We start from the raw sequence: 227,100 nt of genomic DNA on the forward strand, positions 1-227,100 counted from the left end.
CTCGGGAAATATCTCATAGCGAATTGTGAAAATGGTAGGGACTTCGTCAGCTGTTTTAGGCTATTTATGTGGTGGCTGGCTCGAATGGATACATAAAAAGGTGATATTTTAATCAAACAGGTGGGTGGAATACGTTTCAGCTAGGGGGATGTTCGCTATAATAAGAGTAAGGAGGAAATGAAATGTATTTAAAGTCATGTAAGGTGTTACAGGATACGATTCCCAATAAACAGGCGTATCCTTTTAATATTCCAAGCTTGCAGGATTTACATGAGCTGGAGTTCCCGACGAATGTGACGTTCTTTGTTGGGGAAAATGGTTCGGGGAAATCAACATTACTGGAGGCGATTGCTGATCGCTGCGATTTCAATACGGCTGGTGGCGGTCGTCAAAATTTATATGAAGTACATAAGGCGGAATCTTCATTGGGGGAATATATCCGTTTGTCGTGGCTGCCGAAAATTTCGAATGGGTTTTTCCTTCGATCAGAAACATTTTATCAATTTGCCAGTCATATTGATTTGATAGAAGATCCAAGGAGATATAACGCTTTTGGTGGGAAATCACTACATCATCAATCTCATGGTGAATCCTTTCTTGCGTTATTTATGAATCGTTTTAAGGGTAAAGCCATTTATTTATTGGATGAGCCTGAGGCGGCATTGTCACCAACGAGGCAGCTGAGCTTGCTGAAAATAATGAAGGACCTTGAGCATGAGGCACAATTTATTATTGCTACACACTCACCCATTTTGCTTGGCTATCCGAATGCAACGATTTATAGTTTTGATCAAGGAGAAATTGAATCCATTCGCTATGAGGATACCATTCATTACATCGTGACCAAACGTTTTTTGGATGCACCACAGTCGATATTAAGAGAGTTATTTGATGAGGAGAGGGAATCATGAATCAACGAAAAGGCTTAATCATGCGAGAAATTCGATTGGATGAAATGGCACAGTCCATTGATTTACTGAATTATGTCTTTCAAATGTCAATGTCCATTCACAAGGATCGTCGCTTTGTGAATGCGAAGAGTAGGCAATTTAATGAAGGGCATGCTATCGGGTGGTTTGATGGTTCACAGCTTGTATCGCAAATTTTAAGTTTGCCTTTTGAGGTGAATGTGCATGGCAAGATTTATGAAATGGGTGGCATCACAGCAGTTGGGACATACCCTGAATATTCAGGACATGGCTTAATGGAGAGCTTGATCATTGAAAGTCTGCAAAGTATGCGAAATGAAGGACAGTATATATCCTATTTATTTCCATATTCTATTCCTTATTACCGCAAAAAGGGATGGGAAATTATGAGTGATATTGTGGAGTTTCAAGTGAAGGATACACAGCTTCCTCATTATGCTGGGCTAAATGGGAAAATTCGCAGAGTTGATCCGAAGCATGAGGATGTGGTGGATATCTACGCACGCTATGCGCAGAAGACGCATGGGGTAATGGTGCGCAATAGTATTGCCTGGAACGAGAAATTTCAGGAGGATTTCTGGGAGGAGAAATTTATAGATAGTGATGTGAACCTTCAGGCAGCGGTCTACTATGATGAAGAAGATGTGGCACAGGGCTACATGTTCTATCGTATTATGGAGGAAAATTATTACATTGATGAAATCGTCTATTTGCAGGAAGAGGCTCGTAAAGGTTTATGGAATTTCGTCTCGGCTCACAGCTCAATGGTCTACAATGTCTACGGGAAAACAACTGGTAATGAAGCGGTAGCCTTTCTATTAGAGGATAGTGAGATCATTCAAAAGGTATCGCCATATTTCATGGCAAGAATCGTCGATGTCAAAGAATTTTTACTGCGCTATCCATTTGTCGGTCAGAATTTCGAGCTTCAGCTAGCTGTCAGTGATCGCACTGTGGCGTGGAATAATGGCACCTACATCATCAAAATGAAAGATGGAAACCTTTCTGTGCAGAAGGTAAGTGAGACGTTGGACATGAATGCTGTGCATTTAACAGTGCAAACACTGGCTACTATGCTGTTAGGCTACAAACGTCCAACCTATTTAGAAAGAATTGAACGATTACAGGGACGTACAGAGGAAATTGCATTGCTCGAGGCGGTTTTACCAGTAGGTATCCCAACATTTATTGATTATTTTTAAGTGGTATGGTAAGAGCCATAACGTTGACGGTTATGGCTGCCACGCCTCTTTTAACAGCTCGATGCCCAGCTTGATTTCTTCCAACGCTAATTTACTAAAGCCTAATTGAAGCATTGGTTCCTCATTTTTTTGATGGATAAAAAAGGGGCTTGTCGGATAAACCTTCACACCGTAAGTCGCCGCTCGTTGGATCAGCTGCTGCTCGGAAAGCGGAGACTTTATCTTCACTAATACATATAGTCCTGATTGCTCGCCTAACACGGCTATTTGCTGACCGAAATGTCGTTGTAGCTCCTGTACAAGGTGCTGCATTTTTTGTTTATAGGTCAAACGCATTCGTTTAATATGGCGTGACCATTCTCCCTGCGCCATAAATTGGGCCATTGTGCGTTGATGGAGGGACGAAGCATTTTGTTCAAAATGAGCAAAACGCTCTTTATAGGGCTGAACAAGTGCATTTGGTAGCACCAAATAGCTTAAACGCACACCTGGTAAAAACGATTTGGAGAAGGTGCCGAGATAGATTACCCTTGATGAGTCGATGGAAGCAAGGGCAGGAAATGGCTGTTGTGTATAGCGAAACTCTCCATCATAATCATCCTCTAGAATATAACCATCGACTTGTTGAGCCCATTGTATTAAGAACTGTCGCTGCTGAATAGACATGGACACACCGTATGGGAAATGATGTGACGGGGTGACATACATTAAGCGTGATTGACAGTTTTGGAGTATGTCAAGTTGAGCTCCTGTTTCCATTACAGGTAGTGGCTCTAATTCGAAGTGATGTAACTGGAAGGCCTCACGTGCACCATTATAGCCAGGGTCTTCCAAAAGAATGCTTGGGAAAGAATCCTTTAGTAAAAAGCCAAGATACAAGAGCATTTGCTGTGTGCTACTACCAATGATGATATTGTCGCTCGTTGTATAAACCCCTCTTGCTTGCAGTAAATACGGCACAAGCTGCTCCTTTAGCACTGATTCTCCAAACAGTTCTCCGTATTCGTAACAGGTTGATTCCTGTAATACTTGATTGGCAATTTGGCGCCATGTTTTCATGGGAAAATGTTGCTGATCGACCGCCCCTGCACGAAAATCTACGAGGTATGATGCAGTCTGTCTTTTTGGCTGTAACATAAGAGGCGGTTCCTGCTCCTGTAGAAAAACCTGCTCTAGCGCATTGACGAAATAGCCTTTTCGTCCCTCCCCACGTATGTATCCTTCTGCCACAAGCTGTTCATAAGCGGTTAATGTAGTATTACGACTGACCTGTAAAGTTTCTGCAAGTTTTCGTATAGAGGGCAAGGAATCATCTGTTTGAAGTGTACCTTGCATAATAAGTGCTTTAATTTGCTGGTACACTTGCTTATATTTTGCCTCTTTTTCTGTTAATAGAAAGATTAAATCGTCCATAAGGCACCACCTTGACATGTTAAAATATTTGGAACTGTTTCTTTTGAAATGTCAGATTATTTACTACCATCATACTAGAAGGACAATCAAAAGGAAATGGAGATTAAAATATGAAAATTTGTATGGTGACACAGCAAACGATGGGAGACGTAGTCCCATTATTTAATGCCTATCGTGAATTTTATGGACAATCATCTGATTTACAGCAAGCTGAGCAGTTTATACAGGAGCGAGTGATGGGAGGAGAGTCTATTATTTTTCTGGCATATTTGGAGGAGAAGCCAGTTGGATTTGCACAATTGTTTCCAGTCTTTTCATCTGTAGCTATGAAACGAGCGTTTCTCTTAAATGATTTATTTGTGGCGGAACAAGCCAGAAAACAAGGTATAGCACAGTCGTTGATGGATCAATGCTATGCCTATTGTCAGCAGGAAGGTGCTCGTTACATGATGCTTGAAACCGCCAGAGATAATGTCCAAGCACAGAAGCTCTATGAAAAAATGGGCATGACGGTTGATGAAACTGTTTATTATTACAGTATTTATTGGTGATTTTTTTCGATGTGATGGGAGTTGGTGGAGAGCCCGCTCAATACCACTATAAATCTAAGTTTCATCCCCACCATTGATTGTGACTATGGTGGGGGCTTTGTGGTTATGCGTGGCTCATCCATCCTGCGAAGAGACCTGATGAGAAAAAGCGGGTAATATTTTGAAAGCCTGCTTCACATAATAGCTGTTGGATTTCTTGATCGGAGAGGAAGGAAATATTCATGATGCCCTTGCCCATGCTATCTACCTTTTCTTTTGTATAGCCGGCATCTAAAAAGTAGCTTTGCCATATTTTGATGCGATCTTGTAGCTCGTCACTTTCTCGTTCTCCGTAGGCACAAGCGAGGACAAAGGGCATTCCAGGTTTTAATTGCTTGTGAATATTTTGCAGTAAATGGAGTTTCTCCTGTCGATCTTCAATAAAATGAAGAACGAGGATACAGCTTGCCGCATCGAATTTCGGTGTTGATTGTGGTAAGCGCTCAATTGTTCCTTGTAGTAGCTGAACGCGACTTTCAATATCCAGTTGCACGGCTTTATGTTGCGCGATTTGGAGCATTTCCTCAGATGGGTCAACCCCAGTGAACATCCATTTAGGGTTTGTTGGTCCCCATGCAGAAAGCTCGTTGCCCCCACCTGCTCCTACAACAAGCAGGGATGCTTCTGGTTCCCCTAAGTGCATGCGGAAATAGGCTTGTGTCACGGCAAATAATGTGTCATAGGCAGGCACTGAAATCCGCGTGCTTTGCTCATATGTTCGTGCCTTTTCTAATAAATGTGTAGATAATGTACGCATTGTGATAGCCTCCAGTGTTTTATTACCTCTATTACAGACCCTTAATATCTGTAATAGAGTATAAATGAAAATAACAGAAAAGACAAAGGAGAAGCCCTTTGACATCGTTTTTTATTGTAAAACATTTAATAATTAATAATAAAAATAAATAATTTAATGTTTATCATTAAATAACTATTGAAAAAAATGGCACTTTCTTCTATGCTTGTAGTAAACAGGAGGGGAAATAAGATGATGAATAGTTTAATCAGTGCCATTTTGCAAGTGATGTTATTTTCAATGATTCCGTTTATTTGGTGGCTTTGTACAGCGAGAAAAAAACAGCCCTTTTTAACGTGGATAGGATTGCAAAAGCCTATTATTGTGCACAAGGGAAGGTATGCTATGTACATTGTACTTTCTATTTTCACGATGTTAATACCAAGCTTTGCGCTAGTCTTTTTCTATATTGATCACTCCTTGCTAGCGGCGAATCAATTCGCGGGACTTGGAGCTGCTGCCGTCATTCCAGCACTTTTCTACGCTATTATTCAAACAGGTTTATCAGAGGAGCTATTATTTCGCGGCTTTTTATTAAAGAGATTGATGAAGATTTTTGATTTTCAAGTAGCAAATCTCTTGCAAAGTATTATTTTTGGCTGTGTTCATGGGGCCATGCTATGGTCGGTGCTTCCGCTTCATGTAATCTTATTAGTTGTGCTTACTACAGCGCTTGCTGGCTATGTGATGGGCTGGGTGAACGAACGAATTGCTGGAGGTTCCATTGTCACTAGCTGGAGTATCCATAGTATCGTTAATTTCATAGCGGCGTGCTTGTATATGTTTAAATTTTGACTTATTTGCATTTCTTTGCTGTCACTTGCATAATAGGGCAGAGAAGATTTTTTCGTGAAGGGACGTGCAAGCATGACAGAGTGGCCTAAGGGAGTAGCAAAACCAGCAATTCGCGCATTACATGCAGCGGGCTATACAGAATTGAAGCAGCTAGAAAGAGTTGAGCTTTCTACATTAGCTCATCTTCATGGAATGGGTCCAAAAGCTTTAGCAGCGATTGAGGCGGCACTAAAGGAAAGTAGGGAACTTCGTGAATAAGCTGACATTGTTTTTACTGGCGATGGTTGTCTATTATATCCTCGTTGTAGTCGTTATAAGCAAGCTGTTTATTATTCCTATTATGAAAGTGATGGCTCTTATCTTTTTTATAGGGGCAGGCTATATCTTTTCTCGTAAAATGCGTAGGAAATTACAGTAGGAGGTAATATGAAAATTGTTAAATTAACATTCTTTTATTTAGCTATTATTTTATTGGCATTGACGCTGTCCTTAGCGGGTGTTCGTCTATCCATCTCTCTTGGGATATTTGCATTAATTGCGGTAGGGATGATTTATCGCCATATACATATTTTATATCGCACAAACAATATGGAGCAGGTGGATAAATGGGTTAAAAATCACCGAAAAGAGCCTATATTTGCTGCTCTCTATGCATCAGCTTACGGGACAAAAGAGGAACAGATTCAGGCAATCGATGTCATCATCCATCATTATAAGCAGCCAGCCATTAAGTACAATTACCTCTTTATTAAGGCCATTATGGAGGAGAATCTTGGTGCTGCTAAAGTAGCCGCAAGACAAATTGATAAGGAGCCTTTAACTAGCTATGCACTATGCTATATTGCTGCGCTAGAAGGTCGAGCGGCCGATATGAGAAGTGATAAACTAACACAGCCGTGGATGCAACCTGCAATTGAAGCGGTCTATGCCTGTACAATAAAGGATCAGGCTAATTTCCGCCAATTCGCGGATGCCAGCATCCAACAAGCACGTGGCATACAGAAATACGGTTTAATACATAATTTTAAGCAAATGGAAGATGAATTGGTAAAGGCATAATGGAAGGGCTACTTGATAACAGTATCAGGTAGCCTGATTTTGTGTCAAAAATCATAAATTAATTCAATGAGGTGAAAATGTTTGTCTAAAATGGATCAAATGATGCAGATTTTATGGATGTTGAATTCAGGTAGGAAAATTACCGCGAAAGAAATCGCTGAAAAATTAGAGATTAATATCAGATCCGTTTACCGCTATATTAACTCACTTTCTGCCAGCGGTGTGCCGATTATAGCTGAAACAGGTCATCATGGAGGATATACCCTGTTAAATAATTTTATTAAAAGTCCTCTTATTTTTGATGTTGATGAGAAAGCGGCATTACTTCATGCTTCTATTTTTGCAAAAGAAGCTGGCTATTTTTTAGATGAGGCATTAAACAGTGCAACAGCAAAGCTTACAATGTATTCAAATCAAGAGCAAGAAAGAATGATTCAACAGCATTTACAAGGTTTTGAGATAATCGGTCCTGTAGAATCCTCATTGGAGCCTCTATTAAAAAAATTAGAAGAGAGTATAGTAAAGGAAACATCTATAGAAATGGAATACCGTACTAATAGCGAAGTGCAATCTAAGTCGAGGGTGGTCAATCCATATGGTTTGGTTTATTGGAATCAAAACTGGTATGTCGTTGCATTTTGTCATGTAAGAAATGAAATCCGTACTTTTAAAGTAGGCCGAATTAGCAGTCTGCATCAAACAGTCCTTCCCTTCCAACGACCACAATCTTTCTCTGCCAGTGATTTTTTTATGAAAAGCCTATTTCCCCAAGCCGAAGATAATCAGAACCTTGTGCCCTTCATCATTTGTGGAAAGACAAGTGCTGTGGATGCGATCAGTCAGCATTGGTTTTTAAAGTATCACCTCAAAGAACGCACCAATAAGAACGCAATATTTTTAGTAGATGAGGAAGCATTACATACATATGTACCCTATTTACTTTTTCCCTATGGAAAATCAATCCAAGTAGTAGAACCTATAAGTCTAAAGCAAACGATAATTGACGTTCTCTATGAGCTTATACATTTTTATGAAAATGAAAACTTTACTGACGGAGAATGTCAGTAAAGCTTTTTTATACTAAGCATAGTTTCATTCATAAAAAGGAGTGTTTATTATGCAGACAAGAAAAGTATATCTTTATGTATTTGATACGATGGCAGATTGGGAGATAGGATATTTAATGGCCGAATTAAATACAGGTAGGTATTTTAAAAAGGGGTTAGAGCCTTTAGAGGTGATGACAGTAGGGATTGATAGAAGTCCTGTTACGACGATGGGTGGCATCACCATACTTCCGACGATGACCGTTGCTGAATGTCACTTGAACAGCATGGATGTCTTGATTCTTCCAGGAGGCAATACATGGCTAGAATCTATTCATGACCCTGTATTGAATAAAGTCTCAAAAGCGTTGAACGAAGAAGTTTTCGTAGCTGCAATTTGTGGTGCAACGTTCGGTCTCGCAAAGCTTGATTTGCTTGATACAAGACACCATACGAGCAACGATCTCGAATACTTGAAGATGCTTTGTCCACATTATATTGGGGATGAACATTTTAAACAGAAGCCAGCCGTAACTGAAAGGAATTTAGTAACGGCATCTGGCATTGCACCGTTGGATTTTGCCTACCATGTTTTGAGGCTGCTCGATGTTTTTACACCAGAAACATTACATGCTTGGTATAAGCTTTATGAGACGCAGGAGAAAAAATATTTTTATGAATTAATGACATCCATTGAATAATAATTAGTCTAAGAAGAGCATGTTCATTGTTAAAACATGCTCTCTAATTTTTTGCATTAGATTTTTTATCCAACAAAATGCCTCGCACAATACCCATCATGAAGATGCCAAATAACAGCAGTAAAAATAAGTAAGCATGCCATTGCTGTAAAATACGTTCGCGTCCTAAAGCCACCGTAAGATCATTGAAAAGGGAGTAGGTAAAATACAATAGAATACTATTTTTGATGAGACAAAACGTTAGGATGCCATTTTGTCGCTGTCTATGGGATAGTGGTGCTTTATTTTTACGCATCACTGGATAAGCGGCCTTTATCTCCAAATAGTGTAAAAGTAGAAAGAGCATAAGAGCGACAAAGGGTAAATAAAAAATAGCGATTTTTGGTCCGAATTGGGCATGGTCACTCGTAAAGCTTTGCAAGACAGGAATCGTGGCTGGGAGCTTGCCATATTGAATAAGTGTCGCTGTAATACCAGCTAAAAAAATAGTCGCCACAATAACAGTTAGCTGGTGACAAAAGCGTGGTGTAGGTGTTTTTTGTTGTATATGCATCCTTGCTCCTCATTTCCATCATCATTGATAATAACAATCTGTTATACTGTATCATAGAATGATTGCTTTTTGTGCTAGAGAAAGAAGGATATTATGGAATACTTGTTGTTTTTACTAATTGGCATCATTGGGAATGTCATTGGTACGTTAGTTGGGGGTGGTGGCTTAATTACCTTGCCAACGATGATGCTAATGGGGGTACCCGTCCATTCGGCAATTGGCGCAAATAAAGTGTCCAATATGGTGAGTGCTTTTTCGAGCTTTTATACGATTTATCAACGTAAGGAATTAGCCTGGAACGAAATGCGTTCGGTGTTACTTGTCTCTTTAATCGGAGGCACATTGGGTGGACTTTTCGCTTCCTTCATGAGTAGTCAATCATTGACGTTCATTGCTATTATTTTACTTGGCTTTGCGCTTGTCATGTCCTTTATGGGGGGAGCTGATTTTGGCGACAAGGAACGCTTTACGATGAATCGAAAAAACGGTCCTATCCTTCTTGGAGTTGGCTTTTATGACGGTATGTTTGGTCCTGGCAGTAGTACATTGGCGCTTTATACATATGCACATGAGAAGATTTCCTATATTAAAGCCGTGGGGCTATCACGGGTAGGGGTATTTGCAATGTGCTCAGGCGCAGCGATTACCTATATTGCTACAGGGAAAATTGAATGGCCCTTAACGCTTATTTTAATGATTGGCTCGACGATTGGTGCACAAATTGGGCTTGTGCTAGCCAGAAAAGTGAAGGCACATCAGGTAAAGCTTTTACTGCGTATTGTAACGATTGTGCTGATTATACAGCTTGTTTATGATTTCATCCATCAGCTTTAGGAGGTGATTGTCCTGTTTGAAATTTCACCCTATCCAACCTTTTCGTGGTCGCTATCGCGTCATAAAACATTGACAAGCTGCGCCCGCAAATATGGCTATGAATATTACTTTTCACATAACGGGTGGCTCAGTTACAATGTGGAACCATATCATCAACAGGTGTATCGCTTAAAAAAGCTGCAATCGATGCCTATTTTATTTGGGCAAATTGTCCATCGATACATTGAGCAGGCCATTAATGATTATTTACAAACAGGAAAAGCTCCGACTGTAGAGGAGCTAATTCAATTAGGTCGCGGGCAGCTGAATGCAGCCTTTATTGACTCCACTCGTCGTCTTGACTTTTGGAGGCAAAAGCCGAATAAGTATTATATGATGCAGGAAATCTATTATCATGGCACACTTTCTCCTGAGCTTGTGCAAGACTACAAAGAACGTTTACGACTTGTCTTTAATCATTTTTTGATGAGTGAAACATTTCAGCAGATCACCTCACAAAAAGGCTCGCTCCGTATCGGAGAACCAGAGCAATTCCGCTCGATGAAAGTGGAAGATGTCCAGATATTCGTTGTTATGGACTTTCATTATTATGATGAACTGAGGGATAAATGGATTATTGTTGACTGGAAGACTGGTGGAGAGTCTGATGATGACCGTCAGCAATTAGCCCTCTACGCTTACTATGTTCAGCAAAAATACCGAGTGTCTCTAGCACAAATCGAGGTCTATAATGAATATTTATTAACAGGCAAGCGCAAGAAATATAGTTTTACAGACATCGATATGGAAAATATTTTGTATACGTTTCAGCGCAGTGTTTTAGAAATGAAAAAGTATCAGGCAGATATTTTTTCCAACGAGCCCGTAGACATCGAGGACTTTGAACAAACACAAGAAAACTGGCATTGTCGTGGCTGTAATTTTAGGGAGCTATGTGAATCAAGATGAAAAATGAAGCGAGTGCTAAAATAGCCTCTCGCTTCTTTTTAAGAGATTTTCGTATAATGAGCTTTTGTGCTTTTTTTAATAAAGTAAAGAAAAATTAATTGTATAAGCACAACTATTAGAAACATGATGCCCAAAATAACGAATGAAACCATTTTCACTTCAGGTGTTTGCACAATCCCTGCACCATCCACATCCCTTGCCCCAATAAATACGGCGATGCCAGAAAAAATCAATAACCACACAATATTTACAGCCCACCAAAATATTTTCATACCTAAAATGAACACCTTCTTTCTTCTTGTAATTTCCTCTTATTGCTTAATCATATCAATTTACCTTAAATTTGGAAATGCACTATAGACGGTGCTACATCTCAGCCTGCAGACGGATTGACTCTTTTTAAAATAGTTGTTTTTATAGGCTTCATTTCTTTTTAAGGATATATATGGTAAATTGGTGTATGCATATTTGTATATCACCTAGTCAAATTTTAGAAAGGAGGCAGCATATGATAAACAATAAAAAGACGTTCATAGGGTCAATCGTTATGTTGGGTATTTGTATGTGTCTGTTTTTTCCGTATCCCTACAATGAAGCGATGATGGCACATACTACCTTCATGTCAATTCCTATCGAAACACAAGATGGATACGTGTTACTTGGCATCTTTTGCTCGATTTTATTTATAATTGCTATGATATTACTACTTAGGAGCATCAACAAATATCATTTTCGAACATTTGTCATTGTAGTATTACTTTATTCATTATTACCCCATTTGCTCATTGTGGCATATCAAGAAACCTTTGCTAGTGGCATTATGGCCATTTCATACAAAGGGGATGGAGCATGTCGTTTTGATATGGTAGGAAAAGATTTAATGAATGGGGAATGTACCATTGTCTTACATAATCGAAGCAATGAAGCTGTGTCCTTTGATTTACAATTTATCGATACGAATTTTTTTAAAGGCGATAAACGGATGAATTCACTTATGAATATAACAGGGCCATATCATGTGACCATCGAGGCCAATCGTGAAAAAGCTATTCATCTAAAGGAATTACTCGATTTAACAAATGTTCCTAATCATATAGAGGGAGGTGTTTCCTCCAATGTGCATGTGCAATTAATAGACGGTGACAAGGAAAGAACTTTATAAATAGTCGATGCGGGGAAAATATTTTGCGTCTTATACATAGTTTCAACGTTGCATTTGCTTTTGTGGTAAACTTGTATTAGATTATAGTAAGCTATGAATTGAACTTGAGAGAGGAGGCAAAAAGTCATGGAAACGATTTTCAGAAGAACGGCGATTGAGGTAAAGACATTTTTACAATTAGATGATTTAGGCTCAAAGGGATCAGTCTGTAGTTTTTTAAGAAAACAGCATAGTGAAAGTAGTAACCGGAAGCTTTTTGCCTTTGTTAGTCATGTGTGAAAAATGACTTTTTAACCATACAAAGTAATTGGTAGACGCCGGTTTTATGGCGTCTTTTTTGTTGTGATAAAACGGAGAGAGGGTGAGCTAATTGCTAAAAAAACTAAGACAATTAAGGAATGTTGCAGTGTTCCAAGCGCTTCTAATTTAGAAAAATAATTAGAAGCGAGGAATTTACTATGAAAAAACAACTAATTTTTACTTCATCATTTCTTTTTCTATTTCTAAGTAATTTTTTTATTTTTATAGGATTTGAAATGCTATTGCCTATTTTACCAGCCTATTTATTAAGCATAAACGCCAATCCGATGCAAGTAGGCTTGGTGACGACGGTATTTACACTAGGTGCCATTACGATAAGACCTTTTATAGGGTACTATTTAATGGATCATAAGCGGAAAAAACTAGCGATTGTGGCAAGTACAGCATTACTACTAATTACAATGCTGTATCCATTGCTTAATACGATTTGGATTTTCCTATTACTCCGACTTTTCCATGGAACAGCGTGGGGTGTATCCACGACAGCCAATAGTACAATGGCTGTAGATAGTATCCCTAAAGCTCGATTAGGAGAGGGAATGGGCTATTTCTCGGTATCCACAACCGTGGGAGCAATTGTTGCACCCAGTCTCGGGATTCTTATTTACAGTACCTTTTCTTTTCACACGCTGATTTGGTCGTCAGCCTTACTAAGCCTTTTTGCGATCATAATGCTTTCATTTGTGCATTCCACGGCACCTATTCAAAATGACAAGCAGCCATTTCGATTTATAGAAGCGATATTTGAAAAAGAAGTAAGGTTTCAGGCATTATTGACTGTTGTGACGACGCTTGGTTTCGGCGCCATTATTACATTCTTAGTTCTTTTTGGTGAACAAAAGGGATTACAACAGATTTTTCTATTCTTTCTTATTAACGCAATTGTTTCCACGTTAATACGTCCTTTTACAGGGAAATGGTTTGATAAGCATGGACCATGGTCGATCATTATTATGTCAGCGATTTTCGGTTTTCTATCATTAATCGTGTTATCCTATACTACAAATAATTTCACTTTGATTTTCGCAGCGATTTTATTTGGTGCAGGCTATGGCACCGTTATGCCGTGCTTACAAACTTGGGCTGTTCAAAAAGTAAGTGAAGCCAAAAGTGGTGCAGCCAATGCCACTTTTCTTTCCAGTTTTGATGTTGGGGTCGGTATGAGCGCATTTATCTTAGGGATTTTAGCTGAGTGGATGAGTATAGAAATGATTTTCCGACTTGTTAGCCTAAGCTTTCTCCTTGTCGCCCTGTTAGTTTATCGGGATTATATTGTTAATAAAAAAACGAGCCATTAATACAGTAGGTAGGACCAGTCTCCATTAATTGCCCCTTTAAATAGACAATGTAAATTTTAGTCAATTACATGTCTTCTTTAAAGGGGGTTTTTATATGAACAACACCACTTGGATAGGATTGTAAGCCGCTTGCGTGTTAACAAATAGTTGGAAAATTCAATCCGAATTGTTAGATTTAAGGTATGATAGGGGAAGGCAAGCTTTGGAGGACTTTAAATGGTAAATGTACAATTATTAAAGAAGGTTAGAACCTTATTGGAGATGTATGAAGAAGGAGAACTTGGTGGGGAAGTAATGCCTGAAGATGTTTTAAAGGGTGTTGTAGAAGATGCAGATTTACTTCATGTGTTAACGCTAGCAATGGCTTTGAATTATCAACGAAATTCTTATACGTTGTGGGAATCTGTTGTAAAGGCTTATCAGGATGAAAAAACAGCATGGATTTTTCATCCTAAAATAGCCGCAAATTGTGATATTCATGATTTACGCGAAGCATTATTACTTCATCGTGTTGGTTTACAACCTAATCGACACCCTGAGATATGGCAGCGAGTAGCGAAAGGTATTGTAAATTCCTCAGCAAACGGAGATGTACAGGGGCTGATCGAATCTGCTCACTTTGATATTGCTATTTTAAAAGAGCTGATGCAACATACTCGCAAAGCGGAATTCCCCTATTTATCTGGACCTAAAATTTTCAATTACTGGCTATATGTTTTGGAAAATTATGCATCTATTAGGTGGCGTTCTCGTGAGCTTATAACAATAGCTCCAGATACACATATAATGAAAGCAACTGTTAAATTGGGATTATGTATGGATGAGGTGTTAGATGGGGGAGCGAATGATCGGAGAGTTGTAGCGAATGCATGGGAGCAAGCACTCAAAGGAACAGGGATCGCCCCAATCGATATTCATACGCCATTATGGCTGTGGTCTCGAGCTGGGTTCCCCTCGCTTGAAGAGAAAAAGCAAAGTGTATAGCCGTGTAGGATTAAATAAAAAACTTAAAGAGCATGTTTTGATTATATGTCAAAACATGCTCTTATTTATTGTGACCGTATTTAGGAAAGACTACAAACTACTTCTCCCAAAGCTCAATCAGTCGACCTTCTGGATCTTTAATCCAAATAAACTTCCCAAATTCGCTACTCTCTAGAGGTTTTGCAAGGGGAATATCGAGATGTTCAAGATGCATTAACATATCGTTTAAATCATGTACTTGGAAATTCAACATTACTTGTTGTTCTGTGGGAAAATAACTGTCCTGTTCATTGAAAAAAGAAAAGATCGTTTCATTGCCTTCATGGGGTTTAATGATTGTCCCATTCCAATCGTTTATTTCAATCATCAAGACTTCATTGTACCATTTCTTCACAACCTCTAGATTTTTAGTTCGCCAAAATATTCCGCCAAAACCTTTTATCATCGTCTCAAACTCCTATCTGTAGAAAGTTTCCTGATCTTTTCCATTAATATAGCATGACAAGGTGGCCATAAGAAAGAGACCATGCCATTTTGGATGGTCTCTACCTGTTATTCGGTAATCGTTTCTGCAAATGTTTTACGGCCAGGGCTTACTTTATTAATATGAATATCGATTTTGCTAATGGAATCTTTGCTTAAAGGAATTTTGCCATCCTTCTCTAATCTCTTCCAAGCCTTTACATTACTACGATAGAGATATTCGGATAGGCGAAAGATATCCGCATCCATTTTTAGTCCTTCTTCAAAGGTAGTTAGGATTTCTTCCTTGACGGCTTTTTCTACTTTTTTTCTTACCTGATTGGGTGTCAGCTTCCCTTTAAAACCATTTAAAATCGTATCGAATTTTAAATTTATTTCAAATGTTACGTCATTACCTTTGACAATTGGCTTGACTTTTACATCAAGCTTTTTAATATCGACAGTTAAGTAATCACTTTTTTCATTATTTTCTAATTCGACGGTAATTTCTCCTTGCTTTGTTTCATCATTCATCCACTCGATTCCACGTGCCGATTTGCCTTTAATATAGCCTTTAAAACTATCCTTTGAAAGAATACCGACACCAGCAAAAACGGTTGCAGTTTTGGAGCCATCCATTGTTTCCCAGTTTTCGTTGACGGTTACGTAAGGAATTTTCATTTCGTGGTTGGGCTCATTTAAGCCAATGACTAGTTGTCTTAAATTGACAGGCTCTACAAATGACTCCTGTTTCGCTGTATTTTTGGGATTACTTAATTTGGCAGCAGTTGGTGATTTCTCTAACAATGGAGAAACTAATAAAACATCTTCAATAGGATCTTGGGTACAGTAAACCCAAATATGATATCTGGTCTCGCGAAAGCGTAAAAAAGTATCAATAACCGCAATAGCATGTTCATCTTTCATAGCACTCTCTGAGAAGAGAAGAAAGGTCATATGTCCCCAAAATACTTCTTGGTCCATTGAACGATACAATTTGTAAATGGCTTCTTCTATTGTCTTTCCCTTCGCTTGGCCAATTTCGGTAGGGGCAGCATTTGGATTAGCTGATTCCGTTTTCGCTACGTTAGCAAAGTTGATAATTTGTAGGTATGCTGTATATTCATTATCCTTATAGTCAACCCCGACACCTTGTACGTAATACATGCGTTGTGGCTCTGTTACATCCCAACAGCCTGATAGCAGTAGTGTAGTCGTAAGCATTAAAATAACAATTGCAATCTGTTTTTGGCTCATATGTCTCCCTACTTTTTGAAGTTCGTGTATATTAGTTTGTACAAGAACGCAAGGTATTATAAGTAGAGACCATTTGTATGTAGGAAAGTGCTGCTCTTGTCAAAAATGACATGAAGACAGCACTTGAGGTTTTAGTGGAAATATTTTTGGACGCGTTGAACGACCTCGTTTGCCGAAAGTCCATTCGCATCGATCACAGGGCCTTCAATGACTGGATCACTAATTCCCATGACATCGCGATCTTGACCTGTAATAATACAAGCATCACATTTTTTCGCATCCTCTTCATTGCGAAGCTGGATGACTTCATAGCCCTGTGCTTTTAAAGCATCCTCGATATTTGATAATGATTGTTCCACACCAATAATTCTAGACATTTCTTGTCCACCTCCTACAAATAATGTGCCATTTCAGGTTGCGCATTATTCATCCTATTTTTAGCTGGGAGAGATAATTTCTAGAGATCCGTGCGTAATAGGGGTTGTGTACTACATCTAAAAGAACCGCCAAAGCTTCGAGAGATTGTAAAATCAACATATTCTACGGTGATACCTCTCTTCGCTAATTGCTCACCAATCCATGTAAATTCTTTGTCTGTAATGTAGACTTCTTCATTAATAGGTAACCCGTTAGTAGCAAGTTTGGCGGCATCCTCTAGGGAAACGTGAATTTTATCCCAATCTTTTAGCTGTTCGGGAATACCATCAAGGAGTGCTTCCTCGCAGACAATCATTAGCCCCTCTCTAACGAGGCTAAGCGCACAGTCGAGATGAAGAATGGTTGGATGAAGCGGCACTTCGACCACCGTATAATCAAAGTTACGTGCTAAATTACGCAGCCATTGTACACCATTTTTATTGGAGGCTAGTCCTGAATTCCCGACGAAAATCGTTTTATCTAACACTAACACATCACCGCCCTCTAAAAACGGGCCAGCTTCAGAATCTAAACCATCTGCCGTATCAGGCTTTGGAATGGAGACATAGAAACATTGATTTTCGTTTGCTTCCTGTACTAAAAGATTGCGCACTGGCAAAATTTCGTTGCGTCTATGTGGGAATCGAAGGGAGCCCTCGATTAAGAGATGGCCGATGGTGAAAAAGGGATCGCGAACGAAGAAATTGCTATAGCCATCTTCTTTTCCTACCTCTTTTTCATAGTCTGTTAAACGTCTTGGTACCTGTACTTCTACACCGTATTTTTCTAATACTTTTTTTAAATTTGCACGTTCCAATTCCCATTGCTGCTGTCTTTCTGGAAAGACGTCCTTAAAATTTTTTCCTAGTGTATTTACGCTTTCATAAAGCGCTAATGTTTCTTCTGTTAAAAAATCATCATCTGTCGGAGCCTCTTTAGCTGGAAAAGCAAATTCCGATTGAGCCATGACGACTCGTTTTAAAGGAGCAAACTCACTTTTTACAAAAATATTCGTCATCGTACTTCCTCCTGTTGTATGATTTAGAAAAAATAATGAAATTTTTTCCTTCGATGTTCCTTATCGTAAGGTATATAGTTACTATATAGTCAAGAATAGGGTGTAAGATGGTGAAAAGATGGGCATTGCTGAGGTGCTGACGATTGTCTTTATCGTATTAAAGCTAACAGAAGTCATAACATGGTCGTGGTGGTTCGTCTTATTACCAATGATTCTTTCATTTAGTCTGTATGCCATTATTGGCCTGGTGAAGCTTGGAATGGTATTGATTGCTGTGGTAGCAGTGAAGAGGCGGGATGATGAAATCAATAGATAAATAATATAGCCACCTGATTAGTTTAAGAAGCTTTGAACAAATAAAAATAAATCAGTATTGTCCACGACAATGTATTGCTTCATATTTTTAGGATGCACGTTAATACCAATGATATTTCTAGCATAATCCAATTTGATTGTAAAAGACTCATTTGTACTGGGTGAAGTGAAAATCAAATAAGCATCCGTATTAAATGCGGGTATATTCGGTATAAATTTCTTTTTCATCACTAGATTATCTAGTATTAAGATCAGTTGCTCTGTTTCCTTTGCATCCATATAATACGATTTTTCTCTCGTATCTGAAATCAGAACGGTGTGAATACTAGCTGTATTTAATTCAGGTACAGCATCATGAAAGGAAATGTGCGGTTTACGATAAAACACAAGTAGCAAAATGATTACTAGTAATCCGAACGACCAGATTAATCTTTTGTTTTGCATAGTCATCGCCTCCTAGTTCTTAAACCAATTATAGGATCATTTTGAATAGTAGGGAATGAAAAAGGTGAGGTTAGTCCAATTAGGTCCAGCCTCACCATTTTATTATTTGCTTAATTCATAAGTTTTCACTGCTGGAGGAACAAAGCTTTCGCATTTATCTAATAGTGCTGCTGCGTCCTCATCAACAATAAGTGCCTCACGGTATTGTGCTTTTAAAAATTGTTCATTTTGCATATGGTCAAAGAATGATATTAATAAATCAAAATAGCGTTCCATATTGAAAATAGCACAAGGTTTTTGAAGCAGACCGATTTGATTCCACGTAAATACTTCGAAAAATTCCTCTAATGTTCCAGGTCCACCAGGTAGGGCGATAAAGCCATCTGCTAATTCCATCATTTTACTTTTACGCTCATGCATCGTCTTTACAACAATCAGCTCCGTCAGCTGTTGATGCGCAATTTCACGTTCTTCTAATAATGTCGGAATCACCCCAATGACCTTGCCGCCTTCTTCTAGCACTGTATTCGCTACTGTTGCCATGATGCCTACAGAAGCACCACCATAAATAAGCGTAATTTGTCTTTTGGCTAATTCTTTACCTAGTAAAATCGCGCCTTGACGATAAGCGTCAGATGCGCCTAGACTGGATCCACAAAATACGGCAATACTTTTCATAGCTGATTTCCTCCATATCTGATCAAATTCTTTTATAGTATAATTTATTTTGAAGAGGAAGGAAATGGAGGAAACGAAATTGGAACTAAATGAATTTCAACGCTGGGTAAAGGATTATTATGAAGCACGTGGCTGGTCAGAGCTTAATATTTTTACACGTATTGGCTTCTTGGCAGAAGAAACAGGTGAGGTAGCAAGGGCGATTCGAGCAATCGAGATTGGTAGAGATCGACCAGATGAAAAAACACAATCCTTTGAAGAAAATAAACAGGAGCTTATTGAAGAGCTAGGGGATGTCCTAGGAAATCTTATAGTGATTGCCAATCAGTACGATATTCCATTAGAAGAGATCTTTGCTGCGCATCAAGACAAGCTGATAAAACGTTACGAATAGGAGGAGCAAGATGGAATATCAAGTAGAGGTTTTACGGGAACAGCATGAGGATTTTACGAATTTTTTAAGCGAAAAAATTCGTGCCTTTAATAATGAGCAATCTCTTCATCATCGTGAAAGTAGACAGCAAGGTGCGGTTCTTCCTTTACAGTTGATCGTCACAGATCAACAACAGCAATGGATAGGTGGCATAACGGCTGAGATATATTGGGGATGGGTGGAAATACATAAATTTTGGTTTAGTGAAGAATATCGTGGAAAGGGTATGGGCAAAAAGCTCTTAGCACAAGCAGAATGGGTAGCGAAGGATATGGGGGCAACAAAGGCCCTACTAACAACCTACGAGTTTCAGGCGCGTACCTTTTACGAGGCACATGGCTATCAAGTAGTGGGCGAAATTAAAGATTATCCACCAGGCAGTAGCTACTATACGATGGTGAAAGTGCTTGCTTAAGAATTGGCTGTCTATTCTATAGACAGCCTGTTTTAATTGACATCACCCAAATAGATTGTTGTTTGTTGTCCTCGTATAAACTGCTGTAGCGGTTGGATAAGTGCTTTTGGGTAAAGTCGATAAGTATGAAGCTTTTCAATTGGTATCCATTGTGTCCCAATTTGAAGAGTATCTGGATTTGTTGGTTGACAAGCTTGCTTATTTACCTGACAGAGGAAATAATATTCTACCTGATGTACGTCTGCGTCAAAGGCGGCATGCTCATGATTTTGTCCGATGTATTCTCGGATAAATAATAGCTCTCCAATCTGAACAGAGGAGCCAATTTCCTCAAGGCATTCCCTTTGCAACGTTTTGTGAAAGGTCTCTCCATGCTCCTGTCCACCACCAGGGCAAAGATAAAAGTAGCCCTCGACATCTTGATTTTTTGTTAGTAATAGTTTCCCGTCCATGATGATGATGGCTTTGATAGAATTTCTAATCATCGACTTCTCCTTAATTGTTATTTTTCGTGATCATGACTAAAACGCTTCATGAATGTCTACCTTAGTAAAAAGGGGAGATGAAGCGTGTATTCAATGTCCAATTTTAAATTACTTGTAGAAAAACAGTCTGAAATTGATACCATTTATCAGAAGTGTAATGATTTAATTCAATCAACTGTTACACCGAAGCTAGATGAAGAGGTCGAGCAGTTTTTAAAGCTGGTTGAACAGCATTTGACACAGCAAGGCTTTACCATTACGAATACATCAACAGGGTTAATCGCCAATTATCAAGAGGCTGTCATTAATGTAGATAAGCATTCAAAGCATTTGGAAGAATGCTTTTTTATCAATTTAAATAGTTATGCTGAGGATCAAGTCTCTATTGTACTAGATATTTCACCGACAATGCTACCGAAAATTTCAAACCAGCTCGATGGCTACACAGATATTATTGAGCAAATGACAGATAAGCTAAAGCAAGCAAAAAGTTTGGAGAAAGCCTGTACAAATCCCAAATTTCTTTATAAAACACAAAGCAATAAAGTATTCCATACCCCTCAGGAAGTATTGGATTATTATTTTCAAGGATAGGAGAAGCAGCTAGAAAAAACTAGTAGGTGTATAAAAAGTGGAAACTTGATGTTGAGGACTGACCTCAGCAGTATAGACAAATAAAAAAATACACCTTCGATTGAATATGGGGTTAAAAACTAAATTTCAATTAGGAGGTGATTTTTCTAAGAGTAAAAGGTTTTAAATGAATTAATTTGATCCCTTTTGCCAAATATATATATAAAGGATGATGATTCAATTACAAATCACCATCCTTTTTAGCGTATTAAAAAACTAAAACATACTTAATCTGTAAATAAATCATTCCTTAATCCGTTTCAAAGGGCTTTTCTTTATACTTGGAAACATCATAACGCCCAATTACTTAATAATTACTAGACGTTTCATCGTCAGCCTTGAATTTATTGAAATCAGCTACATCCAGAGCATCTGTCATCATCTTCAATAAATATTGTGGTTCCGGAGCTTCTTCTACTGCTGAAAGAACTAGTGCATTTCGTAAATATCCTGCATACTGTGAGAGCAATTGAGCATTGAAGTCTAGCCTATTTGCTTCAGCAAAAAGCTTCATGAAAATCGATACCGTTCGTGTATTTCCTTCTCGGAAAGGATGAACACGCCAAAGTTTTGTCATAAATGAAGAAAAGTCCTCAACAAGGCGAGGATTAGAATACTTCCATTGCTTAGATTTAGACCAACTGAAAATAGTTTTTAAATCAGATACAATGTGATCTTTATCACTATAAGCAACAGATAATCCATTTAAAACATGTTCACTTTTATAAATATTGACTGTGCGGAATTCTCCTGCCCATGAATATAGCTCATGAAAAAGGAAGTGATGAATCGTTTGGAGACTTTTATATTTGTGGAAGTCAATATCCTGCGTGATAGAAGAAATATCTATAATCCCAGCGATTAACAGTTGTGCTTCAACGTCAATCAATAGTTGTTCATCTCGAATATTTAATTTGTTGATTAAGACATTTGTATTAGGATAAATATATGGGTCCATAAACTACTGTGAAGCCCTTGTATATTTTTCAACAATCGCTTGTTTCAATTCGCTGGATGATACTTGACCATTTTCATATTGGTTTAAGAGGTTCTGTGTAAATGCGCTCGGTTTTCCACCGTCAATGGCAGCCATACCAACTGCGAATTGCACTTGCTTTTTACGTTCTAAGGATGAATTTTCTTTCATAAATAACACCCCTCACTTTAATGGTATATCTATTATATCAGTTTTATGCATCAGGAGATAGTTAGATCACTGCACGATGCCTACTGAGTGAGAAAATTCAATAGGTGCCAGTGGGAAAAATTTAGAGCTAAGCTCCCTATAATCAAAGTGGGTGAAATTTTACGAAGAGTAAAATTTCACCCACTTTTTCTATTCGGAGAAGAGGTTTTGTTCTAGTCTTTCATCTATCTAAAAGCGATAGGATTAGAAGCCCGCTTTCTTCCATTATCGAATAAACTTTCTCCCAAAAAGCCACATCATTAAGGATAGACCTAAGAAATAAAGTGGCATTGTCAGTAAAGAACCGTTATGCAGTAAGCTCATACCAGAAGTGATGGCACTGACAAGTAAATAATAGCCGAGACTAAAGATAGCGCCTGCTGTGCCAATGACATCCTGAAAATCTACTAACGCTAAACTTAAGCAATTAGGAAGTGCAATGCCTGAGCCTAGCAGTGTGATAAAAATAGTAATCAGTATACCAATGGCCATCATGCTCGCGTGCAATGGCAGGGTACAAACGATAGTCAAAAGCAAAGTGCCACCGAGCATTACCAAGCAGCCAACATGGATGATTTTTTGTGGGGGATGGCCGATGACGAGTCGCTTTGAAATCATAGCCCCTATTATGGAAGCAAGGGCAACAATGATACCAAGAAAGCCGTACAGGCCAGGGGACAGCTGGAAATACTCGATGAAAATAAAGGGTGCTTCGGCATAGTAGCTAAATAGGACACCATTGATGCCTCCAATTAGCAAACCATAGACAAGCACAATGGGTGAAGCAAAAATGCGTTTGACGACAGGCCAAATCGCCGTTCTTTGTCTTGTTGCAGGGTCAGTTGTTTCTGGAAGTCTGCAATAAGCATAGATAAACAACAAGATACTCATGATGACAAGGACAAAAAACACGGCCCGAAAGCCTAGTGCTTGGTCCACCCAACCACCGATTAATGGCCCTACCGCAGGGGTAAAGGCAATGACGGCTGAAATTTGAGCAAACATGGCATGGCGTTGACTACCTGACATACTTTCACGCAATATGGTCTGCGTAATAATGGAGCCAGTGGCAGCGCCGAACGCTTGGAGCAATCGACTTGCCAATAGAAAAGGGATTGACTCTGCATAAAAACAAAGTAGGCTACCTATGCCATAAAAAATTAAACCGCCTAGCATGGCAGGTCGACGGCCAATAAAATCAGAAATCCATCCCCAGCAAAAAACACCAAGTGCAAAGCCAATAAAATAGATGCTTAAGGTTAATTGGACAGAGCTAAAGTCTACACCAAGTGCAGCTGCAATATCCGGTAGAGATGGGGTATATATCGTTTCGCTAATTTGTGGAAAAGCCACAAGAACAATCATTAATAATAAAGATGGTACTGCCTGTTTTTTCAACATATTGCCCTCCTACAAGCAAAATTCTACTTTGTTCGTTACAAGTAGATTGCGTAGCTAGGGAAACGGCGGGACCATTATAAGAATACGTTCATAGGATGTCATGTTGAAATCACCTTTATATGCTTGAAGTAGGAGTGCATAGTCTAGCAACTATTATAGGCTATTTTACAATAATTATATAGTAATAATTGCTAAAGCTAAGAGATATTGCTTGTATATGGTAGGGGGATTTTGTAAAATAGAACGGATGTTCTTTTAAATTTGAATGACAGAGGGTGTATCTAATTGAATTTTGAGCTAACTTTATTTACTTCTACTGATATTCAGGGATTAATCGAGCTATCAGCTTCCGTTGGATGGGATTACGATGCCCATGAAATTGAAACGATTATGGCAGCAGGTAGAATAGTTGGACATAAAAATATGGAAGGGAAAATTGTTTCCAGTGCAGCTATTATTCCCTATGACACAAATGTAGCCTCCATTGGCATGGTGATTGTACATGAGCAATGCAGAGGTTTTGGCTTAGGTAGAATTGTTACGCAAGCCTGTATCGATAGTGTTTCAGCGGAAACAGCGATTATGCTCGTAGCTACGAAAGAGGGAGAACCTTTATATCAAAAAATGGGCTTCACGACTGTTGAGCATGTACATAAATATTTGGCAGACAAATTTGTTGAGACGACCAGCGAAGCCGATTTTTTAGGCACCATCAAAGAATTTCAAGAACAGGATTTTGAACAGCTTGTTAAACTTGACGCAGCAGCCTTTGGGGATAGTAGAAGAATCTTTTTGCGTAAAAGAATTCAGCAATCACAGCGCTGTGTTGTTGTAAAAAATCAAGACAACCAAATGATTGGCTATGGCTTAACGATCGCTGGGCCAATTTATCTTCTTTTAGGGCCAATCGTTGCGCCAAGTATGGAAATAGCACATCACATTATTAATGAATTGGCTAAGGGCCATCAGGGGAAATTACGTATCGACTGTCCAGCTATCCAAAAGGAACTTAGTCCAATTTTACAACAAAGTGGTTTTATGTTGGCTGCAACGCCACCTGTCATGATCCGTAATGCCAAAAAAATGCCTACACGAAATCAAACATTATTTGCTCTAGCAGCACAAGCTTTTGGGTAATCAAACGTGCAAGCCTACTTTTAGGTTTGCACGTTTATGTTATCAAAAAAGGATTTTGAAGAAAGAGTAGCGAATGATATGGATGGTAGAGGAGGGGAACAGCATGTTTCCAGAATTAGAAACAGCAAGACTTAGGTTAAGAGAACTCACAGAGGAGGATGTTCCTGCGATTTTTCGTTGCTTTTCCAATGAGGCTTTAACACGCTATTATGGACAGGAGCCTTTTGCTGTCACACAGCAGGCTGAGCAGTTAATTAAGCAATTTGCTAAAAATTTTGAGGAAAAGCGTGGAATTCGATGGGGCATTGAACGAAAAGATACGAATGAAGTGATTGGTACAGTTGGCTTTCATCTATGGTCGGCGGCACATCGACGAGCAGAGATTGGCTATGAAATTCATCCTGATTATTGGCGGCAGGGTTATACAAAAGAAGCCGTACAGAAAGTAATTACTTATGGTTTTGGGAATATGAACTTAAACCGAATTGGAGCCGTTGTTTTTTTAGAGAATGAGGCATCCTCCCAGCTTTTAATTCAACTTGGATTCCAACAGGAAGGTATATTGAGGGACTATATGTATCAAAAGGGACAGGGACATGATACATTTATCTATTCTTTGTTAAAAAAAAATGAATAATTTAGCTTTAGCGTTTTTATAGAATAATAATTTACTTAGAAATGGATAATAAATAATAATTTAGATGGAGTTTTGAGGGTACTTTTTTCGGTTATATTTCTTATATGAACAACAATTTTTATAAGTTTGTGTAAAATGTAACAGATGAGGGGCTGGGTGTTATGGAGCAATATAGCACAGCTTATTTTCAAAAGCTAGATTTACTGTCAAGCCTATACGCGGGACAGGCTGCTTTAAAGGATTCCATTCCAGCAGAGAAGGTCAAGCGAATGGAGCGCTATCAACAAATTGAAGCGGCGATTACAAAACTAAATAACGAAATTAGAATAATTGAACGGACCATATTAAAGTCCTCCCATTCTATTCGAAATAGTTAATGGTAGCTCAACCCATGCATATCCTTGCATGGGTTTTTCGTTTGATAAGGTAAACTTATGTATTTTTATAATAATTATAGATTTTTCTTATGGGTGATCTACTAGTACACTAAAATAAAGAGGGAGGATGAAGAGAATGGGTATTGATTTCCACAATCAGCAACATCGTACGTCTTATACAACAAGACAGGCAGACAGCTCATGGAAGGAAGCGTTAGCGACACATATTCCTTTTCATCGTATGGGAAAGGCAGTGGATATCGGCTGTGGCGGAGGGATTTATGCCAAGGCTCTTGTCGATTTGGGGGTGGCATCTGTAACAGGTGTAGACTTTTCACTAGCCATGCTGGACGGAGCGAAAGAAAATTGTCGGGCTTATCCGCAAATCACATTTGTCCAAGGGAGTGCTTTCAATACAGGGCTTTCAGGGGATACTTTTGATATCGTGCTGGAGCGAGCTTTAATTCATCACATACAAGATGTCAAAGCATGCTTTCAAGAGGCATTTCGGCTTTTACAGCAAGGCGGTTATTTTATCGTGCAGGATCGCACCCCAGAGGATTGCTTACTTCCAGGGGATGCTCATCATATAAGGGGCTATTTCTTTGAAAGTTTTCCTTCGCTTATTCAAAAGGAAGTAGAGCGCAGACACACTAGTCAGTTGGTGACAGAAAGCTTACAAGAAGTAGGCTTTCAAGAAATTAGTGAACTCAAACTATGGGAGACGAGACAGGTCTATGCTAATAAGGAGCAATTATTGGCCGATTTACAAGGCAGAGTGGGGCGTAGTCTATTACATGAGTTAAATGACACCCAATTATCGTCCCTTCTTGAGCATATAAGGAATGCAATTACCACTGAAGCTTCCATCATTGAAAAGGATCGATGGACGATTTGGATCGCCAAGAAAAAATAAGGATCATCTTATGGAGAGGCTCAACCCTCTCCATTTTTATTCGATTCAGCATCCCCAGAGCTATCCTTCAATTTACAGGATCTATCCGCCACTTTTAACTTTCTATCCGTCACTTTAGGATTGCTATCCACTACTTTGCACATTTTATCCGCTTTCCTAGAGAAAACTCTTATAGCATAACTATAAGGGATTATTTAGTAATTGCCAGCAAAAATTGATCGCGGTCTGCTTCTTCCTGCATTTTACTGTCGACAAGCATTGCACCTGATTGGACACTTGTGATGTCGTTGTCTACAAGAAACTGTACATTCACCTTGGCTACTTCATTGTTAACCGTGCAATCACCCTCAAACTCTACAACATCCTGTCCCTTTTGTGTTTCAAAATAAACCCAATATGGATTTTCACAGGCAGAGGCAAAGGCACTCTCCAAAGTTTTTGTACTATTTTCATAGGAATAGTTTTTTACGTATGTAATGTATTCATTATCTGTAATATCCTTTTGTGGACCATAGAAGTACCAAAATACCGCTAAGATACCGATTGGCACAATCCACAATATATTTCTTTTACTTAATTTCCCCATATGTTATATCCCCCTTTATGTGAATATTTTAACATCTTCTTTTGTATTTTTGCTAGCTTACGATAATATTTTCTATAGAAGGCCGCGATTCTGTTCATTACGTGAGCTTTGAATTCAGGTGGCAGTTATGATAACGTTAGTTGATAGATTTCTATCGATGTCGCCATATTGCTTGGTGAAGGAGGTTTTTACATGCATAAAAGTAGACGTGGTTTGCTGCTAGTTCTTGTGCTGATGTTAATGGGTCTGGCCTTTTTTATCGGCATGAAAATGAGGCCAGTCACACAGCCGACTAGAAATCCTGAGACAACGCCCGTTCAAGAGGATGCGTCCGAACAGGAAGGTGGTTCAGAGAATGTAGAGGCCCTCATACAGACTATTGCTCAATTAGCGCGAGAGGGAAAAGTACCTGAAGTGCCATTTGCAGCAGGAGATACACAACAACAAGCGGTTCGTGAGCAATGGGGAGAACCACAGCAGGTCACGGAATCCGCCAATGGACAATATGAAGATTACGAGGATGTGACGATTGGCTATCGAGGTTCACAGGCCTTCGATATCCGTTCATCGAAAGAGAATATCAAAAGCATTCGTTTAGCAGCAATTAAAAATAAGTTGGGTGAACCTGATGAAGTTCGTTACTACCAGGATCCATCAACCAATCAAATTATTCTTGTCTACCAAGTAAATGCCAGCTATCAATTAAAGTGGATTTTACCGAAACCGACTGACAGTGATGCCAATCCTGCGGTTCATCATATTTCGGTTTATACAGAACTGAAGCCACAAGCACCAGATACAGTGGTACAAATGACATTGGACGAGAAAATCGGTCAAATGATGTTTGCGGGTGTGTCAGGTACGGCGCTTCAGCAGGAGACAACAAGCCTCATTCAAAAGGCAAAAGTAGGTGGCTTGATTCTTTATGGCAATAATCTTGAAACACCCCAGCAAACGGTCACGTTGATGAATGACTTAATGGCTGCCAATTCGAATAATCGGCTACCACTTTTCCTTGGCACCGACCAAGAGGGTGGCAAAGTAGTCAGATTACCAGGCGCTTTAAAAAATTTCCCAACGAACAAAAAAATTGGGGACATTAACCAATCCAAGTTTTCATTTGAAATAGGCCAATTATTAGGGGAGCAATTAAAGGCATTTGGCTTCAATTTGGACTTTGCACCCGTATTAGATGTCAATAGCAATCCGAATAATCCGATTATCGGGGATCGTTCATTTTCCAATGATCCAGCTATCGTCAGCAAATTGGGCATTCAAACAATGAAGGGTCTGGAGTCGGAGCAGGTTATTCCTGTCGTTAAGCATTTCCCTGGGCATGGTGATACATCTGTGGACTCCCATTTAGAATTGCCAAAGGTGACAAAAAGCTTGAACGATTTGAATCAGCTAGAGCTTGTCCCATTTAAAGAGGCCATTAACAATGGTGCAGATGTCGTCATGGTCGCACATATTTTATTGCCAAAGATCGATCCACAGTACCCTTCCTCCATGTCGAAGGAAATTATCACGGGTATGCTAAGAAAGCAACTGGGCTTTGATGGTGTTGTTATGACTGATGATTTGACGATGAAAGCTATCACGAATCATTATGCGATCGGGCAAGCAGCTGTCGATTCGATCAAGGCTGGTAGTGATATTATTTTAATCGCTCATGAATATGCCAATATTACAGCAGCGATAGAAGCGGTAAAGATAGCCGTCAGCAATGGGGAAATAACAGAGGAACGCATCAATGAAAGTGTCCAAAGAATCGTAAAGCTAAAAGAAAAATATCAGCTTGTCAATCAGCCCGTGACTGCGGTCGATGTTAACAAGCTTAATACAGACATCGAAAAAGTATTGAATACGTATATGAAATAAAGGCGAAAAGGGACATACAGCAACCGATGTATGTTCCTTTTTGTGAATGATGGATAGGGTGAGAACGTGGATAAGGAATTCAAATTAGCTAGTCAATTATTACTGTTGCTAGATTCTGAACAAAGGTGGTTTACTTTAGCGGAGGTGGAAAAAAGCTTACATATTTCGGATAAGACCATACGTAAGCTCGTAGAAGAAATCAATCGGCAATTACCAGTAGCAATGACGATTGACGTATCTAGAGGAAAGGGAATTTTTCTACAACGCGATGGGCGAAGTACAACCGTTAGTGAAGTGCTTACTAGCATGTTCAGGCAAACCATCTTCTATCGCTTCATGCACTTATTGTTTATCAATGGGCAACATTTTTCGATGGAGGAGCTAGCAGAGGCGATGTATATGAGCACCTCCTCGTTGAAGAAGCTGATTATGCAACTAAATAATCATGATTTGAAGCCATATAAGCTACGCATCACATACTCGACGCCAGCCATAAAGGGAAACGAATTGAATATTCGCTACTTTTACTGGAAGTTATATGGTGATGCCTATGAGTATACAGGATGGCCATTTACCAATAGTGATGCTGATTTTATCAATCAATGCATCACGCATATAGAGCATGAGCAAAGCATTGTTTATTTTATTAATTCCAAAAGGAAATTATCCTTTTTAGTGGCGATTGTATTGGAAAGAGCGAGAAAGGGAAACTATGTCAAAATTACGGAGGATGATTATGCTTGGGAAAGTGGAATGTTCTATTTGCCAGTAAAAGACTTTACACAGGCACTGGAAGAAAAATTCTCGATTGAATTACCAAGGAGTGAATTGTTTTTTATGCAATCTCTATTTAGTCTAAGCCAATATCATTATTATGAAGGCTCAGACATGACGCCAATGAAGGAAATCGAATTATATAAGAATAAAGAAATCGATCAAATGGCGCAGCAGCTGTTCTCCCTATTGGCCAAGGCTTACCCAAATCTGGATATGAATGAGCGGTTTAGCTTGGAGGTATATGAGTTCTTGGACAAGCTTTTAATCGATAATGCCATCCCTGAATGGCTGATGATTTCAAAAAGTAATTTAACAAACTATGTTCAAATTGAATGTCAGCAAATTTACCAAGATATGCAGACCTGTATGCAGACGTGGCAAAAAGCGTACCCTGCTGTCCTATATAATGACTTTCATTTAACCAAGCTTACCTTACTTGTTCGTTCAGGGCTACGTTATAAAAGTAAACGAGCCTTCTTGGTCATTGGAGAGGAATTTTCAATCCGCCATTATATCGCCAATTTAATCAAGAATGAAATTGGGGACCAGCTGATTATTAATACCTCTATTATGAAGGGGTTAACGGATGAAATGGTACAGCAGCATCACATTGATTTTGTCATAAGTAATTTCCCTGTTGCCTTAACGACAGTGCCAGTTGTTATTATATCCACGATTCCTTCCAAAAGGGATTTAGATAATATTCGTCAGGAACTGCTTCGATAATTTGGTCAATTATTTCCTGTACACTACGTAACAATCTGGTCTAGTTTGTCATCATCATTAAATCTTATACTCATAGTAGTTTCTGAACAGATTTCTTGTAAAAGAGTTCGTGTTGGAAATGGCTATGGGTATTTTTTATTGGTAAATGAAAACGGTTACCTAATTGGATTTAAGATAAATGACATGTTTTTGGAGGTATGAAAATGAGTAGACATTTAGGAGCAAAAAAGGGAGAAATAGCTGAGCGTGTCTTGCTACCTGGAGACCCATTACGTGCAAGATTTGTAGCAGAACATTTTTTAGAGAATGCTTATTGCTATAACGAGGTAAGAGGAATGTATGGTTACACAGGAACATTCAAAGGCGTGCCGATTTCCGTGCAGGGGACGGGCATGGGGAATCCATCGATGAGTATATACGGTACTGAACTGGTTAACGATTATGGCGTGAAGAAATTGATTCGTATCGGCACATGTGGTGCGATGCAAAAGGATATTCAAATCCGAGATATCATATTAGCCCAAGCAGTCTCTTCAGACAGTAATTTGACGGAGAAAATTTTCTACGGCAATAATTATGCCCCAATAGCGGATTTTTCCTTATTAATGAAAGCGTTTCAACAAGCACAAGGAAAAAAGGGGAATGTCTTTGTTGGCAACATTTATAATTCAGATGAATTTTATCGTGAAACATTAGACAGGCTTCATAAGTTTATGGAATTCGGTGTTTTAGGAGTAGAAATGGAAAGCACCGCTCTCTATACGTTAGCCGCAAAATATGGGGTAAAGGCATTGTCTATTTTGACGGTCGGTAGTCAATTATTAACAAACGAAAGCTTAACGCATGAGGAAAGTGAAAAATCCTTTTTTGATATGGTGGACATTGCACTTCATACAATCATCGATGAGTAGGGGATTATGCTGGATGGGAAGAAAAGGCATTTGAAAACATTGTTCGTAACGGAGGGGACAACATGCATTATATCATTTCGATAGTAGGTCTACTACTCGTGCTATTTTTAGCATGGCTTGCAAGTAATAATAAGAAAAAGATTAAATACCGCCCAATCATTGTGATGATTGTTATCCAGCTTGTTTTAGGGTTTCTATTACTGAAAACAGGTATTGGGGAATTTTTAATTAAAGGATTTGCTGATAGCTTTGCAAAACTACTTGAATATGCCAACGAAGGCACAAATTTTGTATTCGGTGGGATGGCGAATGAAGGCGCACATACATTTTTCCTCTATGTTTTAATGCCAATCGTATTTATGTCAGCCATCATCGGCATATTGCAACATTATAAAATTCTACCGTTTATTATTAAATATATAGGTTTCGTATTAAGTAAAATCAATGGGATGGGTAAACTAGAATCCTATAATGCGGTTGCTGCGGCAATTGTAGGGCAAAATGAAGTATTCATTTCAGTAAAAAATCAAATTGGCTTTTTACCAAAGCATCGACTCTATACCTTATGTGCTTCTGCGATGTCAACGGTATCGATGTCCATTGTGGGCTCCTATATGACGATGCTAGAGCCAAAGTATGTAGTGGCAGCTCTCATATTAAACTTGTTTGGTGGTTTTATCGTGGCCTCGATCATTAATCCGTATGAAGTGCAAGCGGAGGAAGATATAATCGAAGTGCAAGAAGGTGAAAAGCAAACATTTTTTGAGATGCTAGGCGAATACATTATGGACGGTTTTAAGGTGGCCATCATCGTCGGGGTTATGTTAGTAGGCTTTGTTGGGTTAATTGCCCTCATTAATGGTGTGTTTAATGGCATTTTCGGCATCACATTCCAAGGCTTCCTAGGCTATGTCTTTGCCCCAATTGCCTTCGTCATGGGTGTACCGTGGCATGAAGCTGTGAATGCTGGTAGTATCATGGCGACAAAGCTTGTGGCAAATGAATTCGTTGCCATGCTGGACTTCGTTAAAATCCAAGACAGCTTTAGTGAGCGTACAGCAGCCATTGTCTCTGTTTTCCTCATATCCTTTGCTAACTTTGGCTCGATTGGTACTATCGTAGGTGCTGTAAAAGGGTTAAATGAAAAGCAAGGCAATGTGGTGGCACGCTTTGGATTAAAATTGCTCTATGGTGCTTCACTAGTAAGTGTTTTATCGGCAATCATTATTGGGATTGTGTTTTAAGTTGAAGAATACAAGAGAAAGAGCATATTTTAGGCGTATCAATTCCTAAAATATGCTTTTTTTGAGCTTTTGATGATCACTCAAAGAAACATTGTAACTTTCTTCCACAATTATCGTTGGATATATTAAGAGGAATAATTGTACCAATAGTAAAAATTCATAAGGGGAAGGATTAGAATGAAAACTTTCTATCATTGTTTAATCATGTGGATTCCTTTTATAGTGCTGTTTGCCTTAGCAGGATTTGGCTTAGAGGTTTTAGAAGGAAGAAAAATCAGAACATCAGAATATATGACGGGATTTCGAGATTTAGGAGCTGGTTATATGTTCTTAATGGGCTCTTTTGCTTTTATTCTTTATCCGATTTCATTTTTACCACTAACATTGCTTGTGAGTCGTTTTATGAAAAATTGGCTGTATAAAGTGGCTTCCTTTACTTTATGTGGTGGGGCAATAGGGGCTTTTTCCTGCATAATCATCTATGATTCGCGATTTATAGAAGAATATAATGTAAGCATTGTCAATTCTATGCTCTTTTTTGGAATTGCGGGTTTTCTCTATGCTTTAGTAGAAAATGCGGTGAAGAAAAATATAAAATTTGTTTAACTAATGAATATGTCTTTTTTCATCTAGCGGAATATGGAAAAATTATTTCTACTCATTTCAGTCTAATTACCGATAGCATATTAACGGATTTTCCTTTATGGTTAATAAGTCGTAAAAGACACTATCAGGAATATCCTGCAAATATTGAAATGATAGGTGGAAAACAATGAATTATCAAGTTTTATTATATTACCATTACACGAAGATTGAAGACCCAGCGGCGTTTTCAGCAATGCACTTAGAAATGTGTAAAGAAATCGGTCTAAAAGGTCGTATTTTAGTAGCCAATGAGGGCATTAACGGTACTGTTTCTGGTACGATTGAGCAAACAGAACAATACATGGCAAACATGCAAGCAGACCCATTATTTGAAGGCATTGTTTTCAAAATTGATGAGGCAGAAGGACATGCATTCAAAAAAATGCACGTACGCCCACGACCTGAGTTAGTCAACTTAGGCTTAGAAGAAGACGTCAACCCACATGAGTTAACAGGTCGCTACCTGTCACCAGAACAATTCCTTGCTGAAATGCAAGATGAAAATACAGTAGTATTAGATGTACGTAACACGTATGAATATGATGTCGGCCATTTTCGTGGTGCGATTCGACCAGAGGTAAAGAACTTCCGTGATACACCAGAATGGGTCCGTGCAAACCGTGAGCTATTCGAAGGGAAAAATGTTTTAACCTATTGCACGGGCGGGATTCGTTGTGAGAAGTTTTCGGGTTGGATGAAACGTGAGGGCTTTGGCAATGTTGGTCAATTACATGGTGGTGTTGCCACATACGGAAAAGATCCTGTTGCGAAAGGTCAACTATGGGACGGTCAAATGTACGTATTTGATGAGCGTTTAACAGTGCCAATCAATCAAGTAGAGCATGTGATTGTCGGCCGTGATCACTATGATGGGGAACCTTGTGAGCGTTACATTAACTGTGCAAACCCTGAATGTAACAAGCAAATCATCGCATCTGAAGAAAATGAAGCTAAGCATTTAGGTGGCTGTACAATCGAATGTACAAAGCATGCACGCAACCGCTACATTGTGCGTCACAATTTAACAGAAGAGCAAGTAGCTCAAGCAATTGAGGCGTTACTTTAAACATACAAAGCGATATTAAATATCTTTCATAACCTACTTTATAGAGGTTCTTAAAACACTCAATGTAAGTGTTCAAACTATCCATTTCAACATTGGACTAGTCTGCTCGCTTACATAGGGTGTTTTTTTCTTTTGTAAGGAAAAAATAAATGACTCAATCATGGGAGGAAGAGGGTAATAAATCTGAAGCTGTTTAAAGTAAATGATCAGAGGGTATTCAACAAAATGTAACAGGATTTAAATAGTGCAAGCACGCAAAGTGTTTGTTACTAATTAATCAAGATAGGAGATGATAGTTGATGGGAAATCCACATCTAACCGATCCACGCAAGAAATTTCATACCGAAAAATTTCCAAATCAAGAACAAAACACGCCAGCGCTACAGAGTGAAATGATCCCCAAGCCTGACTGTGGAGAAGAATCATATAAAGGTTACAATCGTCTGAAAGGGCGCAATGCCTTGATTACTGGAGGCGATTCTGGAATTGGTCGTGCTGCCGCCATTGCCTATGCACGTGAAGGCGCCAATGTAGCCATCCAGTTCTTCCCTGGTGAAGAGGAGGATGCCAACGTCGTTAAAGAGTTAATTGAAAAAGCAGGCAGAAAAGCATTACTGCTACCATATGACTTACGAGAAGATGGCACAGCGACAGAGATTGTTACAAAAACAGTGGAGGCCTTTGGCGGATTGGACATTCTTGTATTAAATGCTGCGCAACAGATCGCACAGCCATCCCTAAGTGATTTAACAATTAAACAAGTGCAAGACACTTTCAAAGTAAACATCATCAGCATGTTCGAGACCGTAAAAGCTGCTGAGGAACACTTGGAACCAGGAAGTGCAATTATCACCACCACATCGGTTCAATCTTTCGATCCATCCTCATCTTTAATGGATTATGCCGCGACAAAAGGTGCAATAAGCAACTTTATGGTATCCCTATCCTCGTACTTTGCTTCTAAAGGTGTCCGTGTCAATGGTGTTGCACCTGGCCCGATTTGGACGCCGCTTCAGCTAGATAACGGGAAATTAGAAGGAGAGATTCCTGAGTTTGGCCAAAATACGCCCCTCGGCCGTGCAGGACAGCCAGTAGAGCTTGCACCCGTTTATGTTCTTTTGGCCTCGGATGAAGGAAGTTATATCACGGGTCAGATTTATGGAGTGACAGGTGGTAAGCCGATAGACTTGTAAACTTACTAAAACCACTCTCGACATTAGTGATGTTCCACTGATTATGGTAGAAAAACAGCTTAAGATGGATAATGAAAACGAATTAAATGATATGCCCCCTATAGTTAGTAGTTTGTCTCTAACTTGAGGGGGCATCTGCTTTTCAATCACCAATTGGAATCATCGTTTATAAGTAGGAGCGCTTAGCTGGCCATGATCCTTGTAGTTTACGAAGTTGGACAATTTGTCCTGTATGGTAAGCGTCGTGCAAAAGGATATTTAAATATTGTTGCCAAACTGGAAGAGCGGGACTAGGTTGATCTAATGCCTCTTCTTGCAGGGAGGCTAATGAAGATTGTAAGGCATCATGTACGTGAAGGGTTCGATTCACTGTTTCTTGCCAAGCATCTTCATCATGAGCACCGCCTTGGACAAACGTTTCATCATTATTTTGTGGAGCAACAAATGTCTCATCTTTATGTAAGCGAGAAAGTAAGCGCTCTTTAAAGATTAATAAATGGTTTACATTTTCCCAAATCGTATTAGCAGCATTTCCTTCTGGTTGCCAACTAGCTTGCGCAGCAGTGAGATTCTTTAATGCTTCTGATAACGGTGGGTACCATTCCTCTTCGTAAAAAACCTGATTGACTCCATTTTGCAAGAGCTCTTTTTTACTCATTTGAATAACCTCCTTTTTGTAACGCTCAAAACATTCCTTACTATTAATTTATCAAATTTTCCGAAAATAGTACATAGTAATAGAATTTTGTTGTTCTTTACTCGACATTGCCATATCATCTAACTAAAAATCAAATTGTAAAGTTTGCTTGACATACGAAGTGATGTAAAGTAAACTTTACTTAACATTAAATGTATAGTTTGCTTTACATTTATAAAGGAGGCATTATGAAAAACAGAATTCGAGAATTACGAAAATTGAACAAGATTACGCAGGAAGAATTGTCGAAACAAGTTGGCGTTTCACGGCAATCGATCATTGCTATTGAATCAGGCAAATTCAATCCATCCTTAGAGCTTGCCTACAACATATCCAAAGCGTTCAATAGCACAATTGAAGAAGTGTTTATATTTGAAGAGGGGAGAATGAATAATGGAGATTAATATCTGGGGTATGATTGGATTGTATGGGGGAGTGATTGGTGGACTTCTTGGATGGTGGTTCGGGCGACAGAAAGCTAGAAAAAATAGAGGTTTAGACGAGCTGTACTATCATATTTGGCAAAAGGCGAGATCCTATTCATGGTATGTGACATTAGGAGCGCTGTATGTTTTCTTTACGTTACTCAATTTTGGCATTGAATTAAGCACTGCTATGGTTTTAGGTATCCTTTTATTAACACACGTAGCGAGTTGGGGAATCATTGGGATTATTTTGACCATCAATATGTCCAGCGCAGCCCCGTTACAGCCCTCGCGTGTGAAGGTGGGCCTATTCGTCTTCATTACGTCCATTATTGTATTCACGATCATCTCGATCCTGACGACAAACTGGCTATTTTTATTATTTAGTATTCCACCTAATTTAATTGCACTTTTTACTGCACTTATTCCGAAGCGAAAAGATTCCGAGGTAACCTACTAAACTTCATACTAATATCGTACCGTTTTTTCCCCTATAGATATGGTGGTCTATGGGGGTGTTTTTTATAATGACAATAAAAACAGCTAAATGAAAAAATGGTAGTGGAAGAACACTATTTGACTAACATTGTTAAAATAAGTAAAATGATAGTTGTTACAAAATTTGGGAGGTGTTTACTTGCATACAAACTATGTTCTATATAATATTGTTCCTTTCGGATTTTTAGTGTTGTTGGTCTATATTTTTATAGATGTATTTCTTGATTACTTTAGAAAAGAAATCAAGAGTAATCAAAGACGTGTTACTTTATACAGCTTTCTTTTCTATTTACTATGTTTACTTCAAATTAAAGTAGGGGGAATAACACTTTTACCTCTAAATCCAGAAGACAAGAGTAGACGTTTTATTACAGCTAATGATTGGTTTGGAATTTTTGATAGTATCCACTTCAATATGTATTTGTGGAGCTATTCATCTATAGTTTATAATTTTTTATTATTACTCCCCTTAGGGATATTTTTATTCGTTCTTTTCCATTTTAATTATAAAGCCATTTTAATAGTGATATTGTGTTGTTTAGGTATAGAGCTTTTACGTCTCCTATTAGGGTCGTTTAATTTAGTTCCTAGGAACATTGGTTCTGTAGATGCTATTTACTTGTTATGTAATATACTTGGTGGAATAGTTGGTATAGTAATAGTGAAAATATTTATACATATACAAGTGAAGCGAAAAGATAAAGTTTATAAGGGTAGTTTTAATTGAATAATGTCTTCGGCAATCGGGCGCGTTTATTTATGTAGTTATTTGAAACCTTTCCCACAATTTACCGTTAAGTATTGTTAAACAGCAATACAAATAGAAAGAGGGATTCGTTATGATGGGTTGGCTTAATATTGGCAGTCTCTTACTAGGACTAATCGCTTGGATACTTCCAGTTATTTATCTAATGGGAAATAATAAGCATGAACATGCTAATTGGGGCATCCTTTCCGTTCTCAGCATCAGTGCCTGCGCTATTTCAATTAGCTTCCAGATGTTCTATCAATATCATTTAGTAAAAATTGAGGATTGGACGGCACTCCTGGACACCACACGTGCAGTCGTGATCGCCACAGCAGTTCTTCTCATTTTTACATTGCTATTAAATGGCCTTACTTTTATTGTATATCAAAAGAACAAAAAGTAAGAAATTCGTTGCCTGTTCGTATGATTGAAATATATTTTTGGTTTTCAGAGAGTGTAATTTTGGGTCTTTTACAATCGGGCGTTTTTATTTAGCGAAAATCTACTCTTTCTCGTGAGATGGCTAAAAGAACCGACTACGCTATATTATAATATCATAGGAAATATTTGTATAGAACAAAGGCTATGAAAAGAAGTAGTATCAATTATTTTTACGAACAGAAAGTTACCGGTTGATGAGAGGTGCATGTAAAACGAGTGAGAATTCATCTTGGAGCTGTGTACCGAAAAGATCATTCTAAGTAGGCTACACCCGTAAGCATCCGTAATCATGTGCGAGAGTATCGTCAAATGACCGTACTTCCTAAGGTAAGTAATGTGAATTGCATATAAATTAAAGGTGGTAACACGAGTTGAATCGTCCTTTTGATTAATCCAAAAGGCGTTTTTTTATTCCTTTTTTGAGCAAGTATTTGAAAATCTAAACGTATGAGGAGTAAGCATTAGAAAAGATAATCATCAAGATTCACAACTAAAGCGTGGAATTAAGTGCGCGTCACATGCAATTAATTGCACTTGGCGGATCCATTGGGGTTCTGAAGTAGCGGATAAAACATGAAAAGTAGCGGATAGAAGGTGAAAACTGATGGATAGAGCAGGCGAAGTGAGGGATAGATTCTGAAGTAGCGGATACAACGTGAAAAGTGGCGGATACAACATGAAAACTGATGGATAGAGCAGCCAAAGTGAGGGATAGGCTCTGAAGTAGCGGTTAAAACGTAAAAAGTAGCGGATACAACGTGAAAAGTGATGGATAGAGCAGCCAAAGTGAGGGATAGATTCTGAAGTAGCTGTTAAAACATGAAAAGTAGCGGATAGAACGTGAAAACTGATGGATAGAGCAGTCAAAGTGAGAGATAGGTTCTGAAGTAGCGGTTAAAACGTGAAAAGTGAGGGATAGAGCAGACAAAGTGAGGGATAGGCTCTGAAGTAGCGGTTAAAACATGAAAAGTAGCGGATACAACGTGAAAAGTGAGGGATAGAGCAGGCAAAGTGAGGGATAGGTTCTGAAGTAGCGGTTAAACCGTGAAAAGTAGCGGATAGAACGTGAAAAGTGAGGGATAGAGCAGACAAAGTGAGGGATAGGTTCTGAAGTAGCGGTTAAACCGTGAAAAGTAGCGGATACAATGTGAAAAGTGAGGGATAGAGCAGGGAAAGTGAGGGATAGGCTCTGAAGTAGCGGTTAAAACATGAAAAGTAGCGGATACAACGTGAAAAGTGATGGATAGAGCAGACAAAGTGAGGGATAGGCTCTGAAGTAGCGGTTAAAACATGAAAAGTAGCGGATACAACGTGAAAAGTGATGGATAGAGCAGACAAAGTGAGGGATAGGCTCTGAAGTAGCGATTAAACCATGAAAAGTAGCGGATAGAACGTGAAAAGTGATGGATAGAGCAGTCAAAGTGAGGGATAGGCTCTAAATTAGCGGTTAGAACGTGAAAAAGTGAGGGATAGGGCCATCTATTTTGCTCCTTTTCATCTAAGGGTCATATTGTTGAGTAAAGCAATACATCTTACATTTGCGTGTTTATCATTTAAGTAAAGTTTCCAAACAAAGCTTCTGGCACTTTAAGTTTCAGCATTTTAATACATGATATACTTAAACGCACTTGAATTAACACAAGGTATATTGTTATCTTTGTAGAATCTAATTATTATAATAAATTGCGGTGAAATTCAATTATATAAAGGGAGTGTAAAGGTGGATCTACTACTTTGGGTAACTATTGGTTTCATAATCATTGGATTTGTTGTGCTCTCTTCTATGAAAAAAGATATGGAAAGTAAGGTCGCTTTTATAAAGTTGAATATGGAGGAAGAGGGAAATTCATCACAAGCTAAAGCTGTAGTTTGGTGGATATGGAGTACCACTGCTTGGGGGATAGCGAGTATGTTTCTTGTTGTTTGGTGTGTCCATCATTACTTTGGGTAACTTTTTGGCATCAAATGTGCTAAAAACAGGTACTGCGTATATCTAAATGAAATATAGTAGCAAAATAGATTAAAAGCAAAGGGTGGGTAGTTTGAAGATTATCGAGACGGAACGATTATACCTGAGAGCGTTAAAAATGGACGATCATCATGAATTATCAAAAGTGCTTTCCGACCCAGAGTCTATGCAATATTACCCGCATCCTTTTAATCAAGAAGAGGTTAAAAATTGGATCAGCTGGAATGAGAAAAATTATAAGCAATATAATCACGGACTATGGGCAGTTGTTTTAAAAGAAGGGGATCGATTTATCGGTGATTGTGGGATAACCATGCAGAACATTGACGGTGTATGGTTACCTGAAATCGGTTTTCACATTATTAAAGCGTATTGGAATAAGGGGTATGCCACAGAAGCGGCGTCTGCTTGTAAGGAATATGCATTTAATGTTTTGGGCTATTCCGAAATATTTTCATATACGACCTTAAAAAATATTCCTTCCCAAAAAGTTGCAGAAAAAATTGGAATGAAAAATTATAAGTTTTTTGAGAAGAATGGTGAACAACAAATCGTTCAAGTTGCCTACAAAAGTTTATGAATAGTGAGTAACTCATTTTTTATTCCAAAAAAGGGCGCGTTTATTTAGGAACGTGTCTTTTTCTTTTAAAGAATTGAATTGCATTCATTTTTCAAAGGGGGATTGAATGAAGAAGTATATAAAAGGTTTAGTACCTTGCATTTATTTGATGTTGTCGTTCTTTGTACTATCTGGCTGCAATGCTCAAAAAGGTGGTAATACTTATTATTTATTATTGATGGGTGAAAGTGAAAGCTGGAATCTAACTGGGCATGAAATTGTTATAACACCAGAAGACTTTAAAGCAGGATTTGGGACCTTAAAAATGAAAAACGTCAATACGTATATGACAGATTTCTTCCACTTTGAAACGCATGTGGTTATCGAGAGTGATGATTCAGTCGTTCATACTGATTCAGTTACTGGTGAGACGAATATAGCAGAATATACAACTGGTGCTATTGCAGGGCCATACATCAATAAAAACGGTGACTTTATTACACTTGAAGATGTAAATGAGATTTATGTGGTCGTTGAATGGTGGGATACTAGCAAGAACGAAAGTATAAAAGAAAGAATAGATTTATTTAACAAATCGAACAAAGAACAGTCCTTCTTGAACGAACTATAGTTATAGTTGAATAACGATCTTCTCGGACGCTTTTCTGAAATAATAGGAAAGCGTCTTTCTTTATGAAAAGAGCCCTTATTAGTAAGCCCATCTACTACATAGGCATTGTTGCATCATCTAGAAGTGCATTGCATTCTACTGCAATCTTGATAAAAAGGCTACTCTAAAATATTTCCAGGAGTTTGAACAATTTTTTAGAAAACGAGCGTCTAAGTAGTAGGATTGAAACGAGGTGAGTTGTTGTTGGAACAAATCGTAGAACAATATGGTGAATATTTATATCATCTTAGCTATTTATATATGAAGGATTTTCAGCTTGCAGAAGAGATTACACAGGACGTACTCATGAAGTATTTATTACATAAAGACGATTTTAGAAAAGATGCTTCATTGAAAACGTATTTAACCCGTATCGCTATTAATTGCTGTCACGATGAACTACGAAAACAAAAGAGAAAATCATTTATTTCAAAGCTTTTACCACTAGGTAGAACTGAACCCTCCGTAGAGCAAACATATATAGCAACAGAAGATTTTGCAACTTTAAAGCAAATTGTCTTTGCATTACCACTTCATTATAGGGAAGTCATTGTACTGTTTTATTATGAAGAATTTGATGTTTCTGAAATTGCTAGTTTATTAAACGTCTCACAAAACACCGTTCGTACAAGGATTCGTCGAGCGAGAGAATTGTTGAAAACAAATCCGGAACTGGAGGCAATATTTTATGAAGGAATTTAAAGACAAGCTAAAAGAAGAATTGCGACAAGATGCCCCATTTACAAACGACATCAAGCAACGTATATTGCAAAAGAAACCCATAAAAAGAAAGTTCAACTGGCAGGTTGTCACCGTATCTATTGCAGCTTGTTTCATTATTGGGTTAATGCTATTCGTTGAGTTTTCTCAAAAGAATAACCTACAAACCGCAAGTCAGCAAAATGAGCTACTACCGATTGTCGATGATGTTTCTTCGTTAGACATCATTCAACCGAAATATGCCCATCTACTTGGAAAACAATGGATGCTGCATTTTTTACCAATGATTATCGATAAGGAAGCCCCCATTACGTATGGCGATTATATTGCCTTTTATGGAACGGATGGGCTTGTCGTTTCAACTGTAGTAGGATTAGGTAATGATCATGTAGCAATGAAGCAAGGGCAAATTTTAGTAGAGGATACCCCATTAAAAGTTCATGGATTAAATGAGCAAATAAAAAAAGAGGATATTAATAACCCATTTAAGAATCCTTACTTTTTTCATAATTTTGGAACAAGATCAGCACCATTCAATGACAAATCGATTTCTGCGAAAGAAAAAGAAATTGTTGTTTATGACAGTGACGAAGGCCATACGATTATGAAAATTAGTGAGGGGCAATTAGTTGGTAAGGTCGTAGGCTTCCAAAATTTTGAGCTAACATTTGAATTGACTGAACAGGAGCAGCAAGTTTTTGATGCCTTTAAAGCGGATTATAATATTGAAAAGTTAAAAAATATGACACCCCAAGCGATTACTAAAATGTTTTTATTGAGTGATATTGAAAAAGATTATGAAACATATGAAGCATTGTTTACAACAAATAAGAACGAAGAAACAGAAAGTGTTCGAAGATATTATGAGAAAACGAAAATCGTACGTCAGGAGTTGTTTACAAAGGAAATAAATCGCCTTATTATTGCAAACCTCTTTGCTGGGTTAGAACATGCGGAGTTTGAGCAACAAACAGATACAACAGGGGTTGTAAAATTTATTTCACTTGAAGGACCAACAGAGCTAGATATGGAGAAAAATGCCCAAGGAATTTGGCAGCCAGCCTTTAGCAGGGGAATTTATTAGCTTTTTAGAAAGGACATCAATTCTAGTTGATAATTTTCATCAGTATCTTTATCTAACAATCTGACGCGTTTATTTCGAAACGCGTCTTCTTTTAATGGGTCATGTAAAATTGAATAAAGAGCAGAAAGTTTAATAATATAGGTGGATTTTTATGGTAAAATATTTAGTGGAATGTATTTTTGGGGAGAATAGTGAGAAAAGGAGTGTTCAAAGTTGAAAAAAGTGTTCTCAGGAATTTTTCTTGGGTTGATTCTACTCACTTCGTCACCGGCACATGCAGCCGATTTTCAAATAAAAGTTGACGGTGTTACAATTGCATCTGATGTAAATCCAGAAGTTAAAAGTAATCGGACAATGGTTCCTTTACGTGTAATTAGTGAAAATTTAGGGGTAAATGTTATATGGTCGGATGCTCAAATCACCCTTACTAAAAACGATATACAGGTAACACTAAAACTTAATCGTAATCAAGTGGTGAAAAACGGTAAAATAGAACTGCTTGATGTAGAGCCATACATGAAGAATAATCGTACTTTTGTTCCGATGCGTTTTCTTGCCGAAACATTTGGCAGCAATATCACTTACAAAAACGGTACAGTAACGGTTGAGACACAGCCTCTCTTTATTGATGGTATAAAAGTAAAAGCATTGCAATACGAATATCATATGACATTAGGCGGAGTCGTACAGCAAATCAATGGGAATGGTTATAACGAAGCTATTTATAATACTTTTATAAAAAATAATGGAAGTAAAATCGAAGCACCTACATATAATCCTTGGGATTCTCATCCCATTCCGGTAGGGAGCTATGATAAAAATGCGCAATTTGATTTTTTAGACCAAAACTCGAATAGTATCAAACGGTTCGATATTTATTTTTCCACGGGGGACTCGGGCGGGGTTTTGGTGCATGATACTACTGCAAATCATTGGTATGTTTACAGTGATACCGCAAGACTGGGAATACTTCAATTAATTGATACAGCCTCGTTGAACGGCTTTGTGACGGTTATGAGTAATACAGTTCCATAAGGTGGATAATAGTGTTTTCTTATTGAGTTAACGGAGTGCTTTACTTCAATAAGGCGTAGAGCCCTTTTCTACTTAAACTAAATTGCAACTTTGTTTGAATCATTACGCTAGGTTATATTTTCATTTATATTATTAGAAATGAGGTTAATTTATTTGGATGAATTGAAGAAAGTTGTTCTTAGTTTACTTGAAATCATTGTAATTCTATCGATTGGTTTACTTATCACAACTTATATTTTAAGACCTATATACGAGAATTTTGGAATTCAATTTACAGGAAACGTATGGGTAAACTGGTTTGGCCTATCTTATATTTTATTCGTCGTATACTCGTTGATTGTCGGTATGTTTATTTTTCGGAAAAGTAATCTCTTTAAACAGCGACGTACATCAGTACTCTTTTGGCTCATTTTTATTGGTTCGAACTATGTAGTTTTTATCCCTTTTATAAAAGGTGAAAATCCATTCTAAGACTTCTATACGGGTCACTAATTCACCAATTCCAATTTTTATCGACACAAAGTAGGATAAAAATCAAAAACTGCATCCATTTAGATGCAGTTTTATTTTTTTCTAATCAGTGTTTCACCAAGTGGGATTCCAACTACAACAACCAAAACCGTTAATATTAACAGCGCTCTAAAAATAAAATATGCAGCTTCATCAAACATCGTATCCCTCCTTCATTTTTACAATACCTACCTCATATTCCGAAAGAATTATTGTTGTGTTTTTATAGTTTACGTCATTACAAGGTACGTATGCAGTTTTTTTAAAATTTGTGGTCTTCAGGCATTTCTTTAAAAAGAAATGCGTCATGCTTCCTCTAATCCATTAGAAAATCATTGTATTGATGCTATACAAAATCTTCAATCGTTCATTACTAAAGAATGAGCTAAAGATTAATAATCCTTTACCCGAGATAATAAATAGTAAACATGTGTCTGTTGAGAAGGGAAATATCGGTCCTTATTGAGCTTAGCTAAATATATCTTACATAGATTTCGATAGTCAACGATACATAAGTCAATTTAATGGAGGTTATGATAATGAGGATAGCGAAGAAAATAGCCAAGATAGTAGGAATCCTTCTAGCTATACTGACTTTGTTTATGGGGATTGGATACGCTATTCTTGTGATTAATCCGTTCGGGAATCAACCAGGCAAGCCAGTTGCGGATATTGAAAACAAGGTGGAGATTTGGGGAGAAGAAGTGGCAGGTAATCATTCGGGAAGTAAGCTAGACGATATGAATATAAAGGGCAATCCTAACAGACTTTTGGCGACATTCAGATTTTCCACTGGCATTGTGGGGGAAGACTATAAAGACAATGAAGCGGCCATTGATACCTTTACCTATATCCATGAAATTGAAGGGGGCTATGAAAAATCAACCTATGAAGATGCGCCCTATCTGATTCCTTATACGGTAGCGAACAGTAACAGTGCCGTCATTATTATGCCAGGTGGTGGTTATGGCTTTAAGGAAATGGATGGTGGAACAGCGGAAGGGAAGGAAGTAGCTGCATCATTAAATAAAGCAGGTATTAATGCATTCGTTCTCCACTATCGTTCCAATCCCTATGAGTGGCCTATTCCACAGCTAGATGTTCAGCGAGCTGTCCGTTATTTACGTTATCATGCCAATGATTATGGTCTCCATCCAGATCGAATTGGTTTGATAGGTTTTAGTGCTGGAGGTTATCAGACGGGTAGCTTTATTAACCTTATTCAGGGTGAAAATCTGTTTCCTGCTAGTTATCAGCCTGATACCATTGATGCAGTTGATGATCGAGTAGCATCCGCTGCTATGATTTACCCTGCATTGACGTATCGCTATAATGTGCCCATGCTCTTTGCTTCTTTTAATGATGAAGATGTTAGAAATCCAGAAAAGCGTGAAGAGCTCTTACAGCAGACAGATTTATCTACGCATTTCAGAACAGCTCATATACCTCAGTTTATTGCTTATGGGACAAAGGATTTAGCAATCGGGGTAAAAGGTCCACAGGAATATATTCAATCCGCACGAAACGCAGACGCGGATGTGACTGTGATTGTAGCAGAGGGCCAGAATCATGGCTTTAAGCAGGCATACTATATGCGAGCGTATCTTGAATGGGTAAAGAAAATTTTTGATTCTTTATAATTTGCTTTAAAAGAGGTCAAAGATTTTAGTAAGTGCTATTTTATATGGTTTAAAGTAAAATAGTAGTAAGGTATTTCACCATCAACTCAACTAATCTGATTAGTTGAGTTTTATGTTTTTATAGAAAAAGCTACTAAAATATTGTAAAGAAGATGTGATGATTAATGGGGAAAATTGCGATATTAGCAGAGAAACCATCTCAAGCAAGAGCATATGCAGACGCCTTTAAAGTGAAGCACAAAGAGAAAACCTTTATTGAACTGGAACCCTGTGCTACTTTTCCTCATGGGGCAGTTATTACCTGGGCGGTTGGTCATCTTGTTGAATTAAAGGAGCCGAAAGAATATCAAAAGGAATGGGAGAAATGGTCGCTTGCTTCATTACCGATCATTCCGCAAAAATTTGAAGATAAAGTGGTCTCTAAAATGTATCCACAATTCAATGCAGTCAAAAAAATCTTTAGTGATCCCCAAGTAACGATGATTTATAACTGCTGTGATAGTGAACGTGAGGGTTCAAATATCTTCTACTCCCTTTTGAAAATGACAAAAGTAAATAAGCCAGTTAAACGATTATGGATTAATTCATTAGAAGTGGAGGAAATCCGAAAAGGGTTTAATCATATGCAAGATAATGACCGGGACTTGCTTATGTACCAAGAAGCCAAAACGCGTCAAATTAGCGATTGGTTAGTAGGTATGAACTGTAGTCGCCTCTATACGCTACTGTTGCAGAAAAAAGGCTTCAAGGGCAGCATCTCCATCGGACGAGTGCAATCGCCAACCGTCTATTTAATTTATAAAAGACAGCAGGAAATTGAACAGTTTAAGCCTGAAAAATTTTATGAAATCGAAGGGGTGTTTAAAGCTCAACATGGTGTGTATAAAGGGAAGGCGAAGCTAAAGACAAAAGAGCGTGCAGAGGCAGTGCAATTATTGCAACAGCATGGGATTGAACCGCATGATACAGGCCTCATTACAAGTGTCATGAACAAAACGAAGCGGATTGCACCACCTAAACTACATGCGCTTTCAACATTACAAGCGGCTGCCAATAAACGTTGGAAATACAGTCCATCGCATGTGTTGAAACTTACGCAATCACTTTATGAGAAAAAGCTCGTTTCTTATCCACGTACCGATTCACAGCTCATTACACATAATGAGTTTGCCTATTTAAATGAATCATTAGGAAACTATCAGCAGCTTGTGGGAAAAGCATTTCAGCCAATCAATCGAGGGAAGAACAAGCGCTATGTCGACAGTGCCAATGTTGGGGAGCACTATGCAATTATTCCAACGAAAAAAATACCGACGGCAAAAGCGTTGCAATCCATGAATGCGGATGAACGAAATATTTATTTTGAAATCCTCAATACGACACTCGCTATGTTTCACCAAGATTATGAATACGATGAAAAAACGATTCTAACGAATGTCAAAAGTGTAGAATTTAAAACAGTAGGGAAAACAGAGCTTGTCAAAGGCTGGAGGGAATTATTTTCAAATGAGACGGAGGTACAGGTGCGTGAGGAGTCGTTACCTGTTGTCTTCCAGGATGAGGTAGTACAAAGTAAGATTACTATTGTAGAAGGCACGACAACACCTCCGAAGCCCTATACAGAAGGCCAACTCATTACGATGATGAAAACATGTGGTAAATCGGTTGAGGATGAAGAGGAAATCGAGGTGCTGAAATCGATTGAAGGGATTGGGACGGAAGCAACTCGGAGTGGCATTATCGAGACGATTAAGAAGCATGGATTTATTGACGTACGAAAAAATATCGTGAGCATTACACCGAAAGGCCGGCTTTTATGTCAGGCAATTGAAGGGACATTACTGTCAAGTCCATCCATGACGGCTAAATGGGAAATATACTTACATAAAATTGGTCAGGGAGAAGGCTCTGCTAAGCATTTTATTGAAAGTATAGGCAAGTTTATTCATCAATTAATAGCAGAGGTGCCTAAACAGTTAGAGGCACTGACCATTGAAGCGGAGCAGTTTAAACCAGCCGTGGTAAAAGATATTGCCATGTGTCCAGCATGTAAGGAAGGGAAAATAGGCTTGCGTAAAAGCTTTTACGGTTGTTCGAATTATAAAAATGGTTGTAAGCAAACGTTCCCACAAAGGCTATTAGGAAAAAAACTAACGGAAAAAAACATCCATGATTTATGTAAGAGTGGGAAAACAGCTATGATGAAAGGCTTTAAATCAAAGAATGGCAAACAATTTAATGCAGCCCTTCGTTTGGTAGAAGGAAAAATTGAATTTGAATTTAAAGAAAAGTAAATGATAGTTTCAAAGGACTTCCAACATGAAAATAGGATAGTTTGTTTGTATAGGACATGCTATCCTATTTTTAAGCAAATCAGTCACCTAAAAGGAGCGATGTAATGACGACGATAAAAGCAATTGGAAGCTTATGTGTGACGGATAGTGATGGATACATAATTAATCATGCTGATTGGAATAAAATCAACCCTATTTTTCTTCCTGTCATCAACGATGTGATTCATACGTATCGCACCCTTCTCCAAGATGACTTACATAGCATATATACAAGGGGATCGATTCCAAAGGGTATAGGGATTGAAGGAGTAGCTGATTTAGACACAATAGCGGTTACGAAGCAAAATCCTAAAAAACAGCAGGTAAAGCGGATAAAGGAAGTAGAACAAGCATTAACTCAAAACCATCATTGTGTAGATGGGATTGAGCTAAGTGTATACGGCAAAGAAGATATTTTAAATACGATATCTTTTTCAATCATTAGTTTCATCCTCCAAACCCATAGTATATGTGTCTTTGGAGAGGATTTAATACCTCGATTACCAAGATATAAAGCGAACGAGGCTTTAGCGAATGACCACCTTATCCAATTGCAGGGGCAAATAAAAAATGCCTGTGATGACCTTCAAGATAATTCGGATAGAGAGGATATTAAAGATTGTTGTAAGTGGATTATGAAAATTATAGTAAGAGCAGGGCTTGCACTTGTCATAACGAAGGAAAACACCTATACAAGAGATTTATACCCCGCTTATAAACGGTTCTCGGAATATTTCCGTGATAGGGAAAGCGACATGAGAAGGGCACTTGAATATGCAATCACACCCATAATTGATACGAACGTTTTGTTATTGTTTTTAAATGAATTTGGAACGTGGATGGTCAGTGAAGCGGAGAAATGGTTACAATTCTATAACCCTACTAGAGAATTAAACATGAAAATCGTATAACTTTCGAGACAAATAGAGAAAGGTAATCACATATGCGTTGTGATTACCTTTTGTTGTTAATTAAAATTTGGTGCTCTGCTTTTATCTTTCAAAAGGGTTGTCAATATAAGGGCCTTTAATGGTAATACGCATTAACTGGGTCGCCATAAATTTTGGGGTATAAGGCATATCATTTTCTAACCACCAGACAATTACTTCAAGAAAGGCAGCCGCATAAAAACGGACGGCCATTTCGCGGGGCACGGTCAGTTTTTGGTCGTCAGGTTCCATCACTTGAATGCCGCTTGAGACAAAATTGATAATAATGTCTTTAAGGCCATCGGAGAAATAAGGGATATTTTTTTCCGTGAGATAGACCTTGTATAGCTTACTATTCAGCGCTATTTGTTCAAATAAATGCATAAATGTCTCGTGAGGCTGGTCATAATTTGGTAATAAATCAAAATCCTTCTTCTCTTCAGAGGGTGGATGGATACTACTTACAAGCTCATGCAAGGCTTCTTCAGAGCTTTGATAGAGAAGGTCTAATTTATCACGGTAATGTAAATAAAAAGTGGCACGATTTAATGTAGCCCGTTGTGTAATATCCTGTACCGTAATCTTTTCATAGCCTTGTTCATCAATTAAGGCCACTAATGCATCTCTTAATAATTGGCGCGTTCTGATGACGCGAGGGTCCATTTTTTTCGACATTTTGAAGCTCCTTGTATTAAATTTTCTATTTAAACAACAGTCCGATTGTAAGTGTTGTGAAAGCGTCATTACGGGCTTCGGTGTTGTTTGCCCTTTTTCAATTGCGCGTTATAATTATATTAACGACACGGTGTCGATAATACAACTAGTTGTTAACGTGTTCACGAATTGTTCATTTATATAGAAGAAAGGGAGTTTTATGATGGGTCGTTTAAATGGGAAAGTAGCAATTATTACAGGAGCAGCAATGGGAATGGGCGCTTCTGAGGCAAAACTATTTGCACAAGAAGGAGCAAAAGTCATTGCAACAGATGTACAAATCGAGCCATTGAATAATTTAGTAAAAGAAATTAAAGAAAATGGTGGAGACATTATTGGCCTTCAACATAATGTTACTTCTGAGGATGAGTGGAAAGCGGTGATTGCAGAGGCTGTAAAGGCATATGACAAAGTGGATATCCTCGTCAACAATGCAGGCGTTTCATCACCTAAAACAATTGCCAACATGGAAATGGCTGAATGGAATAAAATAATGGATATTAACCTGAATGGCTGTATCATTGGCATGAAATATGTGATTCCTGAAATGCAAAAAGCTGGCGGTGGGTCCATTATCAATATTTCTTCGATCGGTGGGATCGTGGGAATGGCTGGTACAAGCCCATATACAGCAGCAAAAGGCGCGCTTCGTGTGCTTTCTAAATCGGCTGCGATTGAATATGGTAAAGATAAAATTCGTGTGAATTCTGTTCACCCAGGCATTATCGTGACACCAATGACAGCACCTACGATGGAAGAGGGCGGTGCATTGCCATACTATCAAGCTTACACACAATTACCATACTTCGGTGAGCCTGAAGATGTAGCTTTTGGCGTAGTGTTCCTAGCATCAGACGAATCCCGCTTCATGACAGGAGCAGAGCTCGTAATCGATGGCGGCTGGACAGCCATTTAATCAAATAGTAACAACAAAACTAGGCTTCACTTGACGTGAGCCTAGTTTTTATTATGGATGAGGGTGAATACCCGCGAATCGAGTGAAGATACACGTGGTAGAGAAGTGAATACCCGCGAATCGAGTGAAGATACACGCGATAGAGAAGTGAATACCCGCGAATCGAGTGAAGATACACGTGATAGAGAAGTGAATACCCGCGAATCGAAGGGAAATACCCGCAATTGACCAATAAATCCTCGATAACGAGCGATAAACCACATAAATAAAAGAAAAATCCTTGCTGAAGGAATTAGCGGTACATACAAAATAGCACAGACATAGTGGATATTTGTGCATATCATAAATGGAGTAAGCGTTTTCTTCATTTATATAGAAGAAAGTCAAAACCGAAAATTTCACGATTATGTGAACGTCACGAAAAAAAATTCACAAAAACCTTAACTATTTCATGTGAAATCCGTATAATAAATCAAACAGTACGAAAATTGTCCATATTTCTCGAAAAATTGCGTGAATTTTTTAAATTGTATTGACGTAGGAAACGATAATTTGTACACTGTGTACAGTCAATTGTTTTGTGGAGGAATACAATTAATTTGAAAAAGTTAGGATTTGATAGATATGATCGTGTGTAAATTTGGTGGAACATCTGTAGCAAGTGCAGAACAAATACAAAAAGTAGCAAACATTGTAAAATCTAATCCGGCGCGTAAGATTGTTGCCGTTTCAGCACCAGGGAAACGTTCTGGTGACGATATAAAAGTAACTGACCTATTAATACAATTAGCAAATGCAGCGTTACTACAAGAGAATACAGAGGAAAAATTGCAAACTGTTGTGGATCGTTTTAGAGCGATTGCTGATGGTTTGGGGCTAGATAATGCCATTTGTGACGTAATCGCAGAAGATTTACGTGAACGTGTACAAGGTGACAAAACAAATGTGGAATTATTCATCGATAGTATTAAAGCAGCAGGTGAAGATAATAACGCCAAGCTTATTGCAGCTTACTTTAATGCCATTGGTATGCCCGCACGCTATGTCAGTCCTAAAGAAGGTTTAGTGGTCAATGATTTACCAGAAAGAACCTTTGCATTACCTGAAGCGTATGCTAATTTAGCCCCTTTAAAAGACACAAAAGAAATTATTGTGTTCCCAGGGTTCTTCGGTTACACTAAAGCGGGCGTATTGCGAACATTTGACCGCGGTGGCTCTGATATTACAGGCTCTATTTTAGCAGCAGCCGTTGAAGCGGAGCTGTATGAAAACTTTACGGATGTGGATTGTGTGTTCTCCGCGAATCCGAAGGTTGTCAATGATCCAGTGGAAATTAAAGAAATTACGTATCGCGAAATGCGCGAATTATCATATGCAGGCTTTTCAGTGTTCCATGATGAAGCGTTAATGCCTGTCTACAAGATTGGGGTGCCCGTTAACATAAAAAATACTAATAATCCATCAGCCCCAGGTACACGTATTGTACCAAGCCGTCCTGCAACAGGTCGTCCAGTTACAGGTATTTCGGCAGACAGTGGCTTTTCAACTTTATATGTCTCTAAATATTTGATGAATCGTGAGGTAGGCTTTGGACGTAAGCTACTCCAAATTTTAGAAGATGAAAATATTTCTTATGAACACACACCATCTGGTTTAGACGATATTTCTGTCATCATGCGTTCGAATCAACTAACACCAGAAAATGAAGCACGCATTCTTAGTCGTGTGAAAGAAGAGCTACATGCAGAGTATGTAGAAATGCGTCACGGTTTTTCCATGATCGTGATTGTGGGCGAAGGGATGCGTCATAACACAGGATTAGCTGCCCGTGCTGCCACAGCGATTTCAAAAACTGGCGCAAATATTGAAATGATCAATCAAGGTTCTTCTGAAGTGAGCCTCGTGTTTGGTGTCCTTCAGGAATATGAAAACCGCATTTTACAAGCGTTATATGAAGAGTTTTTTGCCCATGCAAAAGCATAATGACACAATCGTCACTAATCCAAGTGTTTCTTGCTTGGATTAGTGTTTTCTTTTTGCCGAGAATACGGTAAAATCGAGGGCGTACATAGTTGGGAGGGTTATTCGTGAAGAATTTAACAATCGGTATGCTTTTTTCAATCATCGGGATACTTTTTGTCTGTTTAACGATTATGGATATTTTACCGTCATCGACAAAAACAATGAAAATTGTTTACATAGGCATTGGGTGGGTCTTTATTATCGTCGGCTCTGTCATCCGCTTTAAGAATCTCAAACAAAAGCAGCAATAACACTTTGAAAATGGAATTGTGACAATAGCCAAAGTTATGATACAATTTCAAAGAAAATAAATAATTTGAGTATTATGAAGTTGTTATTCTGTACAAATGTTCAGAAGGTTCAAATTTTAATAAAGAATCGACCGTACAAATTCTTCTTTGTAAGAATTTGTTTTTTTATGTTCCGCAACAACTTTATCGCGAGGAGGCGATTGATTGCCTATACTTACTAAGGATTGCATTCATATTTTTGACGATTATGTTGCCCTTCAAACAGCTTCAGCCATGAAGGTTGTATCCTCAGCCATGCATAACCCAGGCTTTGGTCATTATACGCATCTGATGAATCGAACGGTGCCTATTACCTATGATGAACGACAGCCACATCAGGAATTGCTGCAGTTTTTGCAGGCACAGCATTTCCCGCATGACAATACAGTGGCTATGATGACGGCTGTCCAAGCCAAGTTTGCGACTATTCGTGACTTTACATATGAGGGAATCCACCTTGTCATTATGATTACCGCAGGGCTTGGCAATGCGGTGGATATTACCCGTGCTTTTCAACGAGAGGAGCAGTACCATGCAGGCACCATTAATACTTGGGTACTGATCAATGGCAAGCTGTCTGATGAGGCACTTTTTCAGGCAATGATTTCAACTACGGAAGCCAAGGTCAAGGCTTTAGTAGATGAAGGTGTTACGGATCCTACGACAGGCACGCTAGCTACAGGTACATCTACTGATAGCTTGCTTATTGCCTCGACAGAAGAAGGGGACTTCCATCAATATGCAGGTCCCATCACCATGCTTGGCAAGATCATTGGCTATGGTGTTTATGAAACGATGTGTGAGGCGGTTAGAAAATACAAAAAAGATAAAGAGGAGAGGTCTAAATGATTGCTATCGTGATTGCCTGCATCATAGGGCTTATTTTTGATTTAGTAGTAGGGGACCCTCCGAAGCTTCCTCATCCTGTACGCTGGATTGGACACTTGATTCAATCGCAAACAGCTTTATGGAATAAGGGCAAATGGCGCAAGCTACGTGGGACAGTGATGGCACTTGCTGTTGTTGGCACGACCATGTTTGTGGTGACGCTAATTCTATTACTAAGCTATCAGGTGAGTATCATTTTTGGCATCCTTGTAGAGGGTCTGCTGATTGGTATCGGACTGGCACAGCGGAGCTTGAAGGAGGCGGCGATGGCTGTCTATGAGCCGCTTGTCAAAGGGGATTTTTCCGAAGCACGTGTTAAGCTGTCTTGGATTGTCGGACGTGATACCGATAAACTAGGTGAGGATGAAATTGTGCGTGGTGTGGTAGAAACGGTTTCTGAGAATACAAGTGATGGTGTGACAGCTCCACTCTTTTATGCCTTTCTATTTGGGGCAATTGGTTTATGGGGCTATAAGGCTGTCAATACCTTAGATTCGATGGTGGGCTATAAAAATGAAAAATATAAAGACTTTGGTATGTTTTCAGCCAAGCTTGATGATGTCCTGAATTTTATTCCAAGTCGCCTTACAGGCTTACTGATCGTGCTTGGTACGAAAAATGAAACAGATCGTTCGCTTGGCAAGCGCTTAAAGCGTTGGGTACAGGACGCTAAGAAGCATCCTAGTCCAAATAGTGGCTATTTAGAGGCAGCGACTGCAGTGCAGCTTGGTGTACAGCTAGGAGGAAAAAATACGTATCAGGGCGTTGTTTCTCATCGAGCAATTATGGGGGAAAAATTAGTGCCATTAACGAAAGAGCATATTGCAACGTCCATTATTCATATGCGTATTGCCACAGTGCTGTTTGCGCTTGTTATGTTAGCAGTGGAGGTGTTAATTTATGCGGTTACCTAATCACGGAGCAAATCCGCAAAATGTTTATCAGCAATTAGGCTTAACGATGCCTGAGGTGGTGTATGATTTCAGCGAAAATGTCAATGCGGCAGGACCACCAGCCTTTGTGGAGGCACGTTGGCGTACTTTTTATCCACTAATTCAGCGCTATCCAGATCCAGATGGGGAGCCTTTTTTAACGAAGGTCGCTGCTTTTCATCAAGTAGCAAAGAATACGATTTTACTAGGCAATGGGGCTTCAGAGCTTTTTAGTGTACTAGCAAGACGCTATGCCAATAAGCGTGTCATCATTGTGCATCCAACTTTTTCAGAGTATGAGCGAACATTGCGTGCTGCAGGTGCTACAATTGTTCCTATTGTCGTGACAGATTTTATCAATTACACATTGCCATTAGAGCAGCTACAGCAGGAAATGTTGACGGCAGATGCTGTTTATCTTTGTACACCTAATAATCCAACTGGCGTATTGCCAAATAAGGAAGATTTACTCGCCTTAATCGCACACGGAGCAATCGTTAACTGTGAGCTTGTTATCGATGAGGCATTTATGGATTGGGTAGATGAGGCGCATTCGCTGATTCAGTTTAGTGCCCAAAACCCACATGTTATTGTCGTTCGTTCGATGACTAAAATGTATGCGATTCCAGGTTTACGACTTGGGTATTTGGTTGCGCATGCTACAATTGTGAGCGCCTTAAAAGAAATGCTACCGCATTGGAATTTAAATGCCTTTGCGCTTGTAATTGGGGCAAGCTGTTTAGACGAACAGCACTATTGTCAGCAGGCAATTACCTATGCCGCTGCGCAAAGGGAATGGCTGCATCGTTACTTACAGGACAATGGCTGCCAAGTAACGAATAGTGTAACGAATTATGTGTGCTTCTCCTTACCGAAAACACAGCAAGCAGACGCCTTTTTCACCTATTGTCTTGCACAGGGTGTTGTGCTGCGTCACACAAAAAACTTTCAAGGTTTGCAGGGTGAGTGGTTCCGTATTGGCATAAAAGACATTGCAGCCATGACATCTTTACATAATTGTCTACAAACGTGGTTTAACCTAAATAAGGGGAGAGAAAAGTGACAACTTTTTATCTAGTAAGACATGGGGAAACACAATGGAATCAGGAGCATCGACTACAGGGGTGGCTGGATTCTCCATTAACGGAAAACGGTAGAGCAGCGGCTGAAAAACTTCACAAGCAACTGCAACAGATTCCTTTTACCGCTGCTTATTGTAGTTCAAGTGGTCGTGCAAGAGAGACGATGGCTATTTTGATGGCCAATCGCAAGCTGCCTATTGCCTATGAAGATGATTTACGGGAGATCTTTTTAGGGAAATGGCAGGGGCAGACAATCGACGATATACTGGCGACACATAAGCTTGATTATGAGCTATATACGAACTACCCTGCGCAGTTTGTGGCGAGTCATACAGAAAGCTTTGGAGCTGTAACAGAAAGAGCGATGTTTACATTAAAAAAAATAGCAGCCCAACATCACAATGAAACGATCCTCATTGTCTCCCACGCTGTAACGATTAAATGCATTATCAATGCTATTTTACAGCGCAGTATTAGTGAGCTATGGGCGGCCCCATACATTCATGGGACAAGTGTGACAGTGATTGAACGGCAAGGTCAACAATGGCTTGTGAAGGATATTGGTAATTTACATCATTTACAATAGGAGGTGTCCTACATGGCGCTTATTTTTATTACAGGTGGTGTACGTAGTGGTAAATCCCATTTTGCCGAGCAAGCAGCGCTTCAGCATTATGAGGCACAGGCATGTACAGCGAAACGCTTGCTCTATTTGGCTTCGGGTATTGCCTTAGATCATGAAATGGAAAAAAGAATCTTACGGCATCAGGCAGATCGCCAGGCACAGCCTGTACAATGGCTGACGGTGGAGGCTCCCTATGCAATTTCTGAAGTATTTGAGACACTTCAGGATGGAGATGTGGTGCTGTGGGATTGCGTGACAACTTGGCTGACCAATGCTTTTTACGAAGGCTATGACAAGGGGACACCCTGTTTACAACAGCCTGGTTGTTTAGCTAAGAAGCTACAGGCCGTCAAGCAGGCGATCCAATCACTACTGAAGAAGGATTTGACTTTTTTTGTGGTATCCAATGAACTGTTTGATGAACCTCCTTATGCTAGTGATGAAGTAGAATTATACCGACGAACGCTCGGACAGTTCCATCAATGGTTGGTTTCTATGGCACAGGAGGCCTATGAAATGAACTATGGCATTGTAAAGAGATGGAAATAATCAAGAAGGAAGGCAAGAGGATGAAAAATTTTTGGCATAGCCTCCTACTGGCATTTCAATTTTTTACGGTATTGCCAGTACATAAAGAGCTTCCGCTAACAAGGTCCACCATCACAGGCATGTTTGCTTGTTTACCGTGGATAGGTGCTTTAATGGGAACAACGGTGGCAGCCGTGCTTTATAGTCTTATGCAGTGGACAGCCAGCAGTGAAGTGATGCTAGCTTTCACTGTGATAGGGCTATTTGCTTTATGGACAGGTGGTTTGCACTTAGACGGCTTTATTGATATGGGCGATGCCTATTTTTCCTATCGAGATCGAGAAAAACGATTGGAGATTTTAGATGACCCCCGTGTGGGAGCGTTCGGAGTATTGGCTGTGGTGTTTTTATTAATGGGGAAATTTGTTATTCTACATGAGCTTTTTGTGCAGCAGAAGTTCGACTTGTGGATGGTACTATTCGTTCCATTTCTAACAAGGGTGGGCATGAGCTTTTATTTTATGTCACTCCATTGCTCAAAGGAAAAAGGTCTTGCTTATTTTTTTAAGTCTCATATGAATGCTAATCGATTAAAAGTGATCATGCTGTTATCGCTCGTATTGGCGATGACGGTTGTTTTTATCAGCACGCAGTTCTTACTTCTTCCTGTTGTCCTAGTCGTCGTTTTAGCCATTGCACTTTTTATTTTTCGACAATTTACGTTGCGTAATTTTGGTGGAGTATCTGGCGATTTACTGGGTGCCTCCATTGAAGGGATGGAGGTTGTGCTATGGGTGACATTGTTACTGTGTGCTTAATACGGCATGCGCCTACAAAAGAGAATCTTGAAAAGCGTTACCTTGGGTGGACGGACGCACCATTAGCAGATACAGCCAAGCTTGCTGTTGTGGATGCATTGGTTAAAAAGGTATATGGCAGTGATCTACAGCGCTGTCGACAAACGGCTGCTCATTATTTTCCCAATGCTAGCTACCAGGCAGAGGCCTCCCTTCGAGAGACGAACTTTGGTGCATTCGAAGGAAAAACCTATGAGGAGTTAAAAATGGATGCGCACTATCGGGCATGGATAGATGATCCAATTCGTACACCTCCTCCACAGGGTGAGGCATTCGATGTTTTTATGAAACGTGTTGTAGATGGATTTCATTATTTACCAAAAAATGAGGATAGCTATTATTTAGTGGTTCATGGTGGGGTCATTCGTGCCTTACTTGTTGCGTTTGCGCCAACAGAACAGCCCTTTTGGTCCTATCAGGTGCCACATGATAAACAATTTGTTTTAACATTTACAAGAAAGGCTTGGGAGGAGGGAGCACGATGCATGTCTTTATCGGAGGTGCCTATAACGGCAAAACCGACTATGTGATGCGCTTGTATAAACAGCAACAGGTGGTCATGATTGCGGACGAACTTCCTGAGGTAGCGCCAGCCTGTGATGTCCTTGTCCTGAAGAACTTAGAAAACTGGCTTGTGACACAAGATTTGGAGGAAGATGAACAAATCGTACAAACGGTGCTAGCAACATTACAAGAGCTTGAGCAGCATTGTACACTTGCACTTATTGTAACGGATATGGGGCGTGGTGTTGTACCAATGGATAAGCAAGCCCGACAGCTACGCGATACCTGTGGCCGTTTATACCAAGCTTTGTTCAAGGAAGCGGAGCAGGTTGTACGGATTTGGTATGGAATAGCTGAGCAATTGAAGTAAAGAAGACATTCAACAGAAAAGAGGGAATGATATGGAACGACAAAAATTAAGGAAATGGATTTTGACGGCAATGGTAGCGGCCATCTGTGCAGTAGGAGCAATGATTAAGGTACCAACGTTTATTTCAACGGCTGCACTGGATTCGGCTCCTGCCTTTTTAGCGGTTGTCTTTCTATCCCCCATCTTAGCGGGGGCTGCTGGATTGATCGGTCATTTTATAACGGCATTAACGTCTGGCTTCCCATTAGGGCCATTACATATCATAATCGCGGTGGAAATGTTAATTGTTGTATGGGTCTTCGGGGTGATGCATAAAAAAGGCATGCACTTTTGGAAATGGCCGGTTGCCTTAGTATTAAACGGTATTATAGCGCCACTACCATTTTACTTTATTATTAGTCCAGCATTCTTCTGGGGTGCTTTAGGCAGTATTCTGATGGCAACGGTGATCAATTTAATCATTGTCGCGGTAGTTATGCCCATTCTGTCAAAGGTTTTTGTGCGTAAGGAAGGTCGTGTACAGTGAGAAATGCGATGAAAGTAGGCACGTTCATTGCAACAATGGATAATGCCGCTGCCATTGGACAAAAACCGCAAGATGTTGTGTCAGCACCCGATCAACTGACAGCCTATATGACAGCACGTGTGACCTTTTTAGAACAGCTTGCGGCACAGGCACTACCTGTCCAAGTTCTACTTGCGAATTTTTCTGGAGATGCTGCATGGTCTCGCTATGAAAAAGGTATTCAGCAAGTGTTTACAGAGGCAGGTCTTACATGCCCAGCCATTTCAGGGAGTACGGAATCCAATATGCCCACATTACAGTCAGGCTTAGCCATTACCATGCTTGGTGAAATCCAGCAGCAGCGTCGGGCATTTGACCACGATCAGCTTAGCTGGTACACCTATGGCCTGCCGCTTGTGGGCGAAGAGGTGTTGGCACAGCCTGAAGATGTGGCGCAGTTGCGGCCAATTTTTCAGGCGTGGCAGGCAGAAATTATTCAGCAAGTATGGCCAGTCGGATCAAAAGGGCTACAAGGAGAATTTGCCCGTTTGTTTGGAGAGCGAAGTATTGAAAGCTCCCTCGATTGTGCAAAATCAGCAGGGCCCTGTACGGTCATTTTGCTAGGCATTGATCCAGTTCATGAGCAGCAGGCACAGAAAATTTTCCTGCGAAATTTTGAGAAGCTGAGAATTTCTGTTAACTGATAGAGCCTGTTTTGAGCAAATGATCGCATCTTGGGACAGGGCTAGATAATCCAGAGCGAGTGTTATTTTCCTTCGATATGATTCTTGCTCTGGGTAGTTTCTTACTTATTAACAGGATGACGCTTAATCTAAATTAGCTGGCTGTTGCTTGTAAAGGAAAAGGCCCGCTCTGTAGTGTGAGGAAGTCGCTCCAAAGAAGGGCAAACCTGCTCCAAAGTGGAAGAAAGCCGCTCCAAAGAAGGGCAAAGCCGCTCCAAAGTGGAAGGAATTCGCTCTTAAGGAGGGCAAAGCCGCTCCAAAGTGGAAGGAATTCGCTCTTAAGGAGGGCAACCTCGCTCCAAAGAAGGGCAAACCCGCTCCAAAGTGGAAGGAATTCGCTCTTAAGGAGGGCAACCTCGCTCCAAAGAAGGGCAAACCCGCTCCAAAGTGGAAGAAAGCGGCTCCCAAGAAGGGCAAACCCGCTCCAAAGTGGAAGGAATTCGCTCTTAAGGAGGGCAACCTCGCTCCAAAGCGAATGAAAGCCGCTCATAAGAAGTGGAACTTCGCTCTAAAAAGTCACCATCCTCCAAAATCTGCTTAGAAATTAGATTTTTACTCCTTATGAAGACACTACACCACAATCAAACCACTCCAATAATATTACGAGACCCGAAAAATTAGTTGCCAAATGGGAATGATTTTCAGTTATAATGAGGAACGAATGGGATTTAAATAGAACGGAGACGAATGTATGCAGGCAGTTAGACAATTAGGGCAGTATTTGGGGCCTTATAAATTTTTCACCTTGATTGCACCGCTATTGATGGTGCTGGAGGTGACGATGGATTTAATTCAGCCGACCATCATGCAGCATATGATTGATACGGGGATTGCCAATGGGGATAATCGTTACGTATTGAATATGTTTGTGTGGATGCTTGGCAGTGCAGTGCTCGGACTTATTGGTGGGGTTGGTTGCTCGTATTATAGCTCGAAGGCGGCGATTCATTTTGCCTCGGATATTCGACAGGCTCTTTACGAGAAGATGATGACTTACTCAGCCAAGGAGCGAGATGCTTTTACAACGGGGAAGCTGATTACGATTTTAACGAGTGATGTGGAAAGTATTCAGCGTGCCTTTATGATGACGCTGCGTATTTTTGTGCGTGGGCCCTTGCTCTTTATCGGCGCAGTCATTATTGTGTTTGTCACAGCACGTGAGCTTTTTTCCATATTGCTCATTATCGTACCATTGTTGGTTATAGCGATGTATTTTTTTACGAAGTATTCGGGTGTATTGTATCGTCGTGTTCAGGAGGCCATTGATGCCGTCAATACGAAGCTACAGGAAAATTTGGCGGGTATTCGTGTAGTTAAAGCCTTTCGCCGTGAAACACAGCAGGTAGCACAGTTTGGAGAATTAAATGAGGCGCTGACGAAACGTTTTATTACAGCTGAGCAAATTGTCGGCGTGCTTGTACCCTTTACGATGTTTGTTGTCAATCTAGGGATTGTAGCTGCGCTTTGGCTTGGAGCCATTAAGGTAGACGCGGGTACGCTGCAAGTGGGCGTTATTCTTGCATTCATCAATTATTTAACGATTATTTTAAATGGACTGATGTCCTCTAGTATGGTGCTGATGCAGATAGCGCGAGCCTTGCCTTCAGGAGAACGCATTGTGGACGTGTTAAACAAAGAGATTGCTGTTAAGGAAGCGGAACATGTGCTGACCGATCCAATAAAAGGGGCCATTGACTTTGATCAGGTGAGCTATCGTTACTATGAAACAGCTGAGGATGTCCTCAAAAAGATTTCATTTTCGGTGAAACCAGGGCAAACGGTCGGCATTATTGGGAAAACAGGTAGTGGTAAATCGACGCTGGTGAAGCTATTACCTCGCTTATTTGATCCCTCTGGTGGCGAAATCCGCATAGACGGAAAACCGCTAACATCCTACTCACTCGCAACCCTACGTGAGCATATCGGATTTACCTCACAGAAAGCATTATTGTTCTCTGGACCGATTGAAAAAAATATTCGTCTCGGTAAGGATGATGCTACAGCTGAGGACATACAGCAGGCATTAGAGGCGGCCTGCGCCAGTGAATTTGTAGAGCGACTTGATAAGGGCTTAGCACATGAATTATCACAGGGTGCTACGAATCTTTCGGGTGGGCAGAAGCAGCGCCTTGCATTAAGTCGTGCGTTTATTCGAAAGCCTGCTATTTTGGTGTTGGATGATACAACGTCAGCGTTAGATAGTGCTTCAGAACAACAAGTGCAGCGAGCTATTGCCACCTATTATCAAGACACAACGACCTTCATCGTAGCGTCGAAAATTGCCTCCATTCAGCAGGCAGATGTTATTTTGGTACTAGAGGATGGCGACATTGTTGGGCAAGGAACCCATCAGCAGCTTCTACAATCAAATGCGCATTATCAAGCAATTTATGCGTCACAGCAAAAGGCTGGTGAACAAGGATGAGTCAAGGTCAACCAAAGCAAATGAATTTTGGACGTGGACCGCGTATGGGGGGACCAGCTGAAAAGGCGAAAAATCAAAGGGAGACATTGTCACGTGTGTGGCATTATGTCAAGCAACAAAAAATAGGGCTGTTTTTCTCTATCTTTTTTGTCATTGCCTCGACCTTTTTAAGCCTTGCAGGGCCCTATATGATTGGGCATATTATTGATGATTACATTATGAAAAAGGATATCGACGGAACGATTCGTTTAGGCATCCTGTTGGCCGTTATTTTTTCAGTAGCCTCTATTCTGACATGGCTGCAAACCTATGTCATGATTCATGTCGCAATGAAAACCATTCGGACATTGCGTCTGGAACTATTTCACAAGCTTCAGACGCTGACATTACGCTTCTTTGATCAGCGTGCACTTGGGGATTTAATGAGTCGTGTGACCAACGATATTGATAATTTAAATACCGCACTTGCGCAAAGTGTTACGCAAATCGTGTCGTCCATTTTAACTGTAATTGGTGTCAGTATCGCTATGTTTACATTAAGCTGGCAATTAGCAATCGTGACATTGATTATTATTCCGCTGATCGTTTACACAACCAAGCAAATCATTAAACGCAGCAGTAGAAATTATGCAGCACGACAACGAGATCTTGGGAAGCTGAACGGCTACATTGAGGAAATGATTACAGGTGCGGAGGTACTAACGCTTTTTGGCAAGGAGCAGCAAACGATTGATACGTTCCATCAGCAAAACGAAAGTCTACGAAACTCTGCCCAACGAGCAGAAATTACCTCCGGCTTACTAGGTCCGATTAATAACTTTATGAATAATTTAGGCCTTGCTGTCGTCATCGGAACAGGTGCCTTTTTAGCAGTGAAGAGCATTGTTACAGTGGGGATTATTGCTGCCTTTGTGACCTATACACGGCAATTTTTCCGTCCGCTTAATCAGCTATCTAATCTATTAAACACCTTCCAGTCTGCTATTGCTGGGGCAGAGCGTGTTTTTGAGATACTAGATGAACCCTCAGAGGTAGCCGATCAACCTAATGCTATCAAGACGGCATCGCTCAAGGGGGATGTTGTTTTCAAGCAAGTATCATTTAGCTATGAGCCAAATAAGCCTGTGTTAAAAAACATTGACTTCCATGCCAAGGCAGGAGAGACCATTGCGCTTGTTGGCCCAACAGGCTCAGGCAAAACAACGATTATCAATTTACTAACGCGTTTTTATGACGTCAATCAAGGTGAGATTTTGATTGATGGGCATAATATTGAACACTATCAGATGGCAACGCTTCGTCAAAGAGTCGGTGTGGTTTTACAGGACACCTATTTGTTCTCGGGAACGATTCGTGAAAATATTCGCTTTGGAAAGCTAGATGCGACAGATGAAGAGGTTGTGGAAGCGGCAAAAATTGCGAATGCCCATCATTTTATCAAATATTTACCTGCCCAATACGAAACACCCGTGCAGGCAGGAGGAGCCAATTTAAGTCAGGGGCAGCGACAGCTTATTGCGATCGCCCGTGCAATTTTAGAGAATGCAGATATTTTAATTTTGGATGAAGCGACATCAAGCGTGGATACCCAAACAGAGGTCGATATTCAAAAAGGCTTACAGCATTTAATGCAGGGACGCACAAGCTTTGTCATTGCCCATCGTCTGAAAACAATCGAAAATGCCGATCAAATCCTCGTGATTCAGCAGGGAGAAATTGTCGAGCAGGGTAATCATCGAGAGCTGATGCAGCAGCAGGGGATCTATCGTCATCTTCAACAAAAGCTATTGTTAGAGCAGGTAGAATAGGGAATAATAAAGGTACATCTTCCAGAAGGCGAGGGATTGACATGTATGAATTAAAGACCAAGGAAACGGATGTAAGTGTCATTGAATTTATTGAAAGTGTAGACCATCCAAAAAAGCGAGAAGACGCTTATCGATTACTGGACATTTTTACAGAGGTCACAGGCTATGAAGCCAAAATGTGGGGACCGAGCATTATAGGCTTTGGTAAATATCATTACAAATATGAAACAGGCCATGAAGGAGATGCCCCACTAGCTGCCTATTCCCCTCGCAAAGCGAAAATTAGCTTATATTTTGCTCCAGGGGATGACCGAGAGCAACTATTACAACAGTTTGGTAAACATACAACAGGAAAAGCCTGCGTTTATATTAATAAGCTAGCTGATGTGAATGAGAACATTTTAAAAGCCCTTATCCAACAAACCATCGATTTTTTACAAAAAACCTATCCAGATGCTTAATCAAGAGAGCTGCCTATTAGTAGGTAGCTTTTTTTGTATGAAATATATTTATTTTCTCCAAAAGTTTAGTAGAAATTTATTTTTACCGTGTATCCTTGCAAGTATCAACGAAAAGAGGAGATACGTATGAAAAAGAAAGCAAAGAAAATGATTGTCTGTATGGGGGCATTGATCGTGTTTGGAATGGTGATCGTTTGTATTTATCACTATAGCTTAATACAGAAGGAGTCAGCTATTTTACAACCTAACGGGACATTAAACAATGTAGATGGTCAAAATCTCCATGTTTATCAGGAGGGGGCTGGCGAGGATACATATGTTTTTATGGCTGGCTCAGGTATCGCAGCACCCGTATATGAGCTAAAAGGGCTGTATCGTCAGTTTTCACAGCATCATCAAATTGCAGTAGTGGATCGAGCTGGCTATGGCTATAGCGACGTAGCCCATGAGGATAGAGGAATCGATACGATTTTAGCACAAACTCGAGAGGCACTTCTGCAAAGTGGGCATAAACCACCCTATGTCCTTGTGCCACATTCCATTTCAGGGCTAGAGGCCATTTACTGGGCGCAAAAATACCCAGAGGAAGTAAAGGGCATCATCGCTCTGGACATCGGCTTACCTAGCCAATATGTAAAGCATCCAATGGGCACAGTCGATCGGTGGATGGTGAGAGGCATGCACCTCGCTACTAAACTCGGCTTACATCGACTTTTGCCAACTCAGGTCTATAATCCGCAAGTACTTCAAATGTCGTTTTTAACAGAACAGGAAAAGGAAATCTATCAGGCGTTGTCCTTTAAGCAATTTTTTAATGAAGATATGCAAAATGAGCTGTTGCAGGTCTACGAAAATAGTTTACAATCAGAACAGCTCAAAAAGCCGCAAGACACGCCTATCTTACTGATTGATGCGATTGCAGCGGACAATAAACATTCGAAATATACGAAGCAAAACCGGCAGGATTATGCCGACTTTGCAAAGCAATTCACTAATGCACAGGTGAAAGAGGTTAGTGGGACACATAGTATTTATCTCTATCAGCCAGATGAAATCTATCAACTGGCAATGGAATTTATGAAAACAACGGGCGATGAGAAAGGTCGATAAGTATGAAAGGATTTAGAATCTTAATTATAGAAGACGATCATATGATTGGTGATCTACTGCAAAAAATAGTACAGCGTGAGGGCTATGAGGCAATCTGGAAAACAGATGGCAAGGATATGATGGCGCTGATTCAGCAGGTAGATTTAGTCATTATGGATATTATGCTGCCAGGAGAGGATGGCTATCAATTAAGTAAAAACATTAAACGTTTAGGCTTAAATATTCCAATCATTTTTCTATCAGCACGTAATGATATTGAAAGTAAGCTAGAGGGGTTGATGGTCGGAGAGGATTACCTGACAAAGCCATTTGATCCGCGAGAGCTATTGCTAAGAATGCAAAAAATGCTCGCACAACAGTATGGTACATTTACGCAAATTCAGCATTTATTGATCGATGGAGAGCGCCGTCAAGTATTTCATCATAGTATCCATGATGAAATCGCCCTAACAGCGATTGAGCGAAAAATTTTCTTTTATTTATTTGACCATCGAGACCGAGTATTAACAAAGGAACATTTTTTTGATTATCTTTGGCCGCTTGATGAACGCAATCATAATATTTTGAATGTCCATATTAAAAAAATTCGAACAAAGCTACAAGACCCGACAGGCAATATTGTGCAAAATATTTATGGAGAAGGGTATCGTTTAAATACCTATAATAGAAAATGACCTTAAAAACAAAATACCGTACCTTGTTATTTGTAGCCATTGGGAGTGTGCCAATTGTACTATTAGGCATTAGTGTGGCCATGTCAATTTTGTATGACAAGGCCTTTAAAATGAAAAATAACGGCATTCCGTTTCATGAGTCCTATGCCTATCCTGTGATGCTGATTGCGTTTGTGCTAGCTTTAGGAATGCTCGCATGGCTTTTTTCTACATCGATTCATTCTTTACTATCCAAAATTACACTACTTAATAAAACAATTCGAGAACTAGCGAGTAATGAGCGAATACCTGACACCTTAACAATAAAAAGTGAGGATGAAATCGGGCAGCTTAGCCAATCCGTCAATCTCTTAATTGAGCGTACAACTTACCGAGAATTAGAGCTTGCCCAGCAGCAGGAGCTTCAAAAAGAGCTGCTACAAAAGTTGCGACATGACATTCATACGCCGTTAACGGCTATCCGTTTGCAGCTGTTTTATCTAGAGGATCAGCTACAGGGGCAGCCCAAATTGGTGGAATCCTTACATGCACAAATTCAATATATCACGAATTTAACAAATGCATTTCAGTTACAGTCCTTTGATACGAGTGAACAGACCTATGTTATGCAGGAGGAGGTTCAACTTGTCCCAATGCTACAAATGATGATAAAGAAGTGGCAGTATCTATATCGCATGCAGAATATTACGCTACATTTTCAGCATGATGATTTACAAGCAACTTGGCTTAGCAATGAATTGTGGCTACAGCGTTTATTCGATAATGTCTTTCAAAACACATTAAAGCATGCCCAAGCAACCAAGCTAGAGGTGACGATCAAGGACGGGCAAGTTGTTATGTGTGATGATGGTATTGGCTTTACGCCTGAAGATGAGCATGGGGGACTTGGGCTTAAAATCATTCAGGATATTGCTAAAACACTGAATATCGAAGCTTTTTTACAATCAAATAAGAATGGCACGACCTTCTACTTTACACACCAATAAAAAACAACGGCAGCCTTTGCCGTTGTTTTTTTCTTTTACACTGATTTTCGTTGCTGTAGTAAGAACAGGGCTAGTCCTAGTAAAATGACCACAATACCGATCCCCTGTTGAACGGAAATCATCTCATCTAAAATAAAATAAGCTAATATACAGGTGCCGATTGTTTCGCCTAAAATACTCATGGAAATCACCGTTGTACTTAACCATTTCAATAGCCAATTAAAGATGGTTTGCCCGAAAATCGTTGCAATGACGGCCAGCCCTACAAGAGACCACCAGGTGGAGGCTGAATAATCGAAAAACGATTCTTTCATAAAGAGGGCATAAACGGCTAAAAAGATCGAGCTACTGCCATAGCCGATAATAGAATAGGGAATGAGCGATAAATCCTTGCGCACGGATTGCCCAATAAAAAAGTAGGCTGTAATAATACCTGCTGCAATAAAGGCAAGAATATCGCCATAAAGGGCTTGTCCACTAATCTGGAAATCTTGCCAGCCAATAATGAAGCAGCCGATGATCGCTACGAAGCAGCCCACAATCGCTCCTTTTGAAAATCGCTCTTTAAATAAAAAATAGCTGCCTACTAAAGAGAATAGTGGCTGTAGTGTCACAATGACGGTTGAACTAGCCACGGATGTGTAGTTTAATGATTCAAACCATAACACATAATGACAGGACAAAAATAAGCCTGATAAAATGCCAAGTCCCCATTGTTTTTTCGAAAGACTTGCAAGCTCCTGCCGCAAGCTCTTCTGTGCCAATAAAAAGGGAAGAAGCACTAGCATCGCAAAAAATAGTCGATAAAAGGCTGTAATCGCTGGTGGTGCATCAGCTAGCTTAACAAAGATTGCTGAGGTAGATAATGCAAATACTGCAAAAAATAACGAGATGTAATAAAACATGATGTACTCCTAAGCATTTACAAGATTAATAATGACAAACCTATTATAGTGTAGTCCGCATGAATAATATAGGGTTTTTAGAATATTAGCACAAAATAGGTTGATCCGAGTTAATTCATCTCAAGCAAGGATTCAATGACCTGCTTTAATTGCAGGATGAAGGGCTGCTTACTGTCATCTTTTTTATAGATATAAACTGTTTCGATAACATTGTGAAGCTCGTCTAAGTCATAAAAGTGCAGGTCAGGACAAGGATAAAGTGCTAGTAATTTGGTATTTAATACAGCTAGCGTTTGCTCGATTTCAAGAAAATCTAAAATACTACTAACCGATTTAATCTCCTTCATCGTAAAAGGTACCTGCTTTTCAGTGAGCCATTGTGCTAATGCATGGGTATACATGCAGCCCTTACTTAACACAAGCAATGTGACAGGTGTTCGTTGTTCAAAGTCGATGATATGAGCAAAACTTGAGATAACTTCAAATGTCTCTGTGGCTAGTACATCATAGTGTAGATCGCTATAATGCTTGATTGGATTACTTGTCAATGCACAATCTATTTCCGCCAGATGGACTTTAGAATTTAAGGCTGTACTTGATTCGACAGTGAAATCAACATCAATCGGACTTTGACTAGTTTGCAGTGCGTTCATGATGGATGGACCATAAATTTTAATGGTTGTATGAGATGTACCAATCAAAATGCTCGTTTGTGTAGGGCCGATGGTATGTAAAAAGTCTTCATATTGCTCGGCAACTTTCTTTAAAAACTGTAAATAATGTTGACCTACCTCTGTCAGCTTTAAGCCTTGGGGTGTTCGTTTAAAGACATCCTGCCCAATTTCACGCTCCATTTTTTTCACCTTTGCTGTTAGGGCAGATTGTGTATAATTGGTGACTTCAGCTGACTTACTCAAGTTTTGCCTCTCTAAAAGCTCCATTTTTAAGGCAATTTCTTCAATGTTCATGTTGTTCCTCACATACCTATAGAATTTTTTAATAGCCGCTATCATTTTCCTCCATTTTACGTACGCGAGCTGTCCACGTACACTCTAGATAATGAAAAGGTATACTGCAAAAGCAGTAACCTGATGGAGGGTTATGATGCAGACATATTATCGATGGGTTATCTTGCTTGTGGCTACACTTTCGCAGACAGCCGCAACCTTTGTGACCTACGGAATGGGGCCAGTTGCCTCTTTTTATCAAATGGAGTGGCACTTAACATCCTTCCAAACAGGGCTCATTGTTTCAGCCGTCAATATAGGACCAATTTTCTCCATGCTGCTATTCGGCTATCTCATGGATAAAAAGGGAGAAAAGCAGATTATTGGATGGGGCTCGCTACTACTGGGCCTGTCAGCCTTATTGCTAATACCCGTGAATCATTATACGACATTGCTCCTCGTATTAATAGTTGTGGGGATCTGGTATGGCAGTGCGCAAACAGGTGGCAGTACAGCTATTGTGAAATGGTTTCCTGACAAGCATCGAGGACTTGCGATTGGGATTCGCCAAACAGGTATTCCGATTGGTGGTGCCTTGGCTTCCACTGTGTTGACCTATTTGTATCAACATCATCATCTTTCCTCTGTTCATTTAGCGCAGGGCTTGATGGCGATTGGAGGGGGACTATTATTTTTATTGCTGTACAAAGAACCAAAACAGCATGACACCTCTACGGCACCTCTCATTCCCTTTAAAGAGAAGATGCGAGCTATTCGGCACAATCGAGCGCTCTATCCCTTATTTTTTGTGGGCATGGTCATGATGTCCCTACAAATGATTATCATTGCTCATTTTATGAGCTATTTACATCATAAAGGTGGGTATTCATTAACTGAGGCAGGGCGCTATTTAAGTCTGATTTTACTTGGTGGGATGCTTGGGAGAATTGTACTTGCTTGGATGAGTGATCATTATTTCGCTCAAAAACGAGAGCCATTATTAGTGCTCGTTATGGTCGCTACATTTCTGATGGTTTGCTGTTTACCCTTTGTCATACATACCGAGGGCCTCATGATTGTATTTTGCAGTGTGTTTGGGTTTTTAGCGCTTGGCTGGTATTCCATTTATATCACTTGTGTCACGGAACAATCCGATTCGCAAGCAGTAGGACTGACTGTAAGTGCAGCGTTAACGATTAATCAGTTCTTTATTGTCTTGGCACCAACAGTTTATGGTTTATTGGTTGCTGTTTTTTCCAGCTATCAGCTCGCTTTGGATGTCATTGCTGTGATGGTTATACTGGGGGCATTTCACTTATACAGAGCATCCCAAAGTAGTCTAATTCCTGAAAGTTCGGTAAAATAATGGAAAAGAAAAAATGGAGGTTGCTGCGAATGACCAGTTCAATTTGGATTGAGGCAAAGATTGATAAAGTATGGCAGGCGATTACAGAGGAGCAATCCCTCTCCCGATGGTACGCACCAGGCTCCACGTGGGATATCCCTATACTAGCAACTGGAGAAAAGATGACATTTACCTTAATGCCAAATACGCATAATCAGCTTTCTGAAAAACTGCCGATGCAGCTAACAATTCAGCAAGTGAAGAAAAATGAGGAATTTTCCTTCTATCTAGAGGTTCCTGAAACATTAATCGCTATTACGCTAGCCGAACAGGGTAATGGCACGACGGTGAGCTTTAATTCACCAGGCTATGATGCCTCTCTTGCGAATTTAAAGGCATTGCTGGAGGGGCATGACATTCCTTATCAGTAAGCCTCTCTACGTCTTAGGTCTTAGATGAATTTCGAGCGTAGGGTCGTATTTTAATTTCCTTCCTCCTATATAATGAAATTATTGGTAGATTATACGGCGGGAGGAAATAATAGTGAAAAAATTAGTTGGTTTAGGTGTCGTAATGGGCACGTCAGCATTGGTATTATCAGGGTGCTTTTCCTTTATTCCAAATAAAATGCGAGAGGAAGCCATTTTGGTAGAAAAGGATAAAGTGAAAGCATTAGAGGTAGACATTGATTTAGGTGTTGGCGAAATGAATGTATCGAGTGGAGCAAAGGAATGGGTTGAGGGCAACGCAGAATATAATATAAAAAAGCTAGCTCCTCAGGTAGACTATGATGTACATGGCGATACAGGAGAAGTGGAAATTAAGCATAAGGGCTCAACGAAGCTTGGGCTCTCAAATATTAAAAACACGTGGGCGATTCAACTGAACGACAGCATCCCCATGGATCTGACTGTGGAAACAGGTGCCTCTCTTGCCAATCTTGATTTACAGGGTCTTCAGCTGGAAAAGCTCGATATTGAAGCGGGTGTCGGTGATCTAACGGTTAATCTAGGTGGCGACTGGGAAAAGAGCTTTACAACGACTATTGAAACAGGTGTCGGTCAAACAACCGTTATTTTACCTTCAAAGGTTGGCGTGAAATTAACGACAGAAAAAGGCATTGGCTCGTCTAATGTGGAGGGCCTTATATCAAAAGGGAATGGTGTCTATGTCAACGAAGCTTACGACAAGGCGGATGTCGTGCTAGAGGTCAATTCGGAATTGGGCATCGGGGAAATTACCTTTAAGTTAGATCGATAGAAAATGGAATAGGTTACTTTCAGGGAGGAAATACCAGCACCACAATAATCATAATAGACGCGTCAAATACATCCTTTGTATTTGGCGCTTATTTTATGGTAGCTTTAAGAAAGCAATTGTTTTAAAGGAGCGAATGGATTGAAAATCTATACATACAAGCAACCAGCAGCCATTGAATCAACAGAGACCATTACTATTATAAATGAAGCAGGGGAGGTATCGTCCACCGTTCAACGCGTGTATTCTAATGCACTAAAAAAAGCATTCGATAAAACGATGGACTATCGTTATTTCGTTCGTTTTGATGTCCACGATCGCAATGGTCAGCCGCTTTTTACGTGTAAAAAAGTCTCCCGTCGCGGGCGCGTGCATTTTCGTGGCAAGGATTTGGTAACAGGCAAAGACTATATGATTGCCTACGATGGCTGGCAAATTATGATTCCTGATTTAGTTATTACCGATGGTGAACAGCAAATCAAGCTTAACAAAGAAATGGAGGATTGGTCTGTTTTTACTGTGAATGAACAGCCTATCGCACGCTGGCAAGCGACTTTCTGCGAGACGCATTTTGACATTACACTGCAAATTGAAGACAGCAGTCCCATTCAGCAGGAAGCCTTTTTTATTGCCATCGGACAGGCAGTGCTGTTTGTTGGGGCTTAAAAGAAAGGCAGATGGAAGAAAGGGCTTGATGAAGTGCTAAATATATTACCAGCAAAAGAGATTTATTTACAGGGAAATGAGCATGCCCTATTGCTTTTACATTCCTTTACAAGTCATACAAGAGATATGAAGAAAGTAGCCACTGCACTACATAACCAAGGCTATACTTGCTATGCGCCGCTATATCGTGGACATGGCACTCATCCAGAACAGTTATTACACTATCAGGTAGACGATTGGTGGCAGGATGTAGTGAATGCCCATCAATTTTTATTGGATGAAGGCTATCAAAAGATTTCGGTCATCGGTCTATCCATCGGGGGAATTTTCGCGTTGAAGTTTGCTCAATTAGAAAGGCTCGAGCAAATCATTGTCTTATCGGTGCCGTTTGATAAGGAGCCAGAGCAATTAAAACAAAGAATCATTGACTATGCCCATAATTATAAAACAATCGAGGGCAAGCCAACGCTTCAAATCGCTCAGGAAATGGAGTCATTTCAGAACATGCCATTAGATGCGATGAACGCATTCCAAACATTTATCCAAGCAACGATGGAGCAGCTTGATAAAATTACCATTCCTATCGCTATCTACTATGGTGAAAAGGACGATGCCTTATACGCGCAAAGTGCTGAAATGATCTATCAGCACGTTCATTCATCTAGAAAGCAGAAGAAAGGCTTTGAAAATTCTAAGCATCTCATGACATTAGGACGAGATCATGAGGCTATCATAAAGGAAATGATAGAATTTCTTCAAATTTAGGGAGAATTTCATTTATAAAAGGAGTGGGGGTGCTCTGCTCCAAAGAGGGGTAAAAGCGCTCATTCAAGAGACAGCCCCGCTTCTAAAAAACAGCCACCTCTATCCATAGAGGGGCTGTTTTACTTATATTTCCACGATCTCATTCGCTAATTTTTGTCTGCTCATCCAGTAGCCTTGGAGGGTAAAGACAATGAGTGTTGACCCTAGGAAGGCGAGACTTGTGAGGCCCAATGTTAGAAAGTCATAGGACATCGGCGAGCCATCATCAATGAAGCCTAGCATCCTCGTTAAGACGAACCCCAGAAATGTACCGACCGTGAGACCATAAAGGACAAACGATAGGACTTGTGTCAGTATGAGTTTCATCAGCCCATTTGGTGACAGACCAATTAATCGTTGGATGGCATAGTCGCTGCGTTTTGTATAAATCGTATGCAGTAAAGTTTGAAGGACACCAAGCCCCGTGGCAGCTATTAAAATAACAAAGACGCCAACAAATAGGCTCCACCGTTGGAAGAACATTTCATTGGATTGTGCTAATATGGTCGCTTTATCTGTCAACTTCAGGGCTGGCCAGCGCTCTTCCAAGAATGACAGCTCCGTCAATGCCTGCTCTGGGTGGGATGTTTCGACCATAATGTCTTCGATGAACGGGTGATCCTGTGCTGTGAGGAATGATGACCAATCAACGATTATATCGGCTCGGTGAATAGGTGAATCGGTAATTCCTATAATTTGTAATTCACCAGAAGGCCTATCCTGCTGTGCAGCAAAATCATAGGAACCTATCGTTATACGATCACCCACTGACAAATGATAACGTTCGGCAAAGCCCTTTGTCACGATAAGGCCATCCTGCAAATTTCCACCTTCAATTTGAGGCAACTTCTTTAATTGCATAAATTTCTCAATATCAATGGTTGTATAGTTCTCTGCTAGCCATTCATCGCCGAGTTGTAGGGCAATATACGCATTATTACTTTGTGCATACGCGTACTGTACGCTTGGCAATGCCTCTATTTCATCTATAATTGCAGGCGTGATAGTTGGATCATTTAATTCATTATCAATTTTTATGGCTGTTTCGTATTGTGATTCCGTGTAGGCAAGGTCATTGTGCTGTAAGGTTTTCATTAATGAGCTTCCAAAGGTTAAAATGACCATTAATCCTATCATGCTAAGCACCACGGGCATATTTTTGCGTACCTGTGGCATGAGCTGCTGGCATGCTAAATAAGCTTCCTTGCCAAGTCCCCTTCGAATCGGCTTTAAGGCCAAATGAAGGATGGCTGTAAACAGATAGGGGATTAGTAACAGTAAAATCCCACATACAATTAGTGTTCCGAGTAAAATAAATAAGGCACCTTGATCGCTTCCTGTCCCAGCTAAATAGGCTTGTAAAAAGAAGAAGACAGCTGACACACCTACAATACTGACAATAATTGTTTTCCATTTTGTCCAACGTAGCTGTAAATTTTCATTTTCTGAAGCGATTTGTAATGGCAATAGTCTAGAGCTTTTCGCTACTTGCCATTTTGTCATCACTTGAAGAATGATGAAGCTGGAAAGGGCAATTAAAAGAATAAACACAATAGGAAGCTCTGTTTTAGCTTCGGGTAAATGCAAAAAGCTAATTAATTGTGGTAGCCAGCTTTTTATGACGACAAGGCTCAGCGTTGTTCCAAGCATAACGCCAAAGCTAATGATCAGTGATAGTTGGAGCTTGACTATACGTCCAACCTGTTTAACTGATGCCCCGAGAGCCCGTAAGATCATGAGCTGCTCTTTAATTTTATAAAATAATAGCTGGAATGTGGACAGCAATAGGACACTCGAAATGAGTAAAATAAAAACAGATAGTACAATCATAAAAACCATTAAGCTCTGTAAATTTCTTTTAATTGCATCGTACTCACTCATAACATCAACACGTAATGTTGCATCCAGTTGTTTGATTTCTGCACCTACTGCCTTGGCACGACCCTCATCCGTTTTAATGAGCGCAAATATGCCTGCCGTTTGTGGCTGACTATTGTTCATCCATGCCTTAACTACGTCATTTGCTAAGAGAATGATATTAGGACTGTCAGTGCCTTTTATCGTCGGTAAAATTTCTTGCACGATAAAATCCTTTGATTGAATATGAATGGAGTCCCCAACGCGTTTGTTGAAAAGACGGGCAACATTTTCCGAAAGAATGGCATCGTTCGGTCCAAGATTGGCCTCAAAATGGTAGCGACTTTTCACAAGGTCATCATTTTCGACGCCAACGGTATAAAATGTGGTGTACTTTTCATGTTCAACGAATGTATGAGCTAGCGATAAGCGGGACACTTGTGTGACACCGGCTAGGGTAGAAAGCTCCTCTATTTGATGTGTTGTCAACAGTTTTTGCTGATCGGGATTATAACCAACCATTAAATCTATTTCCCCATACAACGCTTGGATGTCTGCCTTCATCTGGCTATTCGCATTCCAAATGTAGACGGTCATCGTCATTACCAGGCAAATCGAGATCGTAATAACACTAATACTCGTTAGGACATTTGCCCAAGCGGCACGAAATAGCTTGAGGGCAATATTGCGCATCGTAAACATTAGCGATCCCCCCTCGTAATTTGCTTGAATTTCATTAGAATACAATCCAAATCCTTTTCATTTTGCTGGTTTTGATAGGAATCCACAATCGCCCCATCATGGAAGAACAATACCCGATTGGCATAGGTAGCCACATAGGGGTCATGTGTGACAAGTAATATCGTTTGCTGGTTCTTTTTTTGCAGAGCAACAAGCAGCTCTAAAATTTCATCTGTTGTATGAACATCCAAAGCCCCCGTTGGCTCATCTGCCAGTAAAATAGGAGGATTGGCAATAATCGCTCGCGCAATGGCGACACGTTGCTTCTGTCCACCAGAAAGCTCATGTGGTCGATGCTTTGCCCAAGCAGCGATGTTTAAGGTTTCCATCATATGCTGCACACGCACCTTAATCTCCTTGCTAGGAATATCATTTAATATAAGGGGAAGCGCGATATTATCCTCGACGGTTAAATCCTTTAGCAGATGAAAGGATTGGAAGATAAAGCCGATATTTTCTTTTCGGAATTGCGATGCTTTTGGCTCTTGATAAATAGCCTCAGCTTCCTTGCCAAATAAAAATAATGCTCCATCTGTTGGCTCATCAATGGCACTGATCATATTCAGAAGAGTACTTTTACCAGAGCCGCTTGTCCCCATAATTGCCACCATTTCCCCTTGATAAATGGTGCAATGGATATTTTTCAAGGCATTCACAGTATGATGCTTTTGCTGATAAATTTTGGACATCCCTTCCACACGTAGCACCTCTGTTAAACGTCCTTCAGGGATGGGTATTGCATTAATGACTTCTTTCAGCGGATTGAACCCACTCATCGAGATATGCCCCCTTTAATTGTTGTCGTAATGCATGCAAGCCACGGCGAATATGTGTTTTCACGGTACCTTCAGGGCATTGTAAAATCGCCGCAATATCCTTGACCGAGTAGTCTTGATAAAATCGTAGCAATAGCACCGTTTTGTACTTTTCCTCGAGCTGGCAAAGAGCCTGCCATAAATCTAGCTCTTCTTCGATGTATGTAGGAGATGCGCTTGTTAAATCCTCGAAAGTTTGTGGTTCAACAGGCATAACTGTTTTTTTCTTCGCAATATAGGTTTTACAGCAATTTATCATAATGCGGGTAAGCCAAGTGGCAAAATAGTGAGTCTCCTTTAATTGCGGTAAACCCTCATAGGCTCGAATAATGGTTTGCTGAAAAACTTCTACGGCGTCGTTTTCATTTTGTACGTAGACATAGGCCATGCGATAAAGCTTATGCTGCTCCTGCTCAATGAGCTGATAAAACGCCTGCTCATCACCTTGTTGGGCTAAGGCTACAAGAGTTTGTTGGGTGCTCGTAATGAAAATCGCCTCCTTTTCGACCATTAGACTCAGCAAGTCATCATTTCGATTCAAGTTTTTTTATTTTTATTTAGAAACGTCATAAGCATACCCATTTAATAGAAGGCTATCAATTTACTGTTATAATGATACAACAACACAGCAGCCCTTTGATTTCCCCATAAGCCAAGTGCAAGAGAAGCTACGGTCGCCTTCTCCTACAGCGATTGTCAAAAAAATTCAGGATGATTCCGATTCAGTAACTTTCTCCCTAGAGTAAGGCTATGAGAAAGTCACAACGCAAATGGCCGTAACCAATACGATATCGAATTGCGGATGCTATTGAGGCCATTGCGACAGGCATTGAAGGTATGTCAGTGGAGCTAGCGGAGGTTGTTCACAATACTGTCACGATTAATAAAGCAGTCGATGAAATTGCTGCTGTTTCTGAACAATCAGCGGCAGGTATTCAGGAAACATCGGCTACCATTGAGCAAACTGCAAGTTCCATGGCGGAAATTAAACATAGTGCCGAGCATTTAGCAGAAATGGCTGAACAACTAAACGCCCTGATTCGTCAATTTAAGCTATAGAAAGTACCTGTGGATTTCAAACTTCCCTCACATTTCATCTGTATACTAAGGCATTGGAAGGTGGAATCATTTTGAGAAAATATTTACTTTTATTATTGATGAGTACTTTATTCATGGCACCCGTTGCCTACGCCCATACGATGGATAAAAGTACACTATTCACGGATGTCCCTGAAACAGCCGCCAATATTCAGGACATTATGGTACTACACAGTATTGGGCTTCTTGGGTACAATGGCAAAGATATGGCCTTAAACCCAACAGACAATCTCTCACGCAAGGACTTTGCAGGCTGGGTAGGTGGCTTTTTCGGCCTTGACGGAGCAACAGTGGATGAGCTAGCACAAGCAGCTCAAAAAGAGGATTACGTGTCTTCTCTAGAGGGAGATATTACGTACAAGGAAATAAATACAGCACTTTTTCATCATAAACTTGAGCTAGCCAATCCTGACGCAACCATGACGAAAGAAGAGTACATTGCATTCTTAACAGAGCACCTTACATTTGATATGGGCGGACATACGCTTATTCAAATGGGCGGCTTTGCAGAAGGACCAACAGGTACAATTGAAGATGTAGTCACAGGTGACCAAACAGGAATCATCATCGACGGTAAAACATACATGCTGTCAGGACACCCTCGCATCTTTGCCGATTCAACAGATGCCAAAAGTTGGGTAGGGCAACAACTAGAACGCTCTATTTTCACAACAGCAGCAGATCACCATCATGGTCATGACGGTGGGCAAGAGGAAACTCACGGCGATCATGCAGAAGGTCACGACACAAGCCACGAGCATGAAGCATCTGCCTCGAATGAAGCAACACTACAATATGTGCAAATTAGCACTGCACAAGTGGTGAAAGAGGATGCCAAAGAAATGGAGTCTTCGAACGCTACACCAAGAGAAGAGCAACAAGCAGCCGCAACAGATGACACAACATCCAACTCAAACACAGTATGGATGATCGCCATCCTAGCAGCCCTAGCCGCTATTTTTGTTATTGTATTTGTGAAACGCAAGAAATAATGTAAATGAAAAGAACCAGCAATGACCGAGGGAATTCGGTTGTTGTTGGTTTTTTTAGAGAATAATAGATTGCAAGGGTTTAAATGCCACTTGCTAATAAAAATGCCTTCAGTTGGACAATAACTTCCTAACCTATTTACTTATTATAAATCCACTTAGTTAATGAAAAACGAAGATCAAATTCTAGCTAATCAAGTGTTACGAGATTTAAATTCCACTTAGTTAATGAAAAACTTCAAACTGACAATAAGTTGGAGCAACAACAACTAGATTTAAATTCCACTTAGTTAATGAAAAACCCGTAATTTCATTTTGCTGCTTATCTCGCCAATCGTCATTTAAATTCCACTTAGTTAATGAAAAACACAGGGCGCATCAAACTACGAATCTAGTACAAATACATTTAAATTCCACTTAGTTAATGAAAAACGTAGTTCGATTTGCGTTGAATTACGCCTATAAGCAGATTTAAATTCCACTTACGTTAATGAAAAACGTACGACAAATTAAAAGAGTATGCAGAGCATCAAGTATTTAAATTCCACTTAGTTAATGAAAAACCGCTGTTAGCGAATTAAATGAAATGGTCCAGCGAGATTTAAATTCCACTTAGTTAATGAAAAACGAATTGATTAACAGTAAAGATGTTTTTAAAATCATCATTTAAATTCCACTTAGTTAATGAAAAACTTGGTTCCGCAATTTTTAATGTGATAGCATATTTGATTTAAATTCCACTTAGTTAATGAAAAACCTTGCTTTAACGATGGTCCAATTGTGCGTGTATTAAAATTTAAATTCCACTTAGTTAATGAAAAACGAAAGTGTTAGGGTCGGCTAATTTCAGCATGTGATAATTTAAATTCCACTTAGTTAATGAAAAACTCCCCTTAAGCATAATCAAAAAAACCTTATTTTTCAACGCTTTATCAGGTTGTACTTTGAGACTAATATCATTTTTTTGCAGTTAATCGGTATTCCAATAACATGCCTTTGCAATCAAAGGCCCTTAAAGCTAGATATGATAAGTTTTAAAAAGACCAATGTTGTAAATGATTCACTGCACTTGTACAAAAAAGTCTTCAAACATAATCATTACTTGAAAAAATATTTATTTGGATTCTACTTATTTAAAAAGAACCTTCTATTCTAATCAAGAATAGTAAAGAGATTAATAAGCACCAAAATCTAAAGTAAACATAATGCCTACATAATTGTCAAAAAATGTTGATTAGTGACGAAAAAAAGATTAGTATATAAGTAAGTTTAATTTTGGGTAATAAACCTATTTTTAACTATATCTAGGTTAAGCTAGGAAATAAAAAGGAGGTGAAGACAAATGAGGTTGCAGATCATTATGGAAGCGGAGAAAATACCTAAGCATTATCATTTTTTAGCTGGGAGTGTAGTTAAAGCCGGACTATCTTCTGTCAATCCAGAATTAAAGGAAAGTTTGTATAGCTTTGAGGAACATCAAGCTAACAAGGCGATGCGTCCTTTTACAGGAGCGATTTATTTAAATGGTTATACGCTAGAAGGAGATGAATTTATCATCCATCAAGACATTCGTATGACCATTTCTTCTTCTGATATAAATTTTATGATAACTCTGTATAATGGCTTACTTGAGCATAAGCAAATGCAATATAAGTCATACACCCTACACATTAAGCATGTTAAATTTTTATCTGAAAAATTACCTACAAAATCTCAAGCTCTATTTAAAACAAACAGCACCATCGTTATCAAAGATAAAAACAATCAATATTTAAATATTGATGATCCTGATTATGGGAAGGAATTGAATTATGCAGCAAATGAATGCCTAAAATCTGTTGCTGGGCGGACATTGCATCAGCCACTAGTTTTTACACCTGTAATGATGCATAAAAAAGTTGTGCAGTTAAAGCATGACAAGTTTAAAAATTTAAATGAAAAAGGAATTCTTTATTTGAATGGTTTTGAAGGAAGCTTTGTACTAGGAGGACATCCAGAAGATTTAGCTTTATTAACACAGACGGGCATTGGTTTTAGAAGATCACAAATGCTAGGCTGCATTGAAATGGTGAATGAATAGGAGGTGAAGTGAATGATTGAACTACAGTTAGATGAAACAATTTACAATGCCAGTATTTTGGGACTTTGCCGTGTATTTGACTATGCAAAGCTAGAGTATAGTAAGAGCGATTTTCAGACTATTAGTTTTCCAGAAAGCAATTTAGCGAACTTTGAAGAACATTATTTTGCCTATTTATCTGCTCAATATGGACATGAAACAAATTACTATAAAATGACTAATCCTACTATTGTAGAGTTTTTATTAAGAGCGAAAACTGACATTGGAGATGAAAAAAACTTAGAACGGCTCAATGCCCATATTGAAAAAGTGAAATACTGGCTGTCATCGAATAGTTATAAGAATGTCTATCCATTTCTGTCTGCGATTCCATTTGATTTTTTAGAGGCTGCAAAAAGTTTAAAAAAGGTAACACAGAGGAAAAAAGAAACCTTGGAACAAATACAGCCGCAAATTGGAGACGCTGTGGACGCATTACTACAAATTGTCGAGCATTTAAAGCATAAGGATGCAAAGCGATTTATCATCCCACGTGTCCTTACATATCAAGTTATTCAAGGTTTTTGGTCCAATGTCTCCTTCCTAAATAGCAATGCGAGTAAAAAGGATCTCTATGAAGAATATTTTAATTACTTCATCAAACCTGCTCAAGATTTTCTAACGTCAAAGAAAGATGAAAAAAAGTACGGAAAAAATAAATTAACATGTGCGTGCTGTGACAATAAAATGAAGTCTATCTCAGAGGCATTTGATCTTACTTGGGTACAAAATTTAGGGGTTGATGGGGCAAGAAAATCCTCGCATTATTGGAACCATCAGCGCAATTTATTTATTTGTCCAATCTGTAATATTGTGTATAGTTGTCTGCCATTAGGCTTCACATTGAAAAATGGGATAGGTCTCTTTATCAATAGCAATCAATCCATTGTCGAGTTACTAGCTTACAATAAAATCCAGTTGCGCAACGATAGAGGAGAAGAATATACACGCGATAAGCTGGAGGAAATGGCATATTCAAAAATTATCAATGAAATGTATCAACATGCAGAAAACAAGAAGAATGTAGAAATTGATAATATCCAGATTGTTAAATATGACAAAAATAATGAATCCATACCTTATACATTCAATATGTTATCCCGTGACAAAGCACAGCAGCTTTATGATAGCCGGAATGACTTCCATTACTTGACGGGGAAATTTGTTAAGGAAAATGGAGACTATATAAGCCTCTATCAAGAAGTTATTCGACGTTTTTATAATGGACAACGCTTTAGTGATTTACTCTATCGTTTAATACGTTTAGTAATCGATGATAAATATGCGGATACTTTTTCTATCTATAAAATTCTGAAAATTTCAAATTATGTATTAAATGGAGGTTCACATATGACAGATAAAGAGTTAAGAAGTATTCGGATTAGCGGCTACGAATTAAGAAAAGTATATCGAGGTCAAGAAACAAAATTAAATGCTATTTCACACCGTTTGTTAAATGCTTTAAAAGTAAAAAATCCTAATAAATTTATGGAAACAATTGTACAGGCGTATAGCTACAAACGCCATGAAAAATTAGGTATCCCCCTATTTTTCACAACAACACTCAGTGATATTGAAAAATTCCAAACAATTGGCTACGCATTTTTAATAGGATTAAATGGAAAAGATTTCGAAAAAGAGGATATGGCAAAGGAGGAGCAAGTAAATGAATAAAAAAGGATTAACAATCAGTATGATAGTTGAAGCAGAAAGTGCCAACTATGGTGAGGGTGTTGGCAACGTTGCTTCTTTGAAAAAAATTTCCCGCGGAGATCATGAAGTGTACACGTATATTTCACGTCAAGCATTGCGTTATAACATTGTCGAACAAATGGATATCAATCACACTCCATTAGGTATGGATGGCTCCGTTATTCAATTTCACCCAGATGCAACAATCGCAGATTATCCTGAAATTGATTTGTTCGGCTATATGAAAACGGTAAAACCAACGAGAACTCGTGCTGCCGTGGTACGCTTATCCAATGCTGTCGCATTGGAAAGTTATAATACAGATTTAGAATTTTTAACGAATAAAGGGTTGTTTGACCGCCATAAAAGTGCAACAGCTAATGAGGAATTAAGAGGTGGAAATATTGCACAAAGTGAAATTCATAAATCCTTTTATGCTTACACACTGACGGTGGATTTAGATAAGATTGGAATTGATACAAACGATCAAATCGAAATTCCATTAGAGGAACGTGCTAAGCGTGTTATTTCTTTATTACGTACATTAAAATTTTTATATCGTGATATAAAAGGGCGTCGAGAGAATTTAGCTCCAATTTTTGCTATCGGTGGTGTCTATGATTTAAAAAATCCATTTTTCGAAAATCGATTAAAGCTTCAAAATAATAAGCTTGCCGTTGCAACGGTTGAGGGGATTTTAGCATTGGATTCACATATTCAACAACATACACATGTTGGCTTAGTCAAAGGATTATTAGCAAACGACGAGGAAATTGAGCAAAGTTTACAAGCAAAACCAATGGCAGACTTCTTCGCGCAGCTAGAGCAGGCTGTATCAGACTATTATAAATAAGCAGGTGAACATATGAAGGGGATTCGGATTGAGGCTTATCAGAACCTAGTGAACTACAAAAAGCCTACGAGTTTTCAATTAAAGGAATCATATCCACTGCCCCCATACTCAACTGTTATTGGCATGGTGCATGCGGCATGTGGCTTTACAAGTTATGTGCCAATGCAGGTGAGTATTCAGGGGAAATATCATGCAAAGGTCAATGATTTATGGACGCGCTACGAGTTTGCTGGTAGTTCGTATGAGCAAGGTCGCCATCAGTTGAAAGTGGAGTTATCAGATGGGAAAGCACATGGGATTACACGGGGTGTTTCCACAACAGAGCTATTAGTAGATGTCGAACTAGTATTGCATATTGTACCAGAGGACAAGCAATACATTCCAATCATTATCGACGCACTAAAATCACCTGCTGAATATTTATCACTAGGTAGACGCGAGGATTTATTGCAGATTAATGTAGTGACGGAAGTGGAGTTAGAAATTCAAGAAATGGAAGAAGACAAGAGAGTTGATTTTGATATTTTTATTCCGCAATCGATGACCAAGAATGATATTTATGGAAAAATCGGTACATCGTATCGTTTAAATAAAACATATAAATTATTAGAAATTGCTAAAGGAAAGCACATTCGTCAGTGGGAAAAGGTGATTGTTTCTCATGTACCGGCTTCTTCAACTAACTATCTTGCTGCATATGAAAACGTGCTTTTCGATCAGGATGGATATACCGTATTTTTAGTATAAGAGTGGGGGAATGTTCTCCATTCTTTTTTTATAAGGAGGTTTGTAGATGTTTGAAAAGCTATTAGCAAAATCAGCAACAAAAACATCCGCCGCACAAACGATTATTGAGCATACAAACCATTTAATTAAAAAATGGGAAATATTTCGTAAAATTTATCCAAATGCACTGTCAAAGAAAGATTGGAACATTTTATTACAAGCGGTGACGTACCATGATTTAGGAAAGGCAAATACCAAATTTCAGAATAAAGTACGCACAATAGAAGAGCGTATAGAGGATTTATTTCCTGAAATAGATGAAATTCCTCACAATTACTTAAGCTGTGCATTTATGCCGATTAAAAATCTAATCACTCACTATGGTAAAGAGGATGCTACGTTATTAATTTTAGCTGTTTATTATCACCACGAACGGGCAGAGCAAAATATGTACGAGAGTGGTGATGAGATTAAAAAGGATTTACAAAAATATGTGTCACTATTAAATAATGATTTTAATATTCGTGAAGAACCTAAATTTGATTATCGAAAATTTACCGATCGAAAAATTCTTAAAAACCATGAGCATCTGTATCGTTTCGTTCGCATAAAGGGCTTATTAAACAAGTTGGATTATGCGGCAAGTGGAGGTTATGAAGTTGAAATTCCTCCTGAAGATTTACCGCAAAAAATGAAAAAGTATTTCGATAATAAAAATCGCACTAGGAATGAGTTGCAAGACTATTTATATACTCTCCAACAAGAGAATCATATAGTCATTGCGTCAACGGGTATTGGGAAAACAGAAGCAGCACTTTGGTGGCTTGGTAATGACAAGGGCATTTTCACGCTGCCATTAAAAGTGTCCATCAATGCGATTTATGACAGATTGATTAATGAAATTGGCTGCAGCAAAAAGAATACAGGATTGCTTCATAGTGGTATGCATGCTGAATATGTCAAACGTGCAGATGAGCAAGACCTTGATTTAATAACGATTACACATGCGAAAAATCTATCTATGCCGCTTACAGTGACGACAATCGATCAAATTATTGATTTTGTCGGGTTATATCCAGGCTTTGAAATGAAACTTGCCACATTAGCCTATAGCAAAATTATCATTGATGAAATTCAAATGTACAGCGCAAGATTAGCAGCCTTTATCGTATTAGGGTTGAAGTATGTTACGGATATAGGCGGTAAGTTTTTAATTATGACTGCCACATTGCCACCACTTTTTATAGAAGCGTTGAAACGATTGGAAGTGCCATTTGAAAAACGAGAAGACCCATTTTTAAAATTCAATGCCAATAATCAGCCAATTAAGCGTCATTTTATGCAAATCGTTGAAAAGGATTTGACGATAGAAGAAATTTTAAAGCATCCAATGGAACAAAAGGTATTAATCATTGTGAATACGGTGACAAAAGCACAGCAATTATATAAAGAATTTGAAGAAACAGGGGTAAAGGCTTCTCTTTTACACAGTCGTTTTATCAGCAAGCACCGTCAAGAAAAGGAAGATGCAATTTTAGCATTAGGAAACAAAGATTGCCTAAACACGGGAATATGGATTACTACACAGTTAGTAGAGGCAAGCGTTGATATTGATTTTGATATTTTATTTACTGAGCTTTCAGAGGCATCAGGTTTATTTCAACGTATGGGACGTATTTATCGAACGCGAGATTATGTTGAAAATATACCTAACATTTATGTTTTTACAGGCGGTCCATTACCATCAGGTATTGCAAACAATAAAAAATCTGTTGTTGATTTTACAATTTTTTCTAAATCAAAGGAAGTGTTACTGCAATATAACAATCAGCTAATAGATGAGAAAATTAAAATGAAGATTGTAGAGCAAGTGTATAGTAGAGAAGCTTTAGGAGCAGAGTGCGAATATATTCAAACATTCGATGAAACATTGGCTTGGTATGAGGATTTATTACCTTATCAAGAGGAGAATAAACCGACCATAAGAGATATTCAAAATCAATTAGTGATCCCATATGGCGTTTATAGGGAAAATGAATTAGAAATAGAGAATATGAAAAATGAATTAACTAAAAAGTTAGAATTGAAGGCGAAGATTAATTTTTTAATCGAGTTACAAAAATTCACAGTGCCAATCGCCACTTGGGCATACGATAATGCAAGAAAACGAAAAAATGGAGAGATTATTTCAACAATTAGAGTTGATCGCTATACAGAATACCCAGTTGTGACCTATCAATATACAGAGGAACTCGGCTTAATTTTTGCAAATGATGTAGATAGCTTCTTTCATTAATTATGGAAAATGCCATACAAGGGGTGAAAGCATATGCAATGGGACGATTTAAAGGCAACCGGTTTGCAAGTCCAATATTTGAAAGTATGCGAGCGCAAGCTATGGTTACATTCACATCAACTTGGCTTTGAGGATGAGGACGATAAAGTACAACAAGGGAAAGTATTGCACGATACGTCCTATCAACGCCAAAAGTCAAAAGAAGTATTGATAGAAAATTTAATTCGGATTGATATGATGGACAAGCATTATGTAGGAGAAGTGAAATCTAGTAGTAAAATGGAACAGGCTGATAAGGCGCAGCTTCTATATTATTTATTCGTACTTGAGCAAATGGGGATATATCGAAAAGGCAAAATACATTATCCAAAAGAAAAACGTGTTGATGAAATTGAATTAACGGAAGAGGATAGAGAGGCCATTCCTAAATGGTTAGCCCAAATCCAACAAATTATTCAGCTAGACAAGCCTCCTAAGAAGAAAAAATTAAGATATTGTACAAAATGTGCTTATTATTCATTTTGCTGGGTAGGTGAAGAGGATTGAAAAATGTATATTTATTTAATAACGGAAGGATCCAAAGAAAAGATTCTACTATTTATTTAGTATTCGAAGATGGTACGAAAAAAACATTACCAATAGAAAATACAGAAAATCTACATGTATTTGCGGAAATGGACTTTAACACCTCTTTTTTTAATTTGATGAATCAAAAAGATGTAAATATACATTTTTATAATTACTACGGCTACTATTCAGGTAGTTACACACCTAGACGAAAAAAAGTGGCGGGCTTCGTTGATGTCCAGCAAGCAGCCCATGTAATGGACTTGAATAAAAGGCTGTATATTGCACAACAATTTGTCTATAGTGCTATTCATCATATGTTACGCAATATTCGTCGCTACAAAGATGAGGTAGAGCCATTCATCAATGAAATAACGCAACTAAAGAAACAAGTTGCCGATGCTACGGATATACAAACCTTAATGGGCATAGAGGGGAAAATTCGCTTTGCTTACTATCAATGCTTTAATGCGATTATTAAAAATCCTGATTTTCAATTTACAAAGAGAGAAAAACGTCCGCCTACCAATCCAATTAATGCACTTATTTCATTTGGCAATAGTTTAATGTATACAGCTGTATTATCTGAAATGTACAAAACGCAATTAAACCCAACAATTAGTTATTTACATGAATCAGGTTCTCGAAGATTTTCCCTATCACTGGATATTGCAGAAATCTTCAAACCGTTGTTAATGGATAATTTAATTTTTATGTTAATAAACAAAAAGATGATTCGTGCTGAACATTTCGAATATATCGAAGAACATATTTGCTTATTAAATGAAACAGGACGTAAAATTTTTATTGCTGAATTCGAAAAACGAATGAGCACGACCATTAAACATCGAAAATTAAACAGACAAACCTCTTACCGATTTTTAATTCGTCTAGAATGTTATAAATTAATTAAACATCTGATTGGTGATGAAGATTATAAAGCATTGAAAGCGTGGTGGTAGCGTGTATGTACTGATTGCGTATGATGTGGATGTGAAACGGGTGGGAAAAGTCCATAAAGTATTGAAAAAATATTTAACGTGGACACAAAATTCTTTATTTGAAGGAGAAATTACGGAAGGACTTTTAAAACAATGCCTAGCTGAATTAGCAACAAAGGCTAATCCGAATATTGATTCAATTTATGTTTACCGAATTGCCAATCCCAAAAATATGAAAAAAACTGTGTATGGGGTCGAGAAAGATTTTGAGAGCATGTTTTTATAGTCATCTATTCTATTAGTAAAGACTAGAAAAGTGAGTATCGATTGTATTCAAACTCTCTTTTAGTAGAATTGCAGTGAATCATTTTACAACATTATATTCCTTCCAGGCATATCATACCTAGCTTTGAGGGCACTTTGATTGCAAAGGCAAATTTCTGGACTACCGATTGACTGCAAATAATCATATTTGTCGCAAATTACAAGCCGTTAAAGCGTTGAAAAATAAGGGTTTTTTGATTATGCTTAAGGTGGGTTTTACATTAACTATGTGGAATATAAATTAATTACTGTCACTTCGATAAGCACGCCATCCGAGTGTTTTACATTAACTATGTGGAATATAAATTAGTCGAAGAAACTGCATATATCACGGGACAGTATACCGTTTTACATTAACTATGTGGAATATAAATTCAACTTGTACGGATATTTCTGGAGGCAACGTTTTGATGTTTTACATTAACTATGTGGAATATAAATACCTTTTCGACAGCTCCAAATGTGCCGTCTGGTAGGCGTTTTACATTAACTATGTGGAATATAAATGATGATGAAACACCTAGCAAAGATAAAAATAAACAGCGTTTTACATTAACTATGTGGAATATAAATTGAGAGGAGGTGAATATTGATATGATGAACGTTATGTTTTACATTAACTATGTGGAATATAAATTTCATTACCGTCAGGAACCAATACCTCAACAGGTTTGTTTTACATTAACTATGTGGAATATAAATGATACGGGTGGATATAAATATACTTTTACGCCATCGTTTTACATTAACTATGTGGAATATAAATAATCCAGAAACACCAGAATTAATCGTACAGTTGAGGTTTTACATTAACTATGTGGAATATAAATCTTGAACTACGTGATGCACTTAAAGAAGCTGGGGCTAGTTTTACATTAACTATGTGGAATATAAATGTAGGATCTAAATGAATGAAGATCTGATTTTGGACGAGGTTTTACATTAACTATGTGGAATATAAATGCGAAATTTAAAGCTAATATGCAAATTGTAAGTAAGTTTTACATTAACTATGTGGAATATAAATTTGGATTTCACGATAGATTTAAAGTTTTTAGATCCGTTTTACATTAACTATGTGGAATATAAATTCGAGGAAGCTGACAAACGGTGGATATTCCGTGATGGTTTTACATTAACTATGTGGAATATAAATAATTATATTGCGTCACTTTTACGTCAGAAACTTCCTGTTTTACATTAACTATGTGGAATATAAATATGTATGAATCGCGTGCAGTAGACGGAATGTCCGTTGGTTTTACATTAACTATGTGGAATATAAATGAAGATGAAGATGGCGGGAAAGAAGATGGCGGTGGAGTTTTACATTAACTATGTGGAATATAAATGGAGTCATGATCGTTGTGGCAATTTGGGTTGTTGGTGTTTTACATTAACTATGTGGAATATAAATGAAGAAGAAATTGATTGGACAGAATGGGGAAAACCGTTTTACATTAACTATGTGGAATATAAATATAGTGTAGTTATCGAAACGCAACTTTTTAGCAAAGTTTTACATTAACTATGTGGAATATAAATGACATTCTTGCTTGTATCAATGGAAAGTTTGTTGGCGTTTTACATTAACTATGTGGAATATAAATTGGATAACCTACACCGTTAGGTGAGCCGGAGTCAGAGTTTTACATTAACTATGTGGAATATAAATCTAAATACGTATGGATGTTGTCTAAATGAACGATATCGTTTTACATTAACTATGTGGAATATAAATTGGGATTTTGTTGCTATGGTCAAACTCTTATATGCTGAGTTTTACATTAACTATGTGGAATATAAATCAACATTGATTGCTTTGCTAATCTTTTTCGACCATGTTTTACATTAACTATGTGGAATATAAATATCTATAAAAGACAATTTAGTAATCCATTGCAAATTGTTTTACATTAACTATGTGGAATATAAATAGTAACACGCTCATTGGTTAAAGCAGGCCCGCTGATCCGTTTTACATTAACTATGTGGAATATAAATTTATAAAATTCCTCCTTCTTTTGCATCTGTTTGTAATAAGTTTTACATTAACTATGTGGAATATAAATTTTAATATCTCGATATTGGTTGGTAGTTGTGAATTCGTTTTACATTAACTATGTGGAATATAAATTTGAACTATCAGATGGAAATAAAGTTCGATTAATTGGTTTTACATTAACTATGTGGAATATAAATTCAATAGCATTGATTCCAATCTCTTTCATGCTGCTGTTTTACATTAACTATGTGGAATATAAATTTTCTTTTTCGATTTTTTCTAGTGCTGATTTTTCAGTTTTACATTAACTATGTGGAATATAAATTGCTCTAAGGGCTTTTAATTTTAAGTTTTATGTACGTTTTACATTAACTATGTGGAATATAAATCTAAAAATCCCAAGTTTTTGCATCGTAGCAACTGCTGTTTTACATTAACTATGTGGAATATAAATATTGTAGGTGCCGTAACTGTTTCAATAGTAGGTTCGTTTTACATTAACTATGTGGTATAAATATGAGATTTATGAACGGTCTGAAGAAGTAGCTGAAAGTTTTACATTAACTATGTGGAATATAAATTTCATGGGTGAGCCGAAAAACAATGTTGAGTATGAAGTTTTACATTAACTATGTGGAATATAAATATCAAATTGAAAAAACTCGACACTGGTGATTACACAGTTTTACATTAACTATGTGGAATATAAATCATTAAAAAGATCATTTATTGAGGAACATGGGCAATGTTTTACATTAACTATGTGGAATATAAATAAAGGAGGACAAGCCAATGTCTAATCAAACAAAAAGTTTTACATTAACTATGTGGAATATAAATAGCGTTTGCAGAGGCAGGACAACAAATGATAGGCGGGTTTTACATTAACTATGTGGAATATAAATTTGACTGCTAGGGTAATGGTACTTGCTTTTGAGAGTGGTTTTACATTAACTATGTGGAAAATATAAATACGAATGGATGAAGAAAACGATGCAACAGCTCTGTGTTTTACATTAACTATGTGGAATATAAATAAAAAGAACAGCAACAGCTTGAAGCTGAACAGTTGGTTTTACATTAACTATGTGGAATATAAATTCTTGTATGATTTTTAATATCTTTAGCCAATCGCGTTTTACATTAACTATGTGGAATATAAATCAAGAAGATGAAAGTGGTTCTAATCAATTTGTGACTGTTTTACATTAACTATGTGGAATATAAATAGACATCAACTTTTAATGGTGATTCTAGGACATCTTTGTTCTACATTAACTATGTGGAATATAAATGGAGACGGTGAAGATGGAGAAGATGGTGAGGGAGAAGGTTTTACATTAACTATGTGGAATATAAATTAGAATTTTTGATGATTTTGATTATTGTTTATACAAGTTTTACATTAACTATGTGGAATATAAATTTTCATTTACTTGTAAAGTACCTGTCGACGTATTAGTTTTACATTAACTATGTGGAATATAAATGTAGTGCTTGGAGTCATTTCTGCCTTAGCGCCCGGTTTTACATTAACTATGTGGAATATAAATAGGAGTTGTTATCTGAGATTACACAGCAACGTAAGCGTTTTACATTAACTATGTGGAATATAAACGTATACATGCCATAATCGTCTTGTATAGGTGTTAAGTTTTACATTAACTATGTGGAATATAAACTCGTTCATCAGAACAATCGTTTCGTTACGTCCATTGTTTTACATTAACTATGTGGAATATAAACGAATAAAGCCATACAATGCTTCTGTACTCCACCCTTGTTTTACATTAACTATGTGGAATATAAACCGCTTTCATGTGTTAATTCCAGACGAACATCTTCATGTTTTACATTAACTATGTGGAATATAAACATGGATACATCTAAAATGTCTATGACAACTACACAGTTTTACATTAACTATGTGGAATATAAACGGATTACGATTAGCACCTTTAAGCTTTTCTTCTAGTTTTACATTAACTAAGTGGAATATAAATTATGGTGAAACGCCTTTTACATCGATGCAGTTACTTGTTTTACATTAACTAAGTGGAATATAAATTAAATAGTGTTCTTCATCGGACATTGCCACCTGAGCGTTTTACATTAACTAAGTGGTCGAAGTTTTACATTAACTAAGTGGAATATAAATCTCATAAACAAACTACTTGTTGCTCACTTTCATCCTGTTTTACATTAACTAAGGGGAATATAAATTAATTTGCTTGTCAGTATCATCCTTCATGCCTTTTAGTTTTACATTAACTAAGTGGAATATAAAGAAGAAGGTAAATTAATATACTCTTTAATCAATCCAGTTTTACACCTAACTAAGTGGAATATAAATTCTTCCCATATCTACAGGCACAGCATTCCCGATCTGGTTTTACATTAACTAAGTGGAATATAAATTTTTGGGGTCCTGCTGTAGATGCTGGCAAGGATTATTGTTTTATATTAACTAAGTGGAATATAAATAGACTCTAAAACCCCGATACCAACCAAAAAAACGAACAGCGTACCCTTAACCGCTGTTCATTTTTATTGCCTAAAACCATGCCACTTTCATGAAACCGTCAAACATTCCAAATAAACGTCTGCATATTCCAGCATTTTTACACAAAATTGAATAAGCACAAGCATGTTCGGTATATAAATAGGGTACGAACATTTTTTTGTTAGGAGTGTGTAAATGGCTGTACTTGTGGTGAAGAGGAGTATTATGCATCGTTATCAAAGTATCGGGCAGGCGATTGAAGAGGCGGCGCCTGGGGATATGATTGAAATTCGGGATGGGATTTATGAGGAAAGCTTGGATATTGCCAAGCGGCTGACGTTGTATGGGGTTGGCAATGTGACCATCAAGGGTGGCGTTTTTATTCGTTATCAAACACATGTGGCGATGCGTAATTTACGGTTCCGGCAAGGTCAGGGGCTGTATGTGAAAGGTGATTTACAGCTAGAGAATTGTGTCATTGAGGAGCAATTGATTCGAACGCAGATGATGGTGAGCTATGGTAGTTTGCTGATGAAAAATTGTGCAGTGCTTGCGACACCGTTGAATCATTTTGGTTTGCGAGTGGCGAATGGGTCCAGTGTTATTCTAGTCGATACAACATTTGAGCATCATGTGAAGGCGCAGATTATTGCTCAAAACTGTGAGCTGAGCTTGACGAATTGTATGCTGCTGGAAGGGAAGAAGCATGGTGTTTTTGCGATTCGTCATGTCAAGCTGACAATGGAGGACTGTGAAATTCATGGGCATGACAAGGCACAAGTAATAGCTGCGTCAAGTGAGATTGCGATGACCAATTGTTTAGTTCATCAAGGGCAAGGGGTAGGTATTCAATTGTTTGACAGCACGACTTTCAGAATGGATGGCTGTGAAATAAAAGAGCATCTCGATACAAATATGGTGGTTCATCGCAGTGAGCTAATGGTAGCCGATTCTATTTTTTCAGATGGTCAAAGTCATGGGTTGTATCTTGGCGAAAAAACGATAGCCAAGTTCTATGATTGCCAAGTTTCTCGACATGTCAAGGCGCAGGTGTTGATAGAAAATAGCAAGGTGGAGCTTCATACATGTCATGTTCGAAATGGTATGGCCGTAGGGCTTACTATTGTAGATGAAGCAGATGTTTCGGTGAACCAATGTAAAATTCAAAACCACCAGCAATTTCATATTATTGTCGATGCTAGTGGCTTAAAGCTACATCAATCAATTATTCAATTTGGGCAATCAGGTGGTGTTTATGGTAACGACCATGCCAAAATCATGATGCATCAGACAACGATTCGAGAGCTGCAAAGCCATCATGTCTATATCAACAATGCCCGATTATTTACACAGTATTGCACGTTTGAACAAATGGAAGGAAACGGAATTACTTGCATTGATGCGATTTTTGAAGTAGCTAATAGCTATTTTAAAGATGGGCAAGAAAGCTCTTATGCCATGATCTGGTCAGATCAATCAATGGGCCGTATTGAAAATTGTAGGGTGGATGAGGCAGCTAGACCGTTTTTAGCACTGTCCAATAAATCCTTATTGGAAATGCGCCATACGGATATAGCTGCAGTAAAGGCTCCAGCGGTAATACAGGAAAACAGCCAATTATTTGTGCAAGGGCATGTGCAGTCAGCGACATGGCAGAAGGATACAGCATCAAAGGTTTCTCAAATAGAGGACATGCAAATAGAAATAGTGAAACATGATATTAAAAAAATAATATAAAAGCCGATTATACAAATAAGACAAGTAGTTTCAATTTTGAAATTACTTTTTTTATGGATTCGTATATTGAGGTTTAATGCATGTGGAAAATGGGAAAAGGGAAATGTTTGGGCTATAAATTCATTTTAATTTGTATAAAAAAACTCTATAATTCGACAAAATGCAAGAATATTTTTATAATGGTATAGATGTCTTGTTGCAATTACTGAAATATTTTGAAATATTCCACAGGAAAACTTATACAATCTTTGTATAAGTTATAACAATCATAATAAAGTTTTTTCTTAATGTAAAAAAAATATTAAATAAATGTGGATAATAGATTGATTATTTTCCATGTTTTAACCTATAATTAGTAAAAATGGTTCATTAAACACGATAAATATTCGATAATTATGAAATGGGAATAATGATTTTACAATAATAAATAGAGAGAGTATTGGGGTGATATGAGTATGTTTGGGCTGACAAAAGAAGAAATTATGTTAATGCTAGAGGAGATGGAATTAGCAGAGAAGCAAAAGAATTTGATTGCTGATATCATTCATCTAAACAATATGCGAATCGAACAACAACTCGCATTAATGATCCATTTAATCATAGATGAGCGCGAACGAAATATTTCCAACAATACATATCTAAACTAAAAAATGTTGAAAAATCACAGGTGCTATTGTTTGCAACACCTGTGATTTTTTTGTTAGCCATTTTTATAATTTTTTTGTGAAGCAAATGATGCGATTGGCTTCTGTAAAACCGAGCTGAAGATGAACCCTTAGACTCTCTTCATTGTCCCATTCACAGTCACTAGCAAACTCTAGACAGCCCCTAAGCTTTGCCCATTGTTCACATTGCTCCACAAGTTGTCTTGCACAGCCCTGCTGGCGATATTCCTCCCTCACGAAAAGGCCTTCTAAATAGCCGACTGGACTCGAGTCGGTGCCTTCTACATAATCCGTTCGCAACTGACATTGGGCAAATCCAACTGCTCTGTCATCGTCATAGGCAAGGAAAATAGCTGCGTTTTCTTCCTTTAGCAGCTGTGTCATCTCTTCTGTAAATTCCTCTAGTGTATGATTGGGCCAGAGCAGTAAGGCTAATGAGGCTGCAGCATGAGCATCCTTCTGTGTTGCTTGTTGAATCATAAAATCTTCCTCCTTTGTAAAAAATGAAACAAATCGTTTTGAAGCACGTACAAACTAGTAAGCGTTTTAATTTTAAAGATCTATTTTCTATTTTAACATTCGTACTTAAAGGGGGGAATCCAATCATGTCACTCTTACAAACGTTAATTGAACAAGCGAAAAAGCCAAATGGATGGATTGGCTCAACGATGCTACGGATCATGAATTTCGCCCATCGTGGTATGAATGCATGGTTCATCAGGCAAGGAGCTATCAATGATGGTGATCGTGTGTTAGACATCGGTTGTGGTGGTGGGAAAACGCTCCAAATTTTATCCAAATTGAATCCAAATGGTATAATCTATGGGATAGATTTTTCCGCACAGGCAGTGAAGGAATCGATCAAATTGAATGAAGCAAGTGTTACCAGTGGTAGTGTCATTGTGAAAGAGGCAAGCGTTTCAAATATTCCATACGATGATCAGTTTTTTGATGCAATTACAGCCTTTCAAACGCATTATTTTTGGCCATCCTTGGAGCAGGATGTAGCGGAGGTTTGGCGAGTTCTGAAAAACGGAGGGAAATTTATTATCATAGCAGAGCTCTACAAAATGAACTATCATATGAAAGCCTATCAAACACCTGAGGCGACGAAGCAATTATTAGAACAAATTGGATTTCAAACCGTGTATGTCACGGAAAAATCAAGTAAAGGTTGGCTTTGCATTACAGCTATTAAGTAAGAGATACATAAAATGGAGGGTTTAGAAATGAAAAGATGTGATTGGGTCAAGCTAGATGAGCCTTTGTATGTGGAATACCATGACAAGGAGTGGGGTGTACCGGTCTATGATGACCAGCATTTATTCGAGATGCTTTGCTTGGAGGGGGCACAGGCTGGCTTGAGCTGGTGGACGATTCTCCAAAAGCGTGAAGGCTATCGTGAGGCATTTGATCAATTCGATGTGGAAAAAATTATCCATTATACAGCGGACAAGCTAGAGGAATTAAAGCAAGACACACGGATTGTACGCAATAAATTAAAAATAGCTAGCGTGGTGACAAATGCTAAAGCATATCTCCAAATACAGGAAAAGCATGGCTCATTCTCACATTATCTTTGGAGCTTTGTAGATCATAAACCACTTATTAATGAGTGGGCTTCCATTAAAGAGGTGCCTGTGACGACGGAAATTAGTGATCGTATGAGCAAGCAATTGAAGAAGGATGGCTTTAAATTTATTGGTAGTACCATTTGCTATTCCTTTATGCAGGCAGTGGGGATAGTAAACGATCATATAACGGATTGCTGCTGTCGCCAGAAGGAGCTAGCAGATGGCAATTGAACAAATACGGGCTCAACTAACTAAGCAGGCCACAATTTTTCAAACAGGTGGTATTCGACCCACACATGATTTATTGGAAAGCTGGATTGGCTATGTCGGCTGGTCCTTACCAGAGGAGCAGCCACCGTCTGGCTATCAGCCGCTCGCTACGTTCTTTCTACAAGCCCTATCCTATGTACCGACGGCATTACAGCCTTTTCAATTAATCACAGTCTTTGTCGATGAACGTCTATTGGATCACCTCATGGAGGATGATCTTAGTTCTTATTTTGAGATTAGAACGTACACCACTTTGGAAGGCTTAGTAGAGCGTGAATGGCAGCATGAGCAAATGCGCGCGTTTCCACTCATACCCCAGTATATCTCGAATGACTATCCAACATGGGATGGGGGCGGTATTCCAGCTCAATTGGAGGAAGAGATTTTGATGTTGGAGCATGAAGAGCAAATCGAATATTTTGAGGATATCGTTGAAGACCTTTTTCCGCTCCATAAAATCGGTGGCTATCCAAGCTTTTGTCAAAGTGGCGTTGATTTTGGGGACGATGCACCATTTGTCTTCCAAATTGCCTCGGATGCAAAAGCGCGTTTGAACATTGTAGATCATGGCAATTTTTATTTTTTCTACAATCTAACAACACAGACGTGGCACGTTTATTGTGATTTCTACTAAAGGTAGGAGGGCTTGTCTCTATCATCAATTGTTTGAATAATTAAGCGGTAAATCAAATATAAGCCGAGATATGCTCCTGTAATCAGAAATACAGGGTTTAAGAAAACGGCATGAATCATTGTCATAAAGACCGCATCCTCAAGAATAATGTTCGTTATAGATGTAGCGGCAATCGTGCTAAACAGGATCGCAGCAATGACGCCTAGTATGTTGAAAAGAAGGCGAAAGCTAGCCCATTTGTGCTGAAGATACACCATAAGGCTGGGGATGCCGATCGTGGCAGCCAGCATGAAAACTGTCATAACATCACATCCTTTCTTTCAGATTGCCCTTGTCCGTACATGAATAAACATAGAAAACGATAGGAGGGAAACCTATTGCGATGGCAAGAAGGAGCGTTAAAAAGAACAAGGAAGGTGAAAAAAGTGGAGCATAAAACGGTAGTCAAAAATGGCATTGGTTTTGGATCGGTTTTAGCGATTACGATTTCATGGAGTGTGCATCACTCCATCATTTGGGCAATCATCCATGGCTGTTTTAGCTGGCTGTATGTTATTTACTACGCCATCATGCGCTAAGCTTGTAGGTCAGCCTATCAACTAATATGTTGTTTGAATAAAAATAACATTGGGTACATAAAAACAAAGCGTTCATAATTTTTAATGAGCAAGCATAAATAACAAAGTGCTCTTTTTTCAAAGTACGAATTGTATGAACGTAGAAGAAAGGTTGATAGAATGACACATCAAGTAACGGCTTTAAGTAATGTAAATGGTAATGCTACAGGAGTGGAAAGTATATTACAAAATGTAGCATTTATTTTATCGACGTTTACGATTCCTTGTCCGCTTCGAGAATATGTGACAAGGTCTGATATTCGTAAACCCTTCCAACGTATGAAGAAAATAAACACAAAACGCCTCATTGAATGTATCCAACGTTTTGAGCCACGAGCTGTCGTAGTGGATGTTGATTATCTTGGCGATGTGAATATAGGGAAATTAGAGCCCATTGTCAAAGTCATTGTCAATGAATAGTGGAAAAAATATAAATTCTGCCAGGGATATTCACAAACCTGGCAGAAGATCAAATGTGCTTATAATGGTAGGTTTTATGGTATATGAATTGGTGTCAAATAGGATAGTGGAACATTTACGCCCTTCTAATGGCAATAATTTGCTGGCAATCAATGATAAGTGGTGTTGCTGCTGCATCTACCTCTAAGAATGTAGCACAGCAAGTTTTAGGATCTAAGCTGATGAAGAAAATTCCTGCAAAGCTACCGCCACCTGCTAAAATAACATCTACCAAAGTGCCAGGAGATAAGCATCTTAATAGATGACAAATACAGCCTTTACACTTGTGATCCTTGGAATAATCCATCTCGTAGTGGCACTCTTCCTCCTCTTTTTTGCAAGAGCAAGAATCCTCCTTATGTTCCCATTTACAATGGTCATCCTTTTCATGACACTTACATCGCTGGTGCTTCTGTTCCCATTTGCAATGCTCATGCTTGTGTTTGCATTTGCATCCTTCTTGTTTGTGTTCACATTTTTTTTCTAAATGACAATAGCATTTTACATATTGTTCACAGCACTTTTCTTTTTTATGATTCCAATTCATATATTGACTATATCTACTATCCTGCATCTTTTAATCTCCCTTTTTGTTAGTTTTTTAGTAATGGTAGCGCTAACCTTTACATTTCTAATCTATGAAGCCACAAACAAAACTTCTTGGTAATTTGCCCTTTGTACAAAAAGAAAATTATATTTTAATAATTAAAGAGAGAAATAGCCATACATAGCTGTGAGAATAATAACAATTTCAGGGCAAAAGATTGCTAGACTTCCGCCTGTAAATTTCATGGAGAAATGGAGCGAGTGTATGAAAAGTGTCCTGCAAATCTTCTTTTTATTCATGTGCTTACTGGTTGTGATGTCATTGTGGATGGCACAAAGGGAGCCTTTAGCTATAGCTCCGAGCACCGAAAGAGCAACTCCCTATGCTGAAGAGCTTGGCGAAAAATTACAAGCTACGAATTTTACAAAACAAGTGTTACAGGCGATACGGTCGGCAGGCTACTCGCCTGATAGTACAGTTGGTTATCTAATAGACTCTCCAGCGCATCAAGTCATCACTATTCAATTACACGATGGGGAAGAAATTGATGTAAGTACAGAAAGTGAAATTCAATCGATTATCGATGAGCTAGCTGAAAAGAATAATATGCATCTATTTATGGTTGATGTTCAATTACTAGAGCGTGAATAGTAGAGGGGAGGCACTGTGATCTGTGCCTTTTTACATATAAAGGGAATTGTAATATAATGATAAAAGAGGTGAGAGAAATGAAAATTTTAATATTAGGCGCGAGTGGACGTGTCGGCAGCCATTTGGTAGAACTAGCAATAAAGGATCAGCATGAGGTCACCCTATTAGTCCGAAATCCCGATAAATTACCGCACCATCACCAACAGCTGTGTGTAATGAAAGGCGATGTGTTAAACAAGCAAGATGTCGAGCAAGCAATGCATCATGTGGATGTGGTGGTGAGTGCATTAAATACAGATGGAGGCACTACATTATCGGCTAGCTTACCATTGATTCTTGAAGCGATGACAAAGCATCAGGTGACAAGAATCATTACGATTGGAACAGCAGGGATCTTACAAAGTCGTGTAACACCAACTCTTCTTCGCTACCAATCGACTGAATCGAAACGAAAATCAACCTTTGCTGCACAGGAGCACCAACGTGTATTCGAACAATTACAGCAATCTGCTATGGATTGGACGATTATTTGTCCTACCTATTTACCAGACGGGGCTTGGACAGGAAACTACCGCGTTGAACGCAACTTCTTGCCAGAGGGAGGCAGCCAAATTTCCGTAGCGGATACAGCAGATTTTGCCTACCAACAAATCTTCAGTGAGGAATTTTTGAGAACACGCGTCGGACTTGCCTACTAGAAAAGGGGAGATACGGTGAAATATATTCATGCCATCATCGGGATGGTGATCATTGTCATAGGATGTGCCTTTCTCAGTACAATCATAGAGGAGGCGCCTGTAAGAAATGTGATGCTGAAAGTCTATGGGGCTATCATTGTTTCCATCGGGCTTTTCTACCTCAAAAAAATTGCGAAATTTGGTAAGCAATAATCACTTTTACACAAGGATAGTCTAAATGGACTTATCGTTTTAACCTTTTTTTACCCTAAATCGTCCAAATGATAGCTATTTTAGTGAAAAAATATACTGTTATTTTCCTTTTTATAGAAGGTTTGCTATACTTTATGTCGAATATATCTATTGAAGAGGTGATTGTATGGACAAGGAGATATCAAATAACTATCAATATCCTAAACACCTAACAAGCCTTGATGGAATCGAAACGACAGAATTATATGTCATCAAGATAACAAAGGAACAAGTGGATAGGTTGATTGAGGATATCGATCAAACATTAAAGACGTCGACATGACGTCTTTTTTCATGCCAAAAAAGGCCACCTTCCAAGGGAAAGTGACCTCAAAACCAGGAGAGCTGTGGAAAGGCTAGCTAACAACACTACTATTTATATGTAAAAGTAGTGTTGTTAGCTAGCCATTTGCCTGAAAGATAGATGAAATTTACTCGATCTTCTAGCATGACATTTACCGCAGGTCACCATCCATATATGTACTACCTCAGTTCTTCTGACATGAAAAGGAGTAATTCAAAGCCAAATAATCGCGTATGATAGTGGGCTGTCCGCCATTTTCGAGACACAGCTTACTGGCAATTTTAATTTCCTTCTGATTATAGTGAGATTGTGCCCCAATCAAAAATATGCCTGACAGTATCAATAATGTCCCGATGCCTAACACATATTTTATAACCCTTTTCACTTGTCTTACCTCCATTTCGATGCATCTACCCTATTGTCTAACATATGTTGGAGCATGAAAGCATTATGTTTAATTGACAACTTGTATACGTTTGTATACAATGTATTTAAATTAATGTATACAAACGTATACAAAAGGAGTGTTTTAGAAATGAGAGGATCTGGATTTAGAGAGCATATGAGAGAGGGACATCACCGTGGAGGACGCCACAGAGGCATGGAAGGCGCGCCACAGCGAGGAGCAAAAACGTTCCGACGCGGCAAAGCGATTTCATTTTTAGAGATGCTGCATGTGAAGCGAGCTACCATTAAACAGCAATTAGAACAGCCAGAGTTTCAATCCATTCAGCAAATTTTAGTAGGTGAATTAAAAGCCATCGATATGGTTATCCAAGAATTTAGTCAGTTGTTTGATATTCAAGAAGATGAAACCAACGACAGTCTACAAGAGGAAGATAACGCACATGAAACAAATAAATAACTATATGGATGAGGTATTTTATCAGTATGATGCCACATTAGAGGATGTCCTGTCCTCTATTGCCGAAAATGGTATGCCTGCTATTTCTGTCTCTCGATCATCAGGAAAGCTGTTGACGATGCTTGCATCGATGACTGGGGCTAAGGCTATTTTAGAAATTGGCGCTCTTGGCGGCTATAGTGGTATTTGTCTGGCGAGAGGAATGGAAAAGAAGGGCACATTGACGTCCCTGGAGTTAGAGGAAAAATATGCACAACTGGCCGCCAACAATCTTGCGAAGGCAGGTTTTGGCGAGCATGTTACGTATATGACAGGTCCTGCATTGGAAAGCCTTGAAAAGCTTGTAGCAGAAGGACAGCGATTTGATTTCTTCTTCATTGATGCAGATAAGGATAACTATGAAAATTATTTAGCCTATTGTATTCAGCTAGCAAGCCCTGGTGCATTCATTGTGACAGATAATGTCTTAGCGGGAGGCAGTGTAGCGACCCTAAGGCAGCACCCAAGCGTTATACAGCCATCATGAAAAAATTCAATGTCACCGTGGCTAATCATCCACAGCTGGAATCGGTTCTTTTACCCATTGGGGATGGCATGACGGTTTCAAAAGTTAAAAAGTAATGCATATCAGAAATTAACGATTAATGGTAAAATATTGTTAGCAAACGTTAAGGGAGAGATGCTTTTGAAGCAAGCACTAGTGGTCATTGATGCACAGCAAGAATTAATCGAGGGGAATCAGGATGAACAAGCCGTCTATCGCAAGGATGAATTGCTTCAAACAATCAATGCCGTGATTCAAAAAGCTACTGAGGCAGAGGCACATATTATCTTTGTGCGTGATCGGGATGTAGCTGGTGGAGAAGGGAAAGGCTTTCAGGTACATCAAGCGATCCAAGTACCTACTACCACTGTTTATTTTGATAAACTGGCTACGAACGCTTTTTATAAGACAGGCTTACTCGATTATTTACAGGCCAATGAGGTAGAGCATTTGGTGATGATGGGCTGCAAAACCGAGCATTGCGTGGATACAGCAGTTAGAGCAGCAACTATTCAGGGCTTTGATGTCACATTGGTGGGAGATGGCCATTCAACAAATGGTTCCCAATACTTATCACCAGAAGATACAGTTGCACACCATAACGACATCCTGCATGGCCATTATAATGTGGATCATTTCTCACTTGTGCGAAACGCCGATGAAGCGTTATTTGAACCAACACATCATAGTTATCGCTAATTATAAAATGAGGGTGGGACAAAACCCACCTTTGAGCTGAAAAAGCCGTTGAAATTTTACGATGAGTAAAATTTCAACGGCTTTCAATAATTATTGAATAAAAATAAGGACCACTTCTGATAAAATAAAGTTACCACACAAAATTTTACAGGAAAGAAGGATCCTTATGTTCAAAAATTATAACATGAATCAATTAGTTTTGCCTCTAGATTTAGAAGTTCCATTACAAGAAAATGATATTGCTTTTGCCATCCATCATTTAGTCGAAAGTATTCCTGAGAGAACCTTCGACTCCTTTCAACGCCAAACAGGTTGCCCATCTTATCACCCACGCATGATGCTTAAAATTATTTTATGTGGCTACACGCAATCGGTTTTCTCTGGCCGTAAAATAGAAGACCTAACCAAAGACAGTATACGGATGATGTGGCTGGCCCAAGGGTATGAACCAAGCTACCGTACGATCAATCGTTTCCGTGTTCATCCCGATATGAAAGAGCTCATTCGCCAGTGTTTTGTGCAGTTCCGTGTCCAGCTTGTCCAAGAAAAAATCATCGATCAAGAGGCCATTTTTATTGATGGTACGAAGATTGAAGCGAATGCCAATAAATTCACGTTCGTTTGGAAGAAAGCAGTGGAAAAACATCATCACAATCTCGTTGAAAAATCGAATCAATTGTATAATGAGCTACTTGAAAAACAAATTATACCAGCATTGCAACGTGAAGATGAGGAGCAGCTTTCTATGGAAGAACTCACGCAAATCGCTGAAAAGTTAGAGGAAGTGGTCGAGGACTATACACAAAAAATCGATAGTACGGATGATGTCGGGATGCGGAAACAGCTGCGTAGTGAACGAAAAACGCCAAAGCAACTGTTAAAACAAGTACATGACTGGCTGATTCGTAAGCAGAGGTACGAAAAAGATTTTGAGATTTTTGACACACGCAACAGCTATTCAAAAACGGACAAAGATGCGACGTTTATGCGAATGAAAGACGATTACATGCAGAATGGACAACTAAAACCAGGCTATAACGTACAAATCGCAACAGAAGGTCAGTATGCGCTTGCCTACAGCATTTTTCCGAACCCAACGGATACACGTACGTTCATTCCATTTCTAAATGAAATCGAGCAGCATTATTTCGAGTTACCGCAATACATTGTCGCAGATGCAGGTTATGGTAGTGAACAAAACTATGAGGAGATCCTTTCGAACAGAAAACGAGAAGCACTGATTCCCTATACCATGTATGAGAAGGAGCAAAAGAAAAAGTACAAACAAAACCAATTTAACACCGATAACTGGCCATATGATAAAGAAACAGACACCTATACATGCCCGAATCAGAAACGTCTCGAATGGAAAAATCAAACTGTACGGAATGATCGGACAGGCTTCCAACATACGTTCAACATCTACGAATGCGAGGACTGTTCAGGATGTCCATTCCGTTCATCATGTACAAAAGCAAAAGAAGGCACCAATCGAAAAATGATGGTGAATGAAAAATGGGAACAACAAAAAGAATATATAAGAACAAAGCTTTCAGAAGAAAAAACGCGTACCATTTATCGTCAACGCAAAATTGACGTGGAGCCAGTTTTTGGATTCTTGAAGGCTAATTTGCGTTTCACTCGATTTTCTGTACGAGGAAAATCGAAGGTAGAAAACGAAATGGGGCTCGCATTACTGGCCGTGAATTTACGAAAATACACGGCCAACAAACAAGAACATATAAAATTAAATAGTAAAAAATGGAGAAAGGAGAATTTGAGCGAACTCAAATTCTCCTTTCTCCTTATTCGAAGCTAGTTCTGTCCCAGCCTCATTTTTACATATAGAAATGATTGAGCATCCAACCTATAACCGTACTTACGATACCAACTCCTATCAAGACTAGCCCATGGGTTGGTGCTTGATAATCCTTTTTAAGTACGATGCCCATACAGATCGCCATCAGCCCACAAAATGCTTGGAATAGGAGAAGGGCAGCTACCACATTGACCCAACCGATGCTTAAAAGTAATCGCTTACTATTGACCATTTATTTTATTGTCCTCCTTCATCTTTTCTTTGAAAATAAAGTATCATACCTAACACGCCTAGTAGTAGGGTTGAAAAAATAATAGACATTATCGCTTGATAGACAATGGCAGTTATAGACAAAAATAGTAAAATAATCAGTATGATGAGTCGCAGTAGGAATTTTGTTTTTTTACTAATAGCGAAAAAGTCCTGTAGAATAATGAGTAAAAAGCTCACCCCAAATAGGAGAGCATATTCAAGAATGATGAGAGGATGCACATTCTGTACACCCTCACCTTGTAAGTATTTTAAAATAATTATAGGAAGGAGTATGTATTTTAAATACTTGTACCACTGGAAAAGACGATCCATGTTGCTGCCTCCAGCTCAATAGACTATTTTTACAAATATTGTAACGGAAATTATGATGCAACACAATGATCTTTTATTTTCATAGGGCCACTGTGCGAGCAGTGACCCTAAGTATCAAGTCAGGAGGTGTAAGGCTAAAATTAGCTTTACACTATTATATGTATGTGAAAGTAGCTTCAAAAACTAGTTATCTGCCTGTTCGATAGATTATTTTTTGGAAGGCGACTAAATGGGGCACCAATTGTCGGATGGAGGGCTACTATTCCTGCTAAAGTAAAGATAAGGAAGGTGATAGAAGTGGATTCTTTAACAAGGTTGAATGAGGCGATTGCATATATCGAGGCCAATCTAACGGAGGAAATTGATGTGCAAGAGGCTGCGAGATTAGCTTATTGCTCGGAATATCATTTTAAACGTATGTTTTCCTTTCTAGCAGGCATCCCGCTGTCCGAATATATTCGTCGTAGACGTCTGACGCTCGCTGCACTGGAACTATCAGATTCATCTATGAGAATTCTCGATATCGCGATTCGTTATGGCTATCGCTCTGCAGATGCATTTACAAGAGCCTTTCAGCAAATGCATGGCATCACACCATCAGAGGCGAGGCAAAATGGTCAGCACCTAAAAGCTTTTCCACGAATGACCTTCCAACTTACCATACAAGGAGGTTGTGAAATGAATTACCGACTCGAACAAAAAGAAGCGTTTCACATCGTTGGTCTTATGAAAAGAGTACCCATCGTTTTTCAAGGAGAAAATCAAGCGATAACTGAAATGGCACGTTCATTAACAATGGAGGATATTGGGCACCTAAAAAAGCTATCGAATGTAGAACCAACAGGAATCATCCAAGCCTCCACTCACTTTTCCGAGGGCAGAATGGAGGAAAAGGGCGAGCTTGATCATTATATCGGCGTAGCCACAACCGAAACGTCTCCCCATTTTTCACAGCTGGATGTACCCGCTTGTACATGGGCTGTCTTTGAAGCGGTTGGACCATTCCCCCAAACACTGCAGGAAACATGGGCGCGCATTTATGCGGAGTGGTTCCCATCATCTGGCTATGAACAGGTTGCTGGTCCAGAAATTGTACGCCATTCAAGCACGGATTTTTCCTCACCAACCTTTACAAGTGAAATCTGGATACCTCTTCAGAAAAAGAAGCCTCTTGCGTAATGCGAGAGGCTTTACTGTATTTTCGTTCCATTGGGTAGCTGCTGATCGGGCGTTAACAGAATCACATCGCCCTCCACAGGTACACCACCAATGACTAGTACCTCTGACTTAAAACCCGCAACGCGACGTGGTGGGAAATTAACAATCGCCACTACTTGCTTCCCAATAATGACTTCGGGTGTATAACGCTTCGTAATTTGTGCGGAAGACTGTTTAATGCCCAGCTCTTCACCAAAATCAATTTTCATTTTAATCGCAGGAACCCGAGCCTTTGGTAGTTCCTCCGCCTCTAGTACCGTGCCGATTCGTATATCAAGTGCTATAAAATCTTCTATTGTCGCCATCACTGTACTCCTTAAGCTTTTATGACAATGTTAGCATTTAATAGAAAAAAATACAAAAAAAGAAGAGCACATTGCGTGCCCTTCTCTTGTTAACGACGATGCTCTACCAGGTCAATCGCGCCTAACACAATGTGCGCTAAGCCAAAGCCAAAAATCGTATTGGCCACCATTTTGTTAGAACCATGTTTTTGCTTCATTGCATAGCCTGCCGCCGTAACAGCTGACCCGAGTATAGTGGGGATTAAACCTTCACGAATTCCATTCATAAATTGATCCCTCCGTCGTATGATTCGGCGTGAGTTTCACACCATACTTACTATGAACGTTTGGCGAGGATACTATACTAGGCATCAACCGTATCAATCATAAAAGCGGTGATCTCTGTTTGATCTGCATTTGTATAGGCCTTGCAAAAAAGAACCACAGCACTTTCTTCATCATCAAACCATAAATAGCGAATTTCTGTTATAAAGCAACTTTGGTCTTCCATTTCATACACATCAATATCTACGGAAGCTTCATCCAGTGGCCATGTTAAGATACCTTGCAAGGCGAAAACCTCCTGTAGAAAAATAGCAGTATCCTCTGTTAATATCTTCTCTTGTTGAAGTTTCTCATATCTATTATGTACCAAATCATCTAAGGTCATTTTCGTTAATGCTCTTATCTTGTCTTTCATTTGCATAGCCTCCCTCCACCTAGTTATTTTACTGGAAAAGGAAAAATTTTGTATAGGTAAATAGAGGTTTATTGAAACGAAAAAGAGTGGTTAGCCGTATAATAAACTAAGGGGGGCTGAAAATGAAGTATATAGGCATTGGCACCATGTTGTCCATTCTAGGTGTTATAGGCTCCATTCTCATATGGGGCAAAGAGGAAGCCCATTTGCTTTCAGGGCTACTCGGTGGAATTTTCCTCGTTTCTGCCATGTTAATGTCAGGAGCCATGGCAAGCGGCGATAGAATGCGCGCCAATTTAGCAACAGAAACAAATGAAGACAGAAACGAACGCAATCTCCTCATGAATAACGCGTTACTATTAGCAATACCAAACATTATTGTAGCAATCTTTGCGTATTATTTATGAAGGTAATGGCAGCCATTAATCAGCATAAGCGATGTATCCGTCAGGTATATCATTCTATCCATCGATTTGAATTAGCAATCCATTCTAAGCGTGTGTATCCATCAAAAGAAGCGATGTATCCGTCAGATTATATATTTTATCCGTCAAAATTAGCATTCTATTCACTGATTTGAAAGAGCAATCCAATCTAAGCATTTCTATCCATCAAAATAAGCGATGTATCCGCCAGATTAGACATTGTATCCGTCAGATTAGACATTGTATCCGTCAAAATAAGCATTCTATCCACCGATTTGAAAGAGCAATCCAATTTAAGCATTTCTATCCATCAAAAGAAGCGATGTATCCGCCAGATAAGACATTGTATCCGTCAAAAATAGCATTCTATCCATCGATTTGAAAGAGCAATCCAATCTAAGCGTTTGTACCCATCATCCACCACGTTTTACAGGCTATCCACCAAGCGTTACATATAAAAATCATAAAAAGTGTCACATCTACCCTAGGTGTGGCTTTTTTTGTTGCATTTAATAGAAGGGAGTACATTTGCAATAGAGAGGTGGTACTATGCAATTAACAGATGGTACACAGATATTTGACACGGATATCATTGATGAGGCTGCTAAAAAGAGGGAGCGTGATGAGCAGGAGCGGGAGATGCTCAACGCCTTTGCCCGCTATGCTTACCTACGATATAAGCAAATACGAGACAAAGTAAATCCACGGAAATGCAAATATATGTATATTCATCAGGTACGCCAGCAATTAGCATTGCCTGCTAGACTACAACGTGTTTGCAAGCTGTTAACGATGACAGAAGAAGAAGTTCTCTACATTGTAGAATTTGTGCGGAAGTACTTGAAATACGTTAAATAAGCCTCATCTTCATAGATGGGGTTTTTTTACATAATTTCTAGGGAGAATTGTTTCTCAACACCCGCTCCATATAGTATGATGAACGTGTATAAAGGAGTGAGCATAGTTGAGATTGATTAAATTTTTAGTGGTAATTGTTATATTCGTTGGTGTAGTAGGGTATGGTGTGCTACATTTCGGCACAAAATTTGCCTCTGAAAAAATTGTAGATACCTTGTCGACAGAATTGGAAAATAGCGGACAAAAGGAACAAATCAAAAATACCATTGAAAATGACCCACAATTAAAAGCCTATATGGAAGAGGCGAAAACGGTCGATAGCAGTACATTACCGTTTACGACAAAAGAAGAGGCAACAAAAGTCTTAATTCAAAAAGTCGGCATTACAGATTTGAACGACATTCGTGTGAAATTGCAGGATGGCTCGATGACGCAGGAAGAAGCTCTGCAAATGGTGGAGGGCAAATTATCTGATGAAGAGATTGCCGCTTTAAAAGTCATCGTCTATAAAGAGCTTTATAAATAAAACAGCAGAAGTTATTGTTTGCTTCTGCTTGCATTACCCATTACAGATCATGATTATATTTCTATCTAAATATTGTAGGAATTCGCTAAAAAATTCTTTTCACCTGCTGAAAAGGGCATGCTTCATGGCATGTTCTTTTTTTTCTTTTTATGTCCCTTTTTTAAAAATTTTCTTTATATAGTTAGAAAGGACATTAGATGGAAAGAGGGATCATCATGATTTATCGAGTAGCCAAAAAGGAGAATTTTGTTGTTTTGGATAAAGCATTTTTAAATGATGAGCAATTAAGCTGGAAAGCAAAGGGGCTGCTTGCCTATATGCTGTCTTTACCAGATGATTGGTCATTTAGTCTTGCAGATTTAGCAATACGTAGTAAATGTGGACGGGAAGCGACAGCCAAAATTTTGGACGAACTCATAGAGGCGGGCTATCTTCAAAAAGTACAGGAACGAGGAAAAGACGGCAAATTCGGTAGGGTAGAATTTTTCGTCTATGAAGCATCAAAACGTGCTGCTATACCGTCAACGGGAAATTCGTCAACGGTCGTACCATCGACGGAAAAGCCCACACTACTAAATAATAATTTACTAAATAATCAATTACTAAAAGATAATGATGATAAGGAGTCTACTAGCACTGCCTACCACTTTTATGCACAACAAGGCTTTGGCACACTAACAGCCTACATTGCTAGTAAAATTCGTCATTGGCTCACTATTTTCTCAGAGGACATGGTCATCTATGCGATGAAGCTAGCGGTGGAGCATAATGTTTTACACTGGCGGTATGTAGAGAGCATCTTACAAAATTGGTGCGATCAGAACATAAAGAGTTTTGCAGATATTGCTATCGAGCAGCAGCGTTTTCAAGCCCGCAAGCAGCAAGCGTCACCACCTTCTAAAGCCAGACGACTGGAAATCATTCCGAAGTGGTTGCAGCAACGTGGTGAGGAGGAACCAAAATCTCAGCCAACAATTGATTTTGCAGCAGAGCGGCAAAAAATATTAGCCCTCTTACGGAGTGAATAAATTCTTCGCATACCATGAAGGTTTAATCGATGAAAAGTCATCATGATCCTGTAAAATCATGTGAATTCTTTCCAACGCATCATCAAAGGAGCGTGGATCATAGTGACGAGTCCAAACAATGGTTGAAAAGACAGTCATGGCTGCATAGAGAGCATATAACCGCCAAAACAGATCGTCTGGTGCAGATGAAAAATAGCCATCAATCTGCCCAATACAAAAGGGGATACTTTGTCGTCTACTAAACAAGGCAAGATTATAAAAGTCATGATAAGGATCACCCACATCATAGCCATTAAAATCAATCACCCCATTGTAAGTATGTCCCTTACAAATAATGTGACCGAGATGGAAATCATCATGAAGCAGGGTGATGGGGCGTTGCTTTAACAGTGGTAAGTTTGCATGAATAAAGCGCAATAGTTTAGCCTCTTGTGGCAGTTGATAGGCATCTTGTTGGTATGCCTTCAAATAGGTAGAAAACTTTTTGAGCTGCGTTGTCTCCCAATGAATTTTTTGTGGAGGGCTCACTTGATGTATTTTTCTCAATTCCTTTCCCGCCGCAAGACCGAGGTGGTATTGCTCAGAGTCAGAAAGTTCCTGAATGATTTCATCGGCAGGCGAGCCTTCTAAAAAGCTAACGACCATTGCGGAGACGTTGGCTTCCTGAAACAAGGTATAGTCAACTGCTTTATGTGTTCTTACACCCTGGTTTGCTAACCCTTGGAGCAAGGAAAACTCTACTGCACGTTTGTCATGATGTGCTAGAGCTGACAGGCGCACCAAATAGCGCGTTTCACCAACTGTTACGACATACTTGCTATCAGGTGAATAGCCTTTGTTCATTTTCACTAGCTGTGTAAAGCCATGTAAGCTTGGTAATTCACGAATAATCTCTAGTGCCTGCACACTTTCTTTCCTCGCTTTCAATATTTTAGAAGATCTAAAATACTATAGGTAACAATACTTTGTCAATGCTTGGAATCGAGAAAAGAGGTTATAAAATCATAATGAAAAAATAGTAAAAGAGCACAACTAACTAGAAAACACTTTTGTGTGAGCATTTACTAATAGTAAGTGGATGTCTTTGTGACATTCACACTTCATAGCTTCGAGGAAAGAGAGGTGAAACGATCGCAGTAGCCTTAAGCACGAACAGAAGCTGATAAGCCTCGAAAGGAACCTCAAATCATCTGTTGTTTACCCTAAAAAAACCTAAAGAAGAAAAGAATAACATAGCGTCAGTCGCTAAAAAATAATAGGAAAGGACGGTGCAACATGAGTTATGTTATTGAAAAACAGATCATGTCAGGGCTACCAAATCAGGAACTCACGGCAGTAAAATACGTTGTAGCGCATGAATCAGGTAATGGCAGCAATACAGGTCCAAATGCATTGGAAAACGAAATTGCCTACATGAATCGAAATAAAGCCAATGCCTTTGTCTCTCACTGGGTAGGCGGTGGTGGAAGAATCGTACAAGTAGCCCCAGTCAATCGCGTGCAATATGGCTGTGGACCAAAGGGAAATCCGTATAGCTATGCCCAGGTGGAATTGGCAAGGACGGCTGATAAGGAACAATTTAAAAAGGACTATGCGGCTTATATTTGGCTGTTACGTAAGCTTGCTATAGAGGCAGGGATTCCCGCTGTTTTAGATGGTAGCGGCAACGGCATTAAGTCACATCGATGGATTGCGGAAAATCTAGGAGGCACTTCGCACAAAGATCCTTTTGACTATTTAAAAAGTATGGGGATTACAGAAGCACAGTTCCAGCAAGATATTAAAAATGGGCTTGAGGAGGGATTAACAGTGTCACAATATAATGAGCTAAAACAAGAAATAGAGACGTTGAAAAGCTTACTAGCTGAAAAAGCTAGTTTACAAACAAGCAGAGAAGTGGGAGCAGCCCATAAAGAGGCTTGGGAATGGGCTATTAGCGAAGGCATTATCCGAGGCGATGGAAGTAAGAACATGAATCCAGCAGGCGCCTTAACAAGAGAGCAAATGGCGACTATGCTGAAACGCTATTACGACAAATTTATAGCCAACTAATTGTGCAGGATAAAGCTCCTATGTCATCATGAGCTTTATCCTTTTTCGTTGAATAAAGGTTTTTTCAAACTTTTGTCGAATGTAGTAGAAGAGAGGAGGGGTTTTTGATGTTAACCAAAATAAGAAAAGTAAAGTTTGAACAGGAAAGAAAAAATCCATTATACCAGGTGGTGATGGAATGTCCAGATGGTAAGCAACTCTATGTAAAATTTGATTATACGTATAAAACAAAAAATTTCTGGCCATTAGAAGTAAATTATAATAAAAAGAACTATGGCGCTAAACTAGCATGGTATACAAATGAAGTCGAGAATATGACCGTGGCATTATTTCTAGAAACGATTGCTGGTAAAATCAACAAGAAGTATGATTTTAACTTTAAGTAACAATAAAAAAAGCAGCACCTTGTAGGAGCATACTGCTTAAGGCTTGTCCATTATTTAGTTGAGATATAAACAACAAGTGCTGCCTCATCAAATGTTACATTTGCGCCAAGTGCTTGACTGACAAAGCGTAAAGGCACCATTGTTGTACCTTGATATATTTCAGCAGGATGGCTGAGTGTGATCGTTGATGTAGAACCGTTTGTATCAACATAAGCCGTTTTATTCCCCACACCAATCACAATTTTTTTACTGTCCTTTGTTGCCGTTACTTTTTTCGTTGCATTATCATAGCTAACCGTTGCCCCTAGAGATTCAAAAATCGCCTTCATCGGCACTAAGGTTGTGCCATTTTTCATATAAGCGCCAGGCGTATAATTTTGCTTCACGTCATTTAAATAGACAGCAACCTTTGTTAATACAGGTGCTACAGTTGCTTTAGGTGTTGGCGCAGAATAACTTTGACCGCCTGAAGAAGACCCTGCATTATTGCCACCATTGCCATTATGATAATGATAGCCTGAACAAAGCCCTTTAGCCTTTGATTTGTCAGAACAATTGTGACCACCATTGCTATCTAAACGCCCTGGATGTGCGCTCGCAATAGAGGCTGTGGTGAAAAATAATGTAAGCATTGCTATCAATAAAACCAATTTCTTCATATAAATCCTCCTATTCTTAAAATATGTAATTATTATACTGTTAAAAAGAGAATTATGACATGTTTTTATAGGAAATTAGTTTTAGCGGATATTTTTGATACAAAAAAAGGCGCTAACCGTCCAGATTGGTTAGTGCCATTTTGTTATACCGTTAATTGATTTTCGCTTTGGAGATCAATGGCCTTTTGGAGCAGTCGATGCAGAACGGCTGCAAAGGTTGCAATCGTACTGGTTACAAAGATGCTGATGAGTGTCAGCGCAATAATTCCTGTAATATCTTCCTTGCCAGTAAACATCATCATAATTGTTGCAATGCCTAGCACAAGGCCGAGCAAAATAGTGAGAGCACAATTTTTGATCGTTCTCAAAGCCCGTACAGATGATTTGGAGAACGCTTTATGCTGGTCGATGTTCGTTAAGAGGCGATAAGCTTGATACAATGCAGCATAATAGGGAATGCATAGAACATACACATAGATTAAAAAAAGATAGGACAAATAGGACGATTCTGGATGTGCGGCAGCATCCCGGCTGGCCATCTCAGGTAGCCAAAACAGACCTAAAGCTAAAACTGGTATACCAAGCAGAATAATGACGCTCTTTAGGAAAATGGTTGACCCCTTTTTATGTTTCATTTAAAAACACCTCACTGGTAGTAGTATATTGATTTTAAAATAAAATTTATCGTTTTTCAATAAAAATATATTATAATTCATTGTTTTTTCGAGTAAAAAAAAGACGTCAATCCTTATAGGATCGATGCCTTTAAGTGCGATGATTAACATCTCACATATTTACGCTTAAAGCCAATTCTGCCTCGTGCTACTTCCTTTTGAATCATTTCATACGCATTGAGCTGCGTGCTTTTTTTGTTGTCTCGTTTCATTTCCACAGGACCTATCGCCTGTGCGGTTGCCACTGCTTGTTCGTGGAGCGGCACATAGGAAATAGCTACCGTGTATAAAAAATTATTCATGGCCGATTTTGTGCGTTCGGGTGCATCGTGAATGGTATTTTTCACGATTTCCAGCATTTGAGCTAGCTTGCTCTCGGAAAACTCGCTATCCTTGCGATTCCCTAATAGCCAGCAATAGCAGCTCCAGCCCGCAGACATTTTCAATTCCTCACCACTGGCAATCCACGCATCCGCCACTTCCTGAGCAATCGGTGCCTCTGCTAAAGTAACCGCTACTACATAATCCGACAGCATATAAAAATAAGCTGCCTCGATCCATCGATTAAAATCTTCCACAGTCATGGCTTTTGGATCTGCTATGATGCCAGCAAAGTACATCGCATCATAGTTGCCCGTAGCATAAAGCTCTTCTGCTAGAGCCTGATCGATTTTAATTTTCTTCGCAATAGGCTTCATGGCACCTGTTGCCACACCAAATAACGGCTCATGGGCACCATTTGACATATACATTTTTTTCGTCCGTTCCTTGCCAAGAGCCTCTAGCTCCTGCATCACCAATTCAGCATTCATAATAGCACTTCCTTTATTTCTGTTTTCTAGATTATTTTTATTATCCTATAAAGAATGTCTTTTTGTAATGGAATAAAAGCATATCATATTAGAATATAAAATATCATATCTGAATATATTTTTGTCAGTCATTTTATATTGAAGGAAGTACCTATTTCCAATTAGCTAGAGCCTATTCCATATAAACATAAATTGAGCTGCATCCGATTCGAGGGCAATTTGATGATAGTCTGTTGAATCATCATCTGTAATCAAGCGACCTTTTTGCACGTTTAAAATGGCATGTTTAACAGAGTCTGGATGTTCAATCGCATAGTGGGAGTCTTTTAGAAGAGTGAGGGCAGATCGACATTTATGTTTATCGATGCGCTCATTTTTTCCTTTAAAATACAGCTTGATTAGATAGGGTACATCGTCAATGATTAAACCAAGCTCAGGATTGGACCGAACAATTAAATCGTCACAGTACCAATTCGCCTTACCTGGATCAAACCACTGAACGTTTTTATTTTTTAAGAATTTTATATAGGCTTTAACAGCTTCCTGGTAATTTTTCTGGCGTGCAGGAAGGGCATTATCCACGATATCGAGTAAATAGGTATCATTCAAACGATGCTCATGGTATTTTTTTAACCCATCACGCAAGGCTTTCCAATAATCTTTTATTGGATGATAATCTCCCTGATATTTTATATCCTTCACAAACTTTGTTTTAGCTGCACTTCCCTTCATTGTGAAGTCTGTAAATTGTGTTAAACCAATAGATGGCTTTGTGAGAGTCGTCATTTTTCCATCACCCTTCTTTCATCCTCGATGACATACTATAGATTAGTATTATATTGGAAAGGGTACATGTATATGATTGATGGGCTTGTTAGCAATCTGCTCCTCACAGTGTTCTATTACAATAAGAAAATCAATTTTTTAAAAAAATATGTTTAGATGTGTTTTGACTGGGAATATAAATAGCGAGCTAGTAAAAAGCTCAAAAAAATATTTAGGAGGAATAGAAATGGCTAACAAGCAAAACAATCGCAACAGAAACAACAATGAAAACATGACTGTCGAAGAAGCGGGACGTAAAGGCGGAGAAGCTACCTCCAGAAATCATGACCGTGATTTTTATGAAGAAATTGGACGTAAAGGCGGCGAGGCTACGTCTAAAAATCATGGACATGAATTTTATCAAGAAATCGGGCGAAAAGGTGGAGAAGCTACGGCTGAAAACCACGGCGAAGAATTTTATGAAGAAATTGGCCGCAAAGGCGGAGAAGCTACCGCTGAAAAGCACGATGACGATTTTTATGAAGAAATAGGACGTAAAGGTGGAGAAGCACGCAGTAAACAGCGTAGTAACAACTCCAACGGCAACCAAAATCGTCGAAATAACAATAATAACTAATCACTTTTAAATAGGTCGAAACCCTTCACACACAGGGCGTTTGTAGTTTTAAACTACAAGCGCCTTTTTTGTTGTTAAGCTCCTCTCCATCCACAGGATAAATTTGTTGAATTTCTCCTAATTGTAGTATATATTTAATCCGCTTCTATTTGTTTTTAGAGGAAATGAGGATCGAGAGAATGACGCAAATTAAAGAAAAAGAACTATTTCAGGTAATTCAATCCGTCGTGCAGGCTGTGAACATGACGGTCAAGATAAAACAAGATGATTCAGGTATTAATATGAGTTATAACTTTATTGGGGACTATGTAGGATTTGATGCGAAACGATTAGTAGAGGCAAGAAATGAACTAATGCTTCCAACTTCACTTGAAATTTATGTAAAAACAATGACCCTGCATGAGCTAGGTCATGCAGTAGATCGAGAAGCATTACAGGCATCACTTCCACGTACAATTGAAATCTTTACGATGAAAAAGCAACATACCTTAAAAGAAATATATCATCAGGAACAACTTTTAGCCATGCTGATTGAAGAACATGAAATGAATATTCAATTTGAGCAAACGGCTTGGGAAAATGCATGGATGCTTAACCGTACACATCCCCTAGTTCCTGAAGAGGACTTTGACTATATCAAACAGCATAGCCTAGCGACCTATCAGAAATTATATGAGCAAGATTTACAAGCATATCACCATCTTTTGAACCAGCAGATGGTGCAATTAGTTTAGCTAGAAATAATCATTTCATACCGTCGCAGGAATAGATCAAACCAAATAGGGCAATGTAATACTACTTGGAGGTGATCATTTTGACAAAGGGCAAGCAATATAAACGTCAGTCAGAGTTGGCGGAATTAGCGACAGATTTAAGTCCAGATGATTTAGATGTGCGCGAAGAAAATGCTTTAACACAAGAGCAAAAGAAAAACTCGAACGAAGGAAATCGTTCAAAAAAATCTGCCACACGCAAATCGCAATCATAATGTGAACACCACAATCATTTTCGATTGTGGTGTTATTTTATCTATTGCCATTTTACATAGAACTGTACTACCGAGCGTTGATTTAATGTTACAATTTATAGAATGACTGAAAGGAGCTGGAATAAATGATTATATTTATCGTGTTTGTTGGGGTTGTCGTTGTCATAGGCATCATCAGTAATGCAAATAAAATTCACAGCAAATCAAACGAGCATAACCACCATATCCATTCCACAAACGATTTTTCAACAAATGATGCACATCTTTCCTCCCAAGACAGCCAACAGTGTGCTGATACTAGTGCTACTTCGAGTGACTCATCCTGTGGCTCCGGCGGGGAATGAAGGTCAACCTTCTAATTATGGAGAACTTGCTAGGAAATTTGGTTGAGGTGATCCATCAAAGAGAAAAGCCGTTCTAAAGAGAGTCGAAAGTGATCCGAAAAGGGAAGAACCCGCTCTAACATTCATCAAAGTAATCGAACTACGACAAATTTTTTATAACCTGAATAAAACGGAGGAGATCATCTTTGCACACCGATCTCTTCCGAAGTACATATGTAAAATTTTATCCCCTCATCACTAGCAACTATTGTTACTAGAGAAGCTGTGAACTGTTCTTTAAGCTATAGCGAAATTGCGGCAACAGGCGTAAGATAGAGGAATAGATAGAGAGAATTTGGAGGTAGCAGTAGATATGATACGATTCGAAAATGATTATGCAGAAGGTGCCCATCCACAAATTTTGCAGCGGTTAGTAGCAACAAATGAAGAACAATCTCCAGGGTATGGTATGGATGAGCATTCCGAAAAAGCAAGAGCCTATATAAAAAAAGCGATTGCAGCGGAGCAGGCAGACATTCACTTTTTAGTTGGTGGTACACAAACAAATACAACCGTGATAGCGTCTATTTTGCGTCCTCATCAGGGCGTCATTGCAGCGAGTACAGGACATATTGCGGTGCATGAAACAGGAGCTATTGAGGCAACGGGTCATAAGGTACTGACATTGCCTAGCGATGATGGCAAACTAACTGCGGCACAGGTGAAAGCCTGCTATGATGCACACTGGCAGGATAGCACACATGAGCATATGGTGCAGCCAGGCTTAGTGTACATATCTCATCCTACAGAAAATGGCACGACCTATAGTAAGGCAGAATTAACCGCCTTACGTGAAGTTTGCCGAGAATGTAGTTTACCGCTGTTTATCGATGGTGCTCGTTTAGGCTATGGTCTTGTGGCACAGGACAGTGATTTATCACTTGCTGACATCGCTAAGCTTTGTGATGTATTTTATATTGGTGGCACTAAAATGGGGGCATTGTTTGGGGAAGCAGTCGTGATCGTGAATCCTGCGTACCAAAGGGATTTCCGCTACATGATCAAGCAAAGAGGAGGGCTGCTTGCCAAAGGCCGATTATTAGGCATTCAGTTCGAAACGCTATTTGAAGATACGCTCTATATGGATATTTCCCATCATGCGGTAGATATGGCAATGCTGATACGACAGGCATTTCTCGATAAAGGCTTTGCAATGCGCTATGATTCGAAAACGAATCAGCAATTTCCGATTTTACCAAACCATCTACTTCGGTCGCTGGAAGAAAAATATTCCTTCTCCATTTGGGAAGCATACGATGATACTCATACGGTTGTGCGCTTTTGCACAAGCTGGGCTACGACCAAAGAAAATGTGGATCGCTTAATAGAAGATATCCACCAATTAGTATAGCTAATCAAGCTGCGCCCTGCATGAAAGGGTGCAGTTTTTTCCTATTATTCCCTAATTATTGCTATACTATAGATAAAAGGAAAGGTGGAATTCAATGACTAAATACGTAGCACTTTTAAGAGGGATTAATGTAGGTGGGCACAATAAATTAAAAATGGCTGAATTGAGAGATGCGCTGCAACCACTAGGTCTCCAAAACATTCGGACCTATATACAAAGTGGCAATATCCTGTTTGAATCGAGTGAATCAGAAGCACTTTTGCAACAGCAAATTCAAGAGACCATCCAAACTACTTTCACTATCACGAGTACAGTAATCATCCGTACAGCTGAAGAATTCCGCTCTATTGTGAACAATTGTCCTTTCTCAGAACAAGACTTAGTAGATGCACGGGCTACAGCTACAGGGGAAAGTCTCCATGTTGCACTACTTTCAACCGTTCCAACTGAAGAGAACGGTGCTAAGTTATTACAATATGTAAGTGAAAAAGAGCGCTGCATTATCAAGGGGAGAGATGTCTATCTTTTATTTTACGATAGCATTCGCAATGCCAAGCTTAGTCAACAACTGCCTAAGCTAGAGGTGCCTGCTACAGTTCGCAATTGGAAAACGATGATGAAGCTTGCGACAATGATTGATGAATAGGGAAAATCATCTTTTCTAAAAGGGGGGCGTTCTTAGATGCGACGGGATCAAGTAGGTTATTTTATTTATCCTTTACTGTACTTCATTGTTAGAACGATGAATCAATGGAGGAAGCATGAGCCGATTGCATGGGGAGAAAATGTGACAATGATGGTCATCACAATGGTCATCATCTATTTCTTTGTTTGGATGTGGAATTGGTCCAAAAAGCCATATCAATGGGGAAAGAAGAATAAGAAAGAAACATAAAGCAAGAGAGCAAATTTCATTATTGAAATGGTGCTCTCTTGTTTTTTACTTAAACTTTTCAGGTTTTGTGGCTTTAATAGAGGCAATTTCTCCACATTGCGTACAGACAGTGAAAATAAGGAGTGAGCCTGAGGAAAAGCTGGTATTCACGGGTCTTAAAGCAGCATAGCCATCTAATTTTCCTTCAGAAAAAGATTGACCGCCACAGGCTTTACAACGATATGTATTTGTTTCCATATTCTCACCTCGTAATGTAAGTTTAAGGAAATGATAGCATAGAAAAAACTACAGCGATATGCATCACTGTAGCTCAGAATTGGTTGATACCCTTTGAGGTTTTCTAAAGTATTATAGCATAACAAGTTATTCATTGTATAGATGAAGGAACATAACTAGATGGTGCGAATCCATTTGACTTTATCGAATTGGCTATTTGAACGAAAAGATTGGATGTTTCCTGATTGGTGATTGAATCATTTATGCCATCTTCATGATCTTTGTAAAATCAACAAGTTCACAGTGGAGCTATAAAATGCTAAAGGTTATTAGTTTAAAATTAAATAGTTTAATGTTAAACTATTTTACGTTAGGAGAGCTAATTTGCTCTTTTTCGTGTGATTTGAAGGAGGAATTGAAAATGGATCGAGTAAAAAATAAAGTGGCATTAGTAACAGGTGGGGCTTCTGGTATTGGTTTATCGGCAGCTAGCTTGTTAGCAAAAGAGGGCGCAAAAGTAGTCATTGCTGATTTTAATGTAGAGGGTGCGAAAGAAGCAGCAGCAACTTTAGTCAATGATGGGTATGAGGCGGCAGCGGTTTTCCTTGATGCAGGGGATGCTTCCTCCATTGAAGCGGCCGTGAACTTCACTGTAGAACAATACGGCTCATTAACGGTGCTCTTTAATAATGTTGGTCTAACTAACCTGAAGAAAGATTTAGATGTATTAAATATTGATTTAGATGAATGGGACCGTTTAGTCAATGTGAATTTAAAATCGATTCTACTGGGTAGTCGTTTTGCCATTCCACATATGCAAAAAGCGGGCGGGGGCTCAATTATTAATACGGCTTCTATGGCTGCATTCGCCAGTGACCAAATTCGTACAGCCTATGGGGCAACAAAAGCAGGTGTGGTGAATATGACAAGAAACATTGCCACACAATTTGGGAAGGATCATATTCGTTGTAATGCGGTTGCACCAGGTCTTATTTTAACACCAGCCGCGAAAAACAATATGCCAGAAGAAATGCTGGCCATTTATGCGAAATTTAATGCGCTACCCTATCATGGGGAAGCGGATGATATTGGCCATGCAGTTGTATTTTTAGCCTCTGACGAATCAAAATTTATGACGGGCCAAACACTGCAAATTGAAGGCGGACATTATCTCGCTAACCCAACCATCGCTGATACTAATAACTGGCTAGCATCTTATAGTCAATAAATAAGGTTCTAAGTCAAATGTTGGGGTGGTGTAATCTTTTAACACATTAACCCAGATGAACTCCGATTTCTTTATACTTTAAATTTAATAAGATTTTTGCTCGAAAGTGATCGAAACGCTGAAAGCCATATGCATTCCGTTTCATCACTTTTGTTTTATTATTAATGCCTTCCAAGAAGCCATTGGAATAACCAAAACTAAAGCTATTTAAGATTTCTACTTGCCAGTTCTTCAATGTTTGAATGGCTTTTAAGAAAGCTGGTAATTTTGTCTCTTCTACCTTACGGTAAAAAGCTAGTAATCGCTTCTTCACTTCTACAACATCATTTTTTGTCTTTGCCCAATCAAACCATTCACAATAGGCTTCCTTTAATTCATGAGCTACTTTTAATGTTTCAGACATTTCTGTATAACGCTGTAAGTACCACTGTTGTTTCGGTGATAATTTAGATGCACGTTTATACAATACATGACGCATACGTTTACACTTTGTACGATTGTATTTGTCCCATTCTTTTTGTACTTGTCGGCGCACTTCATCCATTGCCCAATAGATATAACGGCTAAAATGAAACCGGTCTGCCACAATAACAGGTCGACCTAGCGCTTGACGAACAGCTGCTTTAAAACTTGGATTCATATCCATGACCACTATCTCAACATCTGCTCCATACTGACTTAGGTAATTTTTTATGGTTTCTTTTTTACGATTCGGTAAAATATCAATCGGTTCGCGCGTCTCCGCATTCGCAATGATTAACTGATACGTACCTGCATCTGTATCGCCTTTATACTCATCAATCGCAATTGCTTTTGGTAAACGTACACCCTCTACTAATTGTTTTTTCGCTACCTTTTTAAAACGGCGAATAACCGTCGTGGTTGATGTACCTAGCACTTCTGCAGCTTCTTTAAATGTTTTAGCTTTAATAGCACGTATACTCACTACTTGATTCCATTCCTTTGAGTAACGTTGATATTTATCTACGAAGGGGGATTTTTCAGAGAAACGCTTTCCACAATCACAAACATAACGACGACGTTTATAGAAAAGAATAGTTAAACGTTCAAACCATTTTAAATGATTGATCTTTTGTATACGGTAATCGTGAACCTTCGATGTTTTTTTTTCACAAACTGGACATGGATGCGTGCACTTAGGCAATTGCACATACAATGCGATTCGATCGCCTACTTCTTCTACTTTCGTAATCTCTACATCTTTTAATCCTGGGATATTCATGTTAAAATTCATTTGCACAGTTCACCTTTCTATTACTTGTTTCTCGACAATTCAAGTATATATAAATCAGTGAATCTGTGCTTTTTTTATGCGTGTAATTGTGTAAATACCCCAAAAAATATTATAGAACCATAAATAAAAGAGGTTGTCTTAAAATAGACAACCTCTTTATTATTTGGCACAAGCTTAGCTACATTTGAGGAGCTTCCAACCCAAACTGAGCCCATTCCTCTTTCGCTGGACCATAAATACCTGGAACACTTAAACCAGCCTGACGCATCAGAACCGTCATTTGACCGCGATGATGACTTTGATGCTGTAGCAAAAATAATAACAGGGAACCATTCGGCATTTGTTGACCAATAAATTCAATCGTTTCAGTCATTGTCTTGTCAGTCCATTGCGATTGTATCGCTTCCACAAAGGCTTCACTCGCTTGGTGATAGCCATCTGCAATGAACTGAGCAGAAGTAGGAACTGGAAAATCCTTTGCTGGGGCTTCAAACGCTAAATTCGAATTCGAGGTAATAATTCGAATTGCAGTAACCGTGTGCCAAGCAACCCGTCCTAAAGTCCAGTTTTCGGGAGTGATTGCCTGATGTAGCGATTCATCTGTAAGGTGATTAAGTAATTTTTGCGTAGCAGCGGCTTCAAATGCCCAAGACTGTAAAAAATGATCGATTGTTTGAAACATGAAATCCCTCCAAAAATAGCCTATGATGTCTTATTTTCCTATGCTCCTAAAAGAAAAGCAAGATAAAGCACTGCATAAAGGGGAAGGGCAATAGAGAGCAGGATGTACATGCTCCATTCACCAATCGATAATCTTCGTTGCCACCTCGTTAATTTTAGCTGTCGACAATAGACCATACTAGCAAGTAAAAAAATTAATAAAGTAAAATCCTTTAAGTTCACTAAAAAGATGTTCAGAATATCAGCTCCTTTAGGCATTTGCAATATATGTGCAAACATGACGTTCAATGACCATAAGCTGAGCCAACATAAAAAGTGCGTCTCTATCTAACATAGAAACGCACTTCGTTTTATTCGTCTCGAATGACAATAAAAACCCCGCTAAAAATTAATAGGGAGCCTATCCAAAAGGAAAGCCCAATCGTCTCTCCCAATAAGAGCCAGCCTAAAAATGTGCCAACAATCGGTTGAAAGAAGAAAAACAAGCCGCCACTAGACGCATTCATTAATTGAAGTCCTTTATTCCACAATAAAAAACCACCAGCTGTTGAGATAATGCCTAAGTAAAGCAAGCCCCCCGAAATAGTCGGCTGTAAAACACTCACCATATCTAAATTCTTTAGCCTTGGAAGGACAAAAGGGGTCAATAACATCACGGCAATCATAGATGTATAGGTTGTGACAACAATTTGTGAGTAATGGCTTGGTACCTTTTTGACGAATACCGACATCAATGCCCACGTTAAGGCAGCAAGTAGTAAATAGAGTCCGCCTAATTGCTGTGTCACGTCGATTTTTCCGTTGCCTACAATGATCCCCACGCCAATCGTGGCAAGAGCGATAGACAAGCACTTTTTCAGCGTAATGCTTTCTTTTAAAATCAAACGGGCGAAGACAACCATAAAAGCAGGGGTTGTCGCCGTAATAATTGCCCCCATCTGCGCGGTGGATAGCATTGTGCCCATTTCCTGTGTCACAATGGAAATCGTGTTCCCAATAAGGCCAACAAGAAAAAGGATCAGCCAATCTTTTTTTGCTATTTTCCAGGATTGCCTCATCATGATCCCAATGATCCCGAGTGCAATCACCGCAATCAAATAGCGCATCCAAACAAGCTCTAATGGTGGCACAACCTCCACCACTACTTTAACGACTACATACATGGCACCCCAAATACTCGCAGCAAGCGATAAAAAGATGGCGCCGATTACTAGATTTCTCATGTTTTTTCCTCCGTTTTCATAGATACCTATGCCCTTAACGGAGAAAAAGCGCTTCTACCGTTAAGGAAGAAGAAGTGCTGGTACGTCCTGTTCAAATAATGGAGCAAACATCATCATAATCCCACCATTCTCAAGTCATTTTTTATAAGTATAATAGAATACACATCGTTTTCATAGGGAGTTTTCATGAAAGCAAGAATAGGGGGAGGCAAATGGTAGTACTTCACAATAATAAAGGAGATTTATCAATCTGTTGGGTGGATGAAACATGATGAACAGATGATCAAACAAGTTTTCAATGCAAGCACACATCAAGTATTCGCCGTGGTAGATGGAAAAATAGTGGATTTGTCAGATGGCGTATTTAATGCCGCCATTTATGATGTGGTTGTGCATCAAGCCTATCAAGGCACAGGGATTGCTCGTTTACTTCTGGAGGATATGATCGCACAGTTAAGGGAGGTATCCTGCATTCAGCTAATCGCCACAACAGGGAATGAACCGTTTTATGCAAAAATGGGCTTTAGAAAATTGAAAACGGGTATGGCCATCTATAAAAATCAGCAACTAGCTCAAGAATATTTGGAATAAAGGGAATGGTCGGAAACCCACCAATGGTTTCCGACCCTACAATTTTACTCCATTATTTTTAGACTGGATGAAATAGCTGTTAGTGGATACCCGCTTATAGTGCCCTACATTCCACTCATTCAAGTTGATTAAATCCTTAAGGAATTTGGGGACAGGGCAATTCCAATCTACATTTGCTATTGTTAGTGGGAAATTATCCTCAGCGGGATTAGGTGTATGGATATTAACTGAATCCAAACCAGCATCCTCCTCTACAAACTCCATCCATATTTGATAAGGTTTTCCGAATGTCGAGAGCCTTTCTGATAAGCGGTTATATAGGGCTATATGTGCTTTGATGTGCTCTCTTCTTATCTTTAAACCATCATTGCCGTACCCGTAAAAATCAAGGTGAGTGTGCCACAAATTAAACCAACCTTCTTCGTCAAAGTCTACAATAGATAGCTCTGTGGTTGTTTGTCGCCATAAGTTACGGAAATAACGCCTTTTCCCACGAAATTTTTTCAAATTACTGTTCCTCCATTTAAAAAGCTGTTTCTTTCATTGCGTTGCCTTTTATTAAAATAAAGGCTTTGGCAATCCACTAAGATGCGCGATAACAGAGATTTGCCCAACATGGTAAGCTTCATGTGAGTAAACATGATGAAACAACCAGTTAAGTGTAGGGACGGAAGGTGGCGTCCAACCATCGGAAAACTTCGGCACCTCGACTATTTCATTGAGCTGCGATTCGTCTAATGTATGTAGAATGTCATCCGTATAATTTCTAATTTGAATATAGCTATCTAGTATTTCCTTAGGCGAACAATCATCGTGAAGGTTTAATATACAAGGATTTTTAAGTCCAATTTCATTCACCCAATAGTCTTCGCTACTTGATAAATGAGAAATAATCCATGCTACATTATTTGGATAAAACTCAGATGTCTTAAACCAAAACGTCTCATCAAGTGTGCTTAGGTAAGGTATTAACGTTTTCCTAAGATCATTACGATATGGAAATAGCACATCTATACATCCTTTCATTTATTAATAGGTTTATTGTATAGGAACAAGCACGGGATAGGAAATGAATCCTTTTTTCTCAGATTAAAAGAGGTCTGGAATATTAAAAAAATCACCTAGAGGAAGGTGATTAAATCGGATTGACTTTAAGTTCTCTTAGAATTAAAAGAACGCCCATTCCATACACAATAGAAATGGCTAAAGGTACAAGTGTGAAGGCTTGATCGACAAAGAAGCCACCTAAAATCAGAGCAGAAAAGCAGACGCCTAGAGTCACAAATAAATAAGCCTTACTTTTATAAATCCATATGTATGGCAGAAAATGAGAACCTGCAAGTAAACCAATTGTAAAGGGAAGATATTCAGGTATATTCATATACACAATGATAAATACAGGTATGTAAAAAGCTTGAGGAGCGGCAACGATTCCTCCTAACGTCCCTAAAGGATTGCCAGTAGCGTTTAAATTAATCCCAAGAATTTTACTAATACCTAAACCGATAGGGAAAATGGCACCTAAGCCAAATATCCAACTTAAACGAACTGCTTCGATTGGCAAAACTAAGGGCATTAGAGTAAAAAGTAAAAAGACAACCGCACCAGAAAGTAAAATGGGAAATCCCTTTTTTACTTCAACGATCATTTCCTTTTGTAAATCTTCCAGTGTTTTATCCATCAACGCACCATCCTTCATGAAGTAAATAGAATATAACCTATAATATACCAGTATATTTCTATTTTTACCACAGATGATTTTAAATGGAATTTTTAGAAAAGTTTGCGATCCATTGCCTAAAAAATTCTTGAAGACCAAGATTATTATTAAAATTGTTGATTAGTGAAAGAAAGTCATTCCTTTTATCTTTCTTACGTTATAAGTACCTAAGGAGAATTTTGGGATTGGAAAATGACATAGTCGTCACCTTCTATAGAATGGTTATTACCTCTAACAAAAACGCAATTTACTCAAACATCATGCATGTTTAAAGGTTACTCGCTTTTTTTTTGTCTCAATGTTAGCATTGTAGAATATTGGAGGTATCATATGGGACGAGATAAAAAATTTTCTGAACAAGACCTTTGGCATCATACGCATCAGCTTTTGCTATCTGTTGGATATCAAGGGTTTACAATGAGCTTGCTTGCACAAAGTATTGGCGTATCAAGGGCCGCAATTTATAAACAATATCCAAATAAAGAAGAACTTATTATTCAATTTATGGTTTGGCAAATGGAAAAAAGCATCGAGAACCTTTCAAATGTTAATTTTTCGCAATCATTTGAACAACAGCTTGAGGACTTACTTGTTCGTATGTTTGATATGCGCGACCTACATCAAATTTTAGGATTCGCCTCACAAATTAATGACGTATCGCTAGTTGTGAAGCAAAAAAAGGAAGTATTAAATAACATGCATGGTGGACTTTACATACCACTTCAACAAGTAATTAAGCAGGGTAAGGAAGAGGGGATAATTGCAGAAGATCGTAACAACTTTATTTTGCTTAGCTTCATTTTTCAATTGATTGACATGCCAAACCATCTCAATATGCCTATAGAAAGCTTTTTAAAGGAGATCAAACTGCTTATTTTACATGGTATTTCAAAATAAGTAACAAGTATGTCACTTATTTTAGTTACACATGTGTAACTTTTGTGTATAATGAAAAAGAATTCATATTTAGCAGGATTTAATCTTTGTTCATATGAAATCTATTTCTAATATGGAGGCTACATCATGTTTTTAGCACTAAAAGAATTAAAATATGCGAAGTTCCGCTATGTAATGATGACCACAATTATCATTTTAATCGCATGGCTCGTGTTCATTTTATCGGGACTTGGCAACGGTTTAGCGACTTTGAGTGCCGCTACACTGAAAAATATCGACGCAGAATACGTTGTCTATGAAGAAACAGCAGGGGCTACATTCGCAAAATCGATCCTGTCAGAAAATCTGCAAGATGATTTAGAAAAACAAAAAAATGTAGATAAAGTCGCTGCGTTTGGCGCTTCTACAATAGCAGTCGGCAAAACAAAGTCAAAAGATGCCGATTCGAAGGAAGATGTCGCATTATTAGGCGTTGAGCCAGACGCATTTTTTATGCCAGAGGTAATCGAGGGTGAAAAATTATCATACGACAACAAAAAAGGTGTTGTTATTAACGATACGTTAAAAGAAGCAGGCTACAAGATTGGTGATATTTTACTAGTAGCAAACTCGGACATGAAATTAGAAGTGGTAGGTTATGTAAAAGGAGAAACCTATAATCACTTACCTGCTATTTTCACAGTACTGGAAAACTGGCGTGATTATCAATATGCAGCTCCTGGCTCTGATAATGATACGGACAAGGCTGTACAAGCTTTCTTCCTAAAGGCTCCTAACTTAGAAGATCCATCTACTATCGATAAAGCCGTAAAAGATGTTGAAACGGTTACAAAGAAAACAGCAATCAACGGTATGCCTGGTTATAAAGAAGAAAACGGCACTATTATGATGATGCTTGCTTTTTGTATCGTTATCTCTGCATTCATTATTGCTGTATTCTTCTACGTCATTACAATGCAAAAGACACAACAATTTGGTGTCATGAAAGCAATTGGCGCTAGCAATGGTTTCATCGGTAAAGCAATTGTTGCACAAGTAGCGATTCTATCAGTATTAGGTATCGTTATTGGTATCGTCTTCACATACTTAACGGCTAAAATTTTACCAGAGGGTATGCCATTTGACTTAGAACCGACCTTAATCATTACCTATGCGATTGTTTTATTAATTATTGCATTATTAAGTTCAATTGTTTCTGTACGTCAAATCGTTAAAATCGATCCATTAACAGCATTAGGGAGAGTGGAATAAATGGCGCTATTATCATTACAAAATGTTTCTAAAAGCTATAAAGAAGGCGCTAGCACTGTCCAAGCATTAAAGCAAGCAACACTTGAAGTAGAAGCTGGGGAGCTAGTAGCCATTATCGGTCCATCAGGTTCGGGTAAAAGTACACTACTTTCAATTGCAGGCGCTCTATTACAGATGTCAGAGGGTACTGTAGAAATTAACGGCAGGAATATTGTTCATCTTTCAGCAAAACAATTAGCAAGTTTCCGTTTAAAAGAGCTTGGTTTCATTTTACAAACATCTAACTTAGTACCTTACTTAAATGTACTTGATCAATTACTACTGGTGAAAAAAATGGGTGGTAAGGTGACAAAAGATGATAAAGAGTTTGCAAAGCAACTACTTACAGAGCTTGGCTTAAGTGATAAATTTAAAAAAATGCCGAATGAATTATCAGGTGGTGAGCGTCAACGTGTTGCGATTGCACGCGCATTCATGAATAACTCAAAAGTGATTTTAGCCGATGAACCAACTGCTAGCCTTGACTCTAAACGGGCACTTGAAGTCGTAAAGCTTCTTGCCAAAGAAGCAAAAGAACGTAATAAAGCTACCATAATGGTAACCCATGATGAACGAATGCTACAGTTCTGTGACCATGTATATCGTATGGAAGATGGCGTGCTCACGCAACAATCTTAATCAATACAAAATAGAGGCTGGTATAAAACTCTAGCTTTCATCAAAAAGGATTCGTGCTTTTGTGTCAGTAAAAGTGCGAGTCCTTTTCGTTATAGAAAGGAATATTAAATGATTTTTATTGTTTAAACGATCAACCTAAGCTAGGAAAAACATTTGATGATTATGCACGTTTATCATGCCTCTTCAAAAACTGCTACGCAGGTCTTTGGGATGGAACCCTACAATAATAGACGAAGGATGCTCTGTATGCTTTAAAGCCTGATTTTGATGCCATAACGGAGTATGCTAGGCTGCATAATAAAGGCGGATTTCATGCGTTTACGCCTGATACAAAGGAAGGAATAGTAGAGAGCCGAAACTTTTGCCCAGTCTATGGCATTGATGTGGAAGCTGCCACAGGTTTATCCAATGGGGCTTTTACCTGTTATTTTTTAAATATAAATGTTTTTAATCAAGAGTACATATTTAGAAAAGCTACCTTTATATTGAATATGCCATTTTCAATATAAAGGTAGGATAAAAAAATTAATATTTGACTTTAGTGATAATAGGGGTTTCAACTCTACTATTCAATTTTTGGAATAGCAGGATGGCAAGGAATAAAGCCATGCTTACAGTACCAAAACCAACCCAATTCAAATTTAGGACAGAGGTATGACCGATGACAAACCCGCCTAATGCAGACCCTTGTGCAAAACCGAATTGGATAAAGGAGGTATTTATGCTTAGGGCAATATCTGGATTACGAGGTACCAGCGTGACAAGAAGGAGCTGCTGGGCAGGAGAAATACTCCAAGTTGCTACCATAAAAATCATTAAAACCAAGATCAATACAAAGAGATTGATACCAGCTAGTGCGAATAGGAGGAGCGTTACTGCTTGTAACAGCAATCCAAAACAAATGGTGAATCGAGAACCCTTTGCATCAGCCAATTGCCCGCCCACTCTTGAGCCAAGAAAGCTACAGATGCCAGCTAAAAATAGAATACCACTAATTTCGGTCATAGAAAGAGTGGATGTGGCTTGTAAGAAAGGCGTAATATAAGTAAATAGGGTAGCGTAACCACCGACATAAAATAAAGTAATAGCCAGGGCAGTTAGAATTTTTGAATCTTTTAAAATCGAAAGCTGCGATCTGAGTGTAACAGCTTCTTCCTCCTTGATAACTGGAATTTTTTTATAGATGATAAGCAGTGGAAGAATGGTCAATAAACCGATTAACATAAATAAAACTCTCCATCCAAATATTTCGCTAAAAAATGTGCCAATTGGAACACCCAGCACGAGCGAACTGCTTAAGCCCATCAAAATTATGCCGATAGCACGGCCTCTTCGTTCTTTTTCAACTAGTCGAGTAGCTACTGCCATGGCTACCACTGTAGTAATTCCTCCGCTAACCCCTTGAATAATTCGTATCCCTAGTGCGTATTCAAAAGAAGAGCTGATAAACATTAATCCGTTGCTAATAATGAACACACTAACGGTAGCCATAAGCAACTTTTTGCGATCCATATTGATCGTGAGTGCAATGAGAATTGGAGCGAAAATGGCTGCTGCTAGGGCAAATAAAGTCACTAATAACCCAGCTTCTGAAATCGTTACTCCAAAGTCTACGGCAATCATTTCAATAACGCCTGTAATAATGTACTCAACGGTTCCGATTAGAAAAACAATGAGTGATAAAACATAGATAATCAGCTTATTTTTCAACTCAATTCACGCTTCCTTCAGCAATTTATAATAGGTATTTGTATCTCCATTAATTGGACGTTTTGGGTTGTAGATAATGGTAAATATATTTCTCTACCTGGTTCGTTTTCCTTGAATTGATAGTTATTTTCTACAATCCATTTAGCTAAATCAACACAGGCTGTACAAGCAAAGTTAGAATCCGAACGAAAGGTCATTGTGGCCATCATTGGCTCAGGAGGAAGAGTCCGTAGTTGAAATGTATCAGGGAATGATGAAAGCTCCTTGGTTAAAAAATAACCGACTTCAAATTCAAACTCGTCTTCTTTCTCCTCTATTTCTTTCCATAAAACGACCTGAGGACTTTGAGCTAATTGGCGCATTTCCTTTGTGAGTAATTGATTAAATGTACAAAACAGGTCTGGAATATCTTCTTCTCTCCCGCGTGCTTTTAAAGAAAGGAATTGCTGAGCATCCACTGACTTGATGCGGATTTCTTGATCTGATTCCACCTGACCCTCTCGTTCTAAAAGTTGCATACGTTCTTCAATTCGTGCAAGCTTGGCCTGCTCCGTCTGGATAATATGTTGAATCTCACTTTTTTTCAGCTTAAACATCCCTTGTATATCTTTTAACGAAATATCTTCGTGGAGCAAACGTATAATTTGTGGCAAGGTAAACCCCAATTCCTTATAGAGAAAGATCCGATTGAGCTCTAGTAGCTGGTCTGCTGAATAGTATCGGTAGCAAGTATCATGGTCCACCTTTCTCGGCTTTAATATGCCAATCTGATCATAATAGCGCAATGTTTTCAAGGATACTTTGCTTAGCCTAGAAAATTCACTGATTTTAAACAAACGATCACCTCCAATCTAATAACTTAATGCAAGTATACAGTTTCCTGTGCAGGGGAAGGTCAAGTGCTTTTTAAAGAACTTCCTTACTACAATCTAATGTAGTAAGGCGCTTGTGATTATTTCAATGAATGTCAAATATATAAATAACAATAATAATATAGTTAAAAACAATTATTATTTATTGTTAATCGATAAATTTTGTGTTAGATTTATAGTGTCATTAATTAAGTGAGGTGCTTTCTATGAATGGTAAACGAGGTTTAACAACTTTCTTAAAGGGAATGATTCTTCTGGCTGGCATTGCCATTCTTGCCCTATGTATATTTTTTGTACCTCCTATGGCTCATTTCGCATCGAGTTTGTATCCGAATTTTTACCCAATGAATTCTCTGATTTTCATTGTGATGTATGGATCGGCTGTACCTTTTTACATTGCTCTCTATCAGGCTTTTAAACTTTTAAGGTACATTGATGCGAATACAGCGTTCTCGGAATTATCTGTAAAAGCGTTAAAGTACATAAAGTGGTGTGCAATAATAATCAGTGGCTTGCATGTATTAGGTGCACCCCTTTTTCATTTTATAACAAACAAAATGGATCCTCCTTTTGGAATAGTGGGACTCCTCATTATTTTTGTTTCACTGGTTATCGCCATTTTTGCTGCTGTCCTCCAGCGGCTTCTACAAGAAGTGACGAATATAAAATTAGAAAATGATTTGACGGTCTGAGATGGATAACATGGTGATCCTAGCCAAACGAAAACTGATCATAGAAGAAATGAGAATTCGGAATCCTATGGAAGTTTAATAGTGACGCAAGTAAATTTCTAGATTGTTATGTAGTTTAATTTTTTACATTAAAAGGAGCTGATCCACTTTTATTCTACTTTTGCTATACTTTATTAAATTGAATAGTATAAGGAGGCTATAAAAGTGGATTGGAAGATAAAAAAATTTGATGAGTTAACCGTAAAAGAACTATATGAGATACTGAAGGTTCGTGCGGAAGTTTTTGTGGTAGAGCAAGAATGTGTCTATCAGGATCTAGATTCAAAAGACGAAAATGCTTATCATTTATTTGGTGAAGACCAAGGAGAGGTAGTTGGGTATTTAAGGATCCTACCCAAAGGAATAGCATATCAAGAAGCAGCAATCGGAAGAGTGTTAACAAAGCAAGCATACAGAAGAAGGGGATTATCTCTGGAAATGGTTAAAAGAGCAATTGATTTTATTCAAGATGATATTGGAGAAGACGCAATCCGCATTTCTGCGCAGGCATATTTGCTAAAATTCTATGAGGGCTTTGGATTTAAAACGACATCAGCTGTTTATTTAGAAGATGGAATAGAACATATAGAAATGCTATATAAAAGGAGGGATAGAGCTGAAAATGTAGCGGATAGGACGCTAAAAATAGAGGATAGAACGCTAAAAGTAGAGGATAGCCCTCAAATAGAAGGATAGAATGCTAAAAGTGCAGGATAGAACTGAAAAAGTAGCGGATAGAACGTTCAAAGTAGAGGATAAGCCTCAAATAGGAGGATAGAATTCTAAAAGTGTAGGATAAAACTGAAAAAGTAGCGGATAGGACGCTCAAAGTAGCGGATAAGCCTCAAATAGGAGGATAGAATTCTAAAAGTGCAGGATAAAACTGAAAAAGTAGCGGATAGAACGCTCAAAGTAGCGGATAAGCCTCAAATAGAAGGATAGAATGCTAAAAGCGCAGGATAAAACTCCAAAAAGTAGCGGATACCCCTCAAATAGAAGGATAGAATTCTAAAAGTGTAGGATAAAACTGAAAATGTAGCGGATAGGACGCTCAAAGTAGCGGATACCCCTCAAATAGAAGGATAGAATGCTAAAAGTGCAGGATAGAACTGAAAAAGTAGCGGATAGAACGCTCAAAGTAGAGGATAAGCCTCAAATAGCAGGATAGAATGCTAAAAGTGCAGGATAGAACTGAAAAAGTAGCGGATAGAACGCTCAAAGTAGAGGATAGCCCTCAAATAGCAGGATAGAATGCTAAAAGTGTAGGATAAAACTGAAAAAGTAGCGGATAGAACGCTCAAAGTAGCGGATAAGCCTCAAATAGCAGGATAGAATGCTAAAAGTGCAGGATAAAACTGAAAAAGTAGCGGATAGAACGCTCAAAGTAGCGGATAAGCTTCAAATAGCAGGATAGAATGCTAAAAGTGCAGGATAGAACTGAAAAAGTAGCGGATAGAACGCTCAAAGTAGAGGATAAGCCTCAAATAGAAGGATAGAATGCTAAAAGTGTAGGATAAAACTGAAAAAGTAGCGGATAGAACGCTCAAAGTAGCGGATAAGCTTCAAATAGCAGGATAGAATGCTAAAAGTGCAGGATAGAACTGAAAAAGTAGCGGATAGAACGCTCAAAGTAGCGGATAAGCTTCAAATAGCAGGATAGAATGCTAAAAGTGCAGGATAGAACTGAAAAAGTAGCGGATAGAACGCTCAAAGTAGAGGATACCCCTCAAATAGCAGGATAGAATGCTAAAAGTGCAGGATAAAACTGAAAAAGTAGCGGATAGGACGCTCAAAGTGGAGGATAGCCCTCAAATAGAAGGATAGAATGCTAAAAGTGTAGGATAAAACTGAAAAAGTAGCGAATAGAACGCTCAAAGTGGAGGATAAGCCTCAAATAGAAGGATAGAATGCTAAAAGTGCAGGATAAGCCTGAAAAAGTAGCGGATAGAACGTTCAAAGTAGCGGATAAGCCTCAAATAGGAGGATAGAATGCTAAAAGTGTAGGATAAAACTGAAAAAGTAGCGGATAGAACGCTCAAAGTGGAGGATACCCCTCAAATAGCAGGATAGAACGCTTAAAGAGGAGGATAGCCCTCAAATAGCAGGATAGAATTCTAAAAGTGGAGGATAAAACTGAAAAAGTAGCGGATAGAACGCTCAAAGTGAGGGATAGCCCCGCAAATTAGGAGGATAGAATTCTAAAAGACGATAAAATAGCAGATTAACAAATTGTAAAAATTGAGCGCTATCCGAGCATAAGGATAAGCGCTTTATTTTTTTCTTGAACTTTTAAGCCCTTAAACTAGTATTTAACCTTCAACCCTAGTAATGAAGCAAAACCTATGGCTTGTTCAGTAGAGACTTCACACCCATTTAAACTTTCTGGAGTTACTTGAAGTCTTTTAAATTTACATGTACTGATGTCTATTCCTTTTAAGGAAGTTTGGGAGAAATCCACATCATTTAGATCACTTTCTTGAAACGCCACCTTATTAAGTAAACAATCATAAAAATTCGCACCTTGCAGGGAGGTGCTATCAAATAGCACTTGTTTAAAGCGCACTTCGGGGAAATTACTTAAGTTTGCAAGGCAATTTTCAAATGAAACATTGCCGAGGTTTGCTTCAGTTAAATTCAACCCTAATAGTTTACAGTTTTTGAAGGCCACTCTATGAATGATGCCTTCACTTAAGTTAGTGTTAGATAAATCACAGTTTTCAAAAATGACGTCCGTTAAATCAATTTTTTGAAAGGTACAATCGATGAATGTGACATTTTTAAAGATAACATTAGAGACGATTAATCGTTCAATATCCTCGTGAGCAATGACCGTATCCGTAATCTTGCAATTTGTTAAATAGGGTTCCTCCTCATAAAAAATATCCTGAAAATTTGCTTTGTCAAGATTCGGGGATATTTTTGGTGATGTAAGTTGGAAATTGTATGACATATTAGCACACCCTTCAAATATAAATAAAAGCTTCTCCTATTTAGTATAAGTGCAAACCTAAAATAAGAACACCGTCTATACGGTGCTCTTATCTGGTTTAAACAAAGGATTTACCATCTTACTAAAAACGGAGGCTAGCACCTGTTGAAACAGCATACCGAACACAACAGGCATGGCGACTTTACCTGGAAAGTACGTTGTGGCCACGATGACACCGACTGCAATATTTCTCATGCCACCAGTAAAAACAAAGGTTGCCATTTGTGGACCGTCTTTTAACAGATATCGGCCTACGAGGTAAGCAAATAGATAGCCTGAGACTGCAAGTAAGAACACTAAAAGCACCACGAAGAAAAGATGCATGTTGATATCCTTTAAGTAGGGAGCAATGGCACTACTATTAATCAATATGACCGCAAATAAACATAGCTTTGAAAAAGGAGCAAGTTTTTTACCGATTTTTTTGGGGATGGCTCCTTTCGAAAGTTCATTCACTAAGATACCTAAAATCGTGGGTAAGACAATCATCCATAGTAAATTCAGAATCAGGGATGCCACATCCAACTCAATTTTTTCACCCGAAACGATATAAAGGATGAAGGGGAGGATGATGGGAGAAAGGAGCGTATCAATTAAAATAATTGATAAGCCTAACGGTAAGTTCCCTTTGCAAATATTGATCCAAATAACACTCGTTACGCCTGTTGGAAGTGCAACCGCTAAGACAAAACCAATAGTCAACAAATGGTCATCGAACAAAACGGTGGATAAGAAATAAGCCCATAAAGGCATCAAGAGATGAAGAAAAAGGATGGAGAATAAAATGAGAACTGGATGCTTCATGAAAATTTTTATATCTTTAAATTTCATATGTAAGCTTCCTGAGAATGTCATGAAGGCAAATAGCCAGGAGACAAGGAATAATAAATGATGTCCAATGCTTTCTAAGAATACACCTACAATTAAACTTAATGGTGTCAGGATCGCAATGTATTTTTGGAGAAATACATTTAGTTTTTCTAACATACAAAGACCTTCTTTTTTTATCTGATTTTATCACTTTTATTATAATCGTAGGTAAATTTACCGCAAAAAAAAGCAGAAGATTTACTCCTGCTAAGAATTTACATGTTTTTTATCGGTTTCTTTAGTAAACGGCATCCATACAATGCCTACGATCAATAAAATATTACCTGTCCACCTAATCCATAAATAATAAGGATGGTCTTTTAAAAAGTACAACGAAGCTAGGATAATAACCATCCCAATAGCAATCATCAACTTTAAATAAATCGGAGTTTTTGCCACTCTCCTGCCTCCTTTCTATCTTTTCATGAACATGTATCTATATCACTCTTTTTCCTAGCCAATGCGCAGTAAAGACAATGGGGAAAAATAGTATGCCAAAAGGCAGGCTTATCAAAACGATATGCCAAGTAAGGATGCCACTAGTAAACAAAGATTTAAATAAAATAATGCTATAGGGAATAATGATGATGGCTGATGTTATAGCTCCTGGAGTAACAGAACGAAATAAGAGCGATTGTCCAATATGGGTAAAAGCATGGATAAAGAAAACAAGTGTAACAGCTGTGAAAAAATAGATAGTAAAAGTGACTCCGTTTAGAAAATAGTAGTTAACCAGAATGGTAGAGAGACTGACAAACAAGAAGATAAATAAGACAGCAACAGCAAATTGTGCTGTGGTCATTGAAAATTGTTTCACCACTTTATCGGCTATTTTTTGGGGTAATCTTTCATACAGCTTATGACGATTATGATGTAACCATTTCTCTACCATAATAATTTCTTCAAAATCATGAATAATAAATAAAATAGGAAACAACCAAATTAGTGTTTGAACATTCAACCATTCCATATGAATACCTCTCTCCTTATCACTATGCTGGAAGTGTTACTAAAAATACCATATTTATATAACATATGTTAATAATAACATATTAGAAAAAGTTGTAAGCTAAGATTCATTTATTATTGAATCTAATTATTAAGAAATCGGGGATGAAGCTGTGAGTGAAATCGATAAACGTAATAGACTAAACAAGGAACCATTCTCATATCAAACGACAAAAAAGGGGACTGTCGTTATTTATTATGAAGGCAAGCAAATTAAAATCGTCAAGGAGAAAGAGGCTGAGCGTCTACTAGCAAAAATTAAGCAGGTGGAGGGGCAGATAAAGGAAGTCCAGCTATTGTTAGCTAAAATTACGGGTAATTTTAAACGAGGTAACGAGAAATTGGCTAAACCTCAAAAAGGGAATGAAGGTTAAAAAAGATTTATTGAGATAATAATTATGCAAAGCTAATAGTAACTTATTGAATTGGTTTTTCCTTTTTAAGGCAGGCGTTAAGGGGGTTATTACGATTATTTACTGTATGGTTCTCTTTTATAAAAATACAAGCACTTGCTTTGTCCAATGAGAAGGGAAGATAAATTAACGCACAATTAGCGGATTTGAATTTTTTGTTAATTATTAGCTCATTTTACCATTTTGTCGATAACCTGTGTTATTCTATATTAGAATAATAAATTAGGAGGCGGTAATATGTATTACAGCAATGGTAACTATGAAGCTTTCGCACGTCCTAAAAAACCTGAGGGAGTCGATAAAAAGTCTGCTTATCTGATTGGCTCAGGACTAGCCTCACTGTCAGCAGCATGTTTTTTAATTCGTGATGGCCAAATGAAAGGTGAGAACATTCATATTCTTGAAGAGTTAGATATTTCAGGAGGAAGTCTAGATGGCATACTTAATCCGACGAGAGGGTTTATTATTCGCGGTGGACGAGAAATGGAAGATCATTTTGAATGCTTATGGGATTTATTCCGTTCCATTCCTTCGTTAGAAGTAGAAAATGCTTCCGTTTTAGATGAATTTTACTGGCTTAATAAAGAGGATCCTAATTATTCAAAATGTCGATTAATGAAGGATAGAGGCCAAAGACTTGAGGATGATGGCAAGTTCACTTTATCAGACAAATCCTCAGAAGAAATGATTAAATTATTCTTTACGCCTGAGGAAAAATTAGAGGATAAAAAAATCACAGATGTTTTCTCAGATGAATTTTTTGAATCGAACTTTTGGCTCTATTGGTCCACAATGTTTGCGTTTGAAAAATGGCATTCTGCGATGGAAATGCGTCGTTATATTATGCGTTTCATTCATCATATTGGCGGATTACCAGATTTATCGGCCTTAAAATTTACAAAGTATAATCAGTATGAATCGCTCGTGCTGCCAATGATTAAATACTTAGAAAGTCATGATGTTGATTTCCAATATAATACGGTTGTAGAAAATGTTTTAGTTGATAAGGTAGGAGACAAGAAAGTAGCTCATACATTGGTGTTACGAAAAGATGGTGTGAAAAAGAATATTGAACTAACAGAAAATGAGTTAGTGTTTGTGACAAATGGTAGTATTACAGAAAGTACAACATACGGGGATAATAATACGCCAGCCCCTATCAATAAAGATTTAGGTGGCAGCTGGTCCCTGTGGAAAAATATCGCTGCCCAAGGTGAAGAGTTTGGTCGACCAGAAAAGTTCTGCGATAATCTACCAGAGGAAAGCTGGTTTGTTTCAGCTACCCTTACAACATTAGATGATCGTGTGGCTCCATATATTGAAAAAATCAGTAAAAGGGACCCATACGCTGGTAAGGTCGTAACAGGAGGGATTGTCACAGCTACCGATTCTAATTGGATGCTAAGCTATACATTGAACCGACAACCTCACTTTAAAAATCAACCAAAGAACCAATTAGTTGTTTGGATTTATGGCTTACTATCAAACAAGCCAGGTGATTTTATTAAGAAAAGTATTACGGAATGTACAGGCATTGAGATTGCCCAAGAGTGGTTATACCATATGGGTGTACCAGTGGATGAAATTCCAGACATTGCCCAAAATTCTTGCAATACGATTCCATGCTATATGCCTTACATCACCTCTTATTTCATGCCAAGAGCAATAGGAGATCGTCCACTTGTTGTGCCAGAAGGGTCTACTAATTTAGCCTTTATTGGCAACTTCAGTGAAACAGCAAGAGATACTGTCTTTACTACGGAATATTCCGTAAGAACGGCGATGGAGGCAGTCTATCAACTATTAAATATTGACCGAGGCGTGCCTGAGGTATTTGCATCTGCCTTTGATATTCGCACATTATTAGCATCAACGGCTCGTTTACTGGATGGTAAAAAACTAACAGATATTGATGCACCATTTATTTTAAAGCAAATCGGTAAATTGGGTATTCATAAAACAAAGGATACAATCATTTATGATTTACTGAAAGAAAGTAAATTAATATAGTGTTGAAAAATAGACAAAGCAGTTTGAGGGGCTTTGTCTATTTTTCTTTATAGCCAATCTTTTACATAGGCAAGTAATCCAATAAACGCACCTAATCCCATGCCAATAAAGACAGGCACTACGAAGTTTGCTTTCTTTTGTACGGTTTTTATTTCTTCCATTGAAATCCCTTCTTTCTCATCACATACTTAAAATTCTAAGCGCATTGTCTGGTTCGTATCCTTGAATCCGTGTTTTTCATATAAGGATTTAGCACCTTTATTTTCAGTCAATACATTTAACTCCAAATAGTCCAAGTGACGATAGGCTGCCCATTTTTTCGCTTCATCTAATAAAGCAGAACCAATTCCTTTATTTTGGTAATGCTTGCCAACAATTACATCCACAATAAAAGCATATTTGTGCTCAACCAAGCAAGTATAGGGTGGAGTCGTTGTTTCTTTAATAAGCAAAAAGCCTACTACTTCGTTCTCAACTGTTGCGATTAAAATATCTGAATCCTCTTCAATAATCGTAAACCTGATAAAGTTAGCATCTTGTTTGGCAGGTTTGATATATTTAGGTTGAAGAATCGACATCTCTAAAAAAAGCTCTTGGTATAAACGCTCAATTTGTGGAATTTCATCGAGCGTTGCAGTTTTGATTTCCATACTATCCCTCCGTCAGTTATAGCATCATAGTAAGTAATATTTTACATTAATGGTTGATGAATAGAAAGGGGAAGGCACATGAGGTTATGGCACATCGATTTAATTGCGTATCTACCAAAAGGACAACTACTGTCACAGTGGAGAGAGCTAAATAGCATATTTGCGAAAGAGGATCAGCACATTCTGATTAATTATATATACGAATACCCGAAAGAAGACTTATATTTGTATACAGAAAAAGTCATGGCTGAAATGAAGAAGCGGGGCTATCAAATTCGAACCTACGAAAAAAAGAATCACTACTTTAAGGATTTAGGTCCAGTAAAGGATAGGAAACCCTTTCAACAGCATCATAATCAGGAATATCTTGAAATATGTTTTTATAATTTAAAGGAGAAATTTATAAGAGGCCAGAAGGATTATGAAGAGGAAATGTATCAGCAATTATGCACATATGTAAATAGCGTGCTTTAACTAGGAGGATATACATGTTAAATGCGATTATATTTGATGTAGATGGAACGATTTTGGATACGGAGAAAGCGATTTTACAGTCTTTGCAAAGAACCTTACGAGAAGAAACACAAAAGGACTATCCCTTTGAGGCATTACGATTTACTTTAGGCATCCCAGGAAAAGATGCATTGCAGAGGCTTAACGTGGATGACGTAGAGGCTGTGCATCAGAAATGGTCTGCGGCTGTGCTGGATTTTTCACATGAAGTGGCTGTTTTCGAAAGTCTAGAGGAAGTTATTCAGCACCTTGCAGCAAAGCCGCTACAATTAGGTATTGTCACTTCTAAAACAGCGCAAGAGGTAGTGGATGAGTTTGAGCCGTTTGGGTTAAGTGAGTATTTCCACCATATTGTAAGTGCCAGTGATACGGTAAAGCATAAACCACATCCAGAGCCGCTGTTAAAATGTCTAGACGCATTACAGATAGCACCTGAAGAGGCCATCTATATTGGTGATTCTATTTATGATTTCCAATGCGCAAAGCAGGCAGGCGCCAAATTTGCCCTCGCCCATTGGGGAGCCAAATCCACCATTGGCTTTGAGGAGGCAGATTACGTTTTCTATGAGCCAAAGGATATTTTAGCCATCGTTAAGTAGTATGAAAAACAGGAGATGGTAACCTATATTTTCTCATGAGTAGCAGAAGTACCTGTAGATAATACCATAGCTGCTGTTAATCCAGCATATATAAGTTTTTTCAAATTCAATCCCACCTTAGTTAATTTTCAAATATTTCAAAACTGCGATATAAACATATATTATAATATTAACCATATTTTGTAAAAAAATGCGTTAAAAATAATGGTAAACTTACAAAGAATGAATTATTCTTGCTTGTTTGATAAGTTTTTTAATTCATTCTTTGCTTGGTCTACAAACGACCAATATATTTTATGAAATTCATCCTTCTTGTGTTGTTCAGCAGGTGTTAAACCATAATGCCACTCTCCATTAATGCTTGTTAATAATGTTTGTCCTCCAACTACAACCTCATAATCATAACCACCTAAAGAATTCTGCTTCGGTTTAATGATACCATCAGTAGACATGGCTATAGTTTTCTCTATTCCCCAATCCATTTTGTTTAGATAGGTGACAAGTGATATTTCTCCTAAAGGTGTCGAATTCTCTTTTTCTTCAGCTTCAAATTGCTTAATGGCTTTCATAGCCTGTTGATGCAGTGCTTGACGGTCAGGTGATACAGGTGAAATATATTGTGCAAGTAATATGGCAAATTGTCTGTCAATGGCATAACTTTCATTGCTATTCCTATGTGTTGGAGCATTTGCCGCTTTTGCTGTTCTCATGGCTAGAGCTTTAATTTGTTCTATTAAATCCTCCTGTGAGGGTACTTGCTTCCCTTTGGTTGGTAGCACATCCCAATCAGGTGTTGCTAAATTATTGGAATACATGGAAGCTGTCTTAACATTGGTTTGCTTCCCAATTTCATGGGGTGTATAATTCCGTATCGAGTTGTCAGTTTGGACGCTTTTTGTTGTAGGGATATAGGTTTCTGTTAAATGAATTTGACTATCTTTTTTCTTAGTGTCATTACTTGTTGTGTTAATAGAAGTAGACTGCATTTGTGAGAAATTTGTAATTTTCATGATTGAAGTTCACCCTTTCAATATAGTTCATTTTCTATAAAATGATAAAAATAGCGTTCAATAGATATAGTGATAAATGAAAAATTTTATATGTTAAACAACTAAACAATATTATAAGAAGGATGAAACGAATCCTATTTCCAAATCAAAGAGCATTAATTATATGGTAAAAAAGTAAAAATATATATTGTTAATTGTATCAGAATATAAGAAGAGAGGGAATGCAAAAATAGTAACTAAATATATTTTTTGGTAATTATTGTATATACAGAATGAAAAGCCCCACCTTTTGTTCAAACCAACTAACAAAAGAAAGTCTTGTTTTGTTAGTTGGTTTAGGAAATATTAGTTATCATACGATAAATTGATATTTGATAATCATTCAAACAAAAAGGTATCAACTAAAAGAGTGAAAATTGACACCTTAATCAGTTTCCAAAACTTGCACAAAAGTTTGGGAGTATCCCTGAATTTGTTTAATGACTTGTCATCAACAGAACGTATCTAATTTTTGTTATATTACACGATGTTTCTAGTTTTTTGTCAAAGAGCAAAATCCACGAACAATTCAAACGAAAGGAGGATGGATATGGCGTCCACTTAAATCTTAAATATTAAAATAGATTGCATTAGTTTTGAGCGCAAACGGTCATGATGTCCCCATCAATACCCCAATAAGTGTTTCCTCGCTCGTCACAAAGCTTACGCATAGAGAACCTTTTTCATAAGTATCTAACGTATAAAGTTGGTTTTTCTGCTGTGTTGTAGGGTCAGAAAAGGTCGTCTTGTGCTTGTTGTTTTCGCCTTTGGTTATAAGCATTGATGGCTTCATTCTTCAAAACTCGCTTACAAGAGCTATTAAATGCACAACGCACTTGCCACTCGGTACGAATAGGTTTCATGCACTCACCCCCCTTCGCATTTGCAAAGGTGTTGGTGATTTCCCCTTTCATAACTTCAACTGGATTTCTTCCAAAATGCCAAAAATTATCATGAATTTTTTAAAAATTTGAAGTAAAAAAGTTAAATTGAATCATAGTAGAATGTTTCTCCTTTTTCTTGCTGTTTCAGCATAAAAAGACATGGAAAATTCTGAAATGTTATATATTGACAAAAATTAAATAGCCATAGTAGACTTTACTATAAGGTTATAGTTTATAAAACTAAATTTTTATAGTGAATGTTACTATGTTGTTGTAGTTTAATAATAGTGAATTCATAGAAAAGAGGAAAAAAATGACTGAATTCCAGAAATTAACTGATACAGAAATGGAAGTTATGCAAGTTATTTGGAAATTGAATCGTTCTGTTACATCAAGTGAATTGTTAGAGATCTTTTCAGAAAAGTCTTGGAAAGGACAAACCATTAATACCTTTTTATCGAAATTAGTTGATAAGGGGTTACTGTCTGTCACAAGAGGGAAATGGCGTGTGAATCATTATAGTCCTTGTGTAACTTTTAAAGAGTATAAAAAACGAGAAGCGAAAAGTGTATTAGACACGATGTATCAAGGCTCTATGACAACTTTTTTAGCAACACTCTATGATGATGAAGTAACAGAGGATGAATTAGATGAACTAAAACAATGGCTTTCCGAAAAGTAGGTGAATAAATGCATGCATGGTTAAATAGTGTGGTAGCTTTATCAGTTGCGGGTAGTAGCATGTTCATTCTTTATTATGGTATGACGGTTATTTCAAGAGAGGCACTCACAGCGAGATGGTATTACTGGAATAGAAAATTAGCGCTTTTCTTTTTCCTAGTACCTGTATTTCTCCTATTGAATGTCCCCCTCTTATTAAAGAAAAATCATCAGCCAATAGAAGGGGAACAGCTGCTTTTCGTACAACAAAATACAGTTTGGTTAACAGAAAATTTTGTACAAATACTGTTTATCATTTGGTTAGTTGGTGCGATTGTAGCAAGTGGATGGTTTTTATTTATGTATCAAAGTGGATATCGAAAATTATATCGAAACTTGATACCAGTTCCTAAAGACCATGAAGTATGGAAAATTTTAGCGCAACAACAAAGAAATATGAAATTAAAAAATAGAATTCGCCTTACATATTGTCAAGAAAATATTAGCCCTATTTTGATAGGTCTATTTAAGCCAACGATTGTGTTACCAATGTATGAGATTCCGAATGACGAGTTAGCTTTGATTCTCAAACATGAATTGATTCATTATAAGAAAAAAGATTTATGGGTGAAAAGATTGGGAATTTTCGCTATCATTCTACACTGGTATAATCCGTTGATTTATCTTTTACAAAAAGAGTTAACGAAGTGGTGTGAGCTTTCTTGTGATGAGTATGTTGTCATGTCCATGTCTTTGTCAGAGCGAAAAAAGTATGCTGAAACAATTTTAAATATGATGCAACGTGCTCAAAGGCATTCACTCTCTCCTTTTTCAGCCCCCTTTTTTACGACAGGGAAAATGAAATTAAAAAAGAGATTACAGCGAATGCTAACTGACAAAAAGGTAAGTAGACCAATTGGTATGTTATCTATAGTTATACTCTTCATTTTTAGTGGTGTGAGTATTGTAAGTTCTGAATATACTCATAACAACATTTCACCTATTAAGGAGGAGGTTTTAACATTAACAGAGGAATCTTTTGATACCTCGATAGAAGAAGAAGGGCATTCTGAATTAATGTCTGTTAAATTATCAGATGAATCAAAATTTTCTAAAGAGGAATGGAAAAAAATTTTAAAAAAGATTGAAAGAAATGAAATTATTTTAGAAGAATAATGAAGAAGCCCTACCCAAAGGATAGGGCTTCTTAAATAAAAAATATATACAAATTGTTGGGTACAAAATATATTTTTTTAGTTTGAAAGTAATTTATAGCTAAAATTAATATATTATTACTTTTCATGTAATGTGTCTTTTCTTAGTTTGTTTCTTAATTTATAAAGGGGAGGAATAGAATATGTTCAAAAAAATCTTTATAGCAATGTTTAGTCTAATTTTAATGATATGGATAAGTCAAGATTCTGTAAGTGCTATGGAAAATTCATCAAGTAATTTAGAAAACGAAATTTTAATAGCTGAATCTTTTGTGGAAAGTGATTTTTCCATTGAAGAGGCATCTATTGATGGAGTAACTCCTTTATTAAGTTTTAATATTTCTTCTTCTTCGTTGGGAGTAAATAAGTTTGTTAAATCAAGTAATTCTTATTACATTCAAAGCGGTGGAAAGGTAAATATCACAAATATTACATGGAGTCCATCTAATCAAAATATTCAAATAGGATTAGTTAATGCCGCTACAGATACAAGATATTGGTCAAGTGAACGTACAGGTGGAAGTCAAATTGGTGGTTCGATTGTCTTGCCAGAAACAGCTCCTAGTGGGCAATATTATGTTGCTATTCGTTCTGTAGCTACAAATACGACAAGTATCAGTGTATATGGGCAATTTAACTTTTAAATAATAATTTAATTTTGATAACAATAACTTTATTACTCTATTTTTAAAATATTGATTGCACATGAACAGAAATTCCATGACTATTCAGATACTTTGGAAGGGGGGATGTCTAATATAATATAAATAGAAGGTGTAAAGTTTGTTCGATAGCTTTATAAAAAAAATTTTAGAAAGAGGTTTTATCATGAAAAAATTAACTTCATTTTTCTCAATTTTTGCATTGTTCTTAGTATTGTTTATGCCACAAAACGCATCAGCAGCAACTACTTACAGCGCTGGGGCAAGTTCACCGTCTACTATCTACGCCTATAGTCTCAATCAATGGTCTGAAGATGGTTTTTGGGATTTAAGAAATATAAGCTCTATTCCTGATACAGCGGTTGTGACAGCAGCTAAATTAAATTGGAGTATTTGTACAACTTGTGGTATGTCTTATGATACAACGGTTGTTGGTCTATTTAAGCAAGATGGGTCTGGCTATCAGATGGATTCAGGTTTTTACAATTATAATTTTGGTGGTCAACCTGTTAAACAAAATTGGTTTGCTAGTTTTAAATCATCAAAATTCAACGGCTCAGGTTATATACAGCCTGTTTTAACTATATTATGGGAAGATTCTATGAGTGCGAAATCTGGTTCGTTTATGTTAAATGAATCACCTAATGGAATTCTTGTTGATAAAGATAGCCTTGTTGAAAAACAAGAAGTAACGTTGGTTAATTTAAAGGAGGAATAACCGATGACAGCTATAGTGAATTCAATACAAAATCTAGGGTGGGTTGCTAATTTTCAGATCAATCAACCCTCTCCACCCTTTAAAATAGCAGAAGGTGAAATAGATTCTAAAAAAGCGGAGATTGAAACCTCACGTAAAGAATATGCAGAATTCATACAATCTAGCAATTCTATTTATCATGGGGCAACTCCAACTCAACTTGTCAACAAACAAACAAATTCTATTAATATTGTAGCAGGTGTTTACTATAATTTAGGAACAGTAAATGGAAAACCTTTGAATGGTACGCCTTTAGCAAGTGGAGGATTCAACTCGAATTTTAGTCCTAAAATATGGAAAGTACCAGGTTCGTCCATTGTAACACCAGAGCAAGAAGCAGCACTTAAAATGCGACAATCCTACTCACTACCTGAACGTCAAGAAGCCAATGAACTTGTGGCGGTCTTTATGAGCCTTTCTCGGTTAGCGGAAGGAAAGAAATCTGTGGCTAGTATGAATGATGATGTAATGTTTAAACAACACTTCCCTAAGTTTGCAGAAGGAGTAGGACTTGACTTAAGTAAGCCTTTCACTATTAATGGCAAGTCATTTATGTATTCAAAGGGAGTGTTACAGGCACTAAATAACGAAGTTTAGTTGATAAATTGCTGGAGCATAAATATATGTTCCAGCTTTAACGTTATGCTTATCAAGCAAACACTTTTATGGAATGATTCAGCAAGTGCAAAATCGGGTGTCTTTATGCTAAATGAATCTCCTAATGAAAATTTTGTGAAGGAAGCTGATTTTATTTTATTAGAAGGACAAACATCAGTAGAAATGGAGGAATAGTTAATGCAAGTTTCCTTTAATTCTGTTGGGAATTTAGGAATGGCTTCTACATTCCAAGCTCATCAGCGTCAAAATTCTTTTAATATTGAAATAGATAAAGTAGACTCAAAACAAGAAAAAATTGAAGCATCACGTGAAAAATATGCGGAATTTGTCCAATCCTGCAATAATATTTATCAAGAAGCGACGCCTACACAGCTTGTTAATAAACAAACAAATTCTATCAATATTACTAACGGTGTGTATTATCATTTAGGCTCAGTCAATGGGAAACCCCTTAATGGCACAGCTTTAACTGGTGGTGGCTTTAATTCTAACTTTAGCCCAATGATACAATGGACAGGAGTTGGTACAAAGGTTACACCCGAACAAGAAGCCGCTTTTAGAATACACCAGTCCTATTCACAAGTTGAACGTCAAGAAGCAAATGAGCTTGTGGCTGTCTTTATGAGCCTTTCTCGGTTAGCGGAAGGAAAAAAATCTGTGGCTAGTATGAATGATGATGTAATGTTTAAACAACACTTCCCTAAGTTTGCAGAAGGAGTAGGACTTGACTTAAGTAAGCCTTTCACTATTAATGGCAAGTCATTTATGTATTCAAAGGGAGTATTACAGGCACTAAATAACGAAGTGTAGTTGATAAATTGCTGGAGCATAAATATATGTTCCAGCTTTAACGTTATGCTTATCAAGCAAATACTTTTATGGGAAGATTCAGCAAGTGCAAAATCTGGTATAATCTTGCTAAATGAATCATCTGATGAGATTTTTATTGAAATAGAAGATTTAGGAGAGGAATAATTTATGGAGGTAAAACCAATTTCATTTAAAAATCTAGGAGCTATTGCTAGTTTTCAAGTACACCAGAATCAAAAGCCTTTTCAAATGGAAGAAATGAAAACAGATTATAAACAAGAAAAAATTGAAGCATCACGTGAAAAATATGCAGAATTTGTCCAATCTTGCAATGCGATTTATCAGGGAGCAACACCTACGCAGCTTGTTAATAAACAAACAAATTCTATCAATATAACTAATGGTGTGTATTATCATTTAGGTATGGTTAATGGAAAGACTCTTAATGGTACTGCCTTAACAGGTGGTGGATTTAATTCAAATTTTAGCCCCATGATCCAGTGGACAGGAGTTGGTACAAGGGTAACGCCCGAACAAGAAGCCGCATTTAGGGCGCACAAATCCTATTCACAAGCAGAGCATCAAGGAGCAAATGAACTAGTAGCAGTTTTTATGAGCCTCTCTCGGTTAGCCGAAGGAAAAAAATCTGTAGCTAGTATGAATGATGATGTTATGTTTATGCAACATTTCTCGAAATTTGCAGAAGGAGTAGGGCTTGATTTAAACAAGCCTTTCACTATTAATGGCAAGTCATTTATGTATTCAAAAGGAGCATTACAGGCACTAAATAACGAAGTGTAGTTGATAAATTTCTGGGGCATAAATGTATGTTCTAGCTTTAACAGTATGCTTATCAAGCAAACACTTTTGGGGGAGGATGACTTAGTTGAAATAAAAGGACTAACATCAATTGAAATGGAGGAATAGTTGATGAAAGTTTCGTTTAATTCCATTGGAAGTTTGGGAATTGTTTCTACATCCCAAGCGCAACAACAACACTCATTTAACACTGAAATAGATAAAGTAGACTCTAAACAAGAAAAAATTGAAGCATCACGTAAAAGTTATGCTGAATTAGTACAATCCTATAACAATATTCGTAGAGAAATAAATCCAACGAAATTCGTTAATGAGCAAACCAATTCTATTGATATTACGAATGGTGTGTACTATCATCTCGGCTTTGTAAATGGAAAACCTCTGAATGGGACACTTTTAACTGGTGGCGGCTTTAATTCAAATTTCAGTCCTATGATATGGGATAATCCAAACTCTAATGTTGTAACACCAGAGCAACGAGAAGCCCTTAAAATCCATCGATCTTATTCACAAGCTGACCGTCAAGAAGCAAATGAACTAGTAGCAGTTTTTATGAGGCTTGCTCGTCTGACTGATGGAAATGCTGTAGCAAATGCCAATAATGATAAAATGTTCGCACAACATTTTCCGAAGTTTGCAGAAGGAGTAGGACTTGATTTAAGTAAGCCCTTCACGATTAATGGCAAGTCATTTATGTATTCTAAGGGAGTATTACAGGCACTAAATAACGAAGTTTAATAGATAAGTTACTAAATTCGGTATTTTAATGAAAGTTAGTGTCTTTGTCAATGGATTTAGTTCGGGAAATTTATTCGTTTTATTATTCCTACTAGGCAAAGGATAGGTATGAATGAATCGTATGAATGTTAATGAGTTAACATTAAAACTTTTGGGTGTAGAAAATCCTTCAACATCTATTACAATGCCCCATTTTAATAATGGCGCAATGCTATGCCAACTAAAACAGCGCCTGTCATGAGTGAAGAGGAATATAAAAAAGCAATCATTGCACAAGCAAAGAAAGATTTTGACAATGGGAAATTTGGAGGGCATAAAAACCCTTCCTATATGGCTATGAAAAATAGTTTTGTATCTGTTGCATCACCGAACCGCAAAGGAGCTATTACACAAGCATTTATAAGCCTGCCATTTATGCAACGAAATAAAGTGAACTATTTGCAGGTAAAAGATAAGCATGGAAACGAAATTGCTAGTTTCTCACCTGCAAAAGGCTGGACAGCAGTAGGTACGTCCGCAGAACATGCGCGAGAAAGTACATTTGATTCGATTTATACAGAGGCATGACGTTCGTTTAAAGCAGCAGCTCAAAACAATAAAAATCAAGCGGATGCTTCTGTTCAACAAAATACAGAAAATAATTCTTTTGATGTAACTATTTAAATAAATACTTTATAAAATGGAGTGGCTATTAATTGATATTTCAGTTGATCACCATTCCATTTTTATCTATCTTTAGGATTCTTTAAAAAAAGTCTGAGAGATATGGAAATACCAAGAACAGTGGGGATGTATTTGAAAAAAATAGATTTATAATTTTGATATTGGTTGTTTTTTCAAGTTTTATTTACTATTTGAATATGGATAGAAATTATATGAATTTAGAAGAATTTCAAGGATTCCCTATCCCTAATTCAGCAATTTTAGAGGAAGAAAGTTCAACACCGAAAAACTATAGTTGGAAATCCTCATACGGGACATCCATCCCTATTTCTTATCGTATGGTAATTAAAAAAATGGCTGGAAACAAGTCGAAATAGATGGTCATGGTATAACATATGAAAAGGATGGATATAAAATCAACATAACAGTCGCATCAGATTATATGGCTCTTATTAGAGTACAATAATTTTTTTAGTGTATTTCCTCTATTACTAATTAAGGGTAGATTTCATCAATGTTTCTCACTTAAAACTAACTTGTTATGTTTTGCTTATTTATCTTAAATAAATTAAAAAGACAAAAGTAACAATTTTGAAGGAATGCACCACGCATTCCTTTTATATGGAGAATTTTTTCGATTTCTTTCGCCACTGTAAATTCGGCAGTTCAACTAAGAGAAGAACGTGTCAGGTTTGGAGGGGTTTATTATTTTCTATCGCTTGAAGGTTTAACTAATTCTGGCCGTTTCTCGGAGTTCTTGAATGTCGTGGATTTTGTTGGATATAAATAGAAGGGATCTCTGTTCCAATTGATTGTTGTCGATTGGAATTGCAGGATGGACTAAAAACCGCCAACACGACATCATGATGATTCCTTAGACGGTTCAACAGATTACAGCTGGTCTTTGGACGTCCATAATTAGATGACCCATTCACAGAGAGGTAACACGCACAATTCTCCCCTCTCTTCGTTGTACAGATTTTTAGATGGGCTGAGTAGTTATATAATATTTTTATAACCTGATAAGTAAAGCAAAGGAGGATTTGAGCATGAACTCTATATTTTTATTAATCATTTCAATTTATGCTTTTTTTATAGGTTATAAGTTTATTAAACCAAACTTTAAAAAATCCTTATTTACAACTTTTATTATTATTCTTATTACAAGTACATTATTATTCTTCCTGGTAGATATAGTTACTTTCAAGCCACGACCAAATAAAGCGGTTTCTGGTAATGGGAATTTAGGTCTCATTGTTCTATACTTCCTAATTCCAATTTTTCTTATCCTTTTATTTATTTTAAGTAAAGGGATTTATCAAGGCTTTAAACGGCAACCACTATCTGAATTGAAAAAACATATCATGTTTGGGATTGTTTTACTTGTAATGGGGACTATATTGCAAATAACATATGTTTCAAGTACATTAAACGCTTTATCAAATCACCGGTATAATCCATTCGAAGAAGGATATAGAGGAAGTATCATTAATCAGTACACGAACACCTTGTTTTTCAATGGGAATATATATGGTATTTTTATTGCAGCAGTAGTTATTGGAACACTTTTAACTCTTAGGTTTAAAAGAGGTAAAGACCACACTAAAATGTAGATACCATAGTAAAGAACTCTCAGGGATATTCTCTTCTTTTCCATAAAAGGGTACAGTACTTCCAAAATCCTCCGATAACTAACCAGAAATATAACCTCCTGTATAGTAGTGTCATGCTAATTTGCATGCAACTTTAGTATACAAGAGGTTATTTTATATATAGTGGCTCTCTGTCTCCCAATGGGTGGCTCGAAACTCCGCACAAGCAGCTCAATTCATCCGCAATATTCAACAAGTGAGAATGTGACACTTGTTAGGTGTTTTTAGAAAATTAATAAAGTAGGACTCAAGTTTAATTGGAGATATATTTATTGGTCAACAATCATCCAATTTGATCCTTTTCTAAAATTAACTCATATTGTGAACGCTTTGTACATGGCTGGGAGGGCATTGTTTTTCACATAGTAGGCGACCTTCACTTGCGGTACATCCCGCATAATAGGGACCATTTTGATTAACCTGAATCGCTACCCAAACTATCCAGTAACGATAATAATCGTTGCTAGCATGAGCTAGGTCAGGAGAAAAACGAACTTTTTTTTTCAATTTTACTTCGTCCGTGTAATGCTTCTAAATCTATAAACACGTGCTCTTTTTCACAATCTATAATAATTGACGTTACATTATTTAGATCAAGGGTACCTACTCCGTAACTGCCATCCCCGTCAGTTGAATCGTTACTTAAAATTGTAAAATGCATTTTCTCTTTCATAGAAGTCACCTCTAGGCTTTTTATACCGATGTACTTTTTTATAATCAACAATATTTGAATCAAATCAATTGTCTGAACATACAGTTTTGCTCCTAGCAAAAATCGCATAAAAAAACATCACTGTACGCTACGTTGTACAAGCTGTTATACCTGTTGGTAATTTTTCAAGTACAAATCTAACAAACACATTACGTATAGTTTTATAAATTAAGATACTTGAACGTTTCGTAGTCATTTTTTTCTATACGTAATGGTTGTCTAGGATTTTTCCTCATACTTTTATCGTTAAAAAGTATACATACAATATACCGTGTGACGTCAAAGATTGTCTTCAGACTAATGTCTGAAATGTTATGTATTGGAAATTTGACGATAATACAGTGATTGGACCTTTAATTAACCGAACATTGTTGCTATCAATTTTGCCTTTCCGATTTAACTGCTTGAATCCAAGCACCTAGCATAATTTCGTGAAATAGGGATGGGACACAAGCTTGACTAGAGGGAAATAAAATTGCTTGTTGTTGTAACAACAATAGTGTATGATACATAGTATAAGTTATACAGTGTATATCATATAGTAAGCGAAATAGAGGTGAACGAATGAGTACGTTACTGAATTCATTAATGACTGAACTTAGGAGAGGAACACTGACATTAGCCGTTTTAAGTCAATTACGAACACCGCAGTATGGATATTCACTTGTTCAATTATTAGAAGATTCGGGCATTAACATCGATCAAAGTACCTTATATCCATTGCTTCGCCGTTTAGAAAAACAAGAGTTAGTGACAAGTAGCTGGGAAACCTCTGAGAGTAGACCCCGCAAATATTATGTATTAAGTGAATATGGATTAGACGTCTTTTTACAATTGAAACGAGAATGGATTAATAATTCAAAAGAACTCTATGAATTACTAAAAGGAGATGAGGATAAAGATGAATCTGACTGAAATTTATATTCAAGAAGTCACGCGGAGGCTGCCTGAAAAAAATCGTGAGGATATCGCACTTGAGTTACGATCAACCATTGGGGATATGCTGCCTGATGATTACAATGAGCATGATGTAAAGGAAGTGCTGGAAAAGTTAGGGAACCCAGCAGCGTTAGCGAGCGGTTATCGTGATCAACCAATGCATTTAATCGGCCCTCGCTATTTTGATGTATACCTCTCGTTACTAAAAATGATTATACCAATTGCCGCTGTCATTGCGGTAATCTCAATGATTGCTGAATATTTTATTAGTTTTGGTGGGGAAGAAGCGGTTATGAATGCTGTCATCAATATGATGGGTGAAGGAATATGGAGAATCATCGAAGTAGGCATACATGTCTTCTTCTGGCTAACAGTTGTATTCGTCATTTTGGAACGTACTGATAAAGGAAAAGAACAGCATCCGTTGTCAGTAAGTCTTAAAAAATGGACTCCCGAAGATCTGAAAACCGTCATGTATATTCCTAAGAAAAAAGCAATTACCAAGCTTGAAGTATTTGGCTATTTAATGTGGACGGCCATTTGGGCAACTCTTTATTTTTATGCAAATCATCTTTTAGGTATATATGAAGGTGGTGGAGAGGGTCTCAAATTCGTAATGCCAGCTTTAAATCAGGATGTTTTACTTCATTATTGGCCCATTGTAATCGTTGTCATTGCTCTCGAAATAGGGTTAGCTCTCTACAAATTACTGAAAGGACAATGGACGAAAAAAGTGGCAATCTTTAATACAATTGTGGAGCTTTTCGCAACCGTTGTATTCATTGTGATAGTAAGTAATCCGAATTTAATAAACCAAGAAAGTATCACGTACATGAGTGATTTATTTACCACCTCTGCTAAGCAATTTGAAATATGGCTAATTGGCGGCATAATCATTATATTTGTTGTATCTGCGGCAATCAGTATATTCGACGGCTTCCGCAAGGCTCGAATTCGTTAATTCATCGTTGTTTAGCATTAATTAGTACGCAACCATGGATACTTTACTTAAAGATGGCCTCTGTATAGAGCCATCTTTTTCTTTTGAAATCTATGTAGGATGAAGTGAAATTACATAAATAAACAGTGGGGGAAGTAAAATGGATTTACTAATTGGAATAGCAATTGTACTAATTGTGTTTTTCTCTTCAAGCATAATAGAGAGAAAGTTAAAATCGATTGAAAGGCAAAACAATCGCATAATAGAAATACTAGAAGAAATAAGAGATAGAAAATAAATAGATCGTCTATGAACAGCGAAGTTTAGTATAACAATGAAATACCCCATCAAAGTAAGACAAGTGAACTGCTCCCCAATTGTTAGACACATCTAACAATTGGAGGAGCAGTTTTTATATGGCTAAATATACATCAGAAGAAAAATTACAAGCAGTTCTACGCTACATAGAAGGTAAAGAAAGTTCACATGAAATTGCTAGATTAATTGGAACAGATCACAAAGCGATTCTTAATTGGGTGAAACAATATGAGTATAACGGCGTAGAAGCGTTTATAAAACGATATACAAATTATTCGGCACAGTTTAAACTAGACGTACTAAACTATATGATTGAAAACGGTACGTCCTTACTTGAAACGGCAGCTATCTTTAATATAGCTACTCCTTCTACACTTCGTTTTTGGAAAAAACAATTTGAAACAAAAGGATTCGATGCCCTTCAATCAAAGAAAAAGGGGCGTCCATCCATGAAAAAAGAAACAAATAAACAACCAAAACAAGCACCAGTAGAAGGCTCACCAGAAGCACTTCAAGCAGAAATCAATCGTCTACGTATGGAAAACGAATATTTAAAAAAGTTAAACGCCTTAGTTCAAGCCAAGGAAAAATCACCAAAGAAGACAAAGTAAACGTCATCTATGAATTAAGGCATAAATACTCGGTGAAGGCGCTTGTAGCGTTCGCAGAAATTCCACGTAGCACGTACTATGATTTAGTAAAGAAGATGAATCGTCCCGATCCAGATGCCGAGTTAAAGGCCGAAATTCAAGAAATCTATAAGGAACATGAAGGCCGTTATGGCTATCGTCGCATTCGTGATGAGCTAGCGAATCGTGGGCAAAAAGTGAATCATAAGAAAGTGCAACGCCTGATGAAAGCGCTAGGCTTAAAGTGCATCGTTCGTATGAAAAAATATAAGTCATATAAAGGGACAGTTGGTAAAATTGCGCCTAACATTTTAGATCGCAATTTTACAGCAAAAGCGCCTAATGAGAAATGGGTAACAGATATTACAGAGTTTAAGTTAATTGGTGAAAAGCTTTATTTATCGCCTGTTTTAGACTTATTTAATGGCGAAATTATTACGTATACAATTGGCTCTAGACCTACATATTCGTTAGTTTCAGAGATGGTAGAAAAGGCTTTAGAGCGGTTGCCAGAAGAACACCAGCTCCTCATGCATTCCGATCAAGGCTGGCATTATCAAATGAAACAATATCGCCACGCCCTTCAATCAAGAGGGATTGTGCAAAGTATGTCGCGTAAAGGCAACTGTTACGACAATTCTGTCATGGAGAATTTCTTTGGCATCATGAAGTCAGAATTTCTCTATTTAAAGGAATTTAAAAGTGTCGAGCATTTTAAAAAGGAACTGGAAAACTATATAAACTATTACAACACGAAACGTATGAAGGCAAAATTAAAAATGAGTCCAGTGCAGTACCGAACTCATTTTACCCAAGCTGTCTAAACGAAATAACCGTGTCTAACTTTTAGGGGTCACTTCAAAGCTTTGATGGGGTGCTTTTATGATTCACAGATAAAAAAATCGCATGACATTCAATAAAGGGACAAGCTTACAATTTTAATGGGAAGGTATTATTCAGGTGGATATTTATACGTTTTGAGATGTGTGTGATGAATCAATTTAACATCAGGTCCTGAAGAAATTTCATAGGTCATTCGATCCTTTCCAATAGGAATCCATTGTCCGCCATCCGTAGGTTCAATTTCAAATGTAATTTGCATTTGAAAGCCTCGGAAATGATTTCTTTTTGTATCAATTACTTCAATTTTCCAAGGCGTAATATGAGGGGAAACATCCTTTCTAATCTTTGAATAATAATTGGTCAAATCTTCTTCAATATAAGGAGTAAGCAAAAGCATGAGCATATCCTGCAATCTCAGCTCGCTAGAATCCTGTGTTGGTTCAGCGGATATCGTTTGAAAAGAAGTAACAAATATAAGGGGGAGTACGAGTAACATCTTTTTCACTTTCTTTTACACCTCTTTGTGATCTTTCCCTAATGCATTGTATTGTTACCTTTATGGAATGAAGTATGTATGATCGAAGTAAAGGTGTTCGAGTATAGGTTATACAAATAATTAAGATATTTTCTGACATGACGATTGGAAAAAAATAAGCTGCGATACGGTTCATCATAATAAATGGTGTGGAACCAATCATTTTGACGGAACCTTGCTATATTTTGACCAACATAGGTATTCGATAAAAAATTTAAAATAACCTCAAACATAAATTTATGTCCCATCATAACAAATAAATTTGATCGTAATGGGGGGCGATGAAGTGTGCAATAGCCAAAAATATAGGGGCACCGATGGAAGTGCCCCTTAGTAACAAATCGGGAGGTGCCTTGTTAAACGAATTCGCTTAACATTACTATTTATATGATAAGATTACTTGGTTTTATAGACCATCTTCTTGAATATGCTAAAATTTACACATCGTAGCGAAGAATAGCTGTTATCCAGTCCTTTACTAATAGTTGCCATTGGAGCTGTGAACTGTCTAAGGGAAGAGAGTGACTTTGCAGCTCTTTAGGGAGCAATTGTATTTTATGACGTATCATTTCATTGTCAGGTGATTCTGTATCAATAAATAAAAGATAGCGTCCAATTAAATCTTCCTTATACATAGATGGATAATCAAGGGCTTTTAATACACGTGTAGAAAATTCCACACCATTTAGCTTTACTTCAAAATGTCCTCGCACATTAAATTCACAGTGAATATGTGTACCAGGTAATCGACGTAGCGCTTGTAGGAAAGCAGCTAATGTTCTTTCACTAATGAAATAGGTTTTCCAATAGTATTGACTTTCTTCATGTTTACTTGAATTAGCATCATATATATCGTACCTTATTTCGATTGTTGTTTCTGCTTCGCTAAATTTTTTCCTAGTGAGGTAGTGCCGAGCAATTTTTTTAATGGTGTGATGATCTAAGTCACACCCATAGCTCAGAATAGTTACTTGTCTACGCTGTGCTTTGGCGAATAACCGCATTTCTAAATTTGCATCATTATTTAAATCCCAGCCATAGCGTGGGTTGTAATGAATAGATGTACTTTTGTTCATTGCGACCTCCTTTTTGCCTAGCCTAATACCATTATAAATAATTTTGTCTAATTTTCCTTATTTTTCTTTTAAAAATGAAACTTTTGGATTTTAAGTTTCGTATAAACTGGAAAATACTTTTTAGGAGGTAATTATGGCTAAATGGAGAGGCACAATCCTTCTATGTACATTACTGTTAACAGCCTGTACAGCAGAAACCGCTCAACCTAAAGAACAAATACAGGAAGAGAAAAACGATGGAAATATTGTGGTAACAAAGGATGGCAAAGTAACCTTTGAGATTAAGAATGAGATTGGTGTTCCACAAGAAAAAGTAGAGGCTATAAAGGATGAAATTGTGACAGCATACGACCACATAAAGGATTCTATACATACTTCCTACACGCCATCCGAGCACATAAACGTATGGTTTAAGGAAGACGGTCTATCCTGGGGGTTTGCATCGAAAATCGAACTAGTTGGCGTTCAAGATGATACCTATCCACTTGTCCATGAAATGACCCATTCCTTACTTGGCTATGGCAACAATTTTGGATCAGACCATGGCTATTTTACGCAAGAGGGTTTTGCGAGTTATATGGAGGGTCAATATGGAAAAAATAAATTATACTTTGAAAAATACATGAAGCATTATTTGGATTCAGATAAGATAATTCCCATTAGTAAGTTAATTGATCCAAATCAAGATGATGTCTATTTTCGCCCAGCACTTTCAAGTGAAGAAGAGAATCAAGTCCTGATGGAGATGAGCTACACGCATGCGGCTTCATTTGTTACATACCTAATTAATACCTATGGACTCGAAAAGTTTGAACAGATCTACAACGAGAAAGAACTAGCAAAAAAAGTAGAGGAAGTATACGGAAAGAGTAGTAGTGAGTTAGAAAAGGAATGGTTAGCATTTATTCAAAAGCAACAAGGACTTACTTATGAGGAGAAATTTAAATCGGGAAATTTTTATGATATGAATACGATTCTTCTACAAATAGATCCAAAATATTTTGCTAAGGAATAATATTTTTCTTCGGATGAAACTGTCTATGTAATAAATGCACGCCCAGTAAAAGGCAAAGGCCACCAATGATTCTTAATAATATATTTTTGAAAAATACTGTATCGTCAACCGTAATGACAATCAACATAGGACCAACCATAATCAATGCGATGCCAAGCAATGCCATGTAGAAATCACATCAATTTCCCATGTCAGATTTGATTATCGCACGATTGTCTGACAAGGAAAAGGGTCACTAGGCTGGTAAAAGCGACCCTTATAAAATAGCTAGAATGACCTTACATGGCTTTAACAGTCTGTAAAAGGTTAGGTGCTATTGGGATGATTAGTACATGAAAGAAGCGCCAACAATAATTAAAAGAATGAATAGAACAACGATTAATACGAATGTTGAACCGTAATAGCCGCCACCGCCAGAGTCGCCGCCATAATAGCAGCTGTTGTTCATGTTACCTACGTTTCCGTTGTATCCCACTGAAAATCCCTCCTTTCTACAACCTATAATATGTATGCTTGCAGAAAGGAGAAATGGTATTTACCCTATGGTTCTAAAAAATGCTGAAAACATTCTTGTATTTTATTTTTAGGGAGAAGGTTTTTTGAGATTGGTATTTTATTTTTACAAATAAAGTGAGAAAAGAAAGCGGGGGTTACATGCTAAGGGAAGAGCTAAAGCAAAAAATCATCAGTGAATCGACTGAATGTATTGCTTATTTAACAGAATTAGTGAATTCAAATCGAATTTATGATGGGGAAGTATTGGCAATCATTATAGATGTTATAAAAAATGGACCTGATCAATTAACAAGCTCGCAGTGGAATGTCTTGTTAGATAAGGGGTTACTACCTGATTTTTATGTAGAATGTGATCGCTGTGAAGATACCATTCCCTGGTCAGAAATGTACCGTGCGATTTTCATAGCGAGAGATCATTATTGTCCCTTTTGTAGATATATAGAAAATAAAGAGAATACAAGATTATTAGACTAGGATGGTAGAGGCAATAATGAAATGGTTCATGATAATTGCCGAATGGCTATTCTTTTTATATGTGTTTATTTGTCTATTGAGCTTTAACATAATTCACCTTGGGAACCTTCTCTATGTGGATATGCCGCACGAAGAACCGATGATTGTGACAACACCCTTTGTTCAGACCTCACTGTTCATTATAGGAATAGGTGTTGTTTGTTTCTACTATATGAAGTATTTAAGGGGGAGTAATGCTTATAAAAGGTCAAAGGCAGTGATCTGGGGAAGTCTATTTGCCTGCCATGCATTGGCAAGCGGTTTTTATTTGTTCATGCGATTTGGGCTTCTATGGAATCAGCATGAAGCAATGGAGCTTTTATTATCTACGGTTATTAGTTTCGTCCTTACGATCCAGGCTGTGATGAAATATGTTACAAGTAAATATAGAAAGAGTGAGATGGATGACTGAAAAAACGATTGTAGAAAAAGTGCGTGAAACAATTGAAGGCATTGAAATCGGTTATTTTGACACTGCCAAACCTTATATTTTTGATGAGTATTTCAAGTACTTTGATGATGTCGATTTTGAAACAAGAAAACATGCACTATTCCTTTTTGTATGCATGCTAGGAAACTGGTATAGTAAAGCAACGTTTGTCTTTAAGCCAGAGAGCGAGCGCTTAAAATATGGAGCTAGCACATACTACGATTTCGAACGCTATCTAACAGCTCTATTGCAGCATTATTCAAAAATTGAGCGAGACTTTCCCTTTATGTTTGAATTCATTGTCGTGTATTTAATTTTGATTGAACAACAGAAGGGAGTAAGCTACGAAGATTGGTTTCCTGAAATTGACGCAACGCTATTTCAAGAACTTAAAGAGAAAATATTCATTCCAAACAACCGTATTGTTCAAGAGGTTCATCCTATCAAATATTTATTTAGAGAGGTAGGGATTAAACCATTCTTTATAACAGATTTTTTTGATGAGTAATATGTTAGAGATTAAAAATAGTCATTGTTGTTGAGTTAGCAGCAAAATATCTTTGAAGACCAATAAGCTGCTTATACAGTTCTTTTTTCTTGTTATCTTAACTGGGTAGTTTAGTTTAAAGAGCTTTGTTTGACTTGTGTTCAACAAAAGGACCATTTAATTGAGTAAAACAAAAACCTGAATTGGATAATTATGTTAAAATTGAGTAAGAGTTGTTAAGAAATAAAATATACTAAAAAACTGTGCAGGATAGTGAAAAAAAAGGACTTAGAATATAGATTTGATTACACACAAAGATATGGGGGTCGTGTATGTTTATAGTTAGTCAAGTTATTTTATGGATTATTATATCAACTATTATTAATGCATATTTAATGACATTACCCATACTTGTTTTACGGAAAAGAGATTATCCAGCTAACTATCTTATTCAACAAAACAATCGAATAGATTTTCAAAAGAATAATGAATGTGCAGCATTTTCAACAGCATATCTATTACGTCATTTTGGCATGGAGGATGATGGTGAAGCGTTATATACGCATTTTCCTAGTAAAACTAGGGCGGGTGCTGTATATCCAAAGGGAATCCGAACGGTGTTAAGAAAGAAGGGTTTTAAAACAAAATATCATAAAGGAAATGTAAATACATTAAAGTACGAAGTTAGTAAAGGAACTCCCGTGATTGTTTTTATTAAAACACAAAAGGATCGTAACTATCTGCATTTTGTCCCTGTAGTAGGCTATGACAAGGAATATATTTACCTTGCAGAATCAGTAAAGCATCTGGTGAATTGTGATGATGAACACAATCGCTATAATCGAAAAGTTCCAATTAATGAATTTAAGAAACTATGGAATGTAAAGAGAATTCATATGCTTCTTTATAGCAATACTTACATAGCCGTAGACGCCACAAAGTCTATTTAATTATTTTATCATTTGAAATGTTTACAATAACTAGAAATAGGAGTTGAACTTTATTCAATAATCGGTCGCGATTTTGCATAAGAAACAGCGCTCAAATTATCAAATAATATAACAACACAATATTTTTTATGTCCAAATAACTGGTGGGGATACTCAATATCAAGACCCAGATGAAGAAATTACCTTGGAAGAATTGCAATGAAATTTCAATATTTATTCATACATACCCGAAAGACTCAGAAGTTATTGAACAACTATTATCAAATTTATCTAATTGTGCGCATTTCTTTAAAAAGGAATGCGTCTTTTTTAATGTAAAATAAACAAAAACTCTGCGTCATGAGTGTGTAAAGAATGGAAATTCATGATGTAGGAAATAATGTAGTTCTCTAATGCAAATTACAATTCAAAAGAAAACCAAATCAATACGGAGGTAAAAATGACTGTTCTTGATTGTATCATTATAGGCGGAGGTCCTTCAGGGTTAAGTGCTGGCTTAACTTTAGGAAGAGCAAGGAGAAATATTGCATTAATTGATGATGGGACAAATAGGAATAGAGTGACACAGGCGTCACATGGATTTATTACGCGTGATGGGATAAAACCACAAGCGTTTAAAGACATAGCGTTAAAAGAGTTGGGGAATTACCCGTCCGTCTCCTATCTTAATGCGACAGTTACTGAAATTATAAAGGGTATAGGTAATGAGCGATTTACTGTCAAAACATCTACTGGTCAGGAATTTGTTTCAGAAAAAATCATACTCGCCACTGGTGTTCAAGAAATATTTACTATACCAAGTATAAGAAAGTTTTATGGGAAAAGTCTATTTAGTTGTCCTTATTGTGATGGCTGGGAGCAAAAGGATAAGCCATTAGTGGTTATAGCAGAAAAAGAAGAGCATGTACTGCATTTGACCAAGTTAATTTATAATTGGTCACAGGATTTGGTTGTCTTAACGAATGGAGCTCCCTTATCTAACGAAAGTAAAATGGAGTTGCAAAAACACAATATCAAAATAATATCAGAAAAGATAAAAGACCTCATAGGTAATGATGGGTACTTACAAAAAATAGAGTTTGAATCAGGAGCAACCATTTTAAGGTCGGGTGGATTTGTTGCCCCATCTTATTATCGTCCCAATCAGTTTGCTGAGAAGCTTGGCTGTGCTATTGATGAAGATGGAAAAGTGATAACAGATGGTGTTGGTAGAACAACTCAAAAAAATGTCTATATTGCAGGAGAAACCGAAAGATCCAAACCATCCTCTTTAATGATTTCAGCGGCTAAAGGTAATAAAGCTGCTGTTTCAGTAAATACTGATTTAACGATGGAACGCTTTTGATGACGCCATAACACTTGGAATAGGATCTTAGTAAAAACATATCAGCTAATGTATTCTCAAATATTGTGTTAGAGTTACTATAAGAAATGGCGAAGAACGGATTTTGATTGTAGAATCCGTTTTTCTTATTGCAAAAATTATTGTTTACAAGGTAGGGTAATAAAAAAGCTCGGAGGAATAAAAACATGAAACAAATGGGGACTCTATACTTTTTCTGTGGAAAAATGGGAGCAGGAAAATCAACAAAATCAAAACAATTGGCTAAAGAAAAAAATGCGGTCCTTTTATCTGAGGATGAATGGCTTTCCTCTCTTTATCCCAATCAGATCACATCATTTGATGACTATCTAAAATTATCAGCACAGCTCAAGCCTATGGTGAAAAAGCATGTCCAAAACATATTGGGTGTTGGTACGCATGTAGTAATGGATTTTCCAGGTAACACTCAAAAACAGCGAAAGTGGTTTTTGGATTTAGCGTCAGAGGTCAATGCAAACCATCAACTAATTTACCTTAACTTAAATAACCAGCAATGCTTGCGTCAAATTGCACAAAGGCGTAATGAACAACCCGAAAGAGCAGCTTTTGACACCGAAGCGACGTTTATTGAAGTTACTAAATTTTTTGAAGCACCAGAAGCTTCCGAGGGTTTAAATATATGGGAGTTTAGTGGGAATGAATAAGACAGAGTTATAGCACCAGAAAAAATTAGCTGAACTAAACCGTCTGTAGAATTGTCATATGTAATTTATGCGGTTTATGAAGAATTTTTTAAAATTATATTGACAAACTATTTTTTTTCTGTAAAATGAAAAACAATTCAAAAATATTTGTATAGAACAAAGGCTATGAAAAGAAGTAGTATCAATTATTTTTACGAACAGAAAGTTACCGGTCGATGAGAGGTGCATGTAAAACAATTGAGAATTCATCTTGGAGCTGTGTACCGAAAGGATTATTCTAAGTAGGCTACGCCGGTAAGCACCCGTAATCATGTGCGAGAGTATCGTCAAATGACCGTACTTCTTAAGGTAAGTAATGTGAATTGCTTATAAATTAAAGGTGGTAACACGAGTTGAATCGTCCTTTTGGTTAATCCAAAAGGGCGTTTTTTTTTATTCCTTTTTTGAGCAAGTATTTGAAAATCTAAACGTATGAGGAGTAAGCATTATGAAAGATAATCATCAAGATTCACAACTAAAGCGGGAATTAAGTACTCGTCACATGCAATTAATTGCACTAGGCGGGTCCATTGGGGTCGGTTTATTTTATGGCTCTAGTTCAACCATTCAAATGGCGGGACCATCTATTTTACTAGCTTATTTAATTGGCGGGCTAGTTATTTTCACCATTATGCGTGCATTAGGCGAAATGGCAGTAGCAGAACCTGTATCAGGCTCATTCAGTATGTACGCGAATAAATATTTAGGGCGCTTTGCTGGGTTCTTATCGGGTTGGACATATTGGTTCATGTGGATTGTCGTGGGCATGGCAGAATTAACAGTAGTCGGTGTATATATTAACTACTGGTTTCCAGATATTCCACAATGGGTAACTGCCCTTGTCGTACTTGTGATGATGACGCTTGTAAACTTAGCAAATGTAAAAGCATATGGAGAATTCGAATTCTGGTTTGCGATGATTAAAGTTGTGGCAATTATCGGGATGATCGTTCTAGGATTAGCCATTATTTTCTTCGGTGTCGGCAACCACGGTGAAGCAATTGGCTTTGATAATCTATGGGCACATGGTGGCTTCATGCCAAACGGCTTCCATGGTATTTTAATGTCACTCGTATTAGTTATGTTCTCATTCGGTGGGGTTGAATTAGTGGGTATTTCTGCAGGAGAAGCAAAAAATCCCAGCAAGTCTATTCCATCAGCGATTAACAACATCGTTTGGCGTATTTTAATTTTCTACATTGGGGCATTAGGCGTTATGATGGTTATTTATCCTTGGAACGAAGTTGGCTCAGAAGGTAGCCCGTTCGTTCAAATTTTCGATTACGTTGGTATCCCTGCTGCGGCTCACATTATTAACTTTGTAGTTATTACAGCTGCAATGTCTGCCTTTAATAGTGGCTTATACGGTTCAGGACGTATGCTACACAACTTATCGGTACAAAAAAATGGTCCGGAATATTTTAAAACAGTAAGCAAAAACGGTAGCCCGAGTCGAGGGATATTATTTTCGTCAGCTGTGTTATTAATCGCGGTTGTCTTAAACTATGTAGTACCTGAAAAAGTGTTCATCTATATTTCTGCTGTTGCGACGGTTGCAGTCATTACAAGCTGGATGATTATTTTATTAGCACAATTGAAATTTAGGAAGTCAAAAACGAAAGAGGAAGTAGCTAATCTGAAATTCAAAATTCCGCTTTATCCACTTTCTACGTATGTTGCTATTGTATTTTTATTAATGGTGATTGTGTTAATGGCGTTTATTCCAGATATGCGTGTTGCCCTATATGTCGCACCTGTTTGGTTTTTCATCTTATTTATTGGCTACAAAGTAATACATGTTAAAAAGTAGTTACAATTCATTTAACTAATACTTCTACAGCGCAGATAGTTTGTTAAGAAATCCTTTTGGTATACTCGATTCGTTACACTTATCGCCTTCCTTTATGAATAGGTTCATAATAAAATTGATCTGTATTTAGACAAAAAAAGGAGGGGCATGATGGAAGTAGTATATTTGGCAGGTGGATGTTTATGGGGCGTACAAGCTTTTATAAAAACGCTACCAGGAGTTACGTTTACAGAAGCAGGTAGAGCTAATGGGACTAGTCGTACGCTTGAGAGTGATTATGACGGGTACGCTGAATGTGTAAAAACAGGGTTTGATCCAACAGTTGTAACCATTCGAGATTTAATGGGCTATTTATTCGAAATCATTGATCCTTACAGTTTGAATAAACAAGGACAGGATGTTGGCGAGAAATATAGAACGGGCGTATATAGTGAAAATCCTGAGCATTTAAAAGAGGCGAAGGCATTTCTTAGAGAGAGAAGTGATTACGAGCTTATAATGGTTGAAGTGCTGCCCCTTACAAACTATGTCAGAAGTGCAGAGGAACATCAAGATAGATTAACCAGATGTCCAAATGATTATTGTCATATTCCCGCAGAAATTTTAAATAAATATAAATAACGGAATTTACGAGACCTTTCTATGTTATTAGTGCGTCATTTGGATGATCAGGTTATGTATTTGCTAAAACGCAGAAAATTAGAAGGAAATGATAAGTAGCGTAAAAGGGCTAGTGCGTATGTAGCTAAACCCGTTCTGTAGGCTTTTTCCAAACTGAATCATTCAAGTAAATAAGAGAGACAGCTATTTGTAAACATTATTTCTATTAATGATAGTTAGAATTAGGAAAATAGTGAATTGGTATATAATGTTTGAACAATATATTATCAAATCAGTACATCACTAAAATAATAGTGGTGTACTTTTTTTCTGTTATATGCAGAATTTTTTCCATATTGTAGAAAAGTTTTGCCAAACTTCGCTTTGGTAGCTTTTTAGAGGAATAAAAGTCTGTTTTATCGAAATACTTTAGTAGTTAAAAGTGAATAGGAGGGAATTATGAAAAAAATAATGATGATTCTGTGCATTCTGTTTATTTTAACAGCTTGTAACAATGAAAGTATTAACGAAAAACATAGATTATATTTAGAAGAGTTAGGTTGGTCAATTGAATCCTTTGACACAAAGGAAACACGCGAAATATCTAAGGATTCTTTAGCGTTTAATGACTCTTATCAGTTTTCTTTTCTTGAGAAATATGTAGGCAAAGAGTTAGATGTAACTACTTATGAATTAAATGAGAAAGATATTGAAGGCGATAATATTCAAGCTATCTTATACGAGTATAATGGGGAAATCATAGGCTCTGTTGGAAAAACAAAGAATGCGACACCAGGTATAGTAAATCTTGAAGATAAGGACATAATAACCAATGAATAAACCCTATTTATTGCTCTAGAAATGAATGTATAAATAATTCACTAATAATTTTAATAACGTTCCCAATGAAAGTTTGGATAGGATACACACTTAAGAGGGTTTAGTTATTCCATTAAGGGCGCTTTTCTGAAATAAGGAAAGCGTCTTGATATGTCAACAGATTTATATGCAAAAGAAACCTTACAAAATTTGGCTCAATTAAAGGATCTTGCGCTGGAACAATTAAAAGCTTTTACGTTGGCACTGACGAATAGACTGAACAACAGCACACCGACAAGCATTCCTCCAATTACTAGCTTGAGCAGTGAATGAAGCAAGCGCTGCTTCGACTTTGAAACCGTATGGGTAAGAGTGAGATTCTCCTCCTTTGATTAAATCATTCTTTCCAAAGATGCCCATTATATCTCGGATTTTGCTCTGTGCTACGTACCTATCATTTTAATAAAAAGAGTGTAAGGAGGTCTGAGGCGAACGTTGGTTCATATAATTTCCATTTAGTTAGCGATACCTTCTAAAGCTCCCCCTTCCCCAAAATCGTAGCAGCAAGAATAAGGCAATGCATCCTAAAAAAAATAGTATGCTGCCGAGCGATTGCATGGTTCTTGATTCTATACCGATGTACAACAGAAAGTTTTCGAACGGAACGTTAAGAAAGCTATTGACGCAAGAAAAATTAAATATGCCAATAACGTCATTACAGGAAACGCGCCTTTGCATCTTTTTTGTATAATGAGCGCATTCCAGAGGAGGGATGTTATTTCCAAGATAAAAGCGCTAATCGCAACACCTGCATAACCGAATCCCGGTATTGCCGTTAAATGATAAGCGGCGATGGCAGAACAAATAAGGCCTACTAGTAAACCTAAACTGTACCCTATAAGATAGACACTTTGAAAAAAGTCTATCCTATAGGGTATTTTTGTTTATAATGAGAAAAAAGATGTTGGGGTAGAGTGAAATGACCAAAAGATATTTTACGAAAATGGAACAAGAACAACTAAAATGTAATCCAAATGTGCAAGCAGTTAGCGAGAAAGCGATCACATATACTGACGAATTTAAACGTCATTTTATTGCGGAAAATGAAAAAGGTAAATTCCCAAGAGAAATTTTTGAAAATGCAGGTTTAGATGTTGAATTAATCGGTATAAAACGAATCGAATCTTCAGGCAAACGCTGGCGAGCTTCTTATCGTAAAGCAGGTGTCGGAGGTTTACAAGATACACGTAAAACAAATTCAGGTAGACCTTCCGAACGCGAATTGACATTAGAAGAAAAATTGAAGCGTTTAGAGGCGAAAAATCGGTTACTTGAAGCAGAGAATGAATTGTTAAAAAAGCTCGATCTACTCGAAAGGCAGATGTTGAAGAAGAAATAAAAATCGCTACGACACTAAAATTTGAACTCATCCATCACACGATGAAAAAGTATAAATTAAAGCGTTTAGTCAGCTATTTATGTGATGTGATGGGTATATCTCGGTCTGGCTATTACAATTATTTTTTAGAAAAATCAGCTCAGAAGCGTGTGGAGCAAGAACAAGCAGATGAAGTGGTAAAGGAAATCATTTTAAAAGCGTATCATTTCAGAGGGCGAAAAAAAGGAGCACGTCAAATTAAAATGACGTTAGAAAATCAATATGGAATTACGTACAATCTGAAACGTATTCGCCGCGTGATGAAAAAATATCAGATTATCTGCCCGATTCGAAAAGCGAATCCAACTCGACGTATGGCAAAAGCAACGAAAGAACATCGTACGTGCCCAAATGAATTACAACGCAACTTTAAACAGGGTATGGCCGGAAAAGTGTTACTGACAGATATCACCTATTTAACGTATGGAAGCAGTAAACGCGCTTATTTATCAACGATTAAAGACGCTGAAACGAATGAAATTTTAGCGTATGAAGTGTCGTCTTCATTAAGTATAGATATTGCCCTCAATACGCTTCATCAATTGAAGAAACACCGCCATTTAACGGAAGATGCCTTTATTCATTCGGATCAAGGATTCCATTATACCAATCCACAATTCCAAAAACTTGTGAAGAAAATGGGGTTAGGACAATCCATGTCTCGCCGTGGAAACTGTTGGGACAATGCGCCACAAGAATCATTTTTTGGACATTTTAAAGATGAAACAACTATCGAGAAATGTGAAACATTAGAAGAAGTCAAACGAGAAATTAAGAGTTATATGATGTATTACAACCATTATCGAGGGCAATGGCATTTGAAAAAGCTGCCGCCTGCAAAATACAGACAGCAGCTTCAACAAGTTACCTAGCTTTTTTTAAAATGTCCTTTACAAAGGGTACAGTTTAACCGACTAGGGGAGCCTTTTTTTGATCAGCCGCCCAAAGGATCGTTGTCGTTAGCTCCCGCATGCCGGCAATAAGAGGAGCAAAAGACATGTAGCGTATTGCTTCGGTTGCCTCTTGACTACCCACAATTAGCATAGATAAATATCCTCTATTCCACAATCGGGCGCGATTGTGGAATAAAATCATTTTGTGCAATGTTACCAAACAAGGATTTAATAGCTTATTTCACATAAATGATAGACTATTTAAAAATTTCCATTAATATGTTATTTTTAAATGAAATTAAATCTAATTTGAGGTGTATTTATATGTTATTAAAGCCAAATAAACTCCAGCAAGGAGATTATATCGCCACAATTAGTCCTTCTTGGGGAGGTGCTGGAGAACCAGAATTAAAATGGCGTTATGAACAAGGCGTAAAAAGACTTGAAGAGGTTTTTGGACTGAAAGTTATAGCAATGCCAAATAGCTTGAAAGGTGCAGATTATTTAGACAAAAATCCAAAAGCACGTGCAGAGGACTTAATGATGGCTTTTAAGGACCCCAAGATTAAAGCTATTATTGCAAATATTGGTGGAGATGATAGTGTTCGTTTACTCCCTTACATTGATTTTGAGGTGATAACTAAAAATCCTAAAATTTTAATGGGTTACTCAGATGTAACGATTGCTCATTTATTTTGTTTGAAGGCGGGTATATCTTCATTTTATGGACCAGCAATTTTAACCGATTTTGCAGAAAACGTTGAAATGCACTCATATACCGTTCAATCTATTCAGAAAACGCTATTTTCTAATGAAGTAATAGGTGAAATTGTTCCTTCTGTAGAATGGACAAGTGAGCATTTAGATTGGATAGAATCAAATAAAAATCAAAAACGCACAATGCAACCTAATAAAGGATACGAATTGCTGCAAGGTAAAGGTATAGTACAGGGACGTTTAATAGGAGGGTGCATTGAAGTATTAGAGTTTGCTAAAGGAACCGTGCTATGGCCTGAAGAAAAATACTGGGAAAATTACATTCTTTTCTTTGAAACATCTGAAGATCAACCGGAGCCTAACCTACTTAGATATTGGTTGAGAAACTACGGTGTACAAGGTATTTTACAAAAAGCAAACGGAATTATATTTGGTAAACCACAAGATGAAAAGTATTGCGAAGAATATAAAGAAGAGATTTTAAAAGTGTTGAAAGAATTTAACTTGGAGGATACACCAGTTCTATACAATATGAACTTTGGACATACCGAACCAAAATTCATTCTACCTCTTGGTGCATTAGCAGAAATTAATTGTAATACAAGCTCTTTTACTATTTTAGAAAACGCTGTACTGTAAGATGTTAACGGCTTTTTGGGACGAATAAGGATATTCAATAATCGGACGCGATAGTGGAGCAACACAGGTAGAAAATAATCAAACGTTTTCATAATAACCTAACTTAAAACTGCTAAAGAAGAATCCCTTTTGATCAAACTTTTTTCACAAGGGATTCTTCTTGCTCTTACACATAACTCTTGGTATAGACACTGAACAAAGCTATGAAGCAAGAGGGTTTAAGCCTTAATTCTCAAAAAGCAAGACATTGGTATGTGACAAATCGAATGAGATTGATTAAGGAAACATCACAATCTGAGGGTCAACTTGCTCAGAAAATGGCTGAGCTTGTTGTATATATGAACATTTTTTTACTGTGGAAGAGGAAAAAAGAATCAAGTCGATACTGTCAAAATTCCTTCTTTTGTTATGAAGAAATACAAGAGGGCAAAGATATAGCTGACTTGTTTGAGGCGCTGGAGAACATTAAATGATAGAAACAAGAAGTTGCTAAGTCAGTAAATGTGGCACCAACTTCAAAAGAGCGTGAATTGATGAAAAATTCAAGTGTCCCTTTTCAATACCTTTGAGGAAATATGATAAAATGAACAAAAGCATAAGGTTTGGAGGGATGATATTGGCAGAAAAAAGGTTAAAAGTTTGTGAAAAAGGACATACATTTTACAAAAGCACAGATTGTCCAAGCTGCCCTACCTGTGATCAGGAAAATAAACCAAGTAGTGGCTTCCTTTCCAAACTGAGTTCACCTGCAAGAAATGCATTAGTGCACGCCGGTATTGATACGTTGGAAAAACTAGCTATGTACACGGAAAAGGACATCTTAAAAATGCATGGTATTGGACCAGCCTCCTTACCGATTCTGAGATCATCATTGAAAGAAGAAGGCTTGTCATTTAAATAAGTGAGGGGGAAGACAACAATGTCAACGAAAGAATTATCACAAGAGCAAACCGAGGAACTAATTAATACTTTGCAAGTTCGCTTCGAGAAAAATACATCTCGTCATGAAGGGCTTGACTGGGCAAATGTCCAAGTTAGGCTAGAGGCTAATAAGGAGAAACTATGGTCGCTCCACGAAATGGAAGCAACAGGCGGTGAACCAGATGTAGTTGGCTATGATGCAAACACGGACGAGTTCATTTTCTACGATTGTTCTGCGGAAAGTCCTAAAGGTCGCAGAAGTTTATGTTATGACCGTGAAGCGTGGGAAGCTAGAAAAAACCACAAGCCTGAAAATACGGCTATGGACGTTGCCAAGGAAATGGGCATAGAGCTGTTAACAGAGGAGCGATATCGCCAACTACAGGAGCTTGGCAAGTTCGATTTAAAAACATCAAGCTGGGTACAAACACCTGATAACATTCGCAAACTCGGCGGTGCTATCTTCTGCGATCGTCGCTATGACATGGTCTTTATGTACCACAATGGGGCAGAATCCTACTACGCGGCAAGAGGCTTCCGTGGATCGTTAAGAGTTTAAAAAATAAAGGCATATGTCCGATCTGAACTGCTCCCTGTCAAGTAGACAGTGGAAATAATAAAAAATGTATTAAGCGGCTTGAGCCCTGAATTCTAAAGGACTCAAGCCGTTTAATCGTTTCTGATAACGATAGTAATTATAAAAATGAATATAATCATCAATCGCTAGTTTTAACTCTTCATATGAATCGAACTTATGCAAATAATACTTCTCACACTTCAATGTGCCCCAAAATGATTCAATTGGTCCGTTATCAATACATCGACCAACACGGGACATACTTTGTGTCATATTGGCTGTTTCCACAATTCGTTTAAATCCCTTCGATGTATATTGAAAACCTCGATCACTATGTATTAATGGCTGCTCGCCTGATTGTAATGATTGAATAGCTGATTTTATTGTTTTGAAAACAAGGGAATTATTATTCGAATGACCGAACACATAACTTACAATTGAACCATCATATAAATCGATAATTGCACTTAAATAAGCTTTTTTCCCGTTTCCATACTTAAACTCTGTGACATCTGTACACCATTTTTCATTTGGCTTTTCCGAGGTAAATGCCCGATTTAATACGTTCTCCGCCACATGATGTGCTGGGGATTTACGATAAGGCTTTCTCTTTCGCCTAATAACGGACTTCAATCCACTCACCTGCATTAAACGATAAATACGCTTTTCGTTAACCGTCGCTTGATTATTTTCTTTTCGTTGACGATTGATTGTCAACGTCATACGACGATAGCCGTAAATGCCATCTACTTGGTGGTAAAGGAGATCAATATCCTTTGAAATGGCTTCATTTTCAACTTCTCTGTTAGATGGCTTGCGACTTAGCCACTTATAGTAAGCAGCGCGCGAAACACCCGCGATTTCACATAATAAAAGAATCGCAAGTTTCTCCTCTTGGTGTAATTCTTGAATTGCTAAATAGCGTTGTTGTAAGCGAATTTGGCTTAGTGACTCCTCCTTTCGATTTCCTCTAACTTTTTTAAAAATAGATTTTCAGCACGTAAGCGCTCATTTTCACGCTCGATTCGTTTGATTTCTAACCTTAATTTTTCTTCGGCTGTTAATTCAACTTCATTTTTTGTTCGACCGCGATGATCACGTAATCCCTCTTCACCAGTCGCTTCAAATTTCTTCACCCAATGGTATACCTGTTGATACGAAACATCATAGGCTTGTGCTGCTAATTGATAATTTTTCTGGCTCTTTAAACAGTAGTTGACAATTTGAATACGTTCCTCAAACGTTGTCTTTCTTCCTTTAGTCATAGTTTGGCTCATTCCTTTACCCGAATCTTTTATTTCACTATGACTAGTATACTTTTTCACCCAGCTTTTTAAAACAGAGATACTGCTAATCTTATATTGAGCGAGAATCTCCAGTAAAGTTAACCTTTCTTTAAGATAATCTTCTACCGCTTCTAGTTTTAATTCTTTGGAATACTTCGTCCAAGAGGTTGCTTCGATAAGTCCCTCTACTCCGTGTACTTCATATTTAATCTTCCAAATTTGAATAGTTTGCTTAGTTACTAAGAATTTTTCACATAATTCGTTGATAGAATAATAGCCTTCATTTAATAAATGAAGAACGTTTAATTTCACTTCAATTGTATGCTTACTTCGAGCCATGAAAAAACTCCCCTTAGATAAACAGATTTTATTTTTTAATCTGTCTACCTAATGGGGAGCATATCAATCTGCGGATGAGCATATGCCTTTTTCTATGGAAATGTAGTTATGCCAATGTCTTTCTAGGTAGCTATAACCTTGAGTTAGTGTATGATAAACTAAAAGTGGAGGTGGAAAGCTATGTTAAATTGTTTAAAAATTATTTTTTCCATCACAGGCATATCTCTCGCAGTTTACGGACTAATCACAAGAGATTTCCAATTGAATTACCTCATGATATTGTTCTTAGGCTTCTTCATGTTCACGCTAGGTATTCAAGAATTTCAAAAACAGCAAACAGTTTATGGTTGGTTTCTAATGGGGGTATCTATATTTTCAATCTATGTGTCCGTTCAAAGCTTTGTCTTGATTTAAAGGAAGTGGAGTCTGTTAATTGTTGTCAATCAGTTTAATGAAAGCTGGAAGCGCTTCTTTGTTCAAAGAATACATATCATTTAGATAAAATCGCCCTCTATTTGAGCTTGTGTAATAAATCACTTCCAACTAATAGAATGGACCTTCATCTGTAAGGGATTCAGTTAAAATTTGCATGGCATTTTTTATTCTGTCAATGTCCTCAGCATGTTCAATTGTTCGTCACTTTACCTCACGATATGCACCTTGTCCCATCACAATTATTTTTTGGATTTCATCAGGAAATGCAAATGTTTTTTCCTCCGTTTCATTACACGCTACAAGCAATAACAAAATGAATAATAAGAATATCTTCTTCTTCTTCTTCATTATTTTCCTAGATATTTTATAGATTTGATGGGGAGACCCGCTCATCGCTTATACCAGATATTTATATGTTATAATTTACATAAATTACATAAAATGAGGTGATATGATGGAGAATGAAAAAATAGTTTGCAAGGCTTGTGGTCGAGATAAATTTACGATTGGACAGGTGGGTGGTACTACAAGCCAAGGCAATATACGACCTATTGGAGCGATTATGGCAGTAGGGTCACCACTCCAAATGACTTTTTGTAAAAACTGCGGGGAAGTTGCTTCATTTAAAGTGGTAAAACCACAGAATTTTAAATAATCGTTGAAAGGGTCACTGTTATGAAGTGATCCTTTTTATATAATGGACGTTTAAAAGGGGATAAGGATTTAAAAGCACACATATGTTCGAATTTGGTTAATTGAATACCATGATATGAAACCTGTCTTACGAGACAAAACACCCTCTAATAGGTTAAAGGGTGTTTAAAAACTAGATAGAATTTCGATAAGCTCTCAAAGTTGAATGTAAGTTTGAATTCGAACTTGCGATAGATTTTTTATAGTTGTACGTACCTAATGGGCTTAAATGATTCGAGCTAGATCCTAATAACCCTTGCTTTACAGCACTTTTTAACGTTTCAATTTGTTTGCTAGATAGTTTAGAAGTTTTACTTTCTTCAAGAATTTTATTTACATTATTTATTTTTTCTTGATCCTCTTTCGATGTAGCTTTAACTTCCTTGCTCATTTGTCGCGTCAACCCATAATACTTAGACGAGGACTTTCGTGACATTAAATATTGCATAGTAGAGAAATTGGTCGTCATCATGATAAATTATCACCTTCCTAATTACATTTTTAGTTCCATAGTTGTTATCGTACTGAACTTGAAAATATTTAGTATATTTACTTTTATTAGTAATTGATTGTCAGGTTTAATCAGATTAGATGATGGCACCAGTAAGCATTGAAAAAACGTGGAGAAATACTATCAAGAACACAGTATTAAGTCAGTTGGATATAAACTATCATAACTACCACTGCCGAAGAAGCATATATTGAATATGAAAATTTGCAATAACAATATATATTGAACGGATGGTTTGAATTACAGAAGGAAAAAAAGTAATAGGTAAAGAATATTTATTGTGGAAGACCCTATTAAAACTAGATGAGTTTGTTGATAGGAGGGATACAATTTAACAAGTAATTTGTGATGTGAAATAGAGCTCTAAGTAAAGTGAGAAGTCGCTGTACAAGCAAAGAATAATTCAATGCTATTAATAATTAAACAATTAACAGTACTATTAACGTTTGTTAATAGAAACTACATTAAATCGGCTATATAGTTTGAATTTCACTAAAAATGTTGCTTTTATTATATAAAATAATAAAAAATGCGCCAAATAATGACGGTATAAGTGGCGTGATTTGGCGTACTTTCTAAATAATTAATTTAACACCGCCAAAAAATGGCGTTATAGGCGTCAGATAGTGGCGTAAACATAATGTTGAATTACTATTTTGAGAAATGGTAGGATGAGTTTAACTCGAGGATTACTAAATTGCTATAGCAACTAGATTAACTATAAGGAAAAGGAGATTTATACAATGAAAAAAACAATTTCATACTTGCTAATAAGTTGTTTATTTTTTGCATTTAATCTAACTCCGGCTTTTGCTAGTAGTAATGAAGATCACACAATTGAAAACATTGTTTTTCAAGAAAGTTCTAGTGTTAATGAAAGGGTAATTAATACCTTAGATGAAAATGGAATAGAATATACTATAGAAAAAAATATAATTATCCTCAAAAATCCTTCTCCTGAATTGGTGGAAGAAGCAAACGGTTTAGTAGAAAAAAGCTTTTTAAATGAAGTAAACTCACAAGAAATTACCATTAATCAAATTTCTCCATTTGCTACTACGTATCCAACAAATTAGGTACATAATCCGCTTTACGACAAATATGGTAGTACTACAATTGAAAAAGCTGGTAAAGTAAATGTCGCTGCAGCAGTATCGTATTATTTAATTAACGTTACAAGTATCTACAATAAATTTGTAAGATCTGTAGTAGCAGCGGTTGGAACTTTCTTCTTTGTAAATGGTGGGACAACGGATAAAGTATACTATACTTCAACACATGCTTGGAGAGAGTTAGGCCCTGGTTCATTTAGTCCAACTAATGGGCAATTCTTAGGTGACTATGAAATAATGAGATATGAAAACATAACAAATGCTGCAGGGGATATTGTCGATAGAAATACACGTTATGCGAAATCGACTGTTATTGAACCGATTTTTTAATAATATTAATAAGGCATAAAAATTAAGTGTTTACTTACTAGTTTTAGAGTTTGGATAAAGGAGGAACAGATGTATAGAGCTTTATTAAGATATATCGCTGCTATTTTTGTTTTGTTAATAAGTTCTTACTTTATTTTTGATGAATCATTTATGAAGGCACTTAAATTTACAATTCTTATGGGTATAATTTTCGTAGTATTTGAATTTCTTGATAAAAACAGAGATAAAAAGAATGACTAAACATGTATCATTTCCAAAGCTCAGGTACTCAAATAATGTTGAGCCGGGGCTTTTTTATGTTTTTATTTACTGCTTATCTTACTTTTTATGTAAAATTAAAAAATCTCTTAGTGACCAAATGAAGAAAAGTAATGGTAAAACAGTGATGGATAAAAACCCGAATGAAACCATAGGGAATTCTCCACTATCAGTTGCCATAACACCGATAAAAAGTCCTAATGGACTAGTCGCACAAAAAATCAAAAAATTGGTCACGCATGTAAATTTGTAATACTTTAAGGTGGATTCTTTAGGTTCTTTTTTTCTAAAAGAGAAGTAAAAGATAATTTGATAAAGATAAAAAATGGGTATACATACTAATCCAAACGATGCGAACGTCATTTAACTCACCTCAATTTTAATTCTTGAAATTTCCCCTTAGAAGGATTGGTCAGGGAAATATTGTCCTCATCGTATTTTGGCAGAAGATCGTTGGAATAGCTTCTTGAAACACATAGAGGAAGCTATGGAATCAAATGAATCAGAACAACAAATTGTAGAGGATGATGATACTATGAAATTCACTAGCACAACCGCAAAAGCTGCAGTACGTGATTACATTCAACAATCAGTCGACAAAAAACTGTTCGATAAATCTTGGTTGGAGAAATTCGATAATGGCACTATGACAAGTGGTGATTTTGAAGGTTTAAAAATCATCATTGCACAACGTAGTGTTTAACAACTAAGGTCCATTAACAATTAAGTTAACGGACCTTTTTTTATTTTGATTATCAGAAAGTCAATATACTGTCAACAGATATTTAAGTACAAATTGTTATTTTAAGATTACAAAATGAATAGTAACTACAATGTAATTAAGGTCAAACAATATGTTTTGTAAATGTTGATAATGTAACTTTAGTATCATTTTGTTTTATAAGAACCGCCAAAATATTGCGTTCTTAATGGCGTTATCTGACGGTCTTAGTATATTCCACGCCAAAAAGTGACGGAGAATTTTGAGGAAAATGGCGTGAATTAAACGTTGATTTAAATTTCTTTTGAATGATAGTATAAAAGTAACTCGAGTATAAAGGATTTTTTAATTAGTAACGTTACTTTTGCATTGAAAAAATAATTAAACTGAATCTTCTTATCTATTTAAGATTTGGTACATAAATAAGGGAGTTACAAGGAAATGAAATTTTTAAAGTTTAGTATTACAAGTTTAATATTGGGATTGATTTTGTTAATAGTCCCTACATCAGTTTTTGCTAGTTCAGAAACAGATCTGGATGATATGCTTTCACAAGATGAAATAAATGCAATACTTGATCGTAGTAATTTTTCGAATATAGACAATCAAAGAGCTGCAACTGTAGCAGAGTTTGAACTAATAGTTAATAAATCACTGGAAGAGTTAGAAGAAAATCCAGCGAAAGAAGTAGATTTAACAAAAATTCTTGAAGAATTGAATTTAACTGATATTGCAATTCAGGAAGATATTCCTACTGATAATGTTGGCATCATGTCAATGGCATTAGGAGCAGGAAATCTTGGTTTCCAAAATTTCTACCGCAATAAAACTAATTTTGAAGCACAGGCACATGTACAAAGTACAATTCCTTTCACAACAATTGATCAGATTGGGGGGAATATAAAGGGGTGGTCTTTATCACCAGGGGCAAACCAGTGGATTCTAATGTTTTCAGAGCCCTTTAATGAAGCTAATGTAAAATACGGTATTACCAAAGTATCTGGATTGAAATCAGTGGCTCATTTTGGTAATCCTGCAAAAATGGTGATAGAAGCAGTAATAAGAGATGGTAAAGTCATTGATACAGCATCTAAAGGGATTGTAAGTCAAGTTAATGGGACTTTCTATTACGAATAGGTATATGAATTGAACTAAAAAAACCCCTAAATGATAACTTGTAAAAGTTGTTATTTAGGGGTTTTACAAAATTTAATTCATTCTTTATGAATAGTTATGAATTGAATGTCGATTAAATCATCAGTAATTAATTTTTTTTCTTTTGATTTAAAAGTACAAATAATACTTTCAGAGAAAGTATCATTAATTGTTACATTATAGTCGGAAATATGATCGAGTAGTTTTTGTAAGCTTACAATATATTGTTGATCAGAAGTGTTAGGATAAGAATTCTTTTGTATAAATTTAATTAATTCTTCTTCAATAAATTTAATATCTTCATCAGTTGCAAGACGACCAATTGTTTTGTTATTGTTTTTGCTTAATATGTTATTAATTTCTTCTTGAGTAAGATCTCTTCCAGCTGCTTTTTTAGACATTTCTTCCCTCCTTAAAATGTTTATTCTTAATCAATAACATTTGATATCTAATATTGTATTGGTAAATAATTGAAGTGTGAAGGGGTATCTGATCTTGAGGTTCGCTAATTAAGCACTAAAAACTTAGGTAGAAGAATTTCTTATTAGCCATATAAACAAAAGACAAGGAGCTCAATTGATAGTGAACTGTACCTGGTCCTTTTTGTTTATTCATCATACGGTTTATACTTCGATTGAAGCCAAGTGATTTATAAAAGTTTTTTCATTTATTTTGCTAAGTGATTATCATAGTATTCACCAAGCTTTTCAGCTACTCCTAATCCCATACGGTTAATGTCGCTAACACCATCTACATAACGTTTAATTGCCCCTTGTGTAACCCACACTCCTTAAAAATACGATACGACGTATGTTCGCCCTCACCATCTTTAACAGCCTGTGCAGCCTTAATAACTGCTTCTACCTTTTCTGTAAGTTTCATATGTCATCATCCTTTATAATTTTATTTAATTGTAAATCAAATGGTATATATATCAAGTGGTTTTTATTTTATAGAGAACCACTCTTTTTGTTGAGAAACTCTTGGTATATTTTAGGATTCAAAGTATACTCTATATAAATCCATAATAGGAGAGATGACGCATGGTGAAAGCTTTGAATTGTCCAAACTGTGCTGCAGTTTTTAACCCAAGCAATAAGTCATGTGAATACTGTGGGAGTTACATCATCACCACTGATTCGAAACAATTTAAATATGATCTAAATGAATTTAAACCAACTTATAAAAAGATTTTTTTCCATGAAATTGAGATGGGTACGAATGAGCTACCAATACGCTCTGGAATGGCGAACATTTATTATAGTGCAACTAAATCGGATGGAGGGCGCTTGTTATTAACCAATCAACGCCTTATTTTTTGTGCTCATGCTTTGAATATTAATCCTAATTTATATTGGGAACTTAGATTGAAGGATGTAGATCGTGCTGAGCTTGGCTTAAATCTTCTTATCTCTCAAAGAATTAAGATTTTTGATAGGAAAGATAGTGAAACACCCTTTGTCGTTTATGGCGGGAAAACTTGGATAGCTGAAATTGAATGTGCTTTAAATCAATATTAAATAGAAGTGACCAGGTATTTAATGATCATTAAGCCTGGTCATTTTTCCTCAATGATCCAGTTACATCCCATTTAGATCCATTTTTTAGGTATGTAACGACCCCGAATAAAACCACTATCCGTTACACAAAAAAGTCACATTCCCCCCAAAAACCCACGAAATCAAGCAAAAAGCATGTCTTTGTACATTCACAGAAAACCTTGCTATAATAAGCTTTGCGAATACATAGGAAAGAGGGTAAAAGCATGAACGCTTATGATGAATATATGAAGCAGGTTGTGAAGCCGATGCGTGAGGAGCTTGTGGAGGCTGGTTTTACGGAGCTAACGACTGCGGATGCGGTGAATGAATTTATGGCGGAGACGAAGGGAACATCGTTAGTGGTGATTAACTCGGTTTGTGGTTGTGCGGCAGGGCTTGCTCGTCCAGCGGCGCGTGAGGCAATAGCAGCGGTGAAGCCAGATCATCTTGTGACGGTGTTTGCGGGGCAGGATCCAGAGGCGACTGCGGCGATGCGTGGTTATTTTGAGGATGTGCCACCTAGCTCACCATCTATGGCGATTTTAAAGGATGGGGAGTTGGCTTACTTTATCCCACGTGAACAAATTGAGGGATTCCCTGTGGAGCAGATTGTCTCTCATTTAACTGGCGTGTTAGAGCAAACATGCGAGAATTAAAAACGATTGTGACGACAGCGGGCAGACCAGACGATGTATCGATGGCGCTCGCTGCTTTTGCGTGTCAAGAATTAGGTGCTGCGTTTGAGCCACGAAACAAGCGCTCTGTTCGCAAGATTTCACAGGAGTTACAAGCACATGTGATCGTGGCGGGCAAGAATCGCTTCGAGTATTATGCCTATGGGGCGCAGGAGCCGTTTTTCTTTCACCCCAATTCTGCGGCGTTTCGATTAAAGCGTGTGGCCCGAGGTGAGGCAGAGCCTTTTTTGGAAGCGGCACAGCTTCAACTGGGGGATTCGGTGTTGGATTGTACATTAGGTTTAGCTGCAGATGCCATTTTAGCGGCTTATACAGTGGGTGAAGCAGGTCGTGTTGTGGGACTGGAAGCGAATCCAAATGTAGCGTTTATTGTTAGACAGGGGATGCAAGCCTATGATACATCCGAGCTACCATTAACTGCCTGTATGCGACACATCGAGGTAATACAGTCTGAGGCTGTTCGCTATTTGAAAACCCTACCAGACAATGCGTTTGATGTAGTCTATATGGACCCGATGTTTGAGAAGGTTATTGAAGAGGCCAATAATTTTCAGGCACTACGGCTAGCAGGGGAGCATGTCACATTAACCGATGAATGGGTTAATGAAGCCAAGCGTGTAGCGAAAAAGCGTGTGGTGTTAAAGGCACATTTTCGCTCAGAGTGGTTTGCGACCTATGGCTTTCAGCAGCATGAACGGATAACTGCAAAATTTCATTATGGTGTGTTAGAGGTCTGAACAAGATCTAATAAATGGCTAGCACGAAAAATAGAACAGTATGTTAGGAGAAATATCCTAACATACTGATTTTTTCCATTTATAATTCCTTGAGCTTTTGTAAATAAAATTCTAATGTTCATTTATATATAATTTTTTCTCGGAAATTCTAGTTTTTTAAGATTTCTTAATTTAAGGAACAGGTATTGTTTGTTGAAGCAATGCCTTCATTTCCTTTGCATAGGATTCTTTATAGAAATTTTCAGCGTGAATGTACAATTGCTCAGAAGCTCTTGTAATACCTACATACATGGTTTTTCGGTATTTCAATGCTTCTTCCTTTACAGAAGTAGAGATGAATCTATCTGTATCCAATAAAAATACAATTGGAGCTTCTAATCCTTTAGCTGATTGATAAGTAGTCACAATAATTTTCTGCTCAGTCGATGCTTTTTTCTTTATTATCTCGGCTTTTGCTTGTAGTACTTTTGGAAGTGCATTGATAAAAGCCTGAGCTCTATACCAATCTTTACAGAGTACCATTATATCGTTTGGAGTATAGCCAACTTTATAAATCAATTCCTCAATCTTTATAGCTACTTCTTCAAGTTCTCCTTCAATAGTACCAATGCCATTTTCAACCGAATTCTCATACTCAATTTCCTTCATGGGGCAATAAAACTTCTCTACCTCAGCCTTTAATTTATCATCTACACTTAAAAATTGCAGAGCTAAATCAATGTGTTCATTGGCAGAACGATAGGCTTTTTTTAGTAATTTACTTCTGCCGCGCATGTCTAAAATAGGGTCAATTTCTGTCCAAGGTGTATCTGTTGAACGGTAGAGACTTTGTAAGCGATCACCAGCTAAAAATAAATTAATGCTGATTTTTTCTTCTTTTTTACTATCAAAAGTTTTAAAAGGTTTACAGCTTTGAACGGCTAAACGGATCCAATCGTCTAAAAAATCTTGGTATTCATCAATTAAAATTGCTTCATATTTTGGTTTTGCTTTTTCCAAGGACAAACTTGGCAAATCATAGTCCCACCATTTTTGCTGTTCATCACCAGATAATTTGGGAATAGGGACATGAGCTACATCTAGTGCAAATTTATGAAAGGTACTAATTTCTATATTCTCAACATGTATATCTAAAAATGATAAATTTTCTGCTAAGCTTTTAACTTTTTGCTCTAGTTTTGTGGCTAAGCTTCTATTGTATGTCAGAATACGAATATTCCAATCGGGGTTTTCTCTAAGTAAATGAATAGCTCTTGCTAAAAGCATAACTGTTTTTCCACTGCCAGGAACACCTGTTACCATGTAATGACCATATGAGATATTTTTGGCAAACCGTTCTTGCTCGGCATCTAATGCAGTGATTAATTCCTGAGTGTAATTTTCGTTTGTAGATAATATTTGAATTTCTGGGAAAATAATGGTTCTAATTATCTTTAAAAATTGAGGACTCACAGGCTTAATTTCTGAAAATAGGTCTGATATTTCTAAAATGTTTAAATCCTCTGAAAGTAGATAGTTGGCAGGTTTTTGATCAAAAACATCTGCTAAGTGATTTTCTTCAAAGGCAGCTCTTTTTAGATGAGGTAAAATAGCATAGGAAGAGAGCTTCACATCGAGTTCACCTTGCGCGTTGTATAATCTATCATCCATTGAGAATAAACCTTCTAGCGACTTATAGTATTGACCGGCTTTAAATACAGGATTTTCTAATTTCTCACCGTGGATATTTTTAAATTCTAGACGAGTCCAAGATGCTAGGTATTCAATACTCCAATCCTTCACTTCCAAAATACTTACACCCCTTAAACAATCAATCAAAATAAAATCTGGAATAAGATTTTTAATTTTGGGTTGAATGTAGAGGTAGGCATCGCTTTTTTGTGCTTTATATAGATTTTTAATTTTATTGAGCATACTGCGCTCACCCTTAGTTAAGGTAGGAAGATCATTTGGTATGATATGTAGCAAGTTTTTAACCCCCAAATATTAGTATATTATGCAATATTTAAAATATACTATATATTGTAAAAAAACACAACTTTAGTCTTGTAGTAAATTGGTATTATCCAAAGTTAAACATTTGGGATCTAGATTACGAACCTTCAGCAAAGCTTTATAAGCATATTAAGCTGTATAATCAGAGCGGAAAAAAGTGGAAATATACATAAAACTATGTTCCATATATTTAGTTTTACATATTAAATTTGTTGTGCTATAATAGAACACGTGCTATTTTAGGTAGCATATTTCCGTAATCTGGCATTCTGCTTTTTGTTTTTGTAGATACTTATTCACACTGGCGCATGCTTTGGGGCTGCAAGGACGCAAAAGATGGTAGGGTTTGCGTTGCTTAAGTTAGAAGGCACACAGTGGAATTTTACCGCGGTGATGAAACGAATTTGGTTTCAAGATAATATTCCCCAGACGATTGGGTTGAGACTTTTACAATTTACGAGAATGTTACCTATAAATACTAAAGGGGTAGTTTCGCAATAGCGAGGCTGCCCCTTGTCTAATTTTAAAGCCTGTCAGGTCCAACCATGACAGGCTTTTTTGGTATACATTACCGTTTACTCTCTTCCATAAATAAGTGATAATAAAAGCATGAATTTTAGTAAAAATCTAAATTCTACATTAAAAAATCAGAAAAATCAAAAAGGTGAGGGATGTCAATGGGAAATATCGACACGCTATCTACGAATGTAGTGACACAACTAGAAGAAATGGCTACACGGCAAGACAATATGGAGCAGTTAGTATCACGCTATTGCCAAGAAAGACTGCTTTATCGTCTATCCGTATCCTCCTATGAAGATCAATTTTATCTAGATGGGGATCTACTATTATTTGCTTTAACAAATGGATTGGTGAAGCCTTCCAAAGAAGTCGCGCTGACAGCGCAAGCAAGCGTTCATCAACATGATATAGTGAAACAGGCCTTTAAAGAAATTTGCTCACTAGCAATACCAGCGGATGGCATTGAATGGGATGCACAGCGGATCGAATCGTCCGTATCGAATGATAAAATTCAACTAAGCATACCCGCTACATTGGGTAAAATGACAGTATACATAGAAGTAAGGATTACCTTTAAAGAAAACATGCGAATAACACCAAAGACTATTAATTTTCCTAGCTTGCTAGACAATAAGGCGGCGGTGGTTTATACATATCCAACAGAATTCGTGCTTGCACAAAAATTTATCGAAATTTACCAGTATCCAGCATTAGAAAAGACAGAAAAAACAATAAATGAAGTACAACAATTGCTACAAACGCAAACTATTGAAGGACGAAGATTGCAGGCGTATATTGTGGAATTATTTGATCGACATCATTTTACAATCGAGCTAACTTCTACACTCGAGATGACAGGGATTTTGAAGCAATTCTTTATCCCTATTTATGAAGCTATTTTGGCTGAGGACGAATTTTTCAAGCAATGGAACAATCGAGCTTGGCAATGAAGAGAGGGACCCGCAAATCATCTACGGTTTGCGGGTTTTTGCATGTCTATTCAGCTAAGAAGGGTGATTCATTTGTGATTCTAATGAAGGGTCTCTTTTTTTATTAAAATGTAAGCTAAAGTGTATCTGTTGCACGAATAGCTGAAGTTGAATCGTATTATGTCATGAAGGAGGTTAGGTGAAAAATATGATAAAGTTTGCTGGCTTAAGTGTGCAAGAAATTGTTCAAACATATAGTGACACCCTCATACGAATTGCTGTGCAACAGACCAAAAATATGGCTGAGGCGGAGGACATTGTGCAGGAGGTTTATATGACACTGATGAGGCAGAACAAGCCCTTTGCTCATGAAGCACATTTAAAGGCTTGGCTCATAAAGGTGACATTTAATAAGTGCAAGGATTATTTTAAGTCCTCACGTGTGAAGAAGACGGTACCCATTACAGACGAAATGGCCTTTATTGCAAAAGAGGAGCAGATGGTTCTTACTGAAATTTTTGAGCTTCCTTCAGAAGAGAGAGTCATTGTGTATTTACATTATTACGAGGGCTATACAACGGCAGAAATGGCTGATTTATTAGAGATCAACGTCAATACAGTAGGCTCAAAGCTCAGAAGGGCACGAATGAAGCTGAAAACGATTCTAGAAGAGGGGAGCAAAGGATGATGAATGCTTATAAGAATGTGATGAAGCAGATTCATGCTTCTGAGGAATTTAAGCGTAAGATGCAGGAAGAGATGATGGAATATGAAAAGAGGTCCTTTATGAAAAAAATAAGAATTAGTGTGGGAAGCTTAATAGCCTGTGCAGTGATTGCTGTCCTTGCTATGGTAAATATAAATCATGATACACCAATTGATTTGACGGAGAGAATTGTTGCGGACCATTCAGCTCCTGCGGCAAGTGCGCTAGTAAATATCGAAGGGACCATTACAGAAGTCGGAAAAGATGGGCTGAGCTTTACATTGGATAACGGTATGGAAGTAGTCGTGACAGACAAAACAAAAATAGGAATAGATGGACCGACAGCACCACCTAAGGAGGAACAGCTATTTGAGCCTACTTTTAGAGTAGGTAATTTAATTGGTGGCTATACAGAAGATACCTCCTCACACCCAGTTCAGGCTGCTGCCATTTATACAAATTGGAATTTTGAACATCCAATACGATAAAGATTAGATGCTTAAAAAAGAATTTCCTAAGGGAGATTCTTTTTTTGTATAGCTTCCGGTTAACTATTTATTCCTTTTTATCCTAAAAACGAGATTGAATAATACTATTTATAAAGAAATGATTATTTTTATACAAAAAAGTATTGTCTAAAGAGAATATTGTCACTATAATTTACGTAATAGTCTTACATTTCCGAATTGCGAAAAATAATACGTATTATGGAAAAAATATCATACTAGGGGGATGGGCTATGAAACGAAATTTAATGGTGTTGCTTACAATTATGGCAGCTTTCACGCTAGTTTTAGCGGGTTGCGGCTCGAAAGACAATACATCATCAGGTGATGGAGATAGTAAAAAAGTTTATAAGGTAGGTACTGAGGCTACATTTGCCCCTATCGTATCACTCGATGATAAAGGGAAAATTGTAGGGATTGATGTGGATGTGCTACAAGCAATCGCAGATGAAATGGATTTTGAAGTGAAGTGGGAAAGTATTGGATGGGAGCCTGTATTCCAAACAATTAAAAATGGCGAAACAGATATTGGTGGGGCAGGGATTACAATTACGGACGAGCGTAAGGAAACATTTGATTTTACTGAGCCGTATTACGAATCTCAATTATTAATCGTAGTGAAAGAAGATTCAAAGATCCAATCATTGGATGAATTAAAAGATAAAAAGATTTCTGTACAAATTAATGCTACTGGTCATATGGCTGCCAAGAAGCTACAGGGTGAATCTAGTCCCAACATTTTTGCTTTCGAAAATCAACCAATTGCTATTCAAGAGATGCTAAATGGCAATGTAGAAGCGGCGATTGGTGATAATTCAGTTGTTTATGAATATATCAAGGCACATCCAAATGACAAAATCAAAGTAATTAAAGATGATTCCTTCGATAAAGAATACTATGGTTTCATGGTTCAAAAGGGGAACAAAGAGCTTTTAGATAAGCTGAATGAAGGCCTTAAAAAGATTAAAGAAAACGGTAAGTTAAAAGAAATTACAGGTTCAGACTTTTAGTAATAAATAAACCGTAGAAGCTCACCTCATGGGGAGTTCTACGGTTTATTTTTTAGGTGCTAGTCTTGCGCTTCAGCAACTGTCTTGACCCGTTCTAAAAATTCAACGACTACTTTGTCCGAAGCAAACAATAAAAATAATTTGACGAACCATTTTAACGCATTATTTGTTACGGAATAAGTAAAGGAGGTCTCTGTTTCATTTATTTTATTTAATTCATAGTAAGCCGTAATTGCAAACAAATTAGCGAGTACAAAGCCTACTTTCAATATTTTTTTATCAGGTGTATTCGAATATTCCAATGTTTCTACATCATACGCTTCGATACGTTTTCCTTCTTTATATTTTTGGCGATAAATACTGCCAACCACTTCTTCCGTTACTTTTACAGGCTTGTTTTCAATTACCTGTGGCATAATCTTCTGCATATCAGCTAAAGAGCCATCAAGTAATTTCCAAACATTTTCGATGGGGGCATTTATGTTTATAGTCTTTGTCCATGTTTTCATCCAAACACCTCTACTTTCAATTACTTATCTATACTGTAAATGAAACTAATTAATAAATATACTTTAAGTGTAGTCACATGATGTTTTAACATTTGAAGAGTCATAAAGGAGGTAGGGAAAAACAAAAAGATCGAAGCCTATGTAGCTCCAATCCTTCTTATTTACATATTCATCCTATTAATAAAATAGCTATACGTTAATTTTCATCTTTTATTTTCCAGTCATTGAATACGATATCTTGCAGTACATTTTTTAGTTGTACAAATTGCTGCTCTGAGATATTAGATTGCTTCATCACTTGGCGGGACACTTCAGGTAGCTTCCTTCTTACATCTACGCCTTCCTTGGTTAAATATATTTTCATTAATCGTTCGTCCTCCTTAGAACGTTCACGACAAATGTAATTCTTTGCCTCTAATTTTTTTAACAACGGTGTTAATGTTCCTGAATCTAAAAATAAACGTTGGCCCAATTCTTTCACCGTTATCTGTTCGTTTTCCTCTAAAGCTAATAAAGTGATATAGCCTGTATAAGTAAGATCGTAAGGCTTCAATAATAATGTATATTGCCGAGTGATTTCCTTTGATGTTGCATACAAAAGAAAGCACAGCTGATTATCTAAATGATTAGGCATAAAAATCCCCTCTTAAAGTTCTTCTACTACCATTTATATTAAAAATAAAGTTCCTACTTGTCAAACGCAATTAAATTGTGTACAATTCAATTTGTAAAAATTAGATTGTATGCAATTTAATTAATAACAAAAGATAAGGGGTTTTCAGTTATGAAAGAATTATACGCAACTACAATGATTAATGAAGGTGGCCGTAGTGGCACATCCTATGCAGAAGATCAATCTTTATCATTAAAAATTGCACCACCAGGCTCCAAATTAGCGGATGTTACAAACCCAGAACAATTATTTGCGGCTGGCTATAGTGCTTGCTTTAATAGTGCATTAGATTTAATCAAACGCCAAAAGAAACTAAAAAATGCATCAACCATTAAAGTAACAGTGAAATTAATGGAGCAAGCTTCTTTTGACTATGTGCTTGCAGTGGAAATCGAAGGGCATATTGAAGGACTAGCAGTGGAGGAAGCACAGGAATTATTAGAGGTCACACATACGGTATGCCCATATTCAAAAGCAACAATGGGCAATATTAATGTAACAATAAAAGCAGTTTAAATTGTGAAAAGAGGGAAACTACATGTTATCAAATACACCATTAAAACAAATTATGCAAATGCGTAAATCTGTTCGTAAATACAATGCAGAGACTAAAATTCCGCGTGAAACAATCATGCAGCTGCTGCAGGATGCTACTTCAGCACCTTCTTCAAGTAATATGCAGCCATGGCGCTTTCTTGTCATTGATGATAAGGAAATTCAGAAGAATATCAACTTCTTTTCATTTAATCAAGAGCAAATCGAAACAGCCTCTGCCATTATTGCTGTCATTGGTGATATAGAGATGTATGTAAATGCTGAGGAAATCTATGCAAAAAACGTGGAGCTGGGCTATATGCCAGAACCAATTGCCAATAAGCTTGCACAAGATGCGCTGACAATGTATGGTTCAGCACCAACAAAAACATTAGAAAATATCGTACACTTTGATGCTGGCTTAGTATCGATGCAAATCATGCTATTAGCAAAGGAAATGGGCTATGATACCGTTCCGATGGGTGGGTTTGATAAAGCAAAATTCGCGGAATACATGGAATTACCAGCAAATGAAATTCCTATTTTATTATTAGCCATTGGTGAAGCGGCAGCCCCAGCATATGGTTCTTCACGCCTACCAATAGACCGCATTGTTCGTTTTAATAAATAGTTTCAAGCAATGTCCTTGATACACTTGAGGACATTGCTTTTTTAAAGATTTTTTAGGAGGGAATAGGATGTCTTCATTAACTTTTATTTTAAGCTTAGTCGTAGCAGCTGAGCATTTGTATATTATGTATTTAGAAACGTTTGCAACTACTTCTAAAAGAACAGCAAAAACATTTAATCTGTCTGAAGAAGCGTTAGAAAATGCAAATGTTCAAGTTCTTTTCAAAAATCAAGGGGTTTATAATGGTCTGATTGCGATCGCCTTATTGTATGGATTATTTTTGTCACATCAGCAAACTGAAATTGTTGCCATTTTTTTAATCTTTGTAATCATTGTCGCTTTGTATGGTAGCTTAACAAGCTCTAAATCGATTCTATTAAAACAAGGTGGGCCTGCTATTTTAGCACTTATTAGTTTATTTTTCTAAAGGAATCTCTACAATAATAAAAAGATTGAAGTTAATGTAAACTCAACAACAGACATTATATATTATCTCTGTTCTAATGGAAGTATAGCGGAAGACTTATATAATTGTGAGCAAAGATTTCTTTTTAAGGAAGATAATTAGCTTACGTCTAATATCCAGATTGTCCCAAACTTTATTAACAGTCAAAAAGATATATATTGTGATGATTGTCTCTCTGAAAAGTTGGATATTAAACCAAGACAACATATCAATCAAATTTGTAATAAGTTAAAAAAACAGGTCTTTTATAAAGAGAGGTTAAACAATGTTCTTCTTGCGCCAAAGATAGAATTTAGGTAGAGTTTTTCATAACATCCTAACTTTTTAATAAAGGGGTAAAATAGATGATGCTTAAAAATAGAAAAGTAATAGTAACAGGTGCAGCTTCTGGTATAGGAAAAGAAATTGTTAAACAATGTTTAGATGAAGGTGCTTCAGTACTTGCTTGTGATATTAATGAAGACGCCTTAAGGGAATTAAAACAATCAATGAATGTCCCCTTAGATTTGAATACATATCAACTAGATGTAAGTATTTATGAAGAAGTAGTCAATTTTTTTGGAAATTTGGAAAGAGAACATTGTGATGTAGATAGTTTAGTTAATAATGCAGGGATTTATTTGGGTAAAAATATACTGGATTATCAAACCGAGGAAATTGATAAAGTCATAGATATAAACTTAAAGGGATGTATTTATTTTTCTCAAATGTTCGGGAAATATCTACTTCAGAGCGAACGTACAGGAGTCATCGTGAATATGTCTTCTGTATCAGGTATGGAAGGCAGTTCAGATGCAATATATGGACTCTCAAAAGCTGCTATATTGGGATTAACTAAAAGCTGTGCAGTGAATTTCTCACCATACATCAGAGTTAATGCCATTGCCCCTACAATGGTAAACACTCCTATGATGGATGCAATACCTATTTGGAGAAAAGAGGAATATTTAAATCATCAGCTTATCGATACACCTGTAATGCCTGAAGATGTTGCTGATACTGTTATTTTCCTCTTGTCAGATAGATCAAAGCATTACACAGGTGCGACATTTGATATTAATAATGGTGGATATCTAAGGTAGTTCAAAAACTTATTCAACTGTTTTGCCAAACTAATTATTTACTCAGAAATTTGGCGCTTTTCTCAAATAAGGAAAGCGTCTTTCCTCATGGAAATAAAACAAATGGGATGTTGAGTTGTTCATTAGAAGTTGTTCAATGAAAGGAATCGTTACATAATGATTTTTGGTTAGGGAGGGGTTAGTTCTGTTGATCAAAATGTAGTTCGCCAGTCGAAGAGGCTTGGTGCTCAAATATTAATGCCATTTTGAAGAATCACTTTCAGAAGTAATACATATAAATATGTACCCCACGGTCAATGAAAAAGGTACTTTTGCAATGCAGAGACAAAAGTACCTGAAAACTTCTATATTAGGGTTTTAAAACCACTTTAATGCAACCTTCTTGCTTTGTATCGAATATTTCATATGCATGTTTTGCTTTTTCAAGAGGGAGGACATGTGTAATGATATCACCGACATTCACTTTTCCTTCAGCCATTAGGTTATAGACATGAGGCATGATATGAACAACTGGGGCTTGTCCAGTACGAATCGCTACATTGCGCTGGAATATATCTCCGAGTGGGAAGGCGTTGTATCGACCGCCGTATACACCGGTAATTTGGATTGTTCCTCCTTTACGTACAGCTTGACTAGCAATGACAAGGGCTCCCATAGCACCACCTTGAAGTTTTACGCCACTTGCAAGAAATTCTAGAGGCGTCATTTTTCCGCTCATCCCTACACAATCAATGACAACGTCTGCACCGCCCTTGGTAATCTCTTTCAAGTATTCACCACAATTTTCATGGTCTTCAAAATTAACGATTTCAACGTTATTTGTCTTCTTTGCATGTTTAAGACGATAGCCGATGTAGTCAACTGCGATTACTCTTTCTGCTCCTTTCAACCAAGCAAATTTTTGTGCTAGCAGTCCAACAGGTCCGCAGCCAAGAATAATAACAGTATCTCCTTTCTTTACACCTGCATTATCTACACTCCAAAAAGCAGTAGAGGCGGCATCGGCAAGGAGAACAAGACTTTCATCAGGAACTTCTGATTTTTCTGGAATTTTAAAAGGGATAAAATTGCCATAGGGCACGCGCATAAACTCTGCCTGTCCTCCAGGAAAACCGCCTGTTGTGTCTGAATAACCAAAGTAGGCACCCATTTCGCCATTATCGTTTGCATTATCACATTGACTTTCCAGATCATGATTGCAGTACCAGCATTCCCCGCATGCAATATTAAAAGGAATGACAATCCGATCGCCCTTTTTAACCTTCGTCACATCTTTTCCAACCTCTTCTACGATACCCATTGGTTCGTGACCAATGACATAATCTTGTCCAAGATTCGGAATCATACCATGAATTAAATGCAAGTCTGACCCGCAAATGGCAGTAGTGGTTAAACGAACAATAATATCATCGGCTTTTTTTATTTTAGGGTCTTGTACTTCTTTAACCTCAACATTTTTTACACCTTGAAAAGTGACAGCTTTCATTAAAAAAATCCCTCATTTTCGTTTATTTTTTCGGTGGGGTAGGGAACATTCCTTTTCGATTCATATCTTTAGGGAATAAATCCAACTGGGCAATACTAATCGCATTTTCTGCTGATTTAATATCCAGTTCCTTTTGTCCTGCAAGATCATAAGGTTTTAGCCATTCTTTTTTTACCATCAGTTCAGAAATTTCGAAATATAAATCGACCATGACATCCAGCTGAGTTCTCAAGATTTTCTGAAGAGCAGGAGAAGCTGTTTCTGTTAAGGCAATTGAAAGATTCCGAATACCCGTTTTAGTTGTAAGTAAAAACTCAAGAGCAATCCCCGAATCAGTTAGTTCAGGCATTCCAACTGAATTTATAGGATCTAAATAGTCTTGCATACAATTGTCCTCCTAATATTCCAATTCCGATTTTGAGTAGAGCTTAACCATAGCAGTGAGTGCCGGGGTAGATAATTTTACATTTTTGTCCAATAACGCTCTTAAATCATCATCAAAGACCACACCTTGACTCAGCTTCGATTTAAGTAAACTAGTTGTCATAAAGTTAATGACTTCATGAAATTCCATGGTTTCATGAAGTGCTAATTTTTTCTCAAACACGTAATTCGCACCTCCATAATTTTCTTTAAAAAGTCTTCCCTGTAGCAAGTCTATTTATGCAAATTCGCCTTTGATTAAATCTAAAACTATATTGATAGCTGGAATCTTATTTAAATTTGAATTTCCTCCATATTAACTATGTGAAAATCGTAATACCAAAATTCAAGACGAGTGTGGAATGTCATTTGCAAAGCGTAGGTTAATTTTTTTCTTTGTCTAAAGAAAATGCGGGATGTATCCTAAAGTGCGCTTTTCTGAAATAAGGGAAGCTCCTTTTTTCATAAATGGGTCATTTAATGGAAGAAGGGAGCAACACTTTTTCTAGATAAATTTATATAAAATTGGATATAAAAAAGGACCTTCAGTCTCTATAGCTGTCAGGTCCTTATTTTTTATACTATTTCATAGGTCATTCTATCCTTTCCTACGGGATTATACTGAGTGCCTGTAGGTTCAATTTCAAAAGTAATTTGCAATATAAAGCCCCGAAAATCATTTACTCTTTTAGTTTCAATAACTTCAATTTTCCATGGAGTAACCTGAGGCGAAAAATCCTTTAAAATCTTTGGATAATAATAGTTAGTCGAATCTTTTTCAATATAAGGAGTAAGAAGGCGGCTTTATTCTTAAAATTTAGTGTTTCATGATTTTACATTAAAAAGTTGATTAAGACGAAAAAGGTCGAATACATTATAATATCTGCTCATATCGTAAAATAAGAGGAGATGGGGTTTATTAGAAAGAAATTCCTTATTGTAGTCTTAAGCATCATAGGGGTACTATTATTAAGCTTCGGATTAGCTTGTTTAAATGGTTGTGCTGAAAAAAACATTAGTCCACCACCAAAAAGTGCTGAAATTCAAATGTTAGAAAAGATAGAAGTAAAATTAGTGGGGAAATATAAAATAGGTACCTATAGTATTAATACTCATGTTGATAACAATTCGCAGGATATAGATATTGATGTTCTTGGAAGCCAAGAGTATTATGATTCAGTAAAACATGAAATCAAAGATGTTGTGAGAAATTTGATTAAGTCAACTAAATTTGAAGAATATAATGTTAATGTAAAAAAAGGTGAAATTCGTCAAAGGATAACAGAAGAAGAGTTGGAAAGAAATAATTTATTGGTTGAGATCGCCAAAAAAATTAATAACGAATTATCTAATGCTTATCCAAACAAAATTGATGGAGGAGTAGATTTGAGAATTCCTCCACCGGAAGCTCCCCAAGAACTAATTGTGGAAGTAAGTACATTGTTAGATGGGGAAAAACAAGAAGCTCTTGGTAGGGAAATAGAAAGGACAATATATACTACATTAGAGAAAAAGTTAGCCTCTAATAAACTTTTAAAAGAAAGTACCGTGAAAATATACATTTATAATAAGAATAAAGAAAAAATAAAAACTTAATGTAAACTCCCTTATCAACTAAAATAGAGAATTGTACTCCATCACTTGCATTAAGATGACCAAGTTGAACAGTTCCCTTACTAGATGAAATACCCAATTATCTCCTAAACAATAATCAATCTTTATTATAAAATTCAAACTAGATAAATCAAGTACCAACTGTTTTGATCAAACTTTGTTTTTTACTACCGTGCATCTGCTACTGTATGCAGCTATTAATCTTATGACAATTATTTGCAACCAGTAAACTAATAGTCATTCGCATGAATGTATTTTATTACAGACACAATAATAAACAGCAAAATTTAAATTATCAAATTGATTTAATATTTATTACTAAATTTGAAATTTTGCTTACACGCCACCAAGAATTAATAATATTATAGTGGCCACAACAAGCCCCAAAACTAGCCCTAACTTTGTGCATTATTTTGCGTTACTATGTAATGTAAAGAAAAATAAAAAACCCCAAAAGCTGCATATAACAGGCTTTTAGGGCTTTGTAGGGTACATATTACAAAATATAAAAATTAGTCCGTGAAACATAAAGATGATAAGTAACCTAACATTAATAAAAGACCAATACCCATTGCGATGCTCATGCTTTGTACCTCCTTTAAAAAAACGACACATTATTCATAAATATTGTACAATGAATTATAGAAATATGAAACCTTTTAATGGCGAGAACGTATATAATAATAGGAGAATTACCAATTTGTACATAAAGAGTAGGTGACAATAAATGAAAACGTGGGTTAAGAAAAGTATAGTCATCATGGTTGCGTTTTTAACATTTGGTTTAATAACGCCTACACATGAGATTTGGGAAGCATTTGATCAAAATCCTTCGAACCGTGCATCCATCGGCCCTTCATCAGGGACAAGCACTGCTTTAGCTGCTGAGCATGAAGATAGCAGTGACGAGCAGCTACAGATACAAGAGGAAGCGATTGATTATAATGCCTTACTTGTGGATGCGGCTAGAGAACAATCGTACATAAAATTTGGCACAAAAATTGGTCCGAAAATTAGCAATGAATTTGACAGCATCATCTTCCCGAAAATGGAGGAAGCCATTGCAATGACAGTGGCTAATCTTGATGATCAAACTGCTGCATCTTTAACCATCTCTGAAAGGCCAAGTGGTAATTATGGTGAGAAAATTTTCAATGTCATCAACAATGAAACAGGCACAGATTTAATTCGTTTCCATGTGCGTACAGAAAAAAGACCGCAGGAAGGCTACTACTACAACTTCCATTACCACAGTGTCGAGGACAACTTCATGGCACACAACAACCTTGGCGATATCTATTGGGAAAAAAACACACCACCTAAGTGGTTGTCATAATAAGTACAAAACACTCGTTTACATGACGAGTGTTTTTTTGTGAATATCTCAGCGTTTGTAAAAAGTCATTGAGTTATAACTTTTAATTTTTCAGAGTGGGGGAGGTAGGGGAAAGCATGTACCCTAAAAAGTACCCCAAATTCTTAATTTTTTGATTTTCTTAGATTTATCAATTGAATTGTAGCGATAGCTGATATCAATAGCTACATTGAGCACTCTCGATTGAAGGTGCTTTCCATCAAGATGAACAGGACTCGTGTTTATGATTAATTATCCTATATGCAAGTCCTTTTGTTATACTTTCATAGCCTCTCCCTTAACTACACATAGGGCTTTATAGCACCATTTAGACAACAATATAAAAGAAAGGTGACTTTTATAGTCACCTTTTCACTTATATAGCCATTTATTTATTGAATATTTGCTCATAACGGTGGAAGAATGCCACTGCGTGCGCTCTTGTTAGAGAATCATTTGGTTTAAACTCTGCATCCGTTTTAGTAGTTGTTAAGTCGAAGTCACGTAGAAACTGGATGGCTTCTGGCTGAGATACTGTTTTTCCATAATGCATAGATGCTAGGATACGAGCAAAATTACCACGTGTGATGTCTTTGACTGCATATACCTGTTTAGACGTTGATATACCACCAAGCGTTGGTAGAGCGTACTTACTTGCTAGTTGATAGTTTACATCTGCACTCCATGAAGAACTAGGTTTTGTTGAAGCTAATTCATCAGACTTAAAGTAACGGAAAAGTACAGATAACATCTGATTTTCTGTTAAATTCGTGTTTGGTTTCAGTAAGTTTTCGTATTTCTTTGTTGCAGGGTTGTATACGTTTGGATAACCGCTGATAAGTCCTTTGTTTACTGCCCATTGAAAATCCTCTGCCCAGTACTGGTCTGCCTTGTAATCAGCGAACTTTGATACATCTATACTACCTACTGGAGTTGTAGGAGTTGTAGGTGTTGAAGCTGAGTAGTTTAAATAACTTGATGCTACATACCCCTCTGTCCCGTCATTTCTTTTCACAGGATACCAAACAAAATGGTTTTTCTTCGTTGATACGGCTTCATATTCAAAAGGGCCCGTAATGGTAACAATTTCGCCTTTACGTAAAGTACCCATAGAAGGACTATCCGTAGTAGGTTTTGTCCTAACTGTTACATTAGTTGTTGCATTAACTTTTTGATTTGTTTTAAAAAAGTACTTTGATTTTGTTAATGGTAAATCAAAATCGTAGTTCATCACTGAAAATTTAATATTTTCCCTGCTGTTAGAGTCATATTGAAAATGTTCGCGTGTAAAAGGCAGCTCTGTTAAGTCTATTAATTCTAATCTCTCAATAATTCGGAGAATTCTTTCTTGATAGGCATTTGCATTTCTTTCCCCAGTTGCTTGGACAAATGGACTATTTACCGGCTTAGTACCATTATAAGCCATGATAGCGAAGTACCAATGTTCCAATATATCTCTTTCCCCACTGTTGATGCTAGGCAAATCCTTCCGCTTAAACATATCATCTAGAGTCTCCACACCAGCTCGAATATTATAGACAATATCGCTTTTTAGTCTATCTTGATTGTAGTCAGCTTGATTTGTAATTTGCATAATGCCAATTCCATTATCAGCTGTCACAATCGCTTTACCATTCATATCGAAATGACGCCAATTTCCACTTTCACCTTCCGCTATTGCCTTCACAATTTCAGGAGGAACATTATAACTCAGTGCTGTTTCGGTTAACAAACAGTTCATTGTGGAATAATCAGGGTTGACCTTCGATGCCGAATCATACTTACATGTATTTGCAATATCATTAGCTAATACATTTTTATCTATATTTATAGTTAGAGAGAGGGCACCAATGACAATACCACTAATCAATGGTTTCAATATCTTTTTCATATCTGGTTATTACACTTCCTTTCATATTTTCCAAAGTTAAAAGATTCAGATATATGTTATCATAAACCCAATATTTGGGATAGGGGTAATATAAATGTTTCTTTCATTTAACAGGGGAGAGTGATAAATGATAGCCCTAACATATATTGATTTGGTGAAAGGGTTGTAAATAGTGAGTTCATTGAAACAAGCCCAAGCCAAATCTATATCTACGCCGCATATGCGGAAGATGTATTTGGTCTGAGAACCGACCTTAGAGGAGTCCATGTAACCAAGTAGTACGTCTATCTAATACTCGATTCGTCTGAGGGCTGTTCTGAGAAGGTAGACAAGAGAACAAGCACACCAACTAATGATGTGCTACCACAATCTCATCATAACTTTTTTATAAGCTTACACTTCTCTACACCAACATTTGTAAACATGTTACACTATACCAAACAACGGATTGTTCAGTTTTTTAACTAACAGATGCTTTAGTAAATGAAGAAAAGGTTCTACATATTAGTCATATCTAATATGTAGAACCCTTTAACTTTCTATCTTTATTAAAATTAGGTCTTGATAAATCGAATTATTGGATAAATATAAGCACCTTAAAATCACAGATGCAGTAATCTTAGATTATAAAGAAAATCCGTTTACTATGCTGGTGGGCAAACAATTAAGTAACGATAAGTATCAACCACTCGCAAATGTAGAATTTGGATTCAAGCCAGAGGAAAAAACTGCATTCAGGGAAATAAAATGAATTTAAGTTAAGTTCCCCAAAGGAATATTAAAAAATATACAAAAATATTATAATCTAAAAAGCACGATAAGCTATGAATACTTGATATTAAAGTAATCTAAAAAATAAAAACTATAAGATACCAACCCACTTAGACTCTGGGAAAAAAACACACCACCTAAGTGGTTGTCATAATAAGTACGAAACACTCGTTTACATGACGAGTGTTTTTTTGTGCGAAAACGCAATTCTGAAAGCCGAAATTTCGAGATGATGGGGAAATATCAAGGCTTACTTGGTATTGAAGGTATTCAAAATGAACCTACTCAACAGGAAATAATTATAGTCCCATCCCAAAATGCCTTCTGCCAATATTTCAATAGGCAAGGAAAATGAAGAAATCAGTCGCTTGATGGAGGAATGTAGGATTAAATTTGTCTTTTCTTGCGCTTACCCGGGAAATTTTTTTATTTCCTCAACTTACATTTGAACTTGTTAAAGGGAAATAAGGGGATATGAAAGTACGACTCAAATTGATTTCAAACAGATATAAGAAAAATAGCTACCTGCCAGAATTAAAAGCTAAAGCGAAAATTTTATCCTGAAGGAATCCTAAAAAATTTGCTGTTATTGTGAGAAACAAAAAACCGGCAAGGATGCCGGCTGCGGATGTTGAAGGAAAGCTATTTTTGATTGTTTTCGTTAGCAAATTTACCAGAAGCAAATTTTTTGTTTGCTTCAGCTTGTTGAATTTGTTGTCTGATTTGGTTCACATCAGTTTCATTCCCAAATTCAACGTTCGTTGATCTCATTGCATTCATAGAACCAGAAGCCTGTTGCTTTTTAGCTTCAGCTTGTTGAATTTGTTGTCTGATTTGGTTCACATCAGTTTCATTCCCAAATTCAACGTTCGTTGACTTCATTGCGTTCATAGTACCAGAAGCCTGTTGCTTTTTAGCTTCAGCTTGTTGAATTTGTTGTCTGATTTGATTTACGTCAGTCTCATTCCCGAATTCAACATTCATTGAATTCATTGCGTTTGGAGCTGCATTAGGAATTTTTGAGTTGAAATTTTGATTGTTGTTTTTATTCGCCATTAAGAATCACCTCCTGAAAAGTAGTTTGTACAGAAGGTTTTTTACTATCCATACATTTTTGAAAAAACTAACCGATTTGTGTTGAAGGGACATCTAGCTTTCCAATTACATAGTTTAAGAAATCTTGTTTTCCTGTATAATTGTAGTAAGTTCATACTTGTGTTTAGAGATTGGAGAAATGTATGAAAGATCGTAAACAAATCGTTATCGAATCCACATTACAATTATTTACAGAAAAAGGATATCAGCATACATCTGTTCAGGATATTTTAGATAAGGCGAATATTTCCAAGGGTACATTTTATAATTATTTTTCATCTAAAAATGAATGTCTGAAAGCCGTATTAGAGCAAAATCGCCTAGAACGAAATGTTTTAAAAGAGGAAATTTTAGTTGGTAAGAAAAAAGATGATGTAAACGTTTTGATTGAACAATTAATCGCCACATTAAAAATTAAAGAAAAATATAATTTAATGCCTTTATTTCGAGAAATCTCCTTTTTGCATGATGAAGAGCTGCAAGAAATTCTTGCGGAACATCGCTTTCATGAAATCACATGGTTAAAAAACAGATTCTATGATATTTATGGAGAAGAAGGAAAGCACTATTATTATGAGTGTGCGGTCGTCTTTTTTGGCACATTCCAATATTTGTCTTTTTATTGGAATTTGGCTACTAATATGATGATAGATCTAAAAAAAGTGGTTACTCGGTCATTGAAATATGTAGAAAGTTTTCTGCCAGAAATGATTAAGAGTGGAGAAATTCTATTAGAGCCACAGGAAATGTTTTTATTAGAAAAGGATTTAGCGTATAAGTCCATTACTAGTAAAGAAATACAGGAGAAATTAGAGAAATTTTGTAAAAAAATCTCGACAATCGAACTTCCACAAAAATCACTCGAACTCTCTAGCTTACTTTTGGATGAAGTGAAGAGAGAAACACCCCGCATGAGTGTTTTAGAGATCATGCTACAGCCATTTCGTGCTTCTTTCGCTGAAACGATTTATAAATATGAAGCTGAAGAAATAGCCAACCTTTTCTGGCTCTTTATAAAGATGCAAAACAAACAGCAAGGCATAAATAAATGATTAAATGACGAGACCAGCTTTTTATCATAAAGTTGGTTTTTTTCTTGGTTCTATAATATTTTTTTGGGTTCTATAATATTTTTTGGGGTATTTACACAATTACACGCATAAAAAAAGCACAGATTCACTGATTTATATATACTTGAATTGTCGAGAAACAAGTAATAGAAAGGTGAACTGTGCAAATGAATTTTAACATGAATATCCCAGGATTAAAAGATGTAGAGATTACGAAAGTAGAAGAAGTAGGCGATCGAATCGCATTGTATGTGCAATTGCCTAAGTGCACGCATCCATGTCCAGTTTGTGAAAAAAAAACATCGAAGGTTCACGATTACCGTATACAAAAGATCAATCATTTAAAATGGTTTGAACGTTTAACTATTCTTTTCTATAAACGTCGTCGTTATGTTTGTGATTGTGGAAAGCGTTTCTCTGAAAAATCCCCCTTCGTAGATAAATATCAACGTTACTCAAAGGAATGGAATCAAGTAGTGAGTATACGTGCTATTAAAGCTAAAACATTTAAAGAAGCTGCAGAAGTGCTAGGTACATCAACCACGACGGTTATTCGCCGTTTTAAAAAGGTAGCGAAAAAACAATTAGTAGAGGGTGTACGTTTACCAAAAGCAATTGCGATTGATGAGTATAAAGGCGATACAGATGCAGGTACGTATCAGTTAATCATTGCGAATGCGGAGACGCGCGAACCGATTGATATTTTACCGAATCGTAAAAAAGAAACCATAAAAAATTACCTAAGTCAGTATGGAGCAGATGTTGAGATAGTGGTCATGGATATGAATCCAAGTTTTAAAGCAGCTGTTCGTCAAGCGCTAGGTCGACCTGTTATTGTGGCAGACCGGTTTCATTTTAGCCGTTATATCTATTGGGCAATGGATGAAGTGCGCCGACAAGTACAAAAAGAATGGGACAAATACAATCGTACAAAGTGTAAACGTATGCGTCATGTATTGTATAAACGTGCATCTAAATTATCACCGAAACAACAGTGGTACTTACAGCGTTATACAGAAATGTCTGAAACATTAAAAGTAGCTCATGAATTAAAGGAAGCCTATTGTGAATGGTTTGATTGGGCAAAGACAAAAAATGATGTTGTAGAAGTGAAGAAGCGATTACTAGCTTTTTACCGTAAGGTAGAAGAGACAAAATTACCAGCTTTCTTAAAAGCCATTCAAACATTGAAGAACTGGCAAGTAGAAATCTTAAATAGCTTTAGTTTTGGTTATTCCAATGGCTTCTTGGAAGGCATTAATAATAAAACAAAAGTGATGAAACGGAATGCATATGGCTTTCAGCGTTTCGATCACTTTCGAGCAAAAATCTTATTAAATTTAAAGTATAAAGAAATCGGAGTTCATCTGGGTTAATGTGTTAAAAGATTACACCACCCCAACATTTGACTTAGAACCTTTTTCTTTTAATCCCATCGACTTTACGTTGTATTGTAACGTGTCATTTTTCATAAAGCGGAAATAATAAAAGTCTCTACCAATTATACTTTGATCTATAATTTCTGCTTTTACTCGATTCATGGTGAAACCCATAAGCTCACGATAGAAGACAATACTCTCTCGGTTCAGGTGAATTGCTAATTCAGGAAGTGCTATAATAATTTTACAGATTGTAGAGGTGGAGAGAGCTTGTGAAAGAAATAAGAGTACTATGGATGACTACATTTAAAATATTTTTAGAATTAATAAGAATTATTATCCTTTTTTTCATTATTGGATGCGTAATGTGGGGATGCGTCAAGTTAATTTATACCTCTTTAGGAATAAATGTTGATGGTTCATACGCTGGATGGCTGGGCGGAAGCGCAATATATAGTTTACTGTTTGTCCTCTATCGTAATAAACTGCAATTTTTAGGATTTTATAATGGTCCATATCGCCAAAAATTATCCCCTAAAAGCACTACCACTCTTATTACGGTTTCCGTTTTTTTATTATTACTGCCGCTTTTTTGGCGTCCTGATTTTTAATAGAGTTTCATTTGATACATAAAAAAGAATGAAAAGAGGGTTACTAGTGAAAGAATGGAAGGACAGGGTAGAAGTATCTTTTGTCACGAATATTTCCCGATTCGATTACCTGAACCAGCAAATTCAAGCAGTGGCTGAAAAGTTTAGTTTCAATCATCAGCAACTTGCGAAAATATTTGATTTACCAATGACTGAGCTAGATAGTTTATTGAATAACAAGGCCAGTATCACGACGGAGCAGCTGGATAAGATTGAACGAAAAATAGCGATGTTATGTGCTGGCTTTGAAGGCATTGATGTAAGGGAAAGAGCCGCATTGCTTTTGAATGACCTCATTAAGGATTACATGTTTTCAACGGCGAGTGTCGCGAAAATGATTCATGTAGAGGAAAAGGACTTAAATGATTTTAGACAAGCCTTATCGATGGATAAAAACGTAGAATTGAAAATTTGCGTGAATAGTATCATGCTTCATTTTGTATTACATGACTAATGACAAGCCCTGGTATTTTGGACTAAATCATTCATAAAGGAAGAATAAAAAATCTTCTCATCTTCGCTGGCATTCTTCATGACTTCCACGCTTTCCTTCATACATAGTAATGACGAGAACCACACAAATTAACCTCAAAAAGTATGGAGGTTCCTAAATGAAAAATGCCAATAGAGTGTATGTGCTTTTATTTATCGTAGTTTTCTCATTTTCTACAACCGTATATGCAGAAGAAAATAAAGAGGGTATTCTTGTATACCATGTGAAATATGATTATGAAGCTATAAGTAAATTTTTGGGCATGACAATGCAGGAATACGACCAAGAGTGGGGGAAAGGTCTTTCGATTGCAGAGATGGCGGAGAAAAAAGGAATTGCTAGAAGAGATGTAGAAGGCTATTTTTATCAATTTCATTATGAAGAAATGCAAAAATGGCGAAAAAAGGGTGTCATGACGGAGAAACACTATTTCCATCTTGTCTACGGATTAGCGGATGAAATAGAGGAATTTATTGATCGTAATCCCAACCGATAACATTTTTCTAAACCCGAAAAGTTAATCTTTTAAAGTTAAAAGGCAGAAAGGTTGCTTGCACAACATTTCTGCCTTCGTTCATTTATTTTTGTGTTATACGCTCGAAAAATTCCAGTGTTCTGTGCATATCCGTAACATGTTCATTGCATGTTTGACTATCTGCACAAATGTAATTACTGTGGTTGGTAAACGTGCCAACCACCTGTCCTTTAATGGACGTAGTAAATAAGCCTACATCTGAATGGCGATTACAGATAGCGCAAATGCCGCGAACCGTGTTATTGGCAAATATTCCTTTGATCCCTTTTAGCTGCCCATTTTGCTCAAGGACAACATATTTTCGATGTGTGCCAGCATCATCCCAGGCAAGATAACAAATTTGCTGAAAATCGAGTGCTTCTAGATTTGGTAGCTTGAGCTTCTTTTCCTTTTTAAATAAGGCTTTAAGCGTACTAGCGGTCACCGGCTTGAACGGGATGACATATGGTTTTAATTGCTCTAAAAATGCATCACCTTGTGCACGATCTGTGACAGTAAAAAGCTGGTCAATCAGCATTGTTTCTGCTGCTGATAATGCTAATTTTGTCGTTACCTCCGTGTCAACAAGGCCACGTACTGCTAGGATAACGTTTTTATCCTTTGTTGTTGTCAGTGCATGTAAAATTTTATTTAATTGCTGTTCTAGTAAATGATAGTTGGCAACCGTTAAAAACGGCTGAATTGTTTGTTGTTCCATTTGAAATCTCTCCTGTTTATTAGGCTATTTGATTACTTTTTGGCCTAAAGAGATCATTCAATTTCTGTTAGTTTATAACTTAATCTTGACCTCTTTGACCTAAAGAAGTCGTTCTAGAGCATGCATTACAAGTGAATGCTATCATGTCGATTCCTCCTTGAAAGAAAACTACCATTATTATAACAGCTTTTGACAATTTGATAAATGATAAAGCACTGTTTATTTTCTGAATTGTTGGAAAGGTAATAAATTGGTATAATGGACTGAATTGGTTAATGAAGGGGGATTTATGATGAAACAGATGAATGAACGTAAATTAATGAATGCTTGGAGAATTTATACATTGTAGGAGGCACTATGCTATTAAATAAAGAAGGTTTTGATTTATGGGCCGATGGATACGACCAAACGGTACAACACAGTGAGGAAAAGTATCAATACCCATTTGCAGGCTATAAAGAGATTTTAAATAAAATTTTCAATGAAGTGATGGCTGTTCCGGCTTCCACAGTTTTAGATATTGGCTTTGGAACAGGGGTATTAACGGCGAAGCTTTATGAACAGGGGCATTCGATTTATGGCTTTGATTTTTCTGCGAACATGATTGCCATTGCCAAGGAAAAAATGCCAGAGGCTCACTTAATGGAGTGGGATTTAATGAATGGCTTGCCACAGGAGCTATTACAGCAGCCCTATGATGCGATTATTAGTACGTATGCGCTCCATCATTTTACAGATGAGCAAAAGGCTTTGTATATCACACAATTATTACAGCACCTATCACCAACAGGGAAAATTTTAATTGGCGATGTAGCTTTCCAGACAAGAGAGCAGCTGGAGCAATGTCGTCAAGATAGCAAGGGATACTGGGATGAGGATGAATTTTACTTTGTCCATGAGGAGCTAAAGGTCGCCTTACAGGAAATATGTGAGTTAGCATTTTACCCACTATCGCATTGTGGTGGAGTCTTTGTGATTAGTCGGAAGAATATAAATGCTGATTAGTGACCCCTTATATGGGGAGTTTGAAATAGATGGTTTGTTAGAGGAATTGATTGTAAGTAAGCCAGTTCAACGCTTAAAGGAAATTCATCAGGCTGGGGCAGGCTTTCTAGTAAATAGCAGGTGGACTATTTCAAGATTTGAGCATTCTGTAGGTGTTATGCTGCTTATTAGACAGCTTGGCGGTTCATTGCAGGAGCAGGTGGCAGGCTTATTACATGATGTGTCCCATACCGCTTTTTCCCATGTGGTGGATGTTGTCCTTGAAAATGAGGCGGAAGATTACCATGAAGCGATATTCATGGATGTTATCAAACAGTCTTCGATACCTGCGATTCTTGAAAAATATGGCTACGAGGTAGAGAACATACTAGATACATCCAGATGGTCGTTACTTGAACAACCTGCTCCAGCATTGTGTGCGGATCGTATAGATTATACATTAAGAGATATGTATTTTTATGGAAATTTAGCCTTGGAAGATATCCAAAAATTTTTACAGGACTTATTCGTTTTTCAGGGGAAACTGTGTGTTAAAACGATTGAGCGTGCAGAATGGTTTGTAAAAATTTATTATCAGGAAGTGTTAGATTTTTTCTTGCACCCTTTAAATATCTATGCGACTAGTTCGTTAGCAAATGTATTAAAACTGTCGCTAGCAAAACAAATTCTAACGCTTGAAGATTTCCTAAAAACTGATCATGAGGTATTGCAGCAGATGAAGGCTTCACATGATCAAGACGTTCTTGCTCTTTTACAACAATTACATGAAAATGTAGAGGCAAGAGAGGAACAAGAGAATTATGACATTCATTTTCGCAATAAAGTGCGACTCATCGACCCAGCTATCTATCATCAACAGCGACTATGGAAGGCGAGCGAGATATCTAACCATGTCAAAGCAATGAATGTCTCTGCTTTGGAAAGGTTTGAGCAGGGAGTTTATGTGAAAATAATCAATGAGGAGCTGTCATAGGGCAGCTCCTTTTCTTTAGGCAAACATGGATAAAATATATTTGCCAGAAAGCATAAATACGGCATAGACAGCGAGCGCACTCATAACGGAAATGCCTGGTTTAAACCAGCTTGTTAGGAGGAACACGAGCACGGTAAATAACAGCATGCCAACCGCTCCAAATACCGTGTTTTGAAGAACAGTATGAAAGGTATCTTCTTTCATATTTTTCATTTGCATGCCCATATTAATGAGCGTCAATATCGGTAAGGCCGTAATAATACCTGATAAAAATAAATACTTAGATTGGCTAAGTAGTAGCGCTAGCACCATGATTGTGCCACCTACTAAAAAATAGAGAAAGTATAACATGGGATGCCCTCAATTAAATTCAGAATAGAGTAATAATACTGTAGAACGTAAGTGTTCACAAGTACCCATTGATACTATTTAGCAAGAAGCGCAGAAAGATAGATGTTTATGAAAAATAGATAGAATTTTTGGGAGGGGGTGAGTAGTAATGTCCATTCTATCCTTTATGCTTTTATATGTAGTAGGCATACCAATCTCTACGCTGCTGCATGAAATTGGGCATGCATTGGGTGTTATAGTATGTTCAAAGGAACGAGCCCATGTTTATTTAGGTGCAAAAAATCTTCCTGAAAACTTGCGTATAGGTCGTATACATTTCCATATTCGATGGGGATTGTTTGGCTTCTGTACCCCACAAAAAGGGAGTAGCTTAACGCGCAAGCAGTCGCTAGGATTTATAGCGGGTGGTCCTATCATGACTTTAGCAGTATTACTTTTTGCCAGCTATCTAGCCCGTTATTTTGCTGCTTATGCAGGGATACACTATTTTTTCAATAGCCTTTTTTATTTAAATACTTTTCAATTTCTTGCAACAGCAGTACCGCTAATTTATCCAAACTGGTATAAGCCCTATGCAGGATTACCATCAGATGGCTATCAAATGCTAAGCTTACTGAAGAAAAATATCTGAAAATATAAACTTTAACGAGTTAGCTTTTAATATATCGTAATATACGATATAATCGTGTTGAACGATATATTAAAGGAGTTAATACGATGATTAAAGATATAAATGATTATTTTACAACGATATTCTATCATCTACATACAACCCATGAAGATGTTATTTCCCATCAAAGCGTGCGTATTTTGCAAATGATTCAAAAGGAAGCGGAAGTGACGGTGCGTGATATTGCAGGGTTATTAAACATTTCTCCTAATACGGCGTCAGAGCATGTGAAAAAGCTAGAGCGTCATGGCTGGGTGATGAAGGAGCGAGCAAGTGACGATCAGCGTAAGGTCATGTTGCATTTAACAGAAGAAGGGCTACAAGTGCTGAAGAAAAACTCGGAGCTAGATGATGATAAGCTACAGCATGCCCTTAATCAGCTAACTGAGCAGGAGCAGCAAGCCATTCTACAGGCGTTTCGACGTCTAAGTGAGGTGGCAAAATAATGTATACATTCTTTAAAATTTTGAGTTCAGCAGCTATCATTGGCGTTGTGACGGAGGTTGCACGACGATTTCCTACCTATGGAGGCATTATTGCTGCGTTGCCATTGGTGAGTATTTTAAGCATTATCTGGCTGACAGTGCAAAGTGAGTCGAGTGAGCATATTCAGCGCTTTACGGTGGGCGTTATTGTTGGCTTGCCCGCAACGATGTGCATGCTATTTGTGATTTACATGGCGATGAAATCGTCCTTGCATATTGTACTAGCTATTGGACTTGGTGTGCTGTCCTGGGCTGTATTTTTAGGCATACAAAAGGCGATTGCAGGGGTTTTTCATATTTCCATTTAAGAAGGAGTTTAGAGAATGACGATTATTACCATAAATCAAGTACCAAAACAAACTGTACGTGATTTTTTTCAGGAGCATTGGGGTTCAACGGAAATGGTCATCTCCAGTGGCATTTATGACTGTAGTAATTTAGCAGGCTTTGCTTTTATGAATGAGCAAGAAATGATGATCGGTTTAATCACCTATATCGTGCGGGAAGAGGACTGTGAAATCATTTCGTTAGATAGTACGGTCGAGGGAAGAGGTATTGGTTCTGCGCTTGTGAAAGCGGTAGAACAAGCAGCAAAGGAGCAGGGTTGTACAAGCATATCACTCATTACAACAAACGATAATTTACATGCATTGAAATTCTATCAAAAACGTGGCTATTGTTTAATAGAAATACTGCGTAATGCAGTTGAAAAAGCAAGAGCCTATAAGCCTTCTATCCCACTCATCGGCGATGACGGTATTCCAATACGAGATGAAATACGTTTACAAAAACAACTTGACTGTCAATAAGTCAGGTTGTTTTTTGTTATACTGGTGAAGGAAAGAGAGGGAAAGTATGAAAAAAATACTATTTATTTTAATGCTGAGTGTGCTTTTGGTCGGAGCAATCTTTATGATTTATCTCAAAAGCAATCCACCACTTGTTATTCAAAGCTATACCAGCAAACAAGGCAATGAAGCAGTTAAAATCATCGCACTTGAAAATACTGGGCTGCGTGAAATAAAGCTGAAGCAAATACTGGTGAATGAGCAGCGATCTAATAACGCTAAACTTATAATAAGTAAGGCAGAACCTTTTGAGGCGGAAACAAAGCTAGAGGGAAATGACCAACTATCTTTTCATAACTTAGCACAGCGGACGATCGTACCTCGAAGATACATAAATCAACAAGCTATTGGCGAGCAGCCACAGCATTATGCTGTTCAAGTTCAAGCATCTAACAACCAAAAAGTAACAATTTACTATGAATATTTAAAAATACCTTTTACACTAACAGTTGAGCTTCAAGCCAACAAATAATCACTTTTTGTCTTATCCTTTATGCCTGTGTCATTTTCTAAGATTGTTTGGTGAAAAGCTCCTATCCCTCCTAGAACATGGTAATATTGTAATAACAGCAATTGTGATACTAGGAGGGACCTAATGGCATTTATCATCTTGTGTATAGTACTAATTATCTGTGTTATCACTGTGGCTTTAGGGTTTATGAAAAAGCTTTCGAAAAATGATATTATGCTTGAAGTGACAGCCACTTGTGAAGGGAAAAATGAAGACAATCAAGCGATTATGAAGATATATTTTAGGTATTCCATTGGACGTCTTGCAAGAAGGAAAAGAGAAATGATAGGCAGTATTGAATGGTCTGAAGGATGGATGCCTGTCAGCTATAATTTAAAAGAACATGGCGTGTATGATGAAGAACGACTTCTGTATGCAACGAATGAGCAAACGTATTCCACCTTTGAAATCAATGCGACGAATGCGCTTGATGAGCAAGGACGGGGAGAGGGCTACGTGGTCCTTGTATTGGAAAAGCCAAATACCTCTCATATGTCCCGAGCGGGTGTTATTCTCGCTGTGACAGCCAATATGGTTACATATCAATTATCAGACTCGACAAGCTGGCACAATGATATGCTAGCGAACTAGCTATCCAATGGATTGGATAGCTTTTTTGTATTTACAAGTAAAAATAGGTTGTATATGGAACCAATTGGGGAAAATAACGTATAGAAAGAAGAAGGACTTGCAGGAGGAAGGAGGATGTAGATGTCCGAACAACATAGCAAAAACTATGATTCAAGGCTCGTCACACTAGATGAGCAAATATGTGCACTTTTGCAGCAACGAAAAGAGCAATCAGCTCATACTCCAGGCTTTCCATCGGATGATACCATTTCAAAATGGGCAAAGCAATATGGATTTGATGACACTTTTTTAGCGATGTTCTTCCAATTGATTAAATCAGAAAAATACTATACATCAAACGTAGAACCAACAGGCTTCCGTCACTATATCCCTGTGTTGAAAACGGTAGAAGGGGGAGAGCGTTTGTATACGGTTTCTTATGTTCGTCAATATGACAATGCAAGTGTAGTGCAATTATTAATCGATTGGGATGAGCAGCAAGAACAACAGCTAACGATTCAGCAAAAATTACAACGAAATCATTTTGGCCTATACATCGATGAGTCCTATGAATGTCGAAGTAAAGGTACAGGCGGCTCAAATGGTCATGAAAGCAGTACGTACGTGGTGACACCACCCTTGCCAGATGATTTAAGGGGACTGCATTTTGTTTTTACAGAATACGAAGATGTCTTTGAAGAAAAGCCTACAGGATGGGCTGTTACCATACAAGGTTAGGGGGATGTTGAATGAAAAAATGGATGCTTCCACTTGTCCTCGTCATCCTATTGACGGCTTGTCAAAGCCCTGAGCAGGAGATACATTATATCGCTAAAAGTGAGCATTGGAAAGCCATCTATCATAGTAATGGCGAGGTGGGCTTGCGCTTATTTTATCTGGGAGATGATGATGATTTAGGGCCTTTAGAAATTACGATTGAGGGGACAAAAGAATCCAAAAATTTAAGTGATGTTCAGTTAAATAAAGATGGCTATTATTCCTTCACAAAAAAAGAAAGTGAGAAAATCTTTAAACGAGAAACAAAGCCTTTGATCCATGTAGAATGGCAAGCTGGAGATGAGACCTTAGAGGTGAAAAATCATTAGGAGGTAATAATAATATGCGAATTGAACAGCGCGAGGATATAGTGGTAATTGATGGCCTTGAAATCAGCGGAACGATTCAAAAAAATCAACAATGCTTGAGTTGTCAAAATGCCATCATCTATGATGACACGTTCGATAGTTATTTTTGTGCGATGTGTAATAAGTGGCAAGAGGCGGCATGTGATGACCCGCATTGTCACTACTGTGTACATCGTCCAGAACGCCCATTGCCAATCCATCGCTAAATTTTTTCTTATTTTAGGGTTTGACAAAGAATTCGCTATTCGTTATAGTAATTAACAATTTCATACAAAAATGAAATGGGCAATGATAAGGACAAGAGATTCGATTAACCATTTTTAGAGAGGGAGGCCTTGGCTGCAAGCTTCCTAATGTCGTAATCCTATCTTACTACCTTGGAGCCGTGCTTGGAAACTTGCACCGTTTTTTTGCGACGTTATAGCAAAATCAATGAGCCACTAGCTAATAAACTAGTGGGAATTTGGGTGGAACCACGGGTAAACAACACATACTCGTCCCTTAGTAGGGACGGATATGTGTTTTTTTTATCTACACAATTATGCTGAGGTGTAATTGATTTTATTACTAAAAAAGGAGTAGAGAACATGTCAAATCAACGTATTCACATTCAATTTCCAGATGGTCAACAGCAAGCACTTCCAAAAGGTGTGACACTAACCGATATTGCACAAGCGATTCGTCCAGCGCTTCGCAAAAAGGCAGTCGCAGGGAGTGTTAACGGAACCATCATTGATTTGACGCGCCCGATTATGGAAGATGCACAAATTACATTGTACGATGCAAGCTCAAAGGAAGGGATCGAGGTCATTCGTCATTCTACGGCCCATTTATTAGCTCAGGCAATTAAACGACTTTATCCACATGCACAATTTGGGGTAGGACCAGTCATTGAAAATGGCTTTTATTATGATATAGATATTGCTGATACACTGACACCGAGTGATTTGCAGGAAATTGAAAAGAAAATGAAACAAATTGTACAGGAAAATATTCCGATTCATAGACGTGAGGTTTCACGTGAAGCAGCGAAGCAATTATTCGCTCATGATGCGTTAAAGCTAGAGCTGTTAGAGGCCATACCTGCTAATGAGCTTGTTACGATATATGAGCAGGGGGAGTTTTACGATTTATGTCGTGGTCCACATGTCCCGTCTACAGGCAAGTTACAGCATTTTAAATTAATGCATGTGTCGGGCGCTTACTGGCGAGGTGATAGCAATAATCAAATGCTTCAACGTATTTATGGCGTTGCCTTTGCGACAAAGGAAGAACTTCACGATCATTTTGTCTTTTTGGAGGAAGCAGAAAAGCGGAATCATCGCAAGCTGGGAAAAGAGCTGTCTTTATTTATGTTTTCAGAGGAAGCACCTGGCATGCCCTTCTATTTAGCAAACGGTCAAATTTTACGTAATGAACTGGAATCGTACTTGCGACATTTACAAGCAAAATATGACTATAGAGAAGTACGGACACCACTCATGATGAACCAACGCCTATGGGAGCAATCGGGCCACTGGGATCATTATAAGGACAATATGTATTTCACACAGGTGGATGACCAAAGCTTTGCCTTAAAGCCGATGAACTGTCCAGGGCATATGCTGATTTTCAAAAATGCCTTACATTCCTATCGGGATTTACCAATACGTATGGCGGAATTTGGGCAAGTGCATCGACATGAATTTAGTGGTGCCTTGAATGGTCTATTACGTGTACGAACTTTTTGTCAGGATGATGCCCATATTTTTGCAACACCACAGCAAATTGAGGATGAAATTGCGCTGGCCTTAAAGATTATAGATGAAGTGTACAACGTCTTTGGATTTGCATATACGATTGAATTATCGACACGACCAGATGATTATATGGGTGATTTGGCACTGTGGGATCAAGCAGAAGCAGCACTTGAAAATGTCCTAAACAATTTAGGTATTGCCTATACAATTAATGCAGGGGACGGGGCTTTCTATGGACCGAAAATTGACATCCATATTAAAGATGCAATTCAGCGCAGTCATCAATGTGCAACGGTTCAGCTTGATTTCCAGCTACCAGAGAAATTTGATTTAACATATATTAATGAACACAACGAAAGGGTGAGACCTGTTGTCATTCATCGTGCAGTGTTTGGCTCAATTGATCGCTTCTTAGGTATTTTAATCGAGCATTTTGGCGGCGCATTCCCAACTTGGCTGGCACCACAGCAAGTGCAAGTTATTGGGGTAGCAGAGGCACATCAAGGCTATGCCAAGCAAGTTGTTGAAGCTTTACAACAGGCACAAATCCGTGTGCAATTCGATGATCGCCAAGAAAAGCTCGGTAAAAAGATACGTGAAGCCCAATTACAAAAAATACCCTATATTGTGGTTATCGGGGATCGTGAGGTTGCCAGCCAAACTATAGCTGTTCGTAGACATGGTCAGCAAAACTCTACTAATAAGTCACTACAGCAATTAATAGAAGAAATCACAGCAGCCATTCAACAAAAAAGTTTAACTTAATTCAAGTAAAGAAAGCTTGCGATGAATATTCGTCATTCATCGCAAGCTTTTCAATTGTTAAAAAATTTTTACTTCTATTTTTTTGAAATGACTACTAGAATCTACATGGTGTGCATACAATGAATTAAAGGTGCTTGGAACTTTCTTGAAAAAGCGAATGTCCCAGTATTACTTCTTCTGTTTCAGCGTCGATGACAAGAAATTTGCGATAGGATTCATCGGTATTGTGCTGAAAGGATGCTAAAAAATAAACTTGTCGATTGGGATGAATAAAAGTATGTTGAGAGAGGTCTATTGTTTCCTGTTTACCATCTGTTTGTAAATAAAAACGTTTTGTCGCATTTGCTACATCTTTAAAAGCCATCTTTTGACGAATATTCAATGAAGCATTGGCATATTCCTCATAAATCGCACGATTAAGCTGCTGATAAAATTTGTCCTCATCACGAAACGATTGAAATTGGTTGTTTGGGTATTGATATAGTGTATTTATTTCAGTTGGTGTGCAAAGTGTGGGTGTTGTATGGTCTACTGAATGTTGAGGTGGCAATAATATTTTGGAAACAACCATAAAAGTTAAGATGAATACGTGCATCATTCAACCTCCAAATGTTTTCTTATCAAAAACATCGCCTACTTTTTCATTCTCTATACATTCTGAGAAATGGCTAGGTGAATGCATGTATCATCCCCGATAAAACCAGCCAATAAAACATGGCCTGGCTTTATCATATCTATTCTTTCTTCTATTATATGCCTCGTTATGATTAGGAAGCTTGTGCTTGCTTTAAATATCTATTAAGTAAGACATCCAATTCTTGACTGTAATCTACTACAATAGGGTGGGTGAAACCAAGATCCTTTGCTTTTTTATACATAATTCTTCGTTTGATCTCAATTTCCGCCTTCAAGAATTGTTTAAGTAATAAGTTAACCAAGATATTTTCCTCCTAATTTTTTATCCATATTCTTGAAATAAATTTCTATGACCTCGATTCAACTTTTTCATTGTATATCACTTATATTAAAAAAAATGTCATATTGTGTATCGTTTCTTAAATTCGTAATTTAGTCATAGATAGGGTACTTCATCCTATTTAGCCTGGTTGAAAATTTTTATATATTATAGATAAAAATTACTGTAAAATCCCCCTTTTATAGAACTAAATATATGACTTAAAACCCTATTCATGTGCTGGATAGGGTTATTCACTTTCTTAGTTTTAGAAAATATTAAGGGGAAAAAAGAGAAGTGTTAAGTCTTTTATACTAAGGAAAAAGTTGTGATTATAGATTGAATTTTTCGATAATTAAGCATGGCATTCATATCTTGTCACATTTTAGCAAATTCCCTTTTTTGTTGTTTAGAAATGGGGACATTTCATTGTCTATGGTGAAATGTTGAGAATTTTTGAAATTGATGGAATAATGGATGAAAGATGAGGTGATGAAGCGCATGATGAAAAAACTGGTTTCAATCATTGCTTTTTTAAGTTTGCTAACGGCATGTGAAAGGGAGGAGCCCTTACAGGAACCGACCATTGTGTATGACATGGATACGACATCCACATCCACTGGATTTAGCTATGTAGCGGATCTATCTTTTGAAAAAAGAGAGGCCTATCAAGCATTTTTAAACGATGGAGAAATTCGTCATTTGCAGACCTTTTCGCCAGAGGAAATGCTGCTAATTATGTTTGATTTAGTGGAGGAACCTCGTATGGATGCATTGTATGCGATTACTTACAGCAATGATGCATTCCCCACAAAAGAATTGTTTGAGCAATACTATACGGATTCACTTGCAGGTGATTTGCTTGTTACCTATTTCATGTATAGATTTTATGATCGAATAGTGATTAATGAATCGAGCACCCCTGATTTACAGGTCGTTCAACTGGAAATTTCCGTTGGGAGTCAGCGCTACATAAAAACATACGCCCTGCAACAGCAAGAGGGGATTTGGAAGGTTCATTTAGCTAAAGATCAAAGAGGAGAAGCAGATGACTGAAATTTATTTTATTAGACACGCACATGCCCATTATTCAGAGGATGAATATCATCGTCCACTATCTGCTCAGGGACAAAGGGATACAGAGCGTGTTACAAATCTTTTGAAGCATCAACGAATCGATGCGGTTTATGCTAGCCCCTATCGAAGAGCCATTCAAACAGTGGAGGGGATTGCACAGGCTCGTCACTTACCCGTCCAAACGATAGATGGCTTAAAAGAGCGACAGCTTTCTACTGGGAAGCTGGAGGATTTTCATGCAGCAGTTCTACGGGTGTGGCATGAGCCAAGCTTTGCATGGGCGGGTGGAGAGTCCAATCAACAGGCGACGGCTCGCGCTATTCCAAGTTTGCGCAACATCCTTCTTACTCATCCAGAGGAGTCTGTCGTTATCGGTACACATGGCAATATCATGGCATTGATGATGCAATATTTTGATGCCCAGTACGATTATGCATTTTGGCAAACGTTAAGTATGCCAGATATCTATCGATTAGCCTTTCAAGGTCTATCCTTACAGGAAGTAACACGCGTGTGGCAAGAGGACTGAACAAAAAAAGAGATACTACAGCAATCATAGTATCTCTCTTGTGCTATTCTATTAATTCCTCTCCCATTCGGAGCGTAAGAGGCCAAATAATACCACGTCATGGAATGTACCGAAGCGGAAAATTTCTTGGCGTAAAATGCCTTCTTTTGTGAAACCACATTTTTCATAGGAGCGGATAGCTGCTGGGTTAAAGCTAAAAACCTGAAGCTTGATTTTCTGAACAGCGATATATTGGAAGATAAAATCAATGAGCGTTTTCATTGCATCCGTGCCATAGGCCTTGCCGTGCCACTCTTTCCCAATTGATATGCCCACAGAGCAAGTGCTATTTTGCCAATTCACTGCATAAACACCACAGGAGCCTATTAACTGATGTGACGTTTTTTCATAGATGCCAAAAAAGTATTCCTCCTTCTTCCCACTGATACTGTTAAAGAATGCGGTGTGATCCTCTATAGTTTGTGGAAAGGGAATCTCATCATTAGCAAGTAGCAAAGAGGTGATTTCGCTTTCGATTGCTATAAAAGCCTCTAGGTCAGTAGCAGTCATTTGCTGTAAAGTGATCGATTGACCTGTTAAAAATGTTTTCAAATAGTGTTCCATTATTGTATTCTCCCTTGTTTAAGGGCTGCAAGTAGCGTTACAACCCTACGATTGTTCGTAATACTTTCACGTCTACTGCATCATTCACACTCATAAACCCACCCCTTTTTTTGTGAATACTACCATAGTAGCATGAAGGACGAAGAGAATGGAAGAAATTATGTTAAAATATGTCATAGTTAAAGAGAGAGAGGGATTAAGATGCGCACAACATATTTTGCGAATTTATTACAATACTTACCACAAGAAGAGCAGCAACAATTACAACAGGCTTTTGGTGCTTCAGATGCACAAATTCAGGCCTTGTTAGAAGTATTTCCGAAGTGCCCGCAAGCTTTGATTGAGCTATTACAGGATGTCAATGGTACATATTATTGTCAGCATGGGCAAGAAACGATCTGTGTACTAGTGCTTGGCTCTGATTTAGGGGATTACCCGTATTATCTTAAATCGGTAGAGCAAATCGTGAAAGATTATCATGACAAGCGTGAAACGATTTATGAGCGCTATCAGGAATTTTTAGCGTATGTTGAAGTAGATGAAAAGATTAATATGCATGTCCCGTTAAATGAACGGCTATGCTTTGCTGATTGTATGAATAATGGCGGCACATCAAGCCTATATATTGATTTTACGCCAAATGAAGCGGGGCAAGTTGGTCAGGTGGTTCGTTATGTGCATGATCCTGATAGCTTTGAGGTGATTGCCGCTTCGTTTGAGGATTATTTACAGCAACTTATAGAGGGAGACTATGAATTTACCGCTATATACGAGGAGGAATTTGAGTGACTATGCAGCTCATGTTCTATGAGGACAAAGCACAAAATTTAGTAGAACAATACACGTTAACAGAAGAGCAGCTACGCTATACAAAGTCTCCAAAGGAAAGCATTGCACTTGCTAAGCAGGATAATAGTAGGCACGCCATTTTAGCAATGGACGGCAACAAGCTAGTCACGTTCTTTGTCTTACATGAAAAAGAAGGGGTGACGCCTTACTCCTCCAATGAACAGGCGCTATTAATCCGTTCCTTTTCCACTGATTTTTATGAGCAGGGCAAAGGCTATGCCAAGACAGCACTCCAATTATTGCCTGACTTTGTTCGCAAGCATTTCCCACATATCAATGAGCTAGTGCTTGGGGTCAATGTGCCAAATAGAGCGGCTCAAGAACTTTATAAGCGATGTGGCTTTGTCGATGAAGGCAGACAGGCAATGGGACTTCGAGAGGAGCTAAAGGTGATGAGCTATTATATGAAGGAGGTTGAAAATTGAGCCATCATATAATTGAAGCAAGAATGGAGCATTTACAAGCACTTTGTACAATCGATCAAGAAGTGATTGGAGATTCATCCAGAGCGGAAGAAATTCAGCAAGCTATCAAAGAGAAACGCTATTTGCTCTACCAATCCGCCGATACCATTTTAGGGTTTCTGCTATTTAGCAATGACTTTTTTGGCTATAGCTTTATTTCCTTAGTTATTGTCAGGCCGTCCGAGCGCAGAAAGGGGATTGCATCTGCCTTAATGACCGCTTATATTCAAAGGGCTCAGACAGCAAAGGTTTTCTCCTCTACAAATCAATCCAATAGGCGTATGCACCAGCTTTTTCAAAACCTAGGCTTTGTCAAAAGCGGTTTTATCGACAACTTGGATGAGGGAGACCCAGAAATTATTTATATGAAACAAGCCTCACCACGGAAGTAGGGTGAGGCTTTCGTTTATTTTTTTGCTTTGATGAATAAAAAGGATGGCCTGCGTAGTTCCTTTTCAATAGAAGGAAGCTGTTGAATAGCTTCTTGGGTTGGAATTGGTTCTACGATTTTATCAATCGTTAACCCATGGGCAATCAATGTATTGACCAGTGTCGCTATGGTGCGATGATATTTGACAACACCCTCCACCAACCATGTTTGCTCACGCGAGCCTTCATCCTGATAATGATCCACAGCATAGTGCAAACGGTGATGATTGTCATCATATACCCAATTATCATCCATTGTATGACGAGCTGTAGCAATAGGATGCTCCACAGAGAAAATAAATACACCATTAGGACGTAGCATACGAGCAATTTGACCAATGATCGCATCGAAATCTTTGACATAATGGAGAGATAGGGAGCTGGTTATACAATCAAAGCTATCCGTAGGGGCTTCATAATCCTCTATTGCCTGTAGCTGATAGTCAATTTGTTGGTGGGCATGCTCCTGTTTGGCGATGGACAGCATATTCTTCGAAACATCTAATGCGGTTACATGCTTGGCTTGATGGTCGATACAATACTTGGCGAAATCCCCCATACCACAGCCAATATCGAGTATCTGTAAATTTGTCAAAGGTGGAAGTAAAGCCTTCATCGTGGGCTGCTCCAAAAGATGGTTATAATTAGATGCTTTTTGTCTCAATGTCTTGTAGTGATGAAAAAATATCGGATTATCATAAATATTTTGTTTCATTAAAAGCCTCCAGTTTATGAAACATAACGTTATGTCATTTGTGCGCATCATTATTGTCCCATGTAGAGATAAAAAGAAATAGACTTTTATTACAATTTTTTGTAAGATGTAGATAGAGGCATACCATTTTTAGATAAAGTAATTTTCCACTTAATGGTTTTTTTTAACTCTTCTACATCATGATTAGCACTTCCTTATCCCCATCATCATTTCCATGTCATAAAAATGTAACAATTCGAAAAAATAAAAATATTTAAAGGGAAAACATGGCACTTCTTACCCGCTATAACGTTCTTAGTATTTGGAAGCTTATTCCGAAAAAGAGACGTTGGAGGGATTCTATTGAATCAAGAAAGTTTATTATCCATTAGTAGCAATGCCTTATTTATTGCCTTTATTCTACTACTGATTGCGATTGTGCCATTAGGGCTAGCAGTCAAATCGAAGAGGAAAATATTCGGTAAGCTAGGATTACTCTTCACTTATATAGCCTTTGCTTTACAGCTCGTGTACTTTGTTGTCAGATGGGTGGCGGTTGACCATGCACCTGTCAGTAATATGTATGAGTTTATGACGTTCTTTGGCATCATGCTTACAGGAAGTTACTTAATTATACATTTCTTATATAAGCAAATCGTGGTTGGCTTATTTACTATTCCTGTGTCCCTAATTATCCTTGGTTATGGAAGCGTTTTCGCAAAGGAAGTATCGCCGCTTGTTCCATCACTGCAAAGTCACTGGTTAACGATTCATGTCATGACAGTGGCCTTTTCTAGTGCCATTTTATCCGTGTCCTTTGCCACAGGCTTAATATATTTATTAAGAACGCTGGATGTTTCAAAAAAATCTATCAGTACATACGGGCTTGAGTTTGTGTTGTATTGTTTGGTGGTTGTCATTGGCTTTATTGGCGTATCGACTTTTTTCAGCCTTGCCACAGAAGAGGTGCAGGTACAATTCGATAATGCACAGGGACAGCAAGAAAAAGCCACTTACGCCATGATGCCCCTGATTGTAAGTAAAGGAGCCGTCACTGAGAAGGGTGACGCAATCGGTGTAGTCGAAATCACAAATAAAATAGATGCCAAGAAATTAAATTCGATTGTCTGGGCATTTATCGTAGGTACTATTTTATATGGTGTCATTCGATTCATTACAAGAAAATCAATCAGTGCCTTATTAAAGCCATGGACAAGTCGCGTACAGCCACAATTAATGGATGAAATTTCCTATCGTGCTGTTGTTATTGGATTTCCATTATTTGCATTAGGTGGCCTACTATTCGCCATGATTTGGGCGCAAATTGCCTGGAGTCGCTATTGGGGCTGGGACCCGAAAGAGGTTTGGGCATTAATTACCTTTTTATTCTACGCAGCCTTCCTCCATTTCCGCCTATCCAAAGGCTGGGAAGGAGAAAAAACAGCCTGGTTGGCCATTATCGGCTTCGGCATTATTGTGTTCAACCAAGTATTTGTCAATCTAGTTATTGCGGGCTTACATTCCTATGCCTAGCAAAAGGTGGGGGATTCGTGACTCCAAAATGATCCTGAGTGAGGGAGCCGCTCTAAAGTGAGGAGAGAGCGCTCAAACTAGTCAGGAACCCGCTCCAAAGTGAGAGGAATGCGCTCAATTCAGCAAGGAAGCCGCTCTAAAATAAGTGAAAAGTGACTGATGAATCGCACCAACGAGTGAGAGAACCTCTTAGCTTTTTCTTCTTATTAACTAATCAATCGAAAAAAGCATTACGAAATGCATTTAGCACTTCGTAATGCTCTTTTTTAATTATTCTTTGCGAAATAGTCTAGCGTTGCTTGACCTAAAACGTTGGCGGCAATTCGTAATGAGCGCTCGTCGATATCGAATTTCGGATGATGGTGTGGATAGACTTCCTCCCAATCAGGGTTTTTCGCCCCTGTGAAGAAAAACGCACCGGGGATTTCCTCTAAGAAATAGGCAAAGTCCTCACCGCCCATATTGGGATCAACTATTTCAACAGTCTCAACATCTGCAATTTTCTCTGCGGACGCCATTATATGCTCAGTCTCTGCATCATGGTTCACAACAGGCGGATAGCCTCGCACATACTCATACTCGTAATCAGCTTTTGTTAAATAACAAGTTGCCTTTAAAAGCTCTTCGATTTCATGCTCTAACAAACTACGCTCCTCCTCGTGGAAAGTGCGCACCGTACCCTTCATGTACACTTGATCAGCAATGACGTTGAATGGATTTAATGCCTCAATATGGCCAATTGATACTACTGCTGGACGTAATGGGTTGATGCGACGTGCCACAAGCTGCTGTAAATTTGTAATAAACTGAGCTGCAAGGACAATGGAGTCCTTGGTGTCACTTGGGTTTGAACCATGGCCGCCCTTGCCTTTTATCGTTATATAAATACCATCTGCTGCAGCCATTAATGGGCCTTTAGCTGTTTGCACTTTGCCAAGATCAGTGGGTGCCCATAAATGTGTCCCAAAAATAACATCTACACCTTCTAAGCAGCCATCTCTAATCATCGAAATAGCTCCACCTGGCGCAAGTTCCTCAGCATGTTGATGAATAAAGACGATTGTTCCTTCTAAATCATCCTTCATTTGATTAAACGCCTTCGCTAAGATTAAGAGGGAAGCTGTGTGTCCATCATGGCCACAAGCATGCATACGTCCTTTAATTTTCGATTGGAAAGGTAAACCGGTTTCTTCCGTAATGGCTAAAGCATCAAAGTCTGCTCGTAACGCTACTGTTTTCCCTGGTTTTCCACCAACTAGCTTTGCCACAACTCCATTGCCACCTACACCTTCACGAACCTCATGACCTAATGCACGATGAAAGGCAGCAATGGTTTTTGGCGTTTCAACTTCCTCAAAGGAAAGCTCAGGATTTTCATGGAAATGACGACGAAGCTGTATTGTCTCTTCTTCATAATGTTTTAATAAATCTGCTAACTGTTGTTGTAATGTTGTCATTCTCTAACACTCCTTATTTTAAGTAAATATAATCTCCAGGGCCAAGCGGTAAACCTAGTAGGAACCAAATGGCGAAGAGGATAATCCAACCGATTGCAAAAAACACCGAGAACGGCAATAAAGAAGATATAAGCGTGCCTATACCGATATTTTTATCATAGCGCTTTGCAAATGATAGTAAAATCGCGAAATACGGTAACATAGGGGTAATTGGATTTGTAATCGAATCCCCTACACGATAGGCCATCTGCGTAACCGCTGGGGAATAGCCTAAGTATAAGAACATTGGTACGAAAATTGGTGCAAGTAAAGCCCATTTTGCAGAAGCACTGGCGATTAATAGGTTGACAAAGGCACAAATTAAAACAAATCCTATCATCATTGGTAAACCTGTAAAATTCAATGCTTGTAAAAGCTCCGCACCTTTAATGGCTAAAATAGAACCAATATTGCTCCAGTTGAAAAAGGCAATCATTTGTGAAGCGGCAAACGCTAATACAATAAATGGCGCCATATCTGCAATGGATTTAAAAATTTTCTCTGCAACTTCCTTATCGTTTTTAACCTCCTTGGCTGCAATACCATAGGCAAGACCAGGTAAGAGGAAGAAGAATAGCATGATGGGTACAATGCCTGCCATGAAAGGTGAGTTTAAAAAGCCACCTGTTGCAGGATCACGTAAAAGACCGTTCGACGGTATGACTGTAAAAGCAATGACTAAAATATAAACTAGCGTTACGATTCCAGCCCATTTTAATCCTCTCTTCTCTAAAGCTGTCAATGGCTCTAGCTTTTCAATTTCACCATGAAACGAACCAAAGCGAGGCTCTGTAAACTTCTTTGCAACCCATGTACCAATAATGACTAATAAAAACGTCGAAGCAATTAAGAAATAGTAGTTCATCGTTGCACGACCAGTGTACGCGGGGTCTGCTATTTGTGCTGCTGATTCTGTAATCCCTAATAATAATACATCTAGAGAGCTAATTAATATGTTCGCACTGAAGCCTCCAGCTACAGCTGCATATGTAATAATTAAGCCTGCTAATGGATTTCGACCAATACTCATAAAAATCATGGCTGCAATTGGTGGTAAAATGATAAATGCCGCATCAGCAGCTAAGTTACCAACTAAACCTGTAAAAATGATAAAAGGTACAATTAATTTTGTAGGAGCTGACATCACAATTTTCTTCATGACAGCTGAAATTAAACCTGTTTGCTCAGCTAAACCAATACCAATCATTGTCACGATTACTAGCCCTAATGGAGCGAAGCCTGTAAATGTTGAAACCATCTGCGTTAAAATTAAGATAAGCCCTTCTTGACTTAGCAGATTTTTTACCTGAATGACATCTTCGGTCCCAGGTTGAACTGCTGAAATACCGAGCATGGATAAAACCCATGATAAAACTAGTACTACACCTGCTAGAATAATAAATAACGTGATAGGGTCTGGTAGCTTATTACCTGCACGCTCGATTTTATCTAACATGTTGTCAATCCAAGATTTTTTCTTAATTGTTTGTGAATTCCCTTGCATAAATTTCATCTCCTTTTATACTTTATTAGACTTAACCTTTAAAAATCCAATGTCTCTATTTTAAGACATTGAAAATCTATGTCCTTTATACAAAGAAACCATATTTTCTGACTATTTTCAATATTTATTTTTTATTAAGGAGCTATCTGTATGTATAAAATTAATGTTTTTACCGCAAAACGCTCACTTTCATGGGTTCAGCAGCTTGAAAAAATTAAACCCTCTTTTTGCGAATTTCATTACTATGCTTATACTGATTTTGAACATTTAAATGAGCTTTTGGAAAAGTATCTGGAAGGGGGAGATGGGGCGCTTTTTAGCGGGCAAATTCCCTATTTCTATGCGCAAAAGCATTTTCAAGAAGCAACGGTACCTATGCATTATTTTGATATTTCAGAGCGTGATTTTTACCGTACCGTTACGGAGCTTTTTTATGAGAAAAAGATTGCTATGAATCGCATTGCCATCGACTTTTGCTATGAGGAAAACGGCTATTT

266 protein-coding genes, 3 pseudogenes, 2 CRISPR repeat arrays and 2 other annotated features (1 of these 273 only partly in view) are annotated in these 227,100 nt (G+C 37.6%); of the genes and pseudogenes, 190 read left to right on the forward strand and 79 right to left on the reverse strand.

Annotated features, from left to right (window positions below; genetic code table 11):
* Positions 1-182: 182 nt before the first annotated feature.
* Together MKZ14_RS08960 and MKZ14_RS08965 are read left to right on the forward strand one after the other, a co-directional pair.
* Positions 183-911, forward strand: a complete 729-nt coding sequence (locus MKZ14_RS08960; protein ID WP_016993352.1) for an AAA family ATPase — start codon at positions 183-185, stop codon at positions 909-911.
* Complete coding sequence (locus MKZ14_RS08965) at positions 908-2,131, forward strand: GNAT family N-acetyltransferase (RefSeq protein ID WP_333004540.1); 1,224 nt, start codon at positions 908-910, stop codon at positions 2,129-2,131. The genes MKZ14_RS08960 and MKZ14_RS08965 overlap by 4 nt, the downstream gene beginning before the upstream one ends.
* Before the next feature lie 30 nt (positions 2,132-2,161).
* On the opposite strand, the gene MKZ14_RS08970 is transcribed toward MKZ14_RS08965, so the two are convergent.
* Positions 2,162-3,544: a PLP-dependent aminotransferase family protein gene (locus tag MKZ14_RS08970; protein WP_333004541.1), complete on the reverse strand. Its 1,383-nt coding sequence runs from the start codon at positions 3,542-3,544 to the stop codon at positions 2,162-2,164.
* Between the two features lie 110 nt (positions 3,545-3,654).
* On the opposite strand from MKZ14_RS08970, the gene MKZ14_RS08975 reads away from it, so the two are divergent.
* The gene (locus tag MKZ14_RS08975) at positions 3,655-4,095 is read left to right on the forward strand and encodes a GNAT family N-acetyltransferase (protein ID WP_333004542.1); all 441 of its coding nucleotides are present in this window, start codon (positions 3,655-3,657) and stop codon (positions 4,093-4,095) included.
* Between the two features lie 103 nt (positions 4,096-4,198).
* Here the strand turns inward: MKZ14_RS08975 and MKZ14_RS08980 are convergent, their stop codons facing one another.
* Positions 4,199-4,891 (reverse strand): class I SAM-dependent methyltransferase, encoded by a 693-nt coding sequence (locus MKZ14_RS08980; protein WP_339280826.1) that lies wholly within the window; start codon positions 4,889-4,891, stop codon positions 4,199-4,201.
* 231 nt (positions 4,892-5,122) lie between these two features.
* Here MKZ14_RS08980 and MKZ14_RS08985 point away from each other — a divergent pair, with 231 nt between their 5' ends.
* From MKZ14_RS08985 to MKZ14_RS09010, 6 genes are all read left to right on the forward strand, one after another.
* A complete protein-coding gene (locus MKZ14_RS08985; protein ID WP_333004546.1) occupies positions 5,123-5,725 on the forward strand; it encodes a CPBP family intramembrane glutamic endopeptidase in 603 nt (200 codons plus the stop codon).
* Positions 5,726-5,797: 72 nt separating this feature from the next.
* Complete coding sequence (locus MKZ14_RS08990; protein ID WP_048390683.1) at positions 5,798-5,983, forward strand: hypothetical protein; 186 nt, start codon at positions 5,798-5,800, stop codon at positions 5,981-5,983.
* Positions 5,976-6,143, forward strand: a complete 168-nt coding sequence (locus MKZ14_RS08995; RefSeq protein WP_016993359.1) for a hypothetical protein — start codon at positions 5,976-5,978, stop codon at positions 6,141-6,143. The genes MKZ14_RS08990 and MKZ14_RS08995 overlap by 8 nt, the downstream gene beginning before the upstream one ends.
* An 8-nt stretch (positions 6,144-6,151) precedes the next feature.
* Positions 6,152-6,784: a hypothetical protein gene (locus MKZ14_RS09000; protein WP_131519892.1), complete on the forward strand. Its 633-nt coding sequence runs from the start codon at positions 6,152-6,154 to the stop codon at positions 6,782-6,784.
* Between the two features lie 81 nt (positions 6,785-6,865).
* Positions 6,866-7,852 carry a YafY family protein gene (locus MKZ14_RS09005; protein WP_258859271.1) on the forward strand — a complete coding sequence of 329 codons (987 nt, stop codon included), beginning with the start codon at positions 6,866-6,868 and terminating at the stop codon, positions 7,850-7,852.
* Between the two features lie 49 nt (positions 7,853-7,901).
* Positions 7,902-8,531 carry a type 1 glutamine amidotransferase family protein gene (locus tag MKZ14_RS09010; RefSeq protein ID WP_333004551.1) on the forward strand — a complete coding sequence of 210 codons (630 nt, stop codon included), beginning with the start codon at positions 7,902-7,904 and terminating at the stop codon, positions 8,529-8,531.
* A 43-nt stretch (positions 8,532-8,574) separates the two neighbouring features.
* On the opposite strand, the gene MKZ14_RS09015 is transcribed toward MKZ14_RS09010, so the two are convergent.
* Positions 8,575-9,084 (reverse strand): hypothetical protein, encoded by a 510-nt coding sequence (locus MKZ14_RS09015; protein WP_036081232.1) that lies wholly within the window; start codon positions 9,082-9,084, stop codon positions 8,575-8,577.
* A 93-nt stretch (positions 9,085-9,177) separates the two neighbouring features.
* On the opposite strand from MKZ14_RS09015, the gene MKZ14_RS09020 reads away from it, so the two are divergent.
* Both MKZ14_RS09020 and MKZ14_RS09025 read left to right on the forward strand, forming a co-directional pair.
* Positions 9,178-9,918 carry a sulfite exporter TauE/SafE family protein gene (locus MKZ14_RS09020; RefSeq protein ID WP_004228897.1) on the forward strand — a complete coding sequence of 247 codons (741 nt, stop codon included), beginning with the start codon at positions 9,178-9,180 and terminating at the stop codon, positions 9,916-9,918.
* A gap of 3 nt (positions 9,919-9,921) precedes the next feature.
* A complete protein-coding gene (locus MKZ14_RS09025) occupies positions 9,922-10,866 on the forward strand; it encodes a PD-(D/E)XK nuclease family protein (RefSeq protein WP_333004552.1) in 945 nt (314 codons plus the stop codon).
* A 38-nt stretch (positions 10,867-10,904) separates the two neighbouring features.
* Here the strand turns inward: MKZ14_RS09025 and MKZ14_RS09030 are convergent, their stop codons facing one another.
* Entirely contained in the window at positions 10,905-11,138 is a 234-nt protein-coding gene (locus MKZ14_RS09030) for a DUF3923 family protein (RefSeq protein WP_333004553.1), read from the reverse strand.
* Positions 11,139-11,374: 236 nt separating this feature from the next.
* On the opposite strand from MKZ14_RS09030, the gene MKZ14_RS09035 reads away from it, so the two are divergent.
* The 4 genes from MKZ14_RS09035 (at position 11,375) to MKZ14_RS09050 (ending at position 14,631) form a co-directional block, all read left to right on the forward strand.
* Positions 11,375-12,028: a hypothetical protein gene (locus tag MKZ14_RS09035; protein WP_333004555.1), complete on the forward strand. Its 654-nt coding sequence runs from the start codon at positions 11,375-11,377 to the stop codon at positions 12,026-12,028.
* Positions 12,029-12,154: 126 nt separating this feature from the next.
* Positions 12,155-12,307, forward strand: coding sequence for a hypothetical protein (locus tag MKZ14_RS09040; RefSeq protein ID WP_333004556.1), 153 nt, complete (start codon positions 12,155-12,157; stop codon positions 12,305-12,307).
* A gap of 179 nt (positions 12,308-12,486) precedes the next feature.
* Entirely contained in the window at positions 12,487-13,647 is a 1,161-nt protein-coding gene (locus MKZ14_RS09045) for an MFS transporter (protein ID WP_333004557.1), read from the forward strand.
* A gap of 216 nt (positions 13,648-13,863) precedes the next feature.
* Positions 13,864-14,631 (forward strand): hypothetical protein, encoded by a 768-nt coding sequence (locus MKZ14_RS09050; protein ID WP_333004559.1) that lies wholly within the window; start codon positions 13,864-13,866, stop codon positions 14,629-14,631.
* Positions 14,632-14,728: 97 nt separating this feature from the next.
* Here MKZ14_RS09050 and MKZ14_RS09055 read toward each other — a convergent pair whose 3' ends face one another.
* From MKZ14_RS09055 to MKZ14_RS09070, 4 genes are all read right to left on the reverse strand, one after another.
* Positions 14,729-15,076, reverse strand: a complete 348-nt coding sequence (locus MKZ14_RS09055) for a glyoxalase (protein WP_333004561.1) — start codon at positions 15,074-15,076, stop codon at positions 14,729-14,731.
* Positions 15,077-15,183: 107 nt separating this feature from the next.
* The gene (locus MKZ14_RS09060) at positions 15,184-16,350 is read right to left on the reverse strand and encodes a Ger(x)C family spore germination protein (protein WP_333004563.1); all 1,167 of its coding nucleotides are present in this window, start codon (positions 16,348-16,350) and stop codon (positions 15,184-15,186) included.
* Between the two features lie 131 nt (positions 16,351-16,481).
* A complete protein-coding gene (locus tag MKZ14_RS09065) occupies positions 16,482-16,727 on the reverse strand; it encodes a YkuS family protein (RefSeq protein ID WP_036081217.1) in 246 nt (81 codons plus the stop codon).
* A gap of 80 nt (positions 16,728-16,807) precedes the next feature.
* On the reverse strand, positions 16,808-17,785 hold the full coding sequence (locus tag MKZ14_RS09070; protein ID WP_333004565.1) for an arginine deiminase family protein: 978 nt from the start codon (positions 17,783-17,785) through the stop codon (positions 16,808-16,810).
* 118 nt (positions 17,786-17,903) lie between these two features.
* Between MKZ14_RS09070 and MKZ14_RS09075 the strand changes: the two genes are divergently transcribed.
* Positions 17,904-18,101, forward strand: coding sequence for a hypothetical protein (locus MKZ14_RS09075; RefSeq protein WP_016993373.1), 198 nt, complete (start codon positions 17,904-17,906; stop codon positions 18,099-18,101).
* Positions 18,102-18,118: 17 nt separating this feature from the next.
* Here the strand turns inward: MKZ14_RS09075 and MKZ14_RS09080 are convergent, their stop codons facing one another.
* Together MKZ14_RS09080 and MKZ14_RS09085 are read right to left on the reverse strand one after the other, a co-directional pair.
* Positions 18,119-18,544 (reverse strand): hypothetical protein, encoded by a 426-nt coding sequence (locus tag MKZ14_RS09080; protein WP_333004567.1) that lies wholly within the window; start codon positions 18,542-18,544, stop codon positions 18,119-18,121.
* Between the two features lie 102 nt (positions 18,545-18,646).
* Complete coding sequence (locus tag MKZ14_RS09085; RefSeq protein ID WP_009371001.1) at positions 18,647-19,222, reverse strand: TIGR00730 family Rossman fold protein; 576 nt, start codon at positions 19,220-19,222, stop codon at positions 18,647-18,649.
* A gap of 79 nt (positions 19,223-19,301) precedes the next feature.
* On the opposite strand from MKZ14_RS09085, the gene MKZ14_RS09090 reads away from it, so the two are divergent.
* Both MKZ14_RS09090 and MKZ14_RS09095 read left to right on the forward strand, forming a co-directional pair.
* Complete coding sequence (locus MKZ14_RS09090) at positions 19,302-19,616, forward strand: MazG-like family protein (protein WP_026023570.1); 315 nt, start codon at positions 19,302-19,304, stop codon at positions 19,614-19,616.
* Between the two features lie 10 nt (positions 19,617-19,626).
* Entirely contained in the window at positions 19,627-20,070 is a 444-nt protein-coding gene (locus MKZ14_RS09095) for a GNAT family N-acetyltransferase (protein ID WP_312127059.1), read from the forward strand.
* A 32-nt stretch (positions 20,071-20,102) separates the two neighbouring features.
* Here the strand turns inward: MKZ14_RS09095 and MKZ14_RS09100 are convergent, their stop codons facing one another.
* Entirely contained in the window at positions 20,103-20,555 is a 453-nt protein-coding gene (locus tag MKZ14_RS09100; RefSeq protein WP_258859260.1) for an NUDIX domain-containing protein, read from the reverse strand.
* Positions 20,556-20,648: 93 nt separating this feature from the next.
* On the opposite strand from MKZ14_RS09100, the gene MKZ14_RS09105 reads away from it, so the two are divergent.
* Positions 20,649-21,149: a hypothetical protein gene (locus MKZ14_RS09105; protein ID WP_244905005.1), complete on the forward strand. Its 501-nt coding sequence runs from the start codon at positions 20,649-20,651 to the stop codon at positions 21,147-21,149.
* A 346-nt stretch (positions 21,150-21,495) separates the two neighbouring features.
* Here MKZ14_RS09105 and MKZ14_RS09110 read toward each other — a convergent pair whose 3' ends face one another.
* From MKZ14_RS09110 to MKZ14_RS09120, 3 genes are all read right to left on the reverse strand, one after another.
* Positions 21,496-22,146: a Fic family protein gene (locus MKZ14_RS09110; protein ID WP_339280827.1), complete on the reverse strand. Its 651-nt coding sequence runs from the start codon at positions 22,144-22,146 to the stop codon at positions 21,496-21,498.
* Between the two features lie 3 nt (positions 22,147-22,149).
* Complete coding sequence (locus MKZ14_RS09115; RefSeq protein ID WP_016995489.1) at positions 22,150-22,335, reverse strand: antitoxin VbhA family protein; 186 nt, start codon at positions 22,333-22,335, stop codon at positions 22,150-22,152.
* Between the two features lie 264 nt (positions 22,336-22,599).
* Positions 22,600-23,772: a multidrug effflux MFS transporter gene (locus MKZ14_RS09120; RefSeq protein WP_339281013.1), complete on the reverse strand. Its 1,173-nt coding sequence runs from the start codon at positions 23,770-23,772 to the stop codon at positions 22,600-22,602.
* 288 nt (positions 23,773-24,060) lie between these two features.
* Here MKZ14_RS09120 and MKZ14_RS09125 point away from each other — a divergent pair, with 288 nt between their 5' ends.
* The 4 genes from MKZ14_RS09125 (at position 24,061) to MKZ14_RS09140 (ending at position 26,842) form a co-directional block, all read left to right on the forward strand.
* On the forward strand, positions 24,061-24,912 hold the full coding sequence (locus MKZ14_RS09125; protein ID WP_339280828.1) for a GNAT family N-acetyltransferase: 852 nt from the start codon (positions 24,061-24,063) through the stop codon (positions 24,910-24,912).
* Between the two features lie 103 nt (positions 24,913-25,015).
* Entirely contained in the window at positions 25,016-25,549 is a 534-nt protein-coding gene (locus tag MKZ14_RS09130) for a GNAT family protein (RefSeq protein ID WP_339280829.1), read from the forward strand.
* A gap of 161 nt (positions 25,550-25,710) precedes the next feature.
* On the forward strand, positions 25,711-25,926 hold the full coding sequence (locus MKZ14_RS09135; protein WP_016993664.1) for a hypothetical protein: 216 nt from the start codon (positions 25,711-25,713) through the stop codon (positions 25,924-25,926).
* A 136-nt stretch (positions 25,927-26,062) separates the two neighbouring features.
* Positions 26,063-26,842, forward strand: coding sequence for a class I SAM-dependent methyltransferase (locus tag MKZ14_RS09140; protein WP_339280830.1), 780 nt, complete (start codon positions 26,063-26,065; stop codon positions 26,840-26,842).
* Between the two features lie 190 nt (positions 26,843-27,032).
* Here MKZ14_RS09140 and MKZ14_RS09145 read toward each other — a convergent pair whose 3' ends face one another.
* Entirely contained in the window at positions 27,033-27,428 is a 396-nt protein-coding gene (locus MKZ14_RS09145; protein WP_339280831.1) for a glucosamine 6-phosphate synthetase, read from the reverse strand.
* A 192-nt stretch (positions 27,429-27,620) separates the two neighbouring features.
* On the opposite strand from MKZ14_RS09145, the gene nagZ reads away from it, so the two are divergent.
* The 7 genes from nagZ (at position 27,621) to MKZ14_RS09180 (ending at position 35,871) form a co-directional block, all read left to right on the forward strand.
* Positions 27,621-29,309, forward strand: a complete 1,689-nt coding sequence (nagZ, locus tag MKZ14_RS09150) for a beta-N-acetylhexosaminidase (protein ID WP_339280832.1) — start codon at positions 27,621-27,623, stop codon at positions 29,307-29,309.
* 66 nt (positions 29,310-29,375) lie between these two features.
* Positions 29,376-30,812 (forward strand): helix-turn-helix domain-containing protein, encoded by a 1,437-nt coding sequence (locus MKZ14_RS09155; RefSeq protein WP_339280833.1) that lies wholly within the window; start codon positions 29,376-29,378, stop codon positions 30,810-30,812.
* Between the two features lie 203 nt (positions 30,813-31,015).
* Positions 31,016-31,723, forward strand: a complete 708-nt coding sequence (deoD, locus tag MKZ14_RS09160; RefSeq protein WP_312127068.1) for a purine-nucleoside phosphorylase — start codon at positions 31,016-31,018, stop codon at positions 31,721-31,723.
* 62 nt (positions 31,724-31,785) lie between these two features.
* Positions 31,786-32,967 (forward strand): NupC/NupG family nucleoside CNT transporter, encoded by a 1,182-nt coding sequence (locus tag MKZ14_RS09165; RefSeq protein ID WP_339280834.1) that lies wholly within the window; start codon positions 31,786-31,788, stop codon positions 32,965-32,967.
* Between the two features lie 177 nt (positions 32,968-33,144).
* Positions 33,145-33,573 (forward strand): hypothetical protein, encoded by a 429-nt coding sequence (locus MKZ14_RS09170; RefSeq protein ID WP_312127282.1) that lies wholly within the window; start codon positions 33,145-33,147, stop codon positions 33,571-33,573.
* 166 nt (positions 33,574-33,739) lie between these two features.
* Positions 33,740-34,678, forward strand: a complete 939-nt coding sequence (locus MKZ14_RS09175) for a rhodanese-related sulfurtransferase (protein ID WP_339280835.1) — start codon at positions 33,740-33,742, stop codon at positions 34,676-34,678.
* Positions 34,679-34,977: 299 nt separating this feature from the next.
* Complete coding sequence (locus tag MKZ14_RS09180; protein WP_339280836.1) at positions 34,978-35,871, forward strand: SDR family oxidoreductase; 894 nt, start codon at positions 34,978-34,980, stop codon at positions 35,869-35,871.
* Between the two features lie 166 nt (positions 35,872-36,037).
* Here MKZ14_RS09180 and MKZ14_RS09185 read toward each other — a convergent pair whose 3' ends face one another.
* Positions 36,038-36,529, reverse strand: a complete 492-nt coding sequence (locus MKZ14_RS09185) for a DinB family protein (protein ID WP_048390596.1) — start codon at positions 36,527-36,529, stop codon at positions 36,038-36,040.
* A 227-nt stretch (positions 36,530-36,756) separates the two neighbouring features.
* Here MKZ14_RS09185 and MKZ14_RS09190 point away from each other — a divergent pair, with 227 nt between their 5' ends.
* The 14 genes from MKZ14_RS09190 (at position 36,757) to MKZ14_RS09255 (ending at position 50,111) form a co-directional block, all read left to right on the forward strand.
* Positions 36,757-36,972: a helix-turn-helix transcriptional regulator gene (locus MKZ14_RS09190; RefSeq protein ID WP_279494689.1), complete on the forward strand. Its 216-nt coding sequence runs from the start codon at positions 36,757-36,759 to the stop codon at positions 36,970-36,972.
* Positions 36,962-37,453 carry a hypothetical protein gene (locus MKZ14_RS09195; protein ID WP_115674029.1) on the forward strand — a complete coding sequence of 164 codons (492 nt, stop codon included), beginning with the start codon at positions 36,962-36,964 and terminating at the stop codon, positions 37,451-37,453. Before MKZ14_RS09190 ends, MKZ14_RS09195 begins: the two co-directional genes overlap by 11 nt.
* Positions 37,454-37,630: 177 nt before the next feature.
* Positions 37,631-38,218, forward strand: coding sequence for a VanZ family protein (locus MKZ14_RS09200; protein WP_333004596.1), 588 nt, complete (start codon positions 37,631-37,633; stop codon positions 38,216-38,218).
* 112 nt (positions 38,219-38,330) lie between these two features.
* Positions 38,331-38,642 carry a hypothetical protein gene (locus MKZ14_RS09205; RefSeq protein WP_016993679.1) on the forward strand — a complete coding sequence of 104 codons (312 nt, stop codon included), beginning with the start codon at positions 38,331-38,333 and terminating at the stop codon, positions 38,640-38,642.
* Between the two features lie 173 nt (positions 38,643-38,815).
* Positions 38,816-39,067: a binding site (T-box leader), on the forward strand.
* A gap of 1,333 nt (positions 39,068-40,400) precedes the next feature.
* On the forward strand, positions 40,401-40,631 hold the full coding sequence (locus MKZ14_RS09210; RefSeq protein WP_339280837.1) for a hypothetical protein: 231 nt from the start codon (positions 40,401-40,403) through the stop codon (positions 40,629-40,631).
* Between the two features lie 91 nt (positions 40,632-40,722).
* On the forward strand, positions 40,723-41,229 hold the full coding sequence (locus tag MKZ14_RS09215; RefSeq protein ID WP_333004598.1) for a GNAT family N-acetyltransferase: 507 nt from the start codon (positions 40,723-40,725) through the stop codon (positions 41,227-41,229).
* Positions 41,230-41,335: 106 nt separating this feature from the next.
* Positions 41,336-41,839 (forward strand): hypothetical protein, encoded by a 504-nt coding sequence (locus MKZ14_RS09220; RefSeq protein WP_339280838.1) that lies wholly within the window; start codon positions 41,336-41,338, stop codon positions 41,837-41,839.
* Between the two features lie 243 nt (positions 41,840-42,082).
* Entirely contained in the window at positions 42,083-42,580 is a 498-nt protein-coding gene (locus MKZ14_RS09225) for a sigma-70 family RNA polymerase sigma factor (protein WP_016994968.1), read from the forward strand.
* Positions 42,567-43,682 (forward strand): hypothetical protein, encoded by a 1,116-nt coding sequence (locus tag MKZ14_RS09230; RefSeq protein ID WP_339280839.1) that lies wholly within the window; start codon positions 42,567-42,569, stop codon positions 43,680-43,682. The genes MKZ14_RS09225 and MKZ14_RS09230 overlap by 14 nt, the downstream gene beginning before the upstream one ends.
* A gap of 213 nt (positions 43,683-43,895) precedes the next feature.
* On the forward strand, positions 43,896-44,717 hold the full coding sequence (locus tag MKZ14_RS09235; RefSeq protein ID WP_339280840.1) for a copper amine oxidase N-terminal domain-containing protein: 822 nt from the start codon (positions 43,896-43,898) through the stop codon (positions 44,715-44,717).
* A gap of 153 nt (positions 44,718-44,870) precedes the next feature.
* On the forward strand, positions 44,871-45,188 hold the full coding sequence (locus MKZ14_RS09240; protein ID WP_016994973.1) for a hypothetical protein: 318 nt from the start codon (positions 44,871-44,873) through the stop codon (positions 45,186-45,188).
* Between the two features lie 578 nt (positions 45,189-45,766).
* Positions 45,767-46,867: an alpha/beta hydrolase gene (locus MKZ14_RS09245; protein WP_339280841.1), complete on the forward strand. Its 1,101-nt coding sequence runs from the start codon at positions 45,767-45,769 to the stop codon at positions 46,865-46,867.
* 164 nt (positions 46,868-47,031) lie between these two features.
* On the forward strand, positions 47,032-49,161 hold the full coding sequence (gene topB / locus MKZ14_RS09250; protein ID WP_339280842.1) for a DNA topoisomerase III: 2,130 nt from the start codon (positions 47,032-47,034) through the stop codon (positions 49,159-49,161).
* Between the two features lie 104 nt (positions 49,162-49,265).
* Positions 49,266-50,111, forward strand: coding sequence for a nucleotidyltransferase (locus tag MKZ14_RS09255; RefSeq protein ID WP_339280843.1), 846 nt, complete (start codon positions 49,266-49,268; stop codon positions 50,109-50,111).
* Positions 50,112-50,192: 81 nt separating this feature from the next.
* Here MKZ14_RS09255 and MKZ14_RS09260 read toward each other — a convergent pair whose 3' ends face one another.
* Positions 50,193-50,804 (reverse strand): TetR/AcrR family transcriptional regulator, encoded by a 612-nt coding sequence (locus MKZ14_RS09260; RefSeq protein ID WP_016994976.1) that lies wholly within the window; start codon positions 50,802-50,804, stop codon positions 50,193-50,195.
* A 202-nt stretch (positions 50,805-51,006) separates the two neighbouring features.
* On the opposite strand from MKZ14_RS09260, the gene MKZ14_RS09265 reads away from it, so the two are divergent.
* The 19 genes from MKZ14_RS09265 to MKZ14_RS09355 all read left to right on the forward strand — a co-directional run bounded on the left by MKZ14_RS09265 (position 51,007) and on the right by MKZ14_RS09355 (position 68,569).
* On the forward strand, positions 51,007-51,759 hold the full coding sequence (locus tag MKZ14_RS09265; RefSeq protein WP_339280844.1) for a glucose 1-dehydrogenase: 753 nt from the start codon (positions 51,007-51,009) through the stop codon (positions 51,757-51,759).
* Positions 51,760-52,383: 624 nt separating this feature from the next.
* Entirely contained in the window at positions 52,384-53,742 is a 1,359-nt protein-coding gene (locus MKZ14_RS09270; protein WP_048390622.1) for an aspartate kinase, read from the forward strand.
* A gap of 104 nt (positions 53,743-53,846) precedes the next feature.
* Entirely contained in the window at positions 53,847-54,032 is a 186-nt protein-coding gene (locus MKZ14_RS09275) for a hypothetical protein (RefSeq protein ID WP_048390624.1), read from the forward strand.
* A gap of 204 nt (positions 54,033-54,236) precedes the next feature.
* Positions 54,237-54,920, forward strand: coding sequence for an adenosylcobinamide amidohydrolase (locus tag MKZ14_RS09280; protein WP_312126654.1), 684 nt, complete (start codon positions 54,237-54,239; stop codon positions 54,918-54,920).
* Positions 54,917-55,873, forward strand: a complete 957-nt coding sequence (gene cbiB, locus MKZ14_RS09285; RefSeq protein ID WP_279494702.1) for an adenosylcobinamide-phosphate synthase CbiB — start codon at positions 54,917-54,919, stop codon at positions 55,871-55,873. The genes MKZ14_RS09280 and cbiB overlap by 4 nt, the downstream gene beginning before the upstream one ends.
* On the forward strand, positions 55,860-56,954 hold the full coding sequence (locus MKZ14_RS09290; RefSeq protein ID WP_054548767.1) for a threonine-phosphate decarboxylase: 1,095 nt from the start codon (positions 55,860-55,862) through the stop codon (positions 56,952-56,954). Before cbiB ends, MKZ14_RS09290 begins: the two co-directional genes overlap by 14 nt.
* Complete coding sequence (locus tag MKZ14_RS09295) at positions 56,951-57,559, forward strand: histidine phosphatase family protein (RefSeq protein ID WP_054548766.1); 609 nt, start codon at positions 56,951-56,953, stop codon at positions 57,557-57,559. Before MKZ14_RS09290 ends, MKZ14_RS09295 begins: the two co-directional genes overlap by 4 nt.
* Before the next feature lie 12 nt (positions 57,560-57,571).
* Positions 57,572-58,147 (forward strand): bifunctional adenosylcobinamide kinase/adenosylcobinamide-phosphate guanylyltransferase, encoded by a 576-nt coding sequence (locus MKZ14_RS09300; protein ID WP_048390634.1) that lies wholly within the window; start codon positions 57,572-57,574, stop codon positions 58,145-58,147.
* A gap of 20 nt (positions 58,148-58,167) precedes the next feature.
* The gene (gene cobS / locus MKZ14_RS09305; RefSeq protein ID WP_066038525.1) at positions 58,168-58,944 is read left to right on the forward strand and encodes an adenosylcobinamide-GDP ribazoletransferase; all 777 of its coding nucleotides are present in this window, start codon (positions 58,168-58,170) and stop codon (positions 58,942-58,944) included.
* Positions 58,917-59,513, forward strand: coding sequence for a histidine phosphatase family protein (locus tag MKZ14_RS09310; RefSeq protein WP_339280845.1), 597 nt, complete (start codon positions 58,917-58,919; stop codon positions 59,511-59,513). Before cobS ends, MKZ14_RS09310 begins: the two co-directional genes overlap by 28 nt.
* Positions 59,465-59,857 carry a bifunctional adenosylcobinamide kinase/adenosylcobinamide-phosphate guanylyltransferase gene (locus MKZ14_RS09315; RefSeq protein ID WP_036081116.1) on the forward strand — a complete coding sequence of 131 codons (393 nt, stop codon included), beginning with the start codon at positions 59,465-59,467 and terminating at the stop codon, positions 59,855-59,857. Before MKZ14_RS09310 ends, MKZ14_RS09315 begins: the two co-directional genes overlap by 49 nt.
* Positions 59,858-59,888: 31 nt before the next feature.
* Positions 59,889-60,383, forward strand: a complete 495-nt coding sequence (locus MKZ14_RS09320; protein ID WP_333006720.1) for an ECF transporter S component — start codon at positions 59,889-59,891, stop codon at positions 60,381-60,383.
* Positions 60,380-61,066, forward strand: a complete 687-nt coding sequence (locus MKZ14_RS09325; RefSeq protein WP_333006719.1) for a hypothetical protein — start codon at positions 60,380-60,382, stop codon at positions 61,064-61,066. Before MKZ14_RS09320 ends, MKZ14_RS09325 begins: the two co-directional genes overlap by 4 nt.
* A 730-nt stretch (positions 61,067-61,796) precedes the next feature.
* Positions 61,797-63,530, forward strand: coding sequence for an ABC transporter ATP-binding protein (locus tag MKZ14_RS09330; protein WP_333006718.1), 1,734 nt, complete (start codon positions 61,797-61,799; stop codon positions 63,528-63,530).
* Positions 63,527-65,338: an ABC transporter ATP-binding protein gene (locus MKZ14_RS09335; protein WP_339280846.1), complete on the forward strand. Its 1,812-nt coding sequence runs from the start codon at positions 63,527-63,529 to the stop codon at positions 65,336-65,338. The genes MKZ14_RS09330 and MKZ14_RS09335 overlap by 4 nt, the downstream gene beginning before the upstream one ends.
* A 41-nt stretch (positions 65,339-65,379) precedes the next feature.
* Complete coding sequence (locus MKZ14_RS09340; RefSeq protein ID WP_312126672.1) at positions 65,380-65,799, forward strand: DUF1801 domain-containing protein; 420 nt, start codon at positions 65,380-65,382, stop codon at positions 65,797-65,799.
* Positions 65,800-65,925: 126 nt separating this feature from the next.
* Positions 65,926-66,909, forward strand: coding sequence for an alpha/beta hydrolase (locus tag MKZ14_RS09345; RefSeq protein WP_339280847.1), 984 nt, complete (start codon positions 65,926-65,928; stop codon positions 66,907-66,909).
* A 2-nt stretch (positions 66,910-66,911) separates the two neighbouring features.
* A complete protein-coding gene (locus MKZ14_RS09350) occupies positions 66,912-67,583 on the forward strand; it encodes a response regulator transcription factor (RefSeq protein ID WP_339280848.1) in 672 nt (223 codons plus the stop codon).
* Positions 67,580-68,569 (forward strand): HAMP domain-containing sensor histidine kinase, encoded by a 990-nt coding sequence (locus MKZ14_RS09355; protein WP_339280849.1) that lies wholly within the window; start codon positions 67,580-67,582, stop codon positions 68,567-68,569. The genes MKZ14_RS09350 and MKZ14_RS09355 overlap by 4 nt, the downstream gene beginning before the upstream one ends.
* A gap of 35 nt (positions 68,570-68,604) precedes the next feature.
* Here MKZ14_RS09355 and MKZ14_RS09360 read toward each other — a convergent pair whose 3' ends face one another.
* Positions 68,605-69,474 carry a DMT family transporter gene (locus MKZ14_RS09360; RefSeq protein WP_339280850.1) on the reverse strand — a complete coding sequence of 290 codons (870 nt, stop codon included), beginning with the start codon at positions 69,472-69,474 and terminating at the stop codon, positions 68,605-68,607.
* Between the two features lie 110 nt (positions 69,475-69,584).
* A complete protein-coding gene (locus MKZ14_RS09365) occupies positions 69,585-70,442 on the reverse strand; it encodes a LysR family transcriptional regulator (protein WP_339280851.1) in 858 nt (285 codons plus the stop codon).
* A 136-nt stretch (positions 70,443-70,578) separates the two neighbouring features.
* On the opposite strand from MKZ14_RS09365, the gene MKZ14_RS09370 reads away from it, so the two are divergent.
* The 5 genes from MKZ14_RS09370 to MKZ14_RS09390 all read left to right on the forward strand — a co-directional run bounded on the left by MKZ14_RS09370 (position 70,579) and on the right by MKZ14_RS09390 (position 74,454).
* Positions 70,579-71,787: an MFS transporter gene (locus MKZ14_RS09370; protein ID WP_339280852.1), complete on the forward strand. Its 1,209-nt coding sequence runs from the start codon at positions 70,579-70,581 to the stop codon at positions 71,785-71,787.
* Positions 71,788-71,816: 29 nt separating this feature from the next.
* The gene (locus MKZ14_RS09375) at positions 71,817-72,197 is read left to right on the forward strand and encodes an SRPBCC domain-containing protein (RefSeq protein ID WP_339280853.1); all 381 of its coding nucleotides are present in this window, start codon (positions 71,817-71,819) and stop codon (positions 72,195-72,197) included.
* A 112-nt stretch (positions 72,198-72,309) separates the two neighbouring features.
* The gene (locus MKZ14_RS09380; protein WP_339280854.1) at positions 72,310-73,026 is read left to right on the forward strand and encodes a toast rack family protein; all 717 of its coding nucleotides are present in this window, start codon (positions 72,310-72,312) and stop codon (positions 73,024-73,026) included.
* 138 nt (positions 73,027-73,164) lie between these two features.
* A complete protein-coding gene (locus MKZ14_RS09385; RefSeq protein ID WP_339280855.1) occupies positions 73,165-73,689 on the forward strand; it encodes a hypothetical protein in 525 nt (174 codons plus the stop codon).
* 33 nt (positions 73,690-73,722) lie between these two features.
* Complete coding sequence (locus tag MKZ14_RS09390) at positions 73,723-74,454, forward strand: alpha/beta fold hydrolase (RefSeq protein WP_339280856.1); 732 nt, start codon at positions 73,723-73,725, stop codon at positions 74,452-74,454.
* 123 nt (positions 74,455-74,577) lie between these two features.
* Here the strand turns inward: MKZ14_RS09390 and MKZ14_RS09395 are convergent, their stop codons facing one another.
* The 3 genes from MKZ14_RS09395 to MKZ14_RS09405 are packed head-to-tail and all read right to left on the reverse strand — an operon-like array spanning position 74,578 to position 78,447.
* Positions 74,578-77,052 (reverse strand): ABC transporter permease, encoded by a 2,475-nt coding sequence (locus MKZ14_RS09395; RefSeq protein ID WP_339280857.1) that lies wholly within the window; start codon positions 77,050-77,052, stop codon positions 74,578-74,580.
* Positions 77,052-77,867 (reverse strand): ABC transporter ATP-binding protein, encoded by an 816-nt coding sequence (locus tag MKZ14_RS09400; RefSeq protein WP_339280858.1) that lies wholly within the window; start codon positions 77,865-77,867, stop codon positions 77,052-77,054. The genes MKZ14_RS09395 and MKZ14_RS09400 overlap by 1 nt, the downstream gene beginning before the upstream one ends.
* Complete coding sequence (locus MKZ14_RS09405) at positions 77,833-78,447, reverse strand: sigma-70 family RNA polymerase sigma factor (protein WP_309484728.1); 615 nt, start codon at positions 78,445-78,447, stop codon at positions 77,833-77,835. Before MKZ14_RS09405 ends, MKZ14_RS09400 begins: the two co-directional genes overlap by 35 nt.
* 302 nt (positions 78,448-78,749) lie before the next feature.
* Between MKZ14_RS09405 and MKZ14_RS09410 the strand changes: the two genes are divergently transcribed.
* The 12 genes from MKZ14_RS09410 to MKZ14_RS09465 all read left to right on the forward strand — a co-directional run bounded on the left by MKZ14_RS09410 (position 78,750) and on the right by MKZ14_RS09465 (position 96,403).
* A complete protein-coding gene (locus MKZ14_RS09410; RefSeq protein WP_036081058.1) occupies positions 78,750-78,965 on the forward strand; it encodes a hypothetical protein in 216 nt (71 codons plus the stop codon).
* A 71-nt stretch (positions 78,966-79,036) separates the two neighbouring features.
* Positions 79,037-79,996: a hypothetical protein gene (locus tag MKZ14_RS09415; protein ID WP_339280859.1), complete on the forward strand. Its 960-nt coding sequence runs from the start codon at positions 79,037-79,039 to the stop codon at positions 79,994-79,996.
* Positions 79,997-80,138: 142 nt separating this feature from the next.
* Positions 80,139-80,881: a CRISPR direct-repeat array (repeat unit 29 nt; unit sequence ATTTAAATTCCACTTAGTTAATGAAAAAC).
* A gap of 454 nt (positions 80,882-81,335) precedes the next feature.
* On the forward strand, positions 81,336-82,073 hold the full coding sequence (gene cas6, locus MKZ14_RS09420; protein WP_339280860.1) for a CRISPR-associated endoribonuclease Cas6: 738 nt from the start codon (positions 81,336-81,338) through the stop codon (positions 82,071-82,073).
* Between the two features lie 12 nt (positions 82,074-82,085).
* Positions 82,086-83,786 (forward strand): Cas8a1 family CRISPR/Cas system-associated protein, encoded by a 1,701-nt coding sequence (locus MKZ14_RS09425; RefSeq protein ID WP_339280861.1) that lies wholly within the window; start codon positions 82,086-82,088, stop codon positions 83,784-83,786.
* Positions 83,779-84,657: a type I-B CRISPR-associated protein Cas7/Cst2/DevR gene (gene cas7i / locus MKZ14_RS09430; protein WP_333006935.1), complete on the forward strand. Its 879-nt coding sequence runs from the start codon at positions 83,779-83,781 to the stop codon at positions 84,655-84,657. Before MKZ14_RS09425 ends, cas7i begins: the two co-directional genes overlap by 8 nt.
* Before the next feature lie 12 nt (positions 84,658-84,669).
* Positions 84,670-85,404 carry a type I-B CRISPR-associated protein Cas5b gene (cas5b, locus tag MKZ14_RS09435; protein ID WP_016994003.1) on the forward strand — a complete coding sequence of 245 codons (735 nt, stop codon included), beginning with the start codon at positions 84,670-84,672 and terminating at the stop codon, positions 85,402-85,404.
* A gap of 46 nt (positions 85,405-85,450) precedes the next feature.
* Positions 85,451-87,679: a CRISPR-associated helicase Cas3' gene (gene cas3 / locus MKZ14_RS09440; RefSeq protein ID WP_339280862.1), complete on the forward strand. Its 2,229-nt coding sequence runs from the start codon at positions 85,451-85,453 to the stop codon at positions 87,677-87,679.
* Positions 87,680-87,712: 33 nt separating this feature from the next.
* On the forward strand, positions 87,713-88,225 hold the full coding sequence (gene cas4, locus MKZ14_RS09445; RefSeq protein ID WP_016994000.1) for a CRISPR-associated protein Cas4: 513 nt from the start codon (positions 87,713-87,715) through the stop codon (positions 88,223-88,225).
* A complete protein-coding gene (gene cas1b / locus MKZ14_RS09450) occupies positions 88,222-89,208 on the forward strand; it encodes a type I-B CRISPR-associated endonuclease Cas1b (protein WP_258858805.1) in 987 nt (328 codons plus the stop codon). Before cas4 ends, cas1b begins: the two co-directional genes overlap by 4 nt.
* A gap of 1 nt (position 89,209) precedes the next feature.
* On the forward strand, positions 89,210-89,473 hold the full coding sequence (cas2, locus tag MKZ14_RS09455; protein WP_009371077.1) for a CRISPR-associated endonuclease Cas2: 264 nt from the start codon (positions 89,210-89,212) through the stop codon (positions 89,471-89,473).
* 251 nt (positions 89,474-89,724) lie between these two features.
* Positions 89,725-94,000: a CRISPR direct-repeat array (repeat unit 29 nt; unit sequence GTTTTACATTAACTATGTGGAATATAAAT).
* Between the two features lie 214 nt (positions 94,001-94,214).
* Positions 94,215-95,756, forward strand: coding sequence for a right-handed parallel beta-helix repeat-containing protein (locus MKZ14_RS09460; RefSeq protein WP_258858804.1), 1,542 nt, complete (start codon positions 94,215-94,217; stop codon positions 95,754-95,756).
* 455 nt (positions 95,757-96,211) lie between these two features.
* On the forward strand, positions 96,212-96,403 hold the full coding sequence (locus tag MKZ14_RS09465; protein ID WP_339280863.1) for a hypothetical protein: 192 nt from the start codon (positions 96,212-96,214) through the stop codon (positions 96,401-96,403).
* 63 nt (positions 96,404-96,466) lie between these two features.
* On the opposite strand, the gene aac(6') is transcribed toward MKZ14_RS09465, so the two are convergent.
* Positions 96,467-96,901 carry an aminoglycoside 6'-N-acetyltransferase gene (gene aac(6'), locus MKZ14_RS09470; protein WP_339280864.1) on the reverse strand — a complete coding sequence of 145 codons (435 nt, stop codon included), beginning with the start codon at positions 96,899-96,901 and terminating at the stop codon, positions 96,467-96,469.
* Positions 96,902-97,026: 125 nt separating this feature from the next.
* On the opposite strand from aac(6'), the gene MKZ14_RS09475 reads away from it, so the two are divergent.
* The 3 genes from MKZ14_RS09475 to MKZ14_RS09485 are packed head-to-tail and all read left to right on the forward strand — an operon-like array spanning position 97,027 to position 98,899.
* Positions 97,027-97,623, forward strand: a complete 597-nt coding sequence (locus tag MKZ14_RS09475; protein WP_016993996.1) for a class I SAM-dependent methyltransferase — start codon at positions 97,027-97,029, stop codon at positions 97,621-97,623.
* A gap of 27 nt (positions 97,624-97,650) precedes the next feature.
* The gene (locus tag MKZ14_RS09480; RefSeq protein ID WP_312126111.1) at positions 97,651-98,226 is read left to right on the forward strand and encodes a DNA-3-methyladenine glycosylase I; all 576 of its coding nucleotides are present in this window, start codon (positions 97,651-97,653) and stop codon (positions 98,224-98,226) included.
* Positions 98,216-98,899, forward strand: coding sequence for a DUF1963 domain-containing protein (locus MKZ14_RS09485; RefSeq protein ID WP_312126110.1), 684 nt, complete (start codon positions 98,216-98,218; stop codon positions 98,897-98,899). The genes MKZ14_RS09480 and MKZ14_RS09485 overlap by 11 nt, the downstream gene beginning before the upstream one ends.
* Here the strand turns inward: MKZ14_RS09485 and MKZ14_RS09490 are convergent.
* Positions 98,896-99,201, reverse strand: coding sequence for a transposase (locus MKZ14_RS09490; protein ID WP_312126108.1), 306 nt, complete (start codon positions 99,199-99,201; stop codon positions 98,896-98,898). The two genes, MKZ14_RS09485 and MKZ14_RS09490, sit on opposite strands and share 4 nt — an antisense overlap.
* A 75-nt stretch (positions 99,202-99,276) precedes the next feature.
* Here MKZ14_RS09490 and MKZ14_RS09495 point away from each other — a divergent pair, with 75 nt between their 5' ends.
* Positions 99,277-99,477 carry a hypothetical protein gene (locus tag MKZ14_RS09495; RefSeq protein ID WP_036081021.1) on the forward strand — a complete coding sequence of 67 codons (201 nt, stop codon included), beginning with the start codon at positions 99,277-99,279 and terminating at the stop codon, positions 99,475-99,477.
* Positions 99,478-99,636: 159 nt separating this feature from the next.
* The gene (locus MKZ14_RS09500) at positions 99,637-99,936 is read left to right on the forward strand and encodes a hypothetical protein (protein ID WP_016993993.1); all 300 of its coding nucleotides are present in this window, start codon (positions 99,637-99,639) and stop codon (positions 99,934-99,936) included.
* Positions 99,937-100,051: 115 nt separating this feature from the next.
* Here MKZ14_RS09500 and MKZ14_RS09505 read toward each other — a convergent pair whose 3' ends face one another.
* Positions 100,052-100,282 (reverse strand): hypothetical protein, encoded by a 231-nt coding sequence (locus MKZ14_RS09505; RefSeq protein ID WP_016993992.1) that lies wholly within the window; start codon positions 100,280-100,282, stop codon positions 100,052-100,054.
* 504 nt (positions 100,283-100,786) lie between these two features.
* Between MKZ14_RS09505 and MKZ14_RS09510 the strand changes: the two genes are divergently transcribed.
* The 8 genes and pseudogenes from MKZ14_RS09510 to MKZ14_RS09545 all read left to right on the forward strand — a co-directional run bounded on the left by MKZ14_RS09510 (position 100,787) and on the right by MKZ14_RS09545 (position 106,333).
* Positions 100,787-101,173, forward strand: a complete 387-nt coding sequence (locus tag MKZ14_RS09510) for a hypothetical protein (RefSeq protein WP_103117954.1) — start codon at positions 100,787-100,789, stop codon at positions 101,171-101,173.
* Between the two features lie 77 nt (positions 101,174-101,250).
* Positions 101,251-101,871, forward strand: coding sequence for an SDR family oxidoreductase (locus tag MKZ14_RS09515; protein ID WP_339280865.1), 621 nt, complete (start codon positions 101,251-101,253; stop codon positions 101,869-101,871).
* A 15-nt stretch (positions 101,872-101,886) separates the two neighbouring features.
* On the forward strand, positions 101,887-102,063 hold the full coding sequence (locus MKZ14_RS09520; protein ID WP_312126103.1) for a hypothetical protein: 177 nt from the start codon (positions 101,887-101,889) through the stop codon (positions 102,061-102,063).
* Between the two features lie 166 nt (positions 102,064-102,229).
* The gene (locus tag MKZ14_RS09525; RefSeq protein WP_016993988.1) at positions 102,230-102,385 is read left to right on the forward strand and encodes a hypothetical protein; all 156 of its coding nucleotides are present in this window, start codon (positions 102,230-102,232) and stop codon (positions 102,383-102,385) included.
* 556 nt (positions 102,386-102,941) lie between these two features.
* Positions 102,942-103,271: a hypothetical protein gene (locus MKZ14_RS09530; protein WP_026023463.1), complete on the forward strand. Its 330-nt coding sequence runs from the start codon at positions 102,942-102,944 to the stop codon at positions 103,269-103,271.
* Positions 103,255-103,892: pseudogene (locus MKZ14_RS09535) on the forward strand (O-methyltransferase). The gene MKZ14_RS09530 and the pseudogene MKZ14_RS09535 overlap by 17 nt, the downstream one beginning before the upstream one ends.
* A 64-nt stretch (positions 103,893-103,956) precedes the next feature.
* Positions 103,957-104,514, forward strand: coding sequence for an isochorismatase family protein (locus MKZ14_RS09540; RefSeq protein ID WP_333006666.1), 558 nt, complete (start codon positions 103,957-103,959; stop codon positions 104,512-104,514).
* Positions 104,515-104,680: 166 nt separating this feature from the next.
* Positions 104,681-106,333 (forward strand): IS1182 family transposase, encoded by a 1,653-nt coding sequence (locus MKZ14_RS09545; RefSeq protein WP_339280866.1) that lies wholly within the window; start codon positions 104,681-104,683, stop codon positions 106,331-106,333.
* A gap of 19 nt (positions 106,334-106,352) precedes the next feature.
* Here the strand turns inward: MKZ14_RS09545 and MKZ14_RS09550 are convergent, their stop codons facing one another.
* Complete coding sequence (locus MKZ14_RS09550) at positions 106,353-106,565, reverse strand: hypothetical protein (RefSeq protein WP_312126099.1); 213 nt, start codon at positions 106,563-106,565, stop codon at positions 106,353-106,355.
* A gap of 5 nt (positions 106,566-106,570) precedes the next feature.
* Complete coding sequence (locus MKZ14_RS09555; RefSeq protein WP_312126097.1) at positions 106,571-106,918, reverse strand: hypothetical protein; 348 nt, start codon at positions 106,916-106,918, stop codon at positions 106,571-106,573.
* A 297-nt stretch (positions 106,919-107,215) separates the two neighbouring features.
* Here MKZ14_RS09555 and MKZ14_RS09560 point away from each other — a divergent pair, with 297 nt between their 5' ends.
* Positions 107,216-108,097 (forward strand): AraC family transcriptional regulator, encoded by an 882-nt coding sequence (locus tag MKZ14_RS09560; protein WP_036081006.1) that lies wholly within the window; start codon positions 107,216-107,218, stop codon positions 108,095-108,097.
* Positions 108,098-108,108: 11 nt separating this feature from the next.
* Here MKZ14_RS09560 and csaA read toward each other — a convergent pair whose 3' ends face one another.
* The 3 genes from csaA to MKZ14_RS09575 all read right to left on the reverse strand — a co-directional run bounded on the left by csaA (position 108,109) and on the right by MKZ14_RS09575 (position 109,120).
* The gene (gene csaA, locus MKZ14_RS09565) at positions 108,109-108,441 is read right to left on the reverse strand and encodes a chaperone CsaA (RefSeq protein ID WP_004228641.1); all 333 of its coding nucleotides are present in this window, start codon (positions 108,439-108,441) and stop codon (positions 108,109-108,111) included.
* 89 nt (positions 108,442-108,530) lie between these two features.
* A complete protein-coding gene (locus MKZ14_RS09570) occupies positions 108,531-108,707 on the reverse strand; it encodes a hypothetical protein (protein ID WP_004228639.1) in 177 nt (58 codons plus the stop codon).
* A 77-nt stretch (positions 108,708-108,784) separates the two neighbouring features.
* Positions 108,785-109,120 (reverse strand): hypothetical protein, encoded by a 336-nt coding sequence (locus MKZ14_RS09575; protein ID WP_339280867.1) that lies wholly within the window; start codon positions 109,118-109,120, stop codon positions 108,785-108,787.
* A 122-nt stretch (positions 109,121-109,242) separates the two neighbouring features.
* Between MKZ14_RS09575 and MKZ14_RS09580 the strand changes: the two genes are divergently transcribed.
* From MKZ14_RS09580 to MKZ14_RS09595, 4 genes are all read left to right on the forward strand, one after another.
* Entirely contained in the window at positions 109,243-109,527 is a 285-nt protein-coding gene (locus MKZ14_RS09580; protein WP_339280868.1) for a DUF5316 family protein, read from the forward strand.
* 567 nt (positions 109,528-110,094) lie between these two features.
* Complete coding sequence (locus MKZ14_RS09585; protein WP_004228634.1) at positions 110,095-110,403, forward strand: hypothetical protein; 309 nt, start codon at positions 110,095-110,097, stop codon at positions 110,401-110,403.
* A gap of 106 nt (positions 110,404-110,509) precedes the next feature.
* Positions 110,510-110,929, forward strand: coding sequence for a hypothetical protein (locus MKZ14_RS09590; RefSeq protein WP_333006665.1), 420 nt, complete (start codon positions 110,510-110,512; stop codon positions 110,927-110,929).
* Positions 110,930-111,144: 215 nt separating this feature from the next.
* Complete coding sequence (locus tag MKZ14_RS09595) at positions 111,145-111,957, forward strand: DnaD domain protein (protein WP_339280869.1); 813 nt, start codon at positions 111,145-111,147, stop codon at positions 111,955-111,957.
* On the opposite strand, the gene MKZ14_RS09600 is transcribed toward MKZ14_RS09595, so the two are convergent.
* Positions 111,943-112,863, reverse strand: coding sequence for an aminoglycoside phosphotransferase family protein (locus MKZ14_RS09600; protein WP_312126090.1), 921 nt, complete (start codon positions 112,861-112,863; stop codon positions 111,943-111,945). The two genes, MKZ14_RS09595 and MKZ14_RS09600, sit on opposite strands and share 15 nt — an antisense overlap.
* Positions 112,864-113,232: 369 nt before the next feature.
* Between MKZ14_RS09600 and MKZ14_RS09605 the strand changes: the two genes are divergently transcribed.
* Both MKZ14_RS09605 and MKZ14_RS09610 read left to right on the forward strand, forming a co-directional pair.
* On the forward strand, positions 113,233-114,009 hold the full coding sequence (locus tag MKZ14_RS09605) for an N-acetylmuramoyl-L-alanine amidase (RefSeq protein WP_016995468.1): 777 nt from the start codon (positions 113,233-113,235) through the stop codon (positions 114,007-114,009).
* 107 nt (positions 114,010-114,116) lie between these two features.
* Positions 114,117-114,395 (forward strand): hypothetical protein, encoded by a 279-nt coding sequence (locus tag MKZ14_RS09610; RefSeq protein WP_036080983.1) that lies wholly within the window; start codon positions 114,117-114,119, stop codon positions 114,393-114,395.
* 50 nt (positions 114,396-114,445) lie between these two features.
* On the opposite strand, the gene MKZ14_RS09615 is transcribed toward MKZ14_RS09610, so the two are convergent.
* From MKZ14_RS09615 to MKZ14_RS09630, 4 genes are all read right to left on the reverse strand, one after another.
* A complete protein-coding gene (locus MKZ14_RS09615; RefSeq protein ID WP_339280870.1) occupies positions 114,446-115,054 on the reverse strand; it encodes a copper amine oxidase N-terminal domain-containing protein in 609 nt (202 codons plus the stop codon).
* Positions 115,055-115,197: 143 nt separating this feature from the next.
* Positions 115,198-115,689 (reverse strand): DUF2975 domain-containing protein, encoded by a 492-nt coding sequence (locus tag MKZ14_RS09620; protein WP_258858791.1) that lies wholly within the window; start codon positions 115,687-115,689, stop codon positions 115,198-115,200.
* A 143-nt stretch (positions 115,690-115,832) separates the two neighbouring features.
* Positions 115,833-116,540 (reverse strand): DNA alkylation repair protein, encoded by a 708-nt coding sequence (locus MKZ14_RS09625; protein WP_333006660.1) that lies wholly within the window; start codon positions 116,538-116,540, stop codon positions 115,833-115,835.
* A gap of 165 nt (positions 116,541-116,705) precedes the next feature.
* The gene (locus tag MKZ14_RS09630) at positions 116,706-117,326 is read right to left on the reverse strand and encodes a hypothetical protein (protein ID WP_333006659.1); all 621 of its coding nucleotides are present in this window, start codon (positions 117,324-117,326) and stop codon (positions 116,706-116,708) included.
* Positions 117,327-117,597: 271 nt separating this feature from the next.
* Between MKZ14_RS09630 and MKZ14_RS09635 the strand changes: the two genes are divergently transcribed.
* The 6 genes from MKZ14_RS09635 to MKZ14_RS09660 all read left to right on the forward strand — a co-directional run bounded on the left by MKZ14_RS09635 (position 117,598) and on the right by MKZ14_RS09660 (position 121,559).
* Positions 117,598-117,942, forward strand: coding sequence for a KGG domain-containing protein (locus tag MKZ14_RS09635; RefSeq protein WP_309484730.1), 345 nt, complete (start codon positions 117,598-117,600; stop codon positions 117,940-117,942).
* 179 nt (positions 117,943-118,121) lie between these two features.
* The gene (locus MKZ14_RS09640) at positions 118,122-118,676 is read left to right on the forward strand and encodes a hypothetical protein (protein ID WP_036080962.1); all 555 of its coding nucleotides are present in this window, start codon (positions 118,122-118,124) and stop codon (positions 118,674-118,676) included.
* A 71-nt stretch (positions 118,677-118,747) separates the two neighbouring features.
* Complete coding sequence (locus MKZ14_RS09645; protein ID WP_243456430.1) at positions 118,748-118,930, forward strand: hypothetical protein; 183 nt, start codon at positions 118,748-118,750, stop codon at positions 118,928-118,930.
* 696 nt (positions 118,931-119,626) lie between these two features.
* Positions 119,627-120,664: an aminotransferase class V-fold PLP-dependent enzyme gene (locus MKZ14_RS09650; protein ID WP_333006658.1), complete on the forward strand. Its 1,038-nt coding sequence runs from the start codon at positions 119,627-119,629 to the stop codon at positions 120,662-120,664.
* A gap of 94 nt (positions 120,665-120,758) precedes the next feature.
* Positions 120,759-121,310 carry a DUF1697 domain-containing protein gene (locus MKZ14_RS09655; protein ID WP_333006657.1) on the forward strand — a complete coding sequence of 184 codons (552 nt, stop codon included), beginning with the start codon at positions 120,759-120,761 and terminating at the stop codon, positions 121,308-121,310.
* Between the two features lie 36 nt (positions 121,311-121,346).
* Positions 121,347-121,559, forward strand: a complete 213-nt coding sequence (locus tag MKZ14_RS09660) for a hypothetical protein (RefSeq protein ID WP_016991485.1) — start codon at positions 121,347-121,349, stop codon at positions 121,557-121,559.
* Between the two features lie 45 nt (positions 121,560-121,604).
* Here the strand turns inward: MKZ14_RS09660 and MKZ14_RS09665 are convergent, their stop codons facing one another.
* Positions 121,605-121,796 (reverse strand): hypothetical protein, encoded by a 192-nt coding sequence (locus tag MKZ14_RS09665; RefSeq protein ID WP_016991486.1) that lies wholly within the window; start codon positions 121,794-121,796, stop codon positions 121,605-121,607.
* A gap of 400 nt (positions 121,797-122,196) precedes the next feature.
* Here MKZ14_RS09665 and MKZ14_RS09670 point away from each other — a divergent pair, with 400 nt between their 5' ends.
* Positions 122,197-123,003: an SDR family NAD(P)-dependent oxidoreductase gene (locus MKZ14_RS09670; RefSeq protein WP_333006656.1), complete on the forward strand. Its 807-nt coding sequence runs from the start codon at positions 122,197-122,199 to the stop codon at positions 123,001-123,003.
* Positions 123,004-123,049: 46 nt separating this feature from the next.
* Here the strand turns inward: MKZ14_RS09670 and MKZ14_RS09675 are convergent, their stop codons facing one another.
* From MKZ14_RS09675 to MKZ14_RS09685, 3 genes are all read right to left on the reverse strand, one after another.
* Positions 123,050-124,264: an ISL3 family transposase gene (locus MKZ14_RS09675; RefSeq protein WP_333007013.1), complete on the reverse strand. Its 1,215-nt coding sequence runs from the start codon at positions 124,262-124,264 to the stop codon at positions 123,050-123,052.
* A 172-nt stretch (positions 124,265-124,436) separates the two neighbouring features.
* Positions 124,437-124,940, reverse strand: a complete 504-nt coding sequence (locus MKZ14_RS09680) for a DinB family protein (protein ID WP_333006631.1) — start codon at positions 124,938-124,940, stop codon at positions 124,437-124,439.
* A 349-nt stretch (positions 124,941-125,289) separates the two neighbouring features.
* Entirely contained in the window at positions 125,290-126,162 is an 873-nt protein-coding gene (locus MKZ14_RS09685; protein WP_333006632.1) for a DMT family transporter, read from the reverse strand.
* Positions 126,163-126,423: 261 nt separating this feature from the next.
* Between MKZ14_RS09685 and MKZ14_RS09690 the strand changes: the two genes are divergently transcribed.
* Positions 126,424-126,753, forward strand: a complete 330-nt coding sequence (locus tag MKZ14_RS09690; RefSeq protein ID WP_333006633.1) for a GNAT family N-acetyltransferase — start codon at positions 126,424-126,426, stop codon at positions 126,751-126,753.
* A gap of 36 nt (positions 126,754-126,789) precedes the next feature.
* On the opposite strand, the gene MKZ14_RS09695 is transcribed toward MKZ14_RS09690, so the two are convergent.
* From MKZ14_RS09695 to MKZ14_RS09705, 3 genes are all read right to left on the reverse strand, one after another.
* The gene (locus MKZ14_RS09695; protein WP_333006634.1) at positions 126,790-127,260 is read right to left on the reverse strand and encodes a hypothetical protein; all 471 of its coding nucleotides are present in this window, start codon (positions 127,258-127,260) and stop codon (positions 126,790-126,792) included.
* Positions 127,261-127,311: 51 nt separating this feature from the next.
* A complete protein-coding gene (locus MKZ14_RS09700) occupies positions 127,312-127,761 on the reverse strand; it encodes a DinB family protein (RefSeq protein WP_082148155.1) in 450 nt (149 codons plus the stop codon).
* Positions 127,762-127,888: 127 nt separating this feature from the next.
* Positions 127,889-128,434: a hypothetical protein gene (locus MKZ14_RS09705; protein ID WP_048393824.1), complete on the reverse strand. Its 546-nt coding sequence runs from the start codon at positions 128,432-128,434 to the stop codon at positions 127,889-127,891.
* Between the two features lie 369 nt (positions 128,435-128,803).
* Between MKZ14_RS09705 and MKZ14_RS09710 the strand changes: the two genes are divergently transcribed.
* The 3 genes from MKZ14_RS09710 to MKZ14_RS09720 all read left to right on the forward strand — a co-directional run bounded on the left by MKZ14_RS09710 (position 128,804) and on the right by MKZ14_RS09720 (position 131,299).
* Entirely contained in the window at positions 128,804-129,370 is a 567-nt protein-coding gene (locus MKZ14_RS09710; RefSeq protein WP_048393822.1) for a TetR/AcrR family transcriptional regulator, read from the forward strand.
* A gap of 126 nt (positions 129,371-129,496) precedes the next feature.
* Complete coding sequence (locus tag MKZ14_RS09715) at positions 129,497-130,621, forward strand: ABC transporter permease (protein WP_115673750.1); 1,125 nt, start codon at positions 129,497-129,499, stop codon at positions 130,619-130,621.
* Positions 130,622-131,299 carry an ABC transporter ATP-binding protein gene (locus MKZ14_RS09720; protein WP_333006635.1) on the forward strand — a complete coding sequence of 226 codons (678 nt, stop codon included), beginning with the start codon at positions 130,622-130,624 and terminating at the stop codon, positions 131,297-131,299. It abuts the gene before it with no gap.
* Positions 131,300-131,824: 525 nt separating this feature from the next.
* On the opposite strand, the gene MKZ14_RS09725 is transcribed toward MKZ14_RS09720, so the two are convergent.
* Together MKZ14_RS09725 and MKZ14_RS09730 are read right to left on the reverse strand one after the other, a co-directional pair.
* Positions 131,825-133,009 carry an MFS transporter gene (locus MKZ14_RS09725; protein WP_333006636.1) on the reverse strand — a complete coding sequence of 395 codons (1,185 nt, stop codon included), beginning with the start codon at positions 133,007-133,009 and terminating at the stop codon, positions 131,825-131,827.
* Between the two features lie 17 nt (positions 133,010-133,026).
* The gene (locus tag MKZ14_RS09730; protein ID WP_333006637.1) at positions 133,027-133,845 is read right to left on the reverse strand and encodes a MerR family transcriptional regulator; all 819 of its coding nucleotides are present in this window, start codon (positions 133,843-133,845) and stop codon (positions 133,027-133,029) included.
* Positions 133,846-134,087: 242 nt separating this feature from the next.
* On the opposite strand from MKZ14_RS09730, the gene MKZ14_RS09735 reads away from it, so the two are divergent.
* Positions 134,088-134,573 (forward strand): DUF2975 domain-containing protein, encoded by a 486-nt coding sequence (locus MKZ14_RS09735; protein WP_036080920.1) that lies wholly within the window; start codon positions 134,088-134,090, stop codon positions 134,571-134,573.
* Positions 134,574-134,777: 204 nt separating this feature from the next.
* On the forward strand, positions 134,778-135,308 hold the full coding sequence (locus MKZ14_RS09740) for a GNAT family N-acetyltransferase (RefSeq protein WP_333006638.1): 531 nt from the start codon (positions 134,778-134,780) through the stop codon (positions 135,306-135,308).
* 1,606 nt (positions 135,309-136,914) lie between these two features.
* Here MKZ14_RS09740 and MKZ14_RS09745 read toward each other — a convergent pair.
* The 4 genes from MKZ14_RS09745 to MKZ14_RS09760 all read right to left on the reverse strand — a co-directional run bounded on the left by MKZ14_RS09745 (position 136,915) and on the right by MKZ14_RS09760 (position 139,441).
* Positions 136,915-137,562, reverse strand: coding sequence for a pentapeptide repeat-containing protein (locus MKZ14_RS09745; RefSeq protein WP_339280872.1), 648 nt, complete (start codon positions 137,560-137,562; stop codon positions 136,915-136,917).
* Between the two features lie 75 nt (positions 137,563-137,637).
* A complete protein-coding gene (locus MKZ14_RS09750; protein WP_339280873.1) occupies positions 137,638-138,588 on the reverse strand; it encodes a bile acid:sodium symporter family protein in 951 nt (316 codons plus the stop codon).
* Positions 138,589-138,678: 90 nt separating this feature from the next.
* The gene (locus tag MKZ14_RS09755) at positions 138,679-138,870 is read right to left on the reverse strand and encodes a hypothetical protein (RefSeq protein WP_258858773.1); all 192 of its coding nucleotides are present in this window, start codon (positions 138,868-138,870) and stop codon (positions 138,679-138,681) included.
* A 37-nt stretch (positions 138,871-138,907) separates the two neighbouring features.
* Entirely contained in the window at positions 138,908-139,441 is a 534-nt protein-coding gene (locus MKZ14_RS09760; protein WP_339280874.1) for an HXXEE domain-containing protein, read from the reverse strand.
* A 151-nt stretch (positions 139,442-139,592) separates the two neighbouring features.
* Between MKZ14_RS09760 and MKZ14_RS09765 the strand changes: the two genes are divergently transcribed.
* On the forward strand, positions 139,593-139,853 hold the full coding sequence (locus tag MKZ14_RS09765) for a hypothetical protein (RefSeq protein WP_103117981.1): 261 nt from the start codon (positions 139,593-139,595) through the stop codon (positions 139,851-139,853).
* Positions 139,854-140,129: 276 nt separating this feature from the next.
* Positions 140,130-141,902, forward strand: a complete 1,773-nt coding sequence (locus tag MKZ14_RS09770) for an oleate hydratase (protein WP_339280875.1) — start codon at positions 140,130-140,132, stop codon at positions 141,900-141,902.
* Between the two features lie 188 nt (positions 141,903-142,090).
* Here the strand turns inward: MKZ14_RS09770 and MKZ14_RS09775 are convergent, their stop codons facing one another.
* Positions 142,091-142,552, reverse strand: coding sequence for a GNAT family N-acetyltransferase (locus MKZ14_RS09775; RefSeq protein WP_016994120.1), 462 nt, complete (start codon positions 142,550-142,552; stop codon positions 142,091-142,093).
* 78 nt (positions 142,553-142,630) lie between these two features.
* On the opposite strand from MKZ14_RS09775, the gene MKZ14_RS09780 reads away from it, so the two are divergent.
* Together MKZ14_RS09780 and MKZ14_RS09785 are read left to right on the forward strand one after the other, a co-directional pair.
* On the forward strand, positions 142,631-143,026 hold the full coding sequence (locus MKZ14_RS09780; protein WP_258858770.1) for a pyrimidine dimer DNA glycosylase/endonuclease V: 396 nt from the start codon (positions 142,631-142,633) through the stop codon (positions 143,024-143,026).
* A 14-nt stretch (positions 143,027-143,040) separates the two neighbouring features.
* Positions 143,041-143,664, forward strand: coding sequence for an HAD family hydrolase (locus tag MKZ14_RS09785; protein WP_339280876.1), 624 nt, complete (start codon positions 143,041-143,043; stop codon positions 143,662-143,664).
* Between the two features lie 227 nt (positions 143,665-143,891).
* On the opposite strand, the gene MKZ14_RS09790 is transcribed toward MKZ14_RS09785, so the two are convergent.
* Positions 143,892-144,674 carry a hypothetical protein gene (locus MKZ14_RS09790; RefSeq protein ID WP_339280877.1) on the reverse strand — a complete coding sequence of 261 codons (783 nt, stop codon included), beginning with the start codon at positions 144,672-144,674 and terminating at the stop codon, positions 143,892-143,894.
* Positions 144,675-145,274: 600 nt separating this feature from the next.
* Positions 145,275-145,387, reverse strand: a pseudogene (locus MKZ14_RS09795) (helix-turn-helix domain-containing protein); the annotation flags it as partial.
* Between the two features lie 523 nt (positions 145,388-145,910).
* Here MKZ14_RS09795 and MKZ14_RS09800 point away from each other — a divergent pair.
* The 12 genes from MKZ14_RS09800 to MKZ14_RS09855 all read left to right on the forward strand — a co-directional run bounded on the left by MKZ14_RS09800 (position 145,911) and on the right by MKZ14_RS09855 (position 154,151).
* A complete protein-coding gene (locus tag MKZ14_RS09800) occupies positions 145,911-146,279 on the forward strand; it encodes a BlaI/MecI/CopY family transcriptional regulator (protein ID WP_016994115.1) in 369 nt (122 codons plus the stop codon).
* 8 nt (positions 146,280-146,287) lie between these two features.
* A complete protein-coding gene (locus MKZ14_RS09805) occupies positions 146,288-147,433 on the forward strand; it encodes a M56 family metallopeptidase (protein ID WP_339280878.1) in 1,146 nt (381 codons plus the stop codon).
* Positions 147,434-147,614: 181 nt separating this feature from the next.
* Positions 147,615-148,115, forward strand: coding sequence for a hypothetical protein (locus tag MKZ14_RS09810; protein ID WP_339280879.1), 501 nt, complete (start codon positions 147,615-147,617; stop codon positions 148,113-148,115).
* 184 nt (positions 148,116-148,299) lie between these two features.
* Positions 148,300-148,851 carry a hypothetical protein gene (locus tag MKZ14_RS09815; protein ID WP_339280880.1) on the forward strand — a complete coding sequence of 184 codons (552 nt, stop codon included), beginning with the start codon at positions 148,300-148,302 and terminating at the stop codon, positions 148,849-148,851.
* 3 nt (positions 148,852-148,854) lie between these two features.
* Positions 148,855-149,487, forward strand: a complete 633-nt coding sequence (locus MKZ14_RS09820; RefSeq protein ID WP_339280881.1) for a hypothetical protein — start codon at positions 148,855-148,857, stop codon at positions 149,485-149,487.
* A gap of 45 nt (positions 149,488-149,532) precedes the next feature.
* Positions 149,533-149,682, forward strand: a complete 150-nt coding sequence (locus MKZ14_RS09825) for a hypothetical protein (RefSeq protein WP_339280882.1) — start codon at positions 149,533-149,535, stop codon at positions 149,680-149,682.
* A gap of 3 nt (positions 149,683-149,685) precedes the next feature.
* Complete coding sequence (locus MKZ14_RS09830; RefSeq protein ID WP_339280883.1) at positions 149,686-150,318, forward strand: hypothetical protein; 633 nt, start codon at positions 149,686-149,688, stop codon at positions 150,316-150,318.
* 168 nt (positions 150,319-150,486) lie between these two features.
* Entirely contained in the window at positions 150,487-151,119 is a 633-nt protein-coding gene (locus MKZ14_RS09835) for a hypothetical protein (protein ID WP_339280884.1), read from the forward strand.
* A gap of 129 nt (positions 151,120-151,248) precedes the next feature.
* The gene (locus MKZ14_RS09840; RefSeq protein WP_339280885.1) at positions 151,249-151,875 is read left to right on the forward strand and encodes a hypothetical protein; all 627 of its coding nucleotides are present in this window, start codon (positions 151,249-151,251) and stop codon (positions 151,873-151,875) included.
* A gap of 213 nt (positions 151,876-152,088) precedes the next feature.
* Complete coding sequence (locus MKZ14_RS09845; RefSeq protein ID WP_339280886.1) at positions 152,089-152,442, forward strand: hypothetical protein; 354 nt, start codon at positions 152,089-152,091, stop codon at positions 152,440-152,442.
* A 308-nt stretch (positions 152,443-152,750) separates the two neighbouring features.
* Positions 152,751-152,915 carry a hypothetical protein gene (locus MKZ14_RS09850; RefSeq protein ID WP_333006650.1) on the forward strand — a complete coding sequence of 55 codons (165 nt, stop codon included), beginning with the start codon at positions 152,751-152,753 and terminating at the stop codon, positions 152,913-152,915.
* A gap of 672 nt (positions 152,916-153,587) precedes the next feature.
* Positions 153,588-154,151 (forward strand): hypothetical protein, encoded by a 564-nt coding sequence (locus tag MKZ14_RS09855; protein ID WP_333006651.1) that lies wholly within the window; start codon positions 153,588-153,590, stop codon positions 154,149-154,151.
* 348 nt (positions 154,152-154,499) lie between these two features.
* Here the strand turns inward: MKZ14_RS09855 and MKZ14_RS09860 are convergent, their stop codons facing one another.
* Entirely contained in the window at positions 154,500-154,697 is a 198-nt protein-coding gene (locus MKZ14_RS09860; RefSeq protein ID WP_333006652.1) for a YwhD family protein, read from the reverse strand.
* On the reverse strand, positions 154,669-154,863 hold the full coding sequence (locus MKZ14_RS09865; protein WP_333006653.1) for a YwhD family protein: 195 nt from the start codon (positions 154,861-154,863) through the stop codon (positions 154,669-154,671). Before MKZ14_RS09865 ends, MKZ14_RS09860 begins: the two co-directional genes overlap by 29 nt.
* 603 nt (positions 154,864-155,466) lie before the next feature.
* On the opposite strand from MKZ14_RS09865, the gene MKZ14_RS09870 reads away from it, so the two are divergent.
* From MKZ14_RS09870 to MKZ14_RS09885, 4 genes are all read left to right on the forward strand, one after another.
* Complete coding sequence (locus MKZ14_RS09870) at positions 155,467-155,817, forward strand: PadR family transcriptional regulator (protein WP_016994532.1); 351 nt, start codon at positions 155,467-155,469, stop codon at positions 155,815-155,817.
* A complete protein-coding gene (locus MKZ14_RS09875; RefSeq protein ID WP_333006654.1) occupies positions 155,804-156,802 on the forward strand; it encodes a hypothetical protein in 999 nt (332 codons plus the stop codon). Before MKZ14_RS09870 ends, MKZ14_RS09875 begins: the two co-directional genes overlap by 14 nt.
* Before the next feature lie 139 nt (positions 156,803-156,941).
* Positions 156,942-157,079, forward strand: coding sequence for a hypothetical protein (locus tag MKZ14_RS09880; protein ID WP_004228528.1), 138 nt, complete (start codon positions 156,942-156,944; stop codon positions 157,077-157,079).
* A gap of 118 nt (positions 157,080-157,197) precedes the next feature.
* A protein-coding gene (locus MKZ14_RS09885; protein ID WP_339280485.1) for an IS3 family transposase occupies positions 157,198-158,552 on the forward strand; the annotation gives its coding sequence in 2 pieces (ribosomal slippage) (positions 157,198-157,666 and positions 157,666-158,552; 1,356 coding nt in all).
* Positions 158,553-158,680: 128 nt separating this feature from the next.
* Here MKZ14_RS09885 and MKZ14_RS09890 read toward each other — a convergent pair.
* Positions 158,681-159,067, reverse strand: coding sequence for a DUF3888 domain-containing protein (locus MKZ14_RS09890; protein ID WP_333006956.1), 387 nt, complete (start codon positions 159,065-159,067; stop codon positions 158,681-158,683).
* A 476-nt stretch (positions 159,068-159,543) separates the two neighbouring features.
* The gene (locus MKZ14_RS09895; RefSeq protein ID WP_333006955.1) at positions 159,544-160,182 is read right to left on the reverse strand and encodes a hypothetical protein; all 639 of its coding nucleotides are present in this window, start codon (positions 160,180-160,182) and stop codon (positions 159,544-159,546) included.
* 133 nt (positions 160,183-160,315) lie between these two features.
* On the opposite strand from MKZ14_RS09895, the gene MKZ14_RS09900 reads away from it, so the two are divergent.
* Positions 160,316-161,197 carry a hypothetical protein gene (locus MKZ14_RS09900; protein ID WP_333006954.1) on the forward strand — a complete coding sequence of 294 codons (882 nt, stop codon included), beginning with the start codon at positions 160,316-160,318 and terminating at the stop codon, positions 161,195-161,197.
* Here the strand turns inward: MKZ14_RS09900 and MKZ14_RS09905 are convergent.
* Positions 161,187-161,363, reverse strand: a complete 177-nt coding sequence (locus MKZ14_RS09905; RefSeq protein ID WP_333006952.1) for a hypothetical protein — start codon at positions 161,361-161,363, stop codon at positions 161,187-161,189. The genes MKZ14_RS09900 and MKZ14_RS09905 overlap by 11 nt on opposite strands.
* A 159-nt stretch (positions 161,364-161,522) precedes the next feature.
* Positions 161,523-161,645 carry a YjcZ family sporulation protein gene (locus MKZ14_RS09910; RefSeq protein ID WP_081456919.1) on the reverse strand — a complete coding sequence of 41 codons (123 nt, stop codon included), beginning with the start codon at positions 161,643-161,645 and terminating at the stop codon, positions 161,523-161,525.
* 206 nt (positions 161,646-161,851) lie between these two features.
* Between MKZ14_RS09910 and MKZ14_RS09915 the strand changes: the two genes are divergently transcribed.
* The 14 genes from MKZ14_RS09915 to MKZ14_RS09980 all read left to right on the forward strand — a co-directional run bounded on the left by MKZ14_RS09915 (position 161,852) and on the right by MKZ14_RS09980 (position 174,556).
* Positions 161,852-162,187, forward strand: coding sequence for a hypothetical protein (locus MKZ14_RS09915; protein ID WP_016994523.1), 336 nt, complete (start codon positions 161,852-161,854; stop codon positions 162,185-162,187).
* Between the two features lie 16 nt (positions 162,188-162,203).
* Entirely contained in the window at positions 162,204-162,638 is a 435-nt protein-coding gene (locus MKZ14_RS09920) for a hypothetical protein (protein ID WP_016994522.1), read from the forward strand.
* On the forward strand, positions 162,631-163,164 hold the full coding sequence (locus tag MKZ14_RS09925; RefSeq protein WP_333006949.1) for a hypothetical protein: 534 nt from the start codon (positions 162,631-162,633) through the stop codon (positions 163,162-163,164). The genes MKZ14_RS09920 and MKZ14_RS09925 overlap by 8 nt, the downstream gene beginning before the upstream one ends.
* Positions 163,165-163,475: 311 nt before the next feature.
* The gene (locus MKZ14_RS09930) at positions 163,476-164,093 is read left to right on the forward strand and encodes a cysteine peptidase family C39 domain-containing protein (RefSeq protein WP_016994520.1); all 618 of its coding nucleotides are present in this window, start codon (positions 163,476-163,478) and stop codon (positions 164,091-164,093) included.
* 439 nt (positions 164,094-164,532) lie between these two features.
* Positions 164,533-165,438, forward strand: a complete 906-nt coding sequence (locus MKZ14_RS09935; RefSeq protein WP_333006947.1) for an NAD(P)/FAD-dependent oxidoreductase — start codon at positions 164,533-164,535, stop codon at positions 165,436-165,438.
* A 185-nt stretch (positions 165,439-165,623) separates the two neighbouring features.
* The gene (locus tag MKZ14_RS09940) at positions 165,624-166,121 is read left to right on the forward strand and encodes an ATP-binding protein (RefSeq protein ID WP_333006944.1); all 498 of its coding nucleotides are present in this window, start codon (positions 165,624-165,626) and stop codon (positions 166,119-166,121) included.
* A gap of 156 nt (positions 166,122-166,277) precedes the next feature.
* Positions 166,278-166,529 (forward strand) — a binding site (T-box leader).
* Positions 166,530-166,608: 79 nt separating this feature from the next.
* On the forward strand, positions 166,609-167,970 hold the full coding sequence (locus tag MKZ14_RS09945) for an amino acid permease (RefSeq protein WP_333006943.1): 1,362 nt from the start codon (positions 166,609-166,611) through the stop codon (positions 167,968-167,970).
* 150 nt (positions 167,971-168,120) lie between these two features.
* Positions 168,121-168,591: a peptide-methionine (S)-S-oxide reductase gene (locus tag MKZ14_RS09950; RefSeq protein WP_333006942.1), complete on the forward strand. Its 471-nt coding sequence runs from the start codon at positions 168,121-168,123 to the stop codon at positions 168,589-168,591.
* A gap of 438 nt (positions 168,592-169,029) precedes the next feature.
* Entirely contained in the window at positions 169,030-169,410 is a 381-nt protein-coding gene (locus MKZ14_RS09955) for a DUF4830 domain-containing protein (protein WP_333006941.1), read from the forward strand.
* Between the two features lie 150 nt (positions 169,411-169,560).
* Positions 169,561-169,722, forward strand: coding sequence for a hypothetical protein (locus MKZ14_RS09960; RefSeq protein ID WP_283734504.1), 162 nt, complete (start codon positions 169,561-169,563; stop codon positions 169,720-169,722).
* A gap of 646 nt (positions 169,723-170,368) precedes the next feature.
* Positions 170,369-171,699 (forward strand): IS3 family transposase gene (locus MKZ14_RS09965; protein ID WP_339280167.1). Its coding sequence is split into 2 segments (ribosomal slippage): positions 170,369-170,750 and positions 170,750-171,699, totalling 1,332 coding nucleotides; the frame shifts between segments, so codons are not numbered across the junction.
* Positions 171,700-172,044: 345 nt separating this feature from the next.
* Positions 172,045-173,076, forward strand: coding sequence for a S66 peptidase family protein (locus MKZ14_RS09970; RefSeq protein WP_333006995.1), 1,032 nt, complete (start codon positions 172,045-172,047; stop codon positions 173,074-173,076).
* 613 nt (positions 173,077-173,689) lie between these two features.
* The gene (locus tag MKZ14_RS09975; RefSeq protein ID WP_026023489.1) at positions 173,690-173,977 is read left to right on the forward strand and encodes an RNA polymerase alpha subunit C-terminal domain-containing protein; all 288 of its coding nucleotides are present in this window, start codon (positions 173,690-173,692) and stop codon (positions 173,975-173,977) included.
* Between the two features lie 18 nt (positions 173,978-173,995).
* On the forward strand, positions 173,996-174,556 hold the full coding sequence (locus MKZ14_RS09980) for a DUF4256 domain-containing protein (RefSeq protein WP_258861003.1): 561 nt from the start codon (positions 173,996-173,998) through the stop codon (positions 174,554-174,556).
* Positions 174,557-174,625: 69 nt separating this feature from the next.
* On the opposite strand, the gene MKZ14_RS09985 is transcribed toward MKZ14_RS09980, so the two are convergent.
* Positions 174,626-176,199 (reverse strand): IS3 family transposase gene (locus MKZ14_RS09985; protein ID WP_128568306.1). Its coding sequence is split into 2 segments (ribosomal slippage): positions 174,626-175,557 and positions 175,557-176,199, totalling 1,575 coding nucleotides; the frame shifts between segments, so codons are not numbered across the junction.
* A gap of 273 nt (positions 176,200-176,472) precedes the next feature.
* On the opposite strand from MKZ14_RS09985, the gene MKZ14_RS09990 reads away from it, so the two are divergent.
* A complete protein-coding gene (locus MKZ14_RS09990) occupies positions 176,473-176,613 on the forward strand; it encodes a DUF3953 domain-containing protein (RefSeq protein ID WP_274517284.1) in 141 nt (46 codons plus the stop codon).
* A 475-nt stretch (positions 176,614-177,088) separates the two neighbouring features.
* Positions 177,089-177,289 carry a hypothetical protein gene (locus MKZ14_RS09995; RefSeq protein WP_036080822.1) on the forward strand — a complete coding sequence of 67 codons (201 nt, stop codon included), beginning with the start codon at positions 177,089-177,091 and terminating at the stop codon, positions 177,287-177,289.
* Positions 177,290-177,460: 171 nt separating this feature from the next.
* Here MKZ14_RS09995 and MKZ14_RS10000 read toward each other — a convergent pair whose 3' ends face one another.
* Positions 177,461-177,718 carry a hypothetical protein gene (locus tag MKZ14_RS10000; RefSeq protein WP_333006682.1) on the reverse strand — a complete coding sequence of 86 codons (258 nt, stop codon included), beginning with the start codon at positions 177,716-177,718 and terminating at the stop codon, positions 177,461-177,463.
* A gap of 863 nt (positions 177,719-178,581) precedes the next feature.
* Here MKZ14_RS10000 and MKZ14_RS10005 point away from each other — a divergent pair.
* The 3 genes from MKZ14_RS10005 (at position 178,582) to MKZ14_RS10015 (ending at position 181,396) form a co-directional block, all read left to right on the forward strand.
* On the forward strand, positions 178,582-178,914 hold the full coding sequence (locus MKZ14_RS10005) for a hypothetical protein (protein WP_333006681.1): 333 nt from the start codon (positions 178,582-178,584) through the stop codon (positions 178,912-178,914).
* A gap of 1,111 nt (positions 178,915-180,025) precedes the next feature.
* Entirely contained in the window at positions 180,026-180,241 is a 216-nt protein-coding gene (locus MKZ14_RS10010) for a hypothetical protein (RefSeq protein WP_258861006.1), read from the forward strand.
* Between the two features lie 459 nt (positions 180,242-180,700).
* A complete protein-coding gene (locus MKZ14_RS10015) occupies positions 180,701-181,396 on the forward strand; it encodes a hypothetical protein (protein ID WP_258861007.1) in 696 nt (231 codons plus the stop codon).
* Between the two features lie 77 nt (positions 181,397-181,473).
* Here the strand turns inward: MKZ14_RS10015 and MKZ14_RS10020 are convergent, their stop codons facing one another.
* Positions 181,474-181,815, reverse strand: coding sequence for a hypothetical protein (locus MKZ14_RS10020; protein WP_333006680.1), 342 nt, complete (start codon positions 181,813-181,815; stop codon positions 181,474-181,476).
* A 349-nt stretch (positions 181,816-182,164) separates the two neighbouring features.
* Positions 182,165-182,296 carry a hypothetical protein gene (locus MKZ14_RS10025; protein ID WP_258861009.1) on the reverse strand — a complete coding sequence of 44 codons (132 nt, stop codon included), beginning with the start codon at positions 182,294-182,296 and terminating at the stop codon, positions 182,165-182,167.
* A 161-nt stretch (positions 182,297-182,457) separates the two neighbouring features.
* Between MKZ14_RS10025 and MKZ14_RS10030 the strand changes: the two genes are divergently transcribed.
* The 3 genes from MKZ14_RS10030 to MKZ14_RS10040 all read left to right on the forward strand — a co-directional run bounded on the left by MKZ14_RS10030 (position 182,458) and on the right by MKZ14_RS10040 (position 184,387).
* Positions 182,458-182,934, forward strand: coding sequence for a hypothetical protein (locus MKZ14_RS10030; RefSeq protein WP_258861010.1), 477 nt, complete (start codon positions 182,458-182,460; stop codon positions 182,932-182,934).
* Positions 182,935-183,179: 245 nt separating this feature from the next.
* Positions 183,180-183,611, forward strand: a complete 432-nt coding sequence (locus MKZ14_RS10035; protein ID WP_004228455.1) for a BrxA/BrxB family bacilliredoxin — start codon at positions 183,180-183,182, stop codon at positions 183,609-183,611.
* Positions 183,599-184,387 (forward strand): class I SAM-dependent methyltransferase, encoded by a 789-nt coding sequence (locus tag MKZ14_RS10040; RefSeq protein ID WP_333006678.1) that lies wholly within the window; start codon positions 183,599-183,601, stop codon positions 184,385-184,387. Before MKZ14_RS10035 ends, MKZ14_RS10040 begins: the two co-directional genes overlap by 13 nt.
* Positions 184,388-184,558: 171 nt before the next feature.
* Here the strand turns inward: MKZ14_RS10040 and MKZ14_RS10045 are convergent, their stop codons facing one another.
* The gene (locus tag MKZ14_RS10045; RefSeq protein ID WP_339280887.1) at positions 184,559-186,355 is read right to left on the reverse strand and encodes a UvrD-helicase domain-containing protein; all 1,797 of its coding nucleotides are present in this window, start codon (positions 186,353-186,355) and stop codon (positions 184,559-184,561) included.
* A 704-nt stretch (positions 186,356-187,059) separates the two neighbouring features.
* On the opposite strand from MKZ14_RS10045, the gene MKZ14_RS10050 reads away from it, so the two are divergent.
* The 4 genes from MKZ14_RS10050 to MKZ14_RS10065 all read left to right on the forward strand — a co-directional run bounded on the left by MKZ14_RS10050 (position 187,060) and on the right by MKZ14_RS10065 (position 190,055).
* Positions 187,060-187,854, forward strand: coding sequence for a nucleotidyl transferase AbiEii/AbiGii toxin family protein (locus MKZ14_RS10050; protein WP_339280888.1), 795 nt, complete (start codon positions 187,060-187,062; stop codon positions 187,852-187,854).
* Between the two features lie 187 nt (positions 187,855-188,041).
* Positions 188,042-188,521 (forward strand): RNA polymerase sigma factor, encoded by a 480-nt coding sequence (locus MKZ14_RS10055; RefSeq protein WP_339281014.1) that lies wholly within the window; start codon positions 188,042-188,044, stop codon positions 188,519-188,521.
* Positions 188,521-189,027, forward strand: coding sequence for a hypothetical protein (locus MKZ14_RS10060; RefSeq protein WP_339280889.1), 507 nt, complete (start codon positions 188,521-188,523; stop codon positions 189,025-189,027). Before MKZ14_RS10055 ends, MKZ14_RS10060 begins: the two co-directional genes overlap by 1 nt.
* Positions 189,028-189,278: 251 nt before the next feature.
* Complete coding sequence (locus tag MKZ14_RS10065; RefSeq protein ID WP_339280890.1) at positions 189,279-190,055, forward strand: basic amino acid ABC transporter substrate-binding protein; 777 nt, start codon at positions 189,279-189,281, stop codon at positions 190,053-190,055.
* Between the two features lie 59 nt (positions 190,056-190,114).
* On the opposite strand, the gene MKZ14_RS10070 is transcribed toward MKZ14_RS10065, so the two are convergent.
* Both MKZ14_RS10070 and MKZ14_RS10075 read right to left on the reverse strand, forming a co-directional pair.
* Positions 190,115-190,564, reverse strand: coding sequence for a hypothetical protein (locus MKZ14_RS10070; protein WP_016995322.1), 450 nt, complete (start codon positions 190,562-190,564; stop codon positions 190,115-190,117).
* Positions 190,565-190,760: 196 nt separating this feature from the next.
* Positions 190,761-191,204: a MarR family transcriptional regulator gene (locus tag MKZ14_RS10075; RefSeq protein WP_339281015.1), complete on the reverse strand. Its 444-nt coding sequence runs from the start codon at positions 191,202-191,204 to the stop codon at positions 190,761-190,763.
* A 144-nt stretch (positions 191,205-191,348) separates the two neighbouring features.
* On the opposite strand from MKZ14_RS10075, the gene MKZ14_RS10080 reads away from it, so the two are divergent.
* The 4 genes from MKZ14_RS10080 (at position 191,349) to MKZ14_RS10095 (ending at position 193,950) form a co-directional block, all read left to right on the forward strand.
* Positions 191,349-191,753, forward strand: a complete 405-nt coding sequence (locus tag MKZ14_RS10080; protein ID WP_004228436.1) for an Ohr family peroxiredoxin — start codon at positions 191,349-191,351, stop codon at positions 191,751-191,753.
* 22 nt (positions 191,754-191,775) lie between these two features.
* Positions 191,776-192,402, forward strand: a complete 627-nt coding sequence (locus MKZ14_RS10085) for a nitroreductase family protein (protein WP_016995324.1) — start codon at positions 191,776-191,778, stop codon at positions 192,400-192,402.
* A 67-nt stretch (positions 192,403-192,469) separates the two neighbouring features.
* Entirely contained in the window at positions 192,470-192,829 is a 360-nt protein-coding gene (locus MKZ14_RS10090) for a DUF1304 domain-containing protein (protein ID WP_066037869.1), read from the forward strand.
* A gap of 386 nt (positions 192,830-193,215) precedes the next feature.
* Positions 193,216-193,950, forward strand: a complete 735-nt coding sequence (locus MKZ14_RS10095; protein WP_333006686.1) for an SDR family oxidoreductase — start codon at positions 193,216-193,218, stop codon at positions 193,948-193,950.
* Between the two features lie 349 nt (positions 193,951-194,299).
* Here the strand turns inward: MKZ14_RS10095 and MKZ14_RS10100 are convergent, their stop codons facing one another.
* The 4 genes and pseudogenes from MKZ14_RS10100 to MKZ14_RS10115 all read right to left on the reverse strand — a co-directional run.
* Positions 194,300-195,436, reverse strand: coding sequence for a zinc-dependent alcohol dehydrogenase (locus MKZ14_RS10100; protein ID WP_333006672.1), 1,137 nt, complete (start codon positions 195,434-195,436; stop codon positions 194,300-194,302).
* Positions 195,437-195,458: 22 nt separating this feature from the next.
* Entirely contained in the window at positions 195,459-195,821 is a 363-nt protein-coding gene (locus MKZ14_RS10105) for a spore coat protein (protein WP_048394572.1), read from the reverse strand.
* A 12-nt stretch (positions 195,822-195,833) separates the two neighbouring features.
* Positions 195,834-196,043, reverse strand: coding sequence for a hypothetical protein (locus MKZ14_RS10110; RefSeq protein ID WP_016993944.1), 210 nt, complete (start codon positions 196,041-196,043; stop codon positions 195,834-195,836).
* Between the two features lie 392 nt (positions 196,044-196,435).
* Positions 196,436-196,645, reverse strand: a pseudogene (locus MKZ14_RS10115) (DUF3888 domain-containing protein); the annotation flags it as partial.
* Positions 196,646-196,768: 123 nt separating this feature from the next.
* Here MKZ14_RS10115 and MKZ14_RS10120 point away from each other — a divergent pair.
* Positions 196,769-197,455 (forward strand): hypothetical protein, encoded by a 687-nt coding sequence (locus MKZ14_RS10120; RefSeq protein ID WP_312126891.1) that lies wholly within the window; start codon positions 196,769-196,771, stop codon positions 197,453-197,455.
* Between the two features lie 745 nt (positions 197,456-198,200).
* The gene (locus MKZ14_RS10125; protein ID WP_339280891.1) at positions 198,201-198,809 is read left to right on the forward strand and encodes a YpjP family protein; all 609 of its coding nucleotides are present in this window, start codon (positions 198,201-198,203) and stop codon (positions 198,807-198,809) included.
* Between the two features lie 406 nt (positions 198,810-199,215).
* Here the strand turns inward: MKZ14_RS10125 and MKZ14_RS10130 are convergent, their stop codons facing one another.
* Together MKZ14_RS10130 and MKZ14_RS10135 are read right to left on the reverse strand one after the other, a co-directional pair.
* On the reverse strand, positions 199,216-200,718 hold the full coding sequence (locus MKZ14_RS10130) for an SH3 domain-containing protein (protein ID WP_339280892.1): 1,503 nt from the start codon (positions 200,716-200,718) through the stop codon (positions 199,216-199,218).
* Positions 200,719-202,131: 1,413 nt separating this feature from the next.
* Positions 202,132-202,545: a gamma-type small acid-soluble spore protein gene (locus MKZ14_RS10135; protein ID WP_016993940.1), complete on the reverse strand. Its 414-nt coding sequence runs from the start codon at positions 202,543-202,545 to the stop codon at positions 202,132-202,134.
* A gap of 182 nt (positions 202,546-202,727) precedes the next feature.
* Between MKZ14_RS10135 and MKZ14_RS10140 the strand changes: the two genes are divergently transcribed.
* A complete protein-coding gene (locus tag MKZ14_RS10140; RefSeq protein ID WP_333006669.1) occupies positions 202,728-203,636 on the forward strand; it encodes a TetR/AcrR family transcriptional regulator in 909 nt (302 codons plus the stop codon).
* 179 nt (positions 203,637-203,815) lie between these two features.
* On the forward strand, positions 203,816-205,030 hold the full coding sequence (locus MKZ14_RS10145; protein ID WP_333007013.1) for an ISL3 family transposase: 1,215 nt from the start codon (positions 203,816-203,818) through the stop codon (positions 205,028-205,030).
* 12 nt (positions 205,031-205,042) lie between these two features.
* Here the strand turns inward: MKZ14_RS10145 and MKZ14_RS10150 are convergent, their stop codons facing one another.
* Entirely contained in the window at positions 205,043-205,195 is a 153-nt protein-coding gene (locus MKZ14_RS10150; protein WP_339280893.1) for a hypothetical protein, read from the reverse strand.
* Between the two features lie 110 nt (positions 205,196-205,305).
* On the opposite strand from MKZ14_RS10150, the gene MKZ14_RS10155 reads away from it, so the two are divergent.
* The 3 genes from MKZ14_RS10155 to MKZ14_RS10165 all read left to right on the forward strand — a co-directional run bounded on the left by MKZ14_RS10155 (position 205,306) and on the right by MKZ14_RS10165 (position 206,672).
* Positions 205,306-205,644, forward strand: coding sequence for a hypothetical protein (locus MKZ14_RS10155; RefSeq protein ID WP_333006279.1), 339 nt, complete (start codon positions 205,306-205,308; stop codon positions 205,642-205,644).
* Between the two features lie 46 nt (positions 205,645-205,690).
* Complete coding sequence (locus MKZ14_RS10160; protein WP_333006280.1) at positions 205,691-206,137, forward strand: HTH domain-containing protein; 447 nt, start codon at positions 205,691-205,693, stop codon at positions 206,135-206,137.
* Between the two features lie 157 nt (positions 206,138-206,294).
* Positions 206,295-206,672 (forward strand): hypothetical protein, encoded by a 378-nt coding sequence (locus MKZ14_RS10165; protein WP_258858986.1) that lies wholly within the window; start codon positions 206,295-206,297, stop codon positions 206,670-206,672.
* 82 nt (positions 206,673-206,754) lie between these two features.
* On the opposite strand, the gene MKZ14_RS10170 is transcribed toward MKZ14_RS10165, so the two are convergent.
* Entirely contained in the window at positions 206,755-207,408 is a 654-nt protein-coding gene (locus tag MKZ14_RS10170) for a FusB/FusC family EF-G-binding protein (protein WP_333006281.1), read from the reverse strand.
* Positions 207,409-207,765: 357 nt separating this feature from the next.
* Here MKZ14_RS10170 and MKZ14_RS10175 point away from each other — a divergent pair, with 357 nt between their 5' ends.
* The gene (locus MKZ14_RS10175; protein WP_333006282.1) at positions 207,766-208,413 is read left to right on the forward strand and encodes a class I SAM-dependent methyltransferase; all 648 of its coding nucleotides are present in this window, start codon (positions 207,766-207,768) and stop codon (positions 208,411-208,413) included.
* Positions 208,403-209,386 (forward strand): HD domain-containing protein, encoded by a 984-nt coding sequence (locus tag MKZ14_RS10180; RefSeq protein ID WP_333006283.1) that lies wholly within the window; start codon positions 208,403-208,405, stop codon positions 209,384-209,386. The genes MKZ14_RS10175 and MKZ14_RS10180 overlap by 11 nt, the downstream gene beginning before the upstream one ends.
* 15 nt (positions 209,387-209,401) lie before the next feature.
* Here the strand turns inward: MKZ14_RS10180 and MKZ14_RS10185 are convergent, their stop codons facing one another.
* Positions 209,402-209,698, reverse strand: coding sequence for a hypothetical protein (locus MKZ14_RS10185; protein WP_016993933.1), 297 nt, complete (start codon positions 209,696-209,698; stop codon positions 209,402-209,404).
* A 187-nt stretch (positions 209,699-209,885) separates the two neighbouring features.
* On the opposite strand from MKZ14_RS10185, the gene MKZ14_RS10190 reads away from it, so the two are divergent.
* From MKZ14_RS10190 to thrS, 10 genes are all read left to right on the forward strand, one after another.
* A complete protein-coding gene (locus tag MKZ14_RS10190) occupies positions 209,886-210,368 on the forward strand; it encodes a hypothetical protein (RefSeq protein WP_339280894.1) in 483 nt (160 codons plus the stop codon).
* An 86-nt stretch (positions 210,369-210,454) separates the two neighbouring features.
* Positions 210,455-210,853, forward strand: a complete 399-nt coding sequence (locus MKZ14_RS10195; protein ID WP_016993932.1) for a MarR family transcriptional regulator — start codon at positions 210,455-210,457, stop codon at positions 210,851-210,853.
* On the forward strand, positions 210,853-211,200 hold the full coding sequence (locus MKZ14_RS10200) for a DUF3147 family protein (protein WP_312126912.1): 348 nt from the start codon (positions 210,853-210,855) through the stop codon (positions 211,198-211,200). The genes MKZ14_RS10195 and MKZ14_RS10200 overlap by 1 nt, the downstream gene beginning before the upstream one ends.
* A 15-nt stretch (positions 211,201-211,215) precedes the next feature.
* Complete coding sequence (locus tag MKZ14_RS10205; protein ID WP_312126914.1) at positions 211,216-211,701, forward strand: GNAT family N-acetyltransferase; 486 nt, start codon at positions 211,216-211,218, stop codon at positions 211,699-211,701.
* Positions 211,702-211,747: 46 nt separating this feature from the next.
* On the forward strand, positions 211,748-212,212 hold the full coding sequence (locus tag MKZ14_RS10210; RefSeq protein ID WP_016993929.1) for a hypothetical protein: 465 nt from the start codon (positions 211,748-211,750) through the stop codon (positions 212,210-212,212).
* A 123-nt stretch (positions 212,213-212,335) separates the two neighbouring features.
* On the forward strand, positions 212,336-212,842 hold the full coding sequence (locus tag MKZ14_RS10215) for a hypothetical protein (protein WP_036080724.1): 507 nt from the start codon (positions 212,336-212,338) through the stop codon (positions 212,840-212,842).
* 120 nt (positions 212,843-212,962) lie between these two features.
* The gene (locus MKZ14_RS10220; RefSeq protein WP_339280895.1) at positions 212,963-213,559 is read left to right on the forward strand and encodes a hypothetical protein; all 597 of its coding nucleotides are present in this window, start codon (positions 212,963-212,965) and stop codon (positions 213,557-213,559) included.
* Positions 213,560-213,570: 11 nt separating this feature from the next.
* Positions 213,571-213,927, forward strand: a complete 357-nt coding sequence (locus MKZ14_RS10225; protein WP_036080721.1) for a hypothetical protein — start codon at positions 213,571-213,573, stop codon at positions 213,925-213,927.
* 14 nt (positions 213,928-213,941) lie between these two features.
* A complete protein-coding gene (locus MKZ14_RS10230) occupies positions 213,942-214,172 on the forward strand; it encodes a hypothetical protein (RefSeq protein ID WP_339280896.1) in 231 nt (76 codons plus the stop codon).
* 381 nt (positions 214,173-214,553) lie between these two features.
* On the forward strand, positions 214,554-216,470 hold the full coding sequence (gene thrS / locus MKZ14_RS10235; protein WP_339280897.1) for a threonine--tRNA ligase: 1,917 nt from the start codon (positions 214,554-214,556) through the stop codon (positions 216,468-216,470).
* A 124-nt stretch (positions 216,471-216,594) separates the two neighbouring features.
* Here thrS and MKZ14_RS10240 read toward each other — a convergent pair whose 3' ends face one another.
* Positions 216,595-217,065 carry a hypothetical protein gene (locus tag MKZ14_RS10240; RefSeq protein WP_016993924.1) on the reverse strand — a complete coding sequence of 157 codons (471 nt, stop codon included), beginning with the start codon at positions 217,063-217,065 and terminating at the stop codon, positions 216,595-216,597.
* A gap of 172 nt (positions 217,066-217,237) precedes the next feature.
* On the reverse strand, positions 217,238-217,408 hold the full coding sequence (locus tag MKZ14_RS10245) for an aspartyl-phosphate phosphatase Spo0E family protein (protein WP_004230265.1): 171 nt from the start codon (positions 217,406-217,408) through the stop codon (positions 217,238-217,240).
* Positions 217,409-217,926: 518 nt separating this feature from the next.
* Here MKZ14_RS10245 and MKZ14_RS10250 point away from each other — a divergent pair.
* Both MKZ14_RS10250 and MKZ14_RS10255 read left to right on the forward strand, forming a co-directional pair.
* Positions 217,927-218,481 carry a hypothetical protein gene (locus MKZ14_RS10250; protein WP_238542905.1) on the forward strand — a complete coding sequence of 185 codons (555 nt, stop codon included), beginning with the start codon at positions 217,927-217,929 and terminating at the stop codon, positions 218,479-218,481.
* Positions 218,474-219,031: a histidine phosphatase family protein gene (locus MKZ14_RS10255; protein ID WP_016993922.1), complete on the forward strand. Its 558-nt coding sequence runs from the start codon at positions 218,474-218,476 to the stop codon at positions 219,029-219,031. Before MKZ14_RS10250 ends, MKZ14_RS10255 begins: the two co-directional genes overlap by 8 nt.
* A gap of 51 nt (positions 219,032-219,082) precedes the next feature.
* Here MKZ14_RS10255 and MKZ14_RS10260 read toward each other — a convergent pair whose 3' ends face one another.
* Positions 219,083-219,634 carry a GNAT family protein gene (locus MKZ14_RS10260; protein ID WP_339280898.1) on the reverse strand — a complete coding sequence of 184 codons (552 nt, stop codon included), beginning with the start codon at positions 219,632-219,634 and terminating at the stop codon, positions 219,083-219,085.
* Positions 219,635-219,835: 201 nt separating this feature from the next.
* Here MKZ14_RS10260 and MKZ14_RS10265 point away from each other — a divergent pair, with 201 nt between their 5' ends.
* The 3 genes from MKZ14_RS10265 to MKZ14_RS10275 are packed head-to-tail and all read left to right on the forward strand — an operon-like array spanning position 219,836 to position 221,339.
* The gene (locus MKZ14_RS10265; RefSeq protein ID WP_339280899.1) at positions 219,836-220,423 is read left to right on the forward strand and encodes an SMI1/KNR4 family protein; all 588 of its coding nucleotides are present in this window, start codon (positions 219,836-219,838) and stop codon (positions 220,421-220,423) included.
* The gene (locus MKZ14_RS10270; protein ID WP_339280900.1) at positions 220,420-220,908 is read left to right on the forward strand and encodes a GNAT family protein; all 489 of its coding nucleotides are present in this window, start codon (positions 220,420-220,422) and stop codon (positions 220,906-220,908) included. The genes MKZ14_RS10265 and MKZ14_RS10270 overlap by 4 nt, the downstream gene beginning before the upstream one ends.
* Positions 220,905-221,339, forward strand: coding sequence for a GNAT family N-acetyltransferase (locus MKZ14_RS10275; RefSeq protein ID WP_312126940.1), 435 nt, complete (start codon positions 220,905-220,907; stop codon positions 221,337-221,339). Before MKZ14_RS10270 ends, MKZ14_RS10275 begins: the two co-directional genes overlap by 4 nt.
* A 14-nt stretch (positions 221,340-221,353) precedes the next feature.
* On the opposite strand, the gene MKZ14_RS10280 is transcribed toward MKZ14_RS10275, so the two are convergent.
* On the reverse strand, positions 221,354-222,091 hold the full coding sequence (locus MKZ14_RS10280) for a class I SAM-dependent methyltransferase (protein ID WP_333006290.1): 738 nt from the start codon (positions 222,089-222,091) through the stop codon (positions 221,354-221,356).
* A gap of 342 nt (positions 222,092-222,433) precedes the next feature.
* Here MKZ14_RS10280 and ccsB point away from each other — a divergent pair, with 342 nt between their 5' ends.
* The gene (ccsB, locus tag MKZ14_RS10285; RefSeq protein ID WP_036080696.1) at positions 222,434-223,603 is read left to right on the forward strand and encodes a c-type cytochrome biogenesis protein CcsB; all 1,170 of its coding nucleotides are present in this window, start codon (positions 222,434-222,436) and stop codon (positions 223,601-223,603) included.
* Between the two features lie 266 nt (positions 223,604-223,869).
* On the opposite strand, the gene MKZ14_RS10290 is transcribed toward ccsB, so the two are convergent.
* Together MKZ14_RS10290 and MKZ14_RS10295 are read right to left on the reverse strand one after the other, a co-directional pair.
* Positions 223,870-225,060, reverse strand: a complete 1,191-nt coding sequence (locus MKZ14_RS10290; protein WP_048394504.1) for an amidohydrolase — start codon at positions 225,058-225,060, stop codon at positions 223,870-223,872.
* Positions 225,061-225,073: 13 nt separating this feature from the next.
* Positions 225,074-226,603 (reverse strand): AbgT family transporter, encoded by a 1,530-nt coding sequence (locus MKZ14_RS10295; protein ID WP_016993914.1) that lies wholly within the window; start codon positions 226,601-226,603, stop codon positions 225,074-225,076.
* Between the two features lie 150 nt (positions 226,604-226,753).
* Here MKZ14_RS10295 and MKZ14_RS10300 point away from each other — a divergent pair, with 150 nt between their 5' ends.
* A protein-coding gene (locus MKZ14_RS10300; protein ID WP_339280901.1) for a hypothetical protein crosses the window boundary here: on the forward strand, positions 226,754-227,100 show its start. 952 nt of this gene lie beyond the right edge of the window; the window shows 347 of its 1,299 coding nt (coding positions 1-347); it begins with the start codon at positions 226,754-226,756; its stop codon lies off the right edge, out of view.

It is taken from the genome of Lysinibacillus sp. FSL P2-0066, assembly GCF_037969495.1.
GTDB lineage: Bacteria > Bacillota > Bacilli > Bacillales_A > Planococcaceae > Lysinibacillus > Lysinibacillus boronitolerans.

What these genes read in the sequence shown, in the direction of transcription:
- MKZ14_RS09525 (WP_016993988.1), top strand. Translation starts at nt 102,230, where the DNA reads ATGGACAAGGAGATATCAAATAACTATCAATATCCTAAACACCTAACA.
- MKZ14_RS09040 (WP_333004556.1), top strand. Translation starts at nt 12,155, where the DNA reads ATGGAAACGATTTTCAGAAGAACGGCGATTGAGGTAAAGACATTTTTA.
- MKZ14_RS10010 (WP_258861006.1), top strand. Translation starts at nt 180,026, where the DNA reads ATGGAATCAAATGAATCAGAACAACAAATTGTAGAGGATGATGATACT.
- MKZ14_RS09180 (WP_339280836.1), top strand. Translation starts at nt 34,978, where the DNA reads ATGGGAAATCCACATCTAACCGATCCACGCAAGAAATTTCATACCGAA.
- MKZ14_RS10260 (WP_339280898.1), bottom strand. Translation starts at nt 219,634, where the DNA reads ATGGAACACTATTTGAAAACATTTTTAACAGGTCAATCGATCACTTTA.
- MKZ14_RS09355 (WP_339280849.1), top strand. Translation starts at nt 67,580, where the DNA reads ATGACCTTAAAAACAAAATACCGTACCTTGTTATTTGTAGCCATTGGG.
- MKZ14_RS09175 (WP_339280835.1), top strand. Translation starts at nt 33,740, where the DNA reads ATGAATTATCAAGTTTTATTATATTACCATTACACGAAGATTGAAGAC.
- MKZ14_RS09345 (WP_339280847.1), top strand. Translation starts at nt 65,926, where the DNA reads ATGAAAAAGAAAGCAAAGAAAATGATTGTCTGTATGGGGGCATTGATC.
- MKZ14_RS09820 (WP_339280881.1), top strand. Translation starts at nt 148,855, where the DNA reads ATGACAGCTATAGTGAATTCAATACAAAATCTAGGGTGGGTTGCTAAT.
- MKZ14_RS09255 (WP_339280843.1), top strand. Translation starts at nt 49,266, where the DNA reads ATGACGACGATAAAAGCAATTGGAAGCTTATGTGTGACGGATAGTGAT.
- MKZ14_RS09190 (WP_279494689.1), top strand. Translation starts at nt 36,757, where the DNA reads ATGAAAAACAGAATTCGAGAATTACGAAAATTGAACAAGATTACGCAG.
- MKZ14_RS10105 (WP_048394572.1), bottom strand. Translation starts at nt 195,821, where the DNA reads ATGCAAGACTATTTAGATCCTATAAATTCAGTTGGAATGCCTGAACTA.
- MKZ14_RS09685 (WP_333006632.1), bottom strand. Translation starts at nt 126,162, where the DNA reads ATGAGAAATCTAGTAATCGGCGCCATCTTTTTATCGCTTGCTGCGAGT.
- MKZ14_RS10040 (WP_333006678.1), top strand. Translation starts at nt 183,599, where the DNA reads ATGCGAGAATTAAAAACGATTGTGACGACAGCGGGCAGACCAGACGAT.
- MKZ14_RS10000 (WP_333006682.1), bottom strand. Translation starts at nt 177,718, where the DNA reads ATGAGCAAGGAAGTTAAAGCTACATCGAAAGAGGATCAAGAAAAAATA.
- MKZ14_RS10055 (WP_339281014.1), top strand. Translation starts at nt 188,042, where the DNA reads ATGATAAAGTTTGCTGGCTTAAGTGTGCAAGAAATTGTTCAAACATAT.
- MKZ14_RS09875 (WP_333006654.1), top strand. Translation starts at nt 155,804, where the DNA reads ATGAATCTGACTGAAATTTATATTCAAGAAGTCACGCGGAGGCTGCCT.
- MKZ14_RS10265 (WP_339280899.1), top strand. Translation starts at nt 219,836, where the DNA reads ATGCGCACAACATATTTTGCGAATTTATTACAATACTTACCACAAGAA.
- MKZ14_RS09870 (WP_016994532.1), top strand. Translation starts at nt 155,467, where the DNA reads ATGAGTACGTTACTGAATTCATTAATGACTGAACTTAGGAGAGGAACA.
- MKZ14_RS09550 (WP_312126099.1), bottom strand. Translation starts at nt 106,565, where the DNA reads ATGGTCAATAGTAAGCGATTACTTTTAAGCATCGGTTGGGTCAATGTG.
- MKZ14_RS09855 (WP_333006651.1), top strand. Translation starts at nt 153,588, where the DNA reads ATGAACTCTATATTTTTATTAATCATTTCAATTTATGCTTTTTTTATA.
- MKZ14_RS09760 (WP_339280874.1), bottom strand. Translation starts at nt 139,441, where the DNA reads ATGGAATGGTTGAATGTTCAAACACTAATTTGGTTGTTTCCTATTTTA.
- MKZ14_RS10035 (WP_004228455.1), top strand. Translation starts at nt 183,180, where the DNA reads ATGAACGCTTATGATGAATATATGAAGCAGGTTGTGAAGCCGATGCGT.
- MKZ14_RS10280 (WP_333006290.1), bottom strand. Translation starts at nt 222,091, where the DNA reads ATGAAACAAAATATTTATGATAATCCGATATTTTTTCATCACTACAAG.
- MKZ14_RS09555 (WP_312126097.1), bottom strand. Translation starts at nt 106,918, where the DNA reads ATGGATCGTCTTTTCCAGTGGTACAAGTATTTAAAATACATACTCCTT.
- MKZ14_RS09880 (WP_004228528.1), top strand. Translation starts at nt 156,942, where the DNA reads ATGGATTTACTAATTGGAATAGCAATTGTACTAATTGTGTTTTTCTCT.
- MKZ14_RS09890 (WP_333006956.1), bottom strand. Translation starts at nt 159,067, where the DNA reads ATGTTACTCGTACTCCCCCTTATATTTGTTACTTCTTTTCAAACGATA.
- MKZ14_RS09085 (WP_009371001.1), bottom strand. Translation starts at nt 19,222, where the DNA reads ATGAAAAGTATTGCCGTATTTTGTGGATCCAGTCTAGGCGCATCTGAC.
- MKZ14_RS09230 (WP_339280839.1), top strand. Translation starts at nt 42,567, where the DNA reads ATGAAGGAATTTAAAGACAAGCTAAAAGAAGAATTGCGACAAGATGCC.
- MKZ14_RS09955 (WP_333006941.1), top strand. Translation starts at nt 169,030, where the DNA reads ATGAAAAAAATAATGATGATTCTGTGCATTCTGTTTATTTTAACAGCT.
- MKZ14_RS09780 (WP_258858770.1), top strand. Translation starts at nt 142,631, where the DNA reads ATGAGGTTATGGCACATCGATTTAATTGCGTATCTACCAAAAGGACAA.
- MKZ14_RS09510 (WP_103117954.1), top strand. Translation starts at nt 100,787, where the DNA reads ATGAAAAGTGTCCTGCAAATCTTCTTTTTATTCATGTGCTTACTGGTT.
- MKZ14_RS08990 (WP_048390683.1), top strand. Translation starts at nt 5,798, where the DNA reads ATGACAGAGTGGCCTAAGGGAGTAGCAAAACCAGCAATTCGCGCATTA.
- MKZ14_RS10030 (WP_258861010.1), top strand. Translation starts at nt 182,458, where the DNA reads ATGGTGAAAGCTTTGAATTGTCCAAACTGTGCTGCAGTTTTTAACCCA.
- MKZ14_RS09115 (WP_016995489.1), bottom strand. Translation starts at nt 22,335, where the DNA reads ATGAAAGAAAATTCATCCTTAGAACGTAAAAAGCAAGTGCAATTCGCA.
- cas4 (WP_016994000.1), top strand. Translation starts at nt 87,713, where the DNA reads ATGCAATGGGACGATTTAAAGGCAACCGGTTTGCAAGTCCAATATTTG.
- MKZ14_RS09815 (WP_339280880.1), top strand. Translation starts at nt 148,300, where the DNA reads ATGAAAAAATTAACTTCATTTTTCTCAATTTTTGCATTGTTCTTAGTA.
- MKZ14_RS10120 (WP_312126891.1), top strand. Translation starts at nt 196,769, where the DNA reads ATGGGGTTTATTAGAAAGAAATTCCTTATTGTAGTCTTAAGCATCATA.
- MKZ14_RS09620 (WP_258858791.1), bottom strand. Translation starts at nt 115,689, where the DNA reads ATGAAACATAAAAAGGGGTCAACCATTTTCCTAAAGAGCGTCATTATT.
- MKZ14_RS10170 (WP_333006281.1), bottom strand. Translation starts at nt 207,408, where the DNA reads ATGGAACAACAAACAATTCAGCCGTTTTTAACGGTTGCCAACTATCAT.
- MKZ14_RS10065 (WP_339280890.1), top strand. Translation starts at nt 189,279, where the DNA reads ATGAAACGAAATTTAATGGTGTTGCTTACAATTATGGCAGCTTTCACG.
- MKZ14_RS10180 (WP_333006283.1), top strand. Translation starts at nt 208,403, where the DNA reads ATGCTGATTAGTGACCCCTTATATGGGGAGTTTGAAATAGATGGTTTG.
- MKZ14_RS10095 (WP_333006686.1), top strand. Translation starts at nt 193,216, where the DNA reads ATGCTTAAAAATAGAAAAGTAATAGTAACAGGTGCAGCTTCTGGTATA.
- MKZ14_RS09060 (WP_333004563.1), bottom strand. Translation starts at nt 16,350, where the DNA reads ATGAGCCAAAAACAGATTGCAATTGTTATTTTAATGCTTACGACTACA.
- MKZ14_RS09505 (WP_016993992.1), bottom strand. Translation starts at nt 100,282, where the DNA reads ATGGATTATTCCAAGGATCACAAGTGTAAAGGCTGTATTTGTCATCTA.
- MKZ14_RS09070 (WP_333004565.1), bottom strand. Translation starts at nt 17,785, where the DNA reads ATGACGAATATTTTTGTAAAAAGTGAGTTTGCTCCTTTAAAACGAGTC.
- MKZ14_RS10125 (WP_339280891.1), top strand. Translation starts at nt 198,201, where the DNA reads ATGAAAACGTGGGTTAAGAAAAGTATAGTCATCATGGTTGCGTTTTTA.
- MKZ14_RS09095 (WP_312127059.1), top strand. Translation starts at nt 19,627, where the DNA reads ATGGAATATCAAGTAGAGGTTTTACGGGAACAGCATGAGGATTTTACG.
- MKZ14_RS09220 (WP_339280838.1), top strand. Translation starts at nt 41,336, where the DNA reads ATGAAGAAGTATATAAAAGGTTTAGTACCTTGCATTTATTTGATGTTG.
- MKZ14_RS09245 (WP_339280841.1), top strand. Translation starts at nt 45,767, where the DNA reads ATGAGGATAGCGAAGAAAATAGCCAAGATAGTAGGAATCCTTCTAGCT.
- MKZ14_RS10205 (WP_312126914.1), top strand. Translation starts at nt 211,216, where the DNA reads ATGACGATTATTACCATAAATCAAGTACCAAAACAAACTGTACGTGAT.
- MKZ14_RS09140 (WP_339280830.1), top strand. Translation starts at nt 26,063, where the DNA reads ATGGGTATTGATTTCCACAATCAGCAACATCGTACGTCTTATACAACA.
- MKZ14_RS09705 (WP_048393824.1), bottom strand. Translation starts at nt 128,434, where the DNA reads ATGGATAAAACACTGGAAGATTTACAAAAGGAAATGATCGTTGAAGTA.
- MKZ14_RS09835 (WP_339280884.1), top strand. Translation starts at nt 150,487, where the DNA reads ATGGAGGTAAAACCAATTTCATTTAAAAATCTAGGAGCTATTGCTAGT.
- MKZ14_RS10225 (WP_036080721.1), top strand. Translation starts at nt 213,571, where the DNA reads ATGAAAAAATGGATGCTTCCACTTGTCCTCGTCATCCTATTGACGGCT.
- MKZ14_RS09670 (WP_333006656.1), top strand. Translation starts at nt 122,197, where the DNA reads ATGGATCGAGTAAAAAATAAAGTGGCATTAGTAACAGGTGGGGCTTCT.
- MKZ14_RS09335 (WP_339280846.1), top strand. Translation starts at nt 63,527, where the DNA reads ATGAGTCAAGGTCAACCAAAGCAAATGAATTTTGGACGTGGACCGCGT.
- MKZ14_RS09905 (WP_333006952.1), bottom strand. Translation starts at nt 161,363, where the DNA reads ATGGCATTGCTTGGCATCGCATTGATTATGGTTGGTCCTATGTTGATT.
- MKZ14_RS09570 (WP_004228639.1), bottom strand. Translation starts at nt 108,707, where the DNA reads ATGAATGGAATTCGTGAAGGTTTAATCCCCACTATACTCGGGTCAGCT.
- MKZ14_RS08965 (WP_333004540.1), top strand. Translation starts at nt 908, where the DNA reads ATGAATCAACGAAAAGGCTTAATCATGCGAGAAATTCGATTGGATGAA.
- MKZ14_RS09475 (WP_016993996.1), top strand. Translation starts at nt 97,027, where the DNA reads ATGTCACTCTTACAAACGTTAATTGAACAAGCGAAAAAGCCAAATGGA.
- MKZ14_RS09205 (WP_016993679.1), top strand. Translation starts at nt 38,331, where the DNA reads ATGATGGGTTGGCTTAATATTGGCAGTCTCTTACTAGGACTAATCGCT.
- MKZ14_RS10080 (WP_004228436.1), top strand. Translation starts at nt 191,349, where the DNA reads ATGAAAGAATTATACGCAACTACAATGATTAATGAAGGTGGCCGTAGT.
- MKZ14_RS10165 (WP_258858986.1), top strand. Translation starts at nt 206,295, where the DNA reads ATGAAAAATGCCAATAGAGTGTATGTGCTTTTATTTATCGTAGTTTTC.
- MKZ14_RS10015 (WP_258861007.1), top strand. Translation starts at nt 180,701, where the DNA reads ATGAAATTTTTAAAGTTTAGTATTACAAGTTTAATATTGGGATTGATT.
- cas5b (WP_016994003.1), top strand. Translation starts at nt 84,670, where the DNA reads ATGAAGGGGATTCGGATTGAGGCTTATCAGAACCTAGTGAACTACAAA.
- MKZ14_RS09035 (WP_333004555.1), top strand. Translation starts at nt 11,375, where the DNA reads ATGATAAACAATAAAAAGACGTTCATAGGGTCAATCGTTATGTTGGGT.
- MKZ14_RS09920 (WP_016994522.1), top strand. Translation starts at nt 162,204, where the DNA reads ATGAAATGGTTCATGATAATTGCCGAATGGCTATTCTTTTTATATGTG.
- MKZ14_RS10050 (WP_339280888.1), top strand. Translation starts at nt 187,060, where the DNA reads ATGGGAAATATCGACACGCTATCTACGAATGTAGTGACACAACTAGAA.
- MKZ14_RS09490 (WP_312126108.1), bottom strand. Translation starts at nt 99,201, where the DNA reads ATGACAGTTTTCATGCTGGCTGCCACGATCGGCATCCCCAGCCTTATG.
- MKZ14_RS10090 (WP_066037869.1), top strand. Translation starts at nt 192,470, where the DNA reads ATGTCTTCATTAACTTTTATTTTAAGCTTAGTCGTAGCAGCTGAGCAT.
- MKZ14_RS09665 (WP_016991486.1), bottom strand. Translation starts at nt 121,796, where the DNA reads ATGGAAACAAATACATATCGTTGTAAAGCCTGTGGCGGTCAATCTTTT.
- MKZ14_RS10070 (WP_016995322.1), bottom strand. Translation starts at nt 190,564, where the DNA reads ATGAAAACATGGACAAAGACTATAAACATAAATGCCCCCATCGAAAAT.
- MKZ14_RS09715 (WP_115673750.1), top strand. Translation starts at nt 129,497, where the DNA reads ATGTTTTTAGCACTAAAAGAATTAAAATATGCGAAGTTCCGCTATGTA.
- MKZ14_RS10255 (WP_016993922.1), top strand. Translation starts at nt 218,474, where the DNA reads ATGACTGAAATTTATTTTATTAGACACGCACATGCCCATTATTCAGAG.
- MKZ14_RS08970 (WP_333004541.1), bottom strand. Translation starts at nt 3,544, where the DNA reads ATGGACGATTTAATCTTTCTATTAACAGAAAAAGAGGCAAAATATAAG.
- MKZ14_RS09945 (WP_333006943.1), top strand. Translation starts at nt 166,609, where the DNA reads ATGAAAGATAATCATCAAGATTCACAACTAAAGCGGGAATTAAGTACT.
- thrS (WP_339280897.1), top strand. Translation starts at nt 214,554, where the DNA reads ATGTCAAATCAACGTATTCACATTCAATTTCCAGATGGTCAACAGCAA.
- MKZ14_RS09145 (WP_339280831.1), bottom strand. Translation starts at nt 27,428, where the DNA reads ATGGGGAAATTAAGTAAAAGAAATATATTGTGGATTGTGCCAATCGGT.
- MKZ14_RS08960 (WP_016993352.1), top strand. Translation starts at nt 183, where the DNA reads ATGTATTTAAAGTCATGTAAGGTGTTACAGGATACGATTCCCAATAAA.
- topB (WP_339280842.1), top strand. Translation starts at nt 47,032, where the DNA reads ATGGGGAAAATTGCGATATTAGCAGAGAAACCATCTCAAGCAAGAGCA.
- MKZ14_RS09830 (WP_339280883.1), top strand. Translation starts at nt 149,686, where the DNA reads ATGCAAGTTTCCTTTAATTCTGTTGGGAATTTAGGAATGGCTTCTACA.
- MKZ14_RS10190 (WP_339280894.1), top strand. Translation starts at nt 209,886, where the DNA reads ATGTCCATTCTATCCTTTATGCTTTTATATGTAGTAGGCATACCAATC.
- cobS (WP_066038525.1), top strand. Translation starts at nt 58,168, where the DNA reads ATGAAAAATTTTTGGCATAGCCTCCTACTGGCATTTCAATTTTTTACG.
- MKZ14_RS10250 (WP_238542905.1), top strand. Translation starts at nt 217,927, where the DNA reads ATGATGAAAAAACTGGTTTCAATCATTGCTTTTTTAAGTTTGCTAACG.
- MKZ14_RS09810 (WP_339280879.1), top strand. Translation starts at nt 147,615, where the DNA reads ATGTTCAAAAAAATCTTTATAGCAATGTTTAGTCTAATTTTAATGATA.
- MKZ14_RS09330 (WP_333006718.1), top strand. Translation starts at nt 61,797, where the DNA reads ATGCAGGCAGTTAGACAATTAGGGCAGTATTTGGGGCCTTATAAATTT.
- MKZ14_RS10060 (WP_339280889.1), top strand. Translation starts at nt 188,521, where the DNA reads ATGAATGCTTATAAGAATGTGATGAAGCAGATTCATGCTTCTGAGGAA.
- MKZ14_RS09625 (WP_333006660.1), bottom strand. Translation starts at nt 116,540, where the DNA reads ATGAATGCTGAATTGGTGATGCAGGAGCTAGAGGCTCTTGGCAAGGAA.
- MKZ14_RS09575 (WP_339280867.1), bottom strand. Translation starts at nt 109,120, where the DNA reads ATGAAAGACAAGATAAGAGCATTAACGAAAATGACCTTAGATGATTTG.
- MKZ14_RS09910 (WP_081456919.1), bottom strand. Translation starts at nt 161,645, where the DNA reads ATGAACAACAGCTGCTATTATGGCGGCGACTCTGGCGGTGGCGGCTAT.
- MKZ14_RS09825 (WP_339280882.1), top strand. Translation starts at nt 149,533, where the DNA reads ATGCTTATCAAGCAAACACTTTTATGGAATGATTCAGCAAGTGCAAAA.
- MKZ14_RS09680 (WP_333006631.1), bottom strand. Translation starts at nt 124,940, where the DNA reads ATGTTTCAAACAATCGATCATTTTTTACAGTCTTGGGCATTTGAAGCC.
- MKZ14_RS09630 (WP_333006659.1), bottom strand. Translation starts at nt 117,326, where the DNA reads ATGACGACTCTCACAAAGCCATCTATTGGTTTAACACAATTTACAGAC.
- MKZ14_RS08985 (WP_333004546.1), top strand. Translation starts at nt 5,123, where the DNA reads ATGATGAATAGTTTAATCAGTGCCATTTTGCAAGTGATGTTATTTTCA.
- MKZ14_RS09015 (WP_036081232.1), bottom strand. Translation starts at nt 9,084, where the DNA reads ATGCATATACAACAAAAAACACCTACACCACGCTTTTGTCACCAGCTA.
- MKZ14_RS09340 (WP_312126672.1), top strand. Translation starts at nt 65,380, where the DNA reads ATGTATGAATTAAAGACCAAGGAAACGGATGTAAGTGTCATTGAATTT.
- MKZ14_RS09660 (WP_016991485.1), top strand. Translation starts at nt 121,347, where the DNA reads ATGCGACGGGATCAAGTAGGTTATTTTATTTATCCTTTACTGTACTTC.
- MKZ14_RS09775 (WP_016994120.1), bottom strand. Translation starts at nt 142,552, where the DNA reads ATGGAAATCAAAACTGCAACGCTCGATGAAATTCCACAAATTGAGCGT.
- MKZ14_RS10200 (WP_312126912.1), top strand. Translation starts at nt 210,853, where the DNA reads ATGTATACATTCTTTAAAATTTTGAGTTCAGCAGCTATCATTGGCGTT.
- MKZ14_RS09640 (WP_036080962.1), top strand. Translation starts at nt 118,122, where the DNA reads ATGACGCAAATTAAAGAAAAAGAACTATTTCAGGTAATTCAATCCGTC.
- MKZ14_RS09750 (WP_339280873.1), bottom strand. Translation starts at nt 138,588, where the DNA reads ATGTTAGAAAAACTAAATGTATTTCTCCAAAAATACATTGCGATCCTG.
- MKZ14_RS09895 (WP_333006955.1), bottom strand. Translation starts at nt 160,182, where the DNA reads ATGAACAAAAGTACATCTATTCATTACAACCCACGCTATGGCTGGGAT.
- cas7i (WP_333006935.1), top strand. Translation starts at nt 83,779, where the DNA reads ATGAATAAAAAAGGATTAACAATCAGTATGATAGTTGAAGCAGAAAGT.
- MKZ14_RS09545 (WP_339280866.1), top strand. Translation starts at nt 104,681, where the DNA reads ATGTTCAAAAATTATAACATGAATCAATTAGTTTTGCCTCTAGATTTA.
- MKZ14_RS09400 (WP_339280858.1), bottom strand. Translation starts at nt 77,867, where the DNA reads ATGAGTGGGTTCAATCCGCTGAAAGAAGTCATTAATGCAATACCCATC.
- MKZ14_RS09805 (WP_339280878.1), top strand. Translation starts at nt 146,288, where the DNA reads ATGCATGCATGGTTAAATAGTGTGGTAGCTTTATCAGTTGCGGGTAGT.
- MKZ14_RS09515 (WP_339280865.1), top strand. Translation starts at nt 101,251, where the DNA reads ATGAAAATTTTAATATTAGGCGCGAGTGGACGTGTCGGCAGCCATTTG.
- MKZ14_RS09065 (WP_036081217.1), bottom strand. Translation starts at nt 16,727, where the DNA reads ATGTCTAGAATTATTGGTGTGGAACAATCATTATCAAATATCGAGGAT.
- MKZ14_RS09010 (WP_333004551.1), top strand. Translation starts at nt 7,902, where the DNA reads ATGCAGACAAGAAAAGTATATCTTTATGTATTTGATACGATGGCAGAT.
- MKZ14_RS09655 (WP_333006657.1), top strand. Translation starts at nt 120,759, where the DNA reads ATGACTAAATACGTAGCACTTTTAAGAGGGATTAATGTAGGTGGGCAC.
- MKZ14_RS09000 (WP_131519892.1), top strand. Translation starts at nt 6,152, where the DNA reads ATGAAAATTGTTAAATTAACATTCTTTTATTTAGCTATTATTTTATTG.
- MKZ14_RS09980 (WP_258861003.1), top strand. Translation starts at nt 173,996, where the DNA reads ATGTCAACGAAAGAATTATCACAAGAGCAAACCGAGGAACTAATTAAT.
- MKZ14_RS09310 (WP_339280845.1), top strand. Translation starts at nt 58,917, where the DNA reads ATGGGTGACATTGTTACTGTGTGCTTAATACGGCATGCGCCTACAAAA.
- MKZ14_RS09845 (WP_339280886.1), top strand. Translation starts at nt 152,089, where the DNA reads ATGCCAACTAAAACAGCGCCTGTCATGAGTGAAGAGGAATATAAAAAA.
- MKZ14_RS10150 (WP_339280893.1), bottom strand. Translation starts at nt 205,195, where the DNA reads ATGAATCGAGTAAAAGCAGAAATTATAGATCAAAGTATAATTGGTAGA.
- MKZ14_RS10230 (WP_339280896.1), top strand. Translation starts at nt 213,942, where the DNA reads ATGCGAATTGAACAGCGCGAGGATATAGTGGTAATTGATGGCCTTGAA.
- MKZ14_RS09690 (WP_333006633.1), top strand. Translation starts at nt 126,424, where the DNA reads ATGAAACATGATGAACAGATGATCAAACAAGTTTTCAATGCAAGCACA.
- MKZ14_RS08975 (WP_333004542.1), top strand. Translation starts at nt 3,655, where the DNA reads ATGAAAATTTGTATGGTGACACAGCAAACGATGGGAGACGTAGTCCCA.
- MKZ14_RS09800 (WP_016994115.1), top strand. Translation starts at nt 145,911, where the DNA reads ATGACTGAATTCCAGAAATTAACTGATACAGAAATGGAAGTTATGCAA.
- MKZ14_RS09770 (WP_339280875.1), top strand. Translation starts at nt 140,130, where the DNA reads ATGTATTACAGCAATGGTAACTATGAAGCTTTCGCACGTCCTAAAAAA.
- MKZ14_RS10290 (WP_048394504.1), bottom strand. Translation starts at nt 225,060, where the DNA reads ATGACAACATTACAACAACAGTTAGCAGATTTATTAAAACATTATGAA.
- cas6 (WP_339280860.1), top strand. Translation starts at nt 81,336, where the DNA reads ATGAGGTTGCAGATCATTATGGAAGCGGAGAAAATACCTAAGCATTAT.
- MKZ14_RS09320 (WP_333006720.1), top strand. Translation starts at nt 59,889, where the DNA reads ATGGAACGACAAAAATTAAGGAAATGGATTTTGACGGCAATGGTAGCG.
- MKZ14_RS09995 (WP_036080822.1), top strand. Translation starts at nt 177,089, where the DNA reads ATGGAGAATGAAAAAATAGTTTGCAAGGCTTGTGGTCGAGATAAATTT.
- MKZ14_RS09105 (WP_244905005.1), top strand. Translation starts at nt 20,649, where the DNA reads ATGTCCAATTTTAAATTACTTGTAGAAAAACAGTCTGAAATTGATACC.
- MKZ14_RS09030 (WP_333004553.1), bottom strand. Translation starts at nt 11,138, where the DNA reads ATGAAAATATTTTGGTGGGCTGTAAATATTGTGTGGTTATTGATTTTT.
- MKZ14_RS10185 (WP_016993933.1), bottom strand. Translation starts at nt 209,698, where the DNA reads ATGGTGCTAGCGCTACTACTTAGCCAATCTAAGTATTTATTTTTATCA.
- MKZ14_RS09290 (WP_054548767.1), top strand. Translation starts at nt 55,860, where the DNA reads ATGCGGTTACCTAATCACGGAGCAAATCCGCAAAATGTTTATCAGCAA.
- MKZ14_RS09605 (WP_016995468.1), top strand. Translation starts at nt 113,233, where the DNA reads ATGAGTTATGTTATTGAAAAACAGATCATGTCAGGGCTACCAAATCAG.
- MKZ14_RS09720 (WP_333006635.1), top strand. Translation starts at nt 130,622, where the DNA reads ATGGCGCTATTATCATTACAAAATGTTTCTAAAAGCTATAAAGAAGGC.
- MKZ14_RS09850 (WP_333006650.1), top strand. Translation starts at nt 152,751, where the DNA reads ATGAATTTAGAAGAATTTCAAGGATTCCCTATCCCTAATTCAGCAATT.
- MKZ14_RS09530 (WP_026023463.1), top strand. Translation starts at nt 102,942, where the DNA reads ATGAGAGGATCTGGATTTAGAGAGCATATGAGAGAGGGACATCACCGT.
- MKZ14_RS09710 (WP_048393822.1), top strand. Translation starts at nt 128,804, where the DNA reads ATGGGACGAGATAAAAAATTTTCTGAACAAGACCTTTGGCATCATACG.
- deoD (WP_312127068.1), top strand. Translation starts at nt 31,016, where the DNA reads ATGAGTAGACATTTAGGAGCAAAAAAGGGAGAAATAGCTGAGCGTGTC.
- MKZ14_RS09580 (WP_339280868.1), top strand. Translation starts at nt 109,243, where the DNA reads ATGAAGTATATAGGCATTGGCACCATGTTGTCCATTCTAGGTGTTATA.
- MKZ14_RS09350 (WP_339280848.1), top strand. Translation starts at nt 66,912, where the DNA reads ATGAAAGGATTTAGAATCTTAATTATAGAAGACGATCATATGATTGGT.
- MKZ14_RS09650 (WP_333006658.1), top strand. Translation starts at nt 119,627, where the DNA reads ATGATACGATTCGAAAATGATTATGCAGAAGGTGCCCATCCACAAATT.
- MKZ14_RS09990 (WP_274517284.1), top strand. Translation starts at nt 176,473, where the DNA reads ATGATATTGTTCTTAGGCTTCTTCATGTTCACGCTAGGTATTCAAGAA.
- MKZ14_RS10195 (WP_016993932.1), top strand. Translation starts at nt 210,455, where the DNA reads ATGATTAAAGATATAAATGATTATTTTACAACGATATTCTATCATCTA.
- MKZ14_RS09865 (WP_333006653.1), bottom strand. Translation starts at nt 154,863, where the DNA reads ATGAAAGAGAAAATGCATTTTACAATTTTAAGTAACGATTCAACTGAC.
- MKZ14_RS09050 (WP_333004559.1), top strand. Translation starts at nt 13,864, where the DNA reads ATGGTAAATGTACAATTATTAAAGAAGGTTAGAACCTTATTGGAGATG.
- MKZ14_RS09460 (WP_258858804.1), top strand. Translation starts at nt 94,215, where the DNA reads ATGGCTGTACTTGTGGTGAAGAGGAGTATTATGCATCGTTATCAAAGT.
- MKZ14_RS09080 (WP_333004567.1), bottom strand. Translation starts at nt 18,544, where the DNA reads ATGCAAAACAAAAGATTAATCTGGTCGTTCGGATTACTAGTAATCATT.
- MKZ14_RS09360 (WP_339280850.1), bottom strand. Translation starts at nt 69,474, where the DNA reads ATGTTTTATTACATCTCGTTATTTTTTGCAGTATTTGCATTATCTACC.
- nagZ (WP_339280832.1), top strand. Translation starts at nt 27,621, where the DNA reads ATGCATAAAAGTAGACGTGGTTTGCTGCTAGTTCTTGTGCTGATGTTA.
- MKZ14_RS10175 (WP_333006282.1), top strand. Translation starts at nt 207,766, where the DNA reads ATGCTATTAAATAAAGAAGGTTTTGATTTATGGGCCGATGGATACGAC.
- MKZ14_RS10100 (WP_333006672.1), bottom strand. Translation starts at nt 195,436, where the DNA reads ATGAAAGCTGTCACTTTTCAAGGTGTAAAAAATGTTGAGGTTAAAGAA.
- MKZ14_RS10215 (WP_036080724.1), top strand. Translation starts at nt 212,336, where the DNA reads ATGGCATTTATCATCTTGTGTATAGTACTAATTATCTGTGTTATCACT.
- MKZ14_RS09110 (WP_339280827.1), bottom strand. Translation starts at nt 22,146, where the DNA reads ATGGACCCATATATTTATCCTAATACAAATGTCTTAATCAACAAATTA.
- MKZ14_RS09130 (WP_339280829.1), top strand. Translation starts at nt 25,016, where the DNA reads ATGTTTCCAGAATTAGAAACAGCAAGACTTAGGTTAAGAGAACTCACA.
- MKZ14_RS09950 (WP_333006942.1), top strand. Translation starts at nt 168,121, where the DNA reads ATGGAAGTAGTATATTTGGCAGGTGGATGTTTATGGGGCGTACAAGCT.
- MKZ14_RS08980 (WP_339280826.1), bottom strand. Translation starts at nt 4,891, where the DNA reads ATGCGTACATTATCTACACATTTATTAGAAAAGGCACGAACATATGAG.
- MKZ14_RS09265 (WP_339280844.1), top strand. Translation starts at nt 51,007, where the DNA reads ATGGGTCGTTTAAATGGGAAAGTAGCAATTATTACAGGAGCAGCAATG.
- MKZ14_RS10005 (WP_333006681.1), top strand. Translation starts at nt 178,582, where the DNA reads ATGAAAAAAACAATTTCATACTTGCTAATAAGTTGTTTATTTTTTGCA.
- MKZ14_RS09185 (WP_048390596.1), bottom strand. Translation starts at nt 36,529, where the DNA reads ATGAGTAAAAAAGAGCTCTTGCAAAATGGAGTCAATCAGGTTTTTTAC.
- MKZ14_RS09260 (WP_016994976.1), bottom strand. Translation starts at nt 50,804, where the DNA reads ATGTCGAAAAAAATGGACCCTCGCGTCATCAGAACGCGCCAATTATTA.
- MKZ14_RS09465 (WP_339280863.1), top strand. Translation starts at nt 96,212, where the DNA reads ATGTTTGGGCTGACAAAAGAAGAAATTATGTTAATGCTAGAGGAGATG.
- MKZ14_RS09170 (WP_312127282.1), top strand. Translation starts at nt 33,145, where the DNA reads ATGAAAACTTTCTATCATTGTTTAATCATGTGGATTCCTTTTATAGTG.
- MKZ14_RS09485 (WP_312126110.1), top strand. Translation starts at nt 98,216, where the DNA reads ATGGCAATTGAACAAATACGGGCTCAACTAACTAAGCAGGCCACAATT.
- MKZ14_RS09500 (WP_016993993.1), top strand. Translation starts at nt 99,637, where the DNA reads ATGACACATCAAGTAACGGCTTTAAGTAATGTAAATGGTAATGCTACA.
- MKZ14_RS09785 (WP_339280876.1), top strand. Translation starts at nt 143,041, where the DNA reads ATGTTAAATGCGATTATATTTGATGTAGATGGAACGATTTTGGATACG.
- MKZ14_RS09735 (WP_036080920.1), top strand. Translation starts at nt 134,088, where the DNA reads ATGAATGGTAAACGAGGTTTAACAACTTTCTTAAAGGGAATGATTCTT.
- MKZ14_RS09790 (WP_339280877.1), bottom strand. Translation starts at nt 144,674, where the DNA reads ATGAAAATTACAAATTTCTCACAAATGCAGTCTACTTCTATTAACACA.
- MKZ14_RS09585 (WP_004228634.1), top strand. Translation starts at nt 110,095, where the DNA reads ATGCAATTAACAGATGGTACACAGATATTTGACACGGATATCATTGAT.
- MKZ14_RS09960 (WP_283734504.1), top strand. Translation starts at nt 169,561, where the DNA reads ATGTCAACAGATTTATATGCAAAAGAAACCTTACAAAATTTGGCTCAA.
- MKZ14_RS09480 (WP_312126111.1), top strand. Translation starts at nt 97,651, where the DNA reads ATGAAAAGATGTGATTGGGTCAAGCTAGATGAGCCTTTGTATGTGGAA.
- MKZ14_RS10210 (WP_016993929.1), top strand. Translation starts at nt 211,748, where the DNA reads ATGAAAAAAATACTATTTATTTTAATGCTGAGTGTGCTTTTGGTCGGA.
- MKZ14_RS09135 (WP_016993664.1), top strand. Translation starts at nt 25,711, where the DNA reads ATGGAGCAATATAGCACAGCTTATTTTCAAAAGCTAGATTTACTGTCA.
- MKZ14_RS09840 (WP_339280885.1), top strand. Translation starts at nt 151,249, where the DNA reads ATGAAAGTTTCGTTTAATTCCATTGGAAGTTTGGGAATTGTTTCTACA.
- cbiB (WP_279494702.1), top strand. Translation starts at nt 54,917, where the DNA reads ATGATTGCTATCGTGATTGCCTGCATCATAGGGCTTATTTTTGATTTA.
- MKZ14_RS09935 (WP_333006947.1), top strand. Translation starts at nt 164,533, where the DNA reads ATGACTGTTCTTGATTGTATCATTATAGGCGGAGGTCCTTCAGGGTTA.
- MKZ14_RS09315 (WP_036081116.1), top strand. Translation starts at nt 59,465, where the DNA reads ATGCATGTCTTTATCGGAGGTGCCTATAACGGCAAAACCGACTATGTG.
- MKZ14_RS10135 (WP_016993940.1), bottom strand. Translation starts at nt 202,545, where the DNA reads ATGGCGAATAAAAACAACAATCAAAATTTCAACTCAAAAATTCCTAAT.
- MKZ14_RS10020 (WP_333006680.1), bottom strand. Translation starts at nt 181,815, where the DNA reads ATGTCTAAAAAAGCAGCTGGAAGAGATCTTACTCAAGAAGAAATTAAT.
- MKZ14_RS09045 (WP_333004557.1), top strand. Translation starts at nt 12,487, where the DNA reads ATGAAAAAACAACTAATTTTTACTTCATCATTTCTTTTTCTATTTCTA.
- MKZ14_RS10130 (WP_339280892.1), bottom strand. Translation starts at nt 200,718, where the DNA reads ATGAAAAAGATATTGAAACCATTGATTAGTGGTATTGTCATTGGTGCC.
- MKZ14_RS09970 (WP_333006995.1), top strand. Translation starts at nt 172,045, where the DNA reads ATGTTATTAAAGCCAAATAAACTCCAGCAAGGAGATTATATCGCCACA.
- MKZ14_RS09610 (WP_036080983.1), top strand. Translation starts at nt 114,117, where the DNA reads ATGTTAACCAAAATAAGAAAAGTAAAGTTTGAACAGGAAAGAAAAAAT.
- MKZ14_RS09595 (WP_339280869.1), top strand. Translation starts at nt 111,145, where the DNA reads ATGATTTATCGAGTAGCCAAAAAGGAGAATTTTGTTGTTTTGGATAAA.
- MKZ14_RS09635 (WP_309484730.1), top strand. Translation starts at nt 117,598, where the DNA reads ATGACTGTCGAAGAAGCGGGACGTAAAGGCGGAGAAGCTACCTCCAGA.
- cas3 (WP_339280862.1), top strand. Translation starts at nt 85,451, where the DNA reads ATGTTTGAAAAGCTATTAGCAAAATCAGCAACAAAAACATCCGCCGCA.
- MKZ14_RS09930 (WP_016994520.1), top strand. Translation starts at nt 163,476, where the DNA reads ATGTTTATAGTTAGTCAAGTTATTTTATGGATTATTATATCAACTATT.
- MKZ14_RS09940 (WP_333006944.1), top strand. Translation starts at nt 165,624, where the DNA reads ATGAAACAAATGGGGACTCTATACTTTTTCTGTGGAAAAATGGGAGCA.
- MKZ14_RS09900 (WP_333006954.1), top strand. Translation starts at nt 160,316, where the DNA reads ATGGCTAAATGGAGAGGCACAATCCTTCTATGTACATTACTGTTAACA.
- MKZ14_RS09270 (WP_048390622.1), top strand. Translation starts at nt 52,384, where the DNA reads ATGATCGTGTGTAAATTTGGTGGAACATCTGTAGCAAGTGCAGAACAA.
- MKZ14_RS09375 (WP_339280853.1), top strand. Translation starts at nt 71,817, where the DNA reads ATGACCAGTTCAATTTGGATTGAGGCAAAGATTGATAAAGTATGGCAG.
- MKZ14_RS09195 (WP_115674029.1), top strand. Translation starts at nt 36,962, where the DNA reads ATGGAGATTAATATCTGGGGTATGATTGGATTGTATGGGGGAGTGATT.
- MKZ14_RS09300 (WP_048390634.1), top strand. Translation starts at nt 57,572, where the DNA reads ATGGCGCTTATTTTTATTACAGGTGGTGTACGTAGTGGTAAATCCCAT.
- MKZ14_RS09915 (WP_016994523.1), top strand. Translation starts at nt 161,852, where the DNA reads ATGCTAAGGGAAGAGCTAAAGCAAAAAATCATCAGTGAATCGACTGAA.
- MKZ14_RS09055 (WP_333004561.1), bottom strand. Translation starts at nt 15,076, where the DNA reads ATGATAAAAGGTTTTGGCGGAATATTTTGGCGAACTAAAAATCTAGAG.
- MKZ14_RS09925 (WP_333006949.1), top strand. Translation starts at nt 162,631, where the DNA reads ATGACTGAAAAAACGATTGTAGAAAAAGTGCGTGAAACAATTGAAGGC.
- MKZ14_RS10295 (WP_016993914.1), bottom strand. Translation starts at nt 226,603, where the DNA reads ATGCAAGGGAATTCACAAACAATTAAGAAAAAATCTTGGATTGACAAC.
- MKZ14_RS09020 (WP_004228897.1), top strand. Translation starts at nt 9,178, where the DNA reads ATGGAATACTTGTTGTTTTTACTAATTGGCATCATTGGGAATGTCATT.
- MKZ14_RS09745 (WP_339280872.1), bottom strand. Translation starts at nt 137,562, where the DNA reads ATGTCATACAATTTCCAACTTACATCACCAAAAATATCCCCGAATCTT.
- MKZ14_RS10085 (WP_016995324.1), top strand. Translation starts at nt 191,776, where the DNA reads ATGTTATCAAATACACCATTAAAACAAATTATGCAAATGCGTAAATCT.
- MKZ14_RS09395 (WP_339280857.1), bottom strand. Translation starts at nt 77,052, where the DNA reads ATGTTTACGATGCGCAATATTGCCCTCAAGCTATTTCGTGCCGCTTGG.
- MKZ14_RS09370 (WP_339280852.1), top strand. Translation starts at nt 70,579, where the DNA reads ATGCAGACATATTATCGATGGGTTATCTTGCTTGTGGCTACACTTTCG.
- MKZ14_RS09425 (WP_339280861.1), top strand. Translation starts at nt 82,086, where the DNA reads ATGATTGAACTACAGTTAGATGAAACAATTTACAATGCCAGTATTTTG.
- MKZ14_RS09365 (WP_339280851.1), bottom strand. Translation starts at nt 70,442, where the DNA reads ATGAACATTGAAGAAATTGCCTTAAAAATGGAGCTTTTAGAGAGGCAA.
- MKZ14_RS10025 (WP_258861009.1), bottom strand. Translation starts at nt 182,296, where the DNA reads ATGAAACTTACAGAAAAGGTAGAAGCAGTTATTAAGGCTGCACAGGCT.
- MKZ14_RS10240 (WP_016993924.1), bottom strand. Translation starts at nt 217,065, where the DNA reads ATGCACGTATTCATCTTAACTTTTATGGTTGTTTCCAAAATATTATTG.
- MKZ14_RS09075 (WP_016993373.1), top strand. Translation starts at nt 17,904, where the DNA reads ATGGGCATTGCTGAGGTGCTGACGATTGTCTTTATCGTATTAAAGCTA.
- MKZ14_RS09615 (WP_339280870.1), bottom strand. Translation starts at nt 115,054, where the DNA reads ATGAAGAAATTGGTTTTATTGATAGCAATGCTTACATTATTTTTCACC.
- MKZ14_RS09100 (WP_258859260.1), bottom strand. Translation starts at nt 20,555, where the DNA reads ATGATTAGAAATTCTATCAAAGCCATCATCATCATGGACGGGAAACTA.
- csaA (WP_004228641.1), bottom strand. Translation starts at nt 108,441, where the DNA reads ATGGCGACAATAGAAGATTTTATAGCACTTGATATACGAATCGGCACG.
- MKZ14_RS10140 (WP_333006669.1), top strand. Translation starts at nt 202,728, where the DNA reads ATGAAAGATCGTAAACAAATCGTTATCGAATCCACATTACAATTATTT.
- MKZ14_RS09165 (WP_339280834.1), top strand. Translation starts at nt 31,786, where the DNA reads ATGCATTATATCATTTCGATAGTAGGTCTACTACTCGTGCTATTTTTA.
- MKZ14_RS10220 (WP_339280895.1), top strand. Translation starts at nt 212,963, where the DNA reads ATGTCCGAACAACATAGCAAAAACTATGATTCAAGGCTCGTCACACTA.